This is a genomic window from Bacillus sp. GW823-FHT06A10, assembly GCF_058795375.1.
On the sequence record NZ_JBXAHT010000002.1, the window covers coordinates 449,184 to 676,707 of the forward strand.

254 protein-coding genes, 1 tRNA gene, 2 pseudogenes, 2 riboswitches and 3 other annotated features (1 of these 262 running past the window's edge) are annotated in these 227,524 nt (G+C 36.0%); of the genes and pseudogenes, 200 read left to right on the plus strand and 57 right to left on the minus strand.

Annotated elements, in window-relative coordinates; translation table 11 throughout:
* Positions 1–10: 10 nt before the first annotated feature.
* Positions 11–1,297 (minus strand): replication-associated recombination protein A, encoded by a 1,287-nt coding sequence (locus tag AC1Q8M_RS17085; protein ID WP_000812919.1) that lies wholly within the window; start codon positions 1,295–1,297, stop codon positions 11–13.
* Positions 1,298–1,590: 293 nt separating this feature from the next.
* Between AC1Q8M_RS17085 and cymR the strand changes: the two genes are divergently transcribed.
* The 7 genes from cymR (at position 1,591) to AC1Q8M_RS17120 (ending at position 7,984) form a co-directional block, all read left to right on the plus strand.
* Positions 1,591–2,007, plus strand: coding sequence for a cysteine metabolism transcriptional regulator CymR (cymR, locus tag AC1Q8M_RS17090; RefSeq protein ID WP_000704116.1), 417 nt, complete (start codon positions 1,591–1,593; stop codon positions 2,005–2,007).
* A 35-nt stretch (positions 2,008–2,042) separates the two neighbouring features.
* Complete coding sequence (locus AC1Q8M_RS17095) at positions 2,043–3,188, plus strand: cysteine desulfurase family protein (RefSeq protein WP_098360846.1); 1,146 nt, start codon at positions 2,043–2,045, stop codon at positions 3,186–3,188.
* A 16-nt stretch (positions 3,189–3,204) separates the two neighbouring features.
* Positions 3,205–4,320, plus strand: coding sequence for a tRNA 2-thiouridine(34) synthase MnmA (mnmA, locus tag AC1Q8M_RS17100; RefSeq protein WP_001038010.1), 1,116 nt, complete (start codon positions 3,205–3,207; stop codon positions 4,318–4,320).
* Positions 4,321–4,429: 109 nt separating this feature from the next.
* Complete coding sequence (locus tag AC1Q8M_RS17105; protein ID WP_000066411.1) at positions 4,430–5,089, plus strand: tetratricopeptide repeat protein; 660 nt, start codon at positions 4,430–4,432, stop codon at positions 5,087–5,089.
* Between the two features lie 95 nt (positions 5,090–5,184).
* Complete coding sequence (gene recD2 / locus AC1Q8M_RS17110) at positions 5,185–7,521, plus strand: SF1B family DNA helicase RecD2 (RefSeq protein WP_000528080.1); 2,337 nt, start codon at positions 5,185–5,187, stop codon at positions 7,519–7,521.
* A 127-nt stretch (positions 7,522–7,648) separates the two neighbouring features.
* Complete coding sequence (locus AC1Q8M_RS17115) at positions 7,649–7,837, plus strand: YrzR-like zinc ribbon domain (protein ID WP_000469281.1); 189 nt, start codon at positions 7,649–7,651, stop codon at positions 7,835–7,837.
* A gap of 18 nt (positions 7,838–7,855) precedes the next feature.
* A complete protein-coding gene (locus AC1Q8M_RS17120) occupies positions 7,856–7,984 on the plus strand; it encodes a YrzQ family protein (protein ID WP_001053553.1) in 129 nt (42 codons plus the stop codon).
* Positions 7,985–8,030: 46 nt separating this feature from the next.
* On the opposite strand, the gene AC1Q8M_RS17125 is transcribed toward AC1Q8M_RS17120, so the two are convergent.
* Positions 8,031–8,243, minus strand: a complete 213-nt coding sequence (locus AC1Q8M_RS17125; protein ID WP_000242539.1) for a hypothetical protein — start codon at positions 8,241–8,243, stop codon at positions 8,031–8,033.
* A 176-nt stretch (positions 8,244–8,419) separates the two neighbouring features.
* On the opposite strand from AC1Q8M_RS17125, the gene AC1Q8M_RS17130 reads away from it, so the two are divergent.
* Positions 8,420–9,487: an AI-2E family transporter gene (locus AC1Q8M_RS17130; protein ID WP_000793129.1), complete on the plus strand. Its 1,068-nt coding sequence runs from the start codon at positions 8,420–8,422 to the stop codon at positions 9,485–9,487.
* Between the two features lie 44 nt (positions 9,488–9,531).
* On the opposite strand, the gene AC1Q8M_RS17135 is transcribed toward AC1Q8M_RS17130, so the two are convergent.
* Positions 9,532–9,876, minus strand: coding sequence for a PH domain-containing protein (locus AC1Q8M_RS17135; RefSeq protein WP_098360847.1), 345 nt, complete (start codon positions 9,874–9,876; stop codon positions 9,532–9,534).
* A gap of 241 nt (positions 9,877–10,117) precedes the next feature.
* Positions 10,118–10,337, plus strand: a binding site (T-box leader).
* Between the two features lie 40 nt (positions 10,338–10,377).
* On the opposite strand from AC1Q8M_RS17135, the gene alaS reads away from it, so the two are divergent.
* The 12 genes from alaS (at position 10,378) to AC1Q8M_RS17195 (ending at position 22,484) form a co-directional block, all read left to right on the plus strand.
* Positions 10,378–13,020, plus strand: a complete 2,643-nt coding sequence (alaS, locus tag AC1Q8M_RS17140) for an alanine--tRNA ligase (RefSeq protein WP_000811815.1) — start codon at positions 10,378–10,380, stop codon at positions 13,018–13,020.
* Between the two features lie 76 nt (positions 13,021–13,096).
* Complete coding sequence (locus AC1Q8M_RS17145; RefSeq protein ID WP_000348591.1) at positions 13,097–13,363, plus strand: IreB family regulatory phosphoprotein; 267 nt, start codon at positions 13,097–13,099, stop codon at positions 13,361–13,363.
* Between the two features lie 3 nt (positions 13,364–13,366).
* Complete coding sequence (gene ruvX, locus AC1Q8M_RS17150) at positions 13,367–13,780, plus strand: Holliday junction resolvase RuvX (protein WP_001221193.1); 414 nt, start codon at positions 13,367–13,369, stop codon at positions 13,778–13,780.
* Positions 13,781–13,792: 12 nt separating this feature from the next.
* Positions 13,793–14,071 carry a DUF1292 domain-containing protein gene (locus tag AC1Q8M_RS17155; RefSeq protein ID WP_000392245.1) on the plus strand — a complete coding sequence of 93 codons (279 nt, stop codon included), beginning with the start codon at positions 13,793–13,795 and terminating at the stop codon, positions 14,069–14,071.
* Between the two features lie 223 nt (positions 14,072–14,294).
* A complete protein-coding gene (mltG, locus tag AC1Q8M_RS17160; protein ID WP_000572135.1) occupies positions 14,295–15,365 on the plus strand; it encodes an endolytic transglycosylase MltG in 1,071 nt (356 codons plus the stop codon).
* A gap of 203 nt (positions 15,366–15,568) precedes the next feature.
* Positions 15,569–16,210: an O-methyltransferase gene (locus tag AC1Q8M_RS17165; protein ID WP_000389102.1), complete on the plus strand. Its 642-nt coding sequence runs from the start codon at positions 15,569–15,571 to the stop codon at positions 16,208–16,210.
* Between the two features lie 7 nt (positions 16,211–16,217).
* On the plus strand, positions 16,218–17,147 hold the full coding sequence (locus AC1Q8M_RS17170; RefSeq protein ID WP_000742795.1) for a peptidase U32 family protein: 930 nt from the start codon (positions 16,218–16,220) through the stop codon (positions 17,145–17,147).
* An 18-nt stretch (positions 17,148–17,165) separates the two neighbouring features.
* Positions 17,166–18,446, plus strand: coding sequence for a peptidase U32 family protein (locus AC1Q8M_RS17175; RefSeq protein WP_000217961.1), 1,281 nt, complete (start codon positions 17,166–17,168; stop codon positions 18,444–18,446).
* 17 nt (positions 18,447–18,463) lie between these two features.
* A complete protein-coding gene (gene udk, locus AC1Q8M_RS17180; protein WP_000537080.1) occupies positions 18,464–19,102 on the plus strand; it encodes a uridine kinase in 639 nt (212 codons plus the stop codon).
* Between the two features lie 278 nt (positions 19,103–19,380).
* The gene (greA, locus tag AC1Q8M_RS17185) at positions 19,381–19,857 is read left to right on the plus strand and encodes a transcription elongation factor GreA (RefSeq protein WP_014894880.1); all 477 of its coding nucleotides are present in this window, start codon (positions 19,381–19,383) and stop codon (positions 19,855–19,857) included.
* A gap of 93 nt (positions 19,858–19,950) precedes the next feature.
* Entirely contained in the window at positions 19,951–21,705 is a 1,755-nt protein-coding gene (locus tag AC1Q8M_RS17190) for a peptidoglycan D,D-transpeptidase FtsI family protein (protein WP_098683982.1), read from the plus strand.
* Between the two features lie 116 nt (positions 21,706–21,821).
* On the plus strand, positions 21,822–22,484 hold the full coding sequence (locus AC1Q8M_RS17195) for a YrrS family protein (protein WP_000897094.1): 663 nt from the start codon (positions 21,822–21,824) through the stop codon (positions 22,482–22,484).
* Between the two features lie 35 nt (positions 22,485–22,519).
* Here the strand turns inward: AC1Q8M_RS17195 and AC1Q8M_RS17200 are convergent, their stop codons facing one another.
* Positions 22,520–22,735, minus strand: coding sequence for a YrzA family protein (locus tag AC1Q8M_RS17200; RefSeq protein ID WP_000010984.1), 216 nt, complete (start codon positions 22,733–22,735; stop codon positions 22,520–22,522).
* 136 nt (positions 22,736–22,871) lie between these two features.
* Between AC1Q8M_RS17200 and AC1Q8M_RS17205 the strand changes: the two genes are divergently transcribed.
* The 13 genes from AC1Q8M_RS17205 to AC1Q8M_RS17265 all read left to right on the plus strand — a co-directional run bounded on the left by AC1Q8M_RS17205 (position 22,872) and on the right by AC1Q8M_RS17265 (position 34,884).
* Positions 22,872–23,510 carry a class I SAM-dependent DNA methyltransferase gene (locus AC1Q8M_RS17205; RefSeq protein ID WP_000536323.1) on the plus strand — a complete coding sequence of 213 codons (639 nt, stop codon included), beginning with the start codon at positions 22,872–22,874 and terminating at the stop codon, positions 23,508–23,510.
* Positions 23,511–23,524: 14 nt separating this feature from the next.
* Entirely contained in the window at positions 23,525–24,220 is a 696-nt protein-coding gene (gene mtnN, locus AC1Q8M_RS17210) for a 5'-methylthioadenosine/S-adenosylhomocysteine nucleosidase (RefSeq protein ID WP_001217027.1), read from the plus strand.
* 82 nt (positions 24,221–24,302) lie between these two features.
* A complete protein-coding gene (locus tag AC1Q8M_RS17215) occupies positions 24,303–25,226 on the plus strand; it encodes an O-acetylserine dependent cystathionine beta-synthase (RefSeq protein ID WP_098683983.1) in 924 nt (307 codons plus the stop codon).
* Positions 25,227–25,229: 3 nt separating this feature from the next.
* Complete coding sequence (locus tag AC1Q8M_RS17220; protein ID WP_001201921.1) at positions 25,230–26,363, plus strand: bifunctional cystathionine gamma-lyase/homocysteine desulfhydrase; 1,134 nt, start codon at positions 25,230–25,232, stop codon at positions 26,361–26,363.
* A gap of 261 nt (positions 26,364–26,624) precedes the next feature.
* On the plus strand, positions 26,625–29,228 hold the full coding sequence (gene adhE / locus AC1Q8M_RS17225; RefSeq protein WP_000260463.1) for a bifunctional acetaldehyde-CoA/alcohol dehydrogenase: 2,604 nt from the start codon (positions 26,625–26,627) through the stop codon (positions 29,226–29,228).
* Positions 29,229–29,354: 126 nt separating this feature from the next.
* Positions 29,355–29,582 carry a YrhC family protein gene (locus AC1Q8M_RS17230; RefSeq protein WP_000661454.1) on the plus strand — a complete coding sequence of 76 codons (228 nt, stop codon included), beginning with the start codon at positions 29,355–29,357 and terminating at the stop codon, positions 29,580–29,582.
* A gap of 157 nt (positions 29,583–29,739) precedes the next feature.
* Positions 29,740–30,687 carry an ABC transporter substrate-binding protein gene (locus AC1Q8M_RS17235; RefSeq protein WP_098683985.1) on the plus strand — a complete coding sequence of 316 codons (948 nt, stop codon included), beginning with the start codon at positions 29,740–29,742 and terminating at the stop codon, positions 30,685–30,687.
* 5 nt (positions 30,688–30,692) lie between these two features.
* Positions 30,693–31,721, plus strand: a complete 1,029-nt coding sequence (locus AC1Q8M_RS17240; RefSeq protein WP_002082127.1) for a FecCD family ABC transporter permease — start codon at positions 30,693–30,695, stop codon at positions 31,719–31,721.
* Positions 31,708–32,526, plus strand: a complete 819-nt coding sequence (locus AC1Q8M_RS17245) for an ABC transporter ATP-binding protein (RefSeq protein ID WP_000626528.1) — start codon at positions 31,708–31,710, stop codon at positions 32,524–32,526. The genes AC1Q8M_RS17240 and AC1Q8M_RS17245 overlap by 14 nt, the downstream gene beginning before the upstream one ends.
* Positions 32,493–32,888: an ankyrin repeat domain-containing protein gene (locus tag AC1Q8M_RS17250; RefSeq protein WP_001192767.1), complete on the plus strand. Its 396-nt coding sequence runs from the start codon at positions 32,493–32,495 to the stop codon at positions 32,886–32,888. Before AC1Q8M_RS17245 ends, AC1Q8M_RS17250 begins: the two co-directional genes overlap by 34 nt.
* 428 nt (positions 32,889–33,316) lie before the next feature.
* Positions 33,317–33,856: a GNAT family N-acetyltransferase gene (locus AC1Q8M_RS17255; RefSeq protein ID WP_002024815.1), complete on the plus strand. Its 540-nt coding sequence runs from the start codon at positions 33,317–33,319 to the stop codon at positions 33,854–33,856.
* A gap of 70 nt (positions 33,857–33,926) precedes the next feature.
* Positions 33,927–34,385 carry a GNAT family N-acetyltransferase gene (locus tag AC1Q8M_RS17260; protein WP_098360849.1) on the plus strand — a complete coding sequence of 153 codons (459 nt, stop codon included), beginning with the start codon at positions 33,927–33,929 and terminating at the stop codon, positions 34,383–34,385.
* Between the two features lie 121 nt (positions 34,386–34,506).
* The gene (locus AC1Q8M_RS17265; RefSeq protein WP_000111564.1) at positions 34,507–34,884 is read left to right on the plus strand and encodes a hotdog family protein; all 378 of its coding nucleotides are present in this window, start codon (positions 34,507–34,509) and stop codon (positions 34,882–34,884) included.
* A 37-nt stretch (positions 34,885–34,921) separates the two neighbouring features.
* On the opposite strand, the gene AC1Q8M_RS17270 is transcribed toward AC1Q8M_RS17265, so the two are convergent.
* Positions 34,922–35,467, minus strand: a complete 546-nt coding sequence (locus AC1Q8M_RS17270; protein ID WP_001020693.1) for a helix-turn-helix domain-containing protein — start codon at positions 35,465–35,467, stop codon at positions 34,922–34,924.
* A gap of 156 nt (positions 35,468–35,623) precedes the next feature.
* Here AC1Q8M_RS17270 and AC1Q8M_RS17275 point away from each other — a divergent pair, with 156 nt between their 5' ends.
* A complete protein-coding gene (locus tag AC1Q8M_RS17275; RefSeq protein ID WP_097821484.1) occupies positions 35,624–36,028 on the plus strand; it encodes a DoxX family protein in 405 nt (134 codons plus the stop codon).
* A 21-nt stretch (positions 36,029–36,049) separates the two neighbouring features.
* A complete protein-coding gene (locus AC1Q8M_RS17280) occupies positions 36,050–36,907 on the plus strand; it encodes a VOC family protein (protein ID WP_000009848.1) in 858 nt (285 codons plus the stop codon).
* A gap of 14 nt (positions 36,908–36,921) precedes the next feature.
* On the opposite strand, the gene AC1Q8M_RS17285 is transcribed toward AC1Q8M_RS17280, so the two are convergent.
* From AC1Q8M_RS17285 to AC1Q8M_RS17295, 3 genes are all read right to left on the minus strand, one after another.
* On the minus strand, positions 36,922–37,236 hold the full coding sequence (locus AC1Q8M_RS17285) for a 4a-hydroxytetrahydrobiopterin dehydratase (protein WP_098360850.1): 315 nt from the start codon (positions 37,234–37,236) through the stop codon (positions 36,922–36,924).
* Positions 37,217–38,971, minus strand: a complete 1,755-nt coding sequence (locus AC1Q8M_RS17290; RefSeq protein ID WP_000163188.1) for an aromatic amino acid hydroxylase — start codon at positions 38,969–38,971, stop codon at positions 37,217–37,219. Before AC1Q8M_RS17290 ends, AC1Q8M_RS17285 begins: the two co-directional genes overlap by 20 nt.
* 163 nt (positions 38,972–39,134) lie before the next feature.
* Positions 39,135–39,362: a binding site (T-box leader), on the minus strand.
* Between the two features lie 50 nt (positions 39,363–39,412).
* Positions 39,413–39,641, minus strand: a binding site (T-box leader).
* A gap of 220 nt (positions 39,642–39,861) precedes the next feature.
* A complete protein-coding gene (locus AC1Q8M_RS17295) occupies positions 39,862–42,609 on the minus strand; it encodes a S8 family peptidase (RefSeq protein WP_098360851.1) in 2,748 nt (915 codons plus the stop codon).
* A gap of 228 nt (positions 42,610–42,837) precedes the next feature.
* Here AC1Q8M_RS17295 and AC1Q8M_RS17300 point away from each other — a divergent pair, with 228 nt between their 5' ends.
* Entirely contained in the window at positions 42,838–44,076 is a 1,239-nt protein-coding gene (locus AC1Q8M_RS17300; RefSeq protein ID WP_071713635.1) for a TolB family protein, read from the plus strand.
* 39 nt (positions 44,077–44,115) lie between these two features.
* Here the strand turns inward: AC1Q8M_RS17300 and AC1Q8M_RS17305 are convergent, their stop codons facing one another.
* Together AC1Q8M_RS17305 and AC1Q8M_RS17310 are read right to left on the minus strand one after the other, a co-directional pair.
* Positions 44,116–44,238 carry a DUF4023 domain-containing protein gene (locus AC1Q8M_RS17305; protein WP_016512308.1) on the minus strand — a complete coding sequence of 41 codons (123 nt, stop codon included), beginning with the start codon at positions 44,236–44,238 and terminating at the stop codon, positions 44,116–44,118.
* Between the two features lie 69 nt (positions 44,239–44,307).
* Complete coding sequence (locus AC1Q8M_RS17310; protein ID WP_016512309.1) at positions 44,308–44,646, minus strand: hypothetical protein; 339 nt, start codon at positions 44,644–44,646, stop codon at positions 44,308–44,310.
* A 168-nt stretch (positions 44,647–44,814) separates the two neighbouring features.
* Here AC1Q8M_RS17310 and AC1Q8M_RS17315 point away from each other — a divergent pair, with 168 nt between their 5' ends.
* The 3 genes from AC1Q8M_RS17315 (at position 44,815) to AC1Q8M_RS17325 (ending at position 46,737) form a co-directional block, all read left to right on the plus strand.
* On the plus strand, positions 44,815–45,417 hold the full coding sequence (locus tag AC1Q8M_RS17315; RefSeq protein ID WP_000706247.1) for a histidine phosphatase family protein: 603 nt from the start codon (positions 44,815–44,817) through the stop codon (positions 45,415–45,417).
* Between the two features lie 18 nt (positions 45,418–45,435).
* Positions 45,436–45,972, plus strand: coding sequence for a hypothetical protein (locus tag AC1Q8M_RS17320; RefSeq protein WP_025118463.1), 537 nt, complete (start codon positions 45,436–45,438; stop codon positions 45,970–45,972).
* Between the two features lie 264 nt (positions 45,973–46,236).
* Positions 46,237–46,737, plus strand: coding sequence for a DoxX family protein (locus AC1Q8M_RS17325; RefSeq protein ID WP_000236608.1), 501 nt, complete (start codon positions 46,237–46,239; stop codon positions 46,735–46,737).
* Positions 46,738–46,778: 41 nt separating this feature from the next.
* Here AC1Q8M_RS17325 and AC1Q8M_RS17330 read toward each other — a convergent pair whose 3' ends face one another.
* Together AC1Q8M_RS17330 and AC1Q8M_RS17335 are read right to left on the minus strand one after the other, a co-directional pair.
* Positions 46,779–47,663 carry an alpha/beta fold hydrolase gene (locus AC1Q8M_RS17330; RefSeq protein WP_000819813.1) on the minus strand — a complete coding sequence of 295 codons (885 nt, stop codon included), beginning with the start codon at positions 47,661–47,663 and terminating at the stop codon, positions 46,779–46,781.
* A gap of 15 nt (positions 47,664–47,678) precedes the next feature.
* Positions 47,679–48,512, minus strand: coding sequence for a GNAT family N-acetyltransferase (locus tag AC1Q8M_RS17335; RefSeq protein ID WP_000706702.1), 834 nt, complete (start codon positions 48,510–48,512; stop codon positions 47,679–47,681).
* Between the two features lie 262 nt (positions 48,513–48,774).
* On the opposite strand from AC1Q8M_RS17335, the gene AC1Q8M_RS17340 reads away from it, so the two are divergent.
* Complete coding sequence (locus tag AC1Q8M_RS17340) at positions 48,775–50,160, plus strand: alkaline phosphatase (protein ID WP_000714908.1); 1,386 nt, start codon at positions 48,775–48,777, stop codon at positions 50,158–50,160.
* A 54-nt stretch (positions 50,161–50,214) separates the two neighbouring features.
* Positions 50,215–50,682 carry a hypothetical protein gene (locus AC1Q8M_RS17345; protein WP_061659952.1) on the plus strand — a complete coding sequence of 156 codons (468 nt, stop codon included), beginning with the start codon at positions 50,215–50,217 and terminating at the stop codon, positions 50,680–50,682.
* 81 nt (positions 50,683–50,763) lie between these two features.
* On the opposite strand, the gene AC1Q8M_RS17350 is transcribed toward AC1Q8M_RS17345, so the two are convergent.
* The gene (locus AC1Q8M_RS17350) at positions 50,764–51,414 is read right to left on the minus strand and encodes a GTP pyrophosphokinase (RefSeq protein WP_000456218.1); all 651 of its coding nucleotides are present in this window, start codon (positions 51,412–51,414) and stop codon (positions 50,764–50,766) included.
* A gap of 352 nt (positions 51,415–51,766) precedes the next feature.
* Here AC1Q8M_RS17350 and AC1Q8M_RS17355 point away from each other — a divergent pair, with 352 nt between their 5' ends.
* The 3 genes from AC1Q8M_RS17355 (at position 51,767) to AC1Q8M_RS17365 (ending at position 54,268) form a co-directional block, all read left to right on the plus strand.
* Entirely contained in the window at positions 51,767–52,390 is a 624-nt protein-coding gene (locus AC1Q8M_RS17355) for a nitroreductase family protein (protein WP_001008498.1), read from the plus strand.
* 146 nt (positions 52,391–52,536) lie between these two features.
* Positions 52,537–52,686, plus strand: a complete 150-nt coding sequence (gene rpmG, locus AC1Q8M_RS17360) for a 50S ribosomal protein L33 (protein ID WP_001265617.1) — start codon at positions 52,537–52,539, stop codon at positions 52,684–52,686.
* A gap of 88 nt (positions 52,687–52,774) precedes the next feature.
* Entirely contained in the window at positions 52,775–54,268 is a 1,494-nt protein-coding gene (locus tag AC1Q8M_RS17365) for a YcdB/YcdC domain-containing protein (protein ID WP_098360852.1), read from the plus strand.
* A 43-nt stretch (positions 54,269–54,311) separates the two neighbouring features.
* Here the strand turns inward: AC1Q8M_RS17365 and AC1Q8M_RS17370 are convergent, their stop codons facing one another.
* Positions 54,312–55,232 carry a hypothetical protein gene (locus AC1Q8M_RS17370; RefSeq protein ID WP_003271732.1) on the minus strand — a complete coding sequence of 307 codons (921 nt, stop codon included), beginning with the start codon at positions 55,230–55,232 and terminating at the stop codon, positions 54,312–54,314.
* Positions 55,233–55,384: 152 nt separating this feature from the next.
* Here AC1Q8M_RS17370 and sigK point away from each other — a divergent pair, with 152 nt between their 5' ends.
* Positions 55,385–56,098, plus strand: coding sequence for an RNA polymerase sporulation sigma factor SigK (sigK, locus tag AC1Q8M_RS17375; protein WP_000051382.1), 714 nt, complete (start codon positions 55,385–55,387; stop codon positions 56,096–56,098).
* 290 nt (positions 56,099–56,388) lie between these two features.
* Positions 56,389–57,177: a phosphatidylserine decarboxylase gene (locus AC1Q8M_RS17380; protein WP_098855458.1), complete on the plus strand. Its 789-nt coding sequence runs from the start codon at positions 56,389–56,391 to the stop codon at positions 57,175–57,177.
* 185 nt (positions 57,178–57,362) lie between these two features.
* On the opposite strand, the gene AC1Q8M_RS17385 is transcribed toward AC1Q8M_RS17380, so the two are convergent.
* Positions 57,363–57,518 (minus strand): sporulation histidine kinase inhibitor Sda, encoded by a 156-nt coding sequence (locus AC1Q8M_RS17385; protein WP_000850094.1) that lies wholly within the window; start codon positions 57,516–57,518, stop codon positions 57,363–57,365.
* Between the two features lie 246 nt (positions 57,519–57,764).
* Between AC1Q8M_RS17385 and AC1Q8M_RS17390 the strand changes: the two genes are divergently transcribed.
* From AC1Q8M_RS17390 to AC1Q8M_RS17425, 8 genes are all read left to right on the plus strand, one after another.
* Positions 57,765–58,277: a YqeG family HAD IIIA-type phosphatase gene (locus AC1Q8M_RS17390; protein ID WP_000765307.1), complete on the plus strand. Its 513-nt coding sequence runs from the start codon at positions 57,765–57,767 to the stop codon at positions 58,275–58,277.
* 3 nt (positions 58,278–58,280) lie between these two features.
* Positions 58,281–59,387, plus strand: a complete 1,107-nt coding sequence (gene yqeH, locus AC1Q8M_RS17395; protein WP_000140807.1) for a ribosome biogenesis GTPase YqeH — start codon at positions 58,281–58,283, stop codon at positions 59,385–59,387.
* 15 nt (positions 59,388–59,402) lie between these two features.
* Complete coding sequence (aroE, locus tag AC1Q8M_RS17400) at positions 59,403–60,236, plus strand: shikimate dehydrogenase (protein ID WP_000812070.1); 834 nt, start codon at positions 59,403–59,405, stop codon at positions 60,234–60,236.
* Positions 60,237–60,241: 5 nt separating this feature from the next.
* Entirely contained in the window at positions 60,242–60,535 is a 294-nt protein-coding gene (yhbY, locus tag AC1Q8M_RS17405) for a ribosome assembly RNA-binding protein YhbY (protein ID WP_000955227.1), read from the plus strand.
* Between the two features lie 138 nt (positions 60,536–60,673).
* Positions 60,674–61,243 (plus strand): nicotinate-nucleotide adenylyltransferase, encoded by a 570-nt coding sequence (gene nadD, locus AC1Q8M_RS17410; RefSeq protein ID WP_001226038.1) that lies wholly within the window; start codon positions 60,674–60,676, stop codon positions 61,241–61,243.
* Complete coding sequence (gene yqeK, locus AC1Q8M_RS17415) at positions 61,233–61,802, plus strand: bis(5'-nucleosyl)-tetraphosphatase (symmetrical) YqeK (protein WP_001078478.1); 570 nt, start codon at positions 61,233–61,235, stop codon at positions 61,800–61,802. The genes nadD and yqeK overlap by 11 nt, the downstream gene beginning before the upstream one ends.
* Positions 61,799–62,155: a ribosome silencing factor gene (rsfS, locus tag AC1Q8M_RS17420; protein WP_000998173.1), complete on the plus strand. Its 357-nt coding sequence runs from the start codon at positions 61,799–61,801 to the stop codon at positions 62,153–62,155. Before yqeK ends, rsfS begins: the two co-directional genes overlap by 4 nt.
* Positions 62,152–62,901 carry a class I SAM-dependent methyltransferase gene (locus tag AC1Q8M_RS17425; protein ID WP_072940218.1) on the plus strand — a complete coding sequence of 250 codons (750 nt, stop codon included), beginning with the start codon at positions 62,152–62,154 and terminating at the stop codon, positions 62,899–62,901. Before rsfS ends, AC1Q8M_RS17425 begins: the two co-directional genes overlap by 4 nt.
* A gap of 180 nt (positions 62,902–63,081) precedes the next feature.
* Here the strand turns inward: AC1Q8M_RS17425 and comER are convergent, their stop codons facing one another.
* Positions 63,082–63,909, minus strand: a complete 828-nt coding sequence (gene comER, locus AC1Q8M_RS17430; RefSeq protein WP_001020554.1) for a late competence protein ComER — start codon at positions 63,907–63,909, stop codon at positions 63,082–63,084.
* Between the two features lie 77 nt (positions 63,910–63,986).
* On the opposite strand from comER, the gene AC1Q8M_RS17435 reads away from it, so the two are divergent.
* The 3 genes from AC1Q8M_RS17435 (at position 63,987) to AC1Q8M_RS17445 (ending at position 67,543) form a co-directional block, all read left to right on the plus strand.
* A complete protein-coding gene (locus AC1Q8M_RS17435; protein ID WP_000989936.1) occupies positions 63,987–64,586 on the plus strand; it encodes a helix-hairpin-helix domain-containing protein in 600 nt (199 codons plus the stop codon).
* 63 nt (positions 64,587–64,649) lie between these two features.
* Positions 64,650–65,207: a ComE operon protein 2 gene (locus tag AC1Q8M_RS17440; RefSeq protein ID WP_000439773.1), complete on the plus strand. Its 558-nt coding sequence runs from the start codon at positions 64,650–64,652 to the stop codon at positions 65,205–65,207.
* Between the two features lie 14 nt (positions 65,208–65,221).
* On the plus strand, positions 65,222–67,543 hold the full coding sequence (locus AC1Q8M_RS17445) for a DNA internalization-related competence protein ComEC/Rec2 (RefSeq protein ID WP_016512315.1): 2,322 nt from the start codon (positions 65,222–65,224) through the stop codon (positions 67,541–67,543).
* Between the two features lie 31 nt (positions 67,544–67,574).
* Here AC1Q8M_RS17445 and AC1Q8M_RS17450 read toward each other — a convergent pair whose 3' ends face one another.
* Positions 67,575–67,709 carry a YqzM family protein gene (locus AC1Q8M_RS17450; protein ID WP_000997609.1) on the minus strand — a complete coding sequence of 45 codons (135 nt, stop codon included), beginning with the start codon at positions 67,707–67,709 and terminating at the stop codon, positions 67,575–67,577.
* 346 nt (positions 67,710–68,055) lie between these two features.
* On the opposite strand from AC1Q8M_RS17450, the gene holA reads away from it, so the two are divergent.
* Positions 68,056–69,066: a DNA polymerase III subunit delta gene (gene holA, locus AC1Q8M_RS17455; protein ID WP_098360854.1), complete on the plus strand. Its 1,011-nt coding sequence runs from the start codon at positions 68,056–68,058 to the stop codon at positions 69,064–69,066.
* An 85-nt stretch (positions 69,067–69,151) separates the two neighbouring features.
* On the opposite strand, the gene rpsT is transcribed toward holA, so the two are convergent.
* The gene (rpsT, locus tag AC1Q8M_RS17460) at positions 69,152–69,409 is read right to left on the minus strand and encodes a 30S ribosomal protein S20 (protein ID WP_001274012.1); all 258 of its coding nucleotides are present in this window, start codon (positions 69,407–69,409) and stop codon (positions 69,152–69,154) included.
* A gap of 180 nt (positions 69,410–69,589) precedes the next feature.
* Here rpsT and gpr point away from each other — a divergent pair, with 180 nt between their 5' ends.
* The 14 genes from gpr to AC1Q8M_RS17530 all read left to right on the plus strand — a co-directional run bounded on the left by gpr (position 69,590) and on the right by AC1Q8M_RS17530 (position 83,972).
* Complete coding sequence (gene gpr / locus AC1Q8M_RS17465) at positions 69,590–70,693, plus strand: GPR endopeptidase (RefSeq protein WP_000662644.1); 1,104 nt, start codon at positions 69,590–69,592, stop codon at positions 70,691–70,693.
* The gene (locus AC1Q8M_RS17470) at positions 70,690–71,055 is read left to right on the plus strand and encodes a YqxA family protein (RefSeq protein WP_001207094.1); all 366 of its coding nucleotides are present in this window, start codon (positions 70,690–70,692) and stop codon (positions 71,053–71,055) included. Before gpr ends, AC1Q8M_RS17470 begins: the two co-directional genes overlap by 4 nt.
* A 210-nt stretch (positions 71,056–71,265) precedes the next feature.
* Positions 71,266–73,089, plus strand: a complete 1,824-nt coding sequence (lepA, locus tag AC1Q8M_RS17475; protein ID WP_001030948.1) for an elongation factor 4 — start codon at positions 71,266–71,268, stop codon at positions 73,087–73,089.
* A gap of 130 nt (positions 73,090–73,219) precedes the next feature.
* Complete coding sequence (locus tag AC1Q8M_RS17480; protein ID WP_001293539.1) at positions 73,220–73,594, plus strand: winged helix-turn-helix transcriptional regulator; 375 nt, start codon at positions 73,220–73,222, stop codon at positions 73,592–73,594.
* 51 nt (positions 73,595–73,645) lie between these two features.
* A complete protein-coding gene (gene hemW / locus AC1Q8M_RS17485) occupies positions 73,646–74,785 on the plus strand; it encodes a radical SAM family heme chaperone HemW (protein ID WP_000249436.1) in 1,140 nt (379 codons plus the stop codon).
* Between the two features lie 133 nt (positions 74,786–74,918).
* Positions 74,919–75,935, plus strand: a complete 1,017-nt coding sequence (hrcA, locus tag AC1Q8M_RS17490) for a heat-inducible transcriptional repressor HrcA (RefSeq protein WP_000954942.1) — start codon at positions 74,919–74,921, stop codon at positions 75,933–75,935.
* Between the two features lie 114 nt (positions 75,936–76,049).
* Positions 76,050–76,616, plus strand: a complete 567-nt coding sequence (gene grpE / locus AC1Q8M_RS17495; protein WP_000392711.1) for a nucleotide exchange factor GrpE — start codon at positions 76,050–76,052, stop codon at positions 76,614–76,616.
* A 26-nt stretch (positions 76,617–76,642) separates the two neighbouring features.
* Positions 76,643–78,478, plus strand: coding sequence for a chaperone protein DnaK (dnaK, locus tag AC1Q8M_RS17500; protein WP_000034701.1), 1,836 nt, complete (start codon positions 76,643–76,645; stop codon positions 78,476–78,478).
* A gap of 204 nt (positions 78,479–78,682) precedes the next feature.
* On the plus strand, positions 78,683–79,798 hold the full coding sequence (dnaJ, locus tag AC1Q8M_RS17505) for a molecular chaperone DnaJ (RefSeq protein WP_098360856.1): 1,116 nt from the start codon (positions 78,683–78,685) through the stop codon (positions 79,796–79,798).
* A 28-nt stretch (positions 79,799–79,826) separates the two neighbouring features.
* The gene (gene prmA, locus AC1Q8M_RS17510) at positions 79,827–80,765 is read left to right on the plus strand and encodes a 50S ribosomal protein L11 methyltransferase (protein WP_000872103.1); all 939 of its coding nucleotides are present in this window, start codon (positions 79,827–79,829) and stop codon (positions 80,763–80,765) included.
* Positions 80,766–80,909: 144 nt separating this feature from the next.
* Positions 80,910–81,659, plus strand: coding sequence for a 16S rRNA (uracil(1498)-N(3))-methyltransferase (locus AC1Q8M_RS17515; protein WP_001190142.1), 750 nt, complete (start codon positions 80,910–80,912; stop codon positions 81,657–81,659).
* Between the two features lie 6 nt (positions 81,660–81,665).
* Complete coding sequence (gene mtaB / locus AC1Q8M_RS17520; RefSeq protein WP_000108679.1) at positions 81,666–83,018, plus strand: tRNA (N(6)-L-threonylcarbamoyladenosine(37)-C(2))-methylthiotransferase MtaB; 1,353 nt, start codon at positions 81,666–81,668, stop codon at positions 83,016–83,018.
* 321 nt (positions 83,019–83,339) lie between these two features.
* Positions 83,340–83,513 carry a 30S ribosomal protein S21 gene (gene rpsU / locus AC1Q8M_RS17525; protein ID WP_000048061.1) on the plus strand — a complete coding sequence of 58 codons (174 nt, stop codon included), beginning with the start codon at positions 83,340–83,342 and terminating at the stop codon, positions 83,511–83,513.
* A 15-nt stretch (positions 83,514–83,528) separates the two neighbouring features.
* Positions 83,529–83,972, plus strand: a complete 444-nt coding sequence (locus AC1Q8M_RS17530) for a GatB/YqeY domain-containing protein (protein WP_000054562.1) — start codon at positions 83,529–83,531, stop codon at positions 83,970–83,972.
* A gap of 134 nt (positions 83,973–84,106) precedes the next feature.
* Here the strand turns inward: AC1Q8M_RS17530 and AC1Q8M_RS17535 are convergent, their stop codons facing one another.
* A complete protein-coding gene (locus AC1Q8M_RS17535; RefSeq protein ID WP_098360858.1) occupies positions 84,107–84,739 on the minus strand; it encodes a DUF4253 domain-containing protein in 633 nt (210 codons plus the stop codon).
* A gap of 419 nt (positions 84,740–85,158) precedes the next feature.
* Between AC1Q8M_RS17535 and yqfC the strand changes: the two genes are divergently transcribed.
* From yqfC to AC1Q8M_RS17625, 18 genes are all read left to right on the plus strand, one after another.
* Complete coding sequence (gene yqfC / locus AC1Q8M_RS17540) at positions 85,159–85,452, plus strand: sporulation protein YqfC (protein WP_000732269.1); 294 nt, start codon at positions 85,159–85,161, stop codon at positions 85,450–85,452.
* Between the two features lie 161 nt (positions 85,453–85,613).
* Positions 85,614–86,813: a sporulation protein YqfD gene (gene yqfD, locus AC1Q8M_RS17545; protein ID WP_000792498.1), complete on the plus strand. Its 1,200-nt coding sequence runs from the start codon at positions 85,614–85,616 to the stop codon at positions 86,811–86,813.
* A gap of 3 nt (positions 86,814–86,816) precedes the next feature.
* Positions 86,817–87,776 carry a PhoH family protein gene (locus AC1Q8M_RS17550; RefSeq protein ID WP_000840520.1) on the plus strand — a complete coding sequence of 320 codons (960 nt, stop codon included), beginning with the start codon at positions 86,817–86,819 and terminating at the stop codon, positions 87,774–87,776.
* Between the two features lie 194 nt (positions 87,777–87,970).
* The gene (locus AC1Q8M_RS17555) at positions 87,971–90,115 is read left to right on the plus strand and encodes an HD family phosphohydrolase (protein WP_086422851.1); all 2,145 of its coding nucleotides are present in this window, start codon (positions 87,971–87,973) and stop codon (positions 90,113–90,115) included.
* A complete protein-coding gene (gene ybeY / locus AC1Q8M_RS17560) occupies positions 90,112–90,582 on the plus strand; it encodes an rRNA maturation RNase YbeY (protein WP_000054684.1) in 471 nt (156 codons plus the stop codon). The genes AC1Q8M_RS17555 and ybeY overlap by 4 nt, the downstream gene beginning before the upstream one ends.
* Complete coding sequence (locus AC1Q8M_RS17565) at positions 90,579–90,932, plus strand: diacylglycerol kinase family protein (protein WP_000715464.1); 354 nt, start codon at positions 90,579–90,581, stop codon at positions 90,930–90,932. The genes ybeY and AC1Q8M_RS17565 overlap by 4 nt, the downstream gene beginning before the upstream one ends.
* A 99-nt stretch (positions 90,933–91,031) precedes the next feature.
* Positions 91,032–91,430 (plus strand): cytidine deaminase, encoded by a 399-nt coding sequence (locus tag AC1Q8M_RS17570; protein ID WP_001086285.1) that lies wholly within the window; start codon positions 91,032–91,034, stop codon positions 91,428–91,430.
* Positions 91,423–92,328, plus strand: a complete 906-nt coding sequence (era, locus tag AC1Q8M_RS17575) for a GTPase Era (protein ID WP_001080230.1) — start codon at positions 91,423–91,425, stop codon at positions 92,326–92,328. The genes AC1Q8M_RS17570 and era overlap by 8 nt, the downstream gene beginning before the upstream one ends.
* A gap of 176 nt (positions 92,329–92,504) precedes the next feature.
* Complete coding sequence (locus AC1Q8M_RS17580) at positions 92,505–92,648, plus strand: YqzL family protein (protein ID WP_000883924.1); 144 nt, start codon at positions 92,505–92,507, stop codon at positions 92,646–92,648.
* A gap of 33 nt (positions 92,649–92,681) precedes the next feature.
* Positions 92,682–93,428 carry a DNA repair protein RecO gene (gene recO, locus AC1Q8M_RS17585; RefSeq protein ID WP_000487009.1) on the plus strand — a complete coding sequence of 249 codons (747 nt, stop codon included), beginning with the start codon at positions 92,682–92,684 and terminating at the stop codon, positions 93,426–93,428.
* 107 nt (positions 93,429–93,535) lie between these two features.
* Entirely contained in the window at positions 93,536–94,168 is a 633-nt protein-coding gene (ccpN, locus tag AC1Q8M_RS17590) for a transcriptional regulator CcpN (RefSeq protein WP_000583756.1), read from the plus strand.
* Positions 94,169–94,197: 29 nt separating this feature from the next.
* Positions 94,198–95,010 carry a pyruvate, water dikinase regulatory protein gene (locus AC1Q8M_RS17595; protein WP_000368944.1) on the plus strand — a complete coding sequence of 271 codons (813 nt, stop codon included), beginning with the start codon at positions 94,198–94,200 and terminating at the stop codon, positions 95,008–95,010.
* Positions 95,011–95,645: 635 nt separating this feature from the next.
* Complete coding sequence (locus AC1Q8M_RS17600) at positions 95,646–95,789, plus strand: hypothetical protein (protein ID WP_000479733.1); 144 nt, start codon at positions 95,646–95,648, stop codon at positions 95,787–95,789.
* Positions 95,790–95,870: 81 nt separating this feature from the next.
* Positions 95,871–97,667 carry a DNA primase gene (gene dnaG / locus AC1Q8M_RS17605; RefSeq protein WP_000528221.1) on the plus strand — a complete coding sequence of 599 codons (1,797 nt, stop codon included), beginning with the start codon at positions 95,871–95,873 and terminating at the stop codon, positions 97,665–97,667.
* 59 nt (positions 97,668–97,726) lie between these two features.
* Positions 97,727–98,854, plus strand: coding sequence for an RNA polymerase sigma factor RpoD (gene rpoD / locus AC1Q8M_RS17610; RefSeq protein WP_000764066.1), 1,128 nt, complete (start codon positions 97,727–97,729; stop codon positions 98,852–98,854).
* 386 nt (positions 98,855–99,240) lie between these two features.
* Positions 99,241–99,597: a cytochrome c550 gene (cccA, locus tag AC1Q8M_RS17615; RefSeq protein ID WP_000828142.1), complete on the plus strand. Its 357-nt coding sequence runs from the start codon at positions 99,241–99,243 to the stop codon at positions 99,595–99,597.
* Positions 99,598–99,762: 165 nt separating this feature from the next.
* Positions 99,763–100,470, plus strand: coding sequence for a tRNA (adenine(22)-N(1))-methyltransferase (locus tag AC1Q8M_RS17620; RefSeq protein WP_097996830.1), 708 nt, complete (start codon positions 99,763–99,765; stop codon positions 100,468–100,470).
* Complete coding sequence (locus AC1Q8M_RS17625; protein WP_000036248.1) at positions 100,467–101,588, plus strand: Nif3-like dinuclear metal center hexameric protein; 1,122 nt, start codon at positions 100,467–100,469, stop codon at positions 101,586–101,588. The genes AC1Q8M_RS17620 and AC1Q8M_RS17625 overlap by 4 nt, the downstream gene beginning before the upstream one ends.
* 40 nt (positions 101,589–101,628) lie before the next feature.
* On the opposite strand, the gene AC1Q8M_RS17630 is transcribed toward AC1Q8M_RS17625, so the two are convergent.
* Positions 101,629–102,579, minus strand: coding sequence for a 4-hydroxy-3-methylbut-2-enyl diphosphate reductase (locus tag AC1Q8M_RS17630; protein WP_000706657.1), 951 nt, complete (start codon positions 102,577–102,579; stop codon positions 101,629–101,631).
* A gap of 89 nt (positions 102,580–102,668) precedes the next feature.
* Positions 102,669–103,415 carry a VrrA/YqfQ family protein gene (gene vrrA, locus AC1Q8M_RS17635; RefSeq protein ID WP_000484179.1) on the minus strand — a complete coding sequence of 249 codons (747 nt, stop codon included), beginning with the start codon at positions 103,413–103,415 and terminating at the stop codon, positions 102,669–102,671.
* Positions 103,416–103,595: 180 nt separating this feature from the next.
* On the opposite strand from vrrA, the gene AC1Q8M_RS17640 reads away from it, so the two are divergent.
* Positions 103,596–104,906 (plus strand): DEAD/DEAH box helicase, encoded by a 1,311-nt coding sequence (locus AC1Q8M_RS17640; protein WP_000194023.1) that lies wholly within the window; start codon positions 103,596–103,598, stop codon positions 104,904–104,906.
* A 168-nt stretch (positions 104,907–105,074) separates the two neighbouring features.
* The gene (locus tag AC1Q8M_RS17645) at positions 105,075–105,971 is read left to right on the plus strand and encodes a deoxyribonuclease IV (protein WP_000912471.1); all 897 of its coding nucleotides are present in this window, start codon (positions 105,075–105,077) and stop codon (positions 105,969–105,971) included.
* An 18-nt stretch (positions 105,972–105,989) separates the two neighbouring features.
* On the opposite strand, the gene AC1Q8M_RS17650 is transcribed toward AC1Q8M_RS17645, so the two are convergent.
* Positions 105,990–106,244 carry a DUF2624 domain-containing protein gene (locus AC1Q8M_RS17650; protein ID WP_001048958.1) on the minus strand — a complete coding sequence of 85 codons (255 nt, stop codon included), beginning with the start codon at positions 106,242–106,244 and terminating at the stop codon, positions 105,990–105,992.
* A gap of 149 nt (positions 106,245–106,393) precedes the next feature.
* Here AC1Q8M_RS17650 and AC1Q8M_RS17655 point away from each other — a divergent pair, with 149 nt between their 5' ends.
* The 4 genes from AC1Q8M_RS17655 to AC1Q8M_RS17670 all read left to right on the plus strand — a co-directional run bounded on the left by AC1Q8M_RS17655 (position 106,394) and on the right by AC1Q8M_RS17670 (position 109,464).
* The gene (locus AC1Q8M_RS17655) at positions 106,394–107,272 is read left to right on the plus strand and encodes a YitT family protein (RefSeq protein WP_000435960.1); all 879 of its coding nucleotides are present in this window, start codon (positions 106,394–106,396) and stop codon (positions 107,270–107,272) included.
* 161 nt (positions 107,273–107,433) lie between these two features.
* A complete protein-coding gene (locus AC1Q8M_RS17660; protein WP_098360859.1) occupies positions 107,434–108,207 on the plus strand; it encodes a metal ABC transporter ATP-binding protein in 774 nt (257 codons plus the stop codon).
* Positions 108,204–109,037 (plus strand): metal ABC transporter permease, encoded by an 834-nt coding sequence (locus AC1Q8M_RS17665; RefSeq protein ID WP_000613817.1) that lies wholly within the window; start codon positions 108,204–108,206, stop codon positions 109,035–109,037. The genes AC1Q8M_RS17660 and AC1Q8M_RS17665 overlap by 4 nt, the downstream gene beginning before the upstream one ends.
* Positions 109,038–109,050: 13 nt before the next feature.
* The gene (locus tag AC1Q8M_RS17670) at positions 109,051–109,464 is read left to right on the plus strand and encodes a Fur family transcriptional regulator (RefSeq protein ID WP_001054516.1); all 414 of its coding nucleotides are present in this window, start codon (positions 109,051–109,053) and stop codon (positions 109,462–109,464) included.
* 79 nt (positions 109,465–109,543) lie between these two features.
* On the opposite strand, the gene ispG is transcribed toward AC1Q8M_RS17670, so the two are convergent.
* From ispG to yqgB, 3 genes are all read right to left on the minus strand, one after another.
* The gene (gene ispG, locus AC1Q8M_RS17675) at positions 109,544–110,647 is read right to left on the minus strand and encodes a flavodoxin-dependent (E)-4-hydroxy-3-methylbut-2-enyl-diphosphate synthase (RefSeq protein WP_161114734.1); all 1,104 of its coding nucleotides are present in this window, start codon (positions 110,645–110,647) and stop codon (positions 109,544–109,546) included.
* A 164-nt stretch (positions 110,648–110,811) separates the two neighbouring features.
* Entirely contained in the window at positions 110,812–111,177 is a 366-nt protein-coding gene (yqfZ, locus tag AC1Q8M_RS17680; protein ID WP_000825415.1) for a protein YqfZ, read from the minus strand.
* A gap of 65 nt (positions 111,178–111,242) precedes the next feature.
* Positions 111,243–112,001, minus strand: a complete 759-nt coding sequence (gene yqgB, locus AC1Q8M_RS17685) for a protein YqgB (protein ID WP_000021895.1) — start codon at positions 111,999–112,001, stop codon at positions 111,243–111,245.
* A 242-nt stretch (positions 112,002–112,243) separates the two neighbouring features.
* Between yqgB and AC1Q8M_RS17690 the strand changes: the two genes are divergently transcribed.
* From AC1Q8M_RS17690 to glcK, 14 genes are all read left to right on the plus strand, one after another.
* Positions 112,244–112,317: transfer RNA gene (locus AC1Q8M_RS17690), tRNA-Ile, on the plus strand.
* Between the two features lie 221 nt (positions 112,318–112,538).
* The gene (sodA, locus tag AC1Q8M_RS17695) at positions 112,539–113,150 is read left to right on the plus strand and encodes a superoxide dismutase [Mn] (RefSeq protein ID WP_001052031.1); all 612 of its coding nucleotides are present in this window, start codon (positions 112,539–112,541) and stop codon (positions 113,148–113,150) included.
* 117 nt (positions 113,151–113,267) lie between these two features.
* Positions 113,268–114,545: an MFS transporter gene (locus tag AC1Q8M_RS17700; protein ID WP_000871362.1), complete on the plus strand. Its 1,278-nt coding sequence runs from the start codon at positions 113,268–113,270 to the stop codon at positions 114,543–114,545.
* Positions 114,546–114,654: 109 nt separating this feature from the next.
* On the plus strand, positions 114,655–116,781 hold the full coding sequence (locus AC1Q8M_RS17705) for a peptidoglycan D,D-transpeptidase FtsI family protein (RefSeq protein ID WP_000038978.1): 2,127 nt from the start codon (positions 114,655–114,657) through the stop codon (positions 116,779–116,781).
* 340 nt (positions 116,782–117,121) lie between these two features.
* Positions 117,122–118,030 (plus strand): PstS family phosphate ABC transporter substrate-binding protein, encoded by a 909-nt coding sequence (locus tag AC1Q8M_RS17710; RefSeq protein WP_276578355.1) that lies wholly within the window; start codon positions 117,122–117,124, stop codon positions 118,028–118,030.
* A gap of 27 nt (positions 118,031–118,057) precedes the next feature.
* Positions 118,058–119,008 carry a phosphate ABC transporter permease subunit PstC gene (gene pstC, locus AC1Q8M_RS17715; RefSeq protein WP_000940904.1) on the plus strand — a complete coding sequence of 317 codons (951 nt, stop codon included), beginning with the start codon at positions 118,058–118,060 and terminating at the stop codon, positions 119,006–119,008.
* A 1-nt stretch (position 119,009) separates the two neighbouring features.
* The gene (pstA, locus tag AC1Q8M_RS17720) at positions 119,010–119,876 is read left to right on the plus strand and encodes a phosphate ABC transporter permease PstA (RefSeq protein ID WP_029443309.1); all 867 of its coding nucleotides are present in this window, start codon (positions 119,010–119,012) and stop codon (positions 119,874–119,876) included.
* Positions 119,877–119,904: 28 nt separating this feature from the next.
* Complete coding sequence (gene pstB, locus AC1Q8M_RS17725; protein ID WP_000226681.1) at positions 119,905–120,720, plus strand: phosphate ABC transporter ATP-binding protein; 816 nt, start codon at positions 119,905–119,907, stop codon at positions 120,718–120,720.
* A 289-nt stretch (positions 120,721–121,009) separates the two neighbouring features.
* Positions 121,010–121,666 carry a phosphate signaling complex protein PhoU gene (gene phoU / locus AC1Q8M_RS17730; protein ID WP_000251246.1) on the plus strand — a complete coding sequence of 219 codons (657 nt, stop codon included), beginning with the start codon at positions 121,010–121,012 and terminating at the stop codon, positions 121,664–121,666.
* Positions 121,667–122,006: 340 nt separating this feature from the next.
* Positions 122,007–124,361 (plus strand): sugar phosphate nucleotidyltransferase, encoded by a 2,355-nt coding sequence (locus tag AC1Q8M_RS17735; RefSeq protein ID WP_000679290.1) that lies wholly within the window; start codon positions 122,007–122,009, stop codon positions 124,359–124,361.
* A 69-nt stretch (positions 124,362–124,430) separates the two neighbouring features.
* Positions 124,431–124,580 carry a 50S ribosomal protein L33 gene (rpmG, locus tag AC1Q8M_RS17740; RefSeq protein WP_001265616.1) on the plus strand — a complete coding sequence of 50 codons (150 nt, stop codon included), beginning with the start codon at positions 124,431–124,433 and terminating at the stop codon, positions 124,578–124,580.
* A 104-nt stretch (positions 124,581–124,684) separates the two neighbouring features.
* Positions 124,685–125,263, plus strand: coding sequence for a 5-formyltetrahydrofolate cyclo-ligase (locus AC1Q8M_RS17745; protein WP_000656861.1), 579 nt, complete (start codon positions 124,685–124,687; stop codon positions 125,261–125,263).
* Between the two features lie 102 nt (positions 125,264–125,365).
* Entirely contained in the window at positions 125,366–125,566 is a 201-nt protein-coding gene (locus AC1Q8M_RS17750; protein WP_000253699.1) for a YqgQ family protein, read from the plus strand.
* Positions 125,567–125,585: 19 nt separating this feature from the next.
* Positions 125,586–126,569, plus strand: a complete 984-nt coding sequence (gene glcK / locus AC1Q8M_RS17755; protein WP_000391701.1) for a glucokinase — start codon at positions 125,586–125,588, stop codon at positions 126,567–126,569.
* A gap of 80 nt (positions 126,570–126,649) precedes the next feature.
* Here glcK and AC1Q8M_RS17760 read toward each other — a convergent pair whose 3' ends face one another.
* Positions 126,650–126,823 carry a DUF2759 domain-containing protein gene (locus tag AC1Q8M_RS17760; RefSeq protein WP_000524852.1) on the minus strand — a complete coding sequence of 58 codons (174 nt, stop codon included), beginning with the start codon at positions 126,821–126,823 and terminating at the stop codon, positions 126,650–126,652.
* 170 nt (positions 126,824–126,993) lie between these two features.
* On the opposite strand from AC1Q8M_RS17760, the gene AC1Q8M_RS17765 reads away from it, so the two are divergent.
* On the plus strand, positions 126,994–127,623 hold the full coding sequence (locus tag AC1Q8M_RS17765) for an MBL fold metallo-hydrolase (protein ID WP_000871225.1): 630 nt from the start codon (positions 126,994–126,996) through the stop codon (positions 127,621–127,623).
* Positions 127,624–127,632: 9 nt separating this feature from the next.
* Positions 127,633–128,745 carry a class I SAM-dependent methyltransferase gene (locus tag AC1Q8M_RS17770; RefSeq protein ID WP_000525147.1) on the plus strand — a complete coding sequence of 371 codons (1,113 nt, stop codon included), beginning with the start codon at positions 127,633–127,635 and terminating at the stop codon, positions 128,743–128,745.
* Positions 128,746–128,887: 142 nt separating this feature from the next.
* Here the strand turns inward: AC1Q8M_RS17770 and AC1Q8M_RS17775 are convergent, their stop codons facing one another.
* From AC1Q8M_RS17775 to metI, 4 genes are all read right to left on the minus strand, one after another.
* The gene (locus AC1Q8M_RS17775; protein WP_000894377.1) at positions 128,888–129,178 is read right to left on the minus strand and encodes an ArsR/SmtB family transcription factor; all 291 of its coding nucleotides are present in this window, start codon (positions 129,176–129,178) and stop codon (positions 128,888–128,890) included.
* A 433-nt stretch (positions 129,179–129,611) separates the two neighbouring features.
* On the minus strand, positions 129,612–130,124 hold the full coding sequence (locus AC1Q8M_RS17780; protein WP_071713580.1) for a cysteine hydrolase family protein: 513 nt from the start codon (positions 130,122–130,124) through the stop codon (positions 129,612–129,614).
* Positions 130,125–130,293: 169 nt separating this feature from the next.
* Positions 130,294–131,457 (minus strand): cystathionine beta-lyase, encoded by a 1,164-nt coding sequence (metC, locus tag AC1Q8M_RS17785; protein WP_000122301.1) that lies wholly within the window; start codon positions 131,455–131,457, stop codon positions 130,294–130,296.
* Positions 131,454–132,566: a cystathionine gamma-synthase/O-acetylhomoserine thiolyase gene (metI, locus tag AC1Q8M_RS17790; protein WP_098360861.1), complete on the minus strand. Its 1,113-nt coding sequence runs from the start codon at positions 132,564–132,566 to the stop codon at positions 131,454–131,456. Before metI ends, metC begins: the two co-directional genes overlap by 4 nt.
* 94 nt (positions 132,567–132,660) lie before the next feature.
* Positions 132,661–132,771, minus strand: a riboswitch (SAM riboswitch).
* A 203-nt stretch (positions 132,772–132,974) separates the two neighbouring features.
* A riboswitch (SAM riboswitch) is annotated at positions 132,975–133,084 on the plus strand.
* A 70-nt stretch (positions 133,085–133,154) separates the two neighbouring features.
* Here metI and AC1Q8M_RS17795 point away from each other — a divergent pair.
* The 6 genes from AC1Q8M_RS17795 (at position 133,155) to AC1Q8M_RS17820 (ending at position 140,955) form a co-directional block, all read left to right on the plus strand.
* Positions 133,155–134,987 (plus strand): bifunctional homocysteine S-methyltransferase/methylenetetrahydrofolate reductase, encoded by a 1,833-nt coding sequence (locus AC1Q8M_RS17795; RefSeq protein ID WP_098360862.1) that lies wholly within the window; start codon positions 133,155–133,157, stop codon positions 134,985–134,987.
* Positions 134,987–138,385, plus strand: coding sequence for a methionine synthase (gene metH, locus AC1Q8M_RS17800; protein ID WP_065229360.1), 3,399 nt, complete (start codon positions 134,987–134,989; stop codon positions 138,383–138,385). Before AC1Q8M_RS17795 ends, metH begins: the two co-directional genes overlap by 1 nt.
* A gap of 18 nt (positions 138,386–138,403) precedes the next feature.
* Positions 138,404–139,462, plus strand: coding sequence for an undecaprenyldiphospho-muramoylpentapeptide beta-N-acetylglucosaminyltransferase (gene murG, locus AC1Q8M_RS17805; RefSeq protein ID WP_000724770.1), 1,059 nt, complete (start codon positions 138,404–138,406; stop codon positions 139,460–139,462).
* Between the two features lie 194 nt (positions 139,463–139,656).
* Positions 139,657–139,917 (plus strand): DUF3966 domain-containing protein, encoded by a 261-nt coding sequence (locus AC1Q8M_RS17810; protein WP_000817964.1) that lies wholly within the window; start codon positions 139,657–139,659, stop codon positions 139,915–139,917.
* 95 nt (positions 139,918–140,012) lie between these two features.
* Complete coding sequence (locus AC1Q8M_RS17815; RefSeq protein ID WP_001012331.1) at positions 140,013–140,387, plus strand: nucleoside 2-deoxyribosyltransferase; 375 nt, start codon at positions 140,013–140,015, stop codon at positions 140,385–140,387.
* Positions 140,388–140,466: 79 nt separating this feature from the next.
* Positions 140,467–140,955: a hypothetical protein gene (locus AC1Q8M_RS17820; protein WP_000764263.1), complete on the plus strand. Its 489-nt coding sequence runs from the start codon at positions 140,467–140,469 to the stop codon at positions 140,953–140,955.
* A 34-nt stretch (positions 140,956–140,989) separates the two neighbouring features.
* On the opposite strand, the gene AC1Q8M_RS17825 is transcribed toward AC1Q8M_RS17820, so the two are convergent.
* Positions 140,990–141,301, minus strand: a complete 312-nt coding sequence (locus AC1Q8M_RS17825) for a hypothetical protein (protein WP_001093240.1) — start codon at positions 141,299–141,301, stop codon at positions 140,990–140,992.
* A 253-nt stretch (positions 141,302–141,554) separates the two neighbouring features.
* Here AC1Q8M_RS17825 and AC1Q8M_RS17830 point away from each other — a divergent pair, with 253 nt between their 5' ends.
* Together AC1Q8M_RS17830 and AC1Q8M_RS17835 are read left to right on the plus strand one after the other, a co-directional pair.
* Entirely contained in the window at positions 141,555–141,770 is a 216-nt protein-coding gene (locus AC1Q8M_RS17830) for a DUF3912 family protein (RefSeq protein WP_001008326.1), read from the plus strand.
* 87 nt (positions 141,771–141,857) lie between these two features.
* A complete protein-coding gene (locus AC1Q8M_RS17835; protein WP_098360863.1) occupies positions 141,858–142,250 on the plus strand; it encodes a hypothetical protein in 393 nt (130 codons plus the stop codon).
* Positions 142,251–142,329: 79 nt separating this feature from the next.
* Here AC1Q8M_RS17835 and AC1Q8M_RS17840 read toward each other — a convergent pair whose 3' ends face one another.
* The 3 genes from AC1Q8M_RS17840 to AC1Q8M_RS17850 form a co-directional block, all read right to left on the minus strand.
* Positions 142,330–143,724, minus strand: coding sequence for an L-cystine transporter (locus tag AC1Q8M_RS17840; protein WP_001094344.1), 1,395 nt, complete (start codon positions 143,722–143,724; stop codon positions 142,330–142,332).
* 107 nt (positions 143,725–143,831) lie between these two features.
* Positions 143,832–144,074 (minus strand): DUF2626 domain-containing protein, encoded by a 243-nt coding sequence (locus tag AC1Q8M_RS17845; RefSeq protein WP_000375619.1) that lies wholly within the window; start codon positions 144,072–144,074, stop codon positions 143,832–143,834.
* Positions 144,075–144,200: 126 nt separating this feature from the next.
* A complete protein-coding gene (locus AC1Q8M_RS17850; RefSeq protein ID WP_000434124.1) occupies positions 144,201–144,896 on the minus strand; it encodes a helix-turn-helix transcriptional regulator in 696 nt (231 codons plus the stop codon).
* Between the two features lie 205 nt (positions 144,897–145,101).
* On the opposite strand from AC1Q8M_RS17850, the gene comGA reads away from it, so the two are divergent.
* The 10 genes from comGA to AC1Q8M_RS17900 all read left to right on the plus strand — a co-directional run bounded on the left by comGA (position 145,102) and on the right by AC1Q8M_RS17900 (position 150,712).
* Positions 145,102–146,145: a competence type IV pilus ATPase ComGA gene (gene comGA, locus AC1Q8M_RS17855; RefSeq protein WP_001013187.1), complete on the plus strand. Its 1,044-nt coding sequence runs from the start codon at positions 145,102–145,104 to the stop codon at positions 146,143–146,145.
* The gene (gene comGB / locus AC1Q8M_RS17860) at positions 146,138–147,169 is read left to right on the plus strand and encodes a competence type IV pilus assembly protein ComGB (protein WP_083530659.1); all 1,032 of its coding nucleotides are present in this window, start codon (positions 146,138–146,140) and stop codon (positions 147,167–147,169) included. The genes comGA and comGB overlap by 8 nt, the downstream gene beginning before the upstream one ends.
* An 11-nt stretch (positions 147,170–147,180) precedes the next feature.
* Entirely contained in the window at positions 147,181–147,480 is a 300-nt protein-coding gene (gene comGC, locus AC1Q8M_RS17865) for a competence type IV pilus major pilin ComGC (RefSeq protein ID WP_001178687.1), read from the plus strand.
* Entirely contained in the window at positions 147,477–147,932 is a 456-nt protein-coding gene (gene comGD, locus AC1Q8M_RS17870) for a competence type IV pilus minor pilin ComGD (protein ID WP_002094140.1), read from the plus strand. Before comGC ends, comGD begins: the two co-directional genes overlap by 4 nt.
* Positions 147,925–148,227, plus strand: coding sequence for a type II secretion system protein (locus AC1Q8M_RS17875; RefSeq protein ID WP_141493410.1), 303 nt, complete (start codon positions 147,925–147,927; stop codon positions 148,225–148,227). The genes comGD and AC1Q8M_RS17875 overlap by 8 nt, the downstream gene beginning before the upstream one ends.
* Entirely contained in the window at positions 148,197–148,667 is a 471-nt protein-coding gene (gene comGF, locus AC1Q8M_RS17880; protein ID WP_000923102.1) for a competence type IV pilus minor pilin ComGF, read from the plus strand. Before AC1Q8M_RS17875 ends, comGF begins: the two co-directional genes overlap by 31 nt.
* Positions 148,664–149,035, plus strand: a complete 372-nt coding sequence (gene comGG, locus AC1Q8M_RS17885) for a competence type IV pilus minor pilin ComGG (RefSeq protein WP_001214888.1) — start codon at positions 148,664–148,666, stop codon at positions 149,033–149,035. The genes comGF and comGG overlap by 4 nt, the downstream gene beginning before the upstream one ends.
* Before the next feature lie 174 nt (positions 149,036–149,209).
* Positions 149,210–149,860, plus strand: a complete 651-nt coding sequence (locus AC1Q8M_RS17890) for a 2OG-Fe(II) oxygenase (protein ID WP_000183863.1) — start codon at positions 149,210–149,212, stop codon at positions 149,858–149,860.
* 115 nt (positions 149,861–149,975) lie between these two features.
* A complete protein-coding gene (locus tag AC1Q8M_RS17895; RefSeq protein WP_000836666.1) occupies positions 149,976–150,473 on the plus strand; it encodes a shikimate kinase in 498 nt (165 codons plus the stop codon).
* A 38-nt stretch (positions 150,474–150,511) separates the two neighbouring features.
* Entirely contained in the window at positions 150,512–150,712 is a 201-nt protein-coding gene (locus tag AC1Q8M_RS17900; protein WP_000106083.1) for a YqzE family protein, read from the plus strand.
* Between the two features lie 65 nt (positions 150,713–150,777).
* On the opposite strand, the gene AC1Q8M_RS17905 is transcribed toward AC1Q8M_RS17900, so the two are convergent.
* Both AC1Q8M_RS17905 and AC1Q8M_RS17910 read right to left on the minus strand, forming a co-directional pair.
* Positions 150,778–151,410 carry a VC0807 family protein gene (locus AC1Q8M_RS17905; RefSeq protein ID WP_001073111.1) on the minus strand — a complete coding sequence of 211 codons (633 nt, stop codon included), beginning with the start codon at positions 151,408–151,410 and terminating at the stop codon, positions 150,778–150,780.
* A gap of 141 nt (positions 151,411–151,551) precedes the next feature.
* The gene (locus AC1Q8M_RS17910) at positions 151,552–151,668 is read right to left on the minus strand and encodes a hypothetical protein (RefSeq protein WP_003279814.1); all 117 of its coding nucleotides are present in this window, start codon (positions 151,666–151,668) and stop codon (positions 151,552–151,554) included.
* 73 nt (positions 151,669–151,741) lie between these two features.
* On the opposite strand from AC1Q8M_RS17910, the gene AC1Q8M_RS17915 reads away from it, so the two are divergent.
* Positions 151,742–151,969, plus strand: a complete 228-nt coding sequence (locus AC1Q8M_RS17915) for a hypothetical protein (protein ID WP_000032702.1) — start codon at positions 151,742–151,744, stop codon at positions 151,967–151,969.
* 97 nt (positions 151,970–152,066) lie between these two features.
* Positions 152,067–152,198: a hypothetical protein gene (locus AC1Q8M_RS17920; protein WP_000064665.1), complete on the plus strand. Its 132-nt coding sequence runs from the start codon at positions 152,067–152,069 to the stop codon at positions 152,196–152,198.
* Between the two features lie 49 nt (positions 152,199–152,247).
* Here AC1Q8M_RS17920 and AC1Q8M_RS17925 read toward each other — a convergent pair whose 3' ends face one another.
* Positions 152,248–153,042 (minus strand): YqhG family protein, encoded by a 795-nt coding sequence (locus AC1Q8M_RS17925; RefSeq protein WP_001183963.1) that lies wholly within the window; start codon positions 153,040–153,042, stop codon positions 152,248–152,250.
* The gene (locus AC1Q8M_RS17930) at positions 153,029–154,711 is read right to left on the minus strand and encodes a DEAD/DEAH box helicase (protein ID WP_001100040.1); all 1,683 of its coding nucleotides are present in this window, start codon (positions 154,709–154,711) and stop codon (positions 153,029–153,031) included. The genes AC1Q8M_RS17925 and AC1Q8M_RS17930 overlap by 14 nt, the downstream gene beginning before the upstream one ends.
* A gap of 390 nt (positions 154,712–155,101) precedes the next feature.
* Here AC1Q8M_RS17930 and gcvT point away from each other — a divergent pair, with 390 nt between their 5' ends.
* The 11 genes from gcvT to AC1Q8M_RS17985 all read left to right on the plus strand — a co-directional run bounded on the left by gcvT (position 155,102) and on the right by AC1Q8M_RS17985 (position 163,522).
* Positions 155,102–156,202: a glycine cleavage system aminomethyltransferase GcvT gene (gene gcvT / locus AC1Q8M_RS17935; protein WP_000631769.1), complete on the plus strand. Its 1,101-nt coding sequence runs from the start codon at positions 155,102–155,104 to the stop codon at positions 156,200–156,202.
* Between the two features lie 20 nt (positions 156,203–156,222).
* Positions 156,223–157,566 (plus strand): aminomethyl-transferring glycine dehydrogenase subunit 1, encoded by a 1,344-nt coding sequence (gene gcvPA, locus AC1Q8M_RS17940; protein WP_000903240.1) that lies wholly within the window; start codon positions 156,223–156,225, stop codon positions 157,564–157,566.
* Positions 157,563–159,038 carry an aminomethyl-transferring glycine dehydrogenase subunit 2 gene (gene gcvPB, locus AC1Q8M_RS17945; RefSeq protein WP_000795702.1) on the plus strand — a complete coding sequence of 492 codons (1,476 nt, stop codon included), beginning with the start codon at positions 157,563–157,565 and terminating at the stop codon, positions 159,036–159,038. The genes gcvPA and gcvPB overlap by 4 nt, the downstream gene beginning before the upstream one ends.
* A 291-nt stretch (positions 159,039–159,329) precedes the next feature.
* Positions 159,330–159,533 carry a DUF3929 family protein gene (locus AC1Q8M_RS17950; RefSeq protein WP_000262496.1) on the plus strand — a complete coding sequence of 68 codons (204 nt, stop codon included), beginning with the start codon at positions 159,330–159,332 and terminating at the stop codon, positions 159,531–159,533.
* A 70-nt stretch (positions 159,534–159,603) separates the two neighbouring features.
* The gene (locus AC1Q8M_RS17955) at positions 159,604–159,795 is read left to right on the plus strand and encodes a hypothetical protein (protein WP_000535933.1); all 192 of its coding nucleotides are present in this window, start codon (positions 159,604–159,606) and stop codon (positions 159,793–159,795) included.
* 118 nt (positions 159,796–159,913) lie between these two features.
* The gene (locus AC1Q8M_RS17960; protein ID WP_001021350.1) at positions 159,914–160,288 is read left to right on the plus strand and encodes a GntR family transcriptional regulator; all 375 of its coding nucleotides are present in this window, start codon (positions 159,914–159,916) and stop codon (positions 160,286–160,288) included.
* Positions 160,289–160,293: 5 nt separating this feature from the next.
* A complete protein-coding gene (locus tag AC1Q8M_RS17965; protein ID WP_065222868.1) occupies positions 160,294–161,166 on the plus strand; it encodes an ABC transporter ATP-binding protein in 873 nt (290 codons plus the stop codon).
* Positions 161,147–161,812 (plus strand): ABC-2 transporter permease, encoded by a 666-nt coding sequence (locus AC1Q8M_RS17970; protein WP_098360864.1) that lies wholly within the window; start codon positions 161,147–161,149, stop codon positions 161,810–161,812. Before AC1Q8M_RS17965 ends, AC1Q8M_RS17970 begins: the two co-directional genes overlap by 20 nt.
* Positions 161,813–161,826: 14 nt before the next feature.
* Positions 161,827–162,459, plus strand: coding sequence for an ABC-2 transporter permease (locus AC1Q8M_RS17975; protein ID WP_016080301.1), 633 nt, complete (start codon positions 161,827–161,829; stop codon positions 162,457–162,459).
* Positions 162,460–162,494: 35 nt separating this feature from the next.
* Positions 162,495–163,088, plus strand: coding sequence for an ABC-2 transporter permease (locus AC1Q8M_RS17980; RefSeq protein ID WP_080476022.1), 594 nt, complete (start codon positions 162,495–162,497; stop codon positions 163,086–163,088).
* 245 nt (positions 163,089–163,333) lie between these two features.
* The gene (locus AC1Q8M_RS17985) at positions 163,334–163,522 is read left to right on the plus strand and encodes a hypothetical protein (protein ID WP_025117984.1); all 189 of its coding nucleotides are present in this window, start codon (positions 163,334–163,336) and stop codon (positions 163,520–163,522) included.
* A 16-nt stretch (positions 163,523–163,538) separates the two neighbouring features.
* Here the strand turns inward: AC1Q8M_RS17985 and AC1Q8M_RS17990 are convergent, their stop codons facing one another.
* The 5 genes from AC1Q8M_RS17990 to AC1Q8M_RS18010 all read right to left on the minus strand — a co-directional run bounded on the left by AC1Q8M_RS17990 (position 163,539) and on the right by AC1Q8M_RS18010 (position 166,187).
* Entirely contained in the window at positions 163,539–163,796 is a 258-nt protein-coding gene (locus tag AC1Q8M_RS17990; protein WP_000265371.1) for a DUF3975 family protein, read from the minus strand.
* 15 nt (positions 163,797–163,811) lie between these two features.
* Positions 163,812–164,126: a DMT family transporter gene (locus AC1Q8M_RS17995; protein WP_000312623.1), complete on the minus strand. Its 315-nt coding sequence runs from the start codon at positions 164,124–164,126 to the stop codon at positions 163,812–163,814.
* A gap of 1 nt (position 164,127) precedes the next feature.
* Positions 164,128–164,460 (minus strand): DMT family transporter, encoded by a 333-nt coding sequence (locus tag AC1Q8M_RS18000; protein ID WP_000312339.1) that lies wholly within the window; start codon positions 164,458–164,460, stop codon positions 164,128–164,130.
* 71 nt (positions 164,461–164,531) lie between these two features.
* Positions 164,532–165,113, minus strand: coding sequence for a TetR/AcrR family transcriptional regulator (locus AC1Q8M_RS18005; RefSeq protein WP_002005730.1), 582 nt, complete (start codon positions 165,111–165,113; stop codon positions 164,532–164,534).
* Positions 165,114–165,209: 96 nt separating this feature from the next.
* Complete coding sequence (locus AC1Q8M_RS18010) at positions 165,210–166,187, minus strand: LacI family DNA-binding transcriptional regulator (RefSeq protein ID WP_001273986.1); 978 nt, start codon at positions 166,185–166,187, stop codon at positions 165,210–165,212.
* A 314-nt stretch (positions 166,188–166,501) separates the two neighbouring features.
* Between AC1Q8M_RS18010 and AC1Q8M_RS18015 the strand changes: the two genes are divergently transcribed.
* A complete protein-coding gene (locus AC1Q8M_RS18015) occupies positions 166,502–167,038 on the plus strand; it encodes a hypothetical protein (protein WP_033657529.1) in 537 nt (178 codons plus the stop codon).
* Between the two features lie 40 nt (positions 167,039–167,078).
* Here the strand turns inward: AC1Q8M_RS18015 and AC1Q8M_RS18020 are convergent, their stop codons facing one another.
* Positions 167,079–167,462, minus strand: a complete 384-nt coding sequence (locus AC1Q8M_RS18020; protein ID WP_000108654.1) for a rhodanese-like domain-containing protein — start codon at positions 167,460–167,462, stop codon at positions 167,079–167,081.
* 170 nt (positions 167,463–167,632) lie between these two features.
* On the opposite strand from AC1Q8M_RS18020, the gene AC1Q8M_RS18025 reads away from it, so the two are divergent.
* Positions 167,633–168,469 (plus strand): lipoate--protein ligase family protein, encoded by an 837-nt coding sequence (locus AC1Q8M_RS18025; RefSeq protein WP_000514092.1) that lies wholly within the window; start codon positions 167,633–167,635, stop codon positions 168,467–168,469.
* Positions 168,470–168,497: 28 nt separating this feature from the next.
* Here the strand turns inward: AC1Q8M_RS18025 and AC1Q8M_RS18030 are convergent, their stop codons facing one another.
* From AC1Q8M_RS18030 to AC1Q8M_RS18040, 3 genes are all read right to left on the minus strand, one after another.
* On the minus strand, positions 168,498–169,340 hold the full coding sequence (locus tag AC1Q8M_RS18030; protein ID WP_000111924.1) for a hypothetical protein: 843 nt from the start codon (positions 169,338–169,340) through the stop codon (positions 168,498–168,500).
* A gap of 201 nt (positions 169,341–169,541) precedes the next feature.
* Entirely contained in the window at positions 169,542–170,213 is a 672-nt protein-coding gene (locus AC1Q8M_RS18035) for a DUF1129 family protein (RefSeq protein ID WP_000993596.1), read from the minus strand.
* Positions 170,214–170,218: 5 nt separating this feature from the next.
* Positions 170,219–170,536, minus strand: coding sequence for a PadR family transcriptional regulator (locus tag AC1Q8M_RS18040; RefSeq protein WP_098360866.1), 318 nt, complete (start codon positions 170,534–170,536; stop codon positions 170,219–170,221).
* Between the two features lie 157 nt (positions 170,537–170,693).
* On the opposite strand from AC1Q8M_RS18040, the pseudogene splB reads away from it, so the two are divergent.
* The 3 genes and pseudogenes from splB (at position 170,694) to AC1Q8M_RS18055 (ending at position 173,009) form a co-directional block, all read left to right on the plus strand.
* Positions 170,694–171,719 (plus strand): annotated as a pseudogene (gene splB, locus AC1Q8M_RS18045) (spore photoproduct lyase).
* 144 nt (positions 171,720–171,863) lie between these two features.
* Positions 171,864–172,292 (plus strand): transcriptional regulator MntR, encoded by a 429-nt coding sequence (mntR, locus tag AC1Q8M_RS18050; protein WP_001143080.1) that lies wholly within the window; start codon positions 171,864–171,866, stop codon positions 172,290–172,292.
* A gap of 54 nt (positions 172,293–172,346) precedes the next feature.
* Complete coding sequence (locus tag AC1Q8M_RS18055; protein WP_033657528.1) at positions 172,347–173,009, plus strand: HAD family hydrolase; 663 nt, start codon at positions 172,347–172,349, stop codon at positions 173,007–173,009.
* On the opposite strand, the gene AC1Q8M_RS18060 is transcribed toward AC1Q8M_RS18055, so the two are convergent.
* Complete coding sequence (locus tag AC1Q8M_RS18060; RefSeq protein ID WP_001014464.1) at positions 173,006–173,407, minus strand: SA1362 family protein; 402 nt, start codon at positions 173,405–173,407, stop codon at positions 173,006–173,008. The two genes, AC1Q8M_RS18055 and AC1Q8M_RS18060, sit on opposite strands and share 4 nt — an antisense overlap.
* Positions 173,408–173,486: 79 nt before the next feature.
* Positions 173,487–174,407, minus strand: a complete 921-nt coding sequence (locus AC1Q8M_RS18065; RefSeq protein WP_000807120.1) for a DUF1385 domain-containing protein — start codon at positions 174,405–174,407, stop codon at positions 173,487–173,489.
* A gap of 244 nt (positions 174,408–174,651) precedes the next feature.
* Between AC1Q8M_RS18065 and AC1Q8M_RS18070 the strand changes: the two genes are divergently transcribed.
* Genes AC1Q8M_RS18070 through efp form a run of 4 tightly spaced genes read left to right on the plus strand, consistent with a single transcriptional unit; the run spans position 174,652 to position 177,278 of the window.
* Positions 174,652–175,140, plus strand: a complete 489-nt coding sequence (locus AC1Q8M_RS18070) for a YqhR family membrane protein (protein WP_000076886.1) — start codon at positions 174,652–174,654, stop codon at positions 175,138–175,140.
* Positions 175,141–175,192: 52 nt separating this feature from the next.
* Positions 175,193–175,633, plus strand: a complete 441-nt coding sequence (aroQ, locus tag AC1Q8M_RS18075) for a type II 3-dehydroquinate dehydratase (protein ID WP_000735140.1) — start codon at positions 175,193–175,195, stop codon at positions 175,631–175,633.
* A 4-nt stretch (positions 175,634–175,637) separates the two neighbouring features.
* Positions 175,638–176,699, plus strand: a complete 1,062-nt coding sequence (gene pepQ, locus AC1Q8M_RS18080) for a Xaa-Pro dipeptidase (RefSeq protein WP_000411057.1) — start codon at positions 175,638–175,640, stop codon at positions 176,697–176,699.
* Positions 176,700–176,720: 21 nt separating this feature from the next.
* The gene (efp, locus tag AC1Q8M_RS18085) at positions 176,721–177,278 is read left to right on the plus strand and encodes an elongation factor P (RefSeq protein WP_000626513.1); all 558 of its coding nucleotides are present in this window, start codon (positions 176,721–176,723) and stop codon (positions 177,276–177,278) included.
* 36 nt (positions 177,279–177,314) lie between these two features.
* Here efp and AC1Q8M_RS18090 read toward each other — a convergent pair whose 3' ends face one another.
* Both AC1Q8M_RS18090 and AC1Q8M_RS18095 read right to left on the minus strand, forming a co-directional pair.
* Positions 177,315–177,617 carry a hypothetical protein gene (locus tag AC1Q8M_RS18090; RefSeq protein ID WP_016512322.1) on the minus strand — a complete coding sequence of 101 codons (303 nt, stop codon included), beginning with the start codon at positions 177,615–177,617 and terminating at the stop codon, positions 177,315–177,317.
* Positions 177,598–178,176, minus strand: a complete 579-nt coding sequence (locus AC1Q8M_RS18095; RefSeq protein WP_016512323.1) for a GNAT family N-acetyltransferase — start codon at positions 178,174–178,176, stop codon at positions 177,598–177,600. Before AC1Q8M_RS18095 ends, AC1Q8M_RS18090 begins: the two co-directional genes overlap by 20 nt.
* Before the next feature lie 191 nt (positions 178,177–178,367).
* On the opposite strand from AC1Q8M_RS18095, the gene AC1Q8M_RS18100 reads away from it, so the two are divergent.
* The 9 genes from AC1Q8M_RS18100 to AC1Q8M_RS18140 are packed head-to-tail and all read left to right on the plus strand — an operon-like array spanning position 178,368 to position 183,877.
* Positions 178,368–178,649 carry a YqhV family protein gene (locus AC1Q8M_RS18100; RefSeq protein WP_000816050.1) on the plus strand — a complete coding sequence of 94 codons (282 nt, stop codon included), beginning with the start codon at positions 178,368–178,370 and terminating at the stop codon, positions 178,647–178,649.
* A gap of 27 nt (positions 178,650–178,676) precedes the next feature.
* Positions 178,677–179,603: a stage III sporulation protein AA gene (gene spoIIIAA, locus AC1Q8M_RS18105; protein ID WP_000665907.1), complete on the plus strand. Its 927-nt coding sequence runs from the start codon at positions 178,677–178,679 to the stop codon at positions 179,601–179,603.
* On the plus strand, positions 179,597–180,112 hold the full coding sequence (spoIIIAB, locus tag AC1Q8M_RS18110) for a stage III sporulation protein SpoIIIAB (protein ID WP_000238703.1): 516 nt from the start codon (positions 179,597–179,599) through the stop codon (positions 180,110–180,112). The genes spoIIIAA and spoIIIAB overlap by 7 nt, the downstream gene beginning before the upstream one ends.
* Before the next feature lie 14 nt (positions 180,113–180,126).
* Positions 180,127–180,330, plus strand: coding sequence for a stage III sporulation protein AC (gene spoIIIAC, locus AC1Q8M_RS18115; RefSeq protein ID WP_000020914.1), 204 nt, complete (start codon positions 180,127–180,129; stop codon positions 180,328–180,330).
* Between the two features lie 23 nt (positions 180,331–180,353).
* Entirely contained in the window at positions 180,354–180,737 is a 384-nt protein-coding gene (spoIIIAD, locus tag AC1Q8M_RS18120; RefSeq protein WP_077393170.1) for a stage III sporulation protein AD, read from the plus strand.
* 10 nt (positions 180,738–180,747) lie between these two features.
* Positions 180,748–181,920 (plus strand): stage III sporulation protein AE, encoded by a 1,173-nt coding sequence (spoIIIAE, locus tag AC1Q8M_RS18125; protein ID WP_000946113.1) that lies wholly within the window; start codon positions 180,748–180,750, stop codon positions 181,918–181,920.
* A 12-nt stretch (positions 181,921–181,932) separates the two neighbouring features.
* Positions 181,933–182,565, plus strand: a complete 633-nt coding sequence (gene spoIIIAF / locus AC1Q8M_RS18130) for a stage III sporulation protein AF (protein WP_001161037.1) — start codon at positions 181,933–181,935, stop codon at positions 182,563–182,565.
* Positions 182,555–183,217: a stage III sporulation protein AG gene (gene spoIIIAG / locus AC1Q8M_RS18135; RefSeq protein WP_000368890.1), complete on the plus strand. Its 663-nt coding sequence runs from the start codon at positions 182,555–182,557 to the stop codon at positions 183,215–183,217. Before spoIIIAF ends, spoIIIAG begins: the two co-directional genes overlap by 11 nt.
* Before the next feature lie 15 nt (positions 183,218–183,232).
* Positions 183,233–183,877 (plus strand): SpoIIIAH-like family protein, encoded by a 645-nt coding sequence (locus tag AC1Q8M_RS18140; protein WP_000914710.1) that lies wholly within the window; start codon positions 183,233–183,235, stop codon positions 183,875–183,877.
* 113 nt (positions 183,878–183,990) lie between these two features.
* Here the strand turns inward: AC1Q8M_RS18140 and AC1Q8M_RS18145 are convergent, their stop codons facing one another.
* The gene (locus tag AC1Q8M_RS18145) at positions 183,991–184,185 is read right to left on the minus strand and encodes a hypothetical protein (protein ID WP_002000935.1); all 195 of its coding nucleotides are present in this window, start codon (positions 184,183–184,185) and stop codon (positions 183,991–183,993) included.
* Positions 184,186–184,654: 469 nt separating this feature from the next.
* Here AC1Q8M_RS18145 and accB point away from each other — a divergent pair, with 469 nt between their 5' ends.
* The 16 genes and pseudogenes from accB to AC1Q8M_RS18225 all read left to right on the plus strand — a co-directional run bounded on the left by accB (position 184,655) and on the right by AC1Q8M_RS18225 (position 201,362).
* Positions 184,655–185,143 (plus strand): acetyl-CoA carboxylase biotin carboxyl carrier protein, encoded by a 489-nt coding sequence (gene accB / locus AC1Q8M_RS18150; protein WP_098360868.1) that lies wholly within the window; start codon positions 184,655–184,657, stop codon positions 185,141–185,143.
* A 16-nt stretch (positions 185,144–185,159) separates the two neighbouring features.
* Positions 185,160–186,512 (plus strand): acetyl-CoA carboxylase biotin carboxylase subunit, encoded by a 1,353-nt coding sequence (gene accC / locus AC1Q8M_RS18155; protein ID WP_000592870.1) that lies wholly within the window; start codon positions 185,160–185,162, stop codon positions 186,510–186,512.
* Between the two features lie 22 nt (positions 186,513–186,534).
* Positions 186,535–186,927 carry an Asp23/Gls24 family envelope stress response protein gene (locus tag AC1Q8M_RS18160; protein ID WP_000807630.1) on the plus strand — a complete coding sequence of 131 codons (393 nt, stop codon included), beginning with the start codon at positions 186,535–186,537 and terminating at the stop codon, positions 186,925–186,927.
* Between the two features lie 346 nt (positions 186,928–187,273).
* Complete coding sequence (gene nusB, locus AC1Q8M_RS18165) at positions 187,274–187,666, plus strand: N utilization substance protein NusB (RefSeq protein WP_000830247.1); 393 nt, start codon at positions 187,274–187,276, stop codon at positions 187,664–187,666.
* A gap of 23 nt (positions 187,667–187,689) precedes the next feature.
* Positions 187,690–188,550: a bifunctional methylenetetrahydrofolate dehydrogenase/methenyltetrahydrofolate cyclohydrolase FolD gene (folD, locus tag AC1Q8M_RS18170; RefSeq protein ID WP_098360869.1), complete on the plus strand. Its 861-nt coding sequence runs from the start codon at positions 187,690–187,692 to the stop codon at positions 188,548–188,550.
* A gap of 26 nt (positions 188,551–188,576) precedes the next feature.
* Complete coding sequence (gene xseA / locus AC1Q8M_RS18175) at positions 188,577–189,935, plus strand: exodeoxyribonuclease VII large subunit (protein WP_098360870.1); 1,359 nt, start codon at positions 188,577–188,579, stop codon at positions 189,933–189,935.
* Positions 189,925–190,155: an exodeoxyribonuclease VII small subunit gene (gene xseB / locus AC1Q8M_RS18180; protein ID WP_000428423.1), complete on the plus strand. Its 231-nt coding sequence runs from the start codon at positions 189,925–189,927 to the stop codon at positions 190,153–190,155. Before xseA ends, xseB begins: the two co-directional genes overlap by 11 nt.
* Positions 190,155–191,045 (plus strand): (2E,6E)-farnesyl diphosphate synthase, encoded by an 891-nt coding sequence (gene ispA, locus AC1Q8M_RS18185; protein WP_000150374.1) that lies wholly within the window; start codon positions 190,155–190,157, stop codon positions 191,043–191,045. The genes xseB and ispA overlap by 1 nt, the downstream gene beginning before the upstream one ends.
* Before the next feature lie 301 nt (positions 191,046–191,346).
* Positions 191,347–193,239, plus strand: a complete 1,893-nt coding sequence (gene dxs / locus AC1Q8M_RS18190) for a 1-deoxy-D-xylulose-5-phosphate synthase (protein ID WP_000366452.1) — start codon at positions 191,347–191,349, stop codon at positions 193,237–193,239.
* 3 nt (positions 193,240–193,242) lie between these two features.
* A complete protein-coding gene (locus tag AC1Q8M_RS18195; protein WP_000111872.1) occupies positions 193,243–194,082 on the plus strand; it encodes a TlyA family RNA methyltransferase in 840 nt (279 codons plus the stop codon).
* A gap of 142 nt (positions 194,083–194,224) precedes the next feature.
* The gene (gene argR / locus AC1Q8M_RS18200; RefSeq protein ID WP_001032580.1) at positions 194,225–194,674 is read left to right on the plus strand and encodes an arginine repressor ArgR; all 450 of its coding nucleotides are present in this window, start codon (positions 194,225–194,227) and stop codon (positions 194,672–194,674) included.
* Between the two features lie 264 nt (positions 194,675–194,938).
* Positions 194,939–196,678 (plus strand): DNA repair protein RecN, encoded by a 1,740-nt coding sequence (gene recN, locus AC1Q8M_RS18205; RefSeq protein WP_000947734.1) that lies wholly within the window; start codon positions 194,939–194,941, stop codon positions 196,676–196,678.
* 118 nt (positions 196,679–196,796) lie between these two features.
* The gene (gene spoIVB / locus AC1Q8M_RS18210; protein ID WP_002094138.1) at positions 196,797–198,095 is read left to right on the plus strand and encodes a SpoIVB peptidase; all 1,299 of its coding nucleotides are present in this window, start codon (positions 196,797–196,799) and stop codon (positions 198,093–198,095) included.
* 287 nt (positions 198,096–198,382) lie between these two features.
* Positions 198,383–199,177, plus strand: a complete 795-nt coding sequence (gene spo0A / locus AC1Q8M_RS18215) for a sporulation transcription factor Spo0A (RefSeq protein WP_033657527.1) — start codon at positions 198,383–198,385, stop codon at positions 199,175–199,177.
* A 339-nt stretch (positions 199,178–199,516) separates the two neighbouring features.
* Positions 199,517–199,611, plus strand: a pseudogene (locus AC1Q8M_RS18220) (hypothetical protein); the annotation flags it as partial.
* A gap of 224 nt (positions 199,612–199,835) precedes the next feature.
* A complete protein-coding gene (locus AC1Q8M_RS18225) occupies positions 199,836–201,362 on the plus strand; it encodes a glycosyltransferase family protein (protein WP_000172827.1) in 1,527 nt (508 codons plus the stop codon).
* 177 nt (positions 201,363–201,539) lie between these two features.
* On the opposite strand, the gene AC1Q8M_RS18230 is transcribed toward AC1Q8M_RS18225, so the two are convergent.
* The gene (locus AC1Q8M_RS18230) at positions 201,540–201,686 is read right to left on the minus strand and encodes a YycC family protein (RefSeq protein WP_001247671.1); all 147 of its coding nucleotides are present in this window, start codon (positions 201,684–201,686) and stop codon (positions 201,540–201,542) included.
* Between the two features lie 50 nt (positions 201,687–201,736).
* Here AC1Q8M_RS18230 and AC1Q8M_RS18235 point away from each other — a divergent pair, with 50 nt between their 5' ends.
* Complete coding sequence (locus AC1Q8M_RS18235) at positions 201,737–202,465, plus strand: glycerophosphodiester phosphodiesterase (protein ID WP_000172580.1); 729 nt, start codon at positions 201,737–201,739, stop codon at positions 202,463–202,465.
* Positions 202,466–202,514: 49 nt separating this feature from the next.
* Here AC1Q8M_RS18235 and AC1Q8M_RS18240 read toward each other — a convergent pair whose 3' ends face one another.
* Positions 202,515–202,748 carry a DUF2627 domain-containing protein gene (locus tag AC1Q8M_RS18240; protein WP_001190211.1) on the minus strand — a complete coding sequence of 78 codons (234 nt, stop codon included), beginning with the start codon at positions 202,746–202,748 and terminating at the stop codon, positions 202,515–202,517.
* Positions 202,749–202,885: 137 nt separating this feature from the next.
* On the opposite strand from AC1Q8M_RS18240, the gene AC1Q8M_RS18245 reads away from it, so the two are divergent.
* The 19 genes from AC1Q8M_RS18245 (at position 202,886) to AC1Q8M_RS18335 (ending at position 221,332) form a co-directional block, all read left to right on the plus strand.
* Positions 202,886–204,958 (plus strand): sigma-54 interaction domain-containing protein, encoded by a 2,073-nt coding sequence (locus AC1Q8M_RS18245; protein WP_098360871.1) that lies wholly within the window; start codon positions 202,886–202,888, stop codon positions 204,956–204,958.
* Between the two features lie 195 nt (positions 204,959–205,153).
* Positions 205,154–206,053: a phosphate butyryltransferase gene (yqiS, locus tag AC1Q8M_RS18250; protein ID WP_023522989.1), complete on the plus strand. Its 900-nt coding sequence runs from the start codon at positions 205,154–205,156 to the stop codon at positions 206,051–206,053.
* A 34-nt stretch (positions 206,054–206,087) separates the two neighbouring features.
* Positions 206,088–207,188, plus strand: a complete 1,101-nt coding sequence (locus AC1Q8M_RS18255; RefSeq protein ID WP_000171355.1) for a leucine dehydrogenase — start codon at positions 206,088–206,090, stop codon at positions 207,186–207,188.
* 87 nt (positions 207,189–207,275) lie between these two features.
* Entirely contained in the window at positions 207,276–208,379 is a 1,104-nt protein-coding gene (buk, locus tag AC1Q8M_RS18260; protein WP_000115781.1) for a butyrate kinase, read from the plus strand.
* A gap of 4 nt (positions 208,380–208,383) precedes the next feature.
* A complete protein-coding gene (gene lpdA / locus AC1Q8M_RS18265) occupies positions 208,384–209,805 on the plus strand; it encodes a dihydrolipoyl dehydrogenase (protein WP_098360872.1) in 1,422 nt (473 codons plus the stop codon).
* Between the two features lie 27 nt (positions 209,806–209,832).
* Positions 209,833–210,834 (plus strand): 3-methyl-2-oxobutanoate dehydrogenase subunit alpha, encoded by a 1,002-nt coding sequence (gene bfmBAA, locus AC1Q8M_RS18270; protein ID WP_000852551.1) that lies wholly within the window; start codon positions 209,833–209,835, stop codon positions 210,832–210,834.
* A 13-nt stretch (positions 210,835–210,847) separates the two neighbouring features.
* Positions 210,848–211,831 carry a 3-methyl-2-oxobutanoate dehydrogenase subunit beta gene (gene bfmBAB, locus AC1Q8M_RS18275; protein WP_098365653.1) on the plus strand — a complete coding sequence of 328 codons (984 nt, stop codon included), beginning with the start codon at positions 210,848–210,850 and terminating at the stop codon, positions 211,829–211,831.
* Between the two features lie 15 nt (positions 211,832–211,846).
* Entirely contained in the window at positions 211,847–213,166 is a 1,320-nt protein-coding gene (locus AC1Q8M_RS18280; protein WP_098360873.1) for a dihydrolipoamide acetyltransferase family protein, read from the plus strand.
* Positions 213,167–213,508: 342 nt separating this feature from the next.
* On the plus strand, positions 213,509–214,687 hold the full coding sequence (locus tag AC1Q8M_RS18285; RefSeq protein ID WP_000831182.1) for an FtsW/RodA/SpoVE family cell cycle protein: 1,179 nt from the start codon (positions 213,509–213,511) through the stop codon (positions 214,685–214,687).
* A gap of 107 nt (positions 214,688–214,794) precedes the next feature.
* Entirely contained in the window at positions 214,795–215,499 is a 705-nt protein-coding gene (locus tag AC1Q8M_RS18290; RefSeq protein ID WP_070180492.1) for a DUF421 domain-containing protein, read from the plus strand.
* A 70-nt stretch (positions 215,500–215,569) separates the two neighbouring features.
* Entirely contained in the window at positions 215,570–216,034 is a 465-nt protein-coding gene (locus AC1Q8M_RS18295) for an NUDIX hydrolase (protein WP_000542551.1), read from the plus strand.
* A 60-nt stretch (positions 216,035–216,094) separates the two neighbouring features.
* Positions 216,095–216,379: a DUF2992 family protein gene (locus AC1Q8M_RS18300; protein WP_098855454.1), complete on the plus strand. Its 285-nt coding sequence runs from the start codon at positions 216,095–216,097 to the stop codon at positions 216,377–216,379.
* A 144-nt stretch (positions 216,380–216,523) separates the two neighbouring features.
* Positions 216,524–216,937, plus strand: a complete 414-nt coding sequence (locus tag AC1Q8M_RS18305) for a BrxA/BrxB family bacilliredoxin (RefSeq protein ID WP_001979317.1) — start codon at positions 216,524–216,526, stop codon at positions 216,935–216,937.
* Between the two features lie 252 nt (positions 216,938–217,189).
* Positions 217,190–217,969, plus strand: a complete 780-nt coding sequence (locus AC1Q8M_RS18310) for a transporter substrate-binding domain-containing protein (RefSeq protein ID WP_000737678.1) — start codon at positions 217,190–217,192, stop codon at positions 217,967–217,969.
* A gap of 36 nt (positions 217,970–218,005) precedes the next feature.
* A complete protein-coding gene (locus tag AC1Q8M_RS18315) occupies positions 218,006–218,665 on the plus strand; it encodes an amino acid ABC transporter permease (protein ID WP_001046915.1) in 660 nt (219 codons plus the stop codon).
* The gene (locus AC1Q8M_RS18320) at positions 218,658–219,380 is read left to right on the plus strand and encodes an amino acid ABC transporter ATP-binding protein (protein ID WP_000590203.1); all 723 of its coding nucleotides are present in this window, start codon (positions 218,658–218,660) and stop codon (positions 219,378–219,380) included. The genes AC1Q8M_RS18315 and AC1Q8M_RS18320 overlap by 8 nt, the downstream gene beginning before the upstream one ends.
* A 100-nt stretch (positions 219,381–219,480) precedes the next feature.
* Positions 219,481–220,449, plus strand: coding sequence for an aromatic acid exporter family protein (locus tag AC1Q8M_RS18325; protein WP_000472671.1), 969 nt, complete (start codon positions 219,481–219,483; stop codon positions 220,447–220,449).
* Between the two features lie 16 nt (positions 220,450–220,465).
* Positions 220,466–221,026, plus strand: coding sequence for a L,D-transpeptidase (locus tag AC1Q8M_RS18330; RefSeq protein WP_001146564.1), 561 nt, complete (start codon positions 220,466–220,468; stop codon positions 221,024–221,026).
* A 66-nt stretch (positions 221,027–221,092) separates the two neighbouring features.
* A complete protein-coding gene (locus AC1Q8M_RS18335; RefSeq protein ID WP_000281167.1) occupies positions 221,093–221,332 on the plus strand; it encodes a DUF3894 domain-containing protein in 240 nt (79 codons plus the stop codon).
* Positions 221,333–221,404: 72 nt separating this feature from the next.
* Here the strand turns inward: AC1Q8M_RS18335 and prli42 are convergent, their stop codons facing one another.
* Complete coding sequence (gene prli42, locus AC1Q8M_RS18340; protein ID WP_000549037.1) at positions 221,405–221,497, minus strand: stressosome-associated protein Prli42; 93 nt, start codon at positions 221,495–221,497, stop codon at positions 221,405–221,407.
* Between the two features lie 189 nt (positions 221,498–221,686).
* On the opposite strand from prli42, the gene AC1Q8M_RS18345 reads away from it, so the two are divergent.
* The 3 genes from AC1Q8M_RS18345 to AC1Q8M_RS18355 all read left to right on the plus strand — a co-directional run bounded on the left by AC1Q8M_RS18345 (position 221,687) and on the right by AC1Q8M_RS18355 (position 225,060).
* Positions 221,687–222,232: a GNAT family N-acetyltransferase gene (locus AC1Q8M_RS18345; RefSeq protein ID WP_025118231.1), complete on the plus strand. Its 546-nt coding sequence runs from the start codon at positions 221,687–221,689 to the stop codon at positions 222,230–222,232.
* Positions 222,233–222,359: 127 nt separating this feature from the next.
* On the plus strand, positions 222,360–223,478 hold the full coding sequence (locus AC1Q8M_RS18350) for a tripeptidase T (protein WP_000609816.1): 1,119 nt from the start codon (positions 222,360–222,362) through the stop codon (positions 223,476–223,478).
* A gap of 343 nt (positions 223,479–223,821) precedes the next feature.
* On the plus strand, positions 223,822–225,060 hold the full coding sequence (locus tag AC1Q8M_RS18355) for a DNA polymerase IV (protein ID WP_025118230.1): 1,239 nt from the start codon (positions 223,822–223,824) through the stop codon (positions 225,058–225,060).
* Between the two features lie 41 nt (positions 225,061–225,101).
* Here AC1Q8M_RS18355 and AC1Q8M_RS18360 read toward each other — a convergent pair whose 3' ends face one another.
* Positions 225,102–225,803 carry an MgtC/SapB family protein gene (locus AC1Q8M_RS18360; RefSeq protein WP_141533125.1) on the minus strand — a complete coding sequence of 234 codons (702 nt, stop codon included), beginning with the start codon at positions 225,801–225,803 and terminating at the stop codon, positions 225,102–225,104.
* A gap of 73 nt (positions 225,804–225,876) precedes the next feature.
* A protein-coding gene (gene mgtA / locus AC1Q8M_RS18365; protein WP_141533075.1) for a magnesium-translocating P-type ATPase crosses the window boundary here: on the minus strand, positions 225,877–227,524 show its 3' portion. 1,058 nt of this gene lie beyond the right edge of the window; only the last 1,648 of its 2,706 coding nucleotides appear in the window; its start codon lies off the right edge, out of view; it ends in the stop codon at positions 225,877–225,879.

Sequence of the window (227,524 nt, forward strand, 5' to 3'; positions counted from 1 at the left end):
TTCGTTTATGTTACCCTTTATTTTTCGTTTTATTCGAAGTTTGTAATCTTTCATAAACAGTAGAAAGGGCTTGCTCAAATTTCCCTGTCGTTTTCGGTTTATAATATTGCTTGTTTTTTATTTTATCAGGTAAGTATTGTTGCCTTACCCAGCCATTTGGATGGTCGTGTGGATATAAATATCCAATGCCTCTTCCAAGTGATTCTGCGCCTTTGTAATGACTATCTTTTAAATGGCTTGGAATGTCACCTGTTTGACCATTGCGTAAATCGTGTAATGCAGCATCAAGTGCTTTATAAGCTGAATTTGATTTTGGTGATAAGCATAGCTCGATAACGGCATTTGCAAGTGGGATGCGTGCTTCTGGGAATCCAACTCGTTCAGCTGATTCAATTGCAGCTAGTGTACGTGGTCCAGCTTGTGGGCTAGCAAGTCCAATATCTTCATAAGCCATAATAAGAAGGCGTCTGCCAATACTTTGTAAATCACCTGCTTCAATAAGGCGTGCTAAATAATGGAGCGCTGCATTTACATCACTTCCGCGCACTGATTTTTGAAATGCTGATAATACGTCATAATGAGCATCGCCGCCTTTGTCGTGAACGAAGCTCTTCTTTTGTAAGCATTCTTCCGCAATCTCGAGTGTGATTTCAGCCGCTTGATCGTCTGTAGTAAAGCTAGATAATACAGCAAGCTCAAGTGCGTTATAAGCGGAACGCATATCACCACCAGAGGCATTTGCAAAATGATGTAGTGCTTCATCTGTTACCGTTACAGCATATTCTCCAAGGCCTTTTTCTTTATCTTCTAAAGCTCTTTTTAACCCAATTAAAATATCATCTTCTGTTAGTGCGTGTAATTCGAAAATTTGACACCTGCTTCGAATAGCGGAGTTTATTGCATGGAATGGATTACTTGTCGTTGCACCAATTAAAGTAAGAAGTCCGCTTTCTAAGTGAGGTAATAGAAAGTCTTGCTTTGCTTTATCTAGACGGTGAACTTCATCTAAAATTAAAACGAGGTGTCGATGCATCTTTGCTTCTTGTACGACAACTTCCATATCTTTTTTATTGTGAGTAACAGCGTTTAATAGACGAAACGGGGTACCGGTACTTCCTGCAATTGCACTGGCAATGGATGTTTTTCCTGTACCTGGAGGACCGTATAAAATCATAGATTGAAAATGATTTGCTTGGACCATTCGCCATAAAATCTTTCCTTCACCAACTAAATGTTGTTGCCCAATAATTTCTTGAATATTAGTAGGGCGCATTCGATGTGCGAGTGGTTGTTTCATTTAGACCGTCTCCCTTAATATATAATCTCGTTCTATCGTATCATTTTTTTCTACGAAATTTGAAATAGGATGCTGTTTTATGGGAAAAATGAAGAATAATATTTTCATTTTTCTTTCAATTGTAATAATTTCCGAGTTTTTCAATGTGATTTTATGTTATCATTTTGATACACAAGTTGAAATTTCTTATAATACTATATTATGCTATAATTTCATAGGATTTTAAATTGTGTTCTTTTTATAAATAAGATATAACCAATAGAAGTGAAAATTTGAAAAGAGGTGCAAAATAGATGAAAATTTCAACGAAAGGCCGCTATGGCTTAACAATTATGATTGATCTTGCAAAAAAGTTTGGTGAAGGTCCAATTTCATTAAAATCAATTGCGCAGGCGCATGACTTATCCGAGCATTACTTAGAGCAATTAATTTCACCACTTCGTAACGCTCGTCTTGTAAAGAGTACGCGCGGGGCATATGGCGGATATGTATTATCTGATCAACCGGCTAACATTACAGCTGGGGATGTAATCCGTGTATTAGAGGGACCGATTAGTGTTGTAGAAATGATAGAAGAAGAAGAGCCAGCACAGCGTCAGTTATGGATGCGTGTTCGTGATGCCGTACAAGAAGTGTTAGATAGTACAACGTTAGAAGATTTAGTACGTTATGAGGAAGAAAATCACGGGGGCTATATGTTTTACATTTAATTCCTTGTGAAACGATTTGGAAAGAAGGAGATTTAATGGAACGCATTTACTTAGATCATGCTGCGACATCTCCGACTCACCCAGAAGTGGTCGAAAAGATGATTCCATATATGACAGAAATATTCGGGAACCCGTCTAGTATTCACTTTTATGGACGTCAAACTCGTCACACAGTAGATGAGGCGAGACGAGTGTGTGCACGCAGCATTCATGCGAATCCGAATGAAATTATATTTACGAGCGGTGGTACAGAAGCTGATAATTTAGCGCTTATAGGTGTAGCACGTGCGAACCGTCATAAAGGTAACCACATAATAACGACGCAAATTGAACATCATGCGATTTTGCATACGTGCGAATTGTTAGAGCGTGAAGGGTTTGAAGTGACATATTTACCTGTCGATGAAACAGGACGCATTCAAGTTTCTGACATACAAAAGGCATTAACAGAAGAGACGATTCTTGTATCTGTTATGTTTGGGAATAATGAAGTAGGGACAATGCAACCAATTGTGGAAATAGGAAAGCTGCTAAAAGAGCATCAAGCTTATTTCCATACAGATGCGGTACAAGCTTACGGTTTAGTAGAAATTAATGTGAAAGAGTTTGGTATTGATTTATTATCAATTTCAGCTCATAAAATTAATGGGCCAAAAGGTGTAGGGTTCTTATTCGCTGGTGCAAATGTGAAATTTGAGCCGTTATTAATAGGCGGAGAGCAAGAAAGAAAACGCCGTGCTGGTACGGAAAATGTGCCTAGTATTGCTGGGCTTCAGCATGCAATTCTTATAGCTGAAAAAACTCGTGAGCAAAAAAATGCCCAATATGAAGAGTTTAAAGATATAATGGTATCTGTCTTCAAAAATGAAGGCATTACTTTCGAGGTAAACGGAAACTTAGAACATCGCTTACCGCATGTACTTAATGTAAGTTTTACAGGAATGAACATTGAACCGTTTCTTGTGAACTTAGACCTAGCTGGCATTGCAGTATCAAGTGGTTCTGCTTGTACAGCTGGTTCGATTGATCCATCACATGTATTAGTAGCGATGTTTGGAAAAGACTCCGATCAAATACGTTCATCCGTACGCTTTAGTTTTGGACTTGGAAATACGAAAGAGCAAATTGAAAAAGCGGCGTACGAAACAGTGAAAATCGTGAAGCGATTAACACAAAATTAGCATGGGAGGTGACATGATGAACAAACTACCTCACGAAACACGCGTTGTCATCGGAATGTCTGGTGGCGTCGATTCATCTGTAGCAGCACTTTTATTAAAAGAGCAAGGTTATGATGTAATCGGAATTTTTATGAAAAACTGGGATGATACAGATGAGAATGGTGTCTGCACAGCAACAGAAGATTACAATGATGTAATTGAAGTGTGTAACCAAATTGGTATTCCGTATTATGCAGTAAACTTTGAAAAACAATACTGGGATAAAGTATTTACGTACTTCTTAGATGAGTACCGAGCTGGTCGTACACCAAACCCAGATGTAATGTGTAATAAAGAAATTAAATTTAAAGCATTTTTAGAGCATGCAATTGCGCTTGGTGCCGATTATGTAGCAACAGGTCATTATGCACGCGTTGCTTATATGGACGGCGAATATAAAATGCTTCGCGGCGTTGATGACAATAAAGATCAAACATACTTCTTAAATCAATTAAGCCAAGAGCAATTATCAAAAACAATGTTCCCGTTAGGTGAACTGAAGAAACCACAAATTCGTGAAATGGCGAAAGAAGCTGGCTTAGCGACAGCGGCGAAAAAAGATAGTACAGGTATTTGCTTCATTGGTGAGCGTAACTTTAAAGATTTCTTAAGTAACTACTTACCAGCACAACCAGGTGTAATGCAAACATTATCTGGTGAAGTGAAAGGGAAGCATGACGGTTTAATGTATTATACAATTGGACAACGTCATGGTCTTGGAATTGGTGGTAATGGTGATCCATGGTTTGCTGTTGGAAAAAATCTAAAAGAAAACATTTTATATGTTGATCAAGGATTCCATAACGAACTTCTATATGGTGATGAAGTTATTGCTACGAATGTAGGATGGGTAAGTAACAAAGAAAAAGAAACAGAATTTAAGTGCACGGCGAAATTCCGTTATCGTCAAGAAGACAATAAAGTAACGGTTCAAATCGTTGATGAAAATACAGTTCGTATTCTTTGTGATGAGCCAATTCGTGCAATCACACCAGGACAAGCAGTCGTTTTCTATGATGGAGATGAGTGCTTAGGCGGTGCTACAATTGATGAAGTATACCGTAGTGGTAAGAAATTGGATTATTTAGGATAAATGAGAAGCCTCTGCCGATTAGCGGTTAGAGGTTTCTTTTACATAAAGCGAATTTTCGTTCGCTTGGAAAATACATTCTTTGTTATAATTTGTTGTAGAGGTGAAGGACATGTCAAACAAACTTGAAACAGGTATTCAATATATGCAAGAAGGAAATTGGGAAGAAGCGGCTAAAAATTTTACAGAAGCAATTGAAGAAAATCCGAAAGATGCGCTTGGATACATTAATTTTGCAAATTTATTAGACGTATTAGGTGATAGTGAGCGAGCGATTTTATTTTATAAACGTGCATTAGAGTTAGATGATAAATCTGCAGCTGCTTATTATGGCTTAGGAAACGTATATTATGGCCAAGAGCAATTTACTGAGGCGAAAGTTGTATTTGAACAAGCAATGCAAGCTGGATTACAATCAGCTGATGTAACATTTATGTTAGGTATTACACATGTACAGCTTGGAAATGATCGTCTTGCACTACCATTCTTACAAAGAGCAACAGAATTAGATGAAAACGATGTAGAAGCTGTATTCCAGTGCGGACTTTGCTTTGCGCGACTAGAACATATTCAAGAGGCGAAACCTTATTTTGAAAAGGTATTAGAAATGGATGAAGAGCATGCAGATGCGTATTACAATTTAGGTGTTGCTTACGTATTTGAAGAAAATAACGAGAAAGCTCTCGCTTTATTTAAGAAAGCAACTGAAATTCAGCCAGATCACTTTTTAGCTGGTAATGGCGTTCGTTTATTAGAGCAAGAAGCTGAATAAGATAAAAATATAGTTTAATGGGTAGTTATCCCTCATCTAAAAAGGTGGGGGATGTACTGCTCATTAAAGTGAAAATATCGGAAAGGAGAGGAAAGATGGGAAATCAACATGCAATGGATTTGTTTGAGGAAGAGAAAAAATTTATAAAAGCGCAAGTTCTTCATACCATTTTCCACAACGAAGAAAACCTCTATTCCGTTGTCAGTATGAAAGTCATTGAAACGAATGAAACGTATGACGAAAAGAAAGTAATGATAAACGGTCATTTTCCCCGCATGCATGAAGATGAAGTGTTTACATTGACAGGTCACTTTAAGGACCATCCAAAGTATGGAAAACAATATATGGTTGAAACATTTAAAAAAGAATTGCCGCAAACAAAAGCAGGTATGGTGCAATATTTAGCGAGTGATTTATTTAAAGGGATAGGAAAGCGTACAGCGGAAAAAATTGTGGATCATCTCGGGGAACATGCTATTTCTAAAATTATGGATGACCCTGAGGCGTTAAATGGTGTTGTTAACAAACAAAAGGCTCAGGAAATATATGAGACAATTGTTGAACATCAAGGATTAGAGAAAGTAATGAGCTTTTTAAATGGTTACGGTTTTGGAACGAAACTTTCTATTAAGATTTACCAGCAATATAAAGAGATGACATTAGAAGTGATTCGTAATAATCCGTATCAACTTATTGAAGAAGTGGACGGGATTGGTTTTGGACGAGCGGATGATATAGGGCGTGCGTTAGGGATATCGGGTAATCACGACGACCGTGTACGAGCGGGATGTTTTTACACATTAGAGAATGTCTCATTGCAACTTGGTCACGTTTATATGAGGAAAGATCAACTTGTAAGAGAAACGATGTCACTTTTAAACAATCAAGAAGGAAGAGTGACTGAAGAAGATATTATAGGTTGTATTGAAACGATGCAAAGTGAAGGGAAAGTCATCATAGAAGAAGAACGAGTGTATTTAGCAACTTTATTCTACTCTGAAAAAGGTGTTGTAAAGTCTATTCGTCGATTGATGAATCAAGAGGAAACACCTTCATTTCCTGAAGCAGAAGTGTTAAAAACATTAGGTGAAATTGAAGAACAGTTGAATGTACAATATGCACCGTTTCAGCAAGAAGCGATTCAAACGGCACTTCATAAACCGATGATGTTATTAACAGGTGGACCAGGAACAGGAAAAACAACCGTTATTAAAGGGATTGTTGAAATGTATGCGTCACTTCACGGATTATCGTTAAATCCGAATGAATACAGTGATGATAATCCATTTCCAATACTATTAACAGCTCCAACAGGAAGAGCAGCGAAGCGGATGAGTGAATCGACAGGACTTCCAGCTTGCACAATTCACCGTTTGCTTGGCTGGACGCCAGAAGGATCTTTCCAGCGTAATGAAACGGATCCTGTCCAAGGTAAGCTCCTTATTATCGATGAATTTTCAATGGTTGATATTTGGCTCGCAAATCAGCTATTTAAGTCGCTACCAACGAATATTCAAGTTATCGTTGTAGGTGATGAAGATCAGTTGCCATCTGTAGGACCTGGACAAGTATTAAAAGATTTATTAAATGCAGGTGCAGTTCCGACAGTGAAGCTTACTGAGATTTATCGTCAAGCAGAAGGCTCATCTGTTATTCAACTTGCCCATGCGATCAAAGACGGCACACTCCCACCAGATTTAGCGCAAAATAAAAAAGATCGTTCGTTTATCAGCTGTACAGGGGCTCAAATTGTTGAGGTTGTGAAAAAAGTTTGCGAAAACGCTAAAACAAAAGGCTTTAGTGCAAGGGATGTTCAAGTATTAGCACCGATGTACCGCGGGCCTGCTGGTATTAATGTATTAAACGAAGCGCTGCAACAAGTATTTAACCCGAAAAGGGAAAAGAGTAAAGAAATCCAGTACGGTGATGTTGTATACCGAAGAGGCGATAAAGTACTGCAACTCGTTAATCAGCCGGAGAGCCAAGTGTTTAATGGGGATATCGGAGAAATTGTTTCGGTGTTTTATGCGAAAGAAAACGTTGAGCAACAAGATATGATTATCGTTTCATTTGATGGAATTGAGGTAACGTATACAAAGCCGGATTTAAATCAAATTACACATGCATATTGTTGTTCGATTCATAAATCACAAGGTAGTGAATTTCCGATTGTTATTATGCCGATTGTGAAAAGTTACAACCGTATGTTACGCCGTAATTTAATTTACACGGGCATTACAAGAAGTAAGAAGTTCCTTATTATTTGCGGGGAGGAAGTAGCTTTCCAATCTGGTGTAAATCGCCTTGATGATGCAATGCGTCAAACAACTTTAGCTAGTCGCTTGCAGGAATCACAAGGAGAAGTACAGATGGTCACAGTTAATGGCGAGGAAATGGACGTGGAAAACATTTCACCGTATGATTTCATGTAACAAGGTGAAATTATATAGTGAAACTTTCAAACGCATAGCGTTGAAAGGCTCCAGCAATGTATAAATGAATGCGGTTTGGACATAATGGCGAATAGAATCTGGGAGACTGTAAGGAGATGAAAGCCATATGTTCATTTGTCCAAATTGCAAAGGGAAAGACATTGGAAAAATAGGTGTCAACCAATTTTATTGCTGGAATTGTTATATCGAATTATCGGTTTCAAAGGGGAAAATCCATACGCATCAAGTTGAGGAAGATGGTTCATTAAGCTCTCTTGATGATTTATTTGATGAGAATGAAAGAACGATCGGATAACGAAAAGGGGGATTTACTTTGAATCTACGCAATTCATTAATCGCATTAGGGGTTGGAGCTGCAGCATATCAATATGCTCGTAAGCAAGATGTATTTTCAAAACGCAATATGAAAAAAGCACGTAAGATGATTAAGTCTTACTTATAATCATTTCGATAAAGTGAAAAACTCCCTTATAGACAAGGGAGTTTTTTTATGCACTCATATGCAAATAAAAAAGTCCAATTTCTGAGAAAAGATAAGATAAACCGTAACAGCCAACGCCAAGTATTCCATACTGCCATAATTGCTTCGCTTTTTCTTTACGTGAGGAACGAATAAAGAACCCCTTCCAAATACCAAAGCCGATACAAATCCATTCAAGAATCATAAAAAGTGCTGATAATCCAAGCATAAACAAAACCATAATTAGCCCTCCTGATTACATTATTTCATGCTGTATTCTCAGGGGTGGTTGTCCTTGTTATGTTATTTATATGTACGTCTTTAAAAAACAGTATGGTCCGTATGAAAAGATTTTAAAAGTTTCACACATAACCTAACCCATTTATTTTCAAAATAAAGGTGGAGGAGGTTTTTCATGTGAAGAATCTTAAAATCATTTGGATATATCGTTTAGGATTATTGTTACTTGTTTTTCTTTGTTTGCTCGTCTTTTTAAAAATTAAGCCACTATGGGCACCGATTATTTTTGTATTTAAAGTAGCAATTACGCCGTTTCTTATCGCCTGTTTTATTGCGTATTTATTGCACCCTTTAATTGAAAAAATTCATAAGGAAGGGATGCCCCGTACACTTGCCATTTTGCTCATTTATATCCTTTTCTTCGGCGGAATTGGTTATGGGATTTATAAAGGAACACCAGTCGTTATTAAACAGTTACAAGAGATTAATGAACAATTTCCGCAGTTTACAAAGATGTACGATTCGTGGATGGATGGCGTTACAGAACAAACAGCGAATTTCCCTTCGTTCATTCATGAAAAGGTGAAACAACTTTTTGTGGGTGTGGAAACGAAGATTCAAGCGCTTTTAAATAAAGTGATGAGTACAGCTCGTGGTGTACTCGATTCATTGCTCATTATTTTCTTAATACCGTTCATTGTATTTTACATATTAAAAGATTATGGTGAGTTTTATCATATCTTTTGGAAACTAGTCCCAAGTAAATGGCGAGGTACGGGGCAAATGCTTGCGAAAGAAATTGATAAGTCACTTGGAAGTTATATTCGAGGACAGTTATTTGTTTGTTTAGTATTAGGGGGAGTATCAGCTCTTTCTTTTTGGTTTATCGGTATGAAATATCCATTATTGCTTGGCATTATTATTGGGGTAACGGATATAATCCCGTACTTTGGTCCTATTTTAGGAGCGATCCCGACGTTAATGATTGCAGCAACAGTATCAACGAGTTTACTTATTAAGGCGGGGATTACGATTGCTATTTTGCAATTTGTGGAAAGTAACATTTTATCGCCTTACATTGTTGGTAAGTCACTTCGTATGCATCCTGTTATTATTATGCTTGCATTACTTGTTGGAGGGGAAGTAGCTGGTATTGTAGGATTACTAATATCGGTTCCGATTTTAGCAGTTATTCGTACTGTCATTGTTCATGTGAGACCTCTCTTGAAAAAAGAAAATGTGTAAGTATAGAAGCCCTCTATGTAAGAAATAGAGGGCTAATCATATATTTATTTAGAAAGCTGCTCGTGTATCTTTTGAACGAGGGAGCTCACATCATTTGTTTGAATATGTTTTATTTTTTTCCATTCGTTATCATACATAAATACAATTTGATTGTTGAAAAGACGCTTTTGTTCTTTTAGATTAGAAATTTTTGCGAAAGAGTACTCTTCAAATACTGGATTCTTACTTACATCTGGCCCGTAAAAGAATAGCCTTTTGTTCGTTAAAATTAGCAATCCTGGCCTTGCGACGGAACGATAAATAAATATGTCTAATGAACATGCTGCGTAAAATAATATCGTTTCGTCAGTCGCTAATATGTTTTTAGCTTTGTTAAGTAAGGTTGTCATTGTGATCGCTCCTTTATTTTATTAACAATAATTTAATTATAGCAAAAAAAGTAATATTTAGAAATTTTTATAAATAATTATTGTAAGGAGATTCCAATTTATTAATAAACGCATAATATATGAAAAGGCTGTTAAGAATGAATAGTAGAATACCTATGATTAATAAGCGATTAATACAATATAAATGATTATCTACATTGACAAACTTAAGAGAATTCTATTATATTTAGTCATATAATACATTAAATCAATGACGGAACAAGTACGTTACAGTCCATTTATAGAGAGAAGCTTCCATATGGCTGAAAGAAGCTTTAAATGAAGGGTAACAGAAAGCTAATCCTGAGAGCAGCTAATCACTGCCGTCTTGCCACGTTACGGCACCATGAGGTGATGAATTGATTGTTATTGTAATCAATTCATAATTAGGGTGGTATCGCGAGTTAACTCTCGTCCCTTTTATAGGGACGGGAGTTTTTTATATTTAAGGAGGAAAATACAATGAAACAACTAACAGGCGCACAAATTCGTCAAATGTTTTTAGACTTTTTCCAAGAAAAAGGACATGCAGTAGAACCTAGTGCATCACTAGTTCCACATGAAGATCCATCTCTTCTATGGATTAATAGTGGTGTAGCAACATTAAAAAAATATTTTGATGGACGTGTAATCCCACAAAATCCACGTATTACAAATGCTCAAAAATCAATTCGTACAAACGATATTGAAAACGTAGGGAAAACAGCTCGTCACCATACATTCTTTGAAATGTTAGGAAACTTCTCAATTGGTGATTACTTCAAAGAAGAAGCAATTACATGGGCTTGGGAATTCTTAACGAGCGACAAATGGATCGGATTCGATAAAGAATTACTATCAGTTACAATCCATCCAGAAGATGAAGAAGCATTCACAATTTGGAATGAGAAAATGGGCGTTCCAAAAGAGCGTATTATCCGCTTAGAAGAAAACTTCTGGGATATCGGTGAAGGACCAAGTGGACCGAATACAGAGATTTTCTATGACCGCGGAGAAGCTTACGGTAATGACTTTAGTGACCCAGAATTATATCCAGGCGGAGAAAACGAGCGTTACTTAGAAGTATGGAACCTTGTATTCTCTCAATTTAATCATAATCCAGATGGTTCATATACACCACTTCCTAAGAAAAACATTGATACAGGGATGGGTCTAGAACGTATGACATCTATCGTTCAAGATGTGCCTACGAACTTTGATACAGATCTATTCATGCCGATGATTGGTGCAACAGAATCAATTTCTGGTGAGAAATATCGTAATGGCGATTTAGAAAAAGATATGGCGTTTAAAGTAATTGCTGACCATATCCGTACAGTAACATTTGCTGTTGGTGACGGTGCTCTTCCTTCTAACGAAGGCCGTGGTTATGTATTACGTCGTTTATTACGCCGCGCTGTTCGTTATTCGAAGAAATTAAACATTAACCGTCCATTCATGTTTGAATTAGTACCGGTTGTTGGAGAAGTAATGAAAGACTTCTATCCAGAAGTACTTGAAAAGAAAGATTTCATTGCGAAAGTTGTGAAAAACGAAGAAGAGCGTTTCCATGAAACACTTCATGATGGTGAAGCAATTTTAGCTGAAGTTATTACAAAAGCAAAAGAAGAAAAAACAACTGTTATTTCTGGAGTAGATGCGTTCCGTCTATATGACACATACGGTTTCCCAATCGAATTAACAGAAGAATATGCAGAAGAAGCTGGTATGACAGTTGACCAAGAAGGCTTCGAAAATGAAATGGAAAAACAACGTGAGCGTGCACGTGCTGCTCGTCAAGACGTTGACTCAATGCAAGTTCAAGGCGGTGTACTTGGAGAAGTTAAAGTAGCGAGTGAGTTCGTTGGTTACGGTACAGTTGCAACAGAAAGTAAAGTTGTTGCACTTGTGAAAAACGGCGAATACACAGATAGCTTACAAGCTGGTGAAGAAGGACAATTAATGCTTGATGTAACACCATTCTATGCTGAGAGCGGTGGACAAATTGCAGACCGTGGTTACCTTCTTGCTGATGGCGTGAAAGTTCTTGTAAAAGACGTGCAAAAAGCACCAAATGGTCAAAACTTACACAAAGTTGTTGTTGAAGAAGGTACATTAACGAAAGATGCGGCTGTGAAAGCTATTATCGATACGAAAAACCGTAGTAGCGTTGTGAAAAATCATACAGCAACTCACTTACTACACCAAGCATTAAAAGATGTACTTGGAACACACGTTAACCAAGCAGGTTCTCTTGTAACTTCTGAACGTTTACGCTTTGACTTCTCTCACTTCGGTCAAGTACAAGCTGACGAATTAGAAAAAATTGAGCGTATGGTAAACGAGAAAATTTGGGAAAGTATTGATGTTGAGATTTCTCAAAAAGCAATCGAAGAAGCGAAAGAAATGGGCGCAATGGCATTATTCGGTGAAAAATACGGTGATGTTGTACGCGTTGTACAAGTTGGCGATTACAGCTTAGAGCTTTGTGGTGGTTGTCACGTTGATAATACAGCTTCTATCGGTATTTTCAAAATCGTTGCTGAGTCTGGTATCGGTGCAGGAACTCGTCGTATTGAAGCAGTAACTGGTAAGTCTGCATACGAATTAATGAACGATCAAGTAGGTTTATTAAAAGAAGCAGCAGGAAAAATGAAAACAAATCCGAAAGATATTTTAACAAGAGTTGATGGTCTATTTGCCGAAGTAAAACAACTGCAAAAAGAAAACGAATCTCTTGCTGCGAAATTAAGCAATATCGAAGCTGGAAACTTAACTGATTCTGTAATGACAGTTGATGGTGTGAATGTATTAGCAGCGAAAGTAAATGTCGCAGATATGAACAACTTACGTACGATGATGGATGATCTAAAAAATAAATTAGAGTCGGCAGTTGTTGTATTAGTGTCTGTTAATGACGATAAAGTAAATATCCTAGCAGGTGTAACGAAAGACTTAATTGGCCAAGGTTACCATGCTGGTAAACTTGTGAAAGAAGTAGCTTCTCGTTGCGGCGGTGGCGGTGGTGGCCGTCCTGATATGGCACAAGCAGGCGGTAAAAACCCAGCTCAAGTCGAAGAAGCTTTAGCATTTGTACAAGAGTACGTTAAATCTGTTTCAAAATAAAGAGATAGTAGTGTACAATGGTAGGGAGAGGAGAAGTTCTTCTCCCTATACTTACTATATAAGTGAGGTGCTTGAAATGGACGGTTTTGATAAAACAATGAAGTTTAGCATTCAAGATGAAAAACAGAGTGTCCATGTAAATGATGTACTTTTAACTGTGTATGATGCACTTCAAGAAAAAGGCTATAATCCGATTAACCAAATCGTCGGTTATTTATTAAGTGGAGACCCAGCATACATACCTCGCCATAAAGATGCACGTAGCATCGTTCGCAAGCTTGAACGTGATGAGATTATTGAAGAGCTTGTGAAGTCTTACTTGAAACATCATCGTGAGGAGTAGTTTATGCGGATATTAGGTTTAGATGTAGGTACAAAAACAGTCGGAGTTGCAATTAGCGACGAAATGGGCTGGACAGCACAAGGATTAGAAACAATTAAGATTAACGAAGAACGAGGTCACTTTGGTTTTGATCGTATTTCTGAGTTAGTAAAGCAGTACAATGTGGATAAAATAGTAGTAGGTTTACCTAAAAATATGAATGGTACAATTGGCCCACGTGGTGAAGCGTGCCAACAATTTGCAGAAAACCTACGAGAGCTGTTACAATTAGACGTTGTAATGTGGGACGAGCGTTTGTCAACGATGGCAGCGGAACGTCTACTCATTTCAGCTGATGTAAGTCGTAAGAAGCGAAAACAAGTAATCGATAAGATGGCTGCAGTCGTAATCTTACAAGGATTTTTAGATAGTAAATAAGAGGTGACCAAAATGGAAGAAAATCAAATTACAATTGTAGACGAAAAAGGTAACGAACATTTATGTGAAATTATTTTCACTTTTGATGCTGAAAAATTTGGTAAAAAATCATATGTAGTCTTCTCTCCAATCGGTGAAGTAGACGAAGATGGAGACCCAATTTATGATGCAATGGCTTATGAGCAAAATGAAGAAGAGGGCGGAAGCTTACTTCCAATCGAATCTGAAGAAGAGTGGGAAATGGTACAAGAAATGTTCAACACTCTTGCTGATGAGCAAGAAGCTGAATAATAAGTACTGAAAAGATGGACGACATACAGTCCATCTTTTTTTGTATTTATATGTAAAATGAAAGATTTTTTGTCGAAACTGTGTAAGTCTTTGTAGTATAATGAGACGGATTGTAGAAAAATAAAGTGTCTATTAAAAAAGATAAGTGAATTTGTTGCGTTTTTACATCGTGCTGTATAGAAAGGTGTACATACGGTCTACAATTAAGTAAGGAGGAAATGTTTTGATAGAGAATCAAGTGAAAAAGAAGCGTAGACGCATCTTTTTATTTTCGATTATTGCACTGCTTTTAGTTTGTGGTTCAGTCTATGCGTATATTTCATCCGCATTAGGACCAGTTGATAGCGGGAATAAAAAAGAGATTGAAGTAGAAATTCCGAAAGGATCATCTACAAGTAAAATTGGAGAAATTTTAGAAGAAAAAGGCGCTGTAAAAAACGGTACAGTTTTTAGTTTTTATACAAAGGCTAAATCGAAAAGTTTACAAGCAGGTACATATTTATTAAACCCTTCAATGAATGCTGAAGATGTGATCGAACAAATGTCATCTGGCAACGTGCATCGTCCAGCTCTTTATAAAGTGACGATTAAAGAAGGGGCGCAAGTAACTGAAATTGCAGAAACGATTGCGACAGAACTAAAGTGGAATAAAGATGATGTTACGCGTCAATTAAACGATAAAGCATTTATTCAAAAAATGCAGCAAAAGTATCCGAAGTTATTAACGGATAAAATCTTTGATAGTAATATTAAATACCCATTAGAAGGTTATTTATATCCTGCAACGTATTCGTTTTATAAGAAAGATACAACGTTAGAAGAAATTGTAATTCCGATGCTTGAGAAAACAAATGCAATCATTGTTCAAAATGAGGCGAAAATGAAAGCGAAGAATTGGGATGTTCATCAGCTTTTAACATTATCTTCACTTATTGAAGAAGAGGCAACTGGTTTTACAGATCGTCAAAAGATCGCTAGTGTCTTTTATAATCGTTTAGCAAAAGGTATGCCGCTTCAAACGGATCCAACGGTATTATATGCACTTGGAAAACATAAACAACGTGTATTATACGAAGATTTAAAGGTCAACTCACCGTACAATACGTATGTTGTAAAAGGATTGCCGGTAGGGCCGATCGCAAACTCTGGTAAACATTCAGTGGAAGCTGCGTTAGAACCTGCGCAAACAGATTATTATTATTTCTTAGCTGCACCAAGTGGTGAAGTGTACTATGCGAAAACATTAGAAGAGCATAATGCATTAAAGCAAAAATACATTACGAAAAAACAGTGAAATGGGGAGGGATAGCGAAAAAAGTCGCACATCCCTCTTTTTTGTGGTAAAATATATCGGGTTAAAAACTGGCAGAAGAATCGTTTTTAATATCAAAACGGGACGTACAAGCTAAGGGTAAAGCTGGCTTGTATTTTTATTGCATTCTATGTGGGAAAAGACGTCATAGAGGCACTTCTCCATGTAAATAAGGAGGACCATTTATGGAGGATGCAGTTAACGAGTACCTATTATCATTTATTGATCCGAAAGATAAATTAATTCTTGAAATGGAAGAATATGCAACAGAAAATCATGTGCCGATTATGGATCGACTTGGAATGGAATTTATGCTGCAATTTTTACGTTTAATTGGACCGAAAAGCATTTTAGAACTTGGAACAGCAATCGGTTATTCTAGTATTCGTATGATGCAAGCTATTCCAAATTCACGTATTGTGACAGTTGAGCGCAATCGTGAGCGATATGAAAAAGCACTTGAATATATAGAACGTTCCCCAGTAACAGATCGTATTTCAGTTATTTACGGTGATGCGTTAGAGACAGGTGAACAAGTAAAAGAACACGGGACATTTGACGTTATTTTTATTGATGCAGCAAAAGGACAGTATCGTCGCTTTTTTGACTTATATGAACCGTTATTAAATCCTGGTGGCGTAATTATTTCAGATAATGTTATGTACCATGGTCTTGTAACGACAAAAGAGAAGATTGAAAACAGACGTACACGTGGTTTAATCCGTCGTATTAAGACGTACAATGAGTGGCTTATGAACCATGAAGGATATGATACAACGATTTTCCCAATTGGTGATGGAGTAGCTGTTAGTAAAAAGAGAGGGTGACCAAGGTATGAAGAAACCTGAATTGTTAGTAACGCCAAGAGCGGTGGCGGATATCGAACTTCTTGCGAAAGCAGGAGCAGATGCGGTAATGATCGGTGAGCAAAAGTTTGGTTTACGTTTAGCAGGGGAGTTTTCACGTGAAGATGTAAAACAAACTGTGAAGATTGCGCATGAAAATGGTGTGAAAGTATACGTAGCAATGAACGCTATGTTCCACAACGATAAAGTAGAAGAATTAACAGATTACGTTTCATTTTTAAATGAAGTAAATGTAGATGCAATTGTTTTCGGAGATCCAGCAGTATTAATGGCTGTTCGCGAAGTAGCGCCAAATATGCAGTTGCACTGGAATACAGAAACGACAGCAACGAATTGGTTCACTTGTAATTACTGGGGCCAAAGAGGAGCGAAGCGTGCTGTATTAGCTCGTGAGCTGAGCTTAGATGAAATTGTTGATTTAAAAGAAAATGCTGAAGTGGAACTAGAAGTACAAATTCACGGTATGACTTGTATGTTCCAATCGAAGCGTTCATTAGTAGGAAACTACTTTGAGTATCAAGGACGTAATCTTGACGTTGAAAAGAAAAAATATGAAGAGAATATGTTCTTATATGACCCAGAGCGTAATAATAAATATCCAATCTATGAAGATGAAAATGGTACTCATATTATGAGTCCGAACGATATTTGTTTCATCGATGAATTAGAGGAACTAATCGAAGCTGAAGTTGACAGCTTAAAAATCGATGGTGTACTAAAAAGTTCTGAATACATTATTGAAGTAACGAAGAAATATCGTCAAGCGATTGATTTATGCGTAGAAGATCGTGATGCGTATTATGACGTGAAAGATGCTCTATATAAAGAAATAGAAGAAATGCAACCAGTAAATCGTCCGTTAGACACAGGATTCTTCTTTAAAGAAACGGTTTACTAAACGAGGAGGGTGTAGGAAATGACTGTACAAGAAATTTCACGAGTGATCGATGGCAAGCGCGTTATTGTGAAGAAACCTGAACTGTTAATCCCTGCGGGTAACTTAGAAAAATTAAAAGTAGCTATCCATTATGGGGCAGATGCTGTATATTTAGGTGGACAAGAATTTGGTCTTCGTTCGAATGCAGGTAACTTTACGCTGGAAGATATGGCAGAAGGCGTTGAATTTGCAAAGAAATATGGAGCGAAAATATATGTAACAACAAATATTTTCGCACATAATGAAAATATGGACGGGCTAGAGGAATATTTAAAAGGGATTGAAAAAGCTGGTGTAACGGGAATTATCGTTGCTGATCCGCTTATCATTGAGACGTGTAAACGTGTAGCGCCTTCTGTTGAGGTGCATTTAAGCACACAGCAATCACTATCCAACTGGAAAGCAGCACAGTATTGGAAAGAAGAAGGTTTACATCGTCTTGTATTAGCTCGTGAAGCAAGCTATGAAGAAATGAAAGAAATTAAAGACAAAGTGGATATTGAAATTGAAGCATTCGTCCATGGTGCAATGTGTATCGCATATTCAGGAAGATGTACACTAAGTAACCATATGACAGCGCGTGACTCTAATCGTGGCGGTTGTTGCCAATCTTGCCGCTGGGATTATGATTTAGTTCAAACAGTATCACAACATAAAGATGCAAAAGAGCTTCCTCTATTCCAAGAAGAAGATGCTCACTTTGCGATGAGTCCAAAAGATTTAAATTTAATTTTATCAATTCCGAAAATGATTGAAATTGGAATCGATAGTTTAAAGGTAGAAGGACGTATGAAATCAATCCATTACGTAGCGACTGTAGCAACTGTATATCGTAAAGTAATTGATGCTTATTGTGCGGATCCGGATAACTTTGAGTTTAAACAAGAATGGTTAGATGAGCTTGATAAATGTGCAAATCGTGATACAGCTCCTGCATTCTTTGAAGGGGTTCCAGGACATCAAGAGCAAATGTTTGGAAATCATAGTAAGAAAACAACGTATGATTTTGCTGGTTTAGTGTTAGATTATAATGAAGAAACGGGCATCGTAACGCTTGAGCAACGTAATCATTTCAAACCAGGACATGAAGTGGAGTTCTTTGGACCAGAAATAGAAAACTTTACGCAGACGGTGGAGAAAATTTGGGATGAGGATGGAAACGAATTAGATGCAGCGAGACATCCGTTGCAAATCGTGAAATTCAAAGTGGATCAACCAGTGTATGTGAATAATATGATGCGCAAAAGCATACTTCAATAAGAAAGAGTGGTAGTCGAATGGGGACGAATAAGCCTGTTGTAATTGGAATCGCTGGTGGTTCAGGATCAGGAAAAACAAGTGTAACGAAAGCGATTTTTGACCATTTTAAAGGTCATTCCATTTTAATCTTGGAGCAAGATTATTATTACAAAGATCAAAGCCATTTACCAATGGAAGAGCGTTTAAAAACAAATTATGATCATCCGCTTGCGTTTGATAATGATCTGTTAATTGAACATTTGCAGCAGTTGCTTGCATATGAGCAAATTGATAAGCCTGTATATGACTATACATTGCATACGCGTTCAGAAGAAATTATTCCAGTTGAGCCGAAAGATGTAATTATTTTAGAAGGAATTCTTATTTTAGAAGACCCACGTCTTTGTGAGTTGATGGACATTAAGTTATTCGTTGATACAGATGCTGACCTTCGTATTCTGCGCCGCATGCAGCGTGATATTAAAGAGCGCGGTCGTACGATGGATTCAGTTATTGATCAGTACGTAACTGTTGTACGTCCAATGCACAATCAATTTATTGAGCCTTCTAAGAAGTTTGCGGATATTATTATCCCTGAAGGTGGACAAAACCATGTTGCAATTGATATTATGGTGACAAAAATTGCAACAATTCTTGAACAAAAAGTAAATTTGTAATAGCATAGTAAAAGATATACGGTAGGAAGGGATTTTTTCCCTTCCCATCGAATACAATGAAACATGCAACCTCATCTATATATAGGTGAGGGCATATTTATATCAACTTTCCATACATATCTTCTTTATATAAAGAAGAATTGGAAATACGGGGTTGTATGTGACAACTCCGCTAGTGCAAGGGTACTAGAAACCTCCGCTAACAATGGAAGCGGAGGAGTTTTCATATGGAACTCCTCTTTTTTTCGGGGGATTGGTATATAAAAGGAGTGGAAAATATGTCAACAGAAAAAACATACCCTATGACGCAAGAGGGTAAGCAAAAACTAGAGAACGAACTTGAGCAATTAAAAACAGTAAGACGTAAAGAAGTAGTGGAACGTATTAAAATCGCACGTAGCTTCGGGGACCTTTCTGAGAACTCTGAGTACGATGCAGCAAAAGATGAGCAAGCGTTCGTAGAAGGACGTATTACACAATTAGAAAATATGATTCGTAACGCAGTTATCATTAAAGATAATGGCGAAGTATCTACTGTTGTTACATTAGGTAAAACAGTAACATTTAAAGAATTACCAAATGGAGATGAAGAAGCGTACACAATCGTAGGTAGTGCGGAAGCTGATCCATTTGAAGGAAGAATTTCTAACGATTCTCCAATCGCAAAAAGCTTATTAGGTAAGCAAATTGGTGAGAAAGTAACAATCCAAACACCAGGCGGAGAAATGCAAGTAGAGATTGTCTCTGTAAAATAATAAAAAAATCACTCGTGTAAAAACGAGTGATTTTTTTATTTGTATAAAAGATGAAACACTCCGTCCAAACTATAATAGACGAGGTGTTTTTTTATGAAAATAAAACGGAGAATTACAATTGTTTTAATTTGTTTTATGGGCATTATGTTTTTATTGCTTTGTCGTTTAATTCAAATCCAAATTATAGATACAGAATCATTTACTGATCGCAAAATAAATTTAATTGAAAAAAGTGTTACGCAACGTACGCAATCCATTGCAGTAGACGATGGACGTGGGCAGTTTATAGATCGTAGTGGTAAAGAAATAGGTGAGGAAAAGTATCCTGTTTTAATTGTTTTTCCATTTTTACAAATAAAAAATGACATGTTAGAGAAAATCGCGCATATCATTGGTGTGTCGAGACAAGAGATCAGAAGACAAATGAAAAATAAAAAAAATGCATTTATACTGCAAGGGGAAACTGCTCCATTTCGAGTGACACGAGAGCAGATGGAGAAGGTGAATCGATTACATGTATTAGGTATTGTAGCAGCTGAAGTGCGATTAAAACAAACTGGGGAGATAAATCATTTAATTGGTGATGTAGGGGAGAACGAAAGAGAATTTCAAAAGCGATATGGAGAAGTGAAAAAAATTTCAAAACAAACGCCGATAGGTATTTCAGGATTACAGCAATCATTTGATGAATTTTTATTGACTGATGGAGAGGCAAAAGTATTGTATCAAGTAGATCGGCAAGGAGAACCAATTTTCGGAAAGCAAGCGAAATATACTTCACCAGGAAATCCATTTTACCCAGTTAGGATTCAAACTACTTTACATAAAGGGTTGCAGCAAAAAGCAGAAGAAGTGATTGAAGCAAATGAAATAAAGAAGGGTGGATTAGTATTACTTGATGTAAAGACAAATGAAATATTAGCGATGGTCAGTAAGCCGTCTTTACAAGTAAGAGATAAGAATTTATATAAGACTACACTTGAAAATCAAATGTTAACGCCGCATTTTCCAGGCTCTGTTTTTAAAACAGTAGTTGCAGCTGCAGTCATTGATCAAAAAGTAAATTTGTTTAATCGGACATTTAATTGTAATAAAGATTTATATGGTGAAAACGACCCACAAGTTATGATGGGTACACTTAACTTCAAAGAGAGCTTTGCTAGGAGCTGTAACAGGACATTTTCCGAGTTAGGTAACGAGCTATTACAAAAGGATAGGACGGTGCTAGAAACATACGTAGCAGCTTTAGGAGCAAATGAAAAGGTCGGATGGAAAGGTTCTGTATTTCATACACCTCATTTCGAGCAAATGCCAGAAGAAAAAGGCACTACTATTTGGGGGAATGAAGAAAACAAAAATAGTAAAAAAGCGGTAGAGCAAACAGCGATTGGACAGAAAGATGTACGTATATCACCTCTAGCAATTGCTAATATGATGGCGACGATTGCGAGGAATGGAGAAAAGATGGAAGTGAAAGCTGTTGAAAAAATAGTATATAAAAATGGAGCGGATTTTTTTACATTTGAGAACCATACGTTACATGGAAAACAGCTTTCGTATGAAACAGTGAAAACATTACAAGAGTTATTAAGAGGCGTTGTAACAAGGGAGAAAGGAACAGGAACGGCATTCCGCTCGTTACCGCTCAGTGTCGCTGGAAAATCCGGGACAGCGCAAACAGGGAAAGGGACGAGGGTGAATCGCTGGTTTGCAGGTTATTTTCCGTATGAGAATCCAAGATATGCTTTAGTTGTTGTAGATCTAGAGACTGATAACAAAGTGAATAAAGTCACACCTATTTTTAAAGATATGGTAGGAGCAATCTATCAATTGGAGAATGAAAAGTAATCTTGCAATTTATAGTGAATTGTTTTCATTTCATGAAAATATCATTGTAAATGTTCAACCTTTCTAGATTTAATGTTACAATAGCAATTAGGAAAAACTGCATGGAGGTTTGGAGAATGGCAGGAGGATCAAGATTCCAACAGAAACAACAAAAACGTCGTCAAAACGGTGTTTTAAATATTGCAATCGCTATTGTATTACTATTAGTAGCTATTGTAGCATATCAATTGTTCGTTCCTAGTACGAAAGAGCAAGCATCTTCTACTGATAAGAAAGTCTCTCAACAAACAACAAAGAATGAGAAAGCTGGAAAATCAGAAGATAAAGAATCTGCTAAGAAAAAAGAAAAAGAAAAAGAGCAAGCAGAAGCTAAGCAAAAAGCTGAAGAAGAGAAGTTAAAGGCTGAGGAAGAAAAGAAAAAAGCTGAAGAAGAAGCGAAAGCTAACGAGAAAGTATCAGCTGAAAAAACTGTATCCAAGGCAAAAGAGGCTTATACAAAACCTTCTTGGAAAGCTGTAGGAACAGAACAAGGTTCATCACCAGCGATGACGTTTAAACAGGGGTCATCAGATTGGAATGAGATGCAAAGTGCAATTGCTGCAGGTATTGAAGTACCGAAGGAGCAATTAGTATTCCATTTTGTTGGAAGAGACAAAACTGGAAAGAGTAAAGCTTATGGTGACGTTCAAGATAAGCAAAGTGGAAAAAGATATTACGTAAATATTGATTGGGTAGACAATGAGGGCTGGAAACCAGTACTTGTTCAAACTCTAAACTAAAAAAGAGAAGCTCCTTAGGAGCTTCTCTTTTTTAGTTAACGCAATTTCTTTAATTTAAAATGAACAACCGCGCTATAATACGGTCTTTTGCTTTCAGGATCCATAACCATTTGATGTGAGATGTGATGAACTTCAAGCATAAGTGCTTTATTATTATCGATTTGTTCACTAATTTTTCGTTCTAAAGAAGCTAAGTCTCCCGCTTCAAAAAATTCTACTTTATCTTCTAACATTTCAAAGGTAAATGACATGAAGACGGCCCCTCTCCTATGTAATCAACTATAGTGTAACAAAGAAAAGAAGGAAATACCATGTACATTTCAATTGACATTTTTAGAAAGAGGGAATATCATACTGATAAAACCGATAAGAAAAAGGGGAATTTTTATGGGCACAGAATTTAATGGTTTATTTGATGAGTGGGCTCATACGTACGACTCATTCGTACAAGGCGAAGATATACAATATAAAGAAGTTTTCGCCCATTATGAGGATATTCTAGAGGATGTAGTTAACAAGTCATTTGGTAATGTATTAGAATTTGGTGTCGGTACAGGTAATTTAACAAATAAATTATTACTTGCTGGCCGCACAGTTTACGGTATAGAACCGTCGCGTGAAATGCGTATGATTGCAAAAGAGAAATTGCCAAAAGAATTTTCGATTACAGAAGGTGATTTTCTTTCGTTTGAAGTCCCAAATTCAATTGATACCATTGTAAGCACCTATGCATTTCATCATTTAACAGATGATGAAAAAAATGTAGCGGTTGCGAAGTATAGTCAATTGCTAAACAAAGGTGGTAAAATAGTGTTTGCTGATACGATATTTGCAGATCAAGATGCATATGATAAAACTGTTGAAACAGCAAAACAAAGAGGTTTTCACCAGTTAGCAAACGATTTGCAAACGGAATACTATACACGTATTCCAGTTATGCAGACTATTTTTGAAAACAATGGCTTCCATGTAACGTTTACGAGATTAAATCATTTCGTTTGGGTAATGGAGGCAACTAAGCAATAGAAAGAGGGATTAGATTGAGAATTGCTGTAATTGGAGCAATGGAAGAAGAAGTACGTATTTTACGTGACAAATTAGAACAAGCAGAAACAGAAACGGTTGCAGGTTGTGAATTTACGAAAGGACTATTAGCAGGACATGAAGTAATCTTGTTAAAGTCTGGTATTGGTAAAGTAAATGCAGCGATGTCAACGACAATTTTATTAGAAAAATATAAGCCTGAAAAAGTAATTAATACTGGTTCAGCTGGTGGATTCCATCATTCTCTAAACGTTGGTGATGTAGTTATTTCCACTGAAGTTCGTCACCATGACGTAGATGTAACAGCATTTAACTATGAATATGGTCAAGTACCAGGAATGCCGCCTGGATTTAAAGCTGATGAGGCGTTAGTTGCATTAGCTGAGAAATGTATGCAAACTGAAGAAAATATTCAAGTTGTAAAAGGCATGATTGCAACAGGCGATTCATTTATGAGTGATCCGAACCGCGTTGCAGCCATCCGTGATAAATTTGAAAATCTTTATGCGGTAGAAATGGAAGCAGCAGCTGTCGCACAAGTATGCCACCAATATGAAGTTCCGTTTGTTATCATTCGCGCACTTTCTGATATTGCTGGTAAAGAATCAAATGTTTCATTTGATCAGTTTTTAGATCAAGCAGCTCTTCATTCTACAAACTTTATCGTAAAAGTGTTAGAAGAGTTAAAGTAATGTAACAAAAAGGCAACTGTCTCATATAAAGAAAATACATACAGTTGCCTTTTCTTTATTGGCAAACAAGGGGGAGAACACGATGAATGTATATCGTGGAGTTCATGAGTTAATTGGTCATACACCAATTGTAGAAATTACTCGTTTTTCACTTCCGAAAGGGATCCGCTTATTTGCAAAGCTTGAATTTTATAACCCAGGCGGAAGCGTTAAGGATCGTTTAGGAAGAGAATTAATCGAAGATGCGCTAGAAAAAGGGCTTGTTACCCAAGGTGGAACAATTATTGAACCGACTGCTGGGAATACTGGTATTGGACTGGCACTTGCAGCATTAGAACATGATTTACGTGTTATCGTTTGTGTACCAGAGAAATTTAGTATTGAAAAACAAGAATTAATGAAAGCACTAGGTGCAACGGTCGTGCATACACCGACTGAGCAAGGAATGACCGGTGCAATTGCAAAAGCAAAAGAATTAGTAAATGAAATACCGAATTCATACTCTCCAAGTCAGTTTGCGAATGAAGCAAACCCGCGTGCCTATTTCAAAACACTAGGTCCTGAACTTTGGGATGCACTGAATGGAGAGATTAACATATTTGTTGCTGGAGCAGGAACTGGCGGTACGTTTATGGGGACTGCATCTTATTTGAAAGAAAAAAATATAGATATTAAAACAGTTATCGTAGAGCCAGAAGGATCTATTTTAAATGGTGGTAAGGCTGGTTCACATGAGACCGAAGGAATTGGACTGGAATTTATCCCGCCATTTTTGAAGACATCTTATTTTGATGAAATTCATACGATTTCTGATCGAAATGCATTTTTACGAGTGAAAGAATTAGCGCAAAAAGAAGGACTTCTCGTTGGGAGCTCTTCAGGAGCAGCATTTCATGCGAGCTTACTTGAGGCAGAGAAGGCAGCACCAGGTACAAATATTGTAACCATTTTTCCTGATAGTAGTGAGCGCTATTTAAGTAAAGACATATACAAAGGATGGGAATAAAAAATGAGAGCAAAGACAAAGTTAATTCATGGTATTCGCATAGGAGAACCTTCAACTGGATCTGTAAACGTACCGATCTATCAAACAAGTACGTACAAACAAGAAGCGGTTGGTAAGCATCAAGGATATGAATATTCACGTACAGGTAACCCAACACGTGCAGCTTTAGAAGAAATGATTGCTGTATTAGAAAATGGTCATGCTGGATTTGCATTCGGTTCTGGAATGGCTGCTATTACAGCGACAATTATGTTGTTCTCAAAAGGTGACCACGTTATTTTAACAGATGATGTTTATGGTGGAACGTATCGTGTTATTACGAAAGTATTAAACCGCTTCGGTATTGAACATACATTTGTAGACACAACAAACTTAGAGGAAGTTGTAGAAGCAATTCGTCCAAATACGAAAGCGATCTATGTGGAAACACCAACGAACCCATTACTAAAAATTACTGATATTAAGAAAATATCTACTCTTGCTAAAGAGAAAGATTTATTAACAATTATTGATAATACATTCATGACGCCATATTGGCAGTCGCCGATTTCTTTAGGAGCAGACATTGTACTTCATAGTGCAACGAAATATTTAGGAGGTCATAGTGACGTAGTTGCAGGTCTAGTAGTGGTAAATAGCCCACAACTAGCAGAAGACCTTCACTTTGTACAAAACTCAACAGGAGGTATTCTTGGACCACAAGATAGCTTCTTACTACTTCGCGGTTTAAAAACATTAGGAATTCGTATGGAAGAACATGAAACGAATTCACGCGCTATTGCTGAATTCTTAAATAATCATCCAAAAGTAAATAAAGTATATTACCCAGGTCTTGAATCACATCAAAACCACGAATTAGCAACAGAACAAGCAAATGGATTTGGTGCTATTATTTCGTTTGATGTAGATAGTGAGGAAACATTAAATAAAGTACTTGAGAAACTGCAATACTTTACACTTGCTGAAAGCTTAGGAGCAGTAGAAAGTTTAATTTCTATCCCATCTCAAATGACACATGCATCAATCCCAGCAGATCGCCGTAAAGAATTAGGAATTACAGATACATTAATTCGTATTTCTGTCGGTATTGAAGATGGTGAAGATTTAATTGAAGATTTAGCACAAGCGCTAGCGTAATAAAAAATGCACTGCTAATGTGGAGCAGTGCATTTTTATTATGTTAATTTGTGAAACATTTCACAAATTAGACATACACAAATGAAATGATTTCATGTATATTGAATTCATGAAATGTTATTCACGAGTAAACTTGTGAAATGTTTCACAAACAATGGGGTTCATGTAGGACGGTAACTCTATTTTTTTTCGCTAATCGGGACTTATTATGACCTGTAGGGACTTATAAAGACCGTGATAACAGAATAGGAGGAAATTTACATGGTAGTCAAAGAGAAAGTTGTAAATGAAATGCAAGAGGTAAAAGAGATGATTGATACGTTAGTAAATAACGGTCAACAAGCTTTACAAGCATTAGAAAGTTTTACACAAGAGCAGATTGACAACATTGTTCATGAAATGGCATTAGCAGGTGTTGATCAACATATGCCACTTGCAAAATTGGCTGTTGAAGAAACAGGCCGTGGTGTCTATGAAGACAAATGCATTAAAAATATTTTTGCCACTGAATATATTTGGCATAGTATAAAGCAAGATAAAACGGTAGGAATTATTCACGAAGATCCTCATGAAGAAATAATAGAAATTGCAGAACCTGTCGGTGTAGTAGCTGGGGTAACACCAGTAACGAATCCAACGTCGACAACAATGTTTAAAGCTTTGATTGCGATAAAAACGAGAAATCCAATTATTTTCGCATTTCATCCTTCTGCACAAAATTGTTCGGTGGCAGCAGCGAAAACCGTATATGATGCAGCAATGAAAGCTGGTGCACCAAAACATTGTATTCAATGGATTGAAAGACCGTCTGTCGAAGCGACAAAACAATTAATGAACCATGAGGGTGTGGCACTCGTTCTAGCAACTGGAGGCGCTGGTATGGTGAAATCAGCTTACTCTACTGGAAAACCAGCACTAGGTGTAGGTCCTGGTAATGTACCGTGTTATATAGAAAAATCAGCACATGTAAAACGAGCTGTTAATGATTTAATTTTATCGAAAACATTTGATAACGGTATGATTTGTGCATCGGAACAAGCAATCATTGTCGATAAAGAAATCTATGATGATGTTAAAACAGAAATGATCGAAAACAATTGTTACTTTGTAACAGAAGAAGAAAGAAAAAAATTAGAAAAGCTCGTTATAAATGAAAATACATGTGCAGTAAATAGTGATATTGTAGGAAAATCAGCACAGTATATTGCCGAATTAGTTGGGATTACTGTTCCTGAACATACAAAAATGCTTGTAGCTGAAATTCAAGGTATCGGAGCAGCATACCCGTTATCTCGTGAGAAACTGAGCCCAGTATTAGCCTGTGTGAAGGCGAATTCATTAGAAAAAGGATTTACATATTGCGAAGAAATGTTGAACCTCGGTGGTTTAGGACATTCAGCAGTTATTCATTCTACAAATAAAGAAGTGCAAAAGCAATTTGGATTACGTATGAAAGCTTGCCGTCTCATTGTAAATGCACCTTCATCACAAGGTGGAATAGGGGATATATATAACGGATTTATTCCATCACTTACACTTGGTTGTGGTTCTTACGGAAAAAATTCAGTTTCCCAAAATGTAACAGCGACTCATTTATTAAATATAAAAAGGCTGGCAAATAGAAAAAAGAATATGCAGTGGTTCAAATTGCCGCCAAAAATTTATTTTGAAAAACATGCTACAGCGTATTTAGCAAATATGCCTAACATTTCACGTGCATTTATTGTAACGGATCCTGGAATGGTTGAACATGGCTATGTGGATACAGTCACGCACTATTTAAACAAGCATGCAAATGATGTGAAAATTGAAGTTTTCTTTGAGGTCGAACCAGATCCATCAGATGAAACTGTCTTTAAAGGTGCGGAAATGATGAGAAGCTTTAAGCCAGATGTAATTATCGCACTTGGTGGTGGTTCAGCTATGGATGCAGCAAAAGGAATGTGGTTATTCTATGAGCATCCAGAAACGACATTCTATGGCATTAAACAGAAGTTTTTAGATATAAGAAAACGTACATGTAAATATCCGGAATTAGGAAATAAGGCGCAGTTTGTTGCGATTCCAACAACATCAGGAACAGGATCAGAAGTGACACCATTTGCGGTTATTACAGATAAGAAAAATAATATAAAGTATCCGCTCGCAGATTATGAATTAACACCAGATGTAGCAATTGTTGATCCGCAATTTGTAATGACAGTACCGCCACATGTAACAGCAGATACTGGTATGGATGTTTTAACACATGCAATTGAGGCGTATGTGTCTGTTATGGCAAATGACTATACAGATGGATTAGCATTAAAAGCTATTGATCTCGTATTCAAATATTTACCGAGAGCATATAAAGATGGAAATGATGAAGAAGCACGGGAAAAAATGCATAACGCTTCTGCAATTGCAGGGATGGCATTTGCAAATGCTTTTCTAGGTATTAATCACAGCTTAGCACATAAAATTGGTCCAGAATTCCATATTCCGCACGGACGTGCAAATGCAATTCTTATGCCGCATGTAGTCCGCTATAATGCTATTAAGCCAAGAAAACACGCATTGTTCCCAAAATATGAGCACTTTGTAGCAGATGAACGCTATGCACATATTGCGAGAATGCTCGGGCTTCCAGCAAGCTCAGTAGCAGAAGGTGTGGAATCACTCGTCAAAGCAATTATTGAGCTTGGAAAAAGCTTAAATATTAATATGAGTATTGCCGGACAAGGGGTAGATAAAGAGCAATTTGAAGAGGTTGTTGGAGTATTAGCAGAAAGAGCTTTTGAAGATCAATGTACAACTGCTAATCCAAAGTTACCGCTTATTTCAGAGCTGAAAGAAATTTATATGGAAGCATATAAAGGTGAATAATGATTAAAAAAGAGCCACAGTAAAGCGGCTCTTTTTTTGTTGGAAAACATCTCCCAGAATGGCTGTATTTACTGGTCTTTCAGTTTCATAGAATATGATAAAGTGAAATGGAGGAGTGAGAATATAATGAAAGAATTACAAGGGAAAATAGAAGATTATACTAGGTTCGGACAAATTCTTCTCGCTGTAAGTACATTGTTAATGGTTGGCTTGTTGATTCCGGATGGAGCAAAAGAGACAATCCAATTTTTTGTTATGATGGGGAGCATCGTTATATTTTTAAGTTTATCGTTCTTTTTCTTTCAGCGTGTGAAAGTGATGCGTGACCAGTTAGAGGAAAATGAATGTGAATAATATTGTTAACTAGAGCACGGCGAAAAGAAAGAATCTTTTTGTCGCGCTTTTTGTTTTTTGTAGAAAAATGTATGCGTTTCATGTTGACAATGATAATCCTTATCAATTAAAGTAGAATAGTGGTTAATGATTATCATTATCAATTAGAGGTGAAGGAATGAAAAAATCTATTACGCTATTTACAGCGTTTTTATCTATTTTTTTCTTGTTAATAGGTTGCAGTGCCAAAGAGGACGAAAAAGCGTCTGCAACCAAAACAGAAAAAGGAAAAGAAAAAATCGAAATTACCGACCTGTCAGGGAGAAAGGTAACATTCGATAAAGTACCAGAAAGTTTTGCAACATTAAGTATGGGAGACATGGATATTATTCATGCTTTAGGTGGAAAAGTAGTAGGTCGTTCGGATACGAAATTAACTCTTCCAGAGGAGTTAAAGAAAGCAAAAGTAATCGGGAATGCACATCAACCGAACTTTGAGCAAATTGCTAGTTTAAAGCCCGATGTACTTGTTGCTAACAATGGATTCCAAAAGAATGTGCCAACGGTTGAAGGACAGGGAACGAAAGTAATCATTTCTTCTGCGAATTCTGTACAAGATATTCAAAAGAATATTGAATTATATGGAACGGTAATGAAGAAAGAAGATAAAGCAAAAGAACTTAATCAAAAAATCAATGATCAAATGAAGAAATATGAGAAAAAGAGCGATGTGAAAGCATTGCTAGTGTATGGCGCACCAGGTACTTATTTAGCGGCATTACCAACATCTTTATCAGGTGATGTTTTAGAAAAAACAGGCGGGAAAAATATTGCTTCTGATTTTCCAGAAACGAAAGAATATCCGCAATATGCACAGCTAAGTGTAGAACGTATTATTGAGGCGAATCCAGATGTCATTTATTTAATTACACACGGAGATCCAAAAAGTGTGAAAAAAGCATTCGAAGGCGAAATGATGAAAAATGAAGCGTGGAAAAATTTAGATGCAGTAAAACAAAACCGCGTAGTTATTTTGCCACCTGATTTATTTGGATCTAATCCTGGGACAAAAGTTACAGAAGCAATGGACTTTATGTATAAAAGTATACAAGATGTAAGGAAATGATACGTATGGAAAGTAGTGAAGTAGTAAGAGAAAAGGAACATCCTTTTGCGAAAAAAAGATGGATAATAGCAGTTACTTTAGTTGTATTAACAATTCTAGGCCTCTTTTACGGACTTTTCGCAGGAAGTTTATCTTTTTCTGTACGAGACATTCTAACAGGTATACAAGATGAAGGTTCGACAGTTCATCGAATTGTATGGGATCTTCGCATACCGAGAGTTCTCGTTGGGTTTATAGTAGGAACATGTTTAGCTGCATCTGGTACACTGCTGCAAGGGGTTATGAGAAACCCTCTTGCAGATCCTGGTATTATCGGGGTTTCATCTGGGGCAGGCCTTGTAGCAATTGTCATCATGATTTTATTCCCACAGCATCTAGCTTTTTTACCACTAGGGGCGTTTTTAGGAGCTTTCATAACAGCGATGGTTATTTATGCTTTATCATGGCAAAAAGGGGCACCACCTTCAAGAATCGTCTTAGTAGGAGTGTCAATCAATGCATTAATTGGTGCAGCAACGTCAGCTTTAATGTTATTACATAGTGACAAAGTACAATCCGTGTTACCGTGGCTAGCGGGCGGCATTGGTGGTGTAAGTTGGGCACATTTAAACATGATTATTTATTATGCAATATTCGCCATTATATTAGCTTTCTTTGGTATTAAGCATATTCGAGTGTTAATGCTTGGAGATGAAATGGCAAAACTATTAGGACATAATGTGGAAAAAAGTCGGTTTTATTTAATCGTAGTAAGTACATTATTAGCTGGAATTGCGGTAAGTGTGTCTGGTCTTATTGGATTTGTCGGTCTTGTCGTACCACATATGCTACGTTTATTAGTTGGAAATGATTATAGATATTTGCTACCTTTATCATGCCTTGGCGGCGGGGTATTACTTGTTTTTGCGGATGCAATAGCTCGAAGTTGGTTTGACCCAATCGAATTGCCTGTTGGTATTTTACTGTCCTTCTTAGGTGGTCCTTTCTTCTTATATTTAATTCATAGAGGAGGAAAACAACGTGATTTCCGTTAACAAAGTGTTTTATGCACACTCTGAAAGATTTCAAATGCAAAATATGAATGTACATATTAAGGCTGGAGAAATCGTTAGTTTAATTGGTCCGAATGGATCGGGAAAATCTACTTTGCTTCGTTTAATAGCAAGGCTACTGAAACAAAGCGAAGGGGACATCATTTTAGATGGGAAAAATATTCATATGATGAAGAGTGCTGATGTAGCGAAGCAATTAGCGATGTTACCACAAATGCATGATCATCAATTAGATTTGACAGTGAAAGAACTAATTGAGTTCGGAAGAGGTCCACATAAATCATGGAGTAGCCGCTTAAATAAAGAAGATGAAGAAATTGTTGATTGGGCATTGTCTGTTACAAATCTTGAAGGGTATGAATATCGTCTTTTACATTCTTTATCAGGAGGGGAACGGCAACGTGCTTGGATTGCGATGACGCTAGCGCAACGTACAAATGTCTTATTATTGGATGAACCAACAACCTTTTTAGATATCGTTCACCAGTTGGAAGTAATGGAACTTGTGAAACGATTAAATGAGGAGTTTGGAATGACAATTATAATGGTTTTACATGACATTAACCAAGCTGCTCAATATAGCGATCGTTTACTCGTATTAAAGCGAGGAAAGATTCAGTATGATGGTATACCAGAAGAAGTACTATGCCATGAAATGTTTCAACATGTATTTGGCATAGATGTAGATATTTTTCAAGGAAATGACAAACCGTTTTTTACACCGAAACGAATTTCTAGAAGGGGAGAAGAGCGATGCAAACAGAAGAGCGTATTACCACTGAATTAGTAAGAGAATTTGTTATGGCAGCTCACGGGGATTTAGAGAAAGTACAAGAGCTATTGGTTGAATCACCAAGCTTACTTCACGCCTCTTATAATTGGGGTGGATCAGATTGGGAAAGTGCGTTAGGCGCATCGGCACATGTAGGTCGTAAAGATATTGTTCTTTATTTACTAGAAAAGGGTGCTCGGATGGATATTTTTGCAGCAGCTATGCTTGGTGAATTAGAAGTTGTACAAGCTATTTTAGTAGCTCAACCAGAAGCATTGCGTGCATCTGGCCCTCATGGTATTTCTCTTCTTCAACATGCACGAATGGGTGGAGAGAAATCTAAGCGTGTATATGATTATTTAGCAATACTATCTTAATGAACGAAGGAAGTTCTTATGTGCGGTAAACTTTTCACTTGAAACAATTGGAAAGTTTACCGCCCGTTAGAACGGGATAAGTATCTAGTATATTTGAAAATCCTACACCCCCCTCAATTGTAGTTTTCTTTATGCTAGTTATGATATGGATGCAGTGGACAATATTTGTCTACTGCTTTTTTTAGTTATTAAGAATGAATATTCTGTATTTTATCGTTGGTTCATTTATCCCGCTATTTTCCAGGCAGTAAGACTCCCGCCTAAAAATTCGGCTAAAGCAAAGAAGTTAGACGGGAGATCCACTGCCCGTAAACGCCTAGTTGGTGAAGGCTAATAATCAGTGGGGATGAACAAAATTTCCCACTGATTAAAGTTTCACTTTATAATAAATAGTAACATTTCGTATACACACAAAACGTGATCGTGAAATGAAGAAAAAATTAGTGGAAAGGAGTGCCAGCATGTTTCATACAGAACGTTTACAAATTCGCAAATATACAATGGATGATTTACAGTTCTACGCTTCACTATGGGGGAACGAGAAGGTAATGCGTTATATTGGAAATGGGACGTTAAAAACATATATGCAGTGTAAAAAAAGTCTGGAGGAATGGGTGATTCCTAGCTATAAAAACGGTCTCGGTTTATTTGTATTGATTGAAAAGGAAACGGGAACAAGAATTGGTCATGCAGGGCTGGTAAAGCAGAAGATAGATGGAAAAGAGGAAATTGAAATTGGTTATTGGTTACTTCCTCAGTATTGGGGAAAAGGGTATGCAAAAGAAGCGGCGGCAGCATTTCGTGACTACGGTTTCCAAGCATTACGAATGAATAAATTAATTTCTCTTATTAATCCGAATCATCCCGCCTCAATATTTGTTGCTAGAAAAACCGGGCTCAGCTATGAGAAAACAACGTCATTTCATGGAATCGATGTTCTAGTTTATTCTATTAAGCGTGTTGGATGAAAAAATTACTTTTTTAAAGGTAAATTGCATTTTTTGAAGAATGGTATATGAAAATAAAGGGAGGGGTTACATGTACATTTATCATAATGGACTTATTATTCGTGAGGGAACGAGTAACGTACCAGCATATGCAATTAAAGCTTTGTTTGAAGATGCCGGTTGGAGTAATGATAATATCCCTTCTTGGCAAATTGAAAAATTTACGATAGCATTCGAAAATTCAACATGGGCTTTCACAATTTGGGATGAGGAAGAGATGGTTGCGATGGTTAGAGTCATTTCTGATGGAATTATGATTGCGAACATAGTAAATTTAGTTGTGAAGTGTGAATATAGAGGGAAGGGATTAGGTAAGAAGCTTGTAGCTCTTTGCCTGCAAAAACTTCCCCACGGTGATTGGTTTGCGCATACATCAGCGAACAATTTTGATTTTTATAGAAGTTGTGGATTTGAAGTTAGAGAGCTATCGAGAAATGGAACATGTGCGTATTATGGATACCAAGTCGCGAAAAGAGATGGTCACCGATAAATGAATGGAAAGTAAAAAAGTATAGCGAGGTAATTTTGAGACTTTTGATAATAGAGAATGGATTGAGGCTCGTTTTATGATAAAATAAAAGAAAATTCTGTTTATTATTAGGGGGATAAAAATGAGTGTAAAAGCTGGGGATGTATTTAAATATGAAAGAAGATTTACTGAGGAAGAAGTTTTTGAATTTGCAAATATTACCGGTGATAAAGGTAGACACCATGTGGAATACGATGAAAATGGAAGATTAATGGTTCATGGTTTATTGACTGCTAGCATTGGGACGAAAGTGGGAGAAGAGTTACATTACATAGCAAGAGAATTAGTAAGTGAGTTTATTAGACCAGTTTTCACAGGAGATACGATCACTTGTGAACTAACTTTAACAAATGTTGAGCAAATGGAAGGCTATAAAAAAGTTTCAATCGAGTCAGTTTATCGCAATCAGCATGAAAAGACTGTACTAGTTGGGACAAGTTATGGAATTATAAGGGGATAAAAAAGAAGCCTGTTTAACAGGCTTCTTTTTTTATTATTTAATAAACACGTTTTCGATTTTCCGCATAACTCGAGATGAGTAATAATGCAGTTTCTTCTCCTATATTACGAACAATATGAGGAACGCATGCATTCCATGAGAAAGAATCACCTTCTTCTACAATTGCAATATCTTCACCGTGCTGAACTTCTAGTTTTCCGCGTAATACAAGGTGACATTCTTCCCCTTCATGGGCATTTGGTGAGTTTTCTTTCGGGAATCCAGTAGGGATTTCTACTAAAGATAGGCGAAGGCCCCCTTGCTCCGCAACATGTTCAATTCTTTGCTCATCTTTGCCGTATACACTGTATTTCCGTTCTTCTTTTTTGACAATTTTTAATCGATCTTTTTGCTCTAACAATAAATAGGGAAGGGGAACGTTTAAAAAATTGGAGATCGTTTCTAAAGTTGAGATAGATGGTGATGTTTTATTATTTTCAACCTGACTCATAAATCCTTTAGAAAGACCTGTTCCCTCGCAAATTTGTGCAATTGTTATGCCTCTACGTTGACGAATTTCACGTATTGCAGAACCAATATTCATAAAATCAAGCTCCTTTTTGTAAACAACTATTTGTATCATAGCAAAAAAAATATATTTTTTCCCAGTGAAAATGAATTGACGAATAAAAAAAATTAGTGTATGTTTTGTAATGTAAATAAAAGTTTTGTATAAGAAAACTATAAAGGAGAGAATGAAATGAATCAACATATTGGTAACTTAATTATTCGTATCGTGTTAGGGGTAACATTCTTTATGCACGGTTTAACAAAATTCCAATCAGGAATTGACAATATTGCAGGATGGTTTACAAGTATTGGTTTACCAGGAGGACTTGCATACGGTGTAGCAACGTTTGAATTAGTTGGAGGTCTATTATTAATTCTAGGTTTAGGTGTAAGATATATTGGATTATTATTTGCACTTGTTATGGTTGGAGCAATCGTAAAAGTGAAATGGTCAGCTGGTTTATTGGGAGATGGAAAAAATCCTGGTTTCGAATTAGAACTTGCATTATTAGCAATGGGTGCATACTTATTTATTGCAAAAGCTGATGGTTTTGTAGATAATTTCTTAAAAGAAAAAATGTCAAAGAAGAACTAATTTAAATGGGGGGCTAACAAGATGAGTTTTCAACTTCATCCCGATACAACACTTGATGTTGTTCATTTATACGTATCTAATGTAAAGAAATCACTAGAGTTTTATACGGAAGTACTAAGTATGAAGGTGCTAAGAGAAGAAGAAGCAGTCGTTACATTTGGGAATGAAAATGATGAACCACTTCTTATCATTGAAGAAAAGAAAGAAGCTTTTCCGAAGCAAAGAGGAAGAACAGGGTTATATCATTACGCAATTTTATTACCAAGTAGACAGGATTTAGCGAATGTTCTTCGTCATCTTGTAGAGATGGTATATCCACTACATGGCGGAGCCGATCATTACTTTAGTGAAGCTCTTTATTTAGCTGATCCAGATGGAAACGGGATTGAAATTTATCATGATCGACAAAAAGAAGTTTGGCGTGATGAGAATGGAGAACTCCCATTTGTTAGTAACCCGTTAGCTGGTGAAGAATTATTACAGCAAGGAAGTACATGGAATGGCTTTCCAGCTGGTACTGTGATGGGGCATATTCATTTTCATGTAGCTGATTTAGAGGAAGCGAAACGTTTCTATGTTGATGGTCTTGGTTTTGAAGTAACGATTCCAGCTCGTAATGGAGCATTGTTCGTATCTGCAGGTGGTTATCATCATCATATCGGTTTAAATACATGGCAAGGTGAAGGGGTACCACCGCAAATGCCAGGTTCTGTTGGTTTGAAATATTTCACAGTTGTACTAGCGAATGAAAAACAAAAAGAGCAAGTATGTGAAAGCTTAAAAAATATTGGCAAGATTGCTACGTACAAAGATGGAATATTACAAGTCGAGGATCCATTTGGACATTGTATCCATTTCAAAATAAAAGGAGAAGCCTAAAAAGGCTTCTCCTTTTATTTTCTTAAAATTGCTTTTTCGTTTTGTAAAAATAGTTCATCAAATTGTTTTGCAAGCTCAAAATCTAGTTTCGTTAAACCTTTTGCATTCCAAGATGACAAAGTAATAATAACTGCTTTATACTGGATAAGGATAAATGGATGGTGATTATGTTCTTCTGATAGTTTGGCGGCTTCAGAGACAAATTCGACTCCTTTTAAGTAGTCGGAAAACATATATTTTCGTTCAATCCATTTCTCATCTTTTACCATCCATTTATCTACCTTCAATAATTCTTCGTGAACTTCTTCTTCAGTTAATCTTAGCATCATTTTTCACATCCTTTACTGGAAGTAACGCAAGACCATTGTTAATAAGGCGTGTTACAGCTTCGTCAGTTGTGAAAGTAGAAAGTTGATGTAGTAATGCTGCCGATGTTTCATGCCCTTTGTTATGCTCTAAAAGTAACTCTAATACTTCAAGGCGCAGCAACCATTCTTTCGCATAAAATTTATTTAATACTTCTTGAATTGCTACTAATTGATCGATATGCGCGTCGTGTAAAATCCCTTCACTTCGAATATCTCGAACTGTTTGATACATACGTTCAAGTTCATTCAGTACAAGTGGAGCAGGAATTTCGTGAACTTCTTCATCCATTGGGAAAAATGCTGCGGCATCTGCGGCACCTGGGAATACTGAAGTGATTTGTGAGCCAACAGCCATATCAAATGCGCCCCATGAAGCATCAAATAAAACGCGGGCGTTATAAGTAACTGTGCAATCGATAAAGGAAATAAGAGCAATTTTCTTATCGTTTTTTACAATATCTGTTACTGTTCCTTTTACATGAATACCACTTGCAAAAGTAAACTCAGCGATAGTTCCAATTGTAATTCCTAATGATTGTAGTTGTTCGTCTGTACAATTTTCTAATGCAATATTTTCAGTGAGTAATCCAATCGGTGTTCCAAATCCGTCACTGTGTACAGAAGTAGAATGATTTGCTAACTGTTTATTATGAAGCGCTAATGCCGTTGGCGAATTTGTTCGCATGTAAATTAATTCACCTGCATCGTTTTCAATTGTCTCGCTAAATGTACCTGTAATTTGTAATCCACTATTTAGCTCAGCTGTTGCATAGTTCTCAGAGCGAATTGCTTTTTCTAAACCTTCTTTTCCACCTGTTTTAAAGGCCATTGTTTTAGAAAATGTTTCAAGCGCATCTGTTAATTCTTCAAAGGATTCACAAACAAATAGTTGTGGTTGCATTTTTGTTACATCATAAGTTGTCCCTATACATGCTTCGATAGAAAATGGAACCTTTTCTACAGCGTCTGTTAAGCAATGTTTGCTTTCGCCAACAGAAGAAAGGAGACCAGCACCATATATCTTTGGATCATCTATATTTCCGATCAATCCATATTCTACTGTCCACCAGAAAAGACGTGAAATTTGTTCAGCTTCTGATAAACCAGAAACTAAGTTTTGTTTTTCAATTACAGCATTTTCAGCAGCCTTAACTTCATCAGGAGTAGAAGTAGGGCTTTCTTTTACTATCGTTAATGTACGAACAGCTTCAAATGCATCATGTTCTTCTTTTGTAGAGAAAGCTTTTGCACCAATTTGCCCAAAACGTTTCACATATTTTGCATATGTAGGATCAAGTAAAATCGGTGCGTGTCCTGCGGCTTCGTGTACGATATCTGGAGCTGGTGTGTACTCGATATTTTCTACTTTCCGAATATCTGTTGCGATCGGTAGTAATCCGTGTCCTTGAAAATCGAAGAATGCTACGCCGGGAATAAGTCCGTCAATCGTTACAGCGCCCCAGCCACTTGGTGCCAAACACTCATTCATTTCTTCTACTTTTGGAATTGCATCTATATTAATACCAGATGATTGTAGTCCGTTCACATAGGCTGGATGAGCAACGTCTTTTAAGAAGCTATGATTTTGTCTCATAATGTAACGCCACACAGCGTGATTCACCGGTGTGTATTGATCATAATGTTGTGTGGATACGAATGGTTTTAAATGCGATGGAATTTCTGTTTTCTTTGTCATTTAGACATCCTCCTTTTTTTCTATAAAATTGAATATCGATTTCGTATAGCTTGTATCACCTCCCTTCATTATTTGTAAGCGCTTATAAAATTTTATCATAAGATTCGGAATTATTTAACATCTGTTTCTGTGAGAAATAGAAAAAGCCCCTATCGGAAAATCCGATAGGGGCGAAAGAATCGCGGTACCACCCTATTTGTAAGTGAAAATATACTTACATCTCAATTAATGATAACGGAAAAATTCCGTCTTTTCCTTCATGCATAAAAGCACTACGAAAAAGAAGCTCCAGAATTGTAATTCATACTTATATATGTGCTAATTTCCACCGACCATTAGCTCTCTGTAACAGGGATATAAGATACTACTGCGATTCTTTCAACGCGTATATATGAAATTGTGTAAGAGGATGGACGCAAAAAAGTCCCTATCGGAAAATCCGATAGGGACGATAAAAATCGCGGTACCACCCTATTTGTAAACAACTAATTGTTTACCACTCACTTTACGATAACGGAAAGATCCGTCTTTCTCTTCATGCATAAAAAGCATTACGGGAAAGAAGCTCCAGAATTGTAATTCACGCTTGTATATGTACTGATTCGCACCAACCATCAGTTCTCTGAGACAGTGATATAAGTCGCTACTAGTATTCCTTCAAAGCCGATATATAATTCGTTCAACTAAACTATGTTTTGTATTATAAAACTATATTAAAAAAATTGTCAACAAAAATTTTTTATCCCGTGTTAATGAGCAGTAAAATTCCTACCTCAAAATTCGGTTGGAGCAAAGAAGTGAGATGGGAGATTAACTGCCCGTAACTCCCGATTGGTGAAGGGTAATAATCAGTGGGGATGAACGAAATCTCTACTGATTAAAGTTTCACTTTATTTCACTTCTAAATTAACAGTTAAATTAGAGGTATTGCCAGCTGCATCAGTTGCTACAATGTGAATAGTATTCTTTCCTTCTTGTAATTGAGTACGATCGAAATAAATGTCATAGCTTTTATCCCAAGGGTTCAGGAATGCCTGGTCCCATACACCATTTCCGTTAATTTCATATTGCATTCTCACTGGAATACCAGGTGCTATCCAACCAGATTCTGACATCCAATCTAGTAGAATATCATCAACTTTTCCTCTAATTACGAGATTTTCTTGGTCAACTTCGTATGTTAACTTAGGTGCAGTTCGATCAAGAAATACAGCAGCTGTTTGTTTTGTTTCTCCGCCAGAATTAGAAGCAACTGCTTCGATTTGATATAGCCCGTCAGCTAAAGGAGTGCCATCGGTTTTTGTACCATTCCATTTGAAAGGTTTGTATCCAGGAGTTGCATTTTTAGCTTGATGGATAATCCCTTGATACGTTACACGTTCTTTCGTAACTAAATTTGCATGCAATGTTACATCATCCACAGGCGCAACTAAATAGTAGTTGATGAGATTATCATCTAGTACGTGGTCGCCATTTGGGCTAAAAGTAGAATTAATAATTTCAAGTCCATCGATACGTTTATAATCTTTAGGATCGATACTAAATGTGAATGGAATTCGAATTTCTTCTTTTGCCCCTTGTTCTTTTACATATACATTTCCAGTATACACACCTTGTGGTAGTGAGCTATCTACAGTGATAGTAAATGGTTTTTCGGTACTACTATTCGGTTGAATGCTAATCGATGAAGGGACAGAAGCTTTTACTTTTGTGTTTGCATCTAGTAACTCCACACGAGTTGAAAAACTTTTCTTTTTACTAGAAAGGTTTTGTAATGTAACATTTTGCGTCAGTTTTACTTTTCCGCTATTTGGCTTAATAAGACCAAAGCTGACATTGTTAGGTTTTACTAATACATTTGTTTGAGCTGCTTTCGGAATGTTAATTAAACCTGATCCTTGTGCCATAACAGGGTATGTATTTTCATTGACATCATGTAATGTTTTTGCATTGTTAGCAAGAGCCGCTTTCAATTGTTCTGTCGTCCAATCAGGATGCATTTGACGCAAGAGGGCAACCGCTCCAGCTACTTGCGGAGCAGCCATACTTGTTCCGTTATGCGATTCATAGCCGCCTCGCGGTACTGTACTAGTAATTTGTACTCCAGGTGCAACAACATCAGGCTTTATTAGCCAACTTCCTTGTGATGGTCCTCTTGAACTAAAGTTACCGATAAGTTCTGTTTGCTTTGGTTGTCCAATTTTTATATTTTTCTTTCGTTTTGTAATTAAAGTTTTTAATTCTTCCCCATTTGTATTTGATAATTGCATTACTGGGACAGCTAGATGTTCACGTGAAAAATATTCCGGCATCATATTAATTTCTTTTTCGCTAGAGATTAATAACACACCAAGTGCCCCAGCTTGCTTCGCTTGTTCTGCTTTTACTAATGTACTAGAAGTACCTTGTAAAATAAGTGCGAATTTCCCTTTCACATCTTGTTTTGCATAATCACTTGGATTGCCATAACCAACGTATACAAGAGGGGAATCATTTCCTATTGGAAAATCGGATTTTGATAACGGTAACCCTTGATATGTTTTGCTGGAACCAGCTACTTGGAATGTTGGAAACGGGATAGAAACCGTAGATGCTCCAACAGAAATGACACTACTTGCGTTACCGGGAGCATCAACAGACCAAGGTTTTGGTCCGTCATTTCCATTTGAAACGACAGTAGTAACACCAAGTTTCGCTGCTCGTTCTAACGTTAATGTTACAGGCTGATCAGGTACATTTAAATCCTGCCCAAGGGAGAGATTTAACACATCTGCACCATCTTGAATCGCTCGCTCAATCCCTTGGATAATATCATCTGTTGTACCAGTTCCACCGTCATTCATTACACGATAGGCTAGAATAGAAGCGTTTGGAGCAACGCCTTTAATTTTTCCATTACCCGCAATAATTCCAGCTACATGAGTACCATGTACGTTACCATCCATTGGATCGCTATCTTCATCAACCGTGTCATATCCACCGATATAATTTGCCTTTAAGTCAGGGTGTGTATAGTCTACGCCAGAGTCGATAATGGCTACTTTCATGCCTTTTCCATCAAGCGGTTTGCCAGATTGATCTTTTAAATTCCACGCGTCAGGTGCACCAATTGTCGGTCCACCGATATTTGGTGCTTCTTCGTTAGTAGTACTTTTTGATGTTTCATGCAATTTATATGTTAAGTTCGGATAGACTGCTTTTACTTCAGGTAAAGAGGCAAGAGAGGTAATTTGATCTCCAGGAACTGAAATAGAGAATCCGGAAAATAACGTATTATACACTTCTTTAATTTTTGCACCAGGTGCTTTTTCTTTTATTTTCTTAGTCGTATCTTCTTGTGCTTTTTTTAGTTCAGCATGATAAGACTGCGCATTACTATTTTGTAAATCTGGAGCATGCTGAATATTACTTTGAGCAGCGAGAGGTGCATGTTGCAATTCTACAATTACTGATATTTCTTTTGTTGTTTTCGTTTCAACATTTTGAGCAATTTTATGTTCTCCCCACTGTTCAATCGTTGTTTTTAATTGTGGACTAAATTGCTTCTCCTTTTGTAGTGATTCAGCATGAGTGCTTAAAGCTCCAAAACTAGAAAAGACAAGCGCCATGCTTAATAGTGTAGATGTAGTTTTTTTCATTGATACTCCCCCTAATAAAAAGTGCCAATATTCAGAAATGGAATCTTACATTTTAGTTAGAACTTATAAATATAAATGTTGGCTAAACTATACTTTCGATATAATTCATACCAATCCTCTATGAATTGAAAATTTCTTGGGAAATTTTTTCTGATTATGTCGAATCGATATTTTTCACATATTGTAGGAAGAAAGTGAGGAATGCTATGAGGGAAATGGAGTGATGGTATGAAAAGGCTAATAGTAAGTGGTAGTGTAGTGTTGTTTATGTTTTTATGTTCTATCGCTATTACTAGCGCAGAAAATAATAGTGTGAAAGTTGCTTTTATTCGTCATCATAACCTTTGGATTAAAGTTGATGGGAAAGAAAAACAACTTACAAAAGGAGAGAACATAACAGGGCCAAAGTGGTCACATGATGGAGAATGGCTGGCATATGTAAAAGGGGAGAAACAAAATATTCTTGAGTTATATCGGCTGAAAGATGGAAAGAAAGTTACGCCGTTTCACTCAGAAGCATCGAATTATCAATGGTCACCAACAGAAAATATAATTGCATTTATATTTACAGGTACATTGAATACATTTGATGTAGAAAAAAAGAATGCAGATTTTGAAAATGTATCGGCTGGTGTGGGTGATTATGCATGGTATCCTGATGGAAAGAACTTTCTTGTATCCTCTGAAGCGCACTTACTTCCAACAGGATGGACAGGGGCTCAGCTATATGAAGTGCAAAAAGATGCACATATGAATCCTCACAAAATGAAGCATTTGTATGCATTGCCAAATGAACATGATGATTTTCTAGCGCTAGTAGCAAGTGGCTTTAAGTGGTCACCAGATCAAAAGTGGATTTCATTTTTAGCGGTACCGACAGCTTCATGGTCAGCTGATAGTAATACGCTTTGCTTAGTTCGAGCAGATGGTAGTCGGTTTGAAATAGTAGATCAAATGCTATTAAATACAGAATGGTTCAAATGGGCGCCATCAAAAAACATATTGGCTTATATTGAAGGAAGCGGGAGAGTTGCATTAGAGAATAAACATTTAAAAATAAAAGAACTGCCAGCACTCCAGCAGCAAACATTTACGCCGAAAGGATATGTGGATTGGGATTTTACATGGAAGAACGATAATGTAATTATCGTTTCACGAGCAAAAGAGGGAGGGTTTGAAACTCTGCCAGAAAAAAGGCCATTTCCATCTTTATATGAGATAAATAGCACAAGCGATAAACAATATCAAATTACAAAGTCATCTAATAAGCAAGGCGATTATCATCCAATTTTCATGAAGAAGAGCAATCAATTAATATGGATACATTCAGATCGTAAGAAAGCTAATATATGGATAGCTCATAGTGATGGAAAACATGAAAAAAAGTGGATTGAAAATGTAGATATACCAGAGTGGTATTATGAGAAATGGAATTGGGAAAATGTTATCTCGGTGAAAGAAGAATAAAAAACTGCCTAAAAGATTGTTTTAGGCAGTTTTTTACTGTTATTTATGTGTTTTATTTGGCTTTTTTTTCGCTGGGTTTCCGTTCCCTTGGCGCTTTCTATTTCGTTCATCTTTTGCTTGTTTTTCATGTAGTGTATCTAAAAATTCATTCGAGTTACTCATGTTTATATCTCTCCTTTCATTTTGTCATGATTACTATAACCATTTAGGAGGATAATCATGAGTTAGAAGTTAGGCACTTAATTTTCTTCGATAATGTAAGTAAAATATTCCATACATAACAAATAGCATGAGTAAAACTTGTAACTCTACATTTGCCTTTAAAATAGCTGCGATAGGGTCTAGTAAGTACGGTGATTTATCATTTGTGCTTAAACCTAACCATTTATTTAAGAGGCTAATGGTACAAAACATAAAAACACCGGACCAGCTTGCCGTAATTGCTTTTTGTTTAATTTTTGTTTCACGTTCATCATCTGTAATCCAAGGATTAGCAGTTTTATCACTACTAAAGAAGCCGTTTATATATCCCCATACAATCATTCCAATAAAGACAATTATCCATTTCATATATGTAATTCTCCTTTCGGTGTAAAAAGTATTTTACATGTAATATTGTAATATTTTACAAACCTTCGTGTCAAACCTTTTTTACATATCGGTTTTTATACAGCAGGAATAAAGAATGCAATAGGGAAGAAATATGTGTGAGGATTTTATAGTAAGAGGAGACTGAATATGAAAATCGTTTTTGTTCGGCATGGTGAAGGTGAACATACAACGGATTTACCAGAAAGTTTACAAGTGTTTGACCCACCATTGACGAGAGTAGGAAAGGCTCAAGCTAAGTTACTTCAACGTGATGTATCATTACAAGAAGCGGATATATTAATTGTTAGTCCTACACTTAGAACTTTACAAACGGCGACAATATGGAGTGCGAAAGTAGCTTGTCAAAAAATAGTCCATCCATATGTATCTCCGCGTATTTTTCCTTATCGAGAAGGAGCGAAAACATTACCGTGCGATTATATAGTAGATCAGGGAATGATAACAAAGTTATTTCCGCATTTTTCGATAGAGAAAAGCTCAAATAATCAGTTATGGAAGGAAGGTATAAACACTATTTCAGAGAATAGTTTTCAGCAAATAGTAGATGAATTTCTTCTTTGGTGTTATGAACTGGGTGCGGAAAGAATTTGCATTGTATCTCACGATGGAACAATTACAGCATATAGGCAATATTTACATAAAGTCGTTTTAACTAGATCAGATTTTTTGAAAGAAACAGGTATATATGAAATGGATTTATCCCATAAAAGTCTGATTGATAAGGGCTGATTATAGGATGGAGGTTGTTTGTTGAATATTGCATTAGTAGTTGGTTTTAATTCGGATTTAGAGGCGCAATCAATACGAGCATCTCTTGAGTATTTTGGTGCAAGAGTTGTGACATATTGGATTGGTAGACCGAAAGATTTTGTGGAAGTTCTTTCTGGAAAGAACTTATTTAACGATATTAATTATATTATTTTTTGCTTTCATGGTGAAGAAGGGAAGTTTGTCATGGAAGAGTTAGGCGAAGAAGTATATGAACAAGATGAACCGAGAGGGTATTTTGGTAAAGCAGAAATTTATAAATATGCAAAATTGCATAATACACATATTGTAAATAGCGGGTGCACATTAGGGGAGCAAAAACTTGCAAAATCTTTTTTACATAGTGGTGCAAAATCATATATTGGATCGATTGATTATGTAGATGGAAATGCAGCACTTATGTTTACTATACGCTTATTTTATGGGGTTATTAACCATGGGAAAACGTTAGAAGAAGCGTTTCAAGAAGCGAGTTTAATTGATGAGGAGACACATACATTTCGATTCTATAATTAGTGTGAAACACGTTTATTCTATATTCGAATAAACGTGTTTCACATTTAACTCACAATTTTTTTGCATTTTTTTCAATGAAAATGATTATCACCTGTGGTATGATATGTTCAAGTTTTTACAGGTAATAAAAGTTACTATATAAACGTTAGTTTTTAATGTTTCATACACATGTCATGAATTATTCATAATTAACGTTTGAAAAATGAGTAACTAATGTTATTATATTAACTGTAACTAACTTAATTACAACTTTAGGAGGAAGATATGGTTATTCAATTTTTAAGAGAAAACAAAGCAGTTTCTTTTGTATTAGCAGTAATTCGAGTATATCTTGGTTACACATGGTTAATGGCTGGAATCGGTAAACTACAAGGAAAAGGATTCGATGCAACAGGTTATTTGCAAGGCGCAATTGAAAAATCTAAAGGTGCACAACCGGCTGTTCAATCTTGGTGGGCATCATTCCTACAAGAATTTGCAATTCCAAATGTAGATTTGTTTAATACGCTTGTAACATGGGGAGAAATTTTAGTCGGAATTGGTTTAATTGTAGGCTGTTTAACAAAAACAGCGGTCTTTTTTGGTCTTGTAATGAACTTTTCCTATATGTTTAGTGGGTCAATTGGTGTGAACCCTGAGATGGTTATCTTATCTATGTTTGTTCTTGTTGCCGGTATGAACGCTGGGAAATTTGGAATGGATGGCTTTGTTATCCCAAAAGTATTAGGATCAAAAACTCAAAAACGCCAAAAGCAAGCTGCTTAATATATGAAAACGGGTATCTCAAAATGAGATACCCGTTTATGTTATTTTTCAACTTTGATCGGATTGTTCTTAAAGAAGTCTTGTACATACCCGACAAATTCTTGTGGTTCTTGGCGAAATGGTGCATGATAACCTTTTTCAATAATATGTAAAGTGCTATTTTTTAAGAATTGATGATACGTTTCTCCTTCTTTCCAAGAAACGCTACTATCATTTCTGCCCCATATAATTAAAGTCGGCTGTTTCATTTCATTCGCATTAATTTTAAGACGTCTAGGCCATAGTTTCATTTTGTTATAATGCTCTTCATCGTTACGTTTGAATTTCACTTTGCTCTCATCATAATCAGTAATAGAAGAAACGGCATTTAAATCAGTCGGCAATTGTGGTTTTGGTGAGCCTTGTTTAGTAACGAATGTATGAGGACCACCTGTAGCATCAGTTAAAATAAGGTGAGTAACTGCTTCAGGATATAAATATGTTAAATTTAGAGAAATTTCTCCCCCCATGGAATGCCCCAGTATTGCGAATGAATCATACCCTAGTTTTTTCATTAATTTATAATACAAATTTGCATGAGTTGGAAAAGAATAATAAAAATCCATTGGCTTAGATGAGCGCCCGAATCCTAAAGCATCTACAGAAATAATTGTATGATCTTTTGCTAAATCGGAGTAAATCTTTTGAAAACCATCTGATGACCCTCCAAAGCCATGAATCATAAGTAAAGGTGGTTTTTCATTACCAATCTTTTTAAAGTAAATGGTTTGACCATCTATTTCTACCATTTTTTCCTCGGTAGCTAGTTTAGCTGTAATTGTATTTTTCACTTGCTTTACTTGTTCTACTGGCTTTTCTGCTGCACTACATCCTACTAATAGTGTAAGAGTAAGACAACCTACCATAAAATAGCTAAATCGCTTCAATTAGGTGTCTCCTTTCTAACATAACGCTGTATCTATCATAGCAAATAGCATATTACGATTTCCAGGAAGTTGGCTACCATTTTTTATCATAAGAGGTGAAAGGAGCGTTTCTTGGAAATTTTCTGTTTGAAGAAATTTACGAAATATAAATTGTGAGTGTGGGACATCAATTCGTACTATACCATTCCAACATTCACATATCTTTTTTAATAATTGAATAGCATCTTCTTCTTGCTTGGCGATAAGTGGATGGATACATAATATATTGCCCTTTTGTATGCATAATGAAAAAGCTTCTATACGGTTATTTCTTTCAATTTTAAAAGCGTGTATGGCCCTTGGTAATAGCAAAGAGTAAAGTAGAGAACGATTCACACCAGTTGCAATTTGATCGAGAGAAGTAAGAGATATAAGGTCTTCTTCTCGTACTTGTTGTAAGTGAGAAGGATACGTCTTAGTAGTTTGCTTTTCAAAACGATGAATTGTTGTTGCTGTTTGAAATCCACATGATGTGTATAGAGGTTCGCCAGCTTTTGTCGCAATAAGTGCAATTGGTTGTTTTGGATGAATTTGTTCCAAGCAATGATTTAGCAACATGCGCCCTATTCCTCGTCCTTGAAAATTAGGGTGAACGATTAACATACCAATGGAAGTGAAGTTACTTGTAAAAGGAAATACTCCTCCAGTCGCAATGAGTTTGTTTTCATGAATATAACCTACAAGTGTGCCGATAGAAAGATACATTTCGAATTGCTTTTTCATAAAAATTTCATCGTGTAACCATCCAACAGATTTGCAAAGATTAAGTAATTCAAAAATAAAAGACTCATTTAGCTTTACTATTTTCATAAAGGCTCACCGCATTTCTATTTAATTTCATAAAAATAGAGTCAAAATGTAAAAAAAAGAGATTTACGTTAAATGAAATCCAACCTGTTTATATTTAAATTGTAAAGGGCAGGATGGCTGATACGAAGAGACAAAGTTATACAAATTATAACTGATATTTACATAAGTTAACAAAAAATTTACATACAACTAATTTTCTCTTAATAGTCTTCCATTAAATTTGATAGTGGGAAATGAATAACCTAATTAGGGGGACAAGACAGTGAAAAAGTTTGTGAAAAAAGCATGGCCATTTGCAGTTGTGGCATCATTAGCAGTTACTTCGGTAGCAACATGGAATTTTACTCGTTCTAGTGAGGTTAATGCAGATGAGAACGGAAGCAATGCAAAGATTAAAAATGTTATCGTATTAATTGGGGATGGTATGGGCCCTTCATATATGACGGCTCACCGTTATATGAAAGATAATCCAAAAACCTTTGAAATGGAATCTACAGAATTTGATAAGCATCTTGTAGGAACACAAAAAACATACCCAGAAGATGAGCATGAAAATATTACAGACTCTGCATCAGCAGCAACAGCTATGTCAGCAGGGATTAAAACATATAATGCTGCAATTGCAGTTGATAATGATAAAGCGGAAGTGAAAACGGTTCTTGAGCAAGCGAAAGAAAAAGGGAAATCAACGGGACTTGTTGCAACTTCTGAAATTACACATGCAACACCAGCTGCTTTCGGTGCGCATGACATTAGCCGTAAAAATATGGACGCAATTGCAAATGATTATTTTGATGAGAAAATTAAAGGGAAGCATAAAGTAGATGTTATGCTTGGCGGCGGCGTAAAGAACTTTGTTAGAAAAGATCGTAATCTTACAGAAGAGTTTAAGAAATCTGGTTATAGCTATGTAACGGATCGAGATCAATTGTTAAATGATAAAAATGATCAAATTCTTGGTTTATTTGCACCAGGTGGATTAGATAAAATGATTGACCGTAATGATAAAACACCTTCATTAGAAGAAATGACTAATGCAGCAATTGAGCGTTTGAACAAAAATAAAAATGGTTTCTTCTTAATGGTGGAAGGAAGTCAAATCGACTGGGCTGGACATGATAATGATATCGTTGGTGCAATGAGTGAAATGGAAGACTTCGAAAAAGCTTTCAAAGCAGCGATTGAGTTTGCGAAAAAAGATAAAAATACGTTAGTTGTTGCAACGGCAGACCACGCTACAGGTGGATTATCTTTAGGTGCCAATGGCGAGTATAACTTTAAAGTAGATCCAATTAAAGCTGCAAAACGCACACCAGACTTTATGGCAAATGAGATTGCAAAAGGTGCAAATGTAGAAGAAACATTGAAAAAGTATATTGATTTACAATTAACTCCAGAAGAAATTCAAGCTGTAAATGATATAGCTCCGTCAAAAGATGTAACAAAGATTGATAATGCAATTGAAGATATTTTCAATAAGCGCTCGGTTACAGGCTGGACAACTGGTGGACATACAGGGGAAGATGTGAACGTGTATGCATTTGGTCCAGGTAAATACTTATTCTCAGGCGTTCAGGAGAATACAAATATAGCGAAACGTGTCTTTGATATTGTTGGCGGCGGCGATCCGAATAAAGGAAGACGTTAATTAAGAGCGAAAGTGAGGCGAAATGCCTCACTTTTCTTTTTAGGAGTTGGGAATATGGGGGAATTATTTAGAAAATTAAGATTTTTTATAGTGTTTGTAGTATTACTAGTTGGATGTCAACAAGAAGAGAATAACGTAGAACAAAAATCTACTACTAAAAAATCTGAGGAAAAGGTACAAATAACAAAAGAAGAAGAGAGATCTATTCAAGATGTTATTACTACATTTGTGCGAACGACGAATGAAAAAAATCTTGCAGAACATATGGAGTTATTTTCAAAGAAGATGCCTAGTGCTGAAGACTTAAAAACACAAAAAGAAGCCGCATTTCAAAAGGGAAATAAGAAGATTGAATTGGAACATATAGATATGAAAGCTAGTAAAGTAGGGTATGTTATTGTTGAAACGAAAGAAAAGGAAGTAGACGATAGTGTCACTCTTCAAAAGAAAGTACAGTACGCTCTTGGAAAAGAAGATGAGAAATGGAAGATTGAAGAGGTTCGCACGATAGAGAAAAAATAACGTGAAACTTTAATAAGTGTGGGAGTCACACCTCCAAAAAAAATGGTATAAAAAAAGGTTCTCATTGGCGAGAACCTTTTTTTATAGTGGTAGCATAATTTGATTTGAGCATGCCTCAATATCATCAATATCTTGACGAATTGTGGCCATTTTATTATCAAGATCTTCAGCTTTCATTGCTGCATCATGTAGTTCATCTTTTAAATACTCCGGTATTTTCCCTTCATATTTATAATAAAGTTTGTGTTCTAAACTTGCCCAAAAGTCCATTGCCAGTGTACGTAACTGAATTTCTGCAAATACATCTTTTGTACCAGAATTCAGTGATAAAGGATATTTAATAATCATGTGTAAACTTTTATAACCGTTTCGTTTTGGGTTAGCGATATAATCTTTTACCTCTATGATTTCCATATCTTCACGCTTTTGAATGACTTCTTTTAAATGATAAATATCTTCTACGAAGCAACATGTAATACGAATACCAATAATATCTTGTAAATGCGTTTGGGCATTTTCAACTGTCGGTAATAAATTTTTACGTTCAAGCTTTTTAATAATACTTTCAGGTTGTTTTAGTCTTGTTTTTATATGTTCAAACGGGTTGTAATCCTCTAAAAATTGAGCTTCCCGGTTCATAATTTCAAATTTAGTTTTTAACTCTTCTAAAGCAAATGTATATGGTAATACAAAAGCTTTCCAGTAGTTAACTGTTGATTGATTATATTCCATTTATATACACACCTTTTCCTATTTACAAGTGAGGTTGTTATTATACTAAATACCAAATCATATAAGCACAAGCAGCAAATGATGAGATCATAAAGCGATATTTAGTTTTCATACTTTCAACTCCTTTCGAGTAAGATTCTATATAAATAAACGTGATTGTTAATAAGTTCACTATGTACAATTTCTATAGTAATAGATTCGTGTGAATTTCGTATGAACTAATTGTTTCAGCTTTTTGTCTTTTTTGCTGTTAATCATAATTATTATTCGGATTTAAAGTGTTTTTATTTGATTTATCCATTTGTATAAATTAATGTATATTTAAATTTATAGTTATTAAGGAGGATATACGGTGAACTTTGAAGAATTAGCAATTGCTAGACGTTCTGCAATGAAATTTATACAAGGTATAGAAATCCCTGATGAGGATTTTAAAAAAATATTTGAGTTAACTAAGCTTTCTCCATCTTGCTATAATTTGCAGCACACACATTATGTTGTAATTCGTGATCAAGAGCGAAAAGAAAGATTAAAAGAATTAGCGTTTGGTCAATATAAAGTATCGAGTGCATCAGCGGTAGTGCTCGTTTGTGGTGATAAAAGAGCATACCAAAATGTTGAAAATATTTACTTCGGTATGAAAGTTTTAAAAATGATTGATGAATGCGAATATGAAGATACCATTAGGCAAACGAAAGGGTTATATGAAGGAAAAGGAGAGCGTTTCATGGAGGATGAAGCGATTAGAAATGCTTCGTTAAGTGCGATGACTTTTATGTACGCAGCTAAATATTATGGATATGATACATGTCCAATGATTGGTTTCGATGAAAAAGCAGTACAAAGTGAATTAAATATGCCAGAGCATGTAATACCTGTTTTAATGATTACGATAGGGAAAAGTGATACGACTAAAGTTCGTCCAAGAGGATATCGAAAGCCAATTAGTGAGTTTGTTACATACGAATCGTTTTAATAAAATTTATTTAACTATAAAAACAAGGGGATTCTAAATAGAATCTTCTTGTTTTTGCAATTGACAAATAGAATGAAGTTTTATAATATGTAAATCGTAATCATTACGTTTTAGTTTGCGATCTTTGAAAGAAAGGAGAATTACCTATGCGTGTAAATATTACATTAGCTTGTACGGAGTGCGGTGATCGTAATTATATTTCTAAAAAAAATAAACGAAACAATCCAGAACGCATCGAACTAAAAAAATATTGTCCACGATTAAAGCGAGTAACGTTACATCGTGAGACGAAGTAGAAGACTAGAGATATCTCTAGTCTTTTTTTGTTAATAAGTTTTGGTTTTCTTTGTTATAATTACCTTAAATTGTAACGAAGGAGAGGATATGGTGAATCAAAAAGATAAAGAAAGAAAAGAGCACGTAGCTCATATTATTGAAATTCCAGATGAATATAGGCTTGTTGTAGATGATCAAGAAGGGGTTGATGACCCGTATCATCTATTATGGTGGGGACATAAAGATGATGAGGAGAAACAGATACAAATTACATTAAATAGACATACTGGTAATTTAATTGAATTTAGGATAGATGATGGAAATTCTTTTTCGAGTGATAAGGGAGCGGTAGAGGAGAATAAAGCAAGAGAGGTTGCAAATACATTCTTAAAAAAATATACAAAAGAAGGATATGAATTCTATACATATGTAACGGTTAAGGACGACAGGCGCGGTTGGAAAGAAGTAAATTATATGCAAGAAGTGAATAGCTATCCATTGCCGAATACTGGGTGTGTTGTGCGAGTGCACCCTTCAGGTAATGTTGTGCATTTTCATTACAATGGACAAAAAGCCATAGAGAAAAAACCGTTATGGCCAAGTGAAATTGTTGGGGAGAATATCGTTTTAGAAAATTTGAAAGCTAGACAAGATATGAGACTTGTATTTGTAGATTTAACATACTCTTCATGTGAGTATGAAAACGGGGAAGAAGTAAAAGGGTACCATCTTGTATATGAACCAGAACCTAGTCATGCGTTTATTGATGCAAGTACAGGTAAAGATTTATATGGGCCAGAACACTATAAATTACCTTCTACAGTACTTGTTGATAAACTGCTAAAGAGTAGTCAAAAAAAAGATGTGTTTGATTTATTTGATTGGGACAAGGGGAAGTTTGTCAAAATAGATGAAAAAGTAGATGAGGATGAAGTCCGGATAAAATTTGTATTAAAAGAAGAATTACAAAAAGAAATAGAAGAGAAGGATTCATATTCAATGGATGAGTTTTATAAAAAACATTTTCCAATGTTGAAACATGATGAATTCGTTATAATTACTCTAGATAAAGAAACAAATCAATTGCTTTCTTTTTTTATGTGGAAGAATGAGAAAAAAAGGAAAACAATCTTATCAAGAGAGCAATGTTTAAGCAAGGCACTTCAATTTTTAGAGCATATTATCCCAGATGCGACAAAGTATGTTCAACTTTGGGATAATTATGAGGAGGAAGAGGGGATAGAGAGGTTTTCCTTTTCAATCTATGTAAATGACATTCATGTAGAGCGGAAATATATTATGATCAACATCAATGCAGAAAATGGTGCTGTGATGCACTACTCTGGAGAGTCTGGCAACTTTATAAAAGAATTACTTACATATGAAACAACACCAAAAGTAACAAAAGAAAAAGCGTTAGAAATATACAGAGAGGCTATCCGAGTTAAATTAGAATGGTTTGTGGATCATCATGCAGAGGAAACGAAATACAAACTACTGTACAAACAAACGACAGATGAAAAACATAAAGAACTTTTTGATTGTAGTCGGGAAATTCGTTATATTGATGCCCAAACTGGGAGAAAGATTTGGAGTAAGTAAAATAAAAAGAGTTATTTTTCAAAGAAAATAACTCTTTTTATTTTTATAATTTGTCTGTTCGTTTTTCAAAATTAAATGTGATAGGAAGATTGGAAGAAGAATTATCACTTTTAAATGTTACTTTCCATTCTTTAGTATGGGCTTTAATTTCAAAATTAAGAAGATTCATCGCTCTACGTTTATCTATTTCTAAAAACATATTATGAATTTCTGGTTCTTGCTGTAAATTAAGAGCCTTTAGTGTGACTGTTAATGTGAAAAAATTTTGCCCTTCATATACTATTTTTGATATTTTTGTTTTTTGTGTATTTAACAGTATATAAAAACGGTCTGATGGAGTTAATTGTACAGAGTCATCAGTAATTTCATTCTCGCTATTATAAAGTTCAACTAAGAAAGATGTACTATGGGAAGAATGTTTTTTGCTTGTAATCTGTAATTCAGTAGGAATCATCGGTATTTCATAAAAATCATTCCTTATTATGTTATTGTAATCCTCTGAAAATTTACGGACTTCTTTTGGAAAAGAGTCTTCTTGTGTACTTAAAAAAGTTTTATGTTGCTTTGGAGTTTTTTTACTAAAATTTAATGTTTCTTTAAAGTAATAATTGGATCCAGTTAAAAATAAAAAACTACAAATTAATAAAAAAATTCGATACGGATTTTGAAAGTTAAAGAACAGTAGTATACATGTAATAAATCCAATTACATAGAAAATAAAGATAAGTAGTTCTAGTTTTGAGTGAAAGGAGAAACCATAATTATGAAAAAATTTCATTCCAATTATAATTTGAGCTCCAAAAAACAAAGAAATTCCAAATTGAAAAAATAATAAATCAGGCCCTCTCTTAATAACAAAAGTAATGAACGAAATGAAAAGTAAAAATACCCCTAAATAAATTGTTACATTTAATAATCGATCTAATGTAAGCATGAATAGTTTCCCCTTTAATAGCATATTCATATATAAATAACAATTTTATATAATTATAATATAACAATAAAATATTTTAAATGTTGGAAGTGTTGAGTTTTATAAATAAACTGTACAGACACAAACAACCTCAAGCCCACATACACATAATAAAGACCACTATTTTGGCGGAGGTGAAAGGTTTGAGTCTATTCGCCGCAATTGGATATATGGTTCGAGAAGTGTTTGTCTTTGTTTCTTATGTGAAAAATAATGCGTTTCCGCAGCCGTTATCATCAGATGATGAGAGAAAGTACTTAGAGTTAATGGAGCAAGGTGATGCTCAAGCGAGAAATCTTTTAATTGAACATAATTTACGGCTTGTAGCTCATATCGTTAAAAAATTTGAGAACACAGGAGAAGATGCAGAAGATTTAATTTCAATTGGTACGATCGGGCTCATTAAAGCGATCGAGAGCTATTCTGCAGGAAAGGGAACGAAGCTTGCGACGTATGCAGCACGCTGTATTGAAAATGAAATTTTGATGCATTTACGTGTACTAAAGAAAACGAAAAAAGATGTTTCACTTCATGATCCGATCGGGCAAGATAAAGAGGGCAATGAAATATCGCTTATTGATATATTAAAATCAGAGTCTGAAGATGTAATTGATATGATTCAGCTTAGTATGGAGTTAGAAAAAATTAAAGAGTATATCGATATTTTAGACGAAAGAGAAAAAGAAGTGATTGTGAAACGTTTTGGACTTGGGCTAGATAAGGAGAAAACACAGCGGGAAATCGCTAAGGCGCTTGGCATTTCTAGAAGTTACGTATCACGGATCGAAAAGCGTGCTTTAATGAAAATGTTCCACGAGTTTGTAAGGGCAGAGAAAGAGAAAAAAGCGAAAGAGTAAAGTGTATTAGAAGCAGCCATATTTTAAAATAGGCTGCTTTTCTTATTGTAAATAAGAAAAGAAAACGCGTTATGCTAAGAAGAAATACATGTTCACTGTTGAAAATGACGGATTCTATCTGTAATATTAGAAGGTGCTAAATAATTTAAGAATAATACCATACTTAGTTTTCTGTATGTATAATAAGGCTGCTTTATATGATATGTGGGAATAAGAACCAATTTTACGTATGATATAGAAAGAAAATAAGGGAAAACTAAAGTTATAGACTGATTAGGGGGTTTCGCAATTTGCGACGTACATTATATCGACTTATGATAGAACTTACAAATGGTCGCTTTACTTCTTATATATTACGTAAATTTGCACAATCTCGTTTGAGCTCTATCATTATTCCATCGTATGCGAAAGTTTTTCAAATTAATCAAGATGAGATGGAAAAGGGTTTGAAGGAATATAGAACGTTGCATGAATTATTTACGCGTAAGCTAAAAGAAGGAAAGCGTAGTATTGATACAGATGCATCGAGTATTGTTAGTCCTGTTGATGGTGTTTTTGCAGATTATGGTCCTATTGAGGATACAAAAACATTTGATATTAAAGGAAAGCGCTATTCAATTGTGGATATGCTAGGTAATGAGGAACGTGCAACGCGATATGCAGGCGGTACATATATGGTAATTTATTTGAGTCCAAGTCACTATCATCGCATTCATAGTCCGCTTTCTGGTTCTGTGAATGAAAGATTTGCACTCGGTAGAAAATCGTATCCGGTAAATGCAGCTGGTATGGAATATGGGAAAGAACCGTTGTCAAAAAATTATCGTTCTGTTACAGAAGTAAGCAGTGATGGCGAACATATGGCTCTTGTAAAAGTAGGGGCCATGTTTGTTAATAGTATTGAGCTTTTGCATGAGAGAGACACTGTTCAAAAAGGTGAAGAAATGGCATACTTTACATTTGGTTCAACAGTTGTGTTATTGTTTGAAAAAGATATGATAGAAGTAGTGCAGGAATTAAAGAGTGGGCAAGAGCTGCGTCTTGGTGAAAAAATAGCTACTCGATTAGCTCATAAATAAAGAAACGCTTTTATAACCGTAAGTAAGAGTTATGGGCAAAGATACTTAATGATGAAATCCCCTAGATGGGAGTACTTGTTTATTCGAGAGCCATCGTAGGATGGCTCTTTTTACAGGGCATTCAATAATGTATCCTGTAACTGTTTGATTGGTACGGGCTGATTAAACTTTCACTTTATATATAATCAAGAAGATTTGACAAGCTTGTCCTCTAATGAGCGTCTAATGATTTCTTGTTTTATAAGTAAAATGAAGTCGGGATTTAATTTTAGTTCTTTTGCTTTATAATAAGACTCAGTGAGTAACTCAGTGGATAACTGTTCCATATGTTTTGTTTTCAAGGTGAGTCACCTCCTAATAATATAAGGATTGATTCGTTGATGCATTTAATGTACCAAAAAAATATGACAGTCACAAACGAGTGGTTATCCACATACCTAGGTGGATAAAGTGTGTATAGTTTGTTAGTAAATTCCAAATTAACTGAAAAATTAATGTGGAAAATGTGTACAATTTTATCCACAGGTTATATATCGAAAAATGTTGTCGAAAAATTTTATGAAAAATCCTCAAAGAGGTGAAAGAAATTGAAACTATTTTTACCAAATGAATACGTGAAAAATGTATATCATGTTCAACCAGAAGATTTAAAAAAACGTGGGATTAAAGGTGTTATTACTGATTTAGATAACACTTTAATTGAATGGGATCGTCCAAATGCAACCCCGCAACTTGAAGAATGGTTCTTAAAAATGAAAGAGCAAGGCATCCAAGTAACGGTTGTTTCAAATAATAATGAGCAACGTGTAAAAGATTTTGCTGACCCATTAGGTATTCCATTTATTCATAGTGCACGTAAACCATTTGTTCGAGCGTTTAAGCGTGCGATACAAGAGATGCATCTGCAGGCAGAGGAAGTTGTAGTAATTGGAGATCAGTTACTGACTGATGTGCTTGGTGGAAACCGAGTAGGGCTTCATACAATTTTAGTTGTACCGGTAGCACAAACGGACGGATTAGTGACGCGCTTTAATCGGAAAATTGAACGAAGAATCATGAAAAATATGAAGAAAAAAGGTTTAATTAACTGGGAGGAATAAAGTTTGACTGAAACAATTAAATGTATTGGTTGCGGTGTAGAAATTCAAACAGAAAATAAAAACGAAGTGGGGTATGCTCCTACCTCATCTTTAGAGAAAGAGCAAGTCATTTGTCAACGTTGTTTTCGCTTGAAGCATTACAATGAAATTCAAGATGTATCGTTAACAGATGATGACTTCCTACGCATTTTAAATGGAATTGGAAAATCAGATGCATTAGTAGTCAAAATTGTAGATATTTTTGATTTTAATGGTAGCTGGTTACCTGGCTTACATCGTTTCGTAGGGAATAATAAAGTATTACTTGTTGGAAATAAAGCTGATTTAATTCCAAAGTCAGTAAAACATGATAAAGTAAAGCATTGGATGCGCTATAGTGCAAAGCAGCTAGGATTAAAACCAGAAGATGTCTTTTTAATTAGTGCAGCGAAGGGACAAGGAATTGCTGAACTAGCAGATGCTATTGAGTATTATCGCGGCGGCAAAGATGTTTATGTTGTTGGATGTACGAATGTAGGGAAATCGACATTTATTAATCGTATGATTAAAGAATTTAGTGATGAGACTGAAAATGTAATTACAACATCTCATTTCCCAGGAACAACACTGGATTTAATTGATATTCCATTAGACGAAGAATCTTCTTTATATGATACGCCAGGTATTATTAACCACCACCAAATGGCTCATTATGTTGGGAAGCAAAGCTTAAAGCTTATTACACCAACAAAAGAAATTAAGCCGATGGTATTCCAATTAAATGAAGAACAAACGTTATTCTTTAGTGGATTGGCACGTTTTGATTATGTAAGTGGTGGTCGTCGTGCGTTTACTTGTCACTTCTCGAATCGTTTAACAATCCATCGTACAAAGCTTGAGAAAGCAGATGAATTATATAAAAATCATGCTGGAGATTTACTAAGCCCGCCAACGCCAGAAGAATTAGCAAATATGCCTGAGTTAGTGAAATACGAATTTAATATTCGTGAACCAAAGACGGATGTTGTATTCTCTGGATTAGGATGGGTTACTGTGAACGAACCAGGCGCGAAAATTGTTGCACACGTACCAAAAGGAGTAAGTGTTTCACTACGTAAATCTTTAATTTAATATGGAGAGGGATTTATGAAACAATTATATGGTGTAATCGGAAATCCAATTGGACATTCATTATCACCCGTTATGCATAACGATGCATTTGAACACTTGAATATGGATGCCCATTATCATGCATTCCTTGTTGAAGAGGAAGCGCTAGGGGAAGCAGTAAGAGGTTTAAAAGCATTAGGTATTTCAGGATTTAATGTAACAACTCCGCACAAGGTTGCTATCATGGAGTATTTGGATGAGATTGATCCATTGGCAAGGAAAATCGGTGCAGTAAATACAGTGGTTCATAAGAATGGAAGGTTAATTGGCTACAACACAGATGGAATTGGTTTTGTTCGAGCGCTGCAGTCAATTAGTAATGAACCACTTCAAGGGAAACGTATTTTGTTACTTGGTGCAGGTGGTGCTAGCCGAGCTATTTATTTTTCTCTTGCTGATGTAGGTGTAAAAGAGATTGATGTAGCCAATCGTACAGTTGATAAGGCGAAAGAACTTATTGCTGCACGTACGGCCGATGTTCATTCTGTTGCTTTGTCGTTAGAAAAAGCGACAGAAGAACAAGGAAATTATGATATTATCATTCAGACGACAACGATAGGTATGCATCCACACGTCGAACATACGCCATTACAAATGTGTTTGTTAAAAAAAGGAACGATTGTATCAGATATAATTTATAATCCATTTGAAACGAAAATTTTATGTGAGGCAAAAGAGCAAGGCGCAATCATTCAAAATGGTATTGATATGTTTGTTTATCAAGGAGCACTTGCATTTGAAATGTGGACAGGACGTGTACCAAATATTGATCGAATGAAACAATTAGTTATAGAAAAGCTTGGAGGCTAACATATATGTTAACAGGAAAACAAAAAAGATTTTTACGTGCACAAGCACATCATTTAACACCAATTTTTCAAGTAGGAAAAGGCGGAGTAAATGAAAATATGGTAAAACAAATTGGAGAAGCGTTAGAAGTTCGTGAACTATTTAAAGTGAGCGTATTACAAAACTGTGAATTTGATCGCCGTGAGGTTGCGGAAGAACTTGCAAAAGGTGCACGTGCTGAAATCGTTCAAGTAATTGGAAGCACAATCGTTTTATACAAAGAATCAAGAGAAAATAAACAAATTAAGCTTCCTCGATAAAAAGATTAGCATGCGCTATTTTTTATCGCTGATGCGTAATGATGTAGAGAGCGAAACCAATTGAACTTTTATTAATAGCAACTCTCTTCGTTCCTAACCAAGGAGAGTTGCTGTATGTAAGAGGAAGGGGCGTTTCTTTTGAGGAAAATTGGCATCATTGGCGGTACATTTGATCCGCCTCACTATGGACATTTGCTAATTGCAAATGAAGTATATCACGCTTTGGAATTGGAAGAAGTATGGTTCTTGCCAAACCAGATTCCGCCACATAAACAAGGACGTAATATTACAAGTATAGAAAGTCGTTTACATATGTTAGAGCTTGCGACTGAGGCAGAAGAACACTTTTCTATTTGTTTAGAAGAGCTAAGCAGGAAGGGCCCATCTTATACGTATGACACTATGTTACAATTGACGAAGAAGTATCCGGATGTGCAGTTTCACTTTATTATCGGTGGGGATATGGTTGAGTATTTACCGAAGTGGTATAACATTGAAGCTTTACTTAATCTTGTAACATTTGTTGGAGTTGCAAGACCTGGGTATACATTGCATACAACATATAAGATTACTACAGTGGAAATTCCGGAATTTGCAGTTTCTTCATCCTTATTACGTGAGAGATATAAGGAGAAGAAAACGTGTAAATATTTACTTCCTGAAAAAGTACAGGTATATATCGAGAGGAATGGGTTGTATGAATCGTGAGAATGCACTGCATATTGTCAAACAACAAATGCATGAAAAACGTTATATACACACAATTGGTGTAATGGAGACAGCGATTGAGCTTGCTAAGTTATACGGTGTAGACGAGAAAAAAGCAGAGATGGCAGCTATATTCCATGATTATGCGAAATGTAGAGCGATTTCAGAGATGGAAGAGATTATTAAACGTGAAGATTTGCCGAAAGATTTACTTTGCTATAATAAAGAGTTGTGGCATGCGCCTGTTGGGGCATACTTAGTAGAAAAAGAGGTAGGCATTACGGATTCTGAAATATTGCAAGCTATTACATATCATACAAGTGGTCATGAGAACATGACGATGTTAGATAAAGTGATTTATGTAGCTGATTACATTGAGCCAGGGCGAAAGTTTCCGGGTGTGGAAGAGGCTCGTAAACTCGCATATACGGATATAAATCAAGCTTTATTATTTGCGTTAAAGAGAACAATTCAATTTTTAATGGAAAAAAATCAGACGATTTATCCATTAACATTCCAAACATACAATGCAGTTATCAAGGAGGAAATGAGTAAATGAACGATAAAGATTTATTAGTGTTAGCGGCAAAAGCAGCTGATGATAAAAGAGCAGAAGATATGGTTGTCCTAAATATGCAAGGTATTTCACCAATTGCAGATTATTTCATTATTTGTCACGGTAATTCAGATAAACAAGTGCAAGCAATTGCACGTGAAATTAAATCAAAAGCACATGAGTTCCAAATCGACGTACAACGTATGGAAGGTTTTGACGAAGCACGTTGGGTATTAGTTGATCTTGGAGATGTAGTTGCCCATGTATTCCATAAAGATGAGCGTAATCACTATAATTTAGAGCGTCTATGGGGCGATGTGCCACGTGAAGATATAACAGAAGAGCTAGGCCAATGAAATACGAACAATTTGCATTGTTGTACGACGAACTGATGAATGATGTCCCTTATGATAAATGGGTAGAATTCACAGAGGAAAGCCTGCAGCAGGCAGATATGAAAGATGCAAAAATTCTTGATGTAGCATGCGGTACGGGTAATGTAACCCTTCCGCTTGTGCAAAAGGGTTACGATTTAATAGGTGTCGATCTTTCAGAAGAAATGTTAACAGTCGCTCAGCAAAAACTAGGAGGAGAGGGATACTTTATTCCTTTTTACCAACAAGACATGCGAGAGCTTGATGTTCCAGGTGAGTTTGACTGTGTCACTATCTTTTGTGATTCATTAAATTATGTATTGCAAGAAGATGGAGTACAAGAAACATTTAGAAGAGTGTTTCACCATTTGCGTCAAGATGGTTTGTTTTTATTTGATGTACATTCTTTATATAAAATACATCATGTATTTCAAAATGAAACGTATACAGTGAATGCAGAAGAAATATCTCTTATTTGGAATTGCTTCCCTGGTGAAGAATCAAATAGTGTAGAGCATGATTTGACATTCTTTGTTCAAGATCCGGAAGAAGATGTGTACCATCGGTTTGACGAATGTCACGTGCAACGTGCATATCAAGTGGAAGAGTTAACGAAATGGCTTGAAGAAGCAGGTTTTACAGTTCTTCGTGTAACAGGTGATTTTGAGCGACTTGAAGTTACAGAACAAACAGAGCGTATTTTCTTCATGGCAAAGAAAAACGGATAAAACAAATAAAACAAAAGCAACCGAGAAGGTTGCTTTTGTTTTATAAAGAAGATGTATTTTTAGTTCTAGCATAATCTGAAGATCGTATGCGTAAAGTGTGGGAATAGTAGTTGAAGTGAAAATGTATTGTAAAAAAGTAAGTATTTATAAAAAGGATTTGGAATGAAAATGACGTATTTATTATGTGTGTTTATTGAATTGCTGATCAACGCATTCTAAATCTTCATCAAATTTTTCATGTGTTCGCTCGATTAACTTATGGAACATATCTCCAACGTGTTCTTCTAAAACCCGAATGCCTTCCCCGGTAACGCCGCCTTTCACGCAAACCTTTTCTTGTAAGGTAGGTAATGTGAAGATTTCTTTTTCAAGTAATTTCCCCATCCCCACGACCATTTCACTTACTAAAGTAGTAGCCTCTTCGTGTGTAATATTTGTTTTATCTACAGCAGCGTTAATGAAGCATTGTAGTAAATAACTAAAGAAAGCAGGACCGCAACTTGCTATATCAGATGAAACACGTGTTATATCTTCTTCTATTACAAGAGGTGTAGAAATATTTTTGAATAGACGAAGTAGTTTTTGTTGCCATTCTTCAGAGCAATTATCTCCAAATGTAAATAGTGAGGCGCCAGAGAGGGCGCGATTTGTGATACTTGGAATGATACGTGCGACGTGGCACGGTACGAGAGTCTCTAATTGTGATGGAGATATTGGACTTGTAATAGAAACTAAGCACGTTTCATCAGAAAAATGTTCAGCGTATTTTTTTAGGATAGGGTATATATCTATCGGCTTAACGCAAATAAAAATAAGTTGTGATTGTTCGATTACTTCCGGGATTGTTTTTGCTATATGAACAGAAGGGTATTTTTCTTTTATATGATATGCTTTGGCAGGCGTCCGATTAATGATTGTAAGGCACGAAGGTTTGACAGCACGGGTTTCTAAAAATGCATCGATTAGTATATTCCCCATGTTTCCTGTCCCTATAATTCCTATGTTCAAAGTTTCATCCCTCCTTCGTAACAGCTTTCTCCTAAACAATATGAATGATGTTATAAATTTATGATTAGAGGTGTAAAATGATGTGGGATTTTCCGAAAAAGTGGTTAGGTTTAGTAGCTATTATTGGAACTTTACTTTTTCTTGTTTTTTGGAAAACGAATCAGAGTGTAGAACGAACGCCTATTACAATGAATGTGCAAGAGAAGGAGATAGAAAAAAAGGGTAAACCGAAAATATCGGATACAAAGGAACAGAAAAGAACAATTATAATTGATGTGAAAGGAGCGGTTAATAAAGAAGGGGTATATGAAATGAAGGAAGGGGATCGCGTAAAGGATGCGGTTCAAAAGGCTGGTGGTTTTTTATCAGAAGTAGATATGAAAAAAGTGAATTTAGCACAAATTGTACAAGATCAAATGCTTCTTTATATACCGAGTAAAAATGAGTCAGAACAAGGGATGTTTACTTCTTCTAAGGAAGATGGCAAGATTCGAATAAATACAGCAGCGAAAGAGCAATTGGAAAAAATTACAGGGATTGGCTCTCGAAAGGCAGAAAGTATTTTGAAATATCGAGAAGAACATGGTCCGTTTCAGAAAATAGAAGATTTATTAGAGATTGATGGGATTGGTGCGAAGTCTCTTGAAAAGATAAAAGATCAAATTATTATTCCGTAAAAGATTGACGAAGTTTTTCTTCTTTCGCTACACTACAAGTAGACAAAAAAGTAGGTGAAAAATATGGAACGAATTTCATGGGATCAATATTTTATGACGCAAAGCCATCTACTATCGTTACGTAGTACATGTACAAGGCTTGCGGTAGGAGCGACAATCGTTCGCGATAAACGAATTATTGCTGGTGGATATAATGGTTCGATTAAAGGTGGTGTACATTGTATAGATGATGGTTGTTACGTAATCGATAATCATTGTGTTCGGACAATTCATGCCGAAATGAATGCTTTATTACAATGTGCCAAGTTTGGTGCGAAAACAGAGGAAGCAGAAATTTACGTTACGCATTTCCCTTGTTTACAATGTTGTAAGGCAATTATTCAAAGTGGTATTACAGCGGTTTATTATGCGCAGGATTATAAAAATCATCCATACGCCATAGAGTTATTTGAACAAGCGAATGTAACAGTGAAGCACGTTCCGCTAGAATATGATATCGCTGCATTAGAGGAGCAAAAACGTTATACGGAGTTAAAAGAATTATTTGCGTCTTTAGAAAAAGATAATTTATCAATGGAAGAATTACAGCATGTATTCACGAAAGCAAAAATGATGCTATAAGGAGTGAGTATAAGTTGCAGGAACAATGGGGTTATGTTGCAATCTCGTTTATAATAGGGATTGCAATTGCCTTTTCCTCGTCACTTTTATTGATAGTTTTTTGCCTCTTTTTAAATGTTTTCTTCTGTTTATATCGCACTTCGCGTAAAACCTTCTTTTTTTGCATTGTAGCGTGCTTTAGTGGCGTTATATACACTTCCTATGTTCAAGGGTGGAATAAGTCTCTAGGAGAGCCCTATGGAGTTACAAGAGGGGTTATACAAAATACACCGCTTGTTAATGGGGATCGCCTATCTTTTCAGTTTGAAGATCACAATAAAAATATAGTGCAGTTAAGTTATAGAATAAAATCAGCCTTGGAAAAGGAAAAAATGCAGCAATTATACGCAGGGATATCATGTGTATTCGAGGGTGAGAGGAAAGAACCGCAAACAGCTCGGAATTTTCATGGTTTTAATTACCGTGATTATTTATACAAGCAACATATTCATTTCACATTTGAGGCTACATATATTTCTGAATGCTATAAAACATCACTGTCGCTCATGCAACGGATTCTCCTTTTGAGGCAACAAGTAATCTCGAAAGTTACAGAGATGTTTCCAGAGCAATCAGGTGCTTTTATGAATGCGTTACTATTTGGTGATAGACAACAAATGACGTTTGAAGTGGAAGAGCAATATCAACAGTTTGGTCTTGTACATTTGTTAGCAATTTCAGGTTCGCACATTGTATTGTTAATGGTGATAGTATATTTTATTTTGCTAAGAAGTGGTGCGACGAGGGAGGTAGCAACAATTTGCCTTATCATTTGTATTCCTTTGTATATGGTTTTAGCAGGGGCGTCACCCTCTGTTATAAGGGCTTCTATAACAGGAGTTTTGACGTTGATTGCTTTTATGTGCTCGATTCGTTTATCTAGTTTAGATGCTTTAAGTGTAACAGCTATATGTATGCTTATATATGACCCTTATCTTGTTTTTAATATTGGATTTCAGTTTTCTTTTGTAGGTAGCTTCGCTTTACTTTTGTCTGCTCCGTTATTGTTAGTGAGTAGCAACGGAGTAATCCGAAATTCTATTTATATTTCTATCATTTCACAGCTCGTTAGTACTCCGATTTTGTTATATCACTTTGGTTATTTTTCTCCATATAGCATTTTCCTCAATCTTTTATACGTTCCGTTTTTATCTATCATTGTATTACCATGTAGCATTATTATTTTACTGTGTATGCCAATTGTCCCGTTTCTCGCAAAAGGATTTGCGGATGTGTTATCAATAGGCTTGAGTATGTCTAATGTTTTTCTAAGTTATTGTGAAAGTTTACCATTTAACCAGCTTATTTTCGGGAAAACGTCCTTCAATCTTGTAGCTGTATATTGCGCGAGTATTGTCAGTATATTGATGGTTTGGGAAAGGAGAGCGCCGAAAAAAATGGTTTGTATAGTTGTGAGTATATTTCTTTTTATTAGCACGTGTCATTATGTATATCCATATTTTAGAGGAAGTGGAAGTGTAACATTTATTGATGTTGGACAAGGTGATGCAATATTAATTCGCCTTCCGTATGATAAAGGGGTTTATCTTATTGATACAGGTGGAACGCTTCGTGTCAATAAGGAAGAGTGGCAACAAAAAAAGCATGAATTTTCTGTTGGAAATGATGTTTTAATACCCTATTTACAAAAAGAAGGTATTAAAACAATTAATAAATTAATCGTAACGCATGGAGATGCAGATCATATAGGTGCTGCGCAAGAATTATTATCATATATACCTGTAAAAGAAGTTGTGTTTGGCCGGAAGGGAAAAGATGCAGTATTAGAAAAAGTAGTAAAGAAACAGGCATTAGAAAAGGAAATGAAAATAACTGAAGTGGGGGAAGGGGAAAGTTGGAGTGTAAATGAAGCTGAATTTTTCGTTTTAGCTCCAAAAGGAAAAGAAAAAAGTGAAAATAATGCTTCAATTGTAATATGGGCAAAATTTGGAGGATTGACGTGGCTATTTACAGGCGATTTAGAAGAAGAAGGAGAGCAGTTTTTAGTATCTGCGTATCCAGATTTGCGAGTAGATGTTTTAAAAGTTGCTCATCATGGAAGTAACACGTCATCTATAGAGTCTTTTTTGAACGTTATACAGCCCCGTGTAGCGATTATATCTGTTGGTAAGCAGAATAGATATGGACACCCACATAAAGAAGTGATAGAGCGTTTGGAGAAGATGGGGAGTGTGATATGGCGCACGGACAAGCAAGGTGCTATTTCCTATGTTTTTAAAGGGGAAAATGGAACCTTTCAAAGTAAAATCACATACGATAAGACATATAATAGGTGAAAAAGAGAAGACTGCCATGAAGTGGCAGCCTTTAAGAACCGATAAATTTAATAACAGTTGCAATGATGAAAAGTGTTGCGAAAAAACCAAATGAGACGATAAATCCTACCCCTGAATCAATAGCGTCATTGCGTTTACTTTGAACGTTTTGTTCAAAATCATTCATTTAGAATCCCTCCCCAACATTCCACTTTAGTATAAAATATTGTCAGAAAAAAATCTACAATTTCCATATGAAGAGAAAATGAGCTTTTTTGCTACTTTTAGATCATGAAGTAACGTGAGTTTTTTGTTTCCAAGCATGTTAACAGTTGGCACTTATACTCGAATTTTTATTGTGAATAATAAAGGGAAGGTGATTACCGCACACCAATAAGAAACCCGGGGCTTATTGCGTGGCGTTTAATATAAATAAAGGGACGGGTTATAAAGCCTGTTCCTTTGTACTTGTAAAACAAAAGCTAGGGCATTAGTATAAATATATATTGCCAAGTTAGGGAGTAGGAAAAAGTATGAGTGATATACATAAAAAAATTAAAAAGAAACAGTTTGCTTCGTTATATTTACTATATGGAACGGAAGCTTTTTTTATAAGTGAAACGATAAAGCTTATTACGACAGAAGCACTTGAAGAAGAAGATAGAGAGTTTAATGTTGTGACATACGATTTGGAAGAAGCATATTTAGAAGATGTGGTTGAGGATGCGCGTACGCTTCCTTTCTTTGGAGAACGGAAAGTACTGTTAATAAAATCACCGCTATTTCTGACTTCGCAAAAAGAAAAGTTAGAGCAAAATATAAAAATTTTAGAAGAATACATTGGTGAACCTTCTCCATTTTCTATTCTTGTTTTTGTTGCGCCTTACGAAAAACTTGATGAGCGAAAAAAAATTACAAAACTATTAAAGAAAACAGCAGATGTAGTAGAAGCGAATGCGATGCAAGTGCAGGATGTTCAGAAGTGGATTATTGCTCGTGCAGATGAAGTGCATGTGCACATTGATAACGCGGCTGTTAGTTTGTTGCTAGAGCTTGTGGGAAGTAATGTAACGATGTTGGCGAAGGAAATGGACAAGTTAACGTTATACGTTGGTATGGGCGGAGAGATTACGACGAAACTTGTTGCAGAGCTTGTGCCAAAATCAGTTGAGCAAAATGTATTTGCTTTGACAGAAAAAGTGGTGAAAAAAGATATTGCAGGTGCAATGCAAATTTTGGATGGATTATTTACGCAGCAGGAAGAGCCGATTAAATTGCTTGCGTTATTAGTGAGTCAATTCCGTTTGTTGTATCAAGTGAAAGAGTTACAGCAACGTGGTTATGGGCAAAATCAAATTGCATCTCATATTGGTGTACATCCGTATCGTGTAAAATTGGCGATGAATCAAACGAAATTTTTCTCTTTTGAAGAATTAAAAAAAGTGATTATAGAATTAGCAGAAGCTGATTATAGTATGAAGACGGGAAAGATGGATAAGAAACTTGTGCTCGAGTTTTTCTTAATGCGATTAAATCATATGTGATGACACAAAAAAAGTTCATGTACCTAGTGCATGAACTTTTTTTGTATATAAAAAAACGATCCAAATGGATCGTTTTTTAAACGCCTTACGCGTTTACTTGTTTCGCTAAGCGAGATTTTTGACGAGATGCAGCGTTTTGGTGGATAAGACCTTTACGAGCTGCTTTGTCAAGTTTTTTAGAAGCAGTTTTGAAAGCTTCTTTAGCATTTTCAAGATCGTTATTAGTAACTAAAGCTTCTACAGTTTTAACAGCAGAACGCATGTCAGACTTGATAGAAGCGTTATGTGCACGACGCTCTTCGCTAAGTTTAGCGCGTTTGATAGCAGATTTGATGTTTGCCATACTTTTCACCTCCCTGGTGCAATCGAATGACTCGATTCTTACATAGAACAAGTGATATTCTATCAAACGGTGAAGAGAATTGCAATAGTATATCCATGAAATTTCACGTAAAGGAAAGAATGACCTTATATAACTTTGGGAAATCTAACGATATTTACTATGAATTACGGAGGAGATACGATGAAAGAACCATTGGATTTAAGTAAATATAGCGTTAGAACTGACCTTGCTGTAGAAGCTCATCAAATGTTGCAAGAAAGCCAAGAAGAACAAAAAGGGATACAGGGGGTAATTGTAAAAGAGAGGGAAGAAGAAGGTACTATAATTACAAAAGTAACAATTGATGAAGCTGCCTCTGAAGCGATGGGTAAAAAACCTGGAAATTATTTAACGCTTGAAGTACAAGGTATACGTCAGCAAGATACAGAACTTCAACAAAAAGTGGAGCGTATTTTTGCAAAAGAATTTTCTTATTTCTTAGAAGAGGTTGGTGTTACCAAAGAAGCGAGCTGTTTAATTGTAGGCCTTGGGAATTGGAATGTAACACCGGATGCTCTTGGGCCAATAGTTGTAGAAAATGTATTAGTAACGAGACATTTGTTTCAATTGCAGCCTGAAAGTGTAGAAGAAGGATTCAGGCCTGTTAGTGCAATTCGGCCGGGGGTAATGGGGATTACAGGCATCGAAACGAGCGATGTTATTTATGGGATTATTGAGAAGACAAATCCAGACTTTGTAATTGCGATTGACGCATTAGCTGCCCGTTCTATTGAACGAGTAAATAGCACGATACAAATTTCTGATACTGGAATCCATCCTGGATCAGGGGTTGGGAATAAACGTAAGGAACTAAGTAAAGAGACATTAGGTATCCCTGTTATCGCAATTGGTGTTCCGACTGTGGTCGATGCCGTTTCGATTACAAGTGATACGATTGATTTTATTTTGAAACATTTTGGTCGAGAGATGAAAGAAGGAAACAAACCTTCAAGATCTTTGTTACCAGCGGGATTTTCATTTGGAGAAAAGAAAAAATTAACAGAAGAAGATATGCCAGATGAAAAGAGCCGAAATATGTTTTTAGGTGCTGTTGGTACGTTAGAAGAAGAAGAAAAAAGAAGGTTGATTTATGAAGTGCTATCGCCTCTTGGTCATAACTTAATGGTGACCCCAAAAGAAGTAGATACTTTTATTGAGGATATGGCGAATGTAATAGCGAGTGGTTTAAATGCAGCGCTGCATCATCAAATTGATCAAGATAATACGGGAGCGTATACACATTGAGGGAGAAAGATGATAATAGTTTGAGTCGTTTTGCGCTTTTGTGTATATGTAGTGTAGCTTTATGTTTACTTATGATGATAGCAGGAGTGTCACTTGCTAATCATGGTTTGAAAAGTATGAAAGGTTATCGGCAATTGTCGTATGAACAAATAGCTCATATGACAGGGACAGAGAGTACAGGTGCTGAATCAGAAATTTTGGGTAGTTCGTTTTCAGCTTCAGAAAAACAACAACAATTAGAACGTTTAAGAAGTTTTAATGTTGTAGAAGGAATTGGGATGGCGGTAGCAAGTGTAGCTTATGAAATGACGAAGTTCGGAACGGATATAGTTGTTGGGAAAATAAAGGGGATTTTTAGCTAAGAGTAGCATGGGAGATGGTTGTTTTACTGATTTGTAAGACAACCGTTTTAAAATTTGAAAAGGGTTTGTCTCTTATGGTTTATTCGCATAAGATATAGATAGAATGATTTGTATCGTAAGCAGCACGAGTTTTCATTGAATCTTTGTTGCTCTATTGATATAATCAGTGCTAGTGTATATTGGCGAGACTATTAGGAGTTGAGAACATAGATGAACAAAGAAGAAAGAGCAAAAAGACAGTCCAAAATTCGTAATTTCTCTATTATTGCTCATATTGACCACGGAAAATCAACGTTAGCAGACCGTATTTTAGAGAAAACAAATGCGTTAACACAACGCGAAATGAAAGCTCAGTTGCTTGACTCTATGGATTTAGAGCGTGAGCGTGGTATTACAATCAAATTAAACGCAGTTCAATTAAACTATAAAGCAAAAGATGGTGAAGAGTATATTCTTCATTTAATTGATACACCAGGACACGTCGACTTTACGTACGAAGTATCTCGTAGTTTAGCGGCTTGTGAAGGCGCGATTCTTGTAGTAGATGCAGCGCAAGGTATTGAAGCTCAAACGTTAGCGAACGTATACTTAGCGCTCGATAACAACTTAGAAATTTTACCAGTTATCAATAAAATCGACTTACCAAGTGCGGATCCAGAACGTGTACGTCAAGAGGTAGAAGATGTAATTGGTTTAGATGCATCAGAAGCGGTACTTGCTTCTGCGAAAGCTGGAATTGGTATTGAAGAAATTTTAGAACAAATTGTTGAAAAAGTACCAGCTCCGGCAGGTGATTCAGAAGAGCCGTTACAATGTATGATTTTCGACTCTTTATATGATCCGTACCGTGGTGTAATTGCTTATATCCGTGTTGTAAATGGAACGGTAAAAGTTGGCGATAAAGTACGTATGATGGCAACGGGTAAAGAATTTGAAGTAACAGAAGTAGGTGTATTTACACCGAAAACTACGCAACGTGACGAGTTAACAGTAGGTGATGTAGGTTTCTTAGCAGCATCTATTAAAAACGTAGGTGATACACGTGTTGGTGATACGATTACACATGCGAAACGTCCAGCTGCAGAGGCGTTACCAGGTTACCGTAAATTAAACCCGATGGTATTCTGTGGGCTGTATCCAATTGATTCTGCTCGTTATAACGATTTACGTGATGCGTTAGAAAAATTAGAGTTAAACGATTCTGCTCTTGAGTTTGAACCAGAAACATCTCAAGCGTTAGGATTTGGTTTCCGTTGTGGATTCTTAGGACTTCTTCACATGGAAATCATTCAAGAACGTATTGAACGTGAATTTAAGATTGACTTAATTACAACAGCGCCAAGCGTTATTTATAAAGTTTATTTAACAAACGGTGAAGATGTTATTGTTGATAATCCATCTAATATGCCAGATCCACAGTCTATCGATCGTGTAGAAGAGCCGTTTGTGAAGGCTTCAATTATGGTTCCGAATGACTATGTTGGAGCTGTAATGGAAATTTGCCAAGGTAAACGTGGAACGTTTATTGATATGCAATATTTAGATGAAACGCGTGTTACATTAACATATGAAATCCCGTTATCAGAAATCGTATATGACTTCTTCGATCAATTGAAATCAAATACGAAAGGGTATGCATCATTTGACTACGAGTTAATTGGTTATAAACCATCTAAACTTGTGAAAATGGATATTCTTTTAAATAATGAACAAGTGGATGCTTTATCATTTATCGTACACCGTGATTCAGCGTATGACCGTGGTAAAGTAATTGTAGAGAAATTAAAAGAATTAATTCCGAGACAACAGTTCGAAGTACCAATTCAGGCGACTATCGGAAATAAAGTTGTAGCACGTTCTACAATTAAGGCGATGCGTAAAAACGTACTTGCAAAATGTTACGGCGGTGACATTTCTCGTAAGCGTAAACTTCTTGATAAGCAAAAAGAAGGTAAAAAACGTATGAAGTCTGTTGGTTCTGTAGAAGTGCCACAAGAGGCATTCATGGCTGTACTGAAAATGGATGACAACTAATATTTGAAATAAAAAAGAAGTCGTTTGTGCGGCTTCTTTTTTCTGTATAATTACTTTTTAGACATCTGAGCAGCTCTCATTTACAATAATGAGAGAGCTTTTTAGTTCATATAGAGTTAGGAGATTGTTAATGTCCGAAAATATTCGAAAAGATATTCAAGATAAAATACAAAATGGCAATTTTAATTGTGAAAAGGAATTGACGCTTTCTATTATTAGTGGAAAGTGGAAAGTTGTGATACTGTGGCATCTTGGTGTGGAAGGGCCTCATCGTTTTAGTGAATTACAACGGTTATTCCCAAGCATTTCTCATAAAGTTTTGTCGAACCAATTAAAAGAGTTAATGGAAGATGGGATTGTTGATCGAACAGTATATCCCGAAATTCCTCCTCGTGTTGAGTATTATATGACGGAACTAGGCATGTCACTTTTACCGATCGTTGAAATGATGTATGATTGGGGAAAAATGCGAATGGAACAAATTCGTAATACGTTAGAGAAGTAGAGAATCCTCCGGAGTGCGGAGGTTTTCTTTTTAGAAAGGTAGGAGTTATATTTGGTACAAGCTGCATATATTCATATTCCGTTTTGTCAGCACATTTGTCACTATTGTGATTTTAATAAAGTGTTTATTGAACGCCAACCGGTTGATCAATATTTAGATTATTTAGAGAAGGAAATAATAAATACGGTTCAAAAAGTTCCGTTTGATAGTATGAAAACGATTTTTGTGGGCGGTGGAACTCCGACAGCGTTAAATATGGAACAGACAAAAAAATTACTCGAGATTATTAATCGTCATTTGCGTCCGTTTGCTCCGAATTGTGAATTGACATTTGAAGCAAATCCAGGAGATCTACCGAAAGAGAAGTTGAATGTACTACTAGAAGGTGGAGTGAATCGAATTAGTTTTGGTGTGCAAACGTTCCGTGATGAACTGCTTGAGAAAATCGGGCGCAAGCATACGAGGGAAGATGCATTCCTAGCAATTCGAGAAGCTCAGGAAGTAGGCTTTAAAAATATTAATGTAGATATTATTTATGCTTTGCCAGGACAAACGATAGAAGATGTGAAGGAAACATTAGACATTGCTTTTACGCTTGGTGTACAACATTTCTCGGCATATTCATTAATTGTGGAACCTAAAACAGTGTTTTATAACTTAATGAATAAAGGGAAATTGCGTCTTCCGGGTGAAGACCATGAAGCTAAAATGTATGAAATGGTAATGGATGAAATGGAGAAACACGGTTATAACCAGTATGAAATTAGTAATTTCTCAAAAGGTGACAATAAAAGTAGACATAATCTCACATACTGGAATAATGAAGAGTATTATGGCTTTGGAGCTGGAGCTCATAGTTATGTGAATGGGGAACGTATTCAAAATGTAGGTCCGCTGAAGCAATATTTTAATAAAATTGATGAAACAGGATTTCCGTATTTAGATGTTCATAAGGTGACGGAGAAAGAAAGAATGGAAGAAGAACTGTTCTTAGGACTTCGAAAAACAAAAGGTGTTTCTAAAACAGCATTCCGCAATAAATTTAATGTGGAGATGGATCAAGTTTTCGCGAAGCAGTTACAAAGCAATCAAGAACAAGGATTACTTGAAGAGGAAAATGGACATGTGCGTTTAACGCGAAAAGGAAAATTATTAGGGAATGAAGTATTCCAATCATTTTTGATTGACTAATTAAATGTTCCATAGGCGTGAAAAAGTTTCATTATTTCGTGACGTTTCCGTTGACAATTGAATGTCAATTTTGGTAAGTTATTAATAGATTTAGCACTCAAAGACAAAGAGTGCTAACAGAGGTGATGATGAGATGCTTACGGAACGTCAGCTCTTAATTTTACAAACAATTATTGATGACTTTATTGGATCAGCGCAGCCTGTTGGGTCTAGAACGTTGGCTAAAAAAGATGAAATTACATTTAGTTCAGCTACTATTCGAAATGAAATGGCGGACTTAGAAGAATTAGGTTTTATTGAAAAAACGCACAGTTCTTCTGGACGTGTTCCTTCTGAGAAAGGCTACCGATTTTATGTAGACCATCTTTTAGCGCCGCAAAACTTACCGAACGCTGAAATTGTACAAATTAAAGATTTATTTGCTGAAAGAATTTTTGAAGCGGAAAAAATTGCACAGCAATCTGCTCAAATTTTATCAGAACTTACGAATTATACGGCCATTGTTCTTGGACCGAAGTTAAGTACAAATAAACTTAAAAATGTACAAATTGTGCCGCTTGATCGTCAAACTGCAGTCGCTATTATTGTAACTGATACAGGGCATGTACAAAGTAAAACGATTACCGTTCCGGAATCTGTTGATTTATCAGATTTAGAAAAAATGGTTAATGTTTTAAATGAAAAGCTATCTGGCGTACCGATGGAAGAACTTCATAATAAAATCTTTAAGGAAATTGTTACAGTTTTACGTGGGTATGTTCATAATTACGATAGTGCAATAAAAATGTTAGATGGTACATTTCAAGTTCCGTTATCGGAAAAGATATACTTTGGAGGAAAAGCAAATATGCTTTCGCAGCCAGAGTTCCATGACATTCAAAAGGTTAGATCTTTGCTTACCATGATTGATAATGAAGCCGAATTTTATGACATTTTGCGTCATAAACAAGTCGGGATTCAAGTGAAAATTGGTAGGGAAAACACTTCGACGGCTATGGAGGATTGCAGTTTAATTTCTGCAACATATTCGATCGGCGAAGAGCAACTTGGAACAATTGCTATTTTAGGTCCTACGAGAATGCAATATTCTCGTGTAATTAGTTTGTTACAGTTATTTACGAGACAATTTACTGATGGACTTAAAAAGTAAATGAGAGTAATACATTCGCTCAAGTGATGAAATTTTCATTGCTGTGTGTAATATATAATGCTTAGGTAATCATGCTATGCATGATACCTAATACCTTTTAAGGAGGTGAATATTGTGGAAGAGCGTAACGAACAAGTGGTAGAAGAAGTAAAAGAAGCGCAAGTTGAAGAAGCTGTCACGCCAGAAAACAGTGAAGAAACTGTAGAAGAAAAAAGTGAGGCTGCTCTTTTACAAGAAAAAGTAGATGAGTTACAAGCGAAACTAACGGAAACGGAAGGTCGCACATTACGTCTACAAGCTGATTTTGAAAATTATAAGCGCCGTGTCCAAATGGATAAACAGGCTGCTGAAAAATATAGAGCACAAAGTCTAGTTTCAGACATCTTGCCAGCTCTTGATAATTTTGAAAGAGCAATGCAAGTGGAAGCGACTGATGAGCAAACGAAATCCTTGTTACAAGGTATGGAAATGGTGCATCGTCAATTGTTAGAAGCGCTGACTAAAGAAGGTGTGGAAGTGATTGAAGCTGTTGGTAAACAGTTTGATCCTAATGAACACCAAGCTATTATGCAAGTGGAAGATAGTGAATTTGAATCAAACGCGGTTGTGGAAGAATTCCAAAAAGGTTATAAATTAAAAGACCGTGTGATTCGCCCATCAATGGTAAAAGTAAATCAATAATTTACATAAAACTAGGAGGATTCGCCATGAGTAAAATTATCGGTATTGACTTAGGTACAACAAACTCTTGTGTAGCTGTTATGGAAGGTGGAGAACCAAAGGTTATCCCAAATCCAGAAGGAAACCGTACAACACCTTCTGTTGTAGCTTTCAAAAATGAAGAACGTCAAGTTGGGGAAGTTGCAAAGCGCCAAGCAATTACAAACCCAAATACAATCATGTCTGTTAAACGTCATATGGGTACAGACTACAAAGTAGAAGTTGAAGGTAAAGATTATACACCTCAAGAAATTTCTGCAATCATTTTACAAAACTTAAAAGCTTCTGCTGAAGCATACTTAGGTGAAACAGTAACGAAAGCTGTTATTACAGTACCTGCATACTTCAACGATGCAGAGCGTCAAGCAACGAAAGATGCTGGTCGTATCGCTGGTTTAGAAGTTGAGCGTATCATTAACGAGCCAACAGCAGCAGCACTTGCTTACGGTTTAGAAAAACAAGACGAAGAACAAAAAATCTTAGTATATGACTTAGGTGGCGGTACATTTGATGTATCTATCCTTGAGTTAGCAGACGGCACATTCGAAGTTATTTCAACTGCTGGTGACAACCGTCTTGGTGGCGATGACTTTGACCAAGTTATCATCGATCACTTAGTAGCTGAGTTCAAAAAAGAAAATAACATTGATTTAAGCCAAGATAAAATGGCGCTTCAACGCTTGAAAGATGCAGCTGAAAAAGCGAAAAAAGATCTTTCTGGTGTAACACAAACTCAAATTTCATTACCATTCATTAGTGCTGGAGCTGCTGGTCCATTACACTTAGAATTAACGTTAACAAGAGCGAAATTCGAAGAGCTTTCAGCAGGTCTTGTTGAAAGAACATTAGAGCCAACTCGTCGTGCATTAAAAGACGCTGGTTTTGCTCCAAGCGAATTAGATAAAGTTATTCTTGTTGGTGGATCTACTCGTATCCCAGCTGTACAAGAAGCTATTAAACGTGAAACTGGTAAAGAGCCATATAAAGGTGTAAACCCTGATGAAGTTGTAGCATTAGGTGCTGCAGTTCAAGGTGGCGTACTTACTGGTGATGTAGAAGGCGTTCTATTATTAGACGTAACTCCACTTTCTTTAGGTATTGAAACTATGGGTGGCGTGTTCACGAAATTAATCGAGCGTAACACTACAATTCCAACAAGTAAGTCACAAGTATTCTCGACAGCTGCTGATAATCAACCAGCAGTAGACATTCACGTATTACAAGGTGAGCGTCCAATGTCAGCTGACAACAAAACGTTAGGTCGTTTCCAATTAACTGACCTTCCACCAGCACCACGTGGTATTCCACAAATCGAAGTAACATTCGATATTGATGCGAACGGTATCGTTAACGTACGTGCGAAAGACTTAGGAACAAGCAAAGAGCAAGCTATTACAATCCAATCTTCTTCAGGTCTTTCTGATGAAGAAGTAGAACGTATGGTACAAGAAGCGGAAGCAAATGCTGACGCTGACCAAAAACGTAAGGAAGAAGTTGAACTTCGTAACGAAGCTGACCAACTTGTATTCCAAACAGACAAAGTTGTAAAAGATTTAGAAGGTAAAGTAGATGCAGCTGAAGTTGCAAAAGCAACAGAAGCGAAAGAAGCATTACAAGCTGCAATTGAGAAAAACGAGCTTGAAGAAATTCGTGCGAAAAAAGATGCTTTACAAGAAATCGTACAACAATTAACTGTTAAATTATACGAGCAAGCTCAAGCAGCTGCTGGCCAAGCAGAAGGTGCGCAAGGTGCACAAGACGCTGGCACGAAGAAAGACAATGTAGTTGACGCTGAGTTTGAAGAAGTAAAAGAAGACAAGTAATTCAACTGTAAACATAATAAGTAAGATGACAAAAAGTCAAAGTCAAGCGTGCCTTGACTTTGGCTTTTTTCACGAATGAGAAGCGATGTGTGAGGATCTTAAGTTTTTCGCTTTGCATACTGTAAGTGAGGAAACTTTGTTGCAAAGCACTTTCTTTCGGTGTTAAAATTACGTTTATGTGAAAGATTCGGGGGTTGTAAATTTATGAGTAAACGAGACTATTATGAGGTCCTTGGACTTAGCAAGGGCGCTTCAACAGATGAAATAAAAAAAGCGTATCGTCGTTTGGCTAAAAAATACCATCCAGACGTAAGCAAAGAAGAAAATGCAATTGAAAAGTTTAAAGAAGTACAAGAAGCATACGAAGTGTTAAGTGATGATCAAAAGCGTGCGCAGTACGATCAATTTGGTCATGCTGGTGCAAATCAAGGATTCGGTGGATTTGGCGGCGGAGGAGACTTCGGCGGTGGCTTCGGTTTTGAAGATATATTTAGTTCTTTCTTTGGCGGCGGCGGCAGCAGACGTCGTGATCCAAATGCTCCGCGCCAAGGTGCTGACTTACAATATCAAGTCACTTTAGATTTTGAAGAAGCTATTTTTGGTAAGGAATTAAATGTGGAAATTCCAGTAGAAGATCCATGTGATACTTGTAAAGGTAGTGGAGCAAAACCAGGAACTTCAAAAGAAACATGTAAACATTGTTCAGGCTCTGGTCAAGTGAGTGTAGAACAAAACACACCGTTTGGTCGTATCGTAAACCGTCAAGCTTGTGGTCATTGTTCAGGAACTGGACAAATTATTAAAGAAAAATGTACGACATGTCACGGTTCAGGTAAAGTTCGTAAGCGTAAAAAAATCAATGTTAAAATTCCAGCGGGTATCGATAATGGTCAACAAATTCGTGTGTCTGGAAAAGGTGAAGCCGGCGTAAATGGCGGACCAGCAGGAGACTTATATGTTGTCGTTCATGTAAGAAATCATGAATTCTTCGAGCGTGAAGGAGATCACATTATTTGCGAAATGCCATTAACATTTGCGCAAATGGCGCTTGGTGATGAAGTGGAAGTTCCTACTGTTCATGGTAAAGTGAAGCTGAAAATTCCAGCAGGAACACAAACTGGAACAGAATTCCGCTTAAAAGGAAAAGGTGCTCCGAACGTACGTGGATACGGCCAAGGAGATCAATATGTAGTCGTTCGTGTTGTTGTACCGACGAAATTGACTTCACAGCAAAAAGATTTATTACGTGAATTTGCAGGACAAGAAGAGCAGGATGATAGTTTATTCGGAAAGCTTAAACGTGCTTTCAAAGGGGAATAATGGAAATAAAAAATGGAGTTGGTAAATTGTGAAATGGTCAGAAATTAGTATTCATACAACAGAAGAAGCAGTAGAAGCTGTCTCTCATATTTTACATGAAGCTGGTGCTAGCGGAGTTGCGATTGAGGATCCAGCGGAGTTAACGAAAGAGCGCGAGCAACAATATGGTGAAATTTATGCATTGAATCCAGATGAATATCCGGCGGAAGGTGTATTAATAAAAGCATATTTCCCGCAAACGGATTCTTTACATGAAACGATTGCAGGTGTAAAATCATCTATTGATGTGCTTCCATCTTACGACATTGAAATTGGTACTGGAAATATTACCGTTAACGAAGTCAATGAAGAAGATTGGGCTACTGCTTGGAAAAAATATTACCATCCAGTACAAATTTCTGATACATTCACAATCGTACCGACGTGGGAAGAATATACACCATCTTCTCCTGATGAAAAAATCATTGAATTAGACCCAGGTATGGCGTTTGGTACAGGAACTCATCCAACAACAACGATGTGTATTCGTGCTTTAGAAAAAACAGTACAGCCAGGTGACACTATCATTGATGTAGGAACAGGTTCTGGTGTGCTTAGTATTGCAGCGGCAAAATTAGGTGCGTCTTCTGTTCAAGCATATGATTTAGATCCGGTTGCAGTTGAAAGTGCAGAAATGAATGTGCGTTTAAATAAAACAGATGATATCGTGTCTGTTGGGCAAAATAGTCTTTTAGAAGGTATTGAAGGTCCTGTTGATTTAATCGTAGCTAACTTATTAGCAGAAATTATTCTTTTATTCCCTGAAGATGCAGCGAGAGTTGTGAAGTCAGGTGGATTATTTATTACATCGGGCATTATTGCTGCGAAGGAAAAAGTAATTTCTGAGGCGTTAGAACAAGCTGGATTTACAATTGAAGAAGTGTTACGAATGGAAGATTGGGTAGCAATTATTGCACGAAATGCGTAATATAGATTTTAGTCTATAATGAAAAGGGGAGTCTCTCACTATAAGGTGAGGGACTTGCCGTTTGTTATATGAAAAATGATAATGTTTCGCTCTTTTCGTAAGTGTTGACTTACGAAAGGAACGAAACTCTACTAAGGTGATTATATGCAACGTTATTTTGTAGAAGAAAAACATGTAAGTGAAGCAAAAATTCGCATTGTAGGTGATGATGTACATCACATTGCGAGAGTAATGCGTATGACAGCTGGCGATCAAATTTATTGCTGTGTAAACGGAAAAACAGCAGTATGTTCAATTGATGAAATTACCAGTGAATTTATTAATACGGCTATTGTAGAATGGGTAGAGGCGTCAAGTGAACTTCCTGTTTTCGTGACGATTGCAAGTGGACTGCCAAAAGGAGACAAGCTAGAGTTGATTTTTCAAAAAGGAACTGAGCTTGGGGCAGCTGCATTCTTACCATTTCAAGCATCTCGCTCTATCGTAAAATGGGATGCGAAAAAAGCTGATAAAAAAGTTGAGCGTTTAAGAAAAATTGTGAAAGAAGCTGCGGAACAATCACATAGAAGTGAAATTCCGGAAGTACATGCTCCGGCATCATTTAAGCAACTGCTTACAATGAGTGGTGAGTATGATGTTTGTCTTGTTGCTTACGAAGAGGAAGCGAAACAAGGCGAGAAATCTAATTTTGCGAAAGCTTTAACGACAATGAAACCAGGTCAAAAGCTATTGATTGTATTTGGCCCAGAAGGCGGTTTAGCTGAGGAAGAGATTACAGCGCTTCGTGAACATAAATTTGTACCATGTAGTTTAGGACCAAGAATTTTAAGAACAGAAACGGCGCCGTTATACGCGTTAAGTGCTGCTTCGTATCATTTTGAATTGATGGGGTGATGATCAATGTCAACTGTTGCGTTCCATACGTTAGGTTGTAAAGTAAACCACTATGAAACAGAAGCCATTTGGCAATTGTTTAAACAAGGTGGTTATGAAAGAACAGAATATGAAAAGAAAGCTGATGTATATGTTATTAACACATGTACAGTAACGAATACTGGGGACAAAAAAAGCCGTCAAGTAATCAGACGTGCTGTGCGTCAAAATCCAGATGCAGTTATTTGCGTAACGGGATGTTATGCACAAACATCTCCAGCTGAAATTATGGCGATTCCAGGTGTAGATATTGTAGTTGGTACACAGGATCGTGAAAAGATGTTAGGTTACATTGAAGAATTCCGTAAAGAGCGTCAACCAATTAATGCTGTCCGTAATATTATGAAAACACGTGTGTACGAAGAACTTGATGTACCTTATTTCACGGATCGTACACGTGCGTCTTTAAAAATACAAGAGGGTTGCAATAACTTCTGTACATTCTGTATCATTCCTTGGGCGCGTGGTTTAATGCGTTCTCGTGATGGAAAAGAGGTTATTAAACAAGCACAACAATTAGTGGATGCAGGCTATAAAGAAATCGTATTAACGGGTATTCATACAGGTGGATACGGCGAAGATATAAAAGATTATAACTTAGCTGGATTACTTCGTGATATGGAAGCGGAAGTAGGCGGATTAAAACGTCTTCGTATTTCTTCTATTGAAGCGAGTCAAATTTCAGATGAAGTAATTGAAGTGTTAGATAAATCTGAAGTAGTTGTACGTCACTTGCATATTCCGTTGCAATCTGGTTCTAATACTGTATTAAAACGTATGCGTCGTAAATATACGATGGAATTCTTCCAAGAGCGTTTAGATCGTTTGAAAGAAGCGTTACCAGGCCTTGCGATTACATCTGACGTAATCGTTGGTTTCCCAGGTGAAACAGAAGAAGAATTCATGGAAACATACAATTTCATTAAAGAGAACCGCTTCTCTGAGTTACACGTGTTCCCTTATTCAAAACGTACAGGAACACCTGCAGCACGCATGGAAGACCAAGTTCCTGAAGATGTGAAGAACGATCGTGTTCATCGTTTAATTGAGCTATCTAATCAATTAGCGAAAGAATATGCATCAGCGTTTGAAGGTGAAGTGCTTGAAATCATTCCAGAAGAGCAATTTAAAGACGGCGACCGTGAAGGGTTATATGTAGGGTATACAGATAACTACTTGAAAATTGTATTTGAAGGATCAGAAGAATTAATTGGTAAGCTAGTGAAAGTGAAAATTACGAAAGCTGGCTATCCATATAACGAAGCGCAATTTGTTCGTGTTCTTGAAGATGATGTGAAAAAAGAATCAGCAAGCGCATAAAAAAGAGCGTGCAACCGGAAACGGTTTGCATGCTTTCTTTATTTGAAGCGGTTAAGTACTAGAAGGTGGGGAGGCGTTTCGTGCATCCCTGTATGAAAAAAGTTGAAATGATAAAAATATAGTTGTCTTCATGAAAGAAGGATACTAGCTATTTGTATAACTTTTGAAAAGGAAATGCTTCTATTCTTCTTTTATTCTGCCAAATAGTTGACCTGAAGTGATAAAATGTATTATAATCGTAAAAGACATGCTGAAGAAGTGTTTCTTTTTGCATGCTGAAGTTAGTATGTAAGTGTGATGTTTCGGAGGGAGGGAAAGAGAATGTCAAAAACAGTCGTTCGTAAAAACGAGTCTTTGGAGGATGCACTTCGCCGTTTTAAAAGATCGGTTTCTAAAACTGGTACACTTGCTGAAGCAAGAAAGCGCGAGTTTTATGAAAAACCAAGTGTAAAACGTAAGAAGAAATCTGAAGCGGCAAGAAAGCGTAAATTCTAAGAGAGGGTGTAAGTTATGAGTCTTCTCGGTCGTTTAAACGATGATATGAAACAAGCGATGAAGAATAAACAAAAAGAAAAATTAACCGTTATTCGTATGGTTAAGGCTGCTTTACAAAATGAAGGTATTAAACTGCAACATACTCTTACTGAAGAAGAGGAAATAACAGTTTTAGCTCGTGAAGTAAAACAGTATAAGGACTCCCTCCTTGAATTTAAAAAAGCTGGTCGTGAAGACCTTGTTAATAAACTGCAAAGTGAAATTCAGATTTTAAGCGCATATTTGCCAGAGCAATTAACTGAAGAAGAACTAGTTGATGTAATCAAGCAAGTTATTTCTGAAGTTGGTGCGACTTCTAAAGCAGATATGGGTAAGGTGATGACTGCTGTTATGCCGAAAGTAAAAGGTAAAACAGACGGATCACTTGTGAATAAGCTGGTTATCCAGCTATTAGCATAAAAAAACGTCTCATTTCGTATGAGACGTTTTTTTATTGTTCTTATTAAGGAAAAACGCTATATTGCTTAAAAAGCGTTTCTGTAAGTGATAGAAACGTCTCTGGTATGTAAAAAAAGTAACGGCCTTAGTTATGATTAATCCCACCATAAAAAAAGATTTTTCGTTTTCTTAATTTCTTCGACTAACTCCTCAATGCTTTCTGTTCCTTGTTCCACTATATCTGGACAAAATTCATACATTTCTTGCGCGAAAGATTGCATTTCTTCGTCTGTAGGTAACGCGCTAAAAATGGCATCAACCCAGTCATGATCTGCACCGATTATGATAAAAGGATAGCGATCATTCCATTTTCTTAGTTTAAAAATAACATCTATATTGCTAACTTCGTAATTAACGCCATTTGTTTGTTGGATTGTATGGATATCAAATTGGTCATTTCCTTGTGTAATTGCAATTCTACACTCACTCTTACTTCCTTGACTAAAACTTCTTTCGCAAATAAAAGCTAAGTATCCAAGTTTCTGAACCTCAGATTGAAGTTTTATAACTTGCTGTTCAGCAGAATCCTCAAAGGTAACGAAAGAGACTCCGGCTATTTTAGATTTTGACTCAGTTGCATAAAAGGGCTGGATGCTGCTGTTAGTAACTTGTTTTATAACATTCAAAATTTCTTGACTAAATCCAATTTCCTTTCGTATTTCCTCGCTTATTAATTCATTTTTTTGTTTTTTAATGAATCCTAATATTTTTTGAAATTCATATAACAACCACCTATAAAATATTCTTACTTACACCGCAAAATTCAGAGTGGAGCAATTTCCTTTTTCGGATTTTATCTCATTTGTCTAATGAATGACAACTACTTATTCTATGGTCAGTATGTCACGTCCAGAACGAATTGTAACAGGTTTTTTCAAGTTTCCAACTTCTTGCTAGGCTCAATTTCTTAATTTAACTTGTACTGATATCCCCTGAGGGCGCATATTCTTGTATTAATACTTCTATTATTATGGGTAACATTCTCTGATCCATCATTGTCCTGATAAATATGATTTCATATAGCGACTGTTTTAATTAACATGAGATGAACTCTTACAGAATATAGTTATGTTAGTGAAGTCGTTATAACACGATAGGCACTTGTGAAGAAATACATATATATGGGATGAGGAGGGGGTCTTTCGAGATGAAGAAATTAGAACAAATGAAAAATTGGTTAACAAAACAAGTAGACCTACCAGTGGATGTATTAATGGATCTGCCTCGGATTACTCTTGTTGGGCAAATACATATTTATATAGAAAATCATCGGGGGCTATTAGTGTTTTCAGATAAAGAAGTGCGATTGCTTTTAAAACATGGTCAATTACTAATTAAAGGACAATCCTTTGTTATTAAAACGATTCTTCCAGAAGAGCTTTTGCTCGAAGGGATAATTGAGCAAGTAACATTTTTAGAAAATGAAAAAAAAGGTGATTGAAGTGAAACTTCCATTTGTGAAGTTTTTCTTCTTTATCCTGTAAAAGTTTCGTTGATAGAGACCGATTACAGTTTTAATTTGTTTCATTTTAGTACGAGCTATTTTAATGCTTCAAATAAAAAGTAGTATATCTACTTTTAGAAAGGCAGTGAAGGTGGTAAATGAAAAATAAATGGTTTATAAAGTGGCTTGGATATGTAAAAGTGCGGATTGAAGGTAGAGGAGCGGAACGGTTTGTTAATGAATGTGTACGGAGGAATTTGTTAGTTTGGGATGTTAAGAAAATAGCTGATGAAACGTTAGTTTTTTGTATGTTGTTACGCGATGTGAAAAAAATAAAACCAATTTATAGAAAAAATGAATGTAAATTATATTTTATTGGACGTTATGGTTTTCCTTTTTGGAATAAGCGTTTAATTAAAAATAGTGGATTTTTAATTGGGTTTTTAATTTTCTTTTTTGGCGTGATTGCAATGTCAAATATGGTTTGGAAAATTGAAATTACAGGAGCAAAACCCGAAACAGAATATATATTGATGAAAGAATTGGATAAAATGGGTATTAAAAAAGGGAAACTACAATTTCAAATGCCGAATGTAGAAGATGTACAACGCCATTTGACAGATAATATTAATGCCATTACTTGGGCGGGACTAGAAGTAAGAGGAACGACGTATCATTTTAAAATTGTTGAAAAAAACGAACCAAAAAAAGAAAAGGAACAAAGGCCGCAAAATTTAGTAGCAAAAAAAGAAGCGATTATTACAAAAACGTTTGTAGAAGTTGGAAAGCCGGTTGTACTGAAGAATGATCATGTAGAAAAAGGGCAGATTCTCGTATCGGGAATATATGGTAATGAGGAAAGTCCGACGATTGTTTCAGCGAAAGGTATTGTGTATGGCGAAACGTGGTATACATCTAAGGTAGATGTTCCGCTAAAGACGCAATTCCAAGTGTATACTGGTAATGTATACAATGAACATTTTCTTAAATTCGGGGATACGAAAATAAAAATATGGGGATTTCAGCATGATAAGTATAAACGCTCTCGTACTGAAAGTGTAAAGCATGATGTGAAATTATTTGGTTTTACACTGCCGATTGCATATGAAAAAGATGTTGTGAGAGAAGAGGAAGAAGCGAATCGAGAATATACAGAAAAGCAAGCGCTGAAAGTAGCGAAGGAGATGGCCGAAAAAGAACTAAAGAAAAAATTGGATGAACATGCTATGATTGTAAGTGATAAGATTTTGAGTAAAGAGGTTGAGGCGGATCAACTAAAAGTCACATTGCATTATACTGTGGTTGAAAATATTGCAGAGCCACAACCAATATCCGAATCCGATATTCAAGGAGACTGAGTAATGGCAGAACAATTAGTAGAAATGAACCAACAATTGGAAAATACTAACGAAGCAATCGCTCTTTTTGGAGTCAATGATGCACATTTAAAAGTAATTGAACGAGAACTGAATGTATCGATCGTAACTAGAGGAGAAACTGTTCATGTATCTGGAGCAGTTGAAACGGTGACACTCGTAGAAAAAATCTTACAGCAATTACTTGTTGTAATTCGTAAAAGTATATCAATTTCAGAGAGAGATGTTGCGTATGCAATTCAGCTCGCGCAACAAGGGAAAATTGCTCAATTTGAAGAGTTATATGAAGAAGAAATTTTCAAGACTGCAAAAGGTAAATCCATTCGTGTAAAAACAATGGGGCAAAGAAGATATATTCATGCGATGAAGAAGAATGATATTGTCTTTGGGATAGGGCCTGCAGGAACTGGAAAAACATACTTAGCTGTAGTAATGGCTGTGAGAGCTTTAAAACAAGGATATGTAAAGAAAATTATTTTAACAAGACCTGCTGTAGAAGCTGGAGAAAATTTAGGTTTTTTACCAGGGGATTTGAAAGAGAAGGTAGATCCATACTTACGTCCATTATATGATGCCTTACATGATATTCTTGGACAAGAATATACGCAGCGTATGATGGAGCGGGGAGTAATTGAAATAGCTCCGCTTGCTTATATGAGGGGGCGTACGCTTGATGATTCATTTGTTATTTTAGATGAGGCTCAAAATACAACGGGTGCTCAAATAAAAATGTTTTTAACAAGATTAGGTTTTAGCTCTAAAATGGTTATTACAGGGGACCCTTCACAAGTAGACTTGCCAAAAGGGGTAAAATCAGGGCTATCTATAGCTGCTAATATTTTATCTGGTGTATCAGGTCTGTCATTTATTACATTAGAACAAACGGACGTTGTGAGACATCCATTGGTGCAACGTATTATTGAGGCATATGATAAAATGGAATGATCCTATTTGTCAGGATCATTTCTTTTTGTATGATAAGGTTGGCGAATGTCATATTTTTTACTATTATGAAAGATAAGGAAAATAAACTATAGGTACTGGTGTGTAAAATGTTGCCTCAAAGTATCGTTGGGTAGAAGAAATGAAAGCTATAAATAGTTTCACTTTATTTCTGGAGAGGAGAAGGTATTGAAATCATGTCAAGATCTCAAGAAATTTCTAAGTGGTTTCGTAATTTACAACATTCGAAAAAACTAAGTTGGATTTCTTACGTTGTGTTAGGAGCAGTGCTGTTTTTTGCGCTTATGAATAATGTAAAACCAGAACAATTAGATGTTAATATGTATTCTATTGCGAAAAAGACAATCCATTCTCCTATAAAAATTGAAGATAAAGTTACAACGGATAAAAAGAAAAAAGAAGCCGCTACAAAAGTTGAAGATCAATATACATATAAAAGTGAGTATAAACAAAACAAAGTTGATATTGTGAATGACGTCTTTGCTAAAGTGGATGAAGTGGTGCAAGAGATTAAAGCTGTTGGACCGGATGATCAAAAAAAGATGACTGATGCTGAGAAAGTGGATAAGTTAAAAAAGAAACTACCCGCTGACTTAACGAAAGAATTATCTGATTCAAACTTACTAAATTTGATTAATGCAGATTCGAGCCAATTAGTATTAGCGAAAGATGCTGCGGTCACAGCGATTAATAGTATCATGACTGAGCATATTAAAATGGACGAATTGAAAGATGCGAAAGAACGATATGTAAGTGAGATGAATAGTGTTAATGTTGATAATGGTTTAAAAGAGTCAATTAAGGCGCTAGGAAGATATGCAATTTCAGCGAACTATTTTTATGACCCGATCTTAACGAAAGAGAAGAGAAAAGCAGAGGAAGATTTAGTTCCACCTGTTTATATTCTTCAAGGACAAGTTCTTGTTAGAGAAGGTGAAACGATTTCAAGTGATGTGTATAATCAGTTGAAATTAGTTGGTTTGTTAGAAAAAGGGAACGGCTTTCAACCTTATGTTGGATTAGCGGTACTCATTGGTGTATTACTATACTTTATGCATAACCAATTTGAATTATTTTTAAAGAGAAAAAGAGAAGATAGACCGTATGTTTTAGCGTATATTACAATTTTGTCTATCACAATCGTCTTAATGAAAATCATTAGTTTGTTTCAAAAACTTGAATACGCAGGGATTGCATATGTTGTCCCAGTTGCGATGGGAACAATACTTGTAAAACTAATGATTGGTGATCGATTTGTCTTTTTAACGAGTATGATTTTTTCTGTATGCGGAAGTATTATGTTTAATGAAGGAGTAACGAGTACATTAAATTATAGTGTAGGGATTTACGTATTGTTAAGTTCATTATCGGTTAGTATTTTCTTGCGAGAAAAAAATCGTCGTACAATGATTTTACAAGCTGGTATACTCGTTTCTGTATTAAATGTAGTCGTATTAGCGGCGCTCTTATTATTACGTAATGGGAATTTTTCGCCTCTTGAAATTGGTACGCAATTATTAATGGCTTCACTTTCAGGGATTATATCATCCGTTTTGGCTATGGGGATTTTACCATATTTAGAAAGTGGACTTGGAATCGTATCAAGTATGAAGCTTATGGAACTATCAAGTCCAAATCATCCGCTTTTACGCAGAATTTTGTTAGAAGCGCCAGGGACATATCATCATAGTGTAATGGTAGCGAATCTTTCTGAGGCTGCTTGTGAAGCAGTTGGGGCAAATGGTGTATTAGCGCGTGTAGGGGCATATTATCATGATGTAGGAAAAACAGTACAACCGCAATTCTTTATTGAAAACCAAATGGGAATTAAAAACCCGCATGATAAATTAGATCCTGTAACGAGTAAAGATATTATAATTGCTCACGTAACGGATGGAGTAAGAATGCTCGAAGAATATCATATTCCACAAGAAATTATTGATATCGCTGGGCAACATCACGGTACAACGTTACTGAAATATTTTTATTATAAAGCTATTAAAGAAGATAAAGAAAAATATACAGAAGAGATGTTCCGTTATCCAGGTTCAAAAGCAACTTCGAAAGAATCGGCAATTGTTGGTATTGCTGATAGTGTAGAAGCTGCGGTACGTTCTATGAATCACCCAACGCCAGAACAAATTAATAATTTGGTGCAAAGTATTATTAAAGATCGACTGCAAGACGGTCAATTTAGTGAATGTGATTTGACGTTTAAGGAACTACAAATCGTTGGAAAAACGTTGTGTGAAACGTTAAATGGTATTTTCCATTCGCGTATTACATATCCGGAACCTCCGGAAGAAAAGGAGAAAGAATGAGTTTGTTAATTGATTTTATTGATGAAACAGAAGAAGTAAAAGAAGAGTATATGAGTTTAATTCGTGAAGTGTTAGAAAAAGCAGCTCAAATGGAAAATATCGAGGATGGTGCGGAGGTATCGGTGACATTTGTAGATAATGAGCGCATTAGAGAAATTAATCGTGATTACCGAGATAAAGATCAACCTACAGATGTAATATCCTTTGCCATGGAAGAGATGGGAGAAGGAGAAATGGAGATTGTTGGTGCAGAGATGCCGCGCATGTTAGGGGATCTTATTATCTCTATTCCAAGGGCGAAAGAGCAAGCTGAAGAGTACGGACATTCTTTCGATCGTGAACTTGGATTTTTGGCGTTACATGGCTTTTTACATTTACTTGGTTATGATCATATGACAGAAGAAGATGAAAAAGAAATGTTCGGAAGACAAAAAGAAATTTTAGAAGCTTTTGGATTAGGACGATGAAAAAAGGAAAACTTATAGATAGTTTTGGATATGCTATAGCTGGTATATTCTTTTGTTTTCGTCATGAACGAAATATGAAAATCCATTATTTAGCCGCAGTCATTGTTATATGCTGCGGCTTTTATTTCCATATTACGAAAATAGAGTGGATGATATTACTTATTGTAATAGGGAGTGTAATGAGTTTAGAGATGGTAAATACGGCTGTGGAAAAAACGGTAGATTTAGCGACTGCCGATATTCATCCGTTTGCAAAAATTGCAAAGGATGTTGCGGCAGGAGCGGTTTTATTGTTTGCAATTATAGCTGTTATAATTGGTGCTATTATCTTTTTACCGTATATGGTATAGTTGCATTCCGAAGCTTTTATTAAGCTTTGGAAGTGCTGTAAGGGCCTTTAATGAGAGAGTGTATCTCTTCATAGCTGTGAACAGGAAGGATGCGGGAATATGAATAGTAAACAATTAATTCTAGAAGCAATCGAAGCGCGTAAACAAGCGTACGTACCATATTCTAAATTTCAAGTAGGTGCAGCATTATTAACGCGCGGTGGAAAAGTATATCGTGGATGTAATGTTGAGAATGCATCATATGGCTTATGTAATTGTGCTGAAAGAACAGCTTTATTTAAGGCGGTTTCTGAAGGAGATAAAGAATTTGTAGCCATTGCGGTTGTAGCAGATACAAAGCGCCCAGTACCTCCTTGTGGAGCATGTCGACAAGTTATGGTAGAATTATGTAAACAGGATACGAAAGTATACTTATCAAACTTACATGGTGACGTTCAAGAGACGACAGTCGGAGAATTGTTACCAGGAGCATTTTTAGCGGAGGATTTACATGAATAGAAAAGGTTATAAATCAGGTTTTGTCTCTATTATTGGCAGACCGAATGTTGGAAAATCTACATTTTTAAACCGTATTATCGGCCAGAAAATTGCTATTATGAGTGATAAGCCACAAACGACTCGTAATAAAATTCAAGGTGTATATACAGAAAATGATGCACAAGTTATTTTCATTGATACACCAGGAATACATAAACCTAAACATAAATTAGGCGACTTCATGGTAAAGATGGCGCAAACGACATTAAAAGAAGTTGATATTGTTCTGTTTATGGTTAATGCAGTTGAAGGATTTGGTCGTGGTGAGGAATTCATCATTGAGAAATTAAAAGAAACGAAACAACCAGTATTTTTAGTCATTAATAAAATTGACCAACTTCATCCAGAGCAATTACTAGAGTTAATTGATCAATATCGTAAACTACATGAGTTTGCAGAGATTGTACCAATTTCTGCGTTAGACGGTAATAATGTGGACGCTTTAATTGGAACAATTAAAAAGTATTTACCAGAAGGACCACAATACTATCCAGAGAATCAAGTAACGGATCATCCGGAGAGATTTATTATTGCAGAGCTTATTCGTGAGAAAGTACTACATTTAACACGTGAAGAAGTGCCGCATTCTGTGGCTGTTGTTATCGATGCGATTCAAAAGCGTGAGGGCGGGGCAGTTTATATAAATGCAACGATTGTTGTTGAACGTGCATCACAAAAAGGAATCATCATCGGAAAACAAGGAAAAATGTTAAAAGAAGTTGGTAAGCGAGCTCGTTTTGATATTGAAGCGCTACTTGGTTCTAAAGTATTTTTAGAAGTATGGGTAAAAGTGCAAAAAGATTGGCGTAATAAAATGTCTCAGCTTCGTGACCTAGGTTTCCGCGAGGATGAGTACTAAAATAGAGTAAAGTTGTAATCAGTGGATGGTTGGTTCATCCACTGATTATTGGTTTTTATGAACTTTGATAAATTAGGAAAAATTTTTCTCACATGAAAATGGACAAAATGGGTCAATTTAATAACAACAAAGGAAATTGGTTTATAGGCTACGCTTATTGAGAAAGGTGGATTCTTATGCTAGATTTTACCTGGAAGTTTTTCTCCAAAACAGGAAGCATTGAAACGTACTTGCTTTTGAAAGAAATGGAAAAAGACGTAAACGATGAGATGGATCAACATGAAGAGGAGCTAGCGCATCTAGACTCTCCAATTTCTTGACCCGTTTTGTTCAAACCTTGGATGGTGACGAACATGTTTCAAAAAGTTGAGGGCATCGTTATCCGTACGACAGATTACGGAGAAACGAACAAGATTGTTACAATATTCTCAAGAGAACTTGGTAAGGTAAGTGCAATGGCAAGAGGGGCAAAAAAACCGAAAAGCCGATTAGCATCTGTGTCGCAATTAATGACACATGGCCATTTTCTTATTCAAATGGGATCTGGGCTTGGAACATTGCAACAAGGCGAGATTATTTCAACTATGAAAGAAATTCGCGAGGATATATTTTTAACTGCTTATGCATCATTTATTGTTGAGTTAACTGATAAAGCAACAGAAGATAAAAAACATAATCCGTATTTATTTGAAATGTTATATCAAACGTTGCATTATATGTGTGAGGGTGTTGATCCAGAAGTATTATCATTAATTTATCAAACGAAAATGCTTCCGGTATTAGGGATGCGCCCGTACTTTGATACATGTGCGATTTGTCATCAAGAAACAGACTTTGTCGCCTTCTCCGTAAGGGAAGGCGGTTTTCTGTGCTCACGTCATGCAGAGCAAGACCCATATCGTATACCGGTAGGAGAAGCTGTTCATAAATTATTACGTCTTTTCTTCCATTTCGATTTACATAGGCTCGGAAATGTATCGGTAAAGGATAGCACAAAAAAACAAATGCGTTTAGTATTGAATACATATTATGATGAATATTGCGGAATTTATTTGAAATCAAGACGTTTTTTAGAACAACTTGATAAGTTTCAAATATAATTTTGGGCCGTATACGGTCCTTTTTACATACTTTCTTTTTCGAATAGCATATTTAGTATATAATATTTAAGAGATAGTATAACTTTTTTCGTTGTGCATTAAAGGTGGTGATTATCATAGAGCTGAATAAACGGCAAGAACATATCATTCAGATTGTAAAAGATCACGGTCCTATTACAGGGGAATCAATTGCAGCGCAATTGGGTCTAACACGTGCGACGCTAAGACCAGACTTAGCAATTTTAACGATGGCTGGTTATTTAGAAGCACGTCCACGCGTAGGTTATTTTTATACGGGTAAAACTGGGGGGCAGCTATTATCTGAAGCTGTTAAGAAAATTAAAGTACAAGATTATCAATCTAGACCGGTTGTAATTGATAAAAATGTTTCCGTATACGATGCAATTTGTACGATGTTTTTAGAGGACGTTGGTACATTGTTCGTTGTAGATCAGATGACTCTATTAGTTGGTGTTGTGTCTCGTAAAGATTTATTAAGAGCGAGCTTAGGAAAGCAGGATTTAACCTCTCTTCCGGTTAATATTATCATGACAAGGATGCCAAACATTGCGATGTGTCGTAGAGAGGATTCTTTATATGATATTGCGATGGAATTAATAGAAAGACAGATTGATGCAATGCCAGTTGTAAAAGATACGAAACAAGGTTTAGAAGTGATTGGGCGAATTACAAAAACAAATATTACACGTGCGTTTGTAAATTTAGTAAATAACGAATAAGTGTAATTTGTTTAAAGTGAGGTAATGTAATGGATAATAAAATCGTATATGTCGTATCTGACTCTGTAGGGGAAACGGCTGATTTGGTTGTTCGAGCAGCAATGGGGCAATTCCCGTTTGCTCCTGATATTAGACGTGTACCGTATGTAGAAGATACAGGGACATTAAAAGAAGTGATTTCGATTGCTAAGAGTAATCAAGCACTTATATGTTTTACGTTAGTTAAGCCTGATATGCGCCAGTATTTAGTAACAGAGGCTGCAAAAGAAGGGGTAGAGGCATACGATATTATCGGCCCTCTTATTGATCAAATTGAAGAAATTACGGGGCAAGTGCCGAGATATGAGCCAGGTGTTGTCCGTAGGTTAGATGAAGAATACTTTAAAAAGATTGAAGCGATTGAATTTGCTGTGAAGTATGATGACGGCAGAGATGCACGAGGTATCTTAAAAGCAGATATCGTGTTGATTGGTGTTTCGCGTACATCAAAAACACCACTTTCCCAATATTTAGCTCATAACAAACGCTTGAAAGTTGCGAATGTACCACTCGTGCCAGAAGTTGACCCACCTGAAGAACTATATCAAGTGGCAAAAGAAAAATGTTTCGGTTTGAAAATTACGCCAGATAAGTTAAATCATATTCGAAAAGAACGATTAAAATCACTTGGATTAAGTGATGGAGCAACATATGCAAATATTAATCGTATTCAAGAAGAAATTGATCACTTTGAGGAAGTAATTAGTAAAATAAATTGCCAAGTAATCGATGTATCGAATAAAGCGATTGAAGAAACAGCAAATATTATTGTGAATGCAGTGCAAAACCAAAAAATGTTTTAGCACATTTACCAAAGGTGAATGTGCTTTTTTCGCTCGTGTGAAATATGATACCTATGGATTTTGTAATAGATTGTAGTGTAATGGTTATACTTATACTCCTTTGTCTTTTAGTATATTCAAGGTGTGAGTTTGTCATCCTGAAATGTAAGCTGAAAAAATAAAGGGATATGTAGCGTAGTTGAAGAAAATATATTATAATAAAAAATTGTGATAAAAACCTATATTTTACGTTTAGACTTTAATTTTTCAGAATAAACTAGGGATAGGATTTACGAAAAAGACATGTAATTACGTTAAATCGACAAAATCTATACAAGAAAACGCACATTATGGAAGGATTCACAGAAGGGATGTAGAATACAGAAATATGCAAAACATCAACAACATATTAGTTGGTGTAGATGTATATCCCGTGAAGGCTGAAATTGTGCAAGTTGGAGCGGAATTTCATGTCGGAATTTTGTTTGTCGCATCATATGCTCATCCTTTAAGGAAATAGCAAGGCAATTGGATCATTGTAGATACTGAACAAAATGGAGTTGATTGTTATATGGATCAACATGAAAAAGTTACAGATCTCAAGATCAAACAGTATATGTGGCTTGCTACTCTTCTTGTAAAAAGGTGTATATGTATTGTTTCTAAGAGATACATTTGTAACAGATGAGCAAATGTATACAATTTTATATAGCAAGTATGTATATGCGATTTATGCAGATAAAGGACCTATAGGAAAGGTTCAAAATCGTTTATACAATGTAATCGGCAACACTTTCTAACAAGTTTAGAAAAATATTGTCGAATTATAAAGGAATTTTTTAATTTATATCGAATACAAAATACGACACGGAGATGGAGTTATGGGGAACAGAATTCCCGAAGAAGTTGTTGAACAGATTCGGACATCATCCGATATTGTAGAAGTCATTGGTGAATACGTTCAACTTAGAAAACAGGGGCGTAACTATTTCGGCCTTTGTCCATTTCATGGTGAGAATTCTCCTTCATTCTCTGTTTCATCTGATAAGCAAATTTTTCATTGCTTCGGATGTGGAGAAGGTGGAAATGTATTTTCCTTTCTAATGAAAATGGAAGGACTGGCTTTTACCGAGGCTGTTCAAAAGCTAGGCGAAAGAAATGGAATTGCGGTTGCAGAGTACACATCAGGACAAGGACAACAAGAAGACATATCTGATGACACTGTCATCATGCAACAAGCTCATGAATTATTGAAAAAGTATTATCATCATTTATTAGTAAATACGGAAGAGGGAAATGAAGCACTTTCATATTTATTAAACCGTGGTATTACGAAAGAGATGATTGAGAAGTTTGAAATTGGTTATGCATCACCTGCTTGGGATGCAGCGACGAAAATTTTACAAAAAAGAGGTTTATCGCTGTCTAGTATGGAACAAGCTGGCCTTCTAATAAGAAGTGAGAAGGATGGTAGTCATTACGATCGCTTCCGTGGAAGAGTTATGTTCCCGATCTATACGTTACAAGGTAAGGTGATAGCGTTTAGTGGAAGGGCGTTAGGAGATGACACTCCGAAATATTTAAATAGCCCTGAAACACCGATTTTTCACAAAAGTAAATTGTTGTATAACTTCCACCAAGCAAGACCGTTTATTAGAAAGCGTGGGCAAGTGGTTCTTTTTGAAGGATATGCCGATGTACTAGCTGCGGTAAAAAGTGGTGTGGAAGAAGCTGTTGCGACAATGGGAACAGCTTTAACTGAAGAACAAGCAAAACTTCTGCGACGTAACGTTGAAACTGTTGTTCTTTGCTATGATGGTGATAAAGCAGGGCGAGAAGCGACGATGAAAGCAGGGCAATTATTGCTAAAAGTTGGTTGCCAAGTGAAAGTCACATCCTTGCCAGATAAGCTTGATCCTGATGAATATGTGCAACAATATGGGACTACCGCTTTTGAAAATCTTGTGAAATCAAGTGTGAGTTTTGTTGGTTTTAAAATAAATTATTTGCGTTTAGGGAAAAATTTGCAAGATGAGTCTGGCAAAGAAGAATATGTGAAAAGTGTTTTAAAAGAGTTATCGTTGTTACAAGATGCGATGCAGGCAGAGTCATATTTGAAGTCATTATCGCAAGAATTTTCGTATTCAATGGAAACACTTTTGAATCAATTGCACCAATATCGCAAAGAACAAAAGGTACAGCAAAAACAAATAAAGCAGGTTGCTAAACCGTCTCAAGTCGTTCAAACAAAACCGAAGTTAACAGGTTTTGAAAGAGCGGAAAGAGAAATTATTTACCATATGTTGCAAAGTGCAGAAGTAGCTGTTCGTATGGAATCCCATATAGAAGATTTTCATACAGAAGAACATAAAGGGATTTTATATGAACTATACGCATATTATGAAAAGGGAAATGAACCTTCAGTCGGAACATTTTTAAGTTGGCTCTCTGATGAAAAGTTGAAAAATATTATCACTGATATTTCGACGGATGAATTTATTAATCCAGAATACACAGAAGAAGTGTTGCAAGGCCATTTGGAGACGCTTAGACGGCATCAGGAAAAACTTGAAAAGATGGAGATCATCTTTAAAGTGAAACAAATGGAAAAAACAGATCCTGTAGAGGCTGCTAAATATTATGTAGCATATTTACAAAATCAAAAAGCGAGAAAATAGCTTTTTTGATAAAGTTTTAGTATAATGAATGTTTGTATCTCGCGTAAGGAGGGGAACAGATGGCTGACAAACCAGCTCGTTCTAAACAAATTGAAACTGAAATGACCCTTGAGCAAGTGAAAGAACAACTCACTGAGCTCGGAAAAAAACGTGGCGTTCTTACATATGAAGAGATTGCAGAACGCATGAATGGATTTGAAATTGAATCCGATCAAATGGATGAATACTATGAATATTTAGGTGAACAAGGCATTGACTTAGTTGGTGATAATGACAACGAAGAAGGCCCTAATAATCGCCAAATTACAAAAACAGAAGAAGAGTTTGACCTCAATGATTTAAGTGTACCACCTGGGGTTAAAATCAACGATCCTGTTCGTATGTATTTAAAAGAAATTGGTCGTGTAGACTTACTATCTGCAGAAGAAGAAATTCGACTTGCAACGCGTATTGAAGAAGGCGATGAAGAAGCGAAACGTCGTCTTGCAGAAGCAAACTTACGTCTTGTAGTAAGTATTGCAAAGCGCTACGTAGGCCGTGGTATGCTTTTCTTAGACTTAATTCAAGAAGGTAATATGGGTCTAATTAAAGCTGTTGAAAAGTTCGATTATCGTAAAGGTTTCAAATTTAGTACGTATGCAACTTGGTGGATTCGCCAAGCTATTACACGTGCGATTGCGGACCAAGCGCGAACAATTCGTATTCCAGTTCATATGGTTGAAACGATTAATAAGTTAATTCGTGTACAACGTCAATTATTACAAGATTTAGGTCGCGAACCGTCTCCTGAAGAGATTGGTGAAGAAATGGATCTTGCTCCAGAAAAAGTACGTGAAATCTTAAAAATTGCACAGGAGCCAGTTTCTCTTGAAACACCAATTGGTGAAGAAGATGACTCCCATTTAGGTGACTTTATTGAAGACCAAGAAGCAACATCGCCTGCGGACCATGCAGCCTATGAATTGCTAAAAGAACAATTAGAAGATGTGTTAGATACACTAACAGATCGTGAAGAAAATGTTCTGCGTCTTCGTTTCGGTTTAGATGATGGACGAACTCGTACGCTTGAAGAAGTTGGGAAAGTATTCGGCGTAACGAGAGAGCGTATCCGTCAAATTGAAGCAAAAGCACTTCGCAAATTAAGACATCCAAGTCGTAGTAAGCGTCTTAAGGATTTCTTAGAATAGGTTATTTTTTAAGTTTACTTCACCTTTGTGAAGTAAACTTTTTTATTTTGTTAATTTTTGTTAAAATTTAGCTATCGGCAACGATTACAATTTCTTGTAATTTATTTTACAGAATTGTCTTTTGATTTGCAAATGCTCATTTTTCGATTTTTCGATTAATTTTGTTTATTCTATACAAAAATATATGTAGAAAAGCGAAAAATATGATGAGAAACGTTAATAATTATCGAAATAATAAGCTATATGACAATAAAAAACAATAAACTGAATTTATGGAATATTTTTAACAAGTAGTAGTTTTCTCTTTTCTGATAGAGCGTTTTCAAGTACAATGGAAATGACTGAATCATCTAACTATTTAGGGGTATAGAGGGGGGAGAAGAGATATGAAACGTAATCCGCTGATTCCGTTCGCTCTTATTGCAGCATTGGGTATTATCGTTATGTTTGTATTTTCATTTCAGGGGCTAAATAAATCTAAAGAGTTAGCTGATGCAAAAAATGGCGGGAAGCCAGCACAAACAGCATCAAAACCAGAGGATATTGTGAAGCAAAGCTGTACGAGCTGCCACGGTGATCAGTTACAAGGGGCAGTAGGACCTAACTTACAAAAAATTGGTGGGAAACTTTCAAAGGATGAAATTAAAGAAATTCTTTCGAAAGGAAAGGGCAATATGCCTGCTAATATAGTTCCAGCTGATCAAGCCACTAAAGTAGCTGATTGGTTATCGAAGAAAAAATAAAGTTCCGTATGACAAGTCTTTTGCTTATGCAAAGGGCTTGTTTTTCTATATTTTCTAAAATACGATGAATGATAGAGAAGTGAATTGTTGTTATAGGCTTGCAACAACTACTATAAATTCATTATCATGGAGACAGACTGACAAGAGAAGGAGTAATGGAAATACATGAATGAAGTAAAGCTTTCAAAACGATTAGAAGAAGTTGTGCGTGAAATACCGGTAGGATCTACAGTTGCTGATATTGGATCGGATCATGCGTATTTACCGTGTTATACAATTATAAATAATATTGCTACAAAAGCAGTTGCTGGAGAGGTTGTAGATGGACCGTTTCGCTCTGCACAAGCAACTGTAGCTGAAAGTGGCTTGCAAGATAAAGTAGATGTGCGTAAAGGGAATGGATTAGCTGTTATAGCGCCAGGAGAAGTAGATGTAATTACGGTTGCTGGAATGGGCGGAGCGTTAATTCGTGACATTTTAGAAAGTGGTAAAGAAAAATTAGAAGGTGTAACACGTTTAATTTTACAGCCGAATATTGCAGCACATCATATTCGTGAATGGTTTGTTGAAAATGGTTGGGAGCTTATCCATGAAAAAATCGTAAAAGAAGATGGGAAAATTTATGAGATTTTAGTAGGAGAGCGAGGAAATGTCGAAGCACCTTACTCGGAAAATAAAAAAGCGGGATTGTTTATGGGGCCATTTTTAATAAAAGAAAAAAGTGAAGCTTTCGTTGAAAAATGGGAAGGGGAATTGAAAAACTTCCAAAATATTTTAAAACAGTTAGAACGTGCGGCTAATTCTGAAGAAACAAAAGCGAAACGTGCAGAAGTAGAAGCGAAAATGAAAATGATAGGGGAGATTTTATCATGAGTAAAATTCCAAACGGCCATGAAATTATTTCTTTATTTGAAAGTATGTATCCGAAGCATCTGGCGATGGAAGGAGATAAAATTGGTCTGCAGATTGGAGCGCTTAATAAATCTGTACAACACGTATTAATTGCATTAGATGTAACGGAGGAAGTTGTGGAGGAAGCGATTCAATTAGGGGCGAATGTCATTATCGCGCATCATCCTTTAATTTTTAATCCGTTAAAAGCGATTCATACAGATAAAGCGTACGGAAGAATTATTGAAACGTGTATTAAAAATGATATTGCCATTTATGCAGCGCATACAAATGTGGATGTTGCCAAGGGCGGGGTAAATGATTTACTTGCTGAGGCGTTAGGGTTGCAAAATACAGAAGTTTTGGCACCGACATATGCAGAAGAAATGAAAAAAGTTGTTGTGTTTGTGCCAGTAACTCATGCAGAGGAAGTACGAAAAGCATTAGGAGACGCAGGTGCTGGTCATATCGGCAATTATAGCCACTGTACGTTTAGTAGCGAGGGTACAGGTACGTTTGTACCTCAAGAGGGGACAAATCCTTATGTAGGGGAAACTGGACAGTTAGAGCGCGTAGAAGAAGTGCGGATCGAAACGATTATTCCAGTTTCACTACAACGAAAAGTGATTAAAGCAATGGTAACGGCACATCCATATGAAGAAGTAGCGTATGATGTGTATCCACTTGATAACAAAGGCGAAACATTAGGGCTTGGGAAAATAGGATACTTAAAAGAAGAAATGACACTTGGACAGTTTGCAGAACATGTAAAGCAATCATTAGATGTAAAGGGTGCACGAGTTGTTGGGAAATTAGATGATAAAGTGCGCAAAGTAGCTGTACTTGGTGGTGATGGTAACAAATACATCAATCAAGCTAAATTTAAAGGAGCAGATGTATATGTAACAGGTGACATGTATTATCATGTTGCTCATGATGCGATGATGCTCGGTTTAAATATAGTTGACCCAGGACATAACGTTGAAAAAGTAATGAAGCAAGGTGTGCAAAAGCAATTACAAGAAAAAGTGGATGCAAAGAAACTCAATGTACACATTCATGCTTCGCAATTACATACAGATCCATTTACATTTGTATAAGAAAAATAAAAACCGTTGCTCATATAGGCAACGGTTTTTATTATTGTTCTTTTTTCACTTTTACACGAGGTAATATTTTTTGTAACGGTACTTTTCGAACTCTCTCCCATGTAGCGGGATTCATCGGGTCATATTGATCTAAGAAAGCGATAACTTCTTTTGTAATTGGAGTTGGAGTAGAAGCACCTGCTGTAACAGCTACGTTTTCTACACCTTGTAGCCACTCTAATTTAATCTCACTTACGTCTGCAACGCGGTATGCTTTCGTACCAGCAATTTCTTGTGACACTTGTGCTAAACGGTTTGAGTTGTTACTTTTCGGATCACCGACAACAATTGTTAAGTCTGCAACATCAGCTTGTTTAGCGACAGCTTCTTGGCGAACTTGAGTTGCTAAACAAATTTCTTTATGGAATTCTGCTGTTGGGAATTTTTTTTGAATGTCCTCCATTAAATGTTGAACATCCCATTGACTCATCGTTGTTTGATTCGTTACTAAAATTTTATCTGTTGGGATTTCTAATGTTTTTAAATCATCGGCTTTTTCGATAAGGTGAACGATGTCAGGTGCAATACCAACTGCGCCTTCTGGCTCTGGATGATTTTTTTTACCGATATAAATGACATGATACCCTTCCGCTTTCTTAGCTTCGATAAGGTCATGTGTCTTGGTAACATCTGGACAAGTGGCATCGATTGTTGTTAAACCTTTTTCTTTTGCGCGTTGTTTAACTTCTGGAGAAACACCGTGTGCAGTGAAAATAACAGTACCAGAATCAATTTTATCTAAAATTTCTAAGCGACTTGGACCGTCTAATGTGATGATTCCATCTTCTTCAAAAGCGTCTGTAACATGTTTATTGTGAACAATCATACCTAAAATATAAATGGGTCTCGGCAATGATTTATCTAATGCGGCGTTACGTGCAATTACCATTGCATCGACAACACCGTAGCAATAACCACGAGGGGAAATTTTAACAATTTTCATATGAGTAATCCTCTCCTTCTAAACAAGGGATACTTTTGTGCATAGTCTTTTACATTATAAAGGAGGAGTGGATAGAAAACAAAGGATTGTTACACATATAGTTTTGGTTTTGTTGCTGTTTTTTGAACAGGCTCCTCTCGTAATTCTTTTTCTATGACTGGCTCAATCACTATTTTTTTTCTTTTTCTTTTTTTTTGTGGAGGAGGTGGAGTTGCTACCTCAACCTTTTCTGTTATGTCTTCAGCCTGATTTTTAGTTGAATCTTCTTCCGTACTTTTTCCAGAGGTGAGGATTTTAACAATGCTTGGTAGGTTACGCATAATAGGGCCGTACTGTTCGACGACAGGGCTTACAGATTGAACGACTTGGGATACTTTTTCTATATTGTTTATCATATTAGTTGGATTCGAAATTAAATTCGCAAAAAAACTGCCGATGCCGCTACTGGATGCTGCTGTAGTTGTTGCACCGCCGCGCGTTTCGTTTGATTCGTACATTTGAGGGGGAATCATTTGCTCTGGATGCTGCTGCATGTATGGTTGATATTGCTGTGAGTACTGCTGTGGGTATTGCTGTTGATATTGGGGTTGATATTGTTGCCGATATTGAGGTGGCGGTTGCTGGTGCTGGTGCATCATTGGTGGCGGTCCTTCCATTTGTCGATAAGGCGGAACCATTTGCATGTAAGGTTCGGTTGGATCGTGTTTTTTAAAGAGTTTAGCAAGGAACCCTTTCTTTTTTTGTGCCATCGGTGGTAGTTGTGGAATTGGATATGGTGTATAAGGTTGCTGCCCTTGATTTGGATACATTTGTCTTGTGGGGGATTTTGGAAACATGTGAGAAATCCTCCTTTCTTCAGTTAGGTATATACACATACAATATGCAATAAGGGGGAAGAAGGTTAGTTTTTGAAGGGAAAACCTAAACTAAAGATGGATTTTACTTGTAGATTTCGATATAATGTAGACTTGACTGATTTGTGCGCGCAGTAGAAATTTAGAAAGAAGGTGTAACTTATGACACAACAAACTTTTACACAGTATGATTTTAAACCATTTTTAATAGATGCAGTTCGTGAACTACGCTTTACAGAGCCGACAGGAATTCAGCAGAAAATTTTCCCGGTCGTGAAAAAAGGTGTAAGTGTAATTGGACAATCCCAAACAGGTTCTGGGAAAACACATGCATACTTACTTCCTACATTGAACAGAATTAATGCAAGCCGTGAAGAAGTACAACTTGTTATTACAGCACCTACTCGTGAGTTAGCACAACAAATTTACGAAGAGATTGTGAAATTAACAAAATTCTGTGCGGAAGATCAAATGATTACAGCGCGTTGTTTAATTGGTGGAACTGATAAACAACGTTCAATTGAAAAGTTGAAAAAACAACCTCATATCGTAGTCGGGACACCAGGACGTATTAAAGACTTAGTAGAAGAACAAGCATTATTTGTTCATAAAGCAAATACGATTATTGTCGATGAAGCTGACTTAATGCTTGATATGGGATTCATTCACGATGTAGATAAAATTGCAGCACGCATGCCTAAAAACTTGCAAATGCTAGTTTTCTCTGCAACAATTCCTCAAAAACTAAAACCGTTTCTGAAGAAATATATGGAGAATCCAGAGCATATTCATATCAATCCAAAACAAGTTGCAGCTGGAAACATTGAACACTATTTAGTGCCTTCTAAACATCGTAATAAAATTGATTTAGTGAATAAAATGCTACTTCAATTTAAACCGTATTTAGCAGTTGTTTTCACGAATACGAAAAAAATGGCAGATCAAGTTGCTGATGGATTAATGGAACGCGGCTTAAAAGTTGGACGAATTCACGGGGATTTATCACCACGTGATCGTAAAAAAATGATGAAACAAATTCGTGACCTTGAATTCCAATATATTGTTGCGACTGATTTAGCAGCACGTGGTATTGATATTGAAGGAATTAGCCATGTTATTAACTATGAGCTACCATCAGATTTAGATTTCTTCGTTCACCGCGTTGGAAGAACAGCACGTGCGGGGCATTCTGGTATTGCAGTGACGATTTATGATCCAGCAAACGAAGAAGCATTAGATAGCTTAGAAAAACAACGTCATATCGAGTTTAAACATGTAGATTTACGCGGAGATGAGTGGGCGGATTTAGGTGAGCGTCGTCGTCGTAAGAGCCGTAAAAAACCAAATGACGAACTTGATGTTATGGCAACGAAAGTTATTAAAAAACCGAAAAAAGTAAAACCAAACTATAAACGTAAACTTGCAACAGAACGTGACAAAGTGAAGAGAAAATATAGCAATAAAAAAAGATAAGGGGTTTCCCTTATCTTTTTTTAATCCCGCTAATTTAAATGAAGAGTATAGTCTGTTTAAATACTCATATAAATTTGTGTAGTGCGTCTTTTGTGAACAAACAATTCACTACATATTTCTACAAATTATGCTATCATTATATCTATTGTATATTGAAGAGGTGATTGTATGTTAAAGATTGGATCTCATGTTTCCATGAGTGGTAAGAACATGTTATTAGCAGCAAGTGAAGAGGCTGTTTCATACGGTGCAACAACGTTTATGATTTATACAGGTGCACCGCAAAATACACGAAGAAAACCAATTGAAGAATTGAACATAGAAGCAGGAAGAAAACATATGGAGCTGAATGGTATTGAGGAAATTATCGTCCATGCGCCGTATATTATTAATGTTGGGAATACGACGAAGCCAGAAACATTCCAATTAGGTGTAGACTTCCTTCGTATGGAAATTGAAAGAACATCGGCATTAGGTGTAGCGAAACAAATTGTTCTTCACCCAGGAGCGCACGTTGGGGCTGGAGCAGATGCTGGTATTCAACAAATTATTAAAGGGCTTAATGAAGTACTAACGCCAGAACAGACGGTTAACATTGCGTTAGAGACGATGGCAGGAAAAGGAACAGAATGTGGTCGTAGCTTTGAAGAAATTGCAAAAATCATTGATGGCGTAAAATATAATGAAAAGCTATCTGTATGCTTTGATACGTGTCATACGCACGATGCAGGATATGATATTGTAAATGACTTTGACGGTGTATTAAACGAATTTGATAAGATCGTTGGTATAGATCGTTTACAAGTACTTCATATTAATGATAGTAAAAATGTACGCGGAGCAGGAAAAGACCGTCATGAAAACATCGGATTTGGTCACATTGGGTATAAAGCGTTGCATCACATTGTACATCATCCACAGTTAATGCATGTACCAAAAATTCTTGAAACACCGTATGTAGGGGAAGATAAAAAAGATAAGAAGCCACCATACAAATTGGAAATCGAAATGCTGAAAAACGGTACTTTTGATGAAGGGCTTCTTGAAAAAATTAAAGCACAATAAGGAGGGGATTTCCCCTCCTTATTTTAGTAATTGCTGAAATAAGGTATTTACTTGTTGGGCAGTGGCAGGGGAAGTTACTTTTGCGATCTGTTTTAAGAGCTCTAGTCGCTCGTTGTTATCGTAAATATTAATATTTTTACCTTTCATAAGTAAAACGATTTGGTCAGCTTGTGCAGTCGTAATAGAAACTTCATATTCTTTGCTATATTTTAATAACTCTTTTGTAGAAATATGATTTAATTTTTTATTAACAATTTGTTTAATGAGGTTCATCTTGTTATCCTCCTTCACGCGTTCTTCTATCGAAATATATGAGCATATAGCTTGTACATATTCGTATAGAGTTTCTTTTTTCATGAGGAAAAGAAGCGTATGTTATAATATAAGGACAAAACTACAGAAAAAGAGTAAAGGGAGGACCTATGGAGCAAAAGCAACATCGAAAAGAAAGTGTTATTCATCTCATTTATCGTTTAGTTATGATTATTTTTGGGGCAGCATGCGCAGCGGTAGCGATTGAACTATTTTTAATGCCAAATAAAATTATTGATGGTGGAATTATTGGTATTTCTCTTATATTAGATTATCTTACTCCTAATATTTGGTGGTTAAGTTTTTCTACTTTAGTCGTTGTTCTCAATATCCCATTTATGTATTCGGGTTATAAGCAAATTGGAAAAACATTTATGTTATCTTCGGCATTTGGTATTGTAGCGTTAGCATTCATTGAGTCAACGTTACATGCGGTGCCACCGTTTACAACAGAGCCTATTTTAGCGACTGTGTTTGGTGGTCTTATTTTAGGTCTTGGTGTAGGACTTGTAATTCGTCATGGTGGATCGTTAGATGGAACTGAAATTATGGGGATTTTATTAACGAAGAAATTACCGTTCTCTGTTGGTGAATTCGTAATGTTTGTGAACTTATTTATTTTTGCATGGGCAGCATTTGTGTTTGGTGTGGAACAAGCGATGTATTCTGTTATGACGTACTATATTGCATTTAAAACGATCGATACAGTAATTCAAGGGCTAGATGAAACGAAAGCAGTTTTAATTGTATCTGATCAATATGAGGAAGTATCAAATGCGATTTTACATCGACTCGGCCGTGGAACTACAAAGCTTGTAGCAAAAGGTGGTTACACAGATAAAGAAAAAGAAGTTATTTATGCAGTTGTAACGCGTCTAGAAGTGACGAAGTTAAAGTCAATTGTGCATGAAATTGATGAAAATGCGTTTGTTACGATTATGAGCACGCAAGAGACAAATGGTGGTAAGTTTAAATCGGCTATTCACTAAACATATATAGGAATATTTTTCTCTGCTTTTTGTTATAATAGTAAGGTTTCTTGAAAAAATAGATATATTTTAGGCAGATTGGTTTACAACTATAATAAGCTGTACTATAATTCAAATAGATATAAATCGGAATCATTCTGAATTAAAATAGGTGAGATGCTATGAATAATATATTAGAGATTGAAGGTTTAACATTCCGGTATGAAGATCGGAATGTGTTAGAAAATATTAATTTGCAAGTTCCGAAGGGAGCTTTTTTAGGTTTAGTGGGACCGAATGGTTCAGGTAAATCAACTTTACTTAAGTGTTTATTAGGCGTTTTAAAGCCAAAAGAAGGAAGCATTCGTGTGTTTGGCGTTGATAGTAAGAAGTTTAAGGAATGGAATAAAGTTGGTTATGTATCCCAAAAAGCAAATAGTTTCAATTCTGGTTTTCCAGCAACTGTTTCTGAAGTTGTGTCAATGGGACTTGTTTCGAAAAAAGGGCTTTTTCGCTTTTTCACAAAAGAGGATAAGAAAAAGGTAGAAAAAGCAATTGCTGATGTAGGGATGAGTGAGTTTCAAGGTCGTAATATTGGAGAGCTTTCTGGTGGACAGCAACAGCGTGTATTTATTGCTCGTGCGCTCGTTAGTGATCCTGAATTGCTTATTTTAGACGAGCCTACTGTTGGAATCGATGTAAAAAATGTGGAAAGTTTTTACGAAATATTAGAGGATTTAAACAAAAGGTTGGGAATCACATTAATTCTTGTTACTCATGATATGGGAGCTGTTACCGAAAAAGTAACACATGTTGCATGCCTAAACCAACATCTACATTTCCATGGAAATGTAGAGAAGTTCCGAGAGTTAGAAGATGCAGAAATGTCCGTCTTATATGGGCATCATGTTCATCGTTTAGAACACGAACATGAGCATCACGGGAGGATACAATGATACAAGATTTTTTACAATATGACTTTTTACGTAATTCTTTATACGCAGGTATTTTAATTGGACTTGTTGCACCGCTAATAGGTGTGTTTGTTGTTATTCGTCGTTTATCTCTTATTGCGGATGCATTAAGTCACGTGACGTTATCAGGTATTGCAGCAAGTTTATTACTTGAAAAAACCATTTTTACAGGTGGATTTTTAAACCCCTTATATATGGGGATGGTTTTTTCGATTGGTGGAGCGCTATTAATCGAAAAGTTAAGAACTGTATATAAGCACTATCAAGAATTAGCAATTCCGATTATCCTTTCGGCAGGGATGGGAGTTGGAGTTATTTTCATTTCACTTGCAAATGGATTTAACACAGACTTATTTAGTTATTTATTTGGTAGTGTCAGTGCTGTAACAAGTACGGATTTAATTATTATTGGGATTGTAGCAATTGTTGTTGTTGCGACAATTATTTTATTATATAAAGAGCTGTTTCTACTATCATTTGATGAGGAATACGCAGTATCAACTGGTTTAAGAGCGAAATGGATTCACTTTATTTTCATTATATTAGTTGCTCTTGTCATTGCAGTATCAATGCGTGTAGTAGGGGTTCTTCTCGTATCATCATTAATGACGTTACCAGTTGCAGCAAGTATTCGTATTGCTAAAGGATTTAAACAAACAATTTTCTTTTCCATTTTATTTGGTGAAATTGCAGTAATTGGTGGAATGTTTGCTTCGTATCAACTTGATCTAGCACCAGGTGGTACAATTGTTATGATAGCAGTTCTTATTTTAATCGGTGCGATTTTATGGAAGAAGAAAAAAACTGCATAAAGTAGGGATAGGTATGAATCTAACAGAAGCTTTACGCCTAATGAAGGAAAAAGGATACAAACATACTGGAAAAAGAGAAGAGATGCTCAGATTATTTGCAGCACATAATCGTTATTTAACTGCGAAAGACGTTTTAGAGCATATGAAAGACGATTATCCAGGGCTTAGTTTTGATACGATTTATCGTAACTTAACAGTTTTTGCTGAGATTGGTGTTTTAGAACAAACGGAATTAAATGGTGAAAAACATTTTCGTTTCACTTGTTCTATTATGGAACATCATCATCATTTTATTTGTTTGGATTGTGGGGGGACGAAAGAGATTACTTCCTGCCCAATGGATTTTATGAATAAAGATTTTACTGGTTATGAAGTAACGGGTCATAAGTTTGAAATATATGGTCGTTGTCCAAAATGTGCAAAGTAAAAGCTCGTCGGTTATATAACTGACGAGCTTTTTTACGTAGAAAAGAAGGTTGCTCACAAATATTGTGGCAACCTTCTTTTTATTGTTCTTGTGTCTCTTTTTCTTTTTCTCGTTCAGCAGCCATTTCAGCAGCAATTACGTCGATTTCTTTTTTCAGTTCTTCTACCATTGTTTCTTCTGGTACTTTACGAACGACTTGTCCTTTACGGAATAATAATCCCTCTCCACGTGCACCAGCAATACCGATATCAGCTTCACGAGCTTCACCAGGACCATTTACAGCGCAACCAAGTACTGCAACTTTAATTGGTACTTGAAGTGTAGAGATGTATTCTTCCACTTCGTTAGCGATGCTAATTAAATCGATTTCAATACGACCACAAGTTGGACAAGAGATAAGTGTCGCTGCGTTAGAAGCAAGACCGAATGATTTTAATAATTCACGAGCAACTTTTACTTCTTCAACTGGATCAGCACTTAATGAAATACGTAGTGTATTTCCGATGCCTTTACTTAAGATTGCTCCAAGACCAGCGGCACTTTTTACAGTTCCAGCAAACAATGTTCCAGATTCTGTAATACCTAAATGTAATGGGTAATCAAAAGCGCGAGCAGCTTTCTCGTATGCTTCGATTGCTAAGTTAACATCAGAGGCTTTCATAGATACGATAATATCGTGGAAATCTAAGTCCTCTAAAATTTTAATATGATGTAGCGCGCTCTCAACCATACCATCAGCAGTTGGGTATCCGTACTTTTCTAAAATGTGGCGCTCTAATGAACCAGCGTTTACACCAATACGGATTGGAATACCGCGCTCTTTTGCTGCATTTACAACAGCTTCTACTTTATGGCGACGACCAATATTACCTGGATTGATACGTACTTTATCAATGCCACCTTCAATTGCTTTTAAAGCAAGGCGATAATCAAAATGAATATCAGCAACAAGTGGAATGTTGATTTGTTTTTTTATATCAGCAATAGCATTAGCTGCGCGTTCATCTGGAACGGCAACACGGACGACTTGACAGCCAGCTTCTTCTAAACGCTTGATTTCGGCAACTGTTGCTTCAACATCATGTGTTTTTGTTGTTGTCATACTTTGTATAATTAATTCATTATTACCGCCAATTGTTAAATTACCGACTTTAACTGGACGTGTTTTTGTACGATGAGTCATTTCATTCACGAATAGATCGCTCTCCTTATAAAAGAAGTTTCTTATTTAGTCCCTCATATCAATGATAGTATACGTGATATAGGGCTATAGAAACCGAAGTGCTCGGTTTCACTTTTACTATTGTATCAGCGCCTTTATGTAATTGACAAGGATTAAGTGATGGCTTATTGATATAACGGGAATTTATAAGACTTTCCAATTTGTATTTTTGTAGCAGATGTACTTTTGTTTAATTGTTTAAAGTCGTCAATGACTTTTTCTATGGAAGGAATTTTTTTCTTGTTAATTTGTTCTGTAATAGAAAGAACTGTCTCGCCAGTTTTTACTTCAATTGTTTTATAAGATGTATCCGTTTCTTTTTCTGTTTTATTCTCTTTATTTTGTTGGCTGTCTGTGTTTTCTTTTTTAATCGTTTGGGCAGCAGTTGTTTTTTTATATGAACTTAACATCGGTAAAGTACCGATTTTTATATCGTAATAAAATATATAACCGAGAACAAGCACGAATAGGAATATACCTAACCTCTTCATATTCTTCACTCCTTTGCTAGGAATATATGCTTGTCCAAAAAAAAAATGCCTATTTAGGCATTTTTTTATTTTTCTTTCGGTTGGGGTACCTCTTTAATCGTTAAGTATAGAACGATTAAAACAACAGCGATATAAATGAATGTTGCCCCAGGTACGACGATTTTGAATAAATCCATAATCATGAAGAAAATGGTTGGGATTGTGTAGCTGTATGCAGTTAGTGTCCAAACTTGTTTATAGGATAGTTTACGTTGACCGCTCATAGCAGAACCGATGAACGCAAGTAAAGTCACGCCTACAAAAGTGATGAATAATTGGAATAGGTACACTAAGAATCCAATAACAAATAATAAAATTGGATAAATATTATCGAATAAAGAAATAAATTCTTGTAGATCTTTTTTCTCAAGAGATGCACCTAACAAATCGTTATAAGAATACGTTTGTGTTTGACCATTTCCCATAGAGACTACTTTATCTTTTAAAACAAATAAACCTGTTTTATTTTGATATTTTTCTAGGTCTGTTGAATTTGGATCAAATACGAAAAGTGCATTTCCTTCTTCTTTTTCAATAGGCTGATCAATATCGGCTTTTAGTTCGCCATTTTCAATTTTAAAATCAGGTAAATCTTTATCGATGACTTGATTTACCATGCCTACACCATCTTGGATAAAACTACCGTACAAAAAAGTTCTTGGAATAGTAGTAATTAAGCAAAGTAGCATAATATACAAAATGGTTTTACCGATTTTTTGAAAACGGAATAGCGCCATATCTTTAGGCGAGTATATGCTTTTTACGAATTGGGTAAATATGGACATAGATTCACTTCCTTTATGTATGTATAAAATCATTGTAACGTAGGAATCTAGAGAATCTCAAGATATATTATATTTACATATAGTGGAGATAACTAAATTTCTTTTTATTAACTTTCTTCTTTTAAATAAGAAAAATACAATTGACACTTTTCTTTTCTATATGGTAAATTTATCTTACATTTCTTAAAGGGCATATCCGATAGGAATTCCTTTATTTGATATGTTGTTACATACATAATTGTGGACCCTTAGCTCAGCTGGTTAGAGCAGACGGCTCATAACCGTCCGGTCGTAGGTTCGAGTCCTACAGGGTCCATATCCATTTCGCATGTTTATTATGTTAGCAGGAAGCTTCCTTGTAGAAGGAAGCTTTTTTTACGGAATATATGAGCATTTTAATTGAAAAGAAGTGGGAATTTTGCTACTTTAATGATAGCAAGACAATGTGATTTATTTGTTTGCACCCTATGGCAATTAGGGTAGAATGAAGTTGTATGTCACTTAAGTGGCAATACATAAACTGGGAGGAATATAACAATGGCAAAACACGAATTACCAAATTTACCTTATGCGTATGATGCTTTAGAGCCTCACTTTGACAAAGAAACAATGAACATCCATCATACAAAACATCACAACACGTACATTACAAACTTAAACGCTGCTTTAGAAGGTCATGCAGAATTAGCTGACAAAAGCGTAGAAGAATTAGTTGCAAACTTAAACGAAGTACCAGAAGCAATCCGTACAGCAGTACGTAACAATGGTGGCGGACATGCTAACCATACATTCTTCTGGACAATCCTATCTCCAAACGGCGGAGGACAACCTGTAGGTGAACTTGCAACTGCAATTGAAGCAAAATTCGGTAGCTTCGATGCATTCAAAGAAGAATTCGCAAAAGCTGGCGCAACTCGCTTCGGTTCTGGTTGGGCTTGGTTAGTAGTAAACAATGGTGAGCTAGAAGTAACAAGCACTCCAAACCAAGATTCTCCTTTAACTGAAGGTAAAACGCCAGTTATCGGTTTAGATGTTTGGGAGCATGCTTACTACTTAAACTACCAAAACCGTCGTCCAGACTACATCGGTGCATTCTGGAACGTTGTAGATTGGAACGCTGCTGAAAAACGTTACCAAGAAGCAAAATAATTGTAATAAATATAGAAAAAAGCTAGGGGAGAACCCCTAGCTTTTTTCTATGCTTTCCTTTTACATAATTGAGCTTGTCTTTGGAAGACTAGAACATGAAGTAAAGGAGAGTTGTGTATGAAGTGGAAACATATAATTGGTGACGTTGAAGTGAATCGGGATTTAGTGTTATTGCTCCTTATAGGAGGTTTATACACGCTCGCAATTTCTTTATCGAATACGTTTGTAAATATTTATTTATGGAAACAAACACAAAATTATGTGAATCTTGGCTTGTATAATTTGGCCAGCGTTATATTACAGCCTCTCACATTTCTTGTAGGGGGAAAATTAGCGAAACGTATCGATCGCTCGATTTTATTACGAATAGGAGTAGGAACGCTCGCAATTTTTTTTATTGTTGTCTTAGTAGCGGGGAAAAGTGCTTCTCAGTATATTTTATTAATGGGGGCTCTTTTAGGAGTAGGATACGGTTTTTACTGGTTGGCTTTTAACTTATTGACATTTGAAATTACAGAACCAGAAACAAGAGATTTCTTTAATGGGTTTCTTGGACTTCTTACATCCTTCTCTGGGATGATCGGACCAATAGCAGCAGGATACACAATTTCACGTATGGAGAAATGGAGTGGTTATACTGTTATATTCTTTCTTTCATTAGTTCTATTTGCAATTGCTGTCGTCTTAAGCTTCTTTTTATCTAAAAGAGAATGTGAAGGGCGTTATGAAATCGTGCAAGTATTGAAAGAACGACGGATTGATAAAAATTGGGGAAAGATTACACGAGCTCATTTTTTCCAAGGATTGAGAGAAGGAACGTTTATTTTTGTCATTTCAGTATATGTTTATTTAGCAACTAATAGTGAGTTTGCATTAGGGAAATACAGTTTAGTGAACTCTGCTGTATCCTTTGTATGTTATTACTTAGTTGCTCGTATGTTAAAGAAGGAGTGGCGAAAAAAAGCAATTTTACTTGGAGGCATTATTTTATATGCTGTCGTCTTTTTAGTTATTTTCAATGTTACATACACGAAATTACTTATTTATGCGGCATGTATTGCAATTGCATATCCTATTTTACTTGTTCCGTACGGATCAATGACATATGACGTAATTGGTAGAGCGAAAAATGCGAGAGAATGGCGTGTGGAATATGTCGTTGTTCGGGAGCTGTGGCTAAACGCCGGAAGAATCTGTTCCATTTTAAGTTTTTTATGTGCTGTACTATTCTTTCCACCTGAAAAAAGTTTACCTTACTTATTATGTATTTTAGGTGCTGGACATTTTCTTATTTATTTTGCAGTTAAAAATGTCAAATATGATGAGGGAAATGCGAGTAAAGCAAGTGTTGTAACGCAAGGGAACGCGCAAAACCAAACTGAACCAGAAGGTTAACTTCTCGTTTGTTTTATGCTAGAATAGAAAAAGATGTAAGACAGCAGTGAGGACACCTGTATGAAGGTGTCCCTTTCACATTACATAGCTGTTGGTAGAGGGGGTTTGTATGAGCAAGAAACAGAAGCAAAATAAGAAAAAGACCCACGTTCCTTTTCGGTTAAACGTGCTGTTTTTCTGCGTGTTTTTAATGTTCTCCGCGGTTATTGTAAGGCTCGGATATGTACAAATTGTTCGTGGTGAAGAATATAAGAATGAAGTGGAGAAGAAAGAAAACTCAACGATAAGTAATCCTGTACCGCGTGGGAAAATATTTGACCGTTATGGGCGAGCTGTAGTAGATAATGTAGCCATTCGTACTATTACATTTACAAAAATGAAAGGATCAACTGCAGAAGATCGCTTAGAAACAGCGAAAAAGCTAGCAGATTTGATTGAAGTACCGACAGATAAATTAACGGATCGCGATAAAAAGGATTATTGGCTTGCTATGCATAAAGAGGAAGCTAAAGAAAAAATTACGAATAAAGATCGTCAAGAGTTTAAAGATAAAAAAATTGATGATAAAGAATTAGACGAGCGCCAGCGAAGTCGTGTAACAGAAGAAGAGGTTAATCAATTATCCGCAAAAGATCTAGAAATACTAGCGATTAAGAGTAAGATGGATGGCGGATATGCAATGACACCTCAAGTTATTAAAAAGGATGCTACAGAAAAGGAATATTCGATTATTAGTGAAAACTTAGCAGTATTACCAGGTGTAGATACGAATGTTGATTGGGATCGAAAATATACGTACGATGATTTATTCCGAAGTGTACTTGGTGGGGTGTCGACATCTGATGAAGGCTTACCTAGAGAAAGACTAGATTACTATCTTGTTCGTGATTATAATCGAAATGACCGAGTAGGAAAAAGTTATCTTGAGCAACAGTATGAAGATAGCCTACACGGTACGAAAGCAGAAGTTAGAAATGTTACAGATAAAAACGGTAATATTTTAGAAACGATTAATGTATCAAAAGGACAAAGTGGTAATGACCTGAACTTAACAATTGATATGGAATTACAAAAGCGCGTGGAAGATATTCTTGCGAAGAATTTAATGAGGTTTAAAGGAAGCGAACCTCTTTTAGATCGCGCATTCGTTGTAATGATGAACCCAAAAAATGGCGAAGTTTTATCTATGGCGGGGAAACAATTAGTTAACGAAGATGGTCAAACGAAAGTAAATGACTTTGCATTAGGTACCATGACAAGTTCTTATCCGATGGGATCAACTGTAAAAGGTGCAACAGTACTTACTGGATATCAAACTGGTGCGATTCAACCAGGATCGGTGCAATTGGATGAACCAATTAAATTAAAAGGTACACCTACGAAGTCGTCTTGGAAAACGATGGGATACATTAATGATCTTACAGCTTTAAAAATGTCTTCTAACGTTTATATGTTTAAAACAGCGATGAATATCGCCGGTGTTCAGTATGTGAGAGGTGGTACGTTAGATATACCTCAAAAAGCATTTGATACGATGCGTTATTATTTCGGACAGTTTGGACTTGGTGTAAAAACAGGAATTGATTTACCGAATGAATCTGCTGGTCAGATGGGTAGAAGTAGTCAACCAGGTTTCTTACTAGATTTATCAATTGGACAGTATGATACGTATACACCGCTTCAATTAGCGCAATATATTTCGACGATTGCCAATGGCGGATATCGTATGCAACCACAAGTTGTAAAAGAAATTCGTCAACCGGCAGTGAAACCGGATGAAGTTGGGAAAGTTGTTCAATCTATGGAACCGAAAGTATTAAATCGTGTTGATATGCCAGAATCGCAAATTAAACGTGTTCAAGAAGGATTTAGACAAGTGTATAATGATTCAGGTGGTACAGCTACAAAATACTTTACAGGTGCAAAATATAAAGCGGCAGGGAAGACAGGTACCGCGCAAACTGTGTATGGCGGAGATAAAGAGATTGGTAGAAAGGCAAACGGTGAACGTGTGGAAACATATAACTTAACATTAGTAGGTTATGCGCCACTTGAAGATCCAGAAGTAGCATTCTCTGTTGTCGTTCCGTGGGTACATGATGATAAGACTGGTATTAATGGATATATTGGTCGTGAAATTATGGACGCTTACTTTGATTTGAAAAACAAAGAAGTAAATGGTGAAGCTCCAAAAGATGATAAAGACAATAAAAATAAAGAGCAAGATGATGAATAAAAAAGTTGTAAAAAAGCACACTATCTGAAAAGATAGTGTGCTTTTTTTTATGGTTTATGCATATCGTGTAATAAATGTGGACAAGTATACAACATTGAAAAAACGCGGCCGTATAAATGATACTTGTATATGGTGGGATAGGGGATAAATATTTTATAGGGGAATCATCAGAGGAAATGAATAGCTACTACTGAATTAAAATTGTACCGTATGTTGATTTATGTGGAACTTTACAAAACTTTTACAAACAATTAAAACCGAATTAATAGTTTAGCAGTATTCTTATATCTGTAATCCTGTTATTTCCGGTTACTTCTAGGAGGAAGAACACGTGAAATGGATGCGTACACCGATTATAATTTTCGTACTATCGATATGGTTCCTCTGTTTTGAAATGTCTACTGCATTTGCTTTAAATGAAATGGGAGAAGTGAGAGTTGATGGATCCTCAACGGTTTTTCCTATTATAGAAGCAGTAGCGGAGGAATATACAAAGGTGCATCCAGACGTGAAAATTTCCATCAGTGTTTCTGGAACTGGAGGAGGATTTAATCGTTTCAGTAAAGGAGAAGTAGATATAAATAATGCTTCGAGAGTAATGAAACAAGTCGAGAAAAATGAGATGAAGAAAAACTCTATTCAGTTCACACCTTTTGAGGTCGCTAACGATGGTCTTACAATTGTCGTGAATCGGCACAATACATGGGTAGACGATATGTCAGTAGACGAGTTACGTTTACTGTGGAGTGAAGATGGAAGAGAGAAGCGATGGTCACAAATTCATTCAACATGGCCACGTGAACAAGTGAAGTTTTATGCACCAGGCGTAGACTCTGGTACTTATGATTATTTTCAAAATGTCATCTTACAAAATCATCGCATTGTAAAAAAAGTCTCTTTGTCTGAAGATGATCAAGTTATTATGCAAGGGGTAATGAATGATAAACATGCCATTGCTTTTGTAGGATATGCTTATTATATGGCTAATCGAGATAAGGTGAAAGCAATAAAAGTGAATGGTGTATTTCCGACGAAAGAGACCATTCAGTCAGGGAAGTATAAGCCGTTATCTAGGCCGCTACTTACTTATGTGAATAATGCATCTATCCGAAATAAAATGAATGTAGCAAACTATGTTGAGTTTATGATTCAGCATGTTGGTAACCTCGCTGAAGAGGTCGGGTATGTAAAATTAAGAAAAGAAAAATACAATGAACAGCTGCGTATGTTAACAGAAATAAAAAGGTAATGTCAGGGTGGAAAGGGGTTTTCATCTTTGGCTCATAATGACAAAAGTCAAATTACATTTTCTGTACAACATTTGATTGAAAGAAATACAAAACAAAGAAAAAAAACGCAGCGAATCAATCGAATAATGCCTTTGTTACTAAAAATAATTGCTAGCGTTTCTATTGTTACGACACTTGGAATTGTTTTTACGCTCTCTAATGAAACAATCATGTTTTTTCAAAAAATATCATTGTACTCCTTTTTGACGGAGAAAGAATGGTTACCGTTTTTTGAAAATCCTAAATTCGGTATATTACCACTTATATGTGGAACGTTCCTTGTAACAGCAATCGCTATGTTTGTAGCAATTCCTATCGGTTTAGCGTGTGCCGTATTTTTAAGCGAATATGCTTCAAATAGTGCACGGAAAATATTAAAGCCGATGTTAGAGCTATTAGCAGGTATCCCGACAATTGTATATGGTTTTTTTGCATTAACAATTGTTACGCCGCTTTTACAAAGGATTATACCAGATTTACAGTTTTTTAATGCGATTAGCCCAGGAATCGTTATCGGATTTATGATGATGCCTACAGTTGCATCTCTATCTGAAGACGCGATGAGAGCTGTGGCGAAAGGGACGAAAGAAGCTTCATTAGCACTCGGAGCGACGCGGTTTGAAATGGTAAAACAAGTGGTGTTTCCGTCCGCTTTTACAGGGATTATGGCAGCAATTATATTAGCGGCTTCGCGTGCAATTGGTGAAACGATGATTGTTGTAATTGCGGCAGGATCCACACCAAATGTATCGCTTGATCCGACACATTCTATTCAAACGTTAACAGCCTATATTGTGCAAGTAAGTTTAGGTGATGCTCCGCATGGAACGATTACGTATTACAGCATGTATGCTGTAGGTGCAACATTATTTTTGTTTACTTTTATTATGAACATCATTTCGCAGTCAATTATGCGCCGTTTTAGGAGGATGACATAATATGCGGATGTTGAATCATAAAAAAATACAAAAAAACATGGCATCACGCTTTTTAAAAGATCGAATTTACAAATTGTTATTTTATATAGCAATTTTATTTTCAATCGTAATTTTGTTTGTGTTACTGTTTCAAATTGTTGAAAAAGGTATAAGCTATCTTTCAATAGATTTCTTTACAAATTTCGCTTCACGTAATCCGAAAGAAGCTGGTATTGCTGCGGCTTTGTCAGGGACAATATTATTTATGAGTATTGTTATACCTGTTTCTTTTATATTTGGAGTTGGAACAGCCCTTTATTTAGAGCAATATGCGAAGGAATCTCTATTTAAAAAAATAGTAGAGATTAATAATCAAACGTTAGCAGGAGTACCATCCGTTGTATTTGGATTGCTTGGTTTAACTATTTTTGTATATGCTCTTCATTTAGGAGAGAGTATAGTTGCAGCAGCACTGACGATGAGTTTACTCGTCTTACCAACAGTTGTTGTGGCGAGTCAAGAAGCAATCCGATCAGTACCAAGTGCATTATTAGAGGGTTCTTACGGATTAGGTGCTACGAAGTGGCAAACGATGTATCAAATTGTATTGCCATATGCTTTCCCGGGGATTATAACGGGCTGTACGTTAGCGATATCAAGAGCAATTGGAGAAGCAGCACCACTATTAGTTATTGGGGCACTTGCGTTTGCAAATTATGTTCCATTTAGTATGTTTGATAGATTTACAGTTTTACCAATTCAAATTTTTAATTGGATGAGTAGGCCACAAGAAGAATTTCAGTATGTAGCAGCAGCTGGGATGATTGTTTTGTTAGGTTTGTTGCTATTTATCAATATATTTGTTTTATGGTTACGAAATCGAAAATAAGTTGGAAGTGGATGAAAGGGGAATTCAAATGGTAGCAACAGTAGTAAATGTACAGGTGAAAAACGAAGAGAAAATCGAGACTGCGCCAAAGAAAGTAGTATTTGATACGAAAAACTTAAATTTATGGTATGGGGAAGACCATGCTTTAAAAGATATTAATTTAAGTATTCATGAGAATGAAGTTACAGCAATTATCGGTCCAAGTGGCTGTGGTAAATCAACGTACTTAAAAACGTTAAATCGCATGGTAGAGTTAGTACCGATCGTTCGAACTACAGGTGTAATTGAATATAGAGAACGCAATATATTTGATAAATCATATCCAGTTGAAGAATTAAGAACGCACGTAGGAATGGTGTTCCAAAAGCCAAATCCATTTCCAAAATCTATTTATGAGAATGTAGCATACGGTCCAAAAATCCATGGTATTCGTGATAAAAAGACATTAGATGAAATTGTTGAGAAAAGTTTACGCGGAGCAGCGATTTGGGATGAGTTAAAAGATCGTTTGCACGATAATGCATACGGTTTATCTGGTGGACAGCAACAGCGTCTATGCATCGCACGTTGCTTAGCTATTGAGCCAGACGTTATTTTAATGGATGAGCCAACATCGGCACTAGATCCAATTTCAACATTAAAAGTAGAAGAATTAATTCAAGAGTTAAAGAAAGACTTTAGTATTGTTATCGTAACGCATAATATGCAACAAGCAGCGCGTATTTCAGACAAAACCGCTTTCTTCTTAAGCGGGGAAGTTGTGGAGTATACAGATACAAACAAATTATTTACGACGCCTTCAGATAAGCGTACAGAAGATTATATTACAGGTCGCTTTGGTTGATATCGTTGCAAAGCTAAGAGAAAATGCCCTCTTAACAGAGGGCATTTCTTATTTTTATCTCACTTTAATAGGGAAGTAATACCTTCTCTTTATCTTAAAGTTTATTACAAGCGTAAGAGGTTATGTAGGAGGTTTATCCCGCTATTTGCGGGCAGTAAGACCCCACCTCAAAATTCAGCAAAAGCAAAGAAGTTAGGTGGGCGGGCGGTCTGTAAAAGTCCGATTGATGAGGGGTGATTAAAGTTTCACTTTGTATATAATGGCACATAATATTGAGGGGGAAGAAAAAATGGTAAGAGAACAGTTTCAAGGTGATTTAAAAGTGTTACAGCAAAAGGTGATTGAGCTTGGCGAATTAGCAAATGCGGCTTTATTGATTGCTATGGAAGGTCTGCATACAAGGGATGTAGAGAAAGCGTTAGAGGTCATTGATGGTGATTACCGTATGGATAATTTAGAAGAGGAAATAAACGATCTTGCGCTTATGCTCATTACGAAGCAGCAACCTGTAGCAAGTGACTTAAGAAGGATCTTTATTTCAATTAAAACAGCGACAGATTTAGAGCGTATTGCAGATCATGCTGTTAATATTGCAAAGGCTACAATTCGTCTTGGGGAAAAAGAAGTGGCTGTTAGTTTGCACAACCTGGATGAAATGTTTGCGGTTGCAAATAAGATGTTGCATTTAGCGTTAGAAGCATATGAACAAGAAAATTTAACTTTCGCGAAACAAATTGCTGAAATGGATGATTCCGTTGATGAAATATATGGAAAAGCAATTCGTGAGTTTATATCTTCAGTTCCGGAACAACCAGAAGCAATTACGCAAATTACACAATTATCATTTGTGGCGAGATATATTGAGCGTGTAGCAGACCATATTACAAATATCGCTGAAAATGTATTTTATTTAGTAAAAGGAAAGCATTATTTATTGAATGAGTAGGAATGAAAGTAGGTGATGAGAAATCACCTGCTTTTTTTAGTCAAAACATGACAAAAAAAGCTCGTTGTTTCCTTTAGTTTATGATGATAAGATGTATCATAATGTAATGGGAAAATTAGTATATATGTTGTTTGTTAATAAGTATTATTTATCAATTAATAGTAAGCGCTTTCTTGTCGTTTTAAACGTACGTTTTTATAGGTGGAAAATTTAATTATAGGGTCTTTTAAATGAGGATTCGTTTAACTAATCAAGTTTATGCTGCTAGTTCATGTGGGATAGAGAATATACATATGGTATATGGAGCTACTGAACATTATATAAGTGGAGGCTGAAGTATATGAAGGGGGTTATTTTAGCTGGAGGAAAAGGAAGACGCCTTAGACCATTAACATGTAATACTCCAAAGCCGATGTTACCATTATTAGAAAAACCAGTTTTAGAATACAATATTGAGTTATTACGCCAGCATGGTATTCGTGAAATTGCAATTACTGTTCAATATATGAGTAAGACGATTAAGCGATATTTTGGTGATGGTAGTAAATGGGGAGTTAACTTGTATTATTTTGAAGACTCTCCTCCGCTTGGTACAGCAGGAAGTATTAAACAAGCAGAACAATTTTTAGATGAAACATTTGTTGTAATAAGCGGGGATGCATTAACTGACTTTCAATTATCAGAAGGAATTAGGTTTCATGAACAAAAGAAAAGAATGGTAACAATGTTTGTGAAAGAAGTAGAAAATCCACTCTCATTTGGATTGGTTGTAATGAATAAAGACCAGGAGGTTACACGATATATAGAAAAGCCGGGCTGGAATGAGGTAGTATCTAATGTTGTGAATACAGGCATATATATTATGGAGCCAGAAATCTTTTCTTACATACCGCCTAGACAATTTTTTGATTTCAGTCATGATGTGTTTCCGTTATTGGCAAACAAAAATGTGTTATTCGCATATTTGTCAGAAGGTTATTGGTTAGATATCGGCACATTTAATCAATATCGACAAGCACAATTTGATTTGTTAACGAAAAAGTTACAAGTACCTATTCCTTATACGGAAGTATTACCGATGGTATGGATGGGAGAAGGGGTGACGATTGGGAAAGGGACAAAAATTCATGGCCCCTCTTTCATTGGAGAAGGAGCAAAGATTGGTACAGGAGCTGTAATTGAGCCATATTCTATTATTGGAAAAAATAGTATCGTTTCAAATTATTCTCATCTTCAAAAAAGTATTGTTTTTGCAAATGCCCATATTGGAAAGTATTGTGAACTATTAGAAACGACAATAGGAGAGCGTACAATAGTTGAAGATGACGTTACACTGTTTCAAAAAAGCATTGTAGCGGATCACTGTCATATCGGGAGAAGTACGATAATTAAGCAAAAAGGAAAACTATGGCCTTATAAGGCGATTGATAGTCATTCGATAGTAGGAGCGGCTGGTATTCAAGAGAGTGAAATGAGTGCAGGGTGGTTACAAAAAAGCCGCATTGTAGGAAGAGGGAATGTTGAAATTACTCCCCAGTTTATAGTGAAGATTGCGATGGCGTATGGCTCTCTTTTTACAAAAGGAGAAAGTATATTAATTGGAAGTCAAGAAAATATAGAAACAACCTCTTATAAAAATTTATTTTTACATGCTATTCATGGTATAGGGATTCATACGATGGAATGCAAAGAAATGAACGAGTCACTTTTTCAATATAGTGTTCATCATTTGCAATGTGCAGGTGGGGTTTTCATTCAAGTGGAGAATGAGAATGAGATTGTTATAAAGTTGTATGGTCAAGCTGGCATGCCGTTAACGTATAAGCAGCAAAAAGAGATAGAACAAGTATATATGTCCGAATTATTTTATTACGTGCATGAGAAAGAGATGGGGCGAAATAAGCTGGTTCATGTTTCTATGAATGAGTATATAGAAGTTATATTGGGGCATATTGATATCGAGAAAATACAGATGCAGAAGTTTCATCTTCTTATTAATAAGAGAAATGATACGTTGCAACATTTACTTATGCTCTTTCTACAAAGACTTGGTTGTACAGTTACATGGATTTATGCAAGCGAACAAAAAGATCATGTGAAAGCTTTGATGAAATCAAGTAAAGCGAATATGGCTCTTATGTTTTCTGAGCAAGGAAATCATTTCGAGTTATACGATAAACATAGTAATATTTACCAGGGTACAGATTTGGAAGAGGTAGCTATTCCAGATTTCTTACTCGAATCTACAGGAAATATTTACCCAATGTCTTTGAAATTAGGAGAATGTTATCTTCTGTTTTATACGCAGGATGAAAGGAAGTCGTTTCAAGTAAGGTGGAAGCGAGATATTTTATATCGAATTGGAAAATTATTTGAGCTAATAGCATTGCAAGGAAAAACGTTTCTCAGCATAGTAGAGCAATCACCTCCGCTCTATTTACTTTATGATGAAGTGGTATGTTCATGGAATGAAAAAGGGAAAATTATGAGGAAATTATTGGATGATATTGAAAGGAAGGGAGAAGGTATATTTGAAGGAGTACAGTTCAAATATACTGAAAAAGAGTGGTCTTATATCGTTTCTGACACAAAACAACCAAAATTTTTAGTGTATTCACATGCTAGAAACCCAGTAATAGCAAGGGAAAACATGAAAAATCTTATAGAAAAAATTAGACAATATCAAAAGGTGTAGAATTTTTATTTTAAAAGTGGTATTATAGTATAGTCTGATTTAAGTTATTAGTACTGGAGGGAAATAAGAATGCGTGTGAATATTACTCTAGCATGTACAGAATGCGGAGATCGTAACTATATCTCAAAGAAAAATAAACGTAACAACGCTGAGCGTATCGAGCTTAAAAAGTATTGCAAGCGTGACAAGAAGTCTACGTTACACCGTGAAACAAAGTAAGCAGTAGGAATATTTTCCTACTGTTTCTTTTTTTATTCGATTCCTATGTTAAAAGTGATACACTATCATCATAGAGTAAAGTGTCACTGTAAGGAGGAGAATGTGTGAAAGAAGAGAAAGTGCGTTTGCGTAAACAAATAATAGAACACATGAATTCTTTATCAGAAGAACAATATACAACTTTATCAGAACAGATTGCATTTTCGTTGTATGCGCAAAAAGAGTGGGTTGAAGCTAAAACAATTGGAATTACTCTCTCAATGGAAAATGAAGTGAATACATATCCTATTATCGAAAAAGCTTGGGAAGAAGGAAAGAAAGTTGTAGTTCCTAAGTGTAATAAAGGAACAAGAACGATGTCCTTCCGGAAAATTAGTGATTTTGATCAATTAGAAACGGTGTATATGAATTTACGTGAACCGATTCCGGGACTTACGGAAGAAGTGAGTGCGGATGACATTGATCTTCAAATTGTGCCAGGCGTAGCTTATACAGAGCGAGGAGAACGGATTGGATACGGCGGGGGCTATTATGATCGTTATCTCGTGCATTATAAAGGGAAAACGCTATCATTAGCATATGATTTTCAAATGGTAAAACACATTCCGGTAGAGCCATTTGATAAAAATATAGAAAAAATTATTACAGAAAAAGGAACAATGCTTATAAATGAGCTTGTATAGACAAATAAAAATTGACGAGACTTTTTCTTCTTGATTATAATAAAATATGTGAACGTTTTCTTATTATAATTTTTATAGTAAGTGAGCATAGAGGGTGATGAAATGGTATCTATTTATGATATTCAGCAATTGCTAAAGAAATTTGGTACGATTATTTATACGGGAGATCGAATTGCAGATTTACAATTAATGCAAGATGAATTGCGTGAATTAAATCAATCACAGCTAATCGATCCACAAGACTATCAAACAGCTTTATTTTTATTGAAGCAAGAAATTCAAAAAGAGCTAAATAAGAATTAGATAAAGGTAGGTAAGCAACATGGAAGAGAAATGGTTAGTTGGTGTTGACCTTGGTGGTACAACGATTAAATTAGCATTTATTAATGTGTACGGCGAAATTTTACATAAGTGGGAAATCCCTACAAATACAGGTGAGCAAGGAAAACATATTACACTTGATGTTGCGAAAGCAATTGATAAAAAGCTAGAAGAATTAGGCGAATTGAAGAGCAAGTTAATTGGTATTGGTATGGGAGCTCCTGGCCCTGTACATGTGGCATCTGGAATGATTTATGAAGCGGTTAATTTAGGGTGGAAAAACTATCCGCTAAAAGATTTATTAGAAGTAGAAACAGGATTACCTGTTGTTATTGATAATGATGCAAACTTAGCAGCGCTTGGTGAAATGTGGAAAGGTGCTGGTGAAGGTGCAAAAGATTTAATCTGCATGACACTTGGTACGGGCGTTGGTGGTGGTGTAATCGCCAATGGTGAGATTGTACACGGCGTGAGTGGTGCTGCTGGTGAGATTGGACATATTACAGTAGTTACAGAAAATGCTTTCCCATGTAATTGCGGGAAGTCTGGTTGCTTAGAAACAGTAGCATCTGCGACAGGTATTGTACGTGTTGCTATGCAAAAAATACAAGAGACTAATAAAGAAAGCATGTTGCGTTCTATGTTAGCTGAAGAAGGACGTATTACATCAAAAGATGTCTTTGAAGCACTTGGACAAGGTGATGAATTAGCAGGCGAAGTAGTAGAAAAAGTAGCTTCTTATTTAGGGTTAGCTGTAGCGAACCTATCTAGTACGTTGAACCCAGAGAAAATTGTTATTGGTGGAGGCGTGTCTAAAGCTGGAGATGCGCTATTAGAACCAATTCAACGCTATTTCGAGCAATACGCTTTCTCACGTGCTGTAAAGAGCACGAAGTTAGCTATTGCAACACTTGGTAATGATGCAGGTGTTATCGGAGGAGCTTGGCTTGTAAAAAAGCACAAATACGAAGCGAAGATGATATAAGTTTTGAAATATGAAAAGAGGAAGGGGGAACCCTTCCTCTTTTTGTGTGAAATCTCGATGAAGAATAAAGTGTAAACGAATTAAGCTGCTGGTGGATACCCGTTATAAAGAACAGTCATGATCGTAAACCATCCGAAAACGAGTACAGTTGCAATTGCAAAGCCGCTCGCGAAAAAGTTTTTTTCACGAAGTGTTCTAAGCGTAGCAAATACAGCTAACAGAGTGACAAGTGTAAAAATAATAACAAGGCCCATGCAATATCCTCCTCTGTCTACCCATTTCTTATTATGAGTTTTTGGAATATTTACTCTTTTATATTGTACATGTTTTAAAAATGATTGTCGAGATAGCATCCTTTCTTTTCCTAAGAGAAAGAAATGTTGTATCATTAAAAGTAAGTTTAATAACTGGAGGAGATTTTCATATGAAATGGATACAAATGCCGTTAGGCCCATTACAAACAAATGCTTATATTTTAATGAACGATCAAAAAGAGTGCATTATCTTTGACCCTGGGCACGAAGGTGAAAAGCTCGTTACATATTTACAAGAAGAACAATTAAAACCATTGGCTGTTTTATTAACGCATGCTCACTTTGATCATATCGGTGCTGTTGATGCGGTAAGAGACGCTTTTCATATTCCTGTATACGTACATAAAGAAGAAGCAGATTGGTTAGGAGATGCAACTGTAAACGGCTCTCAAATTTTTATGATGAACCGCAGTATTACAGCAAAACCAGCGGATCATATTATTGATGCAGAAGGTACATTAACAATTGGATCATTTAATTTTGAAATTTTTGAGACGCCAGGACATTCTCCAGGAAGTATTTCTTATTATAGTAAAGAGGCAAATGCTGTATTCTCAGGAGATGTATTGTTCCAAATGAGCATTGGAAGAACAGATTTGCCTGGTGGAAGTTTTGCTGAATTAATTGGAAGTATTGAAGAGAAATTATTTGTATTACCAGATGAGACAGCGGTGTTATGTGGACATGGTCCAGAAACAAGCATTGGTTTTGAAAAAGAAAATAATCCGTTTTTACAATAAGGAGTCATTATGGGAATGGAGCTCATTTTAAGAGAATGGATGGGGAAAGAAAAGGATTATTCAATTTCATATAGTACGTATATGAACCTTGTATTGTATACAGAAGGTCATGGATATTATATGAAAGAACGTGAAAAGATTGGAAGACAAGGGGATTTTTTTACAAGTAGCAATGTATCCTCTGTTTTTGCAAAAACTTTTGCTAAACTTTTTATTCGTCTTGTTGAAAATGGTGAAGTTGCTTCGAATATTTGTGAGGTTGGTGGGGGAACTGGAAAGTTTGCCTATGATGTTTTACAAGAATGGAAGCAATTATCTCCAAAAACCTTTATTGATTTAAACTATTCAATGATTGAAGTGAGCCCTTTTCATAGGAAATTACAGCAGGAGCAACTTGGCTCATTTTCTAATGTATCGTACTATACCTCCTATAGTGAAATAGGAGATTCTTTCGAGGGAATTCTCTTTTCGAATGAGTTGTTTGATGCATTTCCTGTTGAAATAATTGAGAAAAGAAATGGTATGTTGTATGAAGTACGTATTACATATACAGAGGAAGGAAACCTTTCAGAAGTATGTAGGCCGTTAGATAAAAGAATTGGTCGATATTTATTGAAATATAATATTCATATTGCTGAAGGGCAACGTTTTGAAGTACCAATTGTGATGGAGGAGTATATAAAAGAAATCGCGAAATGGTTTCAAAAAGGTATATGTATTACAGTTGATTACGGATACACAAAAGAAGAATGGATGCATCCAGCACATCGTGAAGGAAGTTTGCGAGGTTATTATCAGCATAAGCTAATACGTAACCCACTAGCGCATCCAGGTGAAATGGATCTTACTACTCATATTCATTGGGACGAGCTAAAGGAGATGTTTAGTATGCAAGGAATGAGTGCGGTATGGCATAAGAAACAATCTGAGTTCTTGTTAGCTGCAGGGATATTAGAACAGCTTACGAGCCATCAAGATATGAATCCTTTTTCTGAAACGCAAAAACAAAATCGAGCAGTTCGTTCTATGATTTTGAATGGAGGAGTAGGGAGTGCGTTTGATGTTGTTATACATACAAAAGATATGCAACATTTACATTTGGAGCGGTATGTAACAATATAAAAAACAAGACACAGTATATACTGTGTCTTGTTTTTTAATACGACTTATGTAGTATTATATATTTCCTCTCATGATATATATTTATATTAAAGATATGAGATAAAAAATATAGAATACGTTCTTTTTCTTCGATTATTAGTCCCTAACCTAATAATACGCGAACGAGTTGAATTATTGTTTCGTTCTCTACTTTGTAATAAATTTCTAATCCTTTTCTTTCACTAGAAACGATTTTAGCGCTTTTTAATTTTGCTAAATGCTGTGAAATTGTAGATTGTGGCATGTTTAAGCCAGTGTACATTGTAGAAACGTTGCTTGGACCGCGCTCAATTAATCCTTTTACGATACATAAACGAACAGGATGAGCCAGCACTTTTAATAATTCTGCATTACTTTCATATAGTTCTAATTCTTTTTGAAAGGTTTCTAACATGTTCTTTTCCACCTCCGTGTGAGCTATTATACCATACTATACATACCAAAAATTTAAAGAAAAGAAAATAGTTGTTGCAGAAAAAAAGTCCTAAAGTAAAGAAATTGTAAGAAAAGAGACCATGATGTAAATAAAATAGGTAAATTAGCACGTTTTTGTAAAATGACATTTTTGGGTGAAAATTTCGATGCGTTTTAAAAATTGAAAGATATAGATATATTTGTAACACAATTTTATCATGATTTTCTTATTCTTTCAAATGAATATACGAAATTTTTAAAATAATATGACAAAGGAATTATAATGATATATATAGAATATAAAACAGGTTAAAAGAAAAGAAGCTGAATGTAATTCGCTTCTTTATGGTGATAATGAAATATTTGATTACGGCTGATAAATCTTAGGATAATCAAGTCATTAGTCATTTATTCTAAAATTCATCTTTTAGCAACGTTAAAAATCTGTGATTCCATATGTTCTCGTAAAAATCAATTGTCTCTTTTGCGGACATAAAAGGATTATTCAACGTAGAGGTTGTTTTCTGTACCATAAAGTTTTCGTATCCCAGTCCGTGGGCAAACTTAATCGTAGCATCCATACAGTACTCTGTTTGGGCACCGCAAAATTCAATGCGATTTACAGATAATTGATCTAAAATTTCTTTTAAGTTTGTTTTATAAAATGAATTTGCATGTGTTTTTCTTACAAAAAAATCTTGTTCTTGAACATCAAGATCGGTATGAATAGCCCAAAGTTCTTTCTCGGGTACTAAATCATCATCACAATGTTGAACAAAAAGGATTGGTTTATTTGATTTTCTGTATGAAGAAATTCTTTTATTTACTTTTGTTAGTAAGTTCTGTAAATCAAATAAATGCTCTCCGCCATAACATACGCCATTTTGTAAATCGATAACGATTAAAATATCTGCACAAGTATCCATTATTTTTACCCCTTTTTTATTTCTTAATATATCAATTAATCCCTTATTTAGAAATAGATGATATACTTTTATTTTTTTATGGACTATAAGAAAAGAAGAAATTCAAATGAATATAACTAAAACGCAGAAAAAGAAGATATGAAAACCTAATCTCATATCTTCTTTTTCTCTATGCATTTACAGGTTCTTCTACATAAGAAAGGGCATTTTCAAAATCGGATATTAAATCGTTAACATTTTCAAGACCGACTGATAACCGAAGTAATGAATTAGAGATTCCTCTTTCATCACGAGCTTCTTGCGACAGTGCTGCATGTGACATTTTTGCTGGATAAGAAAGAATTGACTCTACAGCTCCTAAACTAACTGCAAAAACAGGTAATTTTACTTTTGATAAAAATTGGCGGAGTGCATCTTCTGACTGCAAAGTAAACGATAAGACCGCTCCAGCTGATGTTGCTTGAGATTGTTGAATATCAAATCCGAGATGTGTTTGTAATCCCGGATAATAGACATTTTGTACTTTAGCGTGCTCTTGTAAATAATGTGCGATTTTATTGGCATTTTTAGCTGAATGCTCGAGGCGTACGTGCAATGTTTTTAGACCGCGAAGTACGAGAGAACAATCTTGAGGTCCTAAAATAGCACCGAATGCATTTTGTAAAAATCCAAGCTTTTGAGCGAGTTCGGCATCTTTTACTACTGCTAATCCGGCAGTAACATCACTATGACCAGCAATAAATTTTGTAGCACTATGAAGAACGACATCAGCTCCAAGTTCAAGTGGTTTTTGGAATAGTGGTGTCAAAAATGTATTATCAACAAAAGTAAGAGCGCCAATAGATTTTGCGAGTTTAGAAACCTCGCGAATATCTGTCACTTTTAAAAGTGGGTTAGAAGGTGTTTCTACATAAAAGAGCTTTGTATTTGGTTTCATGTTTTGTTTTATTTCTTCTAAATTGGTCATATCAACAAATGTATGTGAAACACCGTAACGGGAGAGTACCTCAGTTATCACTCGGTAAGTGCCTCCGTATACATCTTCTGAAATGAGTACGTGATCACCTTGTGAAAGAAGGAGGAATGCAGTGGAAATCGCTGCAATGCCTGATGCAAAGGCGAATCCCTTTGTTCCACCTTCTAATAAAGCAATGATATCTTCAAGAGCTTCACGAGTTGGATTTCCTGACCTGCTATAGTCATATTTTCCGAACGTATCTACATCAAACTGGTGAAAAGTTGATGTGTTATAGATAGGAACGTTCACAGCTCCTGTTTGCGAGTCATGTTTATATTGGTTGTGTAGTAAGAGTGTATCTATAGAATAACTCATATTCTTACACCTTCTTTTACAAGTTTAATGGCTTGCTTTAAGTCTTGAATTAAATCGTTACTATTTTCAATGCCAACGGAGAATCGAAGAAGACGATTACATACACCGTTTGCTGTTCTAATTTCTTCAGGAATATCAGCATGTGTTTGCGTTGCTGGATAAGTCATTAAACTTTCTACACCACCAAGACTTTCGGCAAATGTAATTAAGGATAAAGATTGTAAGAATGGATTAATCCAAGCTTCATCTTTAAGGCGAAATGAAATCATGCCGCCTCTTCCAGGATAAAATACATCTGTCACCCCGTCTTCATCATTTAAATATGCAACAACTGCTTTCGCATTTTCTTCATGCTGTCTCATGCGAAGCGCTAACGTTTTCATACCGCGAATTAATAACCATGAGTCAAATGGGCTTAAAACTGCACCTGATGCATTATGATAATGAGCGATGTCTTCACAAAGTTCCTTTCCTTTTGCAATGACAAGTCCGCTTAGTACATCGTTATGTCCCCCTAAATATTTCGTTGCGCTGTGAAGTACAATGTCAGCACCTTCTGTTAATGGTTGCTGTATATAAGGTGTGTAGAATGTGTTGTCTACAATAAGAAGTAGTCCGTGCCTTTTCGCTACAGTTGCGACAGCAGCAATATCAGTAACTTGCATTAATGGATTAGTTGGAGTTTCTATGAAAATAGCCTTCGTTTCAGTTGTGATAGCTTGCTCAATTTGTTTAATAGACTGTGTATTTACGTATCTACATCGAACATTCCACTTTTTTTCATGTTCAGAAAATAATCGATACGTTCCACCGTATAAATCTTCAGATACAATAAGTTCGTCTCCAGAGCGGAATAGAGAAAGGACGAGGAGAACAGCCGCCATCCCTGAACTACAGGCATAACCTTGTTCGCCATATTCTAAGTCTGCGATTGCCTGTTCTAAAAGACCTCGAGTTGGATTGCCAGTTCGTGAATAGTCAAAGCCAGTAGATTTACCAATTCCTTCATGACGATAAGCGGTTGAGAAATAAACTGGTGGATTAACCGTTCCAGTTGTAGTTTCACTGCGATTGCCGATTTGTGCTAGTTTTGTTTCGATTGTTGACATGTGAAAATTCCTCCTTTTTAAATTGAAACATTAAGTGAATATAAAATAAAAAAAGCCTTCTAAGAAGAAGGCTTTCGGTTTGAATAGAGTCTTCTTCTCATCTGTCAAATCTTTCACAATTTGCTGGAATTAGCACCTTATTAACAAAATGTTAATGGTTGCTGAGGCGTCACAGGGCCAGTCCCTCTACCTCTCTAGATAAGAATGTTCGTATGAAATTTTTATTATGTTTTTAACTTTACAACAAAAGATAATTGAATTGCAACTTTATTTTGAAAAATTTTTATTTTTCCGCAAGTGTCATTGACTTTTACTTTTGTGCATGCTAAATTTATTAAAAAATTAACAAACATTGTTAAAAGGGGAACGCATTTCCTTTTAGCTACATAAATAAAATAATAAAGACAACTCTTATTGAGAGCGGTGGAGGGAAAGGCCCTGTGAAACCCGGCAACCTTCAAACGAAATGTTTGAAACGGTGCTAATACCTGCAAAACGAATGTTTTGCATAATAAGAGGAGGAACGATTATGTCCCCCTCTTCAAAGTGAAGAGGGGGTTTTTATATTGATAGAAATGAGGGAGATTCGTGAAATTACTAGATTTATTATCAAAAGGAATTGTAATAGGTGATGGTGCGGTTGGGACGTTATTGCATTCACATGGCTTGCAAAGTAGCTTTGAAGAATTGAATGTATCGGATCCAGACTTAATTATATCGATTCATAAACAATATGTAGCTGCTGGAGCAGATGTAATTCAAACGAATACGTATGGAGCAAATGAGGCGAAATTACGTATGTACGGCTTAGAAAATCAAGTTACAGAAATTAATAGAGCGGCAGTAAAACTGGCGAAAGCATCTGTTACAGATAAAAATGCAATTTTAGGAACAATTGGTGGTATGAAACATATCGGAGCCGTTACAACGACTGATATGGAAAGGGAGTTTATGCTACTTGAACAGGCAGGGGCTTTACTAGAAGAACAGGTTGATGGATTACTATTAGAAACTTTTTACGATGAATTTGAATTACTTCATGCTGTTAAAGTATTGCGTAAGCAAACGAACATTCCAATTGTTGCTCAATTAGCGTTACATGAAGCAGGTACGACTCAAAATGGAAATGATGTTAATGAAATATTAAAGCAAATTATAGATTACGGTGCAAATGTTGTTGGATTAAATTGTCAACTAGGGCCGCTTCATATGACGGAGGCTTTCAAAATGATATCGATTCCGCAAAATGGCTATTTATCAGCATACCCAAATGCAGGTCTCCCGAATTATGTGGAGGGACGTTACGTATATGAGGGAAGCCCAGCTTATTTTGAGGCGATGACGCCGAGATTTATTGAGCAAGGTATTCGGTTATTAGGTGGTTGTTGTGGTACGACTCCAGAACATATTCAAAGTATGAAGCACGCTGTTGCGAATGTTACACCTGTAATAGAAAAAGACACCATTCAAAGGCCGAAAGTTGTTCATACGCATGAGAAACGTTCGAAGGCTCACGTCACTCTAGCAGAGAAAGCGAAAAAACAAACGACAGTTGTAGTGGAATTAGATCCACCGAAAACGTTAGATACACAGCGGTTTTTTGAAGGAGCAAGAGCTTTAAAAAGAGCGGGAGCAGATGCTATTACTCTAGCAGATAATTCATTAGCATCGCCTCGTATTTCTAATATGGCAATGGGTGCGTTATTAACGAAGCATGATATCCCGGTATTGACACATTTAACGTGTAGGGATCATAACGTCATTGGACTACAATCTCATTTGTTAGGTTTATCGGCGTTAGGGATGGAAGAAGTGTTAGCTTTAACTGGTGATCCAGCGCGCGTTGGTGATTTTCCTGGTGCAACTTCTGTATACGATTTGTCCTCTATTGAGCTCATTAAAATGATTAAAGAAATGAACGATGGACGTTCAATTTTAGGGAAATCAATTGGACCGGCGACAAGGTTTTCTGTAGGCGGCGCATTTAATCCTCACGTGAGGCACTTAAAAGCAGCGGTTAAGCGAATGGAACGAAAAATAGATGCTGGAGCGGAATATTTTTTAACTCAGCCAATTTACGATATCGCGTTAATTGAAGAAGTGTATGAAGCGACAAAGCATTTGGAACAATCTATTTTTATTGGAATTATGCCGTTAGTAAGTAAGCGGAATGCAGATTTTCTTCATTTTGAGGTACCGGGTATTACTCTTCCAGAAGAAATAAGAGAGAGAATGGATGGACACGAAACGAAAGAGGCGGCAATTGAGGAAGGGATTCGCATTTCGCAAGAATTGATCGACGCAGCGATGAAATATTTTAATGGTATTTATCTTATTACACCATTTTTAAAATATGAAATTACAGAACATCTTGTTAAATATGTAAGAGAAAAGCAAGAAGTGAAAGAAGGTATTAATTGATGAAGTGTATAGAAGAAAAATTACAAAATAGCATTTTAATATTAGATGGTGCAATGGGAACAATGATTCAGCAAGAGGATTTAACTGCTGAAGATTTCGGAGGAGAAGAGTACGAGGGCTGTAATGAATATTTAGTAGAAACAAGACCAGACGTTATTTTAAAGATTCATAAAGCTTATATTGAAGCTGGAGCGGATATTATTGAAACAAATACATTTGGGGCAACGAATATTGTACTAAGTGATTATGAGCTGTCTCATTTAGATGAAGAACTAAATGAAAAGGCAGCACTTTTGGCGAAGCAAGCTGTTAAAGAAAGCGGTAAGGAAGTATATGTTGCGGGAGCGATGGGACCAACAACGAAAGCAATTAGTGTTACTGGTGGTGTGACTTTTGAAGAATTGATTGAGGCTTATACAAGGCAGGCACGAGGATTATTAAAAGGAGAAGTTGATGTATTACTCGTTGAGACGAGTCAAGATATGCGTAACGTGAAAGCAGCTTATATTGGAATTCAAGCTGCTTTTGAAGAACTGAAAAAAACGGTTCCTATTATGATTTCAGGAACGATTGAGCCAATGGGAACGACTCTGGCTGGGCAAACAATTGAAGCTTTTTATTTATCAGTAGAACATATGAAACCATTATCTGTTGGGTTAAATTGTGCGACTGGTCCGGAGTTTATGAGGGACCATATTCGTTCACTATCTGATTTATCGGAGTGTTACATTTCTTGTTATCCAAATGCAGGTCTTCCTGATGAAGATGGACATTACCATGAGTCTCCATCTTCTCTCGCTGAAAAGGTGAAGCGATTTGCTGAAGAAGGATGGGTTAATATTATCGGTGGTTGTTGTGGCACGACACCAGAACATATAAAAGCAATGAAAGAAGCACTAGCATCTCTTAAGCCTCGTGACCATCATGAGAGAGAAGGACATGGAATTAGTGGATTAGAGGCACTGCAATATGATGAGTCTATGAGACCGTTATTTGTAGGTGAAAGAACGAATGTTATTGGATCACGTAAATTTAAACGATTAGTAGCAGAAGGGAAATTTGAAGAGGCTGCTGAAGTGGCAAGAGCGCAAGTGAAGAAAAATGCTCATATTATTGATATTTGTATGGCAGATCCTGATCGTGATGAAATAGAAGATATGGAGAAATTTTTGACAGAAGTTACGAAAGTGTTAAAAGTACCGATTATGATTGATTCAACGGATGAAAATGTTATGGCAAGAGCACTTACTTATATTCAAGGAAAAGCTGTTATCAACTCTATTAATTTAGAAGATGGAGAAGAGCGTTTTGAAAAGGTAACACCGCTTCTTCGTAAGTATGGTGCTGCAATTGTAGTTGGTACAATCGATGAAGATGGTATGGCAGTAAGTGCTGAAAGAAAATTAGAAATTGCAAAAAGAAGTTACGAATTATTAACGACGAAATATGGGATACGCCCGTCAGATATTATTTTTGATGCACTTGTGTTTCCAGTAGGGACAGGTGATGAAGAATATATTGGTTCAGCGGCAGCGACTATAGAGGGCATTCGCCTTATTAAAGAAGCGTTACCAGAGTGTTTAACGATTTTAGGTGTAAGTAACATATCATTTGGTTTACCACCGGCTGGACGTGAAGTATTGAATTCCGTCTTTTTATATCATGCTACGAAGGCTGGATTAGATTACGCGATTGTTAATACGGAAAAATTAGAACGCTATGCGTCGATTCCAGAGGAAGAAAAACACCTTGCAGATGCATTACTGTTTGAAACGACGAAAGAGACGTTAGAAGAATTTACAAACTTTTACCGAGTCGCTAAAAAGAAAGATGTCGTTGTGCAAGAAACGTTAACGCTAGATGAACGACTAGCAAATTATATTGTAGAAGGTACGAAACAAGGATTACACGAGGATTTAAGTCTTGCACTTGAAGAAGGAAGAAAACCTCTTGATATTATTAACGGTCCGCTTATGACAGGGATGGATGAGGTAGGACGACTATTTAATAATAATGAACTTATTGTTGCTGAAGTATTGCAAAGTGCCGAAAGTATGAAAGCTGCTGTAAGTTATTTAGAGCCACATATGGAATCTAGCGATAGTGCAAAAAAAGGGAAAGTATTATTAGCAACTGTAAAAGGTGATGTGCATGATATTGGGAAAAATCTCGTTGAAATTATTTTAGCGAATAACGGATATGAGATTATTAATTTAGGAATTAATGTACGTTCGGATCGAATTGTTCAAGAAGTACAAGAAAAGAAGCCGGACATTATAGGCCTTTCAGGTTTATTAGTAAAATCAGCGCAACAAATGGTAACGACTGCTGAAGATTTAAAAGCAGCAAATATTGATGTGCCCATTGTTGTAGGTGGTGCAGCGTTAACGAGAAAGTTTACAGATAATCGAATTTCACCATCATATAAAGGGCTCGTTTGTTATGCGAGTGATGCGATGACGGGGCTCGATATTATTAATAAGCTTCAAAAAGAAGAAGAGCGTGAGAAGATGAAACAGGATAAAAAAGAACGTCATCTTCATATCGTAAAAAAAGAGGAGAAGAAAGTAGAAATTCCAACAGTAATTGAGCCATTACCGAAGGCTGAGGTTATGGTGCCTGATTCAACAAAACGAATTGTATTACGTGATATTCCGGCTCTTCATCTCGCTCCATTTTTAAATAGACAAATGCTACTTGGGCATCACCTTGGATTAAAAGGAAATGTGAAGAAGCTTTTGAAAGAGGGAGATAAGAGAGCACATGAATTAAATGATTTAATAGATGAATTATTGCAGGAAGGACAATCTTGGTTAAAGCCGAAAGCAGTGTATCAATTTTTCCCAGCGCAAAGCGACGGACAAAACATTGTAATATATGATCCAGAAAATCATACGCGTGTTATAGAGCGTTTCACATTCCCTAGACAAGGAAAGGCTCCCTATCGTACTTTAGGCGATTATTTGCGCCCAATTGGAGATGAGATGGACTATGTTGCTTTCTTATCTGTTACGGTTGGGGAAGGAGTTCGGGACATTGCTGAAGAGTGGAAGGAGAAAGGTGATTACTTACGTAGTCATGCCATTCAATCGTTAGCGCTTGAATTAGCAGAAGGACTTGCTGAAAAAACACATATGCTCATTCGTGACCGCTGGGGCATTCCAGACTCACCTGAACTGACGATGGAAGAACGTTTCCGTACGAAATATAGAGGAATACGCGTGTCATTTGGTTATCCGGCGTGTCCAGAACTTGCAGATCAAGAAAAGCTATTTCGCTTAATTCATCCAGAGGAAATAGGTATTTCATTAACAGAAGGATTCATGATGGAGCCAGAAGCGTCCGTAACGGCTATGGTATTTTCTCACCCTGAGGCAAGATATTTTAGTGTATTATAGTCTAGAAGGGGGAGACGTATGAAGAAAATAGTCTTTACAGGTGGCGGTTCGGCAGGACATGTAACACCTAATTTAGCCATTATCCCATATTTACAAGAAGACAACTGGGATATCTCTTACATTGGTTCTCATCAAGGTATTGAGAAAACGATTATAGAAAAGGAAGGCATTCCCTACTATAGTATTGCGAGTGGAAAGCTACGTCGTTATTTTGATTTGAAAAATATAAAAGATCCTTTTCTTGTAATGAAGGGTGTTATGGATGCGTATGTAAGGATTCGAAAACTAAAACCAGATGTGATTTTTTCAAAAGGCGGTTTCGTATCTGTACCAGTCGTAATTGGAGGATGGCTAAATAGAGTACCAGTTTTATTACATGAATCTGATATGACGCCAGGACTAGCAAATAAAATTGCGCTTCGTTTTGCTTCGAAAATATTTGTTACATTTGAAGAAGCAGCGAAACATTTACCGAAAGAAAAAGTAATATATACGGGATCTCCTGTACGTGAAGAAGTGCTGAAGGGAAATCGAGAAACAGGTTTAGCATTTTTAGGTTTTTCACGTAAAAAGCCAGTTATTACCATTATGGGAGGTAGCTTGGGCGCGAAAAAAATTAATGATACTGCTCGAGAAGCATTACCAGAACTTCTTAAAAAGTATCAAATTGTTCACCTTTGCGGAAAAGGTAACCTTGATGAAAGTTTACAAAATAAAGAAGGATATAGACAATTTGAATATGTACATGGAGAACTGCCAGATATATTAGCAGTAACAGATTTTGTTATTTCACGCGCGGGCTCCAACGCAATTTTTGAATTTTTAACATTACAAAAGCCGATGGTTTTAATTCCATTATCGAAATTTGCAAGCCGTGGAGATCAAATATTAAATGCAGAGTCCTTTGAAAGGCAAGGGTATGCCTCCGTATTATATGAAGAAGATGTAACTGTAAAATCTCTTATAAAGTATGTCGAAGAATTGAATCAAAATAATGAGAAGTATAAAACAGCACTAAAAAAATATAATGGAAAAGAAGCAATTAAAACAATCATTCAAAATATTTCAGAGGCATGATGAAACAATCATGCCTCTTTTAGTAGGGTGAAAGATTCCAAGAATTGATATTTTTATGTTACAATAAAGTGAAACTTTAATCAGTTGGGGGCATCCTCCATCTAACTTCTTTGCTTTCACTGGAATTTGAGGAGGGGGTTTTACTGCCCTCAAATAGCGGGATAACAAATGGGTTAATAGGGAAATTCCAATTAATGAAGCGTGAAAATACGAATGGATTAGGAGTGACTGTGTTGGAGCTAAGTCTCTATGAAAATACTGCACTTATTATATGCTTTGTGTTGTACGTTGGTAGTGTTATTGTTTATATTTCAAGGAAATTTTCGCAAGAAAGAGAGCTTGAAAAATCAGAGATAACAGCTGAACTAGAAATGTTAGCTGATGAAAGTTATAAAAAACAAAAAATAAAAGAAGACCATGAAGCATCCCATCATTTAAACGCAAATAAGTTTTAAAGATGGGGATTTTTTTTGAAGTTGTTATTTATTATAGCTATAACAAATAACGCTAAAAAGGAGTTTCTCGATACATAATGAAGGAGTGTATATAAATGAATTTTTATATCGCCTCAGGTTTCCAAAATAAACATCTTGTATGTTCCGTAGCAAATGAACTGAAACATGCAGGATGGCACCATACATATGATTGGACCAAAAACGAAAGAGCAGTGAATCAAGAACAATTAAGAGAAATTGGTCAGGCAGAAAAAAATGCTGTAAAAGAAGCGGATGTGTTTTTACTTATATTAGATGGCGGAAACGGGAGCCATACAGAGTTTGGAATGGCGATTGCACTAGAGAAAACGATATATGTATATCATGCAGGAAACCCGCTCCAAACAACGTTCTATCACTTGCCAGAAATAAATATTTTTGAAGGAGATGTAGCTGAGTTTGCATCTTATGTTATGAATCATGTGAAATAATAGTAACTACCTAAAAGGTTATAAAAGTGATCTTTTGGGTACAGTGATGATAAGAAACGTATATAAAGGAGTACATAATATGAAATTAGAAAATGGATGGGAAACGAGCTTTTTAGAAGTCGTACAAAATAGTGAATTTAAGAAAGAGGCACTTCTTAGTCAATTGCTTTGTCAGGATAGTGAAGAAGTAGAAGAGCTTGTGGATGATTACGGCTACGAAGAACTTGTTGAACGTGAACATGATGATGAGTTAGCTGAAATCTTAGGAGAAGAACTTTTTAGTGAGATGGAACGCCAAGTATTCTTATCTTCAAACCCAGAAGAAAAACTTATTGCATTCGTCAATGGATTAGGTTTTCATGTGTTAGATTGGATCGTTCTTCTTGAAACAGAATTTGGCATTGATAGTGCAAACTTTACATCAGATGCTGTAAAGGTGTTAGAAAAGCGTTTCAGACAGTTTCCGTACATAGAGGACAATACAATTTTTGATATGACATTTGGAGAATCGATGGATGTATTAGAATCTGTTACAGGATTACAACTAAAGGAAAAGATGAACATATAATGAAAAAAGAACGTGATTCAATCACGTTCTTTTTTTACATAATAATAATTTTATCATCTAGTTTTGTCTGCCCGGTAAGAAGTGCGTTTAAATATTCCACTTTTCTTATACAAGCTTGTATATGTCTTTCAACCTCTTGTAACTCTGCTTGGTGATGTGTTTCAATTGGATGAATTTGTACGTTGAATTTTTCAAATTGACTACTATATGTTATTTCTGCATAGCCGCTCATAATATCGGTTTCGTTATGAAATAAAAATTGCCTCGTTTTGTCACAGAATGATACATCCTGAAAGCCATATACTTTTAATGCTTCAATTACTTTTTTAATCATTTTTGTATTCATTTTTTTAACCCTCTTTACGAAGTTCTACTTTTATATTATAACATAAAAAATTACATAGAAAGCGCTTCCAAGTGTATTTTATTATAAACTTTACGTTTCAATCACAAAAATGAAACAAAGAAAAAATAATTGTAAAGAAGGAAGGACTCTTTTATTGTTTCGTCATATATATAGAGAAATAGTGCAATGAAAGGAAATTTTCCGAGGTGGAGATCGTATTTCCAATTTGAGCGCAGTAAAAGAGGTGAGAATCTTGAACTTTGATATTGTAGGACAAAAAGCATATATAAAAGATGGACCGCATCGGAACCGAATTGGAATTGTAAAGAAAAACGAGACAAAATTAGCATCGCAGTTTGCTATTGTAATTGGAGAACAAATTATTGATGTAGAGCTAAAGGATATCGTGTTAGTTGGAGTAGACGTAGGACAATTTCATAAATGGTGCGAACAAAATGGTTATTTGTGAAAAGGACGGGCTGTGAGATAATGAAATATATTTGAGGAAAGAGAATATATTATTGTATTCTCTTTTTCTATGTTTAAGGAGGCGAAAATGAAATATAAAGAACAGGAGTTTACGTTGGAGTTAAAAGAGAACATTCAATGTATGGAGAAGGAAATAGAGCGAATGTCACTTAAATTGTATAAAGAGTATTCGCATTTATACATAGAAAAAAACATGGAATTAGATATGGGATTTGCAAGAGAAAAAGAGAATCCCTTTGAGGTGGGTTATTATTCAACAGTTGCTATAGATATATTAGATGAAGAAAAAGAGATGATTAAATTTCACAATATTCCAATTTGGGAATGTGAAAGAATCTTTTTAGGAATGCCAATTCAATCAAACATTTTGGGTAGTAAGAAAGTAGGAGAACTCGCTGATGAATCTTGTTATGAGATTGAGGAAGAGTTAAAAGAGCAATTAGAAGAATACTTGGAGTGATAATTCTCAAGATAAGATCTATAAAGAGGGAACGGAATAAAAAAGACGCTAACAATTGTATGTTAGCGTCTTTTTTTCATTATGAAGCAATTTCACCAGTTTTTGTATCATCTTGATTGTACGTATCTTGATCTAATTCACCAAGCCATTTACTTGAAATAAGACCTGCTGTCATAGAACCACTTACGTTAAGAGCTGTACGACCCATATCGATTAATGGCTCAACCGAGATAACTAGAGCAACAATACCGATTGGTAAGTTCATTGTAGATAGTACGATTAAAGCTGCGAATGTTGCACCGCCACCAACTCCGGCAACACCGAATGAGCTAATAGCAACAACAGCGATTAAAGTTAAAATAAATTGTGGTTGTAATGGATCAATTCCTACAGTTGGAGCGACCATCATTGCAAGCATTGCTGGATAAATACCTGCGCAACCGTTTTGTCCGATAGATACCCCAAATGAAGCTGCGAAGTTTGCAATTCCTTCGGAGATACCAAGCTTTTCTTTTTGAGCTTCAATATTTAATGGCATCGCACCAGCACTAGAGCGAGATGTGAATGCAAAAGTTAGTACAGGGAACACTTTTTTCAAATATTGAATTGGATTTAAACCAGACAATGCAATTAATAATAAGTGAATGATAAACATTACGATAAGTGCTACATAAGAGGCTAACACGAAGTTACCAAGCTTTAAAATAGCATTTATATCGCTACCAGCAACTGTTTTTGCCATAAGAGCTAATACGCCGTATGGAGTAAGGCGTAAAATTAATGTTACCATACGCATTACGATTGCATATACAGCATCAAGCATTTTCTTAAATAGCTCTGCTTGTTCTGGATATTTTCGTTTTACACCTATAAAGGCAATGCCGATAAAGGCTGCAAATATTACGACAGAGATTGTTGATGTTGGACGAGCGCCTGTTAAATCAAGAAACGGATTTGTAGGCAATAGCTCTAATAATTTATCTGGAATTGTTGTCTTTTCAATAGAAGTAAATCTTTCTTCAACTAGTTTCAGACGAGCAGATTCTGCATCACCTTGTTGCAAGCCTGTTGCAGATACATCAAATCCTGCACTTGCAGCGATACCGACAGCTGCAGCGATTCCTGTAGTAAGAATTAAAATTCCGATAATAAGACCACTAATTTTACCAAGGTTTTTCGTTAACTGTAATTTTGTAAATGCTGAAATAATAGATACTAAAATAAGTGGCATAACGATCATTTGAAGTAATTTCACATAACCGTTACCAATTAAGCCAAACCAAGTATTTGATTCAATAATTACTTTAGAAGTTGGCTCATAAATGAATTGTAATATAAGACCGAATAAAATTCCGACTCCTAAAGCGGTAAATACACGTTTATTAAAAGATACATGCTTACGTTGCATATAATATAATACGCCAACTAAGATGAGCATGACTGCAACGTTAATTCCGACAAGCAGTGTATTCATGTTGATTCCCCCTAATTCCAATCTGTTATATAGAATATAAGGTAATAAAACCTATAAGTCAACTAGGAAATTCCGGGATTAAAAAAAAGATGGCAAAATGCCATCTTTTAATGTCCAGCCCCAGGGACAAGTAAAAATGTCGTGTAGTATGTAAATCCTATGAAGAAAACAGTTAAATATGCCCCGAATACGTATATATACATACGCTCTGTTAATTTTAAATAGCTTAAAAGTACGAAGAAACCTGTTTGTCCTAAAAATAGTAGTGCAGCCTGTTGCATATCTCCTACGTAAAACATAACCGAGAAAATTCCAGTCCAAAAGCCGAGAACGCGAAACATGCGATCCATGCTATTTCCCTCCTTTTCTAGAAAAAGTAAAACCTCTTTTCATTATAGTTTATTTTTCTTACTATTGTAAATATTCTTTCATATAAAAAGAAGCCAATTATTATTGGCTTCTTTTTATATGATAAATTAAATTGTTAGTTTATAATTACAAGATTTACATCCATCTAATAGACTATCATGTCGAGTTAATTCCATGTTAGGGAATAGGATTTCAAAAATGCCTTTCATCATATCTCCGTGCATGTTACAAATTTCAGTTGGATGATGAACAGCAACTTCTTTAAATGGACAATTGTGTACATCATAGAAAATTTTTGTTCCATCTGCACTTAATTCAAATGCAGGTGATAAGCCAGCTGTTGAGAAAGCTTCTTTTGCAATTTGAACTTTTTGTTCCACTGTTAAAGCATCTTCACTCACATTTAAACGTTGCATATGTTGTTGCATTAATTCAGCTCCGAATTGTTTTCCTGTTTCGTATAGCGCTTTCTCACCAGCAGCGCCAAGGCTAAGTAAAGAATTAAATGCGATTCTTGCTAACAATTGATAATCACGGAATGGAAATTGTAATTGGATAACATCTTCAGATAAGACATATAATCTGCTCGGTCTTCCGCCTTTTCCAGTTTTCTTCGTTTCCGATTTTAGCATATGAACATCTTCTAATTTAGATAAATGTAAACGCGCTACGTTTGGATGAATATCGAACTCATCTGCAATTTCTTGTACCGTTACGTAACTATGTTTTTGCGAAATATATTTATAAATGTAATAACGAGTTGGGTCAGATAATACACCTGTAATTTTTAAAGCTTGTTCCATGAGGATCTCCACCTTTATCACTTTATCCAAGATAATAACATTATAATACAGATAAACATTATTATAGGTAATTTCAGACAATAATTCGGAAATTGTTCATAATTTCACAAACATATTTTTCCTTTTTCCTCTATTGAAAATACAAAAGTCCAAATTTTTATTGCGCATGTTTTCATGCTATATACATAGTGAGGAGGGAAAAGTGATGAATGGGATTGAAATTTTTGCGAATACAATTTTAAAAGAAGCGTGTAGGGTACAAGCGTCAGATTTACATATTGTGCCCCGGCAGAAGGATGTAGCAGTGCAACTACGTGTAGGAAAAGATTTAATGACGAGACATTGTATTGAAAAGGAGTTTGGAGAAAAACTTGTCTCACATTTTAAATTTTTAGCATCTATGGACATAGGAGAGAAACGGAAGCCACAGAATGGTTCGTTGTATTTGCAAATTGATGGACAAGAAGTGTATTTACGCCTTTCAACACTTCCAACAGTATATCAAGAAAGTCTCGTTATTCGCCTTCATTTACAAGCATCTGTGCAGCCCTTATCACATCTTTCGTTATTTCCAAGTACGGCAGCAAAACTACTCTCGTTTTTACGCTATTCACAGGGGCTACTCGTGTTTACTGGACCGACTGGTTCTGGGAAGACAACGACAATGTATGCATTATTAGAGGTAATTAGAAAAAAGAAAACACGTCGCATCATTACACTTGAAGATCCGGTTGAAAAAAGAAGTGACGATGTATTACAAATTCAAATAAATGAAAAAGCGGGTCTCACATATGAAACAGGATTAAAGGCTATTTTACGTCATGATCCAGATATTATTTTAGTCGGTGAAATCCGTGATGAAGAAACAGCAAAAATAGCTATAAGAGCAAGTTTGACAGGACATTTAGTCATGACAACGCTGCATACGAATGATGCGAAAGGAGCAATCATTCGTTTCATGGATTATGGTATAACGAGGCAAGAGATTGAACAGTCTTTATTGGCTGTGGCTGCACAGCGACTTGTCGAATTGAAGTGTCCGTTTTGCAGAGGAAAGTGCTCAACTTTATGTAAATCAATGAGGCAAGTAAGGCAAGCAAGCATTTATGAGCTGCTATATGGATATGAGTTAAAACAAGCGCTTAAAGAAGCAGATGGAGAATGTGTTACTTACAAACATGAGACTTTAGAATCGTCAATAAGAAAAGGATATGCTTTAGGTTTTTTAGAAGATGATGTTTATGTTTAAGAAAACTTGGAGTTTAAGTGATCAAGTAGTATTGTTGAAACGTTTAGGAGAATTATTAGAAAAAGGCTACTCTCTTTTACAAGCATTAGAATTTTTACAGTTTCAATTACCTGTAGAAAAGAAAGTACAATTGCAGCACATGATTGAGGGGTTAAAAGATGGGAAAAGTCTACACGATTCTTTTCATCAGTTAAAGTTTCATCAGGACATGTTAAGTTATTTATTTTATGCCGAGCAACATGGTGATATTTCTTTTGCTTTGCAACAAGGAAGTGCACTTCTTTATAAGAAAGATAAGTATAGGAGAGACATGATGAAAATCATGCAGTATCCTATGTTTTTAATGTTTTTTCTACTAATCATGCTTTTTATTTTCAACCTCATTTTATTACCTCAGGTTGAAATGGTTTATAGTTCGTTCGGTTCTAATACACCACTACTTACAGAACAAATTTTAAGTGCAATAAAACTGCTACCTTACATTATTTTAACCGCTATTTTAACTGTTATTATTGGATGTAGTTTGTATATGTTGTATTTTAGGAAACTTCCACATATTAGCCAGGTAAAAATCATGCTTCGTATGCCCCTCATCAAAACATTTCTTATTTTAAAGCATTCACATTATTTTGCTACTCAGTTGAGTGGTTTATTAAATGGTGGACTATCAGTATGCGAAGCTTTAACAATAATGATGGAGCAAAGATATCATCCGTTCTTTCAATATGAAGCGAGCCGGATTGAAAGACAATTAATTGGAGGAGAACAGTTACAATCTATCATTGCTAAAAGTGGGTATTACGAGAAAGAACTTTCTTATGTTATTACGCATGGACAAGCAAACGGCAATTTAGCGATTGAATTAGGTGACTATAGCGATCTTATTATGGAAAAGATGGAACGGAAAATTAAACATATGTTAGTTATCATTCAGCCTATTTTATTTACATGTATTGGAGGAATCGTTGTCCTTATGTATTTAGCGATGATTATGCCAATGTTTCAAATGATGAATTCTATTTAGGGGGCATTTGTATGCAGAATGAGGAAGGATTTACTCTGTTAGAGATGCTATTAGTAATGGTTGTCATAACTATATTATTACTATTAATTATTCCGAATGTAGTTACACAGCGTTCATCGGTCCAAGGAAAAGGGTGTGCAGCTTACGTGAAATCTATAGAAGCACAAATACAAGTATATCAATTACAACATAATAAAATTCCATCGTTAAAAGAACTGACAGATGAAAAGTATATTACAACTGATAAGTGCCCGAATGGCGAATCTATTCATATTTCAGATGATGGCGCAGTATCAATTAGGGCATTGTGAAACAACAGGGGTTTACTTTTTTAGAAATGTTACTCGTTTTATTTGCTATTTCTGTATTAAGTGTAGTTACGTATTTTAGTGTTCATTCCTTATACGAGCGACAAAAAGTTGAACAATTTTTGAGACAGTTTTCAAATGATATTTTGTATATGCAGCAATTAGCGATAAATCGTCAAAAGCACTATACATTACGTTGGCATAAAGATAGAAATATGTATGCTATAAAAGAGTCAGGTACAAAGTATTATATCGTCAAGCGAGAGTATGAAGAAGATATACAAATTGATTTGCATACGTTTCCAAATCCGATGACATATAATCCAAGTGGAAATATTAATAGAGGTGGTACGATTATAATTTCATATCGAAATTATAAATATGAAATTGTATTTCAGCTTGGAAGAGGGAGATTTACGTATCGTGAAATGTCAAAAAGGATCCATAATGGCTGAAATGATTGTATCGTTAAGTGTTTTAATGATGGCTGTATCGTTACTACTACCGCAAACAGTATTAGTTATGCAAGAAAGAAAAAATATACAAATTCGTTATAAGGCATCTGGATTATTAAAAAAGGAAGTAATTATATATATGTATGGAAATGAAGAAAAGCGAATAATAGAAAAGAATATAAATGGAATTGTGTATTACACATATTGGGGAGGCAATGAAGTTTGTACCATGTGGAGAGATGTGAAAGACAGAGTGATGGAACAATGCTTTTATGTAGGAGAAAAAATAAATTAGAATTTGGTTTTTCATTAATAGAAATGATTGTATGTCTGTTTCTATTATCAATATTTTTTTTGCTCTTTCCCCGCCTACATTTCATTGAAATGGAAAATAAACAGTCGAAAGGGTTAAATGATTGGGAGTGGGATGTGTATTTAGGGCAAATGCAATTGGAGTTTCGTGAAGTATCATCTGGAGAACAGCTAGCATTTGAAAATGGAGAAAGTATTTTACGATTTCGATCGCGTAATGGGAGTGAAGTATCGTATGAAAAAGAGAATAGTCGTCTTATAAGAAAGGTAAATAGGCGCGGGAGGGAAGTTGTTTTACAAAATATTGGAACGGTTTCTTACAAACTAACACCTCATGTACTTATTATAAATGTGAAAGATACTAGCGGAAAAATATATGAAGGTGTAGTTATGCGATATAGTGAAATGGAAATGAATGTATGAGAGGGCAAAATGGGTTTACAATGCCTGGAACACTCATCTTTCTTATTTTATTAACTTCTTTTTTTATATACGAAACAAATATGTTGTTTACAGATAAAAATTTTTATATAGAAATAGAACAAAAGTTTTTACTGGATGAACTACTTAACCGATCTATTATAGATATAAAAAAAGACTTACAGCAAAAAGAAAAAGAAGGTGCATTTTTCTTTCAGTATGAAAAGGGAGAAGTGAGTGGAAATTATATCTTTGAAAATGATTTAATTCTCGTTGCGTTGCAGTGTACACTCAAACAGGAAGCTTTCTATACGGTGAGCTTTCGGTATAGAAAAAAGGATGGAAAAATAGTCGATTGGATAGAAGGATAATATGTAAAAAATACGAAGAAAAACCAGGGATTTCTATTGTAAATTGAATTGATTTTTTAGAAGAAATGGATAAATATAATGATTAAAAGTTTAAATTTTCTCAAAAAAGAGAAAGGTAGAAAGAATGTGATATATTCATGCTATCCAATCATTATTTTTAGGGAGAATAGGGAAATGACAAACAACAATCAAATAGGTGAAAATAAGGAACAAACTATTTTTGATCATAAAGGAAATACGATTATGACAGAAGATAGAGAAATACACATTATTTCAAAATTCGAAGAACCTCTTATTGTCGTATTAGCAAATGTACTAAGTGATGAAGAGTGTGATGAATTAATTGAAATGTCTAAAAATAAAATGAAGCGTTCTAAAGTTGGTTCATCACGTGATGTAAATGATATTCGAACAAGTAGCGGTGCATTTTTGGAAGACAATGAACTTACTTCAAAGATTGAAAAACGAATTTCATCTATCATGAATGTTCCTGCGTCGCATGGTGAAGGATTGCACATTTTAAATTATGAAGTGGATCAACAATATAAAGCACACTATGATTATTTTGCGGAACATAGTAGATCAGCTGCTAACAATCGTATTAGTACGCTTGTAATGTACTTAAATGATGTAGAAGAAGGCGGGGAAACGTACTTCCCGAAATTAAATCTTTCTGTACATCCTAGAAAGGGAATGGCAGTATACTTTGAGTATTTTTATCAAGATCAATCACTAAATGAGCTTACGTTACATGGAGGGGCACCTGTAACGAAAGGCGAGAAATGGATTGCAACGCAGTGGGTGAGAAGAGGTACTTATAAGTAAAAGCGAGTGTTACGTTTTGTTCTTCATAGTATAAGAACAAAACGTTTTTTTATTAAACAAAGTAGCATCTTTCGTTATAATAACAATTAATAAATGACGATTGAGAGGACAGAAAATGAAATCTATATACATAACCGGCTATATGGGAGCAGGGAAAACAACAATTGGAAAAGCATTAAGTCAAGAACTTCAAATGGATGTTGTAGATACTGATCAAAAAATCGAAGAGAAGCAAAAGAAGGCAATTCGTGATATTTTTGCCGAAGAAGGCGAAATGACTTTTCGGGAATATGAAAGCGAAATGTTACGTTCGCTACCAGTCCATAATGTCATTATTACAACTGGTGGGGGAATTATTGAACGAGCGGAAAATCGCAAGTGGATGAAAGAGAACGGAACTGTCGTGTATTTATATTGTGATCCAAATGTAATTGCAGAAAGGCTTCGTGAAGATACGACACGTCCACTATTTCAAAAGAAAGATATAGATGCATTCGTAAAGAAATTTGAATCACGCCGAGCTTATTATGAAGAGGCTCATATTCATATCGATACGACAAATAAGTCTGTAAAGCAAATTATGAATGAATTAAAGGAAAAGATTAATGTATAAAAAAGTGGACATACTAATCAAGTAGAGGTGATGATAATATGTCTACTAATGATTATGTTCGCTTTGTGACGCAGCAGTTTGTGTCGTATATGGATGCTCCAAAAGAAGATCGAAAACAAAAGAAAGAACAACGCCGTGCTGAAAAAGAGCCATTTATGAATAAGTGGTTTGGTGTTATGCCGCTGAGTGCTGCTTTGTTTTACCGAAATGTAAAAAGTAAAAGAAAAAAATCAAGTTAAATTTTAGTCATATGTCTAGCAAAATAAAGATGCCCTAGTGTCGTAATACACTAGGGCATCTTTGTTTACTGCACGGATTCTTGTTCTTCCGTAACGGCATGTATTTTATTGTTCACCCATACGAACCCTATTCCGATACAAATAGAAATGCCCCAGCCGACAGCGGTCATAATCGCTCTCATTTCACCGTAGCCATCTACACCAAAAACAGAGATGAAATAAATTTTTAAAAAGCTTTTTAATATAAATTGTAGCCCGAAAAATAACGTTAAATATTGCAGTGCTGGATATATACGACTATCACGATAAAGCTCACGACTTTTATCACGGTCATGACCTTGAAGTGCGGCAATATCTGCTGCGAAATATAACATAAGTGGTTTTTTTATAAAAATTGTACATATGACGATAATACCGAGTACGATGTGATAGTACGCATCGTTCCATAACATTCGTTCAGCTGACCCAGATAATAGATCTACCGTTGTATTAGAAATGAGTGTAATTAAAATAAAGAACCCTGTCACGTTAAACTGTTTTTCTTTTTTAAAGGTATACAGTGTATAAATAATCCCCGGAACAGAGGAAAGTAACATCGCGTAATAAGGATCGATATAAGGTTTTGCAAATTTCCAAATGAGGAATGGGATTACGAGATAAAAGACAAGATCTAATATAGCTTTTTTATTTTGATTCATACAAAGCCTCCTTAAGTCATACATATATTTTATAATATAATTTCTGAAAATTGTATAAGGTTTAATGGGAAAAGAAAAAATATATCAATTTTTGAGGGATTAGTAGATTGAAAAAAATTGCCCCTAGCGTAGTAAGTTTTTTTAGTATATAATAAAGGAAACGCTTTCATTTTTAGTTTGTTCACAAAATGGACGGAAAATCACATATTTACTATCGATATGTTGCTTTATAATGAAACTAATTAAATATACATGCATACAATATTGTGAAATAAATAACATAAATAATCTATATAAATGTAAACGTTATCAAAAGAGAGAGGTGGAGACAATGAGTAAATTTTTCTTCAATCATAATCCAGCAACAGTAGAGGATGGAAGGCTTGTTAAATATGCTGAAATTATTTATGGAGAAGGTGGCCGTTCTGTATTAGAAAATTTAATGGTGAAGGCATCTATCAGATTGCGTGATCGTTATCCGAATAAATCTGACGAGCAGATCTCGAACCTAGTAAATAAAGGCATCCATGATATGTTTCAAAAATATGTGAGCGAGTAAGAGTAGCCAATGGCTGCTCTTATTTTTTTGTATAAGGATTGTAACTCTAGCTGAAAATAAACATGTATTTTGAAAAACGCAAAAAGGAGTGGGAAAGATGAGCAATGGAATTGGACGTTCGAAAGAAAATCTTCCAACTGATGCAAATCATGTGAGCGCAAAGGATCGTGCACAGCAGAAACGTATGGCACAGAAAAAGCAGCAAGAGCGTAGTGGCGATAGCGAGTAGGGTAGAAAATAGCTCAAAAGAGGCTCCTTCTAAAGCAGAAGGAGCTTCTTCAAGATAGAAAATGATTCGCGGTAACATAAAAAAGGCCACCGTTAATAATTTGCACTGTAATACGTGGTTCATACTGTTCTTGCAGAGCTTGTTTTTCAATTTCATAGCTCTCAGGAAGTTCGTCACTTTCTTCATAAAAACGGTTTAAAAGGTCTAGATCATGATTCCAACGCACTCTTGCTTCTTTTGCCCACGTATGGTCATCTTCTGCAATTATATTTTTTAAAGCGTCTTCTATGCGTTGTAAACCACTTTGAGGTTTAATGATGGGCGAGAGCGTAAAACAAAAATCAGGTATTTTTGGTGTAAGTTTAATGTTTGTTAATGTTTCATGAAAGTTTGCCATCATTGTTCCAGAAATGAGATGAATGCCAATCGAGTGAAGGATGTCTTTTTTTCGATCACATTGATAGGAAACTTTTATATTAATACCGAGCCAAGGGTGGAGCGGTGTATGTGTTGCCCCATTATGTCTTACATCCTCATATAAACGTATGTAAGAGCCTAATTCTTTTGTCGTTTGGAAAATTTGATGTAGACGTGGTGAACCGTAGTGAATAAGCTCACCATCATTTTCTTCATTTTCTGGATTTGTAATAAGAGTAAGGCGCATCGGATTCGGTACGCCTCCTGTTTTCTCAAGATAGTGCCAATAAAAAGGGCGATTCATTAATAATTTATCCATCTCAATTGTTAACTGTACATCTAATAAATGAGGAGAACGTTCTAAAATTTCACAGTTATTCGCCTCAAAGAAATTGTATAAGTAATTATGAATTTCATGTTGCTGCATAGCCTTGCACCTCAGCTTCATTTCGTTTCGCAAAGTCGATTATAGATGTTAAGTTTTCCATCTTAATTCTAATTTCACCTTCGCTTTTTGATTGCGCGAAAATTTCTTGAATGTGCGCGTCGATGTTTTTCATATTAATTCTCGTTAAAATTTCATCGAGTTCACCGATAACACGCTCGAATAAGTTGATTTTTTCATATAACAGTTTCAGAATATGTTCTTCAACAGTATGCTTTGTAGCTAAGTTATAAATATGAACATCATTCTTTTGACCGAGACGGTGAATACGTCCGATTCTTTGCTCAAGACGCATTGGATTCCATGGCAAATCATAATTGATCATATGGCTACAAAACTGTAAGTTAATGCCTTCTCCGCCAGCTTCCGTTGCAATTAACACTTGGGCACGATTTTGGAAAAGTTCCTTCATCCAATCTTTCTTCCCGCGTTTAAATCCGCCGCGGAATGGGACAGAAGAAATACCGTGTTGTTGTAAAAACCATTGTAAGTACATCTGTGATGCTCGGTATTCCGTGAAAATGACGACTTTATCGTCAATTTCTTTTATAAGCTCTAGAGCTTTAGTTGCTTTCGAGTTGAAAGGAATATGATTAATTTTGTCCATTAGCACATCGATATGTGGATCTTTTATATAATGTTCATTTTCTTTCTGTCTTTTTTCTACATGCTTTTTCAATGAATAGTAAACAGCCTCACGACTACTACACGCTTCCCGTTTTAAAGTTAACGATGAGAAAGCAGATGTGAAGGCGTCTTGTCCTCGCCAATTTTCGATATCATTATATAGAGCTTGTTCTTGTTCATTAAACTCAACAAAAATTGTACGTACATGTCTCTTCGGCCAATCGATACCGGTATTATGTCGTCTATTTCGCACCATTACTTTGTTAATGAGAGCTTTTAAGTCTTCATCTGATTCGGCTGAACGATTTTTGGAAGCGTAATATTCTTCAAAGTTGGATTGATTGCCTAGATGTCCTGGCTTTAATAAAGAAACAAGGTTAAAAATTTCATCAATCTTATTTTGAACAGGAGTAGCGGTTAGTAATAAACAAAACTTCTTTTTTAATCGTTGTGCAAATTCATAGTTTTTTGTTTTATTATTTTTCAGTTTATGTGCTTCATCGATAATAATAAGGTCATATTCTAAGTTCAACACGATATCGCGATGTGGTGAACGTTTCGCAGTATCAATTGATGATACGATTACGTCAGCTTGTTCCCACGAGTAGCTTTTCTTTTGTGCTACAGCGGGAATGAAAAACTTTGTATTCAGCTCGTATGCCCATTGTGATACGAGAGAAGCTGGGACAAGTATAAGTACCTTTTTCACAAGCCCGCGGACCATGTATTCTTTCAAAATAAGTCCAGCTTCGATTGTTTTTCCAAGACCTACTTCATCTGCTAGAATCGCTTTACCATTCATTTGTTCAATCACATTTTGAGCGACTTCTAATTGATGCGGAAGCGGCGTGAAATGGGATAAATGTTTCGGTGCTTGTAGTCCATCAAAAGTAGGAACAAGTAACGATTTTTCTGTTTCATAAGCTAAGTGATATAAATCCCAGTTTGTCCAAGGACCATCTTCATCAATTCTATTTAAAAAATTGTTTTGCCACGTCCGATCTACGGAAATATCGACATTCATTACGACTCTCCCACCTTTTATAAACTAAAGTAATTATTTTTTAATGTATGATGATTTGCCTCAAAAGAAGGCATAATTATCGTTATTAAAGGCTATATGATAGACAATAATAAAGTATTAAATCTCAAAAGCTGTATTTATTGTGTTTTAAAATAAAAAATTCTAAATTATTTTTTATGCTAGAATATTGATGAAATATAGCGAATGATGTTAGGATAATGGTGTGAAATGTGTGGAATCTTTCGTATTTTATCCAAGAAAGTGATTTTTTATTTACGCTTTCATAAAAAAATATAATGAGATTCCGTATATCCTATCTTTTCAGAATGAAAATGTTTAGAAAAAGGAAGCAACTTTTATTGATTTGTCAAAGCATAAGGGGGAGAGAGCATGATTACATTACAACGTACACCGTTATTTGATGTATACGCGAAGTATGGTGGGAAAACAATCGACTTCGGTGGTTGGGAATTACCAGTTCAATTTTCAAGCATTAAAGAAGAACACGAAGCTGTACGTACAGCTGCAGGTTTGTTCGATGTGTCTCATATGGGAGAAGTTGAAGTAAAAGGTGTAGATAGTTTAGCATTTTTACAACGTGTTGTTACAAATGACGTATCTACCTTAAAGGTAGGGGGCGCACAATATACAGCTATGTGCTACGAAAATGGTGGTACAGTAGATGATTTATTAATCTACAAACGTGGTGAAGAAGACTATTTATTAGTAATCAATGCATCAAATATCGAGAAAGATTACGAATGGTTAGCAAGTCATGTAATTGGCGATGCGACAGTAGTCAATGTTTCTAGTGAAGTTGCACAGCTTGCAATTCAAGGACCAAAAGCAGAAGGCATTTTACAAAAAGTTGTGTCAGAAGATTTGAAAGAAATTAAGTTCTTTAAATTTAAAAACGATATTCTTGTAGATGGAATTCCAGCACTTGTATCTCGTACAGGTTATACAGGTGAAGATGGATTCGAAATTTACTGTAAGAGTGAAGATGCTGCAAAACTTTGGGAGAAACTTCTTGAAGTTGGAGCAGAAGAGGGCTTAAAAGCATGTGGTTTAGGTGCTCGTGATACACTTCGATTCGAAGCAACATTACCACTTTATGGACAAGAATTATCAAAAGATATTACACCGATTGAGGCTGGAATTGGCTTTGCGGTAAAAACAAATAAAGAAGCAGACTTCTTTGGAAAAGCAACGTTAAAAGAGCAAAAAGAAAACGGTGCGCCTCGTAAATTAGTCGGCATTGAAGTAATCGAACGTGGAATTCCTCGTACGCATTACCCTGTATTTATTGGTGAAGAAAAAATTGGGGAAGTAACGAGTGGTACACAATCTCCAACGTTAAAGAAAAGCATTGGTTTAGCACTAATTGATGTAAAATACGCAGCAGTTGATACAGAAGTAGAAATTGAAATTCGTAATAAACGCGTCAAAGCAGTAGTTGTTCCAACACCATTTTACAAACGTTCAAAGTAACGGGGAGAGGGGTAGATTTCATGTTGCATCGTTATCTTCCAATGACAGAAGAAGACAAAAAAGAAATGTTACAAACGATCGGCGTTCAAACGATCGATGAATTATTCTCTGATATTCCAGAGAGTGTTCGTTTTAAAGGGGATTTAAAAATTAAAGAAGCAAAATCAGAGCCAGAGCTTTTAAAAGAGCTATCTCAAATGGCTAGTAAAAATGCTAACTTAAAAGAATACGCTTCTTTCTTAGGAGCAGGCGTATACGATCATTATGCTCCAGTAATTGTAGATCATGTTATTTCTCGCTCAGAATTTTATACAGCTTACACACCATACCAACCGGAAATTTCACAAGGGGAATTACAAGCAATCTTTGAATTCCAAACAATGATTTGTGAATTAACAGGAATGGATGTAGCAAACTCTTCTATGTATGACGGGGGTACAGCTTTAGCTGAAGCGGCAATGTTAGCAGCTGGCCATACTCGCAAAAAGAAAATTCTTGTATCTAGCGCGGTTCATCCAGAATCAAGAGCAGTACTTGAAACGTATGCAAAAGGTCAAAATCTTGAAGTTGTTGAAATTAATCATAAAGATGGTGTAACAGATTTAGACGTATTACAAAGTGAAGTAGATGATACAGTTGCTTGTGTAATCGTTCAATATCCAAACTTCTTCGGACAAGTTGAAAAATTAGCTGATATTGAAAAAATCGTTCATCAACAAAAATCATTATTTATCGTTTCTTCAAATCCATTATCATTAGGCGCATTAACACCACCAGGGAAATTTGGTGCTGATATTGTAATCGGTGATGCACAACCATTCGGTATTCCAACGCAGTTTGGTGGACCGCACTGTGGTTACTTTGCAACAACGAAAGCATTTATGCGTAAAATTCCAGGACGTCTTGTTGGACAAACTGTAGATTCAGATGGTAAACGTGGATTTGTATTAACGTTACAAGCACGTGAACAGCATATTCGCCGTGATAAAGCGACGTCTAATATTTGTTCAAACCAAGCGTTAAATGCATTAGCAGCTTCTGTTGCAATGACGGCACTTGGCAAACAAGGTGTGAAAGAAATGGCACGTCAAAACATTTCTAAAGCACAGTATGCAAAACGTCAATTTGAGGCGAAAGGCTTCACAGTAACATTTGCTGGGCCATTCTTCAATGAGTTTGTTGTAGATTGCAAACGTCCAGTGAAAGAAGTAAACGATGCATTATTACAAAAGAATATTATCGGTGGTTACGATCTAGGCCGTGATTATAAAGAGCATGAAAACCATATGCTTGTAGCAGTAACTGAGCTTCGTACAAAAGAGGAAATTGACACACTTGTAAACGAAATGGGGGCTATCCAATGAAGAACCAAGACCAAGCACTTATCTTTGAAGTGAGTAAAGAAGGACGCATAGGATATAGCTTACCCAAATTAGATGTAGAAGAAGTGAAACTAGAAGATGTGTTTGAGAGCGATTATATTCGAGTAGAAGATGCAGAGCTACCAGAAGTATCTGAACTTGATATTATGCGCCACTATACAGCACTTTCAAACCGTAACCACGGTGTTGATTCTGGATTCTATCCACTTGGATCTTGTACGATGAAATATAATCCGAAAATTAATGAGAGTGTAGCTCGTTTCGCAGGATTTGCAAATATTCATCCACTGCAAGATGAAAAGACAGTACAAGGTGCAATGGAATTAATGTATGACTTACAAGAGCATTTAATTGAAATTACAGGTATGGATACTGTTACTTTACAACCAGCAGCTGGTGCACACGGAGAATGGACAGGTTTAATGTTAATTCGTGCATACCATGAAGCGAATGGTGACTTTAACCGTACGAAAGTAATTGTACCTGACTCTGCTCACGGAACGAACCCGGCATCTGCAACTGTAGCTGGTTTTGAAACAATTACAGTAAAATCAAATGAAAATGGCCTTGTTGACTTAGAAGACTTAAAACGTGTTGTAAACGAAGAAACAGCAGCACTTATGTTAACAAATCCTAATACATTAGGTCTATTCGAAGAAAATATTTTAGAAATGGCAGAAATCGTCCATAATGCAGGCGGTAAGTTATACTATGATGGTGCAAACTTAAATGCGGTATTAAGCCAAGCACGCCCAGGAGATATGGGATTTGACGTTGTGCATTTAAACCTTCATAAAACATTTACAGGTCCTCACGGCGGTGGTGGCCCAGGTTCTGGTCCAGTAGGTGTGAAAGCTGATTTAATTCCGTACTTACCAAAACCGATTTTAGAAAAAACGGAAAATGGTTATCACTTCAACTACGACCGTCCAGAAGCAATTGGTCGTGTGAAGCCATTCTATGGTAACTTCGGAATTAACGTTCGTGCATACACGTATATTCGCTCTATGGGTCCAGATGGCTTGCGTGCAGTAACTGAGTATGCTGTATTAAATGCGAACTATATGATGAGAAGATTAGCGCCATTCTACGATCTTCCATTCGATAGACATTGTAAGCATGAATTTGTATTATCAGGTCGTCGTCAAAAGAAACTTGGCGTACGTACATTAGATATTGCAAAACGTCTGCTTGATTTCGGTTACCATCCACCAACAATTTACTTCCCATTAAATGTGGAAGAATGTATTATGATTGAGCCGACAGAAACAGAATCAAAAGAAACATTAGATGGTTTCATTGATAAGATGATTCAAATCGCTAAAGAAGTAGAAGAAAATCCAGAAGTTGTACAAGAAGCACCGCATACGACAGTCATTAAACGTTTAGACGAAACGATGGCTGCACGTAAACCAGTTTTACGTTATGCAAAGCCAGCTCCTGTACAAGTTTGATTAGAATAACAAAAGGAGAACTCGCTGCGGCGGGTTCTTTTTTTGTATGGAGAATTTGTGCAGAAATAGTGAAGAAAATGTTAAAAAATTATATTTTTTGTTTCCTAATGGTGTAAAGGTGTAGTTTTATAGGTAGTTTTGTTGAAAAAGTCGGTTTGATAAAAGTATTTATTTTTGTTAGAATTTTATTGAAATTAAGAAGATGTGATGAGGCAAAAATTACTCATTTTTATGTATATGTGAAAAAACGAGCAAGACGGGGGTGAAAGTGTGGGATATCGATGTTATAGAATGGTATACCATTTAGAAAATGGAGAAACAATTAAAGATGTAAAAGAATTTTGCTATCGAGACCAAGGGAAAGTGTTAGAAAGAGTAGCAAATCGTGTAATGGATAATAGAGAAGTGACGGCGATTGATAAACAAGGAACAATCATTTCAATAGCATGTGAGGACATTGTAAAGGTGGAACTTGATTACATAACAGAAAGTTAACCTTGAGTCATATCGAATTATTCGATAAAATAAACTGTTGAATGGTGAAGTGAGAAGAGAGGAGTTTATCATGGGTAGTACAAGACACTTTTATATGTTTATCTTAGCGTTTGTTCTTGTTGTGGCATTAACGATTTACTTAATCGTTGACAGCAGCTGGTACAACACGGTTCATCCGGCATTCCTTCTGTTTATGTATATAGGAATTGCAGTAGTAAGTTTCGGAATGAGAGACGAGATGTTAGATCGCTTTGAAAAGTGATACATATACGAAAGACCAACAGGAAAATGTTGGTCTTTTTTTCTTGCCAAAAATAGGATGCTGTGTATATACTGTATATATAAGGTATATACAGTATATACACACACTGGAGGAAAACATGAATATTATTATTTCGAATTCTTCCCAAGACCCTATTTATGTGCAAATAAGAAAACAATTAAGCCAGCTTATTTTAAATGGTGGTTTAAAGGGTGGAGACCAATTACCGTCTATTCGTAGCTTAGCGAAGGAATTGCAAATTAGTGTAATTACAACGAAGCGTGCGTACGAGGAGCTTGAAAAAGAAGGATATATAGAAACTGTTGCTGGGAAGGGGACTTATGTTTCACGTAAAAATAATGAACTATTAAAAGAACAGCGGCTACGTCTATTGGAAAGTAAGGCTGAAGAAATCGTAAAAGAAAGTAAAGTGTTGCAGCTTTCACTTGAAGAATTGCAGCAGATGATTGCGTTTTTATATAAGGGGGAATGAGAGAGATGTTAGAGTTAAAAAACGTTTGTAAAAGTTATGAAGATTTTGCAGTGAAAAATATAAGTTTTGCATTACCACGAGGATATATTATGGGGTTTGTCGGACCAAATGGTGCTGGGAAAAGTACAACGATCAAAATGATTATGAATTTAATTAGAAAAGATAGCGGCGATATAAAAATTTTTGGCAAAGACAATAAGAAAGCTGAAAAGGACATAAAACAAAATATTGGTTTTGTATATGATGAAAATCATTATTACGAAGATTTAACGTGTGAACAAATGAAACGTATTATTGCACCGTTATATAAAAAGTGGGACGAAAATCAATACCAATCGTATATGCACAGATTGCAAGTTCCAAAGTATAAAAAAATTAAAGAGCTATCTAAAGGGATGAAAATGAAGTTTGCGATTGCCATCGCACTTTCACATCATGCAGAGTTTATCATTATGGATGAGCCGACAGCAGGATTAGATCCAGTTGTCCGAAGTGAATTACTTGATATGTTGCAAGAAATTGTAATGGAAGATGAAGTATCTGTATTATTCTCAACCCACATTACAACGGATTTAGAACGTATTGCAGATTATATTACGTTTATCAACGATGGAGAAATTATATTTACTGGTGAAAAAGATGAATTAATGGAGAACTACGTAATCGTTAAGGGAAGCAATGATTTATTAGATCGAGAAGGAAAAGAACTATTTGTTGGATTACGAAAAAATAAATTCGGTTTCGAAGGTTTAGCGAAGGATAAACAAGGAATTATCGATTGGTTTGGAAATGAGGTTGTACTAGAAAAGCCTACATTAGATGACATTATCGTTTACACTGCGAAAGGGAGAGGTGCCTATGCGTCAGCTAATCTATAAAGATTTGTTCTTTTTTCGGGTTATGTGGTTAGTGTATTTTATTATGCCTCTTGTTTTCTTTGGATTAGATCCAGATGGTGAATTGTTATTTCCAATGAGTTGCTTACTCATAACGATATCATCTTCTATGATACTAATAGCGATGGATGAAAAAAATAAAAGTGATGTTATTATAAATAGTTTACCTGTTGGACGAAAGGATATCATTATTGCTAGATATATTTCGGGTGTAATATTTATTGTAGGTGGCATGATTTCTACTACGCTAGTTGTTTTTCTTATAAGAGGTATCGCTGTCATTGGTGATATTGGAGCTTATCATCCCAATTTGTATATTGAAATTCCTTGGTATGTAGTAGTCAGAGGTGCTGTATATTCTTTAGTTTATATTACAGCATTATTCCCGAGTTATTATGGGACAAAATCAAAAGTAGTACGTGGAATATTTACAGGTGGAGCCGCTGGAATAGGTGTTATTGTTGGAATGTTTATTGGTGACGGAGAAAGTGCTACGGCATCATTCATTGATTGGATTATGAATCCATTACATTTTGGCATATTTATAGTTGGATTAATCACACTAGCTAGTGCCTATATCGCTTCTATGTTTCTTACAATTAAAATTTATGAAACGCATGATTTATAGAGAGGAGAATTCATATGCAACAGTTGATTTTGAAGGAGTTTTTTTTACAGAAGAAGATGTTTCTTTTATATTTTTTAATACCTATTTTCTCTGTTTTTAGGAATCCAGTCCAACCCATGGGGATTGCAATAGGATTATTTATAACATGCAGTACGATCATATATATTTCTTTTTATTATGAAGAGAAAAGTAAAACAGAAAAAATATTAGTGAGTTTGCCTATAACGAGAACAGAGATAGTTATAGCTAAATATATTGCAAGTTCATTATTTATTATGGCTGGTTTGAGTATAACTTTTATAGTCATAATATTAGGAAATATTCTATTGAACAGAGATATAGGTATGCCTGGATATGCAGTATTTTCAGCAATAGTAGCAACTTTAATCTATTGTGTTGTAACGATACCCGCTAATTACATTGGAGGATATAAGGCTACTTCTGTTTTGAATGTTATTATGGTTTTGCCTTTAACAGGTATGATTGGCCTTATGTGCAATATTTTTGGTGATAAAACAATTATGCTAAAAGTACTCCACTCTCAAGAGGCTACACTAGCAATGGGTGTTCTTGGTATTGGAGTGTTAGTAAGTATAGTCATATCAATGTTTCTCTCAATGAAAATGTTTCAGGAGGCAGAGTTATAGAAGGGACATTTTCATATTAGGAGGGGTAATACATGATCAAGCAACTAATTTTAAAAGATTTCATCATTCAATGGAAATTTTTAATTTGGTACATACTGTATCCTGTTTTCTTTTATATGGCCTTAACAGATACGGAAAATTTATTCATCATTATGTCAGTAATTATTACAATTGGGGCAACAGTAAAAACGTTTGAAGCAGATAGTAAAAATGAGAGTGAAGTTATAGTAAATAGTTTACCAATATTGAGAAAACAAATTGTGTATGCGAAATATATAGTAGCAATTATTATTCTTTTTATAAGTGTAACGGTCGGTTGTTTCACGATGGGAATGAAGAGCGGGGTTAACTTATTTGAATTTATTGAAACGACAATAGTTGCTAGTATTAGCTTTATTTTAGTGTATTTAAGTTTGGTTTTACCGCTATCCTTTTGGCTAGGGTATAAGAAAACTATTTTTATTGCGATAGTAATATTCATGGCACCGATAATTGTTTTAGAAGCTTTGTTTCAAATCAACTTAGAACAAATTCAGCTATATAACAGCTTGTTATTCATTGGTTCAATATGCATGTTCATAGCATCTATCTTCGTTTCAGTAAAAATATATGAAAAAAGAGAATTTTAAAAGGTGCCTTAAAAAAGGCACCTTCTTCAATAACGACAATACGAGAGCAGTAGTTTATAAAAAGAAACGCTATTTGGTACATCTGTCGGAGTATGTAATATAAAGCTGAAAACGATGATGAGAATAAGAAATAGGAAAAATAAAAATAGGATTTGCTTATGTATAGAATTTTGCATATTATTCACTCCTTTTTTAGGTAGTATGTCCAAAAGAAAGGAGTGTATGAAAAATTTTAGGAGGGGAGAATGATGAACAAAAGAAAATGGTTATATAGAATAGGGGTACTTTTTGTTTCAATCGGTCTCATATTAGCAAATTTTTATTTAGACATACCGTCACCGTTTCCTAATTTGCATAAAGGAATTGGTATAAGTATTGTCATAGTTGGTCTTCATTGTCTTATTGCATCTAACTTTTATAGAAAATCTGAATGAATACAAAAAAGGACAGTTACTCTTTTTCAGAAGTACTGTCCTTTTTAAATAACTTATTCCATAGCTTGGCGATACTCCATATAATGACGATTGCAATGGAGGCAATAATTGACCAAGCAATAGATGCAATTTCAAGTGCCATGCTAGGAAGGAAGGTAAGAATGGATACTACTTTATGAAACAACCATTCTATTATATGAAAACTTATTTGTAATAGAATGACGATACCAAGTGTGATCCATGCTAATATTTTCTTTCCTTTTTCTTTCCACATGACATTCACCTCACGTTAGCTTAATAGTTTTAAGCCAACAGCGCCGCATAGAATGCAGCTTAAGAAAGCAAGACGACGCCAATCCGCTGATTCTCGGAAAATGAGAATGCCTAGAAGTGCACTTCCAGCAGTTCCGATTCCAGTCCAAATTGCGTAAGCAGTTCCCATCGGTAACGTGTTCATCGCAAGAGATAAGAAGAAGAAGCTTACGCCGAAGTTAGCGATTAAAATAACTTTTGGTGCCCAGCCTTTCTTTTCAGTGGCTACTTTCATAAAGAGTACACCAATAATTTCACAAATACCAGCTAGAATTAAAAATACCCAAGCCATTTTATGCGGCCTCCTTCGCTTCTTTTTCTTCTGTTACTCGTTTTAAACCAATTACTCCGAAGAAGATTAAACCGATTAATAAAACTTTTACGATAGAGAAAGGTTCTCCGAAGATGAAAATCTCTGTAAGAACGATTCCACCAGCTCCAATTCCTGTAAAGACTGCGTATACAGTGCCGACAGGTAAATCTTTATAAGCTCTAAATAATAAGACGAAACTAATTGTAATTAATAGAGCAACACCAGCCCATTCAAGTGGTGCCTCTGCTTTTTTTAGTCCAATCACCCAAAAGATTTCAATAATACCAGCGATGATTACATAAATCCATGCCATATGTCATTTCTCCTTCCTACCAGTCGTTAGGTAAAGGGCTTAAAAACGACGCATTGCAAAGGAGCAATCCGTCAGTTTGAAAGTCCGCGCCAAAATACTTTCCAAGAAGCGTCTAAACGTGTCTCAAAACGATTTAAACCTGCGTATAGTAGTTCAACCATAAGACCGTCGAGTAAGCATAGAAAAGCCTCTAAGGCGTCTTTTACTTCAATGTTATGCAGCTCATCTTGTTCGCTTGCTCTTTTAAATACAGGGAATAAAAGTTTTCCGACGTTTTCAATGTGTACATTTGCTTTATTAATAATTTGTTCGCGAAATGCATCAGGCGGAAAATAAGAAGTTCGTAACCAAAACATTGATTCTTCACTTTCACCAAAGCGTTTTGCATAGCCTTTTAATAATTTTAAAAGCAATTCTTCAGTAGACGAATTGGAAAAGCTTTCAATATCGCCTGTGAAGCTCTGCAAATCTTTTTGGAGAGCAGATTCTAAGCATATGAAATATAGCTCTTCTTTTCCTTTAAAGTGTGCGTAAATCGATGGTTTTTTAATCCCAACTTCTTGAGCAATATTTGCCAATGAAGTTCCTTCATAGCCGTAGCGTGCGAAATGAGAAAGTGCTACAGCTTTAATGCGGTTTGCTGTCATTTTCATCCCCTACCTACCGTTCGTTAGGTTAATTATATGAGATGAAAACTATAATGTCAATAGGTGAAGAGCTGAAAAAGAGCGTTATAGGTAACGCTCTTTTTAGACAGTCTCTCGCTCAATTAAATGGAATGAAAGTTCTTTTGCGCTGCCGACAATTTGCTCGCTTTGGATCTGCTTATGGAATAAAGAAAAAGCATGTGAGCCCATTGCGAGACCGGGATGTTCAATTGTGGAAATTTCTAATGCCTTTGAAATTTCATGATTATCAAATCCAAGGATAGCAAGGTCTTCAGGTACTCGAATGCCATGTTTTCGAGCCTCTGTTAATAAACCAGCTGCAACTTGATCGTTCGCTGTAAAAATAGCAGTTGGACGATTTTTCATATTTAAAATACGATGGAGTATTTGTGCTCCGTCCTGCATTGTATAGCATTGGTGGAAAATCCATTCAGGATGCAACGTTTTCCCTTCGTTACGAAGGGTATCGGCGAACGCTTTTTCGCGCTCCATGGAGTTTACACTTGTTTTTCTTGCTAAACAAATTCCGATTTTTTCATGGCCTTTACTTAGTAAATAGGCAGTACCGAGACGGAAACCTTCATAATGATCTACGTAGATGGATGAAATGAGGGGGTGCTTCATTTTTTCACATGAAATAATAGGGGCAAATTTTGCGAAAGGTTCGATTTGTTCCCAAGAGCTCGTTCGGGAGCAAATAATCATCCCATCAAATTGTTTCATTTTCATCATTTCAAGAACACGAATTTCTTCAAGGCTATCGTAATTTGTTTGGCATAAATTAATGTGATATCCAGCTAATAATGCTTCGTTACCGATTCCTTCAATAATGGTACTGAAGTAGGGGAGGTTAATGAAAGGAAGCATAACGCCAATTGTATATGTTTTCCCTCTTATTAAATGGACAGCATTTATATTTTTTGCGTAGTTTAATTCTTCAACAGCGTCTAGAACACGCTTACGCTTTTCTTCTTTTACGTAAGGGTGATTATTCAGAACACGAGAAACAGTTGATATCGATACACCAGCAGTTTTAGCAATTTGTTTTATATTGGCCATATGTATCACCTCTTTCCCTTATTATAAAGGGAAAATAATAAGAAAGAAAAAATCTTGACCTGAAAAGCTTTTCACAAACTATGGTATTAATAAGACTTCTTTTTATTCGCGTAACCTTTTCACTTGGGCGTAAGAATGATAGGGGTCTTTTTTGTTTGCAAAAAGTGTTGTCAAAATGTGGGAGAATAACGTGGAAAGTTTTCAAAGGTGGAGTTTGATGACAAAGCGAATATGAAGAGCATATCAACGCTTCGTTCTTTAAGAGAGCGGTATGAAAGGGCGGAAACAAATTGAAAAAAAGAATCATTTGTTTCGTGTTTTCTAGTTTTGTACTTAGTTCGTGTTCGTTTCAGCAAACGATGCAAGAAGAAAAACACTTTGTGGGAACAACAGGAGGAGCTATGGATCGTGTTACGGATCCTATTCCGCTAAAGGAACTTCCAAAATATTTTCCGGTGAAGTTTAAAGTTCCAACGTTTTTACCGTACGACATTACAAGTGATGTGAAGGGTGAAGTAAGAACGCTTGGGAAAAAGAACGCTGTCTTAACGATTAAATATAAACAGCAGGAGCCAGGTCGAAATGAGTATATTGAGTTAAATGTCGCGAACTTTCCTTATAGTTTTCCGGATCTCGTGGAAGAGAAGCGATTTCAAGAACAAATGAAACTGAATAATGGAACGTCTGCTTATTTTAAAAATAAAGATGATTATGAACGTGGTGACGAATTTGCTACGCTTATATGGAAAGAGAAAGGAATTGAATATCAGCTATTGTATCGGAATGTAGAAGAGAACGATAAAGAAACGATTAAGCAGAATTTATTATACATTGCGAACAAGATGAAATGAAAAAACTAGCCGATTTATTCAGCTAGTTTTTTGTATGTTATTATTTCTTTTTAATTTTGCCTGTCCAAGATTTAAATCCACCTTGTAATTGGTAGAAATCTTTGTAGCCTTGTTTTTTTAAGTATTGCGCTGCACGACCTGTACGGAATCCGCTTTGGCAATATAAGTAAACAGGTTGATCTTGACGAAGTTCTTTATGGCGAAGGCGAATTTGTGATAACGGAATGTTACGTGCACCTAAAATGTGCCCTGCGTTATATTCGTCTGTTTCACGAATATCGATAAGCTGTGCTTTACGGTAGCCAGCGCGAAATTCTTCTTCTGTAAGAGTTTTAATTAATTTTTTCTGATAGAAGTACATCCATACAGTGTAGCCGATAAATGCTACGATTACGGCTAATAAAATAATCCAAGTTGTTGACACGATTCTATCGCTCCCTTTTTTCTTATCCTACTTTCAATATTATAATGCCCATATGTATTTATGCAACAGATTCATTTGCATATAAGAAGAAATTTCGTATTCTTTCACAAATTTTGTCGAATTTGGTAGACTAGAGAATGTGAAAAATAATTGGTTATATGAGGTGCAGGATGGGAAAAGAAAAATGGTGTTATATTAACTCTGGTCAATGTTCACCGGCATTCAATATGGCGTTAGATGAATGTTTGTTAAGTTGGCAAAGTGAAAAGAAAATGCCACCAACAATTCGTTTTTATGAATGGGAAGTACCAACATTAACAGTTGGATATTTTCAACGTGTTGAGAAAGATATTAATATGGATGTAGTTAACGAAAAAAAATATGGATTCGTTCGTCGTCAAACAGGCGGCAGGGGTGTACTACATGACAAAGAGTTAACGTATAGTGTTATTGTGTCTGAAGATCATCCGAATATGCCAAAAACAGTTACAGAAGCGTATCGTGTTATTTCGCAAGGCTTATTAGATGGTTTTAAGGCATTAGGGTTAGAAGCATATTATGCAGTTCCAAAAACAGAAGCAGATCGTGAAAATTTGAAAAATCCACGTTCAGGTGTATGTTTTGATGCACCATCTTGGTATGAAATTGTAGTGGAAGGAAGAAAAATTGCTGGTAGTGCTCAAACACGTCAAAAAGGTGTTATTTTACAGCATGGATCGATTCCATTAGAAATTGATTTAGATGAACTATATGATCTATTTTTATTCCCAAATGAACGTGTGAAGGAACGTATGAAGAGTATGTTCTCTTCTAAAGCAGTAGCAATTAATGAATTAACAGACCGTACATTTACGATAGAACAGTTAATTAAAGCGTTTGAAATTGGGTTTGAAAAAGGATTGGATGTAGAACTTGTTCCATATGAATTAACAGAAGAACAGTTACATGAAGTTCAAACGTTAGCGAAAGAAAAGTATGAAAGTAATGAGTGGAATTATAAAAAATAAGAGATGGCAATTGCCATCTCTTATTTTTTTATAGTAAATTAAGTACTTTTTCTACTTTGATTCCTTTATCTTGTAAAGAACGAAGACGACTTACAACGTCCATAATTTCTTTATCAAATGTAACGCTAATACCTTGGCTTTGTAGTTCTTCTTTTAAGCTTTCAATAGAATCATCTATGTCGATGCCAAGCTCGTAATCTTGACAAACTTCAATTGTCTTTTTCACGAGTTTAACATAATTTTCTTGTAGTTTTGAATTTGTTTCAGTCAAAGCAGGCTGCTTCGGTTTTGCAGGAGCAACCGGTGCTGTCTCTTGCTTTGTAACTGGAGTAGGGACTACTTTTTTCACAGGTGCTGGAGTAGTTAGTTCTACAGCCGCTTCTACGCTTACTGGCTTCGGTGTCGGTACCGGAGTAGGTTTAGGTGCCATAGCAGGTGTTTCCACACGCGTAACAGGCTTAGGAGCAGGTGTAATTGCTTTTGGAGCTTCTACAACTACTTCTTTTTTCGGTGCTGCTTCTACCTGTGTTTCTTCTTGCTCGACAGCTTCTTTATTTTCTTTACTCCACATAACGCGTTCAATTTCTAGAGAAACATTGTTTTTGTTCATCGCTGTTAATGTAACTTTACCAACTTCAGCGTTTCCAGTGAAATCAACAATTTTATAAATAACACTCTTGTTCCAATCCACGTTTCCGCTCAAAAATAATTCTTCGTTACATTTCGGCGTTAAGCCCTCGATTTTAATTTCTGCGTTTACACCGTTTTCACTATATACCATAATTAGCGAAGCATTTACATCTTCGTCTGCTAACATTAGTTCACGTACCATTTTGCCGGTGCGTACTTGCGTTTTCTTCTTAACTGACATCTAATTTCTCCTCTCAAAAATTCAGTAATAATAAAAAAATCGTATAACGAAAAATAATTGCTCACGAAGATTTATGATACCGATAATAAAAGCATCACGTCAACAATTAACTTTAATTATTTTGCATTTTTCTTATTTTCTTTATGAAATTTTTCAATTTGTAAAATTAGACAGAAGAAAAAACAGCCTTTTGAAGGGCTGTTAAAAATTTGATTTTTTATATAGTAATTTATATAAAATAAAAAATAAGATAGCAATTAAAGCATTTTGCCAAAAGGTTAGATGATAAATGAGATAAGGTTGCTTTTGGAAATAAATATTTAAGAATACAGCGGAACAAAATGGGGTAGCAAATGCGAATCCAAATAGAATTCTTCTTTTCCAATTCATTTTCTGATCAAAGGAGTAACGCTTTAACAAATATAAAATAAATAGTATACCTAGTATAATTATTGAAACAGACAAAGTAGTTCCAAGGATGCTAAAAGGCGGACTTGATAATGTATTGTTTTTTTCAAAGAGAAACATAAAAAATGAAACAATTGCATCGATTCCAAACTGTATAGCAAGAAGTAAGCTAACAGAAAATCCAATTAAAGAAGTTTTTTCTAACTTTGTTTGGGTTGGTAAAGCTGATATAAGTTCATCGCAATAAGATTGTAAATCATTACCGAAAATGTCGTAAGCACTTTTATTTTCTGCTTGTGCTTCGATAAGATGATCTAATATTTCTAGTAAAAGTTCCTCCATTTGTTGCTGAGGTACGTTTGATATTCGAAGATATACTAACATATCGCCATAAGCAGCTTCGTTTTCGGAAGTTAGAAGCTCACGTTTTTTATTATTCAATTCAACCATGTCTTGGGCATTCATCCTCATCACTCCCCCTGTAATAAGTTATTTACCGTAGTAGAAATCATTCCCCAGCTTTGTTTAAATTTTTCAAGCTGTCCTAATCCTTTATCCGTTACGTGATAATATTTTCGCTTTGGACCAAGTGAGGAGGCTTTTAATGTTCCTTCAATCAATTTTTCTTTTTGCATACGTAACAATAACGGATATATGCTTCCTTCGCTTACGAATGTAAAGCCGTGTTTATTTAATTTTGTGCTCAGTTCATATCCGTACACTTCTTCTTGTGAAATGATGTATAGGATGCAACCTTCTAGTACACCTTTTAACATTTGGCTGTGCATGATTTCACCACCTTTTACTCAGGTAACTTGCGTTGCAAGGTAGCCGTTATCCAAATTATAACATTCAGTAACTTGCAACGCAAGTTACTGAAGTGGAAAACTTTAATGAGTGTTAACTTTTCAACGTTTCCCATACTAACGAGAGGGAGGGAAGCACATGAAACCATTTATGCCAAAACTCGTTTACTTTGAACCAAAGGCACTTGAATATCCGCTTGGAAAAGAGCTTTATGAGAAGTTTACGAAGATGGGATTAGAGATTCGTGAAACGACATCACATAATTAAATTAGAAATTTACCAGGAGAAAATGATTTGCAAAAGTATCGTAATGCAAAGGCTACACTTGTCGTTGGAGTGAGGAAGACGCTAAAGTTTGATACGTCAAAACCGTCAGTTGAATATGCAATTCCGCTCGCCACAGGGTGTATGGGACATTGTCATTATTGCTATTTGCAAACGACACTTGGGAGTAAGCCTTACGTTCGTGTGTATGTCAATCTTGATGAAATATTTGAGAAGGCAAAGCAATATATGGATGAAAGGGCACCTGAAATAACAAGATTTGAAGCGGCGTGTACATCAGACATTGTTGGGATTGATCATTTAACACATGCATTAAAGCGGGCGATTGAATTCATTGGAGAAAGTGAATATGGGCGTTTACGTTTCGTTACGAAATATTCGCATGTTGATCATTTATTAGATGCAAAGCATAATGGGAAAACTCGTTTCAGGTTTAGTATAAATTCACGATATGTAATTAAAAATTTTGAACCAGGGACATCGCCGTTTGAAGAGCGAATTGAGGCGGCTCGTAAAGTAGCAGGTGCAGGTTATCCACTTGGTTTTATAGTTGCACCACTTTATATGCATGAGGGATGGGAAGAAGGATACCGCGAATTATTTGAACGACTGTACAATGCACTGAAAGATATGTCGATACCAAATTTAACGTTTGAATTGATTCAGCATCGTTTTACGAAACCAGCGAAAAAGGTTATTCAAGAGCGTTATCCAAATACGAAGCTTGAAATGGATGAAGAGAAGCGAAAGTATAAATGGGGACGATATGGAATTGGGAAATATGTATATAAAAAAGATGATGCAGAAGTATTGGAGGAAACGATTCGAGGATATATTCATCACTTTTTTCCTGACGCAGAAATTCAATATTTTACATGAAAGGAACTTGTATTTGAATACAGGTTCTTTTCACTTTTGTAGATTTAGGCTCGTTTCCACCTTGTCACGTTATTCTTTCTGGTGTATCATTTTATTGATTGCTTCGTACGGAATAAGCAAAATGAAATTGGATGGAGGAAACCGATGCCTACCCCTAGTATGGAAGATTATATTGAACAAATTTATTTGTTGATTGATGAAAAGGGTTATGCCCGTGTATCTGATATTGCTGAAGCGCTTAGTGTACATCCATCCTCTGTAACAAAAATGGTACAAAAATTAGACAAAGACGAATATCTAATTTATGAAAAATATAGAGGGCTTGTATTAACATCAAAAGGTAAAAAAATCGGAGAACGTCTCGTATATCGACATGAATTGTTAGAACAGTTTATGCGCATTATCGGTGTGGATGAAAGTAAAATTTATAATGATGTAGAAGGAATTGAACATCATTTAAGTTGGGAATCAATTGACCGTATCGGTGATTTAGTACAATACTTTGAACAAGATGAGGTTCGAGTGGAAACACTTCGTGGTGTTCAAAAAGCAAATGAAGAGAAAAGTAATTAAGGGGAACGGATGGCGTTTCCTTTTTTATTTCAATTCGAAAAGGATGGGAGAATTATGAAAGCAATTATTTTTGATTTTGATGGATTAATTGTGGACACAGAAACGATATGGTTTCACTCTTTCAGAGATGCTGTTCGTGAATACGGCGGAGAGCTACCTTTAGAGGAATTTGCGAAATGCATTGGAACAACAGATGAGGTGCTTTTTGCATATTTAAATGATCAATTAAAAGAGAAGTTTAACAAAAGTGTATTAAAAGAAAAAGTGGCAACTTTACATAAAGAGAAAATGAAAATACCAGAAGCTCGTGACGGGGTAAAAGAATATTTAGAAGAAGCGAAAGAAATGGGATTAAAAATCGCACTAGCTTCTAGTTCGTCTAGAGAATGGGTTATTCATTTTTTAGAAGAGCTACAGATTCGAGAATATTTTGAAGTAATTAAAACGAGAGAAGATGTTGAGAAGGTAAAACCAGATCCAGCTCTTTATCGAGTTGCAATAGAAGAATTAGGAATTAAGCCATCTGAAGCTGTTGTATTTGAAGATTCATTAAATGGATTGAGAGCAGCAGTTGCAGCGGGATTAACATGCGTTGTTGTACCTAATGATGTGACACGGAATTTATTATTTGAAAATCATCATCTTCGAATTGAAAGTATGAGAGAGAAAAGTTTAAAAGAAGTGCTTCAAAGTATAAAAAAAGACCGTATTTCCTAAAAGGAAGCACGGTCTTTCTTTTTGCTTTTTTTGCCTTCAATGACAGTTAAATGAGACTGTTTTCTTTTTCGTTTCAAAGTGGAAGAATTCCCTTTTTTACTTTTGTCATTAGAAGTATTTGACTTAAGGAAAGAATTGCCTAGGGGTGCTACATTTTGTTTCCCATGTTTGCGGTTCGATTGTTTTGCCGCACGCTTATATGAGCTTTGCGAATTTGCAGAACCACTGGAATTTGTAAACATCTTGTATAGCAAGTAAAAGATACCGACAACAAGTAACATGTACCCGATATTTCTTAATACACCCATGGGATTTGTAATAACAGATGAAACAAGGCCGAATATTGCCAATCCAATAATAAGCACAAATATAGCGAAAGTAAACGAACGACCGTTCATAAGGGACACCTCCTAAAAACGTATATTAAAATTAGTATATTAACGATGAGGAAAGGAGTTGAACACCATTTTTAAATAATTATTGTTTGTTCTCTAAACGTAATAATTCTTCAAACGATGCAATTGCTACTTCCACTTGGTCATCTGTTGGTTCTTTCGTTGTTAATAGTTGTAGCCATAACCCAGGATACCCAAGTACGCGTAATACGGGAATATCTCTTAATCGATTTGTAAATTGCAATACTTCAAAAGAAATACCAAGTACTACTGGAATTAATAAAATTCGGTTTATAACTCGTGCCCAAAGAGGATCTGTAGGGACTAGGAAATAAACGAACATTCCAATAATGACTGTAAATATAATAAAGCTACTGCCGCATCTATAATGGAGGCGAGTTTGCTTTTGAACGTTTTCTACAGTCAGAGGAAGGTTATTCTCATAAGCATTGATTACCTTATGCTCTGCACCGTGATACTGAAATACCCGCTTAATAAGTGGGGTTAAAGAAATAAAGTATATATAGCTCAATAATAGCATGAGCTTAATGACACTTTCGACAATGATTTGCCCAGTATGAGATGGGAAAATCGGTCTCGTTAATTCAGCTAATAGTGCAGGAACTGCTGTGAAGATGACTTTACCGAATATGAAAGATAAAACGCCAACAGCTGCAACTCCTAATACCATCGTTAATTTTGATTGTTCTTCTTTTTTATTTGCAATTTGTTCATCATCTTCTGGGTGGACGTCAAATCGTTCTGAAGCGAAGTTTAAATGCTTTGCTCCATTCGCACTTGCATCCACAATAGCGGCAATACCTCGTAAAAATGGAATTTTTTTTAGGATAGATAATACTTTATTACGAACGCGTGGTAATCGATAAAATTCAATCGATTTATCTTTACGACGAACCGCTGTAACAGTATATTCTCTACCGCCAAACATAACTCCTTCAATGACCGCTTGCCCGCCATATATTTGTTTTGACTCTTCTGCCATGTTAACACCAACCTGTATTTGTTTCTCTCTTATGTAGAAAAAGAGGCAATTGTCATACTGGGTTCTGTCGTTTTGAAATAAGACAATCACCGAGTTTCCTTTATTTTATCGGCAAATACAAGTAGATGACAAGGGAAAATGTTATGAGAGTCGGACATTTCTTATTCTTTTTATAGACAAATTTCGCAGGATTTAAACATGCTTCAAAATAGTTTCGGGCATACTATTGAGCGGAGGTGTCGATGTGAGTCAAGAACAATTAGGAACAAGGAATTTTGTACAAATCGGTTTGTTTGGTGGAATCTTTTGGGGCGGGATATGGTATTTCCTTCACATATTTTCATTCACGGAGGCGGGACCGAATTATTTCCTTTTACCATTTGCGTTTGGAAGTTGGAAAGAAGGTGTATGGGGGAATGTGTCAGGAATAGTTTGTATGGGACTTCTTTCAATTTTGATTGCCTTTTTGTATAAAGCATTTTTTGCGAAGTTTGAGGGGATTATTGCGGGAATTATTTATGGATTATTTTGGTGGGCATTACTGTTTTTGGGGATGGGTTTAATGGCTCCTGTTATTAAAAGTGCGCTCCATTTACCAAAAGAGACAATTGTAACGACAATATGTATTTTTATATTGTATGGTGTGTTTATAGCATATTCTGTTTCTTACGCAGTAAATAGCAATAAAGTAGAACAAGAAGGGCGAGAGAAGACGAACTATTCAAATAAGTAACTCCTATGTTAAAATATTGTATAGATATTTAATATTAAGGAGTTTTAAGAATATGAAAAAGTTACTCCTCGTAAACGGGCCTAACCTAAATCGCCTCGGTGTTCGTGAGGTAAATGTATATGGAAAGGGCACGCTAGCGACACTTGAAGCAGATATGAAGCAAGAAGCGGAAACAATGGGAGTGGAGTTAGAATGTTTCCAATCGAATCATGAAGGTGCCATTATCGACATTATTCATGAAGCGGAAGATATATATGAAGGGATCATTTTAAATCCGGGAGCATTTACGCATTATAGCTATGCGATTCGTGATGCCATTGCGAGCATTTCGATTCCTGTTATTGAAGTACATATTTCTAACATTCATCAGCGTGAATCGTTTCGTCACGAATCTGTGACGGCAGCTGTTTGTGCAGGACAAATTGTTGGATTTGGTTTTTATGGCTATAAGTTAGCGTTATTTGCATTAATGGAGAAATTGAGGGAGGCATAAAGTAATGGAGAAAATTGAAAGATTACGAAGTGCATTTGGTGAGGCTGGCATTGACGGTATTTTGTTAACAAATGAACATAGTCGTAGATATATGGCTAACTTCACAGGAACAGCAGGTGTAGTTCTTATTTCAAAAGATCGTGCTCAATTTATTACAGATTTCCGTTACGTCGAGCAGGCAAGTAAACAAGCGGTTGGATATGAGATTGTACAGCACGCAGGATTAATCATTGATGAAGTGGCAAAGCAAGTGAAAGAGCTTGGAATTCAAAAGCTTGGTTTTGAGCAAGATACTCTTACATATAGTTCTTATTCAGCGCATAAGGAAGCGATTGATGCTGAATTTATCCCAACTTCTGGACTTGTAGAAAAGTTACGCTTGATAAAGACTGATTCAGAGATTAAGATATTAAAGGAAGCTGCACAGATTGCAGATGCTGCCTTTGAGCATATTCTATCATTCATTCGCCCGGGAGTATCTGAAATTGAAGTGTCAAATGAACTTGAATTTTTCATGAGAAAACAAGGAGCAACATCTTCTTCGTTTGATATTATCGTTGCTTCAGGTCTTCGTTCGGCATTACCGCACGGCGTGGCATCTGAAAAAGTGATAGAAACAGGAGATTTCGTTACATTAGACTTCGGCGCTTATTACAAAGGGTATTGCTCTGATATTACTCGTACGATTGCAGTCGGTGAACCATCTGATAAATTAAAAGAAATTTATAATATCGTTTTAGAAGCACAACTACGTGGTGTGAACGGTATTAAAGCTGGTTTAACAGGTCGCGAGGCTGATGCGCTAACGCGTGATTACATAACGGAAAAAGGATATGGTGAATACTTTGGACACTCTACTGGTCATGGAATAGGTCTTGAAATCCATGAAGCGCCAGGTTTAGCGTTCCGTTCTGATACAGTACTTGAACCCGGTATGGCTGTAACAGTAGAACCAGGTATTTATATTCCAGGTATTGGCGGCGTACGTATTGAAGATGATATCATTGTGACAAGTGAAGGTAATGAAGTAATTACGAAATCACCAAAAGAACTTATTATTTTGTAATACACAGGAGGATTTTTTTACATGATTTCAGTAAACGATTTTCGTACAGGTTTAACAATTTCAGTGGACAATGCCCTTTGGCAAGTACTTGATTTCCAACACGTAAAGCCAGGTAAAGGTGCTGCATTTGTTCGTTCTAAACTACGTAACATTCGCACAGGATCTGTTCAGGAGAAAACATTCCGTGCAGGTGAGAAAGTAGAAAAAGCACACATCGAAAACCGTCGTATGCAATACTTATACGCAAGTGGTGAGGCTCACGTATTTATGGATAACGGAACTTATGAGCAAATCGAGCTTGGTGAAAAACAAATCGAGCGCGAGCTTAAATTCCTAAAAGAAAACATGGAAGTAGCAATCATGACTTACCAAGGCGAAGTACTTGGTGTTGAACTTCCAAACACAGTTGAATTACAAGTTACAGAAACAGAGCCTGGTATTAAAGGTGATACTGCTTCTAACGTAACAAAACCAGCTACATTAGAAACTGGTCTTGTTGTACAGGTACCAATCTTCATTAACGAAGGCGAAATGCTTATCATCAACACTGGTGAAGGTAAATACGTTTCTCGTGCATAGTAGAAAAGCACTCGTGATAATTCACGAGTGCTTTTTTTATAGGAAATAGGGTATATAGTAAATAGCTGTTACAATAAAACTGAAAGCTGTAAGACTAGCAGCACCTACTGTGTAAGGGCTCCATGTCATACGAAAAGGTTTTACTTCACCTGTTTTATATATAGTGTGATCAATATTGGCATTTTGGTTTATATTTAAAGCAATGAGCCAAATTGTACCGAATATCCCTAAACTACCAAGGAAAAATGTCTCTATAAATGACCAACCGACCAATAAGGAAAAAAGATAAATAAGAGCTAATTCTACTACAACGGTTAAACTAATTTTCAATTTCTTCATATTTTTCCCCCTCATTCTGTAATCTCAACCAGTTTAAAAAATTTTCACGTGACACGACATGCAAAGAGCAAGTTGACTTTACTTCTTTCTCTAGTGCAGCGTGTTCGTCTGGAAACTTGTTTTCCACATGCAATGAAATATAAGGTAGTTTTTCTTGTGCTTTTAACGAGCGGGTATTATTCGTTTTAGCACCAGCAAATACGTAGGAAAGTTGTAAGTCTAAAAAGGCGATTTTAAAGATTTCTTTTTTAGCAGCCTCGTTATAGCCTTTTCCCCAGTACGGATAGCCGAGCCAACTACCAATGTGAGATTGCTTCTTCTCATCATTAATATGTTTAAGTGTGGTGAGGCCAATTATTTCATTCTCTTCATTCACAATCATTCTCGATAAGGATTTCTTTTGATGTTCTTCTTCTATTGCGAAAAGAAGAAATGCTTTTGTGTCTTCGATGTTTTCTACCGTTATCCCTAATGCATTTTTTATATGTGGATCACTTGATAGCTCGAAAATCACATTTGTATAGCGTAAATCGAGTGGTAATAAAGTAACGTGCTGCATGGTTTATACCCCTTTTAAACTAAATATACCATAATATACCATAAAGTAATATGAATATTCAGATTCTAATTCGGGCTTTAGAGAAAAATTATGTTTTTACTTCTGAAATAGACAACCTCTGCATATGGTTGTACAAATATATTCTTTTTAAGAATACGAAGTTAGTAACTGTTACGGGAGAAGGTGGAAGAATGAAACAGTGGCTAGCGGCAATGGAAACATCCGTGCTTGTTATGGGAGCACTTCGATTATTTTCAGGTAGTGCGGAGATATTTGCTGCTTTGCTTATGCTTTATGTGAATGATGCGAAGAAAGCGTTGTTTATAAATGGTATGTTAGCGTTTGTTGGACCTACCGTATTAATTTTAACAATGACAATTGGGATAGCGAGTGTAGCAAGTGAAATTTCTTTCTTGAAGCTCTTTTTTCTAGCGCTTGGAATTTGCTGTATTTTTATCGCATTACTGAAATAGTAAGTCGAGTATAGTGGGGAGAAGCCGATGAAAGAGGTATTAGAAGTTTTACCAAAAACGATGAAGTATTTAATTGAAGAATGTAAGCAATACGATGCTTTAGAGGAAATTCGTGTTCGAATTGGAAGACCGCTAGAGTGTATTGCACACGGAAAGGTGTTTTTTTATGACTATATCACTACTGCAGAGGATGCTATTTACTTACTGAATAAGTTAAGTCAATTCTCAATTTATACGATGGAAGAGGAATTAAAACGTGGGTATGTGACACTTCGCGGGGGGCATAGAATCGGATTAGCGGGAAAAGTCATTACAGAAAAAAGCGCAGTGAAAATGATTCGTGATGTCTCTTCCTTTAATATTCGTATTGCTCGTCAAAAAATAGGGATTGCTGAACCGCTTTTGCCATATTTGTATGAAAAAAGATGGTTAAACACGATGGTAATTGGCCCTCCGCAAACGGGAAAAACGACACTTTTAAGAGATGTAGCTCGTTGCATGAGTCAAGGAGTAAGTGCCTCGGAAATTCCTTCTTGTAAAGTGGGGATCGTTGATGAACGGTCAGAAATTGCTGGCTGTGTGAAAGGGATCCCGCAATATGATTTTGGTACCCGAGTCGATGTGTTAGACGCGTGTCCAAAGGCAGAAGGAATGATGATGATGATTCGTTCTATGAGTCCTGATATTTTGATCGTAGATGAAATTGGCCGTAAAGAAGATAGTGAAGCAATTATGGAGGCAGTGCATGCAGGTGTTCAGCTTTTTATAAGTGCACACGGATTTTCCTATGAGGATGTTGTGAGACGTCCATCGCTAAAGGCAGTGCTAGAGCTTGGTATATTTGATAGGTTTGTGGAGTTGTCAAAAGCGAGGGGTCCAGGAACGGTTATGCAGGTGAAAGATAAATATGGAAAACCAGTGCTATCAAGTAGAAAGGCTGAGGGCGTATGGTGAAAATATTCGGTGCAGTGTTAATCGTTGCGGTCAGCACCTTTTTCGGGTTTTCATACGCTAAAAGATATAGTGAGAGGCCGAGGCAACTTAGATTATTAAAATCAGCACTTCAATCATTAGAAGCAGAAATTATGTATGGACACACACCTTTATCTGAGGCTGCCGAGCGATTAGTTAAACAAATGCCAAAGCCATTAAATTGGATATTTCAAAGTTTCGCCAGAAGACTACAAAGCGGGGAACAAACAGTAAGAGAAGCGTGGATAGATAGTTTGAAAGAGAACTGGAAGTTAACCGCATTTCAACAAACTGAGTATGAAATACTGCAGCAATTTGGTGAAACGCTCGGGCAACATGATCGTGAATCACAACAAAAACATATTCGCTTATGTATTACACATTTGGAGAGAGAAGAAGGAGAAGCGAAAGCGCTACAACTGCAATACGAAAAAATGATTAAGAGCTTAGGGGTACTAGCAGGGCTACTTATTGTAATTTTACTGCTATAGGGGGGAGAAAGGCGATGTCCATTGATGTTGGATTAATATTTCAAATCGCCGGAATCGGCATTGTTTTAGCTTTCATTCATACTGTACTAAAAGAATTAAAGCGGGAGGATATTGCAAATTGGGTTATCCTTGTCGGTTTTGTCGTCATTTTATTTCATGTTGCATTTTTAATTAACACGCTATTTGACAAGATTAAAAGTGTCTTTCTCTTCCAGTAAAGGAGGCGGTTCGAATCGAAATTATACAAATTGTCGGATTAGGCCTCGTTGCTACGTTTTTAGCTGCTGTTTTGAATCAGCATAAATCTAGTATTACATCTTTATTTATTGTGTTCGTAGGTAGCGTGATGTTTCTTATTTTAATCGATCAAATTCATTCTATTTTACAAATGATTGAGAGAGTAGCAAGTGAAGCGAAAGTTAGTAACGTCTACGTGGAAACGTTACTAAAGATTATTGGAATTGCTTATATTGCTGAGTTTGGAGCCCAAATTACAAAAGATGCTGGTCAAGGTGCCATCGCTTCGAAAATTGAACTTGCTGGGAAAATCTTAATTCTCGTTATGGCGATTCCTATTTTGACGGTTGTAATTGAAACTATTCTCGGATTTTTACCGACGGGATAAGGGGGAGTGAATGTTGAGGAGGTTTGGAGCTAAGCTGCTATTTGCTTGCTTCCTTTTCTTTTCTTTACCGGTTGTTGTACAAGCTTCTCCTGTAGAAACAAACGTCGTTGATCAACAATTGGATAAGCTCGGAATTGAAGATGTGAAGCAATTTTGGGACGGGCTTGTTACAAAATATGGAGGCTATTTGCCAGAGAGTCAAAAAGGGAGCTTTATGGAGTTTGTAAAGGGAGAAAAAGAATTCTCTCTAAAAGAGTGGATGATAGGGTTATTAAAATATTTATTTCATGAGCTTGCTGCTAATGGAAAACTGCTTGGCACACTTATTATGCTCACAATCTTTAGTGCATTGTTGCAATCACTGCAATCCGCTTTTTCAAAAAGTAGCGTAAGTAAAATTGCTGATGCTGTTGTGTATATGGTACTTATTATTTTTGCTTTAAATAGTTTTTATGTCGTTATGACATATGCAAGAGAAACGATACAAACAATGGTAGATTTCATATTAGCGTTATTGCCAATTTTGCTGGCGCTTATAGCAACTGGGGGCGGGGTTGTATCTGTATCATTTTTTCATCCGGTTATCATTTTCTTAATGAATACGAGTGGGCTTCTTATGAATTATATCGTTCTACCACTTTTATTACTGGCAACGATATTAAGTATTGTAAGTACAATGAGTGATCAATATAAAGTGACGAAATTATCCAAGCTTCTGCAAAACGTTAGCGTAGGGATTATCGGTGTCTTTTTAACAATTTTTTTAGGAGTATTATCTGTACAAGGGACAGCAACAGCTGTTGCTGATGGAATAGCTGTGAAAACTGCTAAATTTGTAACAGGAAACTTCATTCCAGTAGTTGGAAGGATGTTTACAGAAGCGGCAGATACTGTTATTAGCGCATCAGGATTATTGAAAAACACAGTCGGAATTATTGGGCTCGTCATTTTATGCTTAATTGTTGCTTTTCCAGCGATTCAAATTTTCTGTATTGCATTTATTTATAAATTCGCAGCAGCAGTATTGCAACCGGTTGGCGGCGGAGCAATTATTCAATGTTTAGACATTATTGGACGAAGCATCATTTACGTATTTGCTTGCTTAGCTATCGTATCATTTATGTTCTTTTTAAGTATTACAATTATTATTGCTGCGGGGAATATTACACTTATGATGCGGTAGGAGGTGAAGAGTATGCAATTTGTTACAGAGTGGATCAGAAATATTATCGTTTTTTTGCTCTTAGCAACAATGCTTCATCTTATTCTTCCAAATTCGAATTTGCAAAAATACGTTAAATTCGTTGTAAGTCTTTTGTTAGTCGTATTAATTTTAACGCCCCTTTTTAAACTATTGCAGACAGATGTAAATGAAGTAATTGCAAATTTTAATGAAGAAAAGTACGTAGCAGAAGGATCTGTAAAAAATTCAATAGATTCGAAGAAAAAAGAAATACAAGCTCTAACACGTGCATATAGTTTAGAAGAGATGGCTACCAAAATGAAAAAAGAAGTAGGAAAAGAGTTTGAGAAAAAGTATGGTATGACTGTCTCTGAAATACAAATAGTCGCAGCAGAAAATACAGAAGAAGTAAAGTCAGCGAAAGATATTCAATCTGTTGTTGTGACGTTGAAAGAAAAAGAACGTAGTAAAAATGATGCAATCGAAACAGTAAAGCCAATTGAAATTAACACGAAAGAGCCTCCAAAAAAAGTGGAAGAAACGAATGTAGAAATGAAAGATTTCTTTTCAAGCAGATGGCAACTAGAGGGTAAACAAATCCAAGTTCAAATGGAAGGGAGGACAGGTAGAGTAAATGGACAATAAAGATAAAAATTCGAAGTTCTCATTTTTTCGAAACTTATTGAATGGGGATCAAAAAGAAAGCAACGAGAAGGGTAAAAAGGTAACACCTAAGTTTTTACTTGTCCTACTCATACTTGGAATTTTGCTTATGTTTTCTAGTAGTCTCTTTTCAAGTAAAAAAGAAGAAGTACCTGTATTTAAAGAACAAAAAACTCAAAATCAAGAAAAAGACGTACCAACTTTCGGACAAAAAAGTAATGATAGTATGTCAAATGTAGAAAAATATGAAAAAGCGTATGAACAAGAATTAAAAACTGCTTTAGAAGAAATAGCAGGAGTAAAAGACGTAACGATTAAAGTGAATTTAGATTCATCTGAAGAAAAAATTTTAGAAAAAAATACAGTGAAACGCTCACAAACAACAGGTGAAACAGATAAAACAGGCGGTAAGAGAGAAGTAGAGGACGAGTCTCTTGATGAAAAGACTGTCATTATACGTGAAGGGGACAAAGAAACTCCTGTTGTTTTACGAACAGAGAAGCCGAAAGTACGTGGTGTTCTTGTCGTAGCAAAGGGAGTGGATAATATACAAGTTAAAGCAATGGTAAAAGAAGCTGTGATAAGGCTGCTAGATGTACCGGCCCATCGCGTTTCAGTTTCACCGAAAAATTGATAGGGAGGAAATAAAGTGTTAAAAAAACAAACAGTTTGGTTATTAACGATGTTAAGTTTAGTTGTTGTACTATCTGTGTATTACGTGACAACTCCTGACAAAATGAATACAGCATCGCCGGCAACAGGTGAAAAGATTGGACAAGAAAAACAAGGTACTGATAAAGCAGTAACAAACGAAGCGCCTAAAGAAACTCCGAAAAAAGAAAATACAAGCAAGGAAACAACAAATAAAGAAACAGACAAAAAAGAAAATGCAAAAAAAGAAACAAGTAAAAAAGAGGGCAATGTATCAGTTCAATCAAGTGATGAGAATTTCACAGCTTTACGTATGCAAATGGAAGATCAGCGTAGTGAACAAAAAGCAAAATTACAAGAAGTGATGAGTTCAACAAAAGCTTCAGCAACAGAAAAGAATAAAGCAAAAGAAAATTTTGATGCCATTACGACAATGGAAACGAAGCAAGAATTACTTGAGACAGTAATTAAATCTCAAGGAGGATATCCAGATGCTCTTGTAAGAGCTGATGGTACTGACATTAGAGTAACGGTTAAAGCGGCAAAACATTCACAGAAAGAAGCAAATAAAATTATTCAACTTGTAAGAAGTGAAGGCGGATCAAAAGATGTAGGTGTGAAATTTGATCCACCAGCGAAATAGGTGAAACTTTAATCCGCAGGGATTTCCCTGCGGATTATTATCTTTTACTAAGCAAAGGGTATGCAAATAGTAAAATAGAGTATGTAAGTAAATGTGTGAATAGAAAAAAGCTATCATTTTCGATAGCTTTTTTCTATTTCGTCTTTGTAGTTATTTTTACTATGTTCAACTCGGAATGGAGAAACACGTTGCGAGTAAAAGATTAATGGTTCATGGTACTGATGATTACTTTTTCCGGATTTGACGTGGATGCAAAGAACACATGCCCAAACGATTACAGCAGGTAAAAAGAGAATGAGCCATATCATATTTCCACACCTCGACACAATATATTTTCTACACTTTGAACATACTATTCTTATATGAAGGAATGATGAACGGCGTGTAAACAAAAAAATAATATTTGGTAAAAATATGTTATTGACTATAGGTGTAGTGAAGAGTGGAGAGGGAATGGCATGTTTGCTGTGTAACGTTTTGCTAAAGTAGTGAATGTTTTTTAAGAAGTGGTCTTGCCAATTTCATGTGAAACTTGGTATTATTACTAGGTATTAAATTTTTATTGGAATAATATTTTTACAGGAGTTTCGATTTATTATAAAGAAATATAAATTGGAATGTTTAAAAAATTTATCGTAAGATGGAAATAGTAAATATTTCTATTAGTTAATGAAATATATTTTCTAATAGAATACATCGTATTTTTACAGTCAATCTAGTTTTCGTGACGAGAATCTGTAAAAACGGGACAAACAAGAGTATGGGAGTGGATTTTACATGTTTAAAATTCAAGAAGTTCGTGAATTAATTAAATTAATTGATAGCTCTAATATTGATGAATTTGAATACAAAAAAGACGGTACAACAATCAAAATGAAAAAGCGTGGTAATGAAGTTGTTGCTGTGCAAGCACCTGCAGCAAAACAAGCTATGCAACCAGTAGCGCCTATTGAAGTTGAAACGACAGTAGCAGCAGCGCAAGCAGAAGCGCCAAAACAAGAAGAAAATAAAACTGTTCAAGATGAAAACCTACATAAAATCACATCACCGATGGTAGGTACATTCTATTCTTCTTCTTCACCTGATACACCTCCATATGTAAGTGTTGGGGATAGAGTATCGAAAGATTCTATCGTATGTATTGTCGAGGCTATGAAGTTATTTAACGAAATTGATGCTGATGTAGAGGGCGAAATTGTTGAAATTCTTGTTAATAACGGACAGCTTGTTGAGTATGGACAACCGCTATTTCTTGTAAAAGCGTAATAAGGGAGTCTTTGTGATGATAAAAAAAGTATTAATAGCCAATCGTGGGGAAATTGCTGTACGAATTATTCGTGCTTGTAAAGAAATGGATATTGAAACAGTTGCAATTTATTCAGAAGCAGATAAAGAGTCACTTCACGTACAGATTGCAGACGAGGCGTATTGTGTAGGACCAACGATTTCGAAAGAAAGCTATTTAAATTTGACGAACATTATTAGCGTTGCGAAGTTAACAGGCTGCGATGCTATTCATCCGGGATACGGATTTTTAGCAGAGAATGCAGATTTCGCAGAGTTATGCCGTGAATGTAACTTGATTTTTATTGGTCCAAGTCCAGAAGCTATTTCAAAGATGGGCACAAAAGACGTTGCTCGTGATACAATGAAAGAAGCAGGGGTTCCGATTGTACCAGGTTCACAAGGGATTATTAAAAATACCGAAGAAGCGATTGAGCTTGCTAATCAAATTGGATATCCAGTTATTATTAAAGCGACTGCAGGTGGCGGCGGAAAAGGTATTCGTGTTGCACGTCATGAAGAAGAGCTTATAAAAGGAATTCAAATTACACAGCAAGAAGCTAGTACCGCTTTTGGGAACCCTGGTGTATACTTAGAAAAGTACGTTGAAGATTTCCGCCATGTTGAGATTCAAATAATGGCAGATACACACGGAAATGCCATTCATTTAGGAGAGCGTGATTGTACAATTCAGCGCCGTTTGCAAAAACTATTAGAAGAAAGTCCATCACCTGCACTTGATGAAGATATTCGCAAGCAGATGGGTGAAGCGGCAGTTAAAGCGGCGGTAGCGGTTGATTATACAGGTGCTGGTACGGTTGAGTTTATTTATGAATATAAAACGAAAACCTTTTATTTCATGGAGATGAATACGAGAATTCAGGTTGAGCATCCGGTTACTGAAATGGTAACGGGAATGGACTTAATTAAAGAACAAATTCTTGTTGCTTCAGGAGAAAAGTTATCGTTACAGCAAGAAGAAGTACAATTTAATGGTTGGGCAATTGAATGTCGAATTAATGCGGAAAACCCTGCCAAAAAATTTATGCCATCTCCAGGTAAAGTAGAAATGTACTTACCACCAGGAGGATTTGGTATTCGCGTCGATTCAGCTGTATATCCGGGATATTCAATCCCACCTTTCTATGATTCGATGGTTGCTAAATTAATTGTTCACGGAAAAACACGTGAAGAGGCAATTGCAAAAATGAAGCGCGCACTTAGTGAATTTGTCATTGAAGGCGTACATACAACAATCCCGTTCCATTTGCAATTGCTAGATCATCCTGATTTTGTAAAAGGTGAGTTTAATACGAAATTTTTGGAAGAGCATGAACTTGTGACGCAGTGATACATTAAAGGAGGTTTTTTTCATGGCTGAACATATGTTAGATATGGGTCAAGATACAACTCTTGGTAAAGTAGAAATTGCACCAGAAGTAATTGAAGTAATTGCAGGTATTGCAGCTGCTGAAGTAGAAGGTGTAGCGGCAATGCGCGGTAATTTTGCTACAGATGTTGTTGAGAAGTTAGGTAAGAAAAATCATGGTAAAGGTGTAAAGGTTGAATTAGCAAACGAAGATATTATCGTTGACCTTTATGTTGTAATGTATTTTGGTGTAGCAATTCCAGTTGTTGCACAAAAGATTCAAGACAATATTCGCCAAGCACTCTTTACGATGACAGGACTTGAGCCAAAAGAAGTGAATGTTCACATCGTTGGCGTAACATTCGAAACACAAAAAACAGAAATCGAACCAGTGTAAGAATGAAAAGGTGCCTAGTAACATAGGCATCTTTTTTATCGTTTCATTTCTTCACAAATTACAACCCTCTAATTATTATACTATTTCAAAAAATAAGAAATAAACAAGAAAATGTGTCGTTTTTCCAAAAAACGTACATTGTGATAAGATATGGAACTTGAAGTTAATCTTTTTATTATTTTTCAGCCTTGTAACCCGTGTGTGAAACGATAAATTGTGTTATTATCATTGTATTATAAGGTTGGAAAATCAATGAAAACTGTAAGAGTAAGTGAATTGACGGCTTATAAATTATAATAATATAACAAAGTATAAGGAAAGACTTGAAGCATAAAGGAGAGTTACAATGAAACGTAGGACGGCTAGAGAAAGAGCAATGCAAGCATTATACCAAATGGATATTACAGGTGAATTAGAACCGAAAGTAGCAGTGGAAAACACGCTAGATGAAGGCGAAGAAACAAATGAGTTTCTAGAGTCACTTGTAGTAGGTTTTGTAGAAAATAAAGAAGCAATCGATGAAGCGATTCGTCAAAACTTAAAAAAGTGGAAGCTTGAGCGTATTAGCATTGTTGATCGCAGTATTTTACGTGTAGCTGTGTATGAAATGAAATACATGGAAGAAATTCCACACAACGTAACAATTAACGAAGCAATTGAAATTGCTAAAACATTTGGGGATGAGGAATCTCGTCGTTTTATTAACGGCGTTTTATCTAATATAAAAGATACACTGTAAATTCTTTAAGGGGGAATCTTAAAATGGTAGCAGTAATCATCAAAGGAAATGAAGTTGCGGAGAAAAAACGAGCACAATTAACAGAAGAAGTTGTGAAGTTGAAAGAGCAAGGTATTGTACCAGGATTAGCAGTTATTTTAGTTGGAGAAGATCCAGCATCTCGTTCTTATGTGAAAGGAAAAGAAAAAGGCTGTGAACAAGTAGGGATTTACTCAGAGCTAATTGAACTTCCTGAAACAATTACTGAGGAACGTTTGCTTGCTGAAATCGATCGCTTAAATGGCGATGACCGTATTAATGGCATATTGGTGCAATTACCTTTACCAAAACATATTGAAGAAAAAGCTATCATTGAAAGAATTTCACCAGAAAAGGATGTAGACGGATTTCACCCAATCAGCGTGGGACGTATGATGACGGGACAAGATACATTCCTTCCATGTACACCGCATGGTATTGTAGAATTAGTAAAAGAAACAAATCTTGATATTTCTGGAAAACATGTAGTAGTAATTGGAAGAAGTAATATTGTCGGTAAACCAGTGGGGCAATTGTTTTTAAATGAAAATGCAACTGTCACATATTGTCATTCTAAGACGCAAAATATGAAAGAGTTATCGAAGTTAGCTGATATTTTAATCGTAGCTGTTGGACGACCTAGAATGATAACAGCGGATTATATTAAAGAAGGAGCGGTTGTAATTGACGTTGGTGTTAACCGTTTAGAAACAGGAAAACTTTGTGGTGATGTTGACTTTGACAACGTGTTAGATGTTGCGGGTTACATTACACCTGTGCCAAAGGGTGTTGGTCCAATGACAATCACAATGCTTCTTCATAATACTGTTGAATCTGCCAAACGTGCAGGTGTCGTTTGTAAATAATTTGAGTCGGCTATGAGGAGAGAGAAATGGAGAAGCAATATTTAACCGTTACAGCGTTAACACGCTATATAAAAACAAAAATAGAATATGATCCGCATTTGCAGTCTGTTTGGTTAAAAGGTGAAATTTCCAACTTTAAAAATCATAGCCGTGGCCACATGTATTTTACATTGAAAGATGAAAATGCAAGAATTGCAGCGGTTATGTTTGCGGGTCATAATCGTAATATTAAATTCAAACCTGAAAATGGGATGAAGGTACTCGTGAAAGGGAAAATCTCTGTTTACGAGGCGAGTGGTTCTTATCAAATTTATATTCAAGACATGCAGCCTGACGGAGTCGGAAATTTACATTTAGCGTACGAACAGTTAAAAGTTCGCTTAGAAGAAGAAGGACTTTTTTCTCAAGTTTATAAAAAAGCAATTCCTCCTTACGCTAAAACAATAGGTGTGATTACGTCGCCAACAGGAGCAGCGATTCGTGATATTATAACAACGATTAAACGTCGTTATCCAATTGGGAATGTTATTGTATTTCCGGTACTTGTACAAGGGGAGTCAGCGGCTCCCTCGATTGTACAAGCGATTCGTACAGCGAATGAAATGGGAGAGATAGATGTACTAATCGTTGGTCGTGGTGGAGGTTCTATTGAGGAATTATGGGCTTTCAATGAGGAAATGGTTGCAAGAGCAATCTTTAAGAGTGAAATTCCTATTATTTCGGCAGTAGGCCATGAAACGGATTTTACAATCGCAGATTTTGTTGCAGATTTACGCGCGCCAACACCGACTGCAGCAGCTGAGCTAGCAGCACCTAATATTATAGAGTTACAAGAAAAGGTATTACAAAGAACTCTGAGATTGCAAAGAGCAATGAAAGAGTTAGTACATAAAAAAGAAGAAAAACTACAAGTGTTGCAAAAATCGTATGCGTTCCGTTATCCAAGACAAGTATATGAGCAAAAGGAAGAGCAATTAGATAGAGCGCTAGAACAGCTTGTTTTAGCGAACGAGCGCTATATTGATAAAAAGGTGAATCAGTTAAAGCAACTTTCATTTTATTTAGAGAAGCACCACCCATCTCAAAAAATTATTCAAACGAAGGTAGCTGTTGAAACGTTGCAAAAGCAATTACAACGTGAAATGCAAACGTTACTTCAAACGAAAGAATTTGCCTTTGTAAGAGCTGCTCAAAAACTTGAAGCGTTAAGTCCGCTTAAAGTAATGATGAGAGGGTACGGGCTTGTATATGATGAAGAGAAGCAAGTGTTAAAAAGTGTGAAAGATGTAAGCCTTGGAGATGCTGTTTCAGTTCAATTACAAGATGGAATACTAGATTGTAGCGTATCAGGCATAGAGGAGCGTGAATTGAATAATGGAAAATAAATTAAGCTTTGAAGAGGCAATTTCGCAACTTGAGCATCTTGTTTCTAAGCTAGAACAAGGTGACGTACCTTTAGAAGAAGCGATTTCTTATTTTAAAGAGGGTATGGAATTATCTAAGCTTTGTGATGAGAAGTTGAAGAATGTACAAGAACAAATGGCAGTTATTCTTGGGGAAGATGGAGAGCTTGAACCGTTTACTGCTTTAGGAGATGAAGCATAGTGACGATTGCTTTTGATACTTTTTTGAAGGAAAGTAAAACTTTCGTAGAAGAGAAACTTGTAAGCTATGCAAATGAATTACAATGTCCAAATGTACTTCGTGAAGCGATGGCATATTCTTTAGAAGCGGGTGGAAAACGTCTCCGCCCGTTACTTTTGTTTGCAACATTACAAGCGTTTGGGAAAGAAAGAAATCTTGGAGTAGGTGCAGCTTGTGCTCTTGAAATGATTCATACATATTCGTTAGTTCATGACGATTTACCTTGTATGGATGATGATGATTTAAGAAGAGGAAAGCCCACAAATCACAAAGTATTTGGTGAAGCGATGGCAGTTTTAGCAGGAGATGGCTTATTGACGTATGCTTTTCAAGTTATTATGGCATATGAGCAAAAAGAAATTTCTGCAGAAAAAAAAGTAAGACTTGTACTTGAACTTGCAAAAGCAGCAGGACCAGAAGGAATGGTTGGCGGACAAGTGGCAGATATGGAAGCTGAAGGGAAACGCCTTACGATTGATGAATTGGAGTACATCCATAAACATAAGACCGGAAAACTGCTTGAATTTGCTGTACTTGCGGGTGCGATACTTTCTGATGCGACAGAAGAGCAAGAAGAAAAGTTGCTTACGTTTGCTAAATATATCGGTCTAGCTTTCCAAATTCGAGACGATATTTTAGATGTCGAAGGCACCGAAGAAGAGATTGGAAAACCGATTGGTAGCGATCTTTCTAATGAAAAGAGCACATATACGACGTTGTTTACTGTAGATAGAGCAAAGGATATTTTAGAAGAAACAATTGCAGAAGCAAAAGGTGCAATTAGCTCCTTGCAATTACAAGATGAATATTTACTATCTATTTGCGATTTGATTGCAAAACGTAATAACTAATATAACAGCGTTTTCATTTGTTGAGTCATTCATCATTTTATGATATAAATGTAGGAAAAGGTTTTTCTTTTCTTGTTATTGGCAAAAATATATGTAGATTACATTGCCGTTATCACTTCGTGTTAGCGGCTATTTTTTTCATCGCCTAAAGAAATATGGTTTATAATAGGATTAAGGCGCAATAGACTGGTTAATAGCGGGACAAGACGAAAAGTAGAAAAGAGAATTTCTTGTTTTGTGTAAATGTTTTTTATAATATTTGACATGTTGACAGATTATGAAATGAAAGTGAGTGATCCATGTGGATCTAACGCAAATTCAAAACCCTAGTTTTTTGAAAGATATGTCTATCAGTGAACTAGAGGGATTGAGTGAGGATATTCGTAAGTTTTTAATTGAAGAGCTCTCTCAAACAGGTGGACATATTGCACCTAATTTAGGTGTAGTAGAACTCACAATTGCTCTGCACAAATTATTTGATAGCCCGCAAGATAAATTTTTATGGGATGTAGGACATCAATCCTATGTACATAAAATTTTAACTGGACGCGCGAAAGAGTTTGGTACATTAAGGCAATATCAAGGTCTATGTGGTTTCCCGAAACGTTGCGAGAGTGAGCATGATGTATGGGAAACTGGTCATAGCTCGACTTCGTTATCGGCTGCAATGGGAATGGCTCTGGCACGTGATTTAAAGAAAACGAAAGAATATGTTATACCAATTATTGGAGATGGTGCTTTAACAGGTGGAATGGCCTTAGAGGCATTGAACCATATTGGACATGAAAAAACAGACATGATTGTTATTTTGAATGATAATGAAATGTCAATTGCACCAAACGTTGGTGCGCTTCATAATGTACTCGGTCGTTTACGTACCGCAGGAAAATATCACTGGGTAAAAGATGAATTAGAGTATATATTAAAGAAAATCCCAGCAGTTGGCGGGAAAGTGGCTGCGACAGCAGAGAAAATAAAAGATAGTCTTAAATATTTACTAGTATCTGGTGTCTTTTTCGAAGAGTTAGGCTTTACATATTTAGGTCCAGTCGATGGGCATGATTATGAAAAGTTATTCGAAACGTTGCAATATGCAAAGAAAACAAAAGGCCCAGTACTTGTTCACGTTATTACGAAAAAAGGAAAAGGTTATAAACCGGCTGAGAGTGACGTTATTGGAACTTGGCATGGAACAGGACCTTATAAAATTGAATCAGGTGACTTCGTTAAGCCAAAAGAAGTTGCACCAGCATGGAGTGCTGTCGTTAGTGAAACAGTACTTAAGCTGGCGAGAGCGGATGAGCGTATCGTAGCAATTACACCTGCAATGCCTGTTGGATCAAAACTTGAGAAATTCCAAAAAGAATTCCCAGATCGTATGATTGATGTAGGTATTGCAGAACAGCACGCTACAACAATGGCAGCAGGTATGGCAACGCAAGGAATGAAGCCATTCTTAGCAATTTATTCGACATTTTTACAAAGAGCATATGACCAAGTTGTTCATGATATATGCCGCCAAAATTTAAATGTTTTCATCGGAATAGATCGCTCGGGATTAGTAGGAGCAGATGGTGAAACGCATCAAGGCGTATTTGATATCTCATTCTTACGTCACTTGCCGAATATGGTGCTTATGATGCCGAAAGATGAAAATGAAGGGCAACATTTAGTTTATACGGCGATGCAATATGAAGATGGACCAATCGCATTGCGTTATGCTCGTGGTAATGGACTTGGCGTTCATATGGATGAAGAATTAAAGGCGATTCCAATCGGTACGTGGGAGACGTTAAAAGAGGGTACACAAGCAGCTATTTTAACGTTTGGTACGACAATACCAATGGCAATGGAAGCAGCTGAGCGTCTTGAAAAAGCTGGGGTTTCAGTGAAAGTAGTGAATGCTCGCTTTATTAAACCAATGGATGAAGCATATTTACATGATCTTCTAGGGAAGAATATACCGATTTTAACGATTGAAGAAGCTTGTTTAATCGGTGGTTTTGGAACAGGAGTAGTTGAATTTGCATCTGAAAATGGTTACCATAGTGCATTAGTTGAACGAATGGGTATTCCAGACCGCTTCATAGAGCACGGAAGTGTAACAAAATTATTAGAAGAAATTGGTTTAACGACAGATGCTGTTGTAGACCGTATTCATACAATGATTCCATCAAAACAAAAAAGGGCGTAACAAATGAGCGTAAAAAAAGAAAGAGTAGATGTACTATTAGTAGAGCGAGGACTTATAGAAACGCGTGAGAAAGCAAAGCGCGCCATTATGGCCGGACTCGTATATGCAAATGAGATGAGACTTGATAAGCCAGGAGAGAAAATCTCGCAAGATACTGAGATTACGGTGAAGGGACAAGTTATGCCGTATGTAAGTCGTGGTGGTTATAAACTTGAAAAGGCATTAGAGACATTTCATCTTGATTTACAAGATAAAGTTATGATAGATATTGGTTCATCAACTGGTGGCTTTACAGATTGCGCACTTCAAAATGGAGCGAAATTATCTTATGCATTAGATGTAGGATACAATCAACTAGCGTGGAAATTACGTCAGGATGAGCGTGTTGTTGTAATGGAACGAACAAACTTCCGTTACGTGACACCAGCAGACTTAGAACGTGGTTTACCTCAATTTGCAAGTATTGATGTTTCATTTATATCATTAAAGCTTATACTGCCAGTTTTAAAAACAATGCTTATGCCTAACGGAGATGTAGCAGCGTTAATTAAACCGCAGTTTGAAGCTGGAAGAGAGCAAGTTGGGAAAAAAGGTATCGTTCGTGATAGAAAAGTACATGAAGCTGTTGTAGAAATGATTGTCGATTTTGCTTTAAAAGAGGGCTATGATGTGGAAGGTTTAACATTCTCACCAATTACGGGTGGGGATGGTAATATTGAATTTTTAATTCATCTGAAATGGCATGGTGAACGTGAGAATGGCGAAAATCATTCTCCGATTTCTATAGAGCAAGTTGTTACAGAAGCACATGACGTTCTAAAACAAAAAGGGAAAGGGGAATAACATATGTTGTTCCTCTTTTTGCTGTAATTGTATAATGATTGTAAAAACAATTGTGTACAAGAAACGAATTATAAGTTAACATAAATAAGTGAAGTATACCAATGTTTAAACTATGGTAAGAGATAGTGTGAGGTGCAAATGTATGAATAAAGGTCAGCGCCATATTAAAATCAGGGAAATTATTGCAAACAAAGAAATTGAAACACAAGATGAATTAGTTGATATTTTACGTAATGAGGGATTTAATGTAACGCAAGCAACAGTATCGCGCGATATTAAAGAACTGCACTTAGTGAAGGTGCCATTACATGATGGGCGCTATAAATATAGCTTGCCAGCAGATCAACGATTTAACCCGTTACAAAAATTAAAACGAAATCTAGTGGATTCATTTGTAAAATTAGACACGGCAGGACATATGCTTGTGCTAAAAACATTGCCTGGTAACGCTCATTCACTTGGAGCACTTATTGATCATTTAGAGTGGGATGAGATCATCGGAACCATCTGTGGTGATGATACTTGCTTAATTATTTGCCGTACACCTGACGATACAGGTGTTGTCTCTGATCGTTTCTTAAATATGTTGTAACAAAAAATCTTGTTTGCTTTCCATCGTAAAGTGGGAAGTGAACAAGATATTTTTATTGGTCAAAAATATGATTTTTCAATTGTAATATAATATTTTGTTTGCATAAAGTTAGAAAATAGATGGATTGACCCGTAAAACAAATGTTTGGTACAATGAAGCGGGTTAGAAGAGTATATACATACAAATATATAGCATGATTATTTGAATGAAGAAATGAGAAAATCCTTTAGTAAGGGATTATTTTATAACGAGGTGAATGGGGCATTGTTATCGGAATTATCGATTAGAAACTTTGCTATTATTGAAGCATTAAATATTTCTTTTCAAAAAGGTTTAACGGTTTTAAGCGGTGAAACAGGGGCCGGAAAATCGATTATTATTGATGCGATTAGTTTACTTGTAGGTGGCCGTGGGTCAGCAGAATTTGTTCGATATGGAACAGAAAAGGCTGAGATTGAAGGGCTGTTTTATGTTGAAGATGATAAGCATCCATGTATTGAAAAGGCAGAAGAGTTAGATATAGAAATAGAAGATGGCATGATTATTTTAAAGCGTGATATTGCTGCGAACGGGAAGAGTGTATGTCGTGTAAATGGGAAGCTTGTTACACTTAGCATATTAAAAGAAATTGGGAAAACACTTGTTGATATTCATGGACAGCATGAAACGCAAGATTTAATGAATGAAGAACGACATCTGTTTATGCTTGATCACTTTGATGGGGATCGAATCGTTAAACAACTAGACATATATCAAAACGTATACGCTGACTATGAAAAATTAAAAAAACAATTGAAATCGTTAAGTGAAAATGAACAACAGATGGCACATCGCTTAGATTTAATTCAATTTCAGCATGAAGAAATTCGCAAAGCTGATTTAAAGATGGATGAAGAAAATGAATTAACTGAGGAACGATTGCAAATTTCTAATTTTGAAAAGATTTATAAAGCATTAGGTGATGCATATCGTTCATTGAGTGCTGACGGACAAGGATTAGATAATGTAAGAAGCGCAATGGGACAAATGGAAAGTATTACACATTTAGATGAAATGTATCAAGAGAATCATGATTCAATTGCAAATAGTTATTACTTATTAGAAGAGGTTGCATATCAACTGAGAGAAAAGCTCGATATGATGGAATATGATCCAAATCGTTTAGATGAAATCGAAACACGTTTGAATGAAATTCGTATGCTAAAGAGAAAATATGGAAATACTGTAGAAGAGATTTTAGCGTATGCAGATAAAATTGAACAAGAAATATTTACAATTGAAAATAAAGACGTTCATATTGAAACGACGAAGAAACAGTTGAAGGAATTAGAAAGTGTTATTCTGAAAGAAGCAACGTTGTTAAGTAATATGCGTCATGAGCTTGCAGAACACCTTACAAATGCAATTCATCAGGAATTAAAAGAATTATATATGGAAAAAACGAAATTTGAAGTGAGAATTATGAAGAGAGAAGGAAATGCAGAAGAGCCCCTTGTGGAAGGTGCGCCGGTAAGACTTACGGCGGATGGTTACGATCATGTGGAATTTTATATTTCGACGAACCCAGGAGAGCCGCTAAAACCACTTTCAAAGGTTGCTTCTGGCGGAGAGTTATCTCGTATCATTTTAGCTTTAAAAAGCATTTTTTCTAAGCATCAAGGGGTTGCATCTGTTATTTTTGATGAAGTGGATACGGGTGTAAGTGGCCGGGTCGCACAGGCTATTGCTGAAAAAATTTATCGAGTATCAGTAAACTCGCAAGTACTTTGTATTACGCACTTACCTCAAGTAGCTTCAATGGCAGATTCGCATTTATTTATTCGAAAACAAGTAGCGAATGATCGGACAATTACATCAGTTACTGTTTTAACTATGGAGGATAAAGTAACAGAAATAGCTCGAATGATTTCTGGTGTGGAAATCACAGATTTAACGACGGAGCATGCGAAAGAATTACTTACGCAAGCGCATCATTTTAAACAGACAGCAGAGGCTATCCAGTAATGGATAGCTTTTTTTCTCAAATGACGATTTCTTAATTCTTCCGGTTATAAATAAAGCACTGCAAGGAGAGATTAAAAAGTGAAGCCAAGAGGCTGAATGTGGGGTAGGAGCGAGGAGAGTGAACAAGTTGAAATTAGAAAAATTTCGAAAAATAATAGGTCTTTGTCTCCTTGTTTCTTTAGTTTTTATTGGATGTTTTAAACCGCTTCGAACGTTTATTTCATCACCGAAACAACTTGTTGTTTTTGAAGGACAACAATCAGAAATAACATCATTACCAGTTTTCAAAGCTTCATCCACAAATCGTCATGTATTTACAGTGAGTTCGAATGAACAAAAACAAGGACTTATGGTAAATTCTCATCAAAATGGTGAAGCTGATATGGTATTTCAGCTTGCGGGTTTTCCAGTGAAAAAAGTAAATGTGAAAGTGTTAAAAGATTTTAAAGTGATTCCAGGTGGACAATCAATTGGTGTGAAATTAAATACAAAAGGTGTACTTGTTGTAGGCCATCATTTAATTCAAACTGAAAAAGGTAAAATATCTCCTGGTGAAACAGCAGGTGTACAAATTGGAGATATGATTACTGAAATTAATGGTAAAACCATTGAAAGAATGAGTGATGTAGCACCGTTTATTCATAATAGTGGAGAAACAGGTGAACCGCTTAATCTTGTATTGCTAAGAGATGGAAAATATATTCGCACGAAGCTAACGCCGCAAAAAGACAATGGTGAAGCGTCTTATCGAATTGGCTTGTATATCCGTGATTCGGCAGCTGGAATTGGAACGATGACATTTGTTCATCCGGATTCTATGAAATACGGGGCGCTTGGTCATGTTATTTCTGATAATGATACAAAAAAGCCGATTCAAGTCGAAGATGGACAAATTATGCGCTCGACAGTTACATCAATTGAAAGAGGCAGTCATGGGAATCCAGGCGAGAAATTAGCAAGATTTTCACCAGATCGTGAAGTGATTGGCAATATTACAATTAATAGTCCATATGGTATTTTTGGAAAATTAAATACGAATATGAAAAACGGTATAATGGATAAAGCAATGCCTATCGCATTATCTCATCAAGTAAAAGAAGGACCGGCAAAAATATTAACAGTTATTGATCAAGATAAAGTAGAAGCGTTTGATATTGAAGTCGTTAGTACAGTGCAGCAAAAATTCCCAGCTACAAAGGGTATGGTAATAAAAGTAACAGATAAACGTCTATTAGCGAAAACGGGCGGTATCGTACAAGGAATGAGTGGAAGTCCAATTGTACAAAATGGAAAAGTAATTGGTGCTGTTACACATGTATTTGTAAATGATCCAACATCAGGATATGGTGTTCATATTGAATGGATGTTACATCAAGCTGGAATTAATATTTATGATCAAGAGAAAAAAGCGAGCTAATACATATTAGCTCGCTTTTTCTGTTGAAAAATTCGTTGAAATTTTGTAAAAGCTCCGCAAGAGGTGTTTTTTGTTGTAAAATAAAAGAAAAGGGTTGAACGTTTCGTTGTATTTCTATGATGGAATGTGTTGCGAAAGGGAATAAATGAACGATAAACATATTTTTTTGTGATTTTATCGGAAAGTAAGAAACTTTAAAAGGGAATTTTCACACAATTGTCGAACAATTCATGTAGCCTAGAAGGATACACATGTCGGAGAATCGATTCGGTAAGGGAGGAAAAGCTGTGGAGAAAATTAAAGTATGTCTTGTGGATGATAATAAAGAACTAGTATCAATGTTAGAGAGCTATGTAGCTGCTCAAGATGATATGGAAGTAATTGGTACTGCTTATAATGGTCAAGAGTGTTTAAACTTATTAACAGATAAGCAACCTGATGTACTCGTTTTAGACATTATTATGCCACACTTAGATGGTTTAGCTGTATTGGAAAAAATGCGAAATATTGAAAGGTTAAAACAGCCTAGCGTAATTATGTTGACAGCATTCGGGCAAGAAGATGTGACGAAAAAAGCAGTTGACTTAGGTGCCTCATATTTCATATTAAAACCATTTGATATGGAGAATTTAACGAGTCATATTCGTCAAGTGAGTGGTAAAGCAAATGCTATGATTAAACGTCCACTACCATCATTCCGATCAGCAACAACAGTAGATGGAAAACCGAAAAATTTAGATGCGAGTATTACGAGTATCATTCATGAAATTGGTGTACCCGCTCATATTAAAGGATATATGTATTTACGAGAAGCAATCTCCATGGTATACAACGATATCGAATTATTAGGATCGATTACGAAAGTATTGTATCCAGATATCGCAAAGAAATATAATACCACAGCAAGCCGTGTGGAGCGAGCAATTCGTCACGCGATTGAAGTAGCTTGGAGCCGCGGGAATATTGATTCTATTTCGTCCTTATTCGGTTATACAGTATCCATGTCAAAAGCAAAACCTACGAACTCTGAGTTTATCGCAATGGTTGCGGATAAGCTGAGACTTGAACATAAGGCTTCGTAAACGCTGTAGTATCAAGGTGTTAAGCGTATTTCATAATAAAATTTAATAACCAACGAATTACGTATGTAGGCAATAAAGTACATAGGTAATTGGCGGTTAATTTAAAAACCTTCTATTTATTGGATTGAAATTTTGATTCCAATAGCTAGGAGGTTTTTTGTTGTATGAATAACTTTCAGATGAATGTAGAAAACTTTTTACTTCATTGCGATGCAAAGCATCTAAATAGAAGAAAATGATGAACTCTTATTAAGTTGACCTATCAATTTGAGGATGGGCACCAATAAATAGAATCATTTAATGATAGTTATGAAATATACAATGCCTTGATATAGCGATGGTTATACAGTATCCATGTCAAAAGAAAACCTACGAATTCTGAATTTATCGCAATGGTTGCGGATAAGCTGAGAGTAGGAACAGTAAGGGATTGAAGTTATAGTAAAGCTTAATAATTCTTGCAATTTATACTCGATAGTAAATTTAAAATCAATGAGTTTTTTATTTACCTCGATTTAAGGGTTTTGAAGGAATACATATTTATATAGAAAAATGCAGTGAAAATACGGATATGTACAGAAAATAAGTGGATTTGACATCATAATCTCTATAACGTATCATTGATTTGGAAAAGTTAGAGATATAGGAGAATGGATGAATGACTTTAAAAAAAATAGTAAATCGAGCGTACCCAATCATTGTCATGACGGTGTTTTTATCTATATTTTCAATGATAGTAAGTAAATTTTTTATCCCAAAAACAATTTTGATGAGTGGTGAATTTCCTTATCCGACTGAGGAGTATACTCCCAAAAAAGTCGCTGCTGTTATAGCGTTGACGTTGCTTTTATTTGTGCTCTTCTTTATGTATTATAAATTGGTTATTAATAAAATGAAAAGAACGTATACAAATATTATGATTGCTTTAGGTATCATAATCATTTTGACGATGGAAATAATTATTACTTCCATAGCATTTAACCCTGTTGTTGGGGATTATGCTATCCTTAAACAAGGAATTGTCTCTGTGTTTAATGGAGATAATCAATTTTTAGAAATGGGACAGCTTTTATTTTATCCATATAATACACATGTTGTATTAATAGGAGGATATTTTGCTAAATTGATAGGGAGCGTAGATTTAGCGATAAAAATATTACCAATAGCTTGTATAACAGGCAGTATTATTTTAAATGTATTGATTGTAAGGAAAATTACAAACTTTAAAGTTGCTCACATATCGATTGTGTTATCTGTGCTAAATATTTTTATATATTGGCAGGCACCAGTTTTCTATACTCATACATTGGTAATATTTTTTATTTCAGCAACAATGTATACATATTTGTGCTTGAAAACGGCGGAAACAAAAAGAATGAAGATTATTTTATGGATTTTATTAGGGGTTTTCGCAGCTTGTACTTATATTATAAGACCGACAGCATTAACCGTAGCGTTAGCGATTTTAATTGAAAATATTTTTAAGTTTCGTAAGGAATACTCTGTAAAGGTGTTAAGTAGTGTTTTATTTTGTTTAATCCTTATTGTAAGTTTTAAAGGTATAACGACAAAGCTAAATCTCAGTACCGATAATGAAATTGAAAAAATTCCATTCACTCATTGGGTGAAAATGGGCCTGAACAAAGATACGTATGGTGTGTGGAATCAGGCAGATGCAGATTATATTGATGATGAAAACATAAAGAATACGAAAGATTTGAATGAGCACAATCAAGAAGTTATAGTGCAACGTTTCAGTGAACTTGGTGTAATGGGTTATGTGCAACATTTGAATGAAAAAATAACTAGAGAATGGGTATCAAGTCAGTTCTCCATGTACCGTATTGGGCAATGGTTTGAACAGAAGAATGACATGGTAACTAATTACGTATCGAATTATAGTACAACGAATTATAAAATCGTTACTATATATTCGTATATTATCAAATTATTTGTTTATATAGCTGTTTTGGCGGCTGTTATTCTTTATAAAAAGAAAGATGAAAATGAATCGGAAGTTATACGAATTGCGATGATTAGTGCATTAGGGGTATTTACTTTCTTGTTACTATGGGAAACAGCTCCTCATTATACGTATGAAGCATTTGCATTTATGAATATTCCAGCTTCTTTAGGATTGTATAAAGTGTTTATGATTTTTAACAAAGAAAAGAAAAACGCATAATTTGAGTAACTAAAACGAGTAATGAGAAGCCCCCTCTTTTGTTAAAAGAGGGGGCTTCATTTAAATGTTTGAAGAAAAGATTAAATGGGATCATAGTATATCCGGTAAGGGATTTTAGCAAGGAAGTCATCCGTGATATAATAGAAAATATAAAAAGCCCTGCAAAACAGGACTGTATTACTCTTCGTCTTTATTTTGTTTTTCTAATTCAACTAGCTTTTGAATTAAAATGTGCTGCGGCATATGCATGAGTTGTTCAAGTGGAACACCTAGTGCTTTTGATAAGCGGACTGCAGTATCTGGAGAAATTTGTAATGGTCTCATAGAAGTACCTCCTTTTTCGTATAGTATAGCATAAGATTGGGGGAGTGAGGATGACTCTTATATTTGCACATCGTGGTGCGGCTGGAACGTACCCAGAAAATACAATGATTTCATTTGAAGCGGCTGAGTCTTTTAGAGCGGATGGAATTGAACTTGATGTTCAATTAACGAAAGATGGGAAAGTTGTCGTCATTCATGATGAAACGGTGGACCGAACAACAAATGGAAAAGGTGCGGTTCGGAATTATGTATATGAGGATTTATGCAAGTTAGATGCAAGTTATAAATTTGGTGATAAAGTAGGGTTTTGTAAAATACCACTTTTAGAAGAGGTATTAGAATGGCTTGAACAAACGAGTTTGCTACTTAATATTGAACTTAAAAATAATAAAATTCCATACAGAGGTTTAGAGGAAGAAGTTATAACGCTTGTACGGAAATTTAGTTTAGAGGATCGTGTTATATTTTCTTCGTTTAATCACTACAGTATGAAACGGTGTCATATGATGGCTCCTGATATTCAAACAGCAATTTTATATCGCGAAGGTTTGCATAGTCCGTGGGCATACGCGAAAAAAATGGGGGCTACAGCAGTACATCCGAATTATCGTTATCTTCAAGATGCTATTGCCGAACTAACGATGGAAAGTGGTGTAGAGGTTCGCCCTTATACAATTAATGAAGAAACGCTTATGCGTAAATATTTTGATATGAATATATCGGCGATTATTACTGATTACCCTGAAACGGCAAGAACGTTGTTGCCAATAAAAAAATGAGACCGCGTGTAACGGTCTCATTTTTTTATTTATAAATAGTGGGGCATTCCTATCTTCTAAAGCGAGCTTGTACTTTATTTCGTTTACGGTCTCGGTGCAAGACGAAGCCACCGAAGATATAAAACCCGAGCCCGAAGCAGAGAGCGCCGATTAAAAATTGTAACCACAGTATAGAGATTGGTGGAAATAGAATCCCGAATACAGTATCTCTCATTAACTTTATACCAAACACAGCTAATGAAATAGGGATGAGTGCTAATAGTAGAGCAACGTAACGCTGCATACATAACTCTCCTTTTCAGATTATTTCGTATATTTTAATGATGTTATACGGAAAGGGGGTTTGTCAAGAGGGTGCTGAACGAGTAAGATAAGGGTGTGAAAAAATTTGCAGAGTTACTTCGAGAGGAAGTGTAATATATGAAACAAAAAGTATTAATTGTTGGTGCAGGTGAAGGCGGGAGCGCACTGCTGAATCTGTTACAAAGTTCGAATATATTTCAAATTATAGGGATTATTGATATAAATCCATTGGCAAAAGGATTACAAATTGCTAAGGAATATGGAATTTCAATTGGAGAAAGTGTAACTCCATTTCTTTCTATGCATATCGATGTAATATTTGATATGACAGGTGAAGATGATGTACATAAAATTTTATTGAAAAAAAAGAAAAAAGACACTCTTCTTATACCAGGTGATATTGCAAAAATTGTTACAGGATTAGCGCATGAGAAGGAAGGGTTAATTGGGCGGTTAGAGGAACAGACGCAACAAGGAGAATTAATTTTAAATTCTACGCATGACGGCATGATCGTAATTGATCGAGAGGGACAAGTTCGTCTTTTTAATAAAAGTGCAGAGCGTATTATCGGATATAAAAAAGAAGAGGCGATAGGAAAATATATTTTAGAAGTCATTCCCACTAGTAAATTACTTCGCATTATACGTACGAAACAAATAGAAGTAAATTATGAACTAACATTAGAGAATGGAAAGAAAATTATTACAACGCGTATACCGATATTAAAAGAAGGCGGAGAGGTACAAGGGGCATTTGCAATTTTTAAAGATATAACAGAAGTTGTAGATTTAGCGGAAGAAGTTACAGACTTAAAAGAAATTCAAACACTATTAGAGGCAATTATCAACTCATCTGAAGAAGCGATTTCGGTTGTGGATGAAAAAGGAAGAGGTTTAGTCATTAACCCGGCATATACGAAATTAACGGGTCTAACAGAAGAAGATATTATTGGGCAGCCTGCTACAACTGATATTGTAGAAGGCGAAAGTATGCATATGAAAGTACTTCGAACACGTCGTGCGGTGCGCGGAATACATATGAAGATTGGGCAAAAAAAGCGCGATGTAATTGTAAACGTAGCGCCAGTTATTGTGGATGGAATATTGAAAGGAAGCGTTGGCGTTATCCGTGACGTGTCGGAAATTCAAAAGTTAACAAATGAATTGAATAGAGCAAGGCAAATTATTCGCACATTAGAAGCAAAATATTCATTTGATGATATTGTCGGAAATTCAGATGAAACAACGGCAGCTATCGAACAGGCGAAGCTAGGAGCGAATACACCAGCAACGGTACTGTTACGCGGTGAATCTGGGACTGGTAAAGAATTGTTTGCACATGCAATCCATAATGGAAGTAATCGAAAATACAATAAATTCGTCCGTGTAAACTGTGCGGCCATTTCGGAGACGTTGTTAGAAAGTGAATTATTTGGTTATGAGGAAGGGGCGTTTTCTGGAGCGAAAAGAGGCGGGAAACGTGGGTTCTTTGAGGAAGCGAATAACGGTAGTATTTTTTTAGATGAAATAGGGGAGTTATCTGCAAATACACAAGCGAAACTCCTTCGTGTATTGCAGGAAAAAGAAATTGTAAAAGTTGGTGGGACGAAAGCGATACCCATTAATGTTCGAGTAATTGCAGCGACACATGTGAATTTAGAAAAGGCTATTCTAGAAGGGAAGTTTAGGGAGGATTTATATTATCGATTAAATAAAATTCCAATTCAAATTCCATCTCTTCGTCAACGTAAAGGAGATATACCGAAAATTGCGGACAGGTTGATTCAAAAAATTAATCAAGATTATGGTCGTAATGTAGAAGGGCTCACTGATTCAGCTATTTTATATTTACAATCATACGAATGGCCAGGAAATGTGAGAGAACTTGAAAATATTTTAGGACGAGCGATTATTTTTATGAATTATAATGAGATCTATATTGATGTACAACATTTACCACCATTACATAATGAAGAGCAGGTGGAGTCAAAGCAATCTCATTTATTACCTGAATTAGAAGAAAAGCCACTTGAACATTTAGTAACAGAGTTTGAAGGGAATATTATTCATGAATATTTGGAGAGATTTGATGGGAATAAAACACAAACTGCAAAAGCGTTAGGAATTTCCGTTCGAAATTTATATTATAAGCTAGAAAAGTATGACCATGCAAAAAATAGCATGCAATAAATTGCGTACCGTGCAATTTATTGCATGGTATACAAAAAGCGACAAAATAAGACAGAATCTTTTGTTATTTTCCAAAGTATTGATTTTACTGCATTTTGAATGCGTTTTCATTATTGGTAAGACCACTTTTAAAAGTTGGCACGGTATTTGCTTTATAAATAGACGAGGGACGACGGAAAGGGTTGATTACAAAATATGAAGTTAGAATACTTAATTGATCAAGCAGCGGGAAAGCCTAAAAAAACTGTAGCTGTAGCAGTAGCTGAAGATCATGAAGTAATTGAAGCTGTAGCGAAAGCAATTAAATTACAGCTAGCTCAATTTCGTCTATATGGAAATCAAGAAAAAATAATGGGGATGCTACAAGAACATGGTTTACAAACTTCAGAACATGTTGAAGTGATTGCAGCAATGTCTAATGCAGAGGCTGCAGAACTTTCTGTTAAAGCTGTGAGAAATGGTGAGGCAGACGTGCTTATGAAGGGGAACATCCCAACAGCGAATATTTTGAAGGCTGTGTTAAACAAAGAGTGGGGCCTACGTAAAGGTAGCGTACTTTCACATGTAGCAGCATTTGAAGTTCCAAATTATGATCGTCTTATTTTCGTTACAGATGCAGCGATGAACATCGCACCTGATGTAACACAAAAAGCTGCTATTATACAAAATACTGTAGAAGTTGCCCGGGCAATAGGAATCGACTTGCCAAAAGTGGCACCAATTGCAGCAGTAGAAGTTGTGAATCCAGCGATGCAGGCGACAATTGATGCAGCGATGTTAACACAAATGAATCGCCGCGGACAAATTAAAGATTGTATCGTTGATGGACCACTTGCTTTAGATAATGCAGTATCACAAATTGCAGCAGAGCATAAAGGCATAGTAAGTGATGTAGCAGGTAAGGCAGATATTTTACTCGTCCCAACGATTGAAGCTGGAAATGTGCTATATAAATCACTCGTATACTTTGCGGATGCAAAAGTAGGAGCAATGATTGCTGGCGCAAAAGCACCGATTGTTTTAACATCTCGTGCTGATTCAGCAGAAACAAAAGTATATTCATTAGCATTGGCAGTTGCGACTGCTTCAAAATAAACCAAAAAGGGTAAAACATTAGGGGGAAACGACAATGACATTAGAAATCTTCGAATACTTAGAAAAATATGATTATGAGCAAGTGGTATTTTGTCAAGATAAAGAATCTGGTTTAAAAGCAATTATTGCAATTCATGATACAACACTTGGACCGGCTCTTGGTGGAACAAGAATGTGGACATATGATTCTGAAGAAGCGGCGATTGAAGATGCATTGCGTCTTGCAAAAGGGATGACATACAAAAACGCAGCAGCTGGTTTAAACTTAGGTGGTGCGAAAACAGTAATTATCGGTGATCCTCGTAAAGATAAGAGCGAAGCAATGTTCCGTGCACTAGGACGTTATATCCAAGGACTAAACGGACGATACATTACAGCTGAAGATGTTGGTACAACAGTAGATGATATGGATATTATCCACGAAGAAACTGACTTTGTAACAGGTATCTCACCATCATTCGGTTCTTCTGGTAACCCATCTCCAGTAACTGCATACGGTGTTTATCGTGGTATGAAAGCAGCTGCAAAAGAAGCTTTCGGTACTGACAATTTAGAAGGAAAAGTAATTGCTGTTCAAGGCGTTGGTAACGTAGCATATCATCTATGCAAACATTTACACGCTGAAGGAGCAAAGTTAATCGTTACAGATATTAATAAAGAAGCTGTACAACGTGCTGTAGAAGAATTCGGTGCATCAGCAGTTGAACCAAATGAAATTTACGGTGTTGAATGCGATATTTACGCACCATGTGCATTAGGCGCAACAGTTAATGATGAAACTATTCCACAACTTAAAGCAAAAGTAATCGCAGGTTCTGCAAATAACCAATTAAAAGAAGATCGTCACGGTGACATCATTCATGAAATGGGTATTGTATACGCACCAGATTATGTAATTAATGCAGGTGGCGTAATTAACGTAGCAGACGAATTATATGGATACAATAGAGAACGTGCACTAAAACGTGTTGAGTCTATTTATGACACGATTGCAAAAGTAATCGAAATTTCAAAACGCGATGGCATAGCAACTTATGTAGCGGCAGATCGTCTAGCTGAAGAGCGCATTGCAAGCTTGAAAAATTCTCGTAGCACTTACTTACGCAACGGTCACGATATTATTAGCCGTCGCTAATCATTCATATATAACTTTTACAAAAGGTGTGGTTACCTCTTATGAGGTTTCCGCTTCCTTTTGAATTTATTAGTGGAGGTAGCAACATTGTCTGTAAATCGAATTCTTGTTATTAACCCAGGTAGTACATCCACAAAAATTGGTGTTTTTGATAATGAAAGACCCGTTCTAGAAGAAACGATTCGTCATGACGTAGAACAGATTGGAAAATATAAGAGAATTATCGACCAATATGAGTTTCGAAAAGAAACGATTTTAGAAGTTCTACATTCTCATGGTATTAACATTTCAAAATTAAACGCTGTTTGTGGGCGTGGTGGATTACTTCGTCCAATCGAAGGCGGTACGTATACAGTAAACGATGCGATGTTAGAAGATTTGAAAAATGGCTTTAGCGGTCATCACGCTTCAAACCTTGGAGGCATTTTAGCATATGAAATTGCTTCTGGATTAAACATTCCTGCATTCATTGTGGATCCTGTCGTTGTAGATGAGATGGAGCCGGTTGCTCGTATAAGTGGTATTGCTGGTATGGAACGCAAAAGTATCTTCCATGCATTAAATCAAAAAGCAGTTGCTCGTAAAGTAGCTGAACAGTTAAATCACAAATACGAGGATTTAAATTTATTAGTTACACATATGGGTGGCGGTATTACAGTTGGTGCTCATAAAAAAGGAAGAGTAATCGATGTGAATAACGGTTTAAACGGAGAAGGACCATTTAGTCCAGAGCGCGCTGGTACAGTACCAGTAGGGCAACTAGTAGAAATGTGTTTCTCTGGTGAGTATTACCGTGATGAAATGATTAAAAAACTTGTCGGACAAGGTGGACTTGTAAGTTTAATCGGTACAAATGATGCGATTAAAGTAGAGCAAATGGTTGAAAAAGGTGATCCTGAAGCAACTCTTATTTATAAAGCAATGGCATATCAAGTTGCAAAAGAGATTGGCGGAGCTAGCGCTGTACTTCACGGGAAAATCGATGCAATCGTATTAACTGGTGGACTGGCATACAGTAAAATTCTTGTCGATGAAATAAAAGAGCGAGTGGACTGGATTGCAGATGTTATCGTACATCCAGGCGAAGATGAGTTAGAAGCGTTAGCAGAAGGAGCACTTCGTGTATTACGTGAAGAAGAAGCTCCAAAAGAATACGTTGTACGTGAAAAAGAAACGGTAGCTAGGGGTTGAGATAATGGCAAAAGAATATGATTTAGTCATCGTTGGCGGCGGTACTGGTGGATATGTTGCTGCAATTCGTGCATCACAATTAGGGTTAAAAACAGCACTAGTCGAAAAAGAAAATCTTGGTGGTACTTGTTTACACAAAGGATGTATTCCTAGTAAAGCTCTTTTACGTAGTGCGGAAGTATATGCAACTGCTAAAAAAAGCGAAGAGTTCGGAGTTATTGCAAGCAATGTAGAACTAAACTTTGCGAAAGTACAAGAGCGTAAAGAGAAGATTGTAACGCAGCTTCATAAAGGCGTTCAACATTTAATGAAACAAGGTAAAATTGATGTGTTTGAAGGTATTGGTCGTATTCTTGGCCCGTCTATTTTCTCTCCTATGCCAGGGACAATTTCAGTTGAACTTGCAAGTGGAGAAGAGAATGAAATGTTAATTCCAAAAAATGTACTTGTTGCAACAGGTTCTCGTCCAAATTCATTACCAGGTTTAGAATTAGATGGAGAATACGTAATGTCTTCGGATCATGCTCTAAAAATGGAAACGCTTCCTAGTTCGATTATTATCGTTGGTGGCGGTGTAATCGGTATTGAGTGGGCATCTATGCTTGCTGACTTCGGTGTAGAAGTTACAGTATTAGAGTATGCAAAAACGATATTACCACTAGAAGATCAAGACGTTTCAAAAGAAATGCAACGTCTATTCAAGAAAAAAGGTATTAAAGTGGTAACTGGTGCAAAAGTATTACCAGAAACATTGGTAAAAGATAATGGAGTAACAATCCAAGCTGAACACAACGGTGAAAATAAAGAATTTAAAGCAGAAAAAATGCTTGTATCTGTAGGAAGACAAGCGAATACGCAAAATATTGGCTTAGAGAACACAGATATCGTTGTGGAAAAAGGATACATTCAAACAAATGAGTTTTATCAAACGAAAGAATCGCATATTTACGCAATTGGAGATGTAATCGGTGGCCTGCAACTTGCTCACGTTGCTTCTCATGAAGGAATTGCTGCAGTAGAACATATTGCAGGGAAAGAAGTTACACCAATTGATTACTCTATGGTATCAAAATGCGTATATAGCAGTCCAGAAGCTGCTTCTGTTGGCTTAACAGAACAAGAAGCGAAAGAAAAAGGCTATAAGTTAAAAGTAGGTAAGTTCTCATTCCGCGCAATCGGAAAAGCACTTGTATACGGAGAATCAGATGGTTTCGTAAAACTTGTAGTTGATGAAGAGACAAATGACATTCTTGGTGTTCATATGATTGGACCACATGTAACAGATATGATTTCTGAAGCTGGTCTTGCAAGAGTACTTGATGCAACACCTTGGGAAGTAGCACATACAATTCATCCGCATCCATCATTATCTGAGGCGATTGGTGAAGCAGCACTTGCTGTAGATGGAAGAGCGTTACACGCATAAAAATGTGGATTTAGGAGGTTATGAAAAATGGCAGAAGTAAAAGAAAAGCGCCATGAAGAGCTTGGCTTAAGTGATGAGCAAGTATTAGAAATGTTCCGTACGATGTTACTTGCACGTAAAATCGACGAACGTATGTGGTTATTAAACCGCGCTGGTAAAATTCCATTCGTAATTTCTTGTCAAGGACAAGAGGCTGCACAAGTTGGAGCGGCGTTCGCTCTTGATAGAGAGAAAGATTATGCATTACCATACTATCGTGATATGGGTGTTGTACTAGCATTTGGTATGACAGCTAAAGAGCTTATGTTGTCTGCTTTCGCGAAAGCTGGAGATCCAAACTCTGGTGGTCGTCAAATGCCTGGTCACTTCGGTCAAAAGAAAAATCGTATTGTTACAGGTTCATCTCCAGTAACAACGCAAGTACCACATGCAGTTGGTATTGCACTAGCTGGAAAAATGGAGAAGAAAGATTTAGTAACGTTCGTTACATTTGGAGAAGGTTCTTCAAACCAAGGTGACTTCCATGAAGGGGCAAACTTTGCTGGTGTACACAAACTACCTGTTATTTTTATGTGTGAAAATAACAAATATGCAATCTCTATTCCGGTTGAAAAACAATTAGCATGTAAAAACGTATCAGATCGTGCAATTGGTTATGGTATGCCTGGATATACAATAGACGGAAACGATCCACTTGCAGTATATAAAGCTGTAAAAGAAGCAGCAGATCGCGGTCGTCGTGGTGAAGGCCCAACTTTAATTGAAACAGTATCATATCGTTTAACAGCACATTCTAGTGACGATGATGATCGTGTTTATCGTGATAAAGAAGAAGTAGAAGAAGCAAAGAAAAAAGATTCAATTATAACATTCGCGGCTTATTTAAAAGAAGCTGGTGTGTTAACTGAGGAATCGGAAAAACAAATGTTAGACGAAATTATGCATATCGTAAATGAAGCAACAGAATATGCAGAAAATGCTCCGTATGCAGCACCTGAAGATGCATTGAAGCACGTATACGCAGAATAGGGGGGAACGTTTCATGGCTGTAATGTCTTATATTGATGCTATTACATTAGCAATGCGCGAAGAAATGGAACGCGATGAGAAAGTATTCGTTTTAGGAGAAGATGTTGGTAAAAAAGGTGGCGTGTTTAAAGCGACACACGGTTTGTATGATCAATTTGGTGAAGATCGTGCGCTTGATGCACCGCTTGCAGAATCTGCAATTGCTGGGGTAGCAATTGGTGCAGCAATGTATGGTATGCGTCCAATCGCTGAAATGCAGTTTGCTGATTTCATCATGCCAGCAGTAAACCAAATTGTTTCTGAGGCAGCAAAAATTCGTTATCGTTCTAATAATGATTGGACTTGTCCAGTTACAATCCGTGCACCATTTGGTGGGGGGGTTCACGGTGCATTGTATCATTCACAATCTGTAGAAGCGATGTTTGCAAACCAGCCAGGTTTAAAAATCGTTATCCCTTCTACACCATATGATGCAAAAGGCTTATTAAAAGCAGCTATTCGTGATGAAGATCCAGTATTATTCTTCGAACATAAACGTGCATATCGTTTAATTAAAGGTGAAGTGCCGGAGGATGACTACGTATTACCAATCGGAAAAGCAGATGTAAAACGTGAAGGTGATGATATTACAGTTATCACGTACGGATTATGTGTTCATTTTGCTCTTCAAGCAGCTGAAAAGTTAGCACACGATGGCATCTCTGCACACATTCTTGATTTACGTACTGTATATCCATTAGATAAAGAAGCAATCATTGAAGCAGCTTCTAAAACAGGTAAAGTTCTTCTTGTAACAGAAGACAATAAAGAAGGAAGCATTATGAGTGAAGTGGCAGCAATTATTGCTGAAAACTGTCTATTTGATTTAGATGCGCCAATCGCACGTCTTGCAGGTCCAGACGTTCCAGCAATGCCATATGCACCAACAATGGAAAAATTCTTTATGGTAAATCCAGATAAAGTTGAAAAAGCAATGCGTGAACTTGCGGAATTTTAATCGGGGGGACTATACATGGCTGTAGAAAATATTACAATGCCTCAGCTCGGGGAGAGCGTTACAGAGGGCACAATTAGTAAATGGCTCGTTAATGTTGGCGATCACGTAAACAAGTATGATCCGCTTGCAGAAGTAATGACTGATAAAGTAAATGCTGAAGTACCATCTTCTTTCACTGGTATTGTGAAAGAGTTAATCGCTGGTGAAGGTGATACGTTAGCTGTAGGTGAAGTAGTTTGTGTGATTCAAGTAGAAGGCGCAGACGAAGTAGCAGCAACAGCTGTTGAGGAAAAAACGAAAGAAGAACCAAAGGCAGCAGCAATTACGCCTGAAAAAGCACCGAAAGTAAAACAACCAACTGATGGAAAACCACGTTTTTCACCAGCTGTGTTAAAACTTGCGGGTGAGCATAACGTTGATTTAGATCTAGTAGAGGGTACGGGAGCAAACGGCCGTATCACTCGTAAAGATATTTTAAAGCTAGTGGAATCTGGAAATATTCCGCAAGCAGGTGCGGCGAAGAAAGATGAAGCTGTAGTGGCGGTAGTAGAAGCTCGCCCAGAAGCACCAAAAGCAGCACCAGTAGCGCAAAAAGTAGAAGCTGCGAAACCAGTTTCTGTACCTACAATGCCTGGAGATATCGAAATTCCAGTCACAGGTGTGCGTAAAGCAATCGCAGCAAACATGTTACGTAGTAAACACGAAGCACCACATGCTTGGATGATGATTGAAGTAGATGTGACAAACCTTGTGTCATACCGTAACTCAATTAAAGGTGACTTTAAGAAGCGTGAAGGCTTTAACTTAACGTTCTTTGCTTTCTTCGTAAAAGCAGTGGCACAAGCGTTAAAAGAGTATCCTCAAATTAATTCAATGTGGGCTGGCGATAAAATTGTTCAGAAGAAAGATATTAACCTTTCTATCGCTGTTGCAACAGAGGAAGAACTATTTGTACCAGTAATTAAGCAAGCGGACGAGAAAACAATTAAAGGTATCGCTCGTGAAATTACAGAACTTGCAGGAAAAGTACGCACGAAATCGTTAAAAGCAGACGAAATGCAAGGTGGAACATTTACAATTAATAACACAGGATCATTCGGTTCTGTTCAATCTATGGGTATTATTAATTACCCACAAGCGGCTATTTTACAAGTTGAATCAATTGTAAAACGCCCAGTAATTATGGATAACGGTATGTTCGGTGCTCGTGACATGGTTAACTTATGTTTATCACTTGATCACCGCGTACTTGATGGTTTAATTTGTGGTAAGTTCTTAGGACGTGTTAAAGAAATTTTGGAAAACATGTCAGAAAATAATACATCTGTATATTAATAAAAAGCTCGCTTATGCGAGCTTTTTATTATCTTATTTCTTCATCTACATCCTACTATATGTATAAATACCTTTCCCAGTAATCTTACAATAAACGATTATGTATTAGGAATTTACGAAAATACATTGCTGATATATGGTATATGGATATAAAATAAGAAAAGAATAATTTTTTTGGCAAATCTTACTGACGAAACTGTAGTATAATATATTGTATTGTATGAAAAAGAGAGTTATTCTATATAAGTGTTTTATAGATAATGTGTAATCAGTCGTCAAAACATGAAGAATGTTGACTCCTGGTTTTTTATTTTTGCCGTAACAATGTTTCAGGAGGATGTCATGAAAAGAAGTACCGAGTTTCTAAAAAGTTTAGATGTAAAATTAATTTTAATTTTGTGTGCACTATGTGTGACGAGTATAGCTGCTATATATAGCAGTCAGCAAACGGGACAGTATGGAGCTGCAAACTTTGCTATGAAACAAGGTGTTAACTACATAATTGGGGTTGTATTGTTACTTCTTGTTGCAAGCATCGACTTAGATCAATTGCAAAAATTATCTTGGCCACTTTATATTGCCGGGTTTGGTTCACTTATTCTTTTGAAAATACTACCGGTTTCCACCTTCACACCTGAAAAATTAGGTGCAAAAAGATGGTTCGTTTTTCCAGTACTTGGACAAATTCAGCCGTCTGAGTTTTTCAAAATTGCATTGCTACTTGTAGTAGCGAGCATAGCTGTGAAACATAATGCGCAGTATATGGCGAGGACATTCCAAACGGATTTAAAATTAGTAGGTAAAATTATGCTAGTTTCTCTTCCGCCTATGGCTGTTGTATATAGCCAACCGGATACAGGTATGGTGTTCTTATATGCTGCTGCTATTGCATGTATTTTATTTATGTCAGGTATTCAAAAGAAATTGATAGCATTATGTACAGTTATTCCGTTGACCATATTATCTGCTTTAATATTTATTTTCTTTAAGTATCCAGATTTTTTCTATAATAAGTTAGTTACTTTACTAAAACCTCACCAACAGTCGCGTATTGTAGGTTGGTTAAATCCATTTGAAAATGCAGATCAAGGTTATCAAACACAGCAATCGATTTTAGCTGTAGGTAGTGGAGGAATGGAAGGTAAAGGATACGGTGGAGGAAGCGTCTATATCCCAGAGAAGCATACTGACTTTATTTTCGCTACAATTGCCGAAGAAGGTGGATTTATCGTAGCAGCCTTAGTTGTCTTCTTGTTCCTATTACTACTATATCGAACAATTATTATTGGTTATTCCGCTGATAATTTATTTGGTACATTATTATGCGCTGGATCAATCGGTATATTAACAGTTCAAATATTCCAAAACATCGGTATGATCGTTGGATTAATGCCTGTAAAAGGTATTGCATTACCTTTCTTATCGTATGGGGGAAGTTCCTTATTCTCAAATATGATTATGATGGGGCTCATATTATCGGTACGGAAAACTTATAAAAAATATATGTTTTCAGTTAAGTAAAAAAAAGCTGGTTCGTTTTTAAACGAACCAGCTTTTTTACATATATGCTCATAAACGTTGCAAACTAAACAGGATAGCAGTTTGAGACGGGTAAGGAGTGCAAAGTGATGCATATGCATATTTTTGAAGGAGCACGGCATCTTTCTACTAGTGAATGGGTTATTCGGGCTATTATAGCATACATATTTTTAATATTAGTTGCGAAAGCGATGGGGCAAAGGTCTATCGCACAACTTCGTTTTTTAGATGTTGTATTAGTGTTATTGCTTGGTGGGAATATTTCTAACGCATTGTCTGATGAAAAAGTAGGGTTACTGGGATCGATGATTACAACGTTCATACTCGTTGTACTTCATATTATAAGCTCAGTTTTAATGCTGAAATGGGATAGATGGAGACGCTTTTTAGAGCCTGCACCTATTATTCTTATACACAATGGTTCCATTGATTTTAGCAATTTGAAAAAGGCGAGAATTACCGTGGAATATTTGTTTTCGGAACTTCGTATGCGAAATGTGAGCGATATTCAAACGATTAAATTAGCATTATGGGAAGCAAACGGTGTCGTTTCTATATTTCGGTATCCAGAATATGAAGCAGTTTCGCGGCTTGATCTTAAAGTGGCGGGAAAAAAATCTCCAGTTTCTTTTGTATTAGTAAAGGATGGGAGGATACAGAAAGATGTTCTTGCATTATTAGGAAAAACAGAAGCGTGGGCGAGAGAATTTCTAGAGGAGAGTACAGAAGTGGAATCTATTATGTTAGCTACAGTAGATGAATCACATAAAATAAATATTTTGTTAAAAAAATGAAAAATATACGCATTTTGTCGTTTCGTACATATGATACAATAGTGTGGACAACGAAAAAGGAGGCGATACGGTGGGATATGTAGAAGAATTACGAAAAATAGTTGGTCATCGCCCTTTAATTTTAGTTGGTGCTGTTGTACTCGTTATAAATGAAAATGGATATGTTTTATTGCAGCAGCGGACAGAGCCGTACGGAAAATGGGGGCTACCTGGCGGGCTAATGGAGCTTAGTGAATCACCAGAAGAAACAGCTTATCGTGAAGTATATGAAGAGACAGGAATAAAAGTGAAGAACTTGCGACTAATCAATGTATTTTCTGGAGCGAACTACTTTACAAAATTAGCAAACGGTGATGAATTTCAATCTGTAACAACCGCCTATTATACGGATGAATACGAAGGGGATTTTGTTATGAATAAAGAAGAAGCAGTTCAGCTTAAATTCTTTTCAGTAACAGAACTACCTGACTATATTGTGGGATCGCATAAAAAAATGATTGCTGAATATATGAAGATTATGGAAAAAAAGATATAATAATAGTGAAAGAAATACAAAAACACAGTTCTGGTTGGTAGTCCAGACGCATGATTTCTTATGTTTGTGAATGGTTCACTTTTAGAGCATTTTCAGCATTTTGCAAAATGTGGTGTAGAAGTTAAAGAAAAACAGCGTCCTAAAAACATAAAGCGTATCATACGACAAGCAGCAAAAGAAACAAATGTTAAACGTTTTACTAAGGCGCAAGAGGCGATTAGTTTATCTTATGAATTGCATAAACAAGAAAAGAAAGTGCAGTCTAAGGAGAAGCGAGAAGCTGAAAAAGAAAGAAGACGTTTAATTAAAGTACAAAAAGCAAAGCAAAAACATCGTGGTCATTAAAGAAAAGGTGTTAGAGCAATTGCTCTAACACCTTTTCTATACTTAAATACAAGTAAACTTACTTGTATTTCATAAACATTAACTGGTAAGATACAAATAGGTAGTTTTAGAGGAGGGAAAAGAGTGATTAATTTTAACTTTTTTATGAATGATGTTGTCCGCCAAGCGCGTGAAGAGATTGTCTCTGCTGGATATACAGAATTGACGACGCCAGAAGCGGTAGAAGAAGCGTTTAAAAGAAATGGAACAACACTTGTAATGGTAAACTCTGTATGTGGTTGTGCAGGTGGTATTGCTCGTCCTGCTGCTGCGCATTCCGTACATTATGATAAACGTCCTAACCACCTTGTAACGGTGTTTGCAGGTCAAGATAAAGAAGCGACAGCAAGAGCGCGTGAATATTTCGAAGGGTACCCACCTTCTTCTCCATCATTTGCTTTATTAAAAGATGGAAAAATTGTAACGATGGTAGAGCGTCATGAAATTGAAGGTCATGAACCGATGCAAGTTATTGCGAAACTACAATCATATTTTGAAGAGAATTGTGAAGAACTATAAAAAATAAGAGAAAAGGCGGCACATCCACAATCAAGTGGATGTGCCGCCTTTTTTATTTATTATTAAAATTTCAGAGATATGCATAGTTGTGTTGTTTTATGCATTATTTTATACATAAAAAATAGCGTATATATTGTTTTATTATTTATTTTTATTTTATATATTGCATAAAAATAAAAGTGCTGATACAATACAAACATCGAATAAATATTCTATTAAACTTTTAAATATACATTATTAGGGGGAAGAAAGATGAAGAAGTTAGTATCAATATCGTTTGCACTTATTTTAATTGTAAGTATATTCAGCGCTTGTAGTAATGGGGAATCGAAAGAAACAAAAGGAAATAAGAAAGTACTCGTAATGGGGACTTCAGCAGATTATAAACCATATGAATACGTGGAAGCTTCAAAAAGTGATGAAATTATTGGTTTTGATGTTGATGTTGCTAAATATATCGGAAAAGAACTTGGGTATGAAGTGAAAGTGAAAGATATGGATTTTGGTGGTTTATTAGCATCTCTTAGTTCAGGAAAAGTTGATTTCGTAATGGCAGGCATGACGCCAACTGCAGAGCGTAAAAATAATGTTGATTTTACAGATATTTATTTTGTTGCGAAAAATATGGTTGTTTCTAAGAAGGATTCTAACATTAAATCTGTAGAGGATTTAAAAGGGAAAAAAGTAGGGGTACAAACAGGATCTATTCAAGAAGAGAAAGCGGCAGAATTTAAAAAACAAGTAGATTTCCAAGTTGAGGGACGTGACCGTATACCAGAAATCGTACAAGAAATTAAAGCTGGTCGTTTTGACGCTGCAATTATAGAAGACACAGTTGCTAAAAATTATTTAGAGAAAATGAAAGATTTACAAGGAATTGAAATTAAAGAAGCGCCAGAAGAAGTTGGAGCAGCAATTGCCCTTCCGAAAAACAGTGATAAAACAGCTGAATTTAATAAAGTAATTAAAAAAATGCAAGAAAATGGAGAAATGGATAAATTAGTGAAGAAATGGTTTGGCAGCGGAAAATAAGCTGCCTTTCACTTTTCTGTGAGGGGAATGAAAAGAATGAACTTAGATTTTTCGGCGATTACGCCTTCGATACCATATATACTAAAAGGTTTAGAAGTTACTTTGAAAATTGTAGCGGTATCAGCTTTAGCAGGATTTATTTTAGGAACGTTATTAGCACTTTGTAAAATTGCTAGAATACGAGCATTAAATATAGCAGCAGATTTTTATACATCAATTTTTCGTGGTACACCACTTGTATTGCAATTAATGATTATTTATTTCGGTGTCCCGCAAATAATTGGTTATGAAATACCAGCATTCTTAGCAGCTGTACTTGCATTTAGCTTGAATTCAGGTGCATACATGTCAGAAGTAATTCGTGCTGGTATTCAAGCAGTTGATAAAGGACAAACAGAAGCAGCAATGGCTTTAGGGATACCATACGGAAAAATGATGAGAAATATTATTTTCCCTCAAGCATTAAAAAATATATTACCAGCGCTTGTGAACGAATTTGCGACACTTACGAAAGAATCAGCTGTAGTAACAGTAATAGGCGCGACTGATTTAATGCGTCGTGCTTACATCGTAGGCGGTGAGACATTTAAATATCTTGAACCATTACTTTTTGTTGGACTGATTTATTATATGTTAGTCATTATTCTTACATTAGTCGGGAAGGCAATTGAAGGGAGAATGAAGAAAAGTGATTAAAATTGAAAACCTTCATAAATCATTTGGTAAAAACGAAGTATTAAAAGGAATTACAACAACGATTGAAAAAGGGGAAGTAGTTGCAATTATAGGACCTTCTGGATCAGGAAAATCAACATTTTTACGTTGTATGAATATGTTAGAAGCACCAACGGATGGTCACATTTGGATTGGAACGGAAGAAGTAACGAATCCGAAAACGAATGTTATGCATGTTCGTGAAAATGTCGGTATGGTATTTCAGCATTTTCACTTATTTCCTCATATGACTGTATTAGAAAATATTACGTATGCTCCTATCAATGTAAAAGGGGTAACGAAGCAAGAAGCTGAAAAGAAAGCTGAGAAACTTTTAGAAAAGGTTGGATTAGTAGATAAAAAAAATACGTATCCGAATCGTTTGTCGGGAGGACAAAAGCAACGTGTAGCAATTGCAAGAGCGTTAGCGATGGAACCGGAAGTTATGTTATTTGATGAACCGACATCGGCGCTAGATCCAGAGATGGTGAAAGAAGTGTTAGAAGTTATGAAATCGTTAGTTACGACAGGAATGACGATGGCTATCGTTACACATGAAATGGGCTTTGCAAAAGAAGTGGCAGATCGTGTTCTTTTCTTGGACGGAGGAAAGCTTGTAGAAGATAGTGCGCCAGAAGAATTTTTTGCAGCGCCGAAAAGTGAACGTGCGCAACAATTTTTACAAAAAATATTGTAATATGAAAAGGTTATGTGAATAATAAGTAGAAAAGGATGACATTGTGTCATCCTTTTTTTATACTAGCTGTAAATACGTTTATACATATAGGAGCAATGATATGTTCAAAATTGGATACCGTACAGTAAAAACAGCAATAGGGACAGGCGCGGCAGTTTTTATTGCTCAGTTATTAGGATTAGAATTTTATAGTTCAGCAGGTATTTTAGTTATTTTATGTGTACAAAATACGAAGCGCAAATCGCTTCAAGTGTCGTTACATCGTTTTCTAGCGTGTGTATTATCAATGGTATTCGCGTTTTGTATTTTTGAAACGATCGGCTATACACCACTTGCAATTAGTATATTGTTACTTACATTTATTCCGACTGCAGTAATGCTTAAAATTCAAGAAGGTATTGTCACGAGTTCAGTTATTGTTATGCATCTATATTCATTGAAGCAAATTACATGGCTTATAGTTGGAAATGAAATTGCTATATTAACAATAGGAATTAGCGTGGCGTTATTAGTAAATATGTATATGCCGAGTAGTGAAAATAAGCTAAAAGAGTATCAGGATAAAATAGAGAGTAATTTTAAAACGATTTTGTTTGAAATGGTTGTGTATTTACGAAATCGAGAAAGTAGTTGGAGTGGAGCAGAACTCATTGAAACCGAGAATATGTTAAATGAAGCAAGAGATTTATCGTTTAAAAAACTTGAGAATGCATTTATGCGAGAAGATGATTATTACTATCGTTATTTTAATATGCGTATGCAACAATTCGAAATTTTAGAGCGAATGATACCATTAGCAGCTTCTTTATCGTGGACGTATGAACAAGCTGACATGATTGCAGATGTTGTTGAAAACATTGGTAATGCTATTAGCCCTGAGAGTACAGGCGTTATTTCCTTAAGGCAGCTTCAAGAAATGAGGGAATTATTTAGAGACATGCCATTGCCAGCTACACGCGAAGAATTTGAGATACGTGCGAAACTTGTTCAACTTGTGTATGAAATGGAACAATATTTACTCATTAAAAGTCGCTTTAAGGGAAAGGATAATATAAAAGAACTTATATAGAAGGTAGGAATTATCTATGCCGTATCTTCTCTCTATCATATTATGTCTTTCTTTATCACCGATTTGGCCTCTTGGGGATAATCCACGTGCCGGAGATCCTTTTATTATTGTAAATAAAGCAACGAATAAATTAGCTTACATTGACGATGGAAAGATTCAAAAGGTTTTTCCAGTAGCGACAGGGAAAACGAATGAATTAACTCCAGAAGGAACTTTTGATGTTGTAATGAAAGCGAAGGATCCGTATTACATTGCGAAGGATATTCCAGGTGGATCGCCAAAAAATCCACTTGGATCCAGGTGGATTGGATTTAATGCAAGAGGAACTGATGGAAGTAAATATGGAATACATGGAACAAACCAACCGAGTTCAATTGGAAAGTATATTTCACAAGGATGTATAAGAATGAAGAAAAACGATGTGGAATATTTGTTTGATCGTATTCCAATTGGAACGAAAGTATGGATTGTGAAATCGAAAAAATCATTTCAGCAATTGGCAAAAGAAAAAGGAGCCGTTGCATATGAAGAAGCCAACGAAAAGGTTGGCTTTTTCTATTGTAATAAGTTGTCTTGACATGTGTACATAACCATGCGTTAATGAAAGTATAGAAAGATAAAATTAGATAAAGGGGTTGCTTATATGTACTTGAATCCAAAACTTTCGTATATGCAGTTTTTTATGGGATTTCTATTTGTTATTACATTCATATTGGCAACTTTTAATATATGTTCTTATCTTGTAGCGATTGTATGTATGGCATTACTTAATCTCACTTTTGTTATTGGGGCATTTCAGCAGAAACAATATACAAGTTTTGTAATAGCACTTGTAATGTCATTTTCCTTTAGTATTGTAGCGATTGTGTTTTATATAAAATAAACCATCTCGATGTCGAGATGGTTTATTTTGTCATGTGTAAAAAGTAAAAAAAGGACGAACACATCGCCCTTTTTACCAAAACATACTCGCGCCAGCAAGTAATGTTGTTACAAGCATAGAAATTAGCATCACATAAACCATAATTTTTTGAGCTTTTTTATGCATCGTTATACCTCCTTGCAAATCAGTACAATTTCATTGTAACGAGAAATGAAATTATGGACAAGGGGAGAGTAAGGACAAAATTCGGGAAGGGGTTGCAAAATATAACAGGAAATTTGAGTGTGTGTAGAGAATATAGTAAAAGGGTATATTGTTAATTTTTAGTTGGGCAAGCTGAAGAATGGAGATACGATGATGAAAATATACGAAACAGATCGTTTATATTTAAAGGAAATTGATGAGTCGTATGCTGAAACAGTTCTTCAATATTACGACAGAAATCGTGAGTTTTTAAAAGCTTGGGAAGAGTATAGACCGGATGATTTTTTTACGCTAGATTATCAAAAGAAAAAGTTGCAAAAGGATAGAAAAGAGTTCGAAGAAGGGAAAATCATCAGACTATGGATTTTTAAAAAGGGTGATGATACGAAAATAATTGGGTGTATTTCATTTAATTTAATCGTTCGTGGCATTTATCAATCTTGTGTACTCGGTTATAAATTAGATAAAGCAGAGTTAAACAAAGGGTATACGACAGAAGCGCTTAGAAAAGCAATTCAAGTTGCTTTTGAGGGATTTCAGTTACATCGTATAGAAGCTCCGATTATGCCTCGTAATTTAGCATCTATACAAGTAGTGACGAAGATAGGCTTTCAATATGAAGGCGTGTCTAGGAAGATGTTAATGGTAAATGGCGTGTGGGAGGATCATATGCGCTGGGTATTGTTAAATGAGTAATAGAAAGCAGATGGTTATCTAGACATGTAAACCATCTGTTTTTTGTCTTGTATTTCGAAACTTTTGCGAAATTCTGTTATAATTAATAGTGTTACATACATAATGGTAGTGCAGGAGGCGCAGTCTTATGATTAATCAAGAACGTTTAGTAAATGAATTTATGGAATTAGTACAAGTAGATTCTGAAACGAAATTTGAAGCAGAAATCTGCAAAGTATTAACGAAGAAATTTACAGATTTAGGTGTAGAAGTATTTGAAGATGACACAATGGCTGTAACTGGTCATGGTGCAGGTAACTTAATTTGTACTTTACCAGCAACAAAAGATGGTGTTGATACAATCTACTTTACTTCTCATATGGATACAGTAGTTCCTGGTAATGGAATTAAGCCTTCTATTAAAGATGGATATATCGTATCAGATGGTACAACAATTTTGGGCGCGGATGATAAAGCTGGATTAGCATCAATGTTCGAAGCAATCCGTGTTTTAAAAGAGAAAAATATCTCTCACGGTAAAATTGAATTTATTATTACAGTCGGAGAAGAATCAGGTCTTGTTGGTGCAAAAGCTTTAGATCGTGAGCGTATTACAGCGAAGTATGGCTACGCATTAGATAGCGATGGAAAAGTTGGTGAAATCGTTGTTGCAGCTCCAACACAAGCGAAAGTGAACGCAATTATTCGCGGGAAAACAGCTCACGCTGGTGTAGCACCGGAGAAAGGTGTATCTGCAATTACTATCGCAGCGAAAGCAATTGCGAAGATGCCACTTGGTCGCATTGACTCTGAAACGACTGCAAACATTGGACGTTTTGAAGGTGGTACACAAACGAATATCGTTTGCGATCATGTACAAATCTTTGCAGAAGCTCGTTCTTTAATCAATGAGAAAATGGAAGCACAAGTTGCGAAAATGAAAGAAGCATTTGAAACAACTGCAAAAGAAATGGGTGGTCATGCAGACGTTGAAGTAAACGTTATGTACCCAGGATTTAAATTTGCTGATGGCGATCACGTTGTAGAAGTTGCAAAACGTGCAGCTGAAAAAATTGGTCGTACACCTTCTCTTCACCAAAGTGGTGGCGGAAGTGATGCAAATGTAATTGCAGGACACGGTATCCCAACAGTTAACTTGGCAGTTGGTTATGAAGAAATTCATACAACAAACGAGAAGATTCCTGTTGAAGAGTTAGCAAAAACAGCAGAATTAGTTGTTGCAATTATTGAAGAAGTAGCGAAGTAATAGAATAGAAAAAGCGTGTAAATCAATTGTGATTTACACGCTTTTTATTTTGATTCGATTGTTTTTACAAGGCGTATAAGCCAATACAAGAAAAATCATAGCAGTATATAATATTAGACGAGAGAAAAATTCAAACGTATTCATGTTGAAAATTGGAAGGAGTAAATAATTATGATGATTAATATAACTACAAGGAACATATAGTTAATTTCACCATAATCAGCCTCTTTCACATGTGTATCCTCTTTATATGGATTATAAAAAAGAACAAGTAATTATTATAACTATTGTGCAAAATTTGATATAATAAAAGAACGAACGTTCTGATTAGGGAGTGAGTACTATGCGAGAAATGTATCCGAAAAATGGTCGTGTAATTTTACATGTAGATATGAATTGCTTTTTCGCATCTGTTGAAATTGCTCATGATCCATCATTACAAGGAAAGCCATTAGCGGTTGCTGGAAATGAAAAAGAGAGAAAAGGAATTATCATAACATGTAGTTATGAGGCGAGAGAATACGGAATACGTACGACGATGCCCCTTTGGGAAGCGAAAAGGTTATGCCCGCAATTAGTTGTAAGGCGTCCTAATTTCACATTATATCGCGAAGCTTCATTTCAAATGTTTCAAGTCCTTTCCCGTTTTACAGAAAAGATACAACCAGTCTCAATAGATGAAGGATATTTAGATATTACAGATTGCTACGCACTTGGTTCTCCTCTTGAAATAGCAAAGATGATTCAACAAGCACTATTAACAGAGTTGCAGCTTCCGTGTAGTATTGGAATCGCTCCAAATCTTTTCCTAGCAAAGACCGCTTCAGATATGAAAAAACCACTTGGTATTACCGTGCTTCGAAAACGCGATATTCCAGAACTGATTTGGCCACGTCCAGTTGGAGCAATGCATGGAATTGGTGAGAAAACAGCTGAAAAATTAAATGATATTCATATACAGACAATTGAACAGTTGGCAAAGGGAGACGAGCATATCATTCGCGCTAAAATTGGCAAGCACGGTGTTGATTTGCAAAGGCGTGCAAAAGGTATGGATGATAGGGAAGTGGATCCGAGTCAAATGGGACAGCATAAAAGTGTCGGTAACTCGATGACTTTTTCAAAGGATATGGATGAAGAGAAAGAATTACTTGATATGTTAGAACGTTTATCAAAGTCAGTGAGTAAAAGGTTACAAAAGCGAACCCTTGTCAGCTATAATATTCAAATTATGATTAAATACCATGATAGACGAACAGTAACACGGAGTAAGCAATTGAAAAATGCGATTTGGGAAGAACGCGATATTTTTCAAGCAGCATCCCGTTTATGGAAGCAACATTGGGATGGTGATTCCGTTCGTTTACTAGGTGTTACAGCTACTGAAATAGAGTGGAAGACAGAATCGGTGAAACAATTAGATTTGTTCTCATTTGAAGAGGATGCAAAAAAAGAACCGCTACTTGCTGTCATTGATCAAATTAATGATAAGTATGGAACACTGCTTTTACAACGAGGTAGTCAACTACTACGTAAGCAAGAGAAGTCGTTTCAACAAAAGTTAGAAAATAAATTTATGTAGAAGGTGTCATGAAGTAGTAAAAATCATGACACCTTTCCTATTTAACTCGCTTCTAAATCTAAAGAAGTCTTCCATCCAGCTCCAGTAACGCCAGATTCTAATAGCATTCTACTTACTATTTTTTCAATTAAGATAGCTGTATTTGTCTTGCAATGTAATATAGCCTGTATACAAACTTTTTGATTAGAATCTACATCTTCACTATACAACTCTTTTAAACTGAGCCCTTCTGTACTTACCATATGCATAAGTAAAAAACGAATATGTGCTTCAGTTTCTTCTGAACAAGTAAGGGAAAGTAAGTAGTTCGTTTGTTCAGGTGATTCTTCTTTTGATTTTTTATTCATAAAAAGAGCAATTGGGCGAAGAAGTATATTTGCTAGTAACACGCCGGCTGCACCTAATATAGCTGCAACGAGGAAACCGGCGCCTGTAAGAGTACCGACAGCAGCTGCACACCATAAAGTAGCTGCCGTATTTAGCCCTCTAATACTAAAACCATCGCGGATAATAACGCCACCCCCTAAAAAACCAATGCCACTAACGACTTGAGCAGCAATGCGTGAGGGGCTAGCATCATGATCAAGCATGACGGATAATAAAACAAATATACAGGCACCAAGTGATACGAGAGCATTTGTCCGTAACCCAGCCATTCGATGTCTCCATTGTCTTTCCATTCCGATGCAAGCTCCTACAATAATTGCTATAACTAATCTGAATATAATGTCGTACCATACCATCATGGTCACCTCCATATATAAATATGTGTTATGTCTTTTAGAATGAGCGGGGAATACCCACTCATTCTTATTTTTACAACCAGCTATGAAACTTTTTAATATAAAGCTTTTTCAGGAATTGTGTTAAAAAAGCGTAGCCTAATAGTATTCCTACTAACCAAGGGAAGTAGCTAAGTGGCAATGCTTGTAAACCAACGGCTGCACCAAGTGGTGAGAATGGAATATAAATCCCGATTGCCATAATAAGAGCGGTTAATAAAACGACGGGTGTTGATGCAGTGCTTTGAATAAATGGAATCTTCTGTGTTCGTATCATGTGAACAATTAAAGTTTGAGTTAACAATCCAACCACAAACCAACCGGACTGGAATAATGATTGCTCGCTCGGTGTATTTGCGCCAAATACATTCCACATGACTACGTATGTGATAATATCAAATATGGAACTAATTGGGCCGATACAAATAATGAAGTTTCGTAAGTTTGCAGTATCCCATTTTCGGGGTTTTTCTAGAAACTCTTTATCCATTTTGTCCCATGGAATAGAAAGTTGTGAAATATCATAAAGTAAGTTTTGAATTAAAAGATGAATGGCAAGCATCGGTAAAAAAGGAATGAAAGCACTTGCTACTAACACGCTAAACACATTACCGAAGTTAGAGCTAGCTGTCATCTTAATATATTTTAAAATATTTCCGAATGTAGTACGTCCTTCTACAATCCCGGCTTCTAATATAGTTAAACTTTTTTCGAGTAGAATAATATCAGAAGCTTCTTTCGCAATATCAGTAGCAGTATCAACAGATATTCCGACATCAGCTTCACGTAATGCTACAGCATCGTTAATGCCGTCTCCCATGTAACCTACAGTGTGTCTGTTTCCTTGTAATGCGTGTATAATGCGAGATTTTTGCATTGGATTAAGCTTCGCAAATACAGTCGTTTCTTCAGCAAGTTTTGCTAATGCTTTATCTGGTAAAGAATCAATCTCGTAACCGAGGATTGGTTCGCCGATATCTAATCCAACTTCTTTACAAACTTTTCGTGTAACAATTTCGTTATCGCCAGTTAAAATTTTTACTTGTACACCATGCTTTTGTAATGCTTGAATTGCAGCTGCTGCAGATGGTTTCGGTGGATCTAAAAAGCCGATATATCCAGCGAGAATCATATCAGTTTCGTCTTTTACTGCGTACTCTTTATCATTTATGTTTCTATCTTTTTTATAAGCCACAGCAATAACCCGCATACCTTCACTATTCAATGTCTCGCTTAGTTTTTTGACATTTGAGCGTATTTCCTCAGTGAGTGTAACGATTTTTTTATCCACTTCAGTGTAGTTGCAAATTGATAAAATTTCTTCTACGGCACCTTTACAAACCATTGTATGTTCACCTGAAATATCTTTTACGATGACTGACATACGCCGGCGGGCGAAATCGAATGGAATTTCATCTAGCTTTTGAAAAGCTGATGGGTCAAATGTATTGTTTTCCTCTGTATGCTTAATAACAGCTTTATCTATTAAGTTTTTCAATCCAGTTTGATAGAAACTATTTAAATAGGCAAATTGCAAGACACGATTGCATTTATTTCCACTAGAATCTAAGTGACGAACAAGGACAACTTTATCTTCTGTTAAAGTTCCGGTTTTATCTGTACAAAGAATGTTCATAGCACCTAAGTTTTGAATAGAATTTAGCTGTTTTACAATTACTTTT

Excerpts from the sequence above, each read along its gene's own strand:
- AC1Q8M_RS17085 (WP_000812919.1), bottom strand. The coding sequence starts at position 1,297 with ATGAAACAACCACTCGCACATCGAATGCGCCCTACTAATATTCAAGAA.
- cymR (WP_000704116.1), top strand. The coding sequence starts at position 1,591 with ATGAAAATTTCAACGAAAGGCCGCTATGGCTTAACAATTATGATTGAT.
- AC1Q8M_RS17095 (WP_098360846.1), top strand. The coding sequence starts at position 2,043 with ATGGAACGCATTTACTTAGATCATGCTGCGACATCTCCGACTCACCCA.
- mnmA (WP_001038010.1), top strand. The coding sequence starts at position 3,205 with ATGAACAAACTACCTCACGAAACACGCGTTGTCATCGGAATGTCTGGT.
- AC1Q8M_RS17105 (WP_000066411.1), top strand. The coding sequence starts at position 4,430 with ATGTCAAACAAACTTGAAACAGGTATTCAATATATGCAAGAAGGAAAT.
- recD2 (WP_000528080.1), top strand. The coding sequence starts at position 5,185 with ATGGGAAATCAACATGCAATGGATTTGTTTGAGGAAGAGAAAAAATTT.
- AC1Q8M_RS17115 (WP_000469281.1), top strand. The coding sequence starts at position 7,649 with ATGTTCATTTGTCCAAATTGCAAAGGGAAAGACATTGGAAAAATAGGT.
- AC1Q8M_RS17125 (WP_000242539.1), bottom strand. The coding sequence starts at position 8,243 with ATGGTTTTGTTTATGCTTGGATTATCAGCACTTTTTATGATTCTTGAA.
- AC1Q8M_RS17135 (WP_098360847.1), bottom strand. The coding sequence starts at position 9,876 with ATGACAACCTTACTTAACAAAGCTAAAAACATATTAGCGACTGACGAA.
- alaS (WP_000811815.1), top strand. The coding sequence starts at position 10,378 with ATGAAACAACTAACAGGCGCACAAATTCGTCAAATGTTTTTAGACTTT.
- AC1Q8M_RS17145 (WP_000348591.1), top strand. The coding sequence starts at position 13,097 with ATGGACGGTTTTGATAAAACAATGAAGTTTAGCATTCAAGATGAAAAA.
- ruvX (WP_001221193.1), top strand. The coding sequence starts at position 13,367 with ATGCGGATATTAGGTTTAGATGTAGGTACAAAAACAGTCGGAGTTGCA.
- AC1Q8M_RS17155 (WP_000392245.1), top strand. The coding sequence starts at position 13,793 with ATGGAAGAAAATCAAATTACAATTGTAGACGAAAAAGGTAACGAACAT.
- AC1Q8M_RS17165 (WP_000389102.1), top strand. The coding sequence starts at position 15,569 with ATGGAGGATGCAGTTAACGAGTACCTATTATCATTTATTGATCCGAAA.
- AC1Q8M_RS17170 (WP_000742795.1), top strand. The coding sequence starts at position 16,218 with ATGAAGAAACCTGAATTGTTAGTAACGCCAAGAGCGGTGGCGGATATC.
- AC1Q8M_RS17175 (WP_000217961.1), top strand. The coding sequence starts at position 17,166 with ATGACTGTACAAGAAATTTCACGAGTGATCGATGGCAAGCGCGTTATT.
- udk (WP_000537080.1), top strand. The coding sequence starts at position 18,464 with ATGGGGACGAATAAGCCTGTTGTAATTGGAATCGCTGGTGGTTCAGGA.
- greA (WP_014894880.1), top strand. The coding sequence starts at position 19,381 with ATGTCAACAGAAAAAACATACCCTATGACGCAAGAGGGTAAGCAAAAA.
- AC1Q8M_RS17190 (WP_098683982.1), top strand. The coding sequence starts at position 19,951 with ATGAAAATAAAACGGAGAATTACAATTGTTTTAATTTGTTTTATGGGC.
- AC1Q8M_RS17195 (WP_000897094.1), top strand. The coding sequence starts at position 21,822 with ATGGCAGGAGGATCAAGATTCCAACAGAAACAACAAAAACGTCGTCAA.
- AC1Q8M_RS17200 (WP_000010984.1), bottom strand. The coding sequence starts at position 22,735 with ATGTCATTTACCTTTGAAATGTTAGAAGATAAAGTAGAATTTTTTGAA.
- AC1Q8M_RS17205 (WP_000536323.1), top strand. The coding sequence starts at position 22,872 with ATGGGCACAGAATTTAATGGTTTATTTGATGAGTGGGCTCATACGTAC.
- AC1Q8M_RS17215 (WP_098683983.1), top strand. The coding sequence starts at position 24,303 with ATGAATGTATATCGTGGAGTTCATGAGTTAATTGGTCATACACCAATT.
- AC1Q8M_RS17220 (WP_001201921.1), top strand. The coding sequence starts at position 25,230 with ATGAGAGCAAAGACAAAGTTAATTCATGGTATTCGCATAGGAGAACCT.
- adhE (WP_000260463.1), top strand. The coding sequence starts at position 26,625 with ATGGTAGTCAAAGAGAAAGTTGTAAATGAAATGCAAGAGGTAAAAGAG.
- AC1Q8M_RS17230 (WP_000661454.1), top strand. The coding sequence starts at position 29,355 with ATGAAAGAATTACAAGGGAAAATAGAAGATTATACTAGGTTCGGACAA.
- AC1Q8M_RS17235 (WP_098683985.1), top strand. The coding sequence starts at position 29,740 with ATGAAAAAATCTATTACGCTATTTACAGCGTTTTTATCTATTTTTTTC.
- AC1Q8M_RS17240 (WP_002082127.1), top strand. The coding sequence starts at position 30,693 with ATGGAAAGTAGTGAAGTAGTAAGAGAAAAGGAACATCCTTTTGCGAAA.
- AC1Q8M_RS17250 (WP_001192767.1), top strand. The coding sequence starts at position 32,493 with ATGCAAACAGAAGAGCGTATTACCACTGAATTAGTAAGAGAATTTGTT.
- AC1Q8M_RS17255 (WP_002024815.1), top strand. The coding sequence starts at position 33,317 with ATGAAGAAAAAATTAGTGGAAAGGAGTGCCAGCATGTTTCATACAGAA.
- AC1Q8M_RS17260 (WP_098360849.1), top strand. The coding sequence starts at position 33,927 with ATGTACATTTATCATAATGGACTTATTATTCGTGAGGGAACGAGTAAC.
- AC1Q8M_RS17265 (WP_000111564.1), top strand. The coding sequence starts at position 34,507 with ATGAGTGTAAAAGCTGGGGATGTATTTAAATATGAAAGAAGATTTACT.
- AC1Q8M_RS17270 (WP_001020693.1), bottom strand. The coding sequence starts at position 35,467 with ATGAATATTGGTTCTGCAATACGTGAAATTCGTCAACGTAGAGGCATA.
- AC1Q8M_RS17275 (WP_097821484.1), top strand. The coding sequence starts at position 35,624 with ATGAATCAACATATTGGTAACTTAATTATTCGTATCGTGTTAGGGGTA.
- AC1Q8M_RS17280 (WP_000009848.1), top strand. The coding sequence starts at position 36,050 with ATGAGTTTTCAACTTCATCCCGATACAACACTTGATGTTGTTCATTTA.
- AC1Q8M_RS17285 (WP_098360850.1), bottom strand. The coding sequence starts at position 37,236 with ATGATGCTAAGATTAACTGAAGAAGAAGTTCACGAAGAATTATTGAAG.
- AC1Q8M_RS17290 (WP_000163188.1), bottom strand. The coding sequence starts at position 38,971 with ATGACAAAGAAAACAGAAATTCCATCGCATTTAAAACCATTCGTATCC.
- AC1Q8M_RS17295 (WP_098360851.1), bottom strand. The coding sequence starts at position 42,609 with ATGAAAAAAACTACATCTACACTATTAAGCATGGCGCTTGTCTTTTCT.
- AC1Q8M_RS17300 (WP_071713635.1), top strand. The coding sequence starts at position 42,838 with ATGAAAAGGCTAATAGTAAGTGGTAGTGTAGTGTTGTTTATGTTTTTA.
- AC1Q8M_RS17305 (WP_016512308.1), bottom strand. The coding sequence starts at position 44,238 with ATGAGTAACTCGAATGAATTTTTAGATACACTACATGAAAAACAAGCA.
- AC1Q8M_RS17310 (WP_016512309.1), bottom strand. The coding sequence starts at position 44,646 with ATGAAATGGATAATTGTCTTTATTGGAATGATTGTATGGGGATATATA.
- AC1Q8M_RS17315 (WP_000706247.1), top strand. The coding sequence starts at position 44,815 with ATGAAAATCGTTTTTGTTCGGCATGGTGAAGGTGAACATACAACGGAT.
- AC1Q8M_RS17325 (WP_000236608.1), top strand. The coding sequence starts at position 46,237 with ATGGTTATTCAATTTTTAAGAGAAAACAAAGCAGTTTCTTTTGTATTA.
- AC1Q8M_RS17335 (WP_000706702.1), bottom strand. The coding sequence starts at position 48,512 with ATGAAAATAGTAAAGCTAAATGAGTCTTTTATTTTTGAATTACTTAAT.
- AC1Q8M_RS17345 (WP_061659952.1), top strand. The coding sequence starts at position 50,215 with ATGGGGGAATTATTTAGAAAATTAAGATTTTTTATAGTGTTTGTAGTA.
- AC1Q8M_RS17350 (WP_000456218.1), bottom strand. The coding sequence starts at position 51,414 with ATGGAATATAATCAATCAACAGTTAACTACTGGAAAGCTTTTGTATTA.
- rpmG (WP_001265617.1), top strand. The coding sequence starts at position 52,537 with ATGCGTGTAAATATTACATTAGCTTGTACGGAGTGCGGTGATCGTAAT.
- AC1Q8M_RS17365 (WP_098360852.1), top strand. The coding sequence starts at position 52,775 with ATGGTGAATCAAAAAGATAAAGAAAGAAAAGAGCACGTAGCTCATATT.
- AC1Q8M_RS17370 (WP_003271732.1), bottom strand. The coding sequence starts at position 55,232 with ATGAATATGCTATTAAAGGGGAAACTATTCATGCTTACATTAGATCGA.
- aroE (WP_000812070.1), top strand. The coding sequence starts at position 59,403 with ATGAAACAATTATATGGTGTAATCGGAAATCCAATTGGACATTCATTA.
- yhbY (WP_000955227.1), top strand. The coding sequence starts at position 60,242 with ATGTTAACAGGAAAACAAAAAAGATTTTTACGTGCACAAGCACATCAT.
- yqeK (WP_001078478.1), top strand. The coding sequence starts at position 61,233 with ATGAATCGTGAGAATGCACTGCATATTGTCAAACAACAAATGCATGAA.
- rsfS (WP_000998173.1), top strand. The coding sequence starts at position 61,799 with ATGAACGATAAAGATTTATTAGTGTTAGCGGCAAAAGCAGCTGATGAT.
- AC1Q8M_RS17425 (WP_072940218.1), top strand. The coding sequence starts at position 62,152 with ATGAAATACGAACAATTTGCATTGTTGTACGACGAACTGATGAATGAT.
- AC1Q8M_RS17435 (WP_000989936.1), top strand. The coding sequence starts at position 63,987 with ATGATGTGGGATTTTCCGAAAAAGTGGTTAGGTTTAGTAGCTATTATT.
- AC1Q8M_RS17440 (WP_000439773.1), top strand. The coding sequence starts at position 64,650 with ATGGAACGAATTTCATGGGATCAATATTTTATGACGCAAAGCCATCTA.
- AC1Q8M_RS17450 (WP_000997609.1), bottom strand. The coding sequence starts at position 67,709 with ATGAATGATTTTGAACAAAACGTTCAAAGTAAACGCAATGACGCTATT.
- holA (WP_098360854.1), top strand. The coding sequence starts at position 68,056 with ATGAGTGATATACATAAAAAAATTAAAAAGAAACAGTTTGCTTCGTTA.
- rpsT (WP_001274012.1), bottom strand. The coding sequence starts at position 69,409 with ATGGCAAACATCAAATCTGCTATCAAACGCGCTAAACTTAGCGAAGAG.
- gpr (WP_000662644.1), top strand. The coding sequence starts at position 69,590 with ATGAAAGAACCATTGGATTTAAGTAAATATAGCGTTAGAACTGACCTT.
- lepA (WP_001030948.1), top strand. The coding sequence starts at position 71,266 with ATGAACAAAGAAGAAAGAGCAAAAAGACAGTCCAAAATTCGTAATTTC.
- AC1Q8M_RS17480 (WP_001293539.1), top strand. The coding sequence starts at position 73,220 with ATGTCCGAAAATATTCGAAAAGATATTCAAGATAAAATACAAAATGGC.
- hrcA (WP_000954942.1), top strand. The coding sequence starts at position 74,919 with ATGCTTACGGAACGTCAGCTCTTAATTTTACAAACAATTATTGATGAC.
- dnaK (WP_000034701.1), top strand. The coding sequence starts at position 76,643 with ATGAGTAAAATTATCGGTATTGACTTAGGTACAACAAACTCTTGTGTA.
- dnaJ (WP_098360856.1), top strand. The coding sequence starts at position 78,683 with ATGAGTAAACGAGACTATTATGAGGTCCTTGGACTTAGCAAGGGCGCT.
- AC1Q8M_RS17515 (WP_001190142.1), top strand. The coding sequence starts at position 80,910 with ATGCAACGTTATTTTGTAGAAGAAAAACATGTAAGTGAAGCAAAAATT.
- mtaB (WP_000108679.1), top strand. The coding sequence starts at position 81,666 with ATGTCAACTGTTGCGTTCCATACGTTAGGTTGTAAAGTAAACCACTAT.
- rpsU (WP_000048061.1), top strand. The coding sequence starts at position 83,340 with ATGTCAAAAACAGTCGTTCGTAAAAACGAGTCTTTGGAGGATGCACTT.
- AC1Q8M_RS17530 (WP_000054562.1), top strand. The coding sequence starts at position 83,529 with ATGAGTCTTCTCGGTCGTTTAAACGATGATATGAAACAAGCGATGAAG.
- yqfC (WP_000732269.1), top strand. The coding sequence starts at position 85,159 with ATGAAGAAATTAGAACAAATGAAAAATTGGTTAACAAAACAAGTAGAC.
- yqfD (WP_000792498.1), top strand. The coding sequence starts at position 85,614 with ATGAAAAATAAATGGTTTATAAAGTGGCTTGGATATGTAAAAGTGCGG.
- AC1Q8M_RS17550 (WP_000840520.1), top strand. The coding sequence starts at position 86,817 with ATGGCAGAACAATTAGTAGAAATGAACCAACAATTGGAAAATACTAAC.
- AC1Q8M_RS17555 (WP_086422851.1), top strand. The coding sequence starts at position 87,971 with ATGTCAAGATCTCAAGAAATTTCTAAGTGGTTTCGTAATTTACAACAT.
- ybeY (WP_000054684.1), top strand. The coding sequence starts at position 90,112 with ATGAGTTTGTTAATTGATTTTATTGATGAAACAGAAGAAGTAAAAGAA.
- AC1Q8M_RS17565 (WP_000715464.1), top strand. The coding sequence starts at position 90,579 with ATGAAAAAAGGAAAACTTATAGATAGTTTTGGATATGCTATAGCTGGT.
- AC1Q8M_RS17570 (WP_001086285.1), top strand. The coding sequence starts at position 91,032 with ATGAATAGTAAACAATTAATTCTAGAAGCAATCGAAGCGCGTAAACAA.
- era (WP_001080230.1), top strand. The coding sequence starts at position 91,423 with ATGAATAGAAAAGGTTATAAATCAGGTTTTGTCTCTATTATTGGCAGA.
- AC1Q8M_RS17580 (WP_000883924.1), top strand. The coding sequence starts at position 92,505 with ATGCTAGATTTTACCTGGAAGTTTTTCTCCAAAACAGGAAGCATTGAA.
- recO (WP_000487009.1), top strand. The coding sequence starts at position 92,682 with ATGTTTCAAAAAGTTGAGGGCATCGTTATCCGTACGACAGATTACGGA.
- AC1Q8M_RS17595 (WP_000368944.1), top strand. The coding sequence starts at position 94,198 with ATGGATAATAAAATCGTATATGTCGTATCTGACTCTGTAGGGGAAACG.
- dnaG (WP_000528221.1), top strand. The coding sequence starts at position 95,871 with ATGGGGAACAGAATTCCCGAAGAAGTTGTTGAACAGATTCGGACATCA.
- rpoD (WP_000764066.1), top strand. The coding sequence starts at position 97,727 with ATGGCTGACAAACCAGCTCGTTCTAAACAAATTGAAACTGAAATGACC.
- cccA (WP_000828142.1), top strand. The coding sequence starts at position 99,241 with ATGAAACGTAATCCGCTGATTCCGTTCGCTCTTATTGCAGCATTGGGT.
- AC1Q8M_RS17620 (WP_097996830.1), top strand. The coding sequence starts at position 99,763 with ATGAATGAAGTAAAGCTTTCAAAACGATTAGAAGAAGTTGTGCGTGAA.
- AC1Q8M_RS17625 (WP_000036248.1), top strand. The coding sequence starts at position 100,467 with ATGAGTAAAATTCCAAACGGCCATGAAATTATTTCTTTATTTGAAAGT.
- AC1Q8M_RS17630 (WP_000706657.1), bottom strand. The coding sequence starts at position 102,579 with ATGAAAATTGTTAAAATTTCCCCTCGTGGTTATTGCTACGGTGTTGTC.
- vrrA (WP_000484179.1), bottom strand. The coding sequence starts at position 103,415 with ATGTTTCCAAAATCCCCCACAAGACAAATGTATCCAAATCAAGGGCAG.
- AC1Q8M_RS17640 (WP_000194023.1), top strand. The coding sequence starts at position 103,596 with ATGACACAACAAACTTTTACACAGTATGATTTTAAACCATTTTTAATA.
- AC1Q8M_RS17645 (WP_000912471.1), top strand. The coding sequence starts at position 105,075 with ATGTTAAAGATTGGATCTCATGTTTCCATGAGTGGTAAGAACATGTTA.
- AC1Q8M_RS17650 (WP_001048958.1), bottom strand. The coding sequence starts at position 106,244 with ATGAACCTCATTAAACAAATTGTTAATAAAAAATTAAATCATATTTCT.
- AC1Q8M_RS17655 (WP_000435960.1), top strand. The coding sequence starts at position 106,394 with ATGGAGCAAAAGCAACATCGAAAAGAAAGTGTTATTCATCTCATTTAT.
- AC1Q8M_RS17660 (WP_098360859.1), top strand. The coding sequence starts at position 107,434 with ATGAATAATATATTAGAGATTGAAGGTTTAACATTCCGGTATGAAGAT.
- AC1Q8M_RS17665 (WP_000613817.1), top strand. The coding sequence starts at position 108,204 with ATGATACAAGATTTTTTACAATATGACTTTTTACGTAATTCTTTATAC.
- AC1Q8M_RS17670 (WP_001054516.1), top strand. The coding sequence starts at position 109,051 with ATGAATCTAACAGAAGCTTTACGCCTAATGAAGGAAAAAGGATACAAA.
- ispG (WP_161114734.1), bottom strand. The coding sequence starts at position 110,647 with ATGACTCATCGTACAAAAACACGTCCAGTTAAAGTCGGTAATTTAACA.
- yqfZ (WP_000825415.1), bottom strand. The coding sequence starts at position 111,177 with ATGAAGAGGTTAGGTATATTCCTATTCGTGCTTGTTCTCGGTTATATA.
- yqgB (WP_000021895.1), bottom strand. The coding sequence starts at position 112,001 with ATGTCCATATTTACCCAATTCGTAAAAAGCATATACTCGCCTAAAGAT.
- sodA (WP_001052031.1), top strand. The coding sequence starts at position 112,539 with ATGGCAAAACACGAATTACCAAATTTACCTTATGCGTATGATGCTTTA.
- AC1Q8M_RS17700 (WP_000871362.1), top strand. The coding sequence starts at position 113,268 with ATGAAGTGGAAACATATAATTGGTGACGTTGAAGTGAATCGGGATTTA.
- AC1Q8M_RS17705 (WP_000038978.1), top strand. The coding sequence starts at position 114,655 with ATGAGCAAGAAACAGAAGCAAAATAAGAAAAAGACCCACGTTCCTTTT.
- AC1Q8M_RS17710 (WP_276578355.1), top strand. The coding sequence starts at position 117,122 with ATGCGTACACCGATTATAATTTTCGTACTATCGATATGGTTCCTCTGT.
- pstA (WP_029443309.1), top strand. The coding sequence starts at position 119,010 with ATGCGGATGTTGAATCATAAAAAAATACAAAAAAACATGGCATCACGC.
- pstB (WP_000226681.1), top strand. The coding sequence starts at position 119,905 with ATGGTAGCAACAGTAGTAAATGTACAGGTGAAAAACGAAGAGAAAATC.
- phoU (WP_000251246.1), top strand. The coding sequence starts at position 121,010 with ATGGTAAGAGAACAGTTTCAAGGTGATTTAAAAGTGTTACAGCAAAAG.
- AC1Q8M_RS17735 (WP_000679290.1), top strand. The coding sequence starts at position 122,007 with ATGAAGGGGGTTATTTTAGCTGGAGGAAAAGGAAGACGCCTTAGACCA.
- rpmG (WP_001265616.1), top strand. The coding sequence starts at position 124,431 with ATGCGTGTGAATATTACTCTAGCATGTACAGAATGCGGAGATCGTAAC.
- AC1Q8M_RS17750 (WP_000253699.1), top strand. The coding sequence starts at position 125,366 with ATGGTATCTATTTATGATATTCAGCAATTGCTAAAGAAATTTGGTACG.
- glcK (WP_000391701.1), top strand. The coding sequence starts at position 125,586 with ATGGAAGAGAAATGGTTAGTTGGTGTTGACCTTGGTGGTACAACGATT.
- AC1Q8M_RS17760 (WP_000524852.1), bottom strand. The coding sequence starts at position 126,823 with ATGGGCCTTGTTATTATTTTTACACTTGTCACTCTGTTAGCTGTATTT.
- AC1Q8M_RS17765 (WP_000871225.1), top strand. The coding sequence starts at position 126,994 with ATGAAATGGATACAAATGCCGTTAGGCCCATTACAAACAAATGCTTAT.
- AC1Q8M_RS17770 (WP_000525147.1), top strand. The coding sequence starts at position 127,633 with ATGGGAATGGAGCTCATTTTAAGAGAATGGATGGGGAAAGAAAAGGAT.
- AC1Q8M_RS17775 (WP_000894377.1), bottom strand. The coding sequence starts at position 129,178 with ATGTTAGAAACCTTTCAAAAAGAATTAGAACTATATGAAAGTAATGCA.
- AC1Q8M_RS17780 (WP_071713580.1), bottom strand. The coding sequence starts at position 130,124 with ATGGATACTTGTGCAGATATTTTAATCGTTATCGATTTACAAAATGGC.
- metC (WP_000122301.1), bottom strand. The coding sequence starts at position 131,457 with ATGAGTTATTCTATAGATACACTCTTACTACACAACCAATATAAACAT.
- metI (WP_098360861.1), bottom strand. The coding sequence starts at position 132,566 with ATGTCAACAATCGAAACAAAACTAGCACAAATCGGCAATCGCAGTGAA.
- metH (WP_065229360.1), top strand. The coding sequence starts at position 134,987 with ATGAAGTGTATAGAAGAAAAATTACAAAATAGCATTTTAATATTAGAT.
- murG (WP_000724770.1), top strand. The coding sequence starts at position 138,404 with ATGAAGAAAATAGTCTTTACAGGTGGCGGTTCGGCAGGACATGTAACA.
- AC1Q8M_RS17810 (WP_000817964.1), top strand. The coding sequence starts at position 139,657 with ATGAAGCGTGAAAATACGAATGGATTAGGAGTGACTGTGTTGGAGCTA.
- AC1Q8M_RS17815 (WP_001012331.1), top strand. The coding sequence starts at position 140,013 with ATGAATTTTTATATCGCCTCAGGTTTCCAAAATAAACATCTTGTATGT.
- AC1Q8M_RS17820 (WP_000764263.1), top strand. The coding sequence starts at position 140,467 with ATGAAATTAGAAAATGGATGGGAAACGAGCTTTTTAGAAGTCGTACAA.
- AC1Q8M_RS17825 (WP_001093240.1), bottom strand. The coding sequence starts at position 141,301 with ATGAATACAAAAATGATTAAAAAAGTAATTGAAGCATTAAAAGTATAT.
- AC1Q8M_RS17835 (WP_098360863.1), top strand. The coding sequence starts at position 141,858 with ATGAAATATAAAGAACAGGAGTTTACGTTGGAGTTAAAAGAGAACATT.
- AC1Q8M_RS17840 (WP_001094344.1), bottom strand. The coding sequence starts at position 143,724 with ATGAATACACTGCTTGTCGGAATTAACGTTGCAGTCATGCTCATCTTA.
- AC1Q8M_RS17845 (WP_000375619.1), bottom strand. The coding sequence starts at position 144,074 with ATGGATCGCATGTTTCGCGTTCTCGGCTTTTGGACTGGAATTTTCTCG.
- AC1Q8M_RS17850 (WP_000434124.1), bottom strand. The coding sequence starts at position 144,896 with ATGGAACAAGCTTTAAAAATTACAGGTGTATTATCTGACCCAACTCGT.
- comGA (WP_001013187.1), top strand. The coding sequence starts at position 145,102 with ATGAATGGGATTGAAATTTTTGCGAATACAATTTTAAAAGAAGCGTGT.
- comGB (WP_083530659.1), top strand. The coding sequence starts at position 146,138 with ATGTTTAAGAAAACTTGGAGTTTAAGTGATCAAGTAGTATTGTTGAAA.
- comGC (WP_001178687.1), top strand. The coding sequence starts at position 147,181 with ATGCAGAATGAGGAAGGATTTACTCTGTTAGAGATGCTATTAGTAATG.
- AC1Q8M_RS17875 (WP_141493410.1), top strand. The coding sequence starts at position 147,925 with ATGGCTGAAATGATTGTATCGTTAAGTGTTTTAATGATGGCTGTATCG.
- comGF (WP_000923102.1), top strand. The coding sequence starts at position 148,197 with ATGCTTTTATGTAGGAGAAAAAATAAATTAGAATTTGGTTTTTCATTA.
- comGG (WP_001214888.1), top strand. The coding sequence starts at position 148,664 with ATGAGAGGGCAAAATGGGTTTACAATGCCTGGAACACTCATCTTTCTT.
- AC1Q8M_RS17890 (WP_000183863.1), top strand. The coding sequence starts at position 149,210 with ATGACAAACAACAATCAAATAGGTGAAAATAAGGAACAAACTATTTTT.
- AC1Q8M_RS17895 (WP_000836666.1), top strand. The coding sequence starts at position 149,976 with ATGAAATCTATATACATAACCGGCTATATGGGAGCAGGGAAAACAACA.
- AC1Q8M_RS17900 (WP_000106083.1), top strand. The coding sequence starts at position 150,512 with ATGTCTACTAATGATTATGTTCGCTTTGTGACGCAGCAGTTTGTGTCG.
- AC1Q8M_RS17905 (WP_001073111.1), bottom strand. The coding sequence starts at position 151,410 with ATGAATCAAAATAAAAAAGCTATATTAGATCTTGTCTTTTATCTCGTA.
- AC1Q8M_RS17910 (WP_003279814.1), bottom strand. The coding sequence starts at position 151,668 with ATGCATGTATATTTAATTAGTTTCATTATAAAGCAACATATCGATAGT.
- AC1Q8M_RS17915 (WP_000032702.1), top strand. The coding sequence starts at position 151,742 with ATGAGTAAATTTTTCTTCAATCATAATCCAGCAACAGTAGAGGATGGA.
- AC1Q8M_RS17920 (WP_000064665.1), top strand. The coding sequence starts at position 152,067 with ATGAGCAATGGAATTGGACGTTCGAAAGAAAATCTTCCAACTGATGCA.
- AC1Q8M_RS17925 (WP_001183963.1), bottom strand. The coding sequence starts at position 153,042 with ATGCAGCAACATGAAATTCATAATTACTTATACAATTTCTTTGAGGCG.
- AC1Q8M_RS17930 (WP_001100040.1), bottom strand. The coding sequence starts at position 154,711 with ATGAATGTCGATATTTCCGTAGATCGGACGTGGCAAAACAATTTTTTA.
- gcvT (WP_000631769.1), top strand. The coding sequence starts at position 155,102 with ATGATTACATTACAACGTACACCGTTATTTGATGTATACGCGAAGTAT.
- gcvPA (WP_000903240.1), top strand. The coding sequence starts at position 156,223 with ATGTTGCATCGTTATCTTCCAATGACAGAAGAAGACAAAAAAGAAATG.
- gcvPB (WP_000795702.1), top strand. The coding sequence starts at position 157,563 with ATGAAGAACCAAGACCAAGCACTTATCTTTGAAGTGAGTAAAGAAGGA.
- AC1Q8M_RS17950 (WP_000262496.1), top strand. The coding sequence starts at position 159,330 with ATGGTATACCATTTAGAAAATGGAGAAACAATTAAAGATGTAAAAGAA.
- AC1Q8M_RS17955 (WP_000535933.1), top strand. The coding sequence starts at position 159,604 with ATGGGTAGTACAAGACACTTTTATATGTTTATCTTAGCGTTTGTTCTT.
- AC1Q8M_RS17960 (WP_001021350.1), top strand. The coding sequence starts at position 159,914 with ATGAATATTATTATTTCGAATTCTTCCCAAGACCCTATTTATGTGCAA.
- AC1Q8M_RS17965 (WP_065222868.1), top strand. The coding sequence starts at position 160,294 with ATGTTAGAGTTAAAAAACGTTTGTAAAAGTTATGAAGATTTTGCAGTG.
- AC1Q8M_RS17970 (WP_098360864.1), top strand. The coding sequence starts at position 161,147 with ATGCGTCAGCTAATCTATAAAGATTTGTTCTTTTTTCGGGTTATGTGG.
- AC1Q8M_RS17975 (WP_016080301.1), top strand. The coding sequence starts at position 161,827 with ATGCAACAGTTGATTTTGAAGGAGTTTTTTTTACAGAAGAAGATGTTT.
- AC1Q8M_RS17985 (WP_025117984.1), top strand. The coding sequence starts at position 163,334 with ATGATGAACAAAAGAAAATGGTTATATAGAATAGGGGTACTTTTTGTT.
- AC1Q8M_RS17990 (WP_000265371.1), bottom strand. The coding sequence starts at position 163,796 with ATGTGGAAAGAAAAAGGAAAGAAAATATTAGCATGGATCACACTTGGT.
- AC1Q8M_RS17995 (WP_000312623.1), bottom strand. The coding sequence starts at position 164,126 with ATGGCTTGGGTATTTTTAATTCTAGCTGGTATTTGTGAAATTATTGGT.
- AC1Q8M_RS18000 (WP_000312339.1), bottom strand. The coding sequence starts at position 164,460 with ATGGCATGGATTTATGTAATCATCGCTGGTATTATTGAAATCTTTTGG.
- AC1Q8M_RS18005 (WP_002005730.1), bottom strand. The coding sequence starts at position 165,113 with ATGAAAATGACAGCAAACCGCATTAAAGCTGTAGCACTTTCTCATTTC.
- AC1Q8M_RS18010 (WP_001273986.1), bottom strand. The coding sequence starts at position 166,187 with ATGGCCAATATAAAACAAATTGCTAAAACTGCTGGTGTATCGATATCA.
- AC1Q8M_RS18025 (WP_000514092.1), top strand. The coding sequence starts at position 167,633 with ATGGGAAAAGAAAAATGGTGTTATATTAACTCTGGTCAATGTTCACCG.
- AC1Q8M_RS18030 (WP_000111924.1), bottom strand. The coding sequence starts at position 169,340 with ATGTCAGTTAAGAAGAAAACGCAAGTACGCACCGGCAAAATGGTACGT.
- AC1Q8M_RS18035 (WP_000993596.1), bottom strand. The coding sequence starts at position 170,213 with ATGAATGCCCAAGACATGGTTGAATTGAATAATAAAAAACGTGAGCTT.
- AC1Q8M_RS18040 (WP_098360866.1), bottom strand. The coding sequence starts at position 170,536 with ATGCACAGCCAAATGTTAAAAGGTGTACTAGAAGGTTGCATCCTATAC.
- mntR (WP_001143080.1), top strand. The coding sequence starts at position 171,864 with ATGCCTACCCCTAGTATGGAAGATTATATTGAACAAATTTATTTGTTG.
- AC1Q8M_RS18055 (WP_033657528.1), top strand. The coding sequence starts at position 172,347 with ATGAAAGCAATTATTTTTGATTTTGATGGATTAATTGTGGACACAGAA.
- AC1Q8M_RS18060 (WP_001014464.1), bottom strand. The coding sequence starts at position 173,407 with ATGAACGGTCGTTCGTTTACTTTCGCTATATTTGTGCTTATTATTGGA.
- AC1Q8M_RS18065 (WP_000807120.1), bottom strand. The coding sequence starts at position 174,407 with ATGGCAGAAGAGTCAAAACAAATATATGGCGGGCAAGCGGTCATTGAA.
- aroQ (WP_000735140.1), top strand. The coding sequence starts at position 175,193 with ATGAAAAAGTTACTCCTCGTAAACGGGCCTAACCTAAATCGCCTCGGT.
- pepQ (WP_000411057.1), top strand. The coding sequence starts at position 175,638 with ATGGAGAAAATTGAAAGATTACGAAGTGCATTTGGTGAGGCTGGCATT.
- efp (WP_000626513.1), top strand. The coding sequence starts at position 176,721 with ATGATTTCAGTAAACGATTTTCGTACAGGTTTAACAATTTCAGTGGAC.
- AC1Q8M_RS18090 (WP_016512322.1), bottom strand. The coding sequence starts at position 177,617 with ATGAAGAAATTGAAAATTAGTTTAACCGTTGTAGTAGAATTAGCTCTT.
- AC1Q8M_RS18095 (WP_016512323.1), bottom strand. The coding sequence starts at position 178,176 with ATGCAGCACGTTACTTTATTACCACTCGATTTACGCTATACAAATGTG.
- AC1Q8M_RS18100 (WP_000816050.1), top strand. The coding sequence starts at position 178,368 with ATGAAACAGTGGCTAGCGGCAATGGAAACATCCGTGCTTGTTATGGGA.
- spoIIIAA (WP_000665907.1), top strand. The coding sequence starts at position 178,677 with ATGAAAGAGGTATTAGAAGTTTTACCAAAAACGATGAAGTATTTAATT.
- spoIIIAB (WP_000238703.1), top strand. The coding sequence starts at position 179,597 with ATGGTGAAAATATTCGGTGCAGTGTTAATCGTTGCGGTCAGCACCTTT.
- spoIIIAC (WP_000020914.1), top strand. The coding sequence starts at position 180,127 with ATGTCCATTGATGTTGGATTAATATTTCAAATCGCCGGAATCGGCATT.
- spoIIIAE (WP_000946113.1), top strand. The coding sequence starts at position 180,748 with ATGTTGAGGAGGTTTGGAGCTAAGCTGCTATTTGCTTGCTTCCTTTTC.
- spoIIIAF (WP_001161037.1), top strand. The coding sequence starts at position 181,933 with ATGCAATTTGTTACAGAGTGGATCAGAAATATTATCGTTTTTTTGCTC.
- spoIIIAG (WP_000368890.1), top strand. The coding sequence starts at position 182,555 with ATGGACAATAAAGATAAAAATTCGAAGTTCTCATTTTTTCGAAACTTA.
- AC1Q8M_RS18145 (WP_002000935.1), bottom strand. The coding sequence starts at position 184,185 with ATGATATGGCTCATTCTCTTTTTACCTGCTGTAATCGTTTGGGCATGT.
- accB (WP_098360868.1), top strand. The coding sequence starts at position 184,655 with ATGTTTAAAATTCAAGAAGTTCGTGAATTAATTAAATTAATTGATAGC.
- accC (WP_000592870.1), top strand. The coding sequence starts at position 185,160 with ATGATAAAAAAAGTATTAATAGCCAATCGTGGGGAAATTGCTGTACGA.
- AC1Q8M_RS18160 (WP_000807630.1), top strand. The coding sequence starts at position 186,535 with ATGGCTGAACATATGTTAGATATGGGTCAAGATACAACTCTTGGTAAA.
- nusB (WP_000830247.1), top strand. The coding sequence starts at position 187,274 with ATGAAACGTAGGACGGCTAGAGAAAGAGCAATGCAAGCATTATACCAA.
- folD (WP_098360869.1), top strand. The coding sequence starts at position 187,690 with ATGGTAGCAGTAATCATCAAAGGAAATGAAGTTGCGGAGAAAAAACGA.
- xseA (WP_098360870.1), top strand. The coding sequence starts at position 188,577 with ATGGAGAAGCAATATTTAACCGTTACAGCGTTAACACGCTATATAAAA.
- xseB (WP_000428423.1), top strand. The coding sequence starts at position 189,925 with ATGGAAAATAAATTAAGCTTTGAAGAGGCAATTTCGCAACTTGAGCAT.
- AC1Q8M_RS18195 (WP_000111872.1), top strand. The coding sequence starts at position 193,243 with ATGAGCGTAAAAAAAGAAAGAGTAGATGTACTATTAGTAGAGCGAGGA.
- argR (WP_001032580.1), top strand. The coding sequence starts at position 194,225 with ATGAATAAAGGTCAGCGCCATATTAAAATCAGGGAAATTATTGCAAAC.
- AC1Q8M_RS18225 (WP_000172827.1), top strand. The coding sequence starts at position 199,836 with ATGACTTTAAAAAAAATAGTAAATCGAGCGTACCCAATCATTGTCATG.
- AC1Q8M_RS18230 (WP_001247671.1), bottom strand. The coding sequence starts at position 201,686 with ATGAGACCATTACAAATTTCTCCAGATACTGCAGTCCGCTTATCAAAA.
- AC1Q8M_RS18235 (WP_000172580.1), top strand. The coding sequence starts at position 201,737 with ATGACTCTTATATTTGCACATCGTGGTGCGGCTGGAACGTACCCAGAA.
- AC1Q8M_RS18240 (WP_001190211.1), bottom strand. The coding sequence starts at position 202,748 with ATGCAGCGTTACGTTGCTCTACTATTAGCACTCATCCCTATTTCATTA.
- AC1Q8M_RS18245 (WP_098360871.1), top strand. The coding sequence starts at position 202,886 with ATGAAACAAAAAGTATTAATTGTTGGTGCAGGTGAAGGCGGGAGCGCA.
- yqiS (WP_023522989.1), top strand. The coding sequence starts at position 205,154 with ATGAAGTTAGAATACTTAATTGATCAAGCAGCGGGAAAGCCTAAAAAA.
- AC1Q8M_RS18255 (WP_000171355.1), top strand. The coding sequence starts at position 206,088 with ATGACATTAGAAATCTTCGAATACTTAGAAAAATATGATTATGAGCAA.
- lpdA (WP_098360872.1), top strand. The coding sequence starts at position 208,384 with ATGGCAAAAGAATATGATTTAGTCATCGTTGGCGGCGGTACTGGTGGA.
- bfmBAA (WP_000852551.1), top strand. The coding sequence starts at position 209,833 with ATGGCAGAAGTAAAAGAAAAGCGCCATGAAGAGCTTGGCTTAAGTGAT.
- bfmBAB (WP_098365653.1), top strand. The coding sequence starts at position 210,848 with ATGGCTGTAATGTCTTATATTGATGCTATTACATTAGCAATGCGCGAA.
- AC1Q8M_RS18280 (WP_098360873.1), top strand. The coding sequence starts at position 211,847 with ATGGCTGTAGAAAATATTACAATGCCTCAGCTCGGGGAGAGCGTTACA.
- AC1Q8M_RS18285 (WP_000831182.1), top strand. The coding sequence starts at position 213,509 with ATGAAAAGAAGTACCGAGTTTCTAAAAAGTTTAGATGTAAAATTAATT.
- AC1Q8M_RS18290 (WP_070180492.1), top strand. The coding sequence starts at position 214,795 with ATGCATATGCATATTTTTGAAGGAGCACGGCATCTTTCTACTAGTGAA.
- AC1Q8M_RS18300 (WP_098855454.1), top strand. The coding sequence starts at position 216,095 with ATGTTTGTGAATGGTTCACTTTTAGAGCATTTTCAGCATTTTGCAAAA.
- AC1Q8M_RS18305 (WP_001979317.1), top strand. The coding sequence starts at position 216,524 with ATGAATGATGTTGTCCGCCAAGCGCGTGAAGAGATTGTCTCTGCTGGA.
- AC1Q8M_RS18310 (WP_000737678.1), top strand. The coding sequence starts at position 217,190 with ATGAAGAAGTTAGTATCAATATCGTTTGCACTTATTTTAATTGTAAGT.
- AC1Q8M_RS18315 (WP_001046915.1), top strand. The coding sequence starts at position 218,006 with ATGAACTTAGATTTTTCGGCGATTACGCCTTCGATACCATATATACTA.
- AC1Q8M_RS18325 (WP_000472671.1), top strand. The coding sequence starts at position 219,481 with ATGTTCAAAATTGGATACCGTACAGTAAAAACAGCAATAGGGACAGGC.
- AC1Q8M_RS18330 (WP_001146564.1), top strand. The coding sequence starts at position 220,466 with ATGCCGTATCTTCTCTCTATCATATTATGTCTTTCTTTATCACCGATT.
- AC1Q8M_RS18335 (WP_000281167.1), top strand. The coding sequence starts at position 221,093 with ATGTACTTGAATCCAAAACTTTCGTATATGCAGTTTTTTATGGGATTT.
- prli42 (WP_000549037.1), bottom strand. The coding sequence starts at position 221,497 with ATGCATAAAAAAGCTCAAAAAATTATGGTTTATGTGATGCTAATTTCT.
- AC1Q8M_RS18345 (WP_025118231.1), top strand. The coding sequence starts at position 221,687 with ATGATGAAAATATACGAAACAGATCGTTTATATTTAAAGGAAATTGAT.
- AC1Q8M_RS18350 (WP_000609816.1), top strand. The coding sequence starts at position 222,360 with ATGATTAATCAAGAACGTTTAGTAAATGAATTTATGGAATTAGTACAA.
- AC1Q8M_RS18355 (WP_025118230.1), top strand. The coding sequence starts at position 223,822 with ATGCGAGAAATGTATCCGAAAAATGGTCGTGTAATTTTACATGTAGAT.
- AC1Q8M_RS18360 (WP_141533125.1), bottom strand. The coding sequence starts at position 225,803 with ATGGTATGGTACGACATTATATTCAGATTAGTTATAGCAATTATTGTA.